The sequence below is a fragment of the Sphaerisporangium sp. NPDC005289 genome, from assembly GCF_040607455.1.
GTDB lineage: Bacteria > Actinomycetota > Actinomycetes > Streptosporangiales > Streptosporangiaceae > Sphaerisporangium > Sphaerisporangium rhizosphaerae.
The window spans coordinates 254,365-485,050 of sequence record NZ_JBEXGS010000004.1; the positions used below are offsets into that span (position 1 = coordinate 254,365).

Annotated in this window: 183 protein-coding genes, 3 tRNA genes and 2 pseudogenes (2 of these 188 running past the window's edge); 100 read left to right on the forward strand and 88 right to left on the reverse strand. The window is 70.9% G+C overall.

Annotated elements, in window-relative coordinates; genetic code table 11:
- The 6 genes from ABZT47_RS09595 to htpX form a co-directional block, all read left to right on the forward strand.
- Positions 1 to 99, forward strand: partial view of an NADH-quinone oxidoreductase subunit J gene (locus ABZT47_RS09595; RefSeq protein ID WP_354838085.1) — the 3' end only. Its footprint begins 441 nt before the window's first position; 99 of the gene's 540 nt are visible here — the last part of the coding sequence; its start codon lies off the left edge, out of view; it ends in the stop codon at positions 97 to 99.
- 1 nt (position 100) lies between these two features.
- Positions 101 to 490, forward strand: coding sequence for an NADH-quinone oxidoreductase subunit NuoK (nuoK, locus tag ABZT47_RS09600; RefSeq protein ID WP_354838087.1), 390 nt, complete (start codon positions 101 to 103; stop codon positions 488 to 490).
- 214 nt (positions 491 to 704) lie between these two features.
- Positions 705 to 2,657 (forward strand): NADH-quinone oxidoreductase subunit L, encoded by a 1,953-nt coding sequence (locus ABZT47_RS09605; RefSeq protein ID WP_354838089.1) that lies wholly within the window; start codon positions 705 to 707, stop codon positions 2,655 to 2,657.
- A gap of 123 nt (positions 2,658 to 2,780) precedes the next feature.
- Positions 2,781 to 4,532, forward strand: a complete 1,752-nt coding sequence (locus ABZT47_RS09610) for an NADH-quinone oxidoreductase subunit M (RefSeq protein WP_354838091.1) — start codon at positions 2,781 to 2,783, stop codon at positions 4,530 to 4,532.
- The gene (locus tag ABZT47_RS09615; RefSeq protein WP_354838093.1) at positions 4,529 to 6,205 is read left to right on the forward strand and encodes an NADH-quinone oxidoreductase subunit N; all 1,677 of its coding nucleotides are present in this window, start codon (positions 4,529 to 4,531) and stop codon (positions 6,203 to 6,205) included. The genes ABZT47_RS09610 and ABZT47_RS09615 overlap by 4 nt, the downstream gene beginning before the upstream one ends.
- Positions 6,206 to 6,505: 300 nt before the next feature.
- Positions 6,506 to 7,360 carry a zinc metalloprotease HtpX gene (gene htpX / locus ABZT47_RS09620; protein ID WP_354838095.1) on the forward strand — a complete coding sequence of 285 codons (855 nt, stop codon included), beginning with the start codon at positions 6,506 to 6,508 and terminating at the stop codon, positions 7,358 to 7,360.
- A 240-nt stretch (positions 7,361 to 7,600) separates the two neighbouring features.
- Here the strand turns inward: htpX and ABZT47_RS09625 are convergent, their stop codons facing one another.
- From ABZT47_RS09625 to ABZT47_RS09635, 3 genes are all read right to left on the reverse strand, one after another.
- Positions 7,601 to 8,176 (reverse strand): pyridoxamine 5'-phosphate oxidase family protein, encoded by a 576-nt coding sequence (locus ABZT47_RS09625; protein ID WP_354838097.1) that lies wholly within the window; start codon positions 8,174 to 8,176, stop codon positions 7,601 to 7,603.
- Positions 8,177 to 8,246: 70 nt separating this feature from the next.
- Complete coding sequence (locus ABZT47_RS09630; RefSeq protein WP_354838099.1) at positions 8,247 to 9,317, reverse strand: hypothetical protein; 1,071 nt, start codon at positions 9,315 to 9,317, stop codon at positions 8,247 to 8,249.
- A 211-nt stretch (positions 9,318 to 9,528) separates the two neighbouring features.
- On the reverse strand, positions 9,529 to 9,822 hold the full coding sequence (locus ABZT47_RS09635) for a DUF1330 domain-containing protein (RefSeq protein WP_354838101.1): 294 nt from the start codon (positions 9,820 to 9,822) through the stop codon (positions 9,529 to 9,531).
- A 224-nt stretch (positions 9,823 to 10,046) separates the two neighbouring features.
- On the opposite strand from ABZT47_RS09635, the gene ABZT47_RS09640 reads away from it, so the two are divergent.
- The gene (locus tag ABZT47_RS09640) at positions 10,047 to 10,334 is read left to right on the forward strand and encodes a helix-turn-helix domain-containing protein (RefSeq protein ID WP_354838103.1); all 288 of its coding nucleotides are present in this window, start codon (positions 10,047 to 10,049) and stop codon (positions 10,332 to 10,334) included.
- A gap of 40 nt (positions 10,335 to 10,374) precedes the next feature.
- On the opposite strand, the gene ABZT47_RS09645 is transcribed toward ABZT47_RS09640, so the two are convergent.
- Positions 10,375 to 10,680, reverse strand: coding sequence for an NAD-dependent epimerase/dehydratase family protein (locus ABZT47_RS09645; RefSeq protein ID WP_354838105.1), 306 nt, complete (start codon positions 10,678 to 10,680; stop codon positions 10,375 to 10,377).
- On the opposite strand from ABZT47_RS09645, the gene ABZT47_RS09650 reads away from it, so the two are divergent.
- Positions 10,658 to 11,287: a hypothetical protein gene (locus tag ABZT47_RS09650; protein ID WP_354838107.1), complete on the forward strand. Its 630-nt coding sequence runs from the start codon at positions 10,658 to 10,660 to the stop codon at positions 11,285 to 11,287. The two genes, ABZT47_RS09645 and ABZT47_RS09650, sit on opposite strands and share 23 nt — an antisense overlap.
- Positions 11,288 to 11,341: 54 nt before the next feature.
- On the opposite strand, the gene ABZT47_RS09655 is transcribed toward ABZT47_RS09650, so the two are convergent.
- Entirely contained in the window at positions 11,342 to 11,833 is a 492-nt protein-coding gene (locus ABZT47_RS09655; RefSeq protein ID WP_354838109.1) for a YajQ family cyclic di-GMP-binding protein, read from the reverse strand.
- A 140-nt stretch (positions 11,834 to 11,973) separates the two neighbouring features.
- Here ABZT47_RS09655 and ABZT47_RS09660 point away from each other — a divergent pair.
- Positions 11,974 to 12,058: transfer RNA gene (locus tag ABZT47_RS09660), tRNA-Tyr, on the forward strand.
- A gap of 246 nt (positions 12,059 to 12,304) precedes the next feature.
- Here the strand turns inward: ABZT47_RS09660 and ABZT47_RS09665 are convergent.
- Both ABZT47_RS09665 and ABZT47_RS09670 read right to left on the reverse strand, forming a co-directional pair.
- Entirely contained in the window at positions 12,305 to 12,973 is a 669-nt protein-coding gene (locus tag ABZT47_RS09665) for a response regulator transcription factor (RefSeq protein WP_354838111.1), read from the reverse strand.
- A complete protein-coding gene (locus tag ABZT47_RS09670) occupies positions 12,964 to 14,193 on the reverse strand; it encodes a sensor histidine kinase (protein ID WP_354838113.1) in 1,230 nt (409 codons plus the stop codon). Before ABZT47_RS09670 ends, ABZT47_RS09665 begins: the two co-directional genes overlap by 10 nt.
- Positions 14,194 to 14,412: 219 nt before the next feature.
- On the opposite strand from ABZT47_RS09670, the gene ABZT47_RS09675 reads away from it, so the two are divergent.
- The 4 genes from ABZT47_RS09675 (at position 14,413) to ABZT47_RS09690 (ending at position 18,104) form a co-directional block, all read left to right on the forward strand.
- On the forward strand, positions 14,413 to 15,879 hold the full coding sequence (locus tag ABZT47_RS09675) for a vanadium-dependent haloperoxidase (RefSeq protein WP_354838115.1): 1,467 nt from the start codon (positions 14,413 to 14,415) through the stop codon (positions 15,877 to 15,879).
- Between the two features lie 807 nt (positions 15,880 to 16,686).
- Positions 16,687 to 17,019 (forward strand): hypothetical protein, encoded by a 333-nt coding sequence (locus ABZT47_RS09680; RefSeq protein ID WP_354838117.1) that lies wholly within the window; start codon positions 16,687 to 16,689, stop codon positions 17,017 to 17,019.
- Positions 17,016 to 17,462, forward strand: a complete 447-nt coding sequence (locus ABZT47_RS09685; RefSeq protein WP_354838119.1) for a MerR family transcriptional regulator — start codon at positions 17,016 to 17,018, stop codon at positions 17,460 to 17,462. The genes ABZT47_RS09680 and ABZT47_RS09685 overlap by 4 nt, the downstream gene beginning before the upstream one ends.
- 309 nt (positions 17,463 to 17,771) lie before the next feature.
- Positions 17,772 to 18,104, forward strand: coding sequence for a YnfA family protein (locus tag ABZT47_RS09690; RefSeq protein ID WP_354838121.1), 333 nt, complete (start codon positions 17,772 to 17,774; stop codon positions 18,102 to 18,104).
- A 244-nt stretch (positions 18,105 to 18,348) separates the two neighbouring features.
- On the opposite strand, the gene ABZT47_RS09695 is transcribed toward ABZT47_RS09690, so the two are convergent.
- The gene (locus ABZT47_RS09695; RefSeq protein WP_354838123.1) at positions 18,349 to 18,969 is read right to left on the reverse strand and encodes a DUF6461 domain-containing protein; all 621 of its coding nucleotides are present in this window, start codon (positions 18,967 to 18,969) and stop codon (positions 18,349 to 18,351) included.
- A gap of 168 nt (positions 18,970 to 19,137) precedes the next feature.
- Between ABZT47_RS09695 and ABZT47_RS09700 the strand changes: the two genes are divergently transcribed.
- The gene (locus ABZT47_RS09700; RefSeq protein ID WP_354838125.1) at positions 19,138 to 19,686 is read left to right on the forward strand and encodes a YciI family protein; all 549 of its coding nucleotides are present in this window, start codon (positions 19,138 to 19,140) and stop codon (positions 19,684 to 19,686) included.
- 216 nt (positions 19,687 to 19,902) lie between these two features.
- On the opposite strand, the gene ABZT47_RS09705 is transcribed toward ABZT47_RS09700, so the two are convergent.
- The 4 genes from ABZT47_RS09705 to ABZT47_RS09720 form a co-directional block, all read right to left on the reverse strand.
- Positions 19,903 to 20,514 (reverse strand): hypothetical protein, encoded by a 612-nt coding sequence (locus tag ABZT47_RS09705; RefSeq protein ID WP_354838127.1) that lies wholly within the window; start codon positions 20,512 to 20,514, stop codon positions 19,903 to 19,905.
- Between the two features lie 134 nt (positions 20,515 to 20,648).
- Entirely contained in the window at positions 20,649 to 21,512 is an 864-nt protein-coding gene (locus ABZT47_RS09710) for a hypothetical protein (protein WP_354838129.1), read from the reverse strand.
- Positions 21,513 to 21,838: 326 nt separating this feature from the next.
- A complete protein-coding gene (locus ABZT47_RS09715) occupies positions 21,839 to 22,552 on the reverse strand; it encodes a hypothetical protein (RefSeq protein WP_354838131.1) in 714 nt (237 codons plus the stop codon).
- Between the two features lie 246 nt (positions 22,553 to 22,798).
- On the reverse strand, positions 22,799 to 23,173 hold the full coding sequence (locus tag ABZT47_RS09720) for a VOC family protein (RefSeq protein WP_354838133.1): 375 nt from the start codon (positions 23,171 to 23,173) through the stop codon (positions 22,799 to 22,801).
- An 87-nt stretch (positions 23,174 to 23,260) separates the two neighbouring features.
- On the opposite strand from ABZT47_RS09720, the gene ABZT47_RS09725 reads away from it, so the two are divergent.
- Positions 23,261 to 23,722 carry a MarR family winged helix-turn-helix transcriptional regulator gene (locus ABZT47_RS09725; RefSeq protein ID WP_354838135.1) on the forward strand — a complete coding sequence of 154 codons (462 nt, stop codon included), beginning with the start codon at positions 23,261 to 23,263 and terminating at the stop codon, positions 23,720 to 23,722.
- Between the two features lie 181 nt (positions 23,723 to 23,903).
- Here the strand turns inward: ABZT47_RS09725 and ABZT47_RS09730 are convergent, their stop codons facing one another.
- Entirely contained in the window at positions 23,904 to 25,211 is a 1,308-nt protein-coding gene (locus tag ABZT47_RS09730; protein ID WP_354838137.1) for an alpha/beta hydrolase, read from the reverse strand.
- 352 nt (positions 25,212 to 25,563) lie between these two features.
- On the opposite strand from ABZT47_RS09730, the gene ABZT47_RS09735 reads away from it, so the two are divergent.
- From ABZT47_RS09735 to ABZT47_RS09750, 4 genes are all read left to right on the forward strand, one after another.
- Positions 25,564 to 26,430, forward strand: coding sequence for a calcium-binding protein (locus tag ABZT47_RS09735; protein WP_354838139.1), 867 nt, complete (start codon positions 25,564 to 25,566; stop codon positions 26,428 to 26,430).
- 85 nt (positions 26,431 to 26,515) lie between these two features.
- Positions 26,516 to 27,067: a chloramphenicol phosphotransferase CPT gene (gene cpt / locus ABZT47_RS09740; protein ID WP_354838141.1), complete on the forward strand. Its 552-nt coding sequence runs from the start codon at positions 26,516 to 26,518 to the stop codon at positions 27,065 to 27,067.
- Positions 27,068 to 27,267: 200 nt separating this feature from the next.
- Complete coding sequence (locus ABZT47_RS09745) at positions 27,268 to 28,173, forward strand: hypothetical protein (RefSeq protein ID WP_354838143.1); 906 nt, start codon at positions 27,268 to 27,270, stop codon at positions 28,171 to 28,173.
- A gap of 325 nt (positions 28,174 to 28,498) precedes the next feature.
- Positions 28,499 to 29,104 carry a GNAT family N-acetyltransferase gene (locus ABZT47_RS09750; RefSeq protein ID WP_354838145.1) on the forward strand — a complete coding sequence of 202 codons (606 nt, stop codon included), beginning with the start codon at positions 28,499 to 28,501 and terminating at the stop codon, positions 29,102 to 29,104.
- Between the two features lie 258 nt (positions 29,105 to 29,362).
- Here ABZT47_RS09750 and ABZT47_RS09755 read toward each other — a convergent pair whose 3' ends face one another.
- Positions 29,363 to 30,313: a hypothetical protein gene (locus tag ABZT47_RS09755; RefSeq protein ID WP_354838147.1), complete on the reverse strand. Its 951-nt coding sequence runs from the start codon at positions 30,311 to 30,313 to the stop codon at positions 29,363 to 29,365.
- 160 nt (positions 30,314 to 30,473) lie between these two features.
- On the opposite strand from ABZT47_RS09755, the gene ABZT47_RS09760 reads away from it, so the two are divergent.
- From ABZT47_RS09760 to ABZT47_RS09785, 6 genes are all read left to right on the forward strand, one after another.
- Positions 30,474 to 31,172, forward strand: coding sequence for a class I SAM-dependent methyltransferase (locus ABZT47_RS09760; RefSeq protein WP_354838149.1), 699 nt, complete (start codon positions 30,474 to 30,476; stop codon positions 31,170 to 31,172).
- A gap of 410 nt (positions 31,173 to 31,582) precedes the next feature.
- Positions 31,583 to 33,088, forward strand: coding sequence for an alkaline phosphatase PhoX (locus ABZT47_RS09765; protein WP_354838151.1), 1,506 nt, complete (start codon positions 31,583 to 31,585; stop codon positions 33,086 to 33,088).
- Between the two features lie 232 nt (positions 33,089 to 33,320).
- Complete coding sequence (locus ABZT47_RS09770; RefSeq protein WP_354838153.1) at positions 33,321 to 33,848, forward strand: MarR family transcriptional regulator; 528 nt, start codon at positions 33,321 to 33,323, stop codon at positions 33,846 to 33,848.
- Entirely contained in the window at positions 33,845 to 36,427 is a 2,583-nt protein-coding gene (locus ABZT47_RS09775; RefSeq protein ID WP_354838155.1) for an MFS transporter, read from the forward strand. Before ABZT47_RS09770 ends, ABZT47_RS09775 begins: the two co-directional genes overlap by 4 nt.
- Entirely contained in the window at positions 36,424 to 37,338 is a 915-nt protein-coding gene (locus ABZT47_RS09780; protein WP_354838157.1) for a YceI family protein, read from the forward strand. The genes ABZT47_RS09775 and ABZT47_RS09780 overlap by 4 nt, the downstream gene beginning before the upstream one ends.
- A 16-nt stretch (positions 37,339 to 37,354) precedes the next feature.
- On the forward strand, positions 37,355 to 37,840 hold the full coding sequence (locus tag ABZT47_RS09785) for a MarR family winged helix-turn-helix transcriptional regulator (RefSeq protein ID WP_354838159.1): 486 nt from the start codon (positions 37,355 to 37,357) through the stop codon (positions 37,838 to 37,840).
- A 12-nt stretch (positions 37,841 to 37,852) separates the two neighbouring features.
- Here the strand turns inward: ABZT47_RS09785 and ABZT47_RS09790 are convergent, their stop codons facing one another.
- Positions 37,853 to 38,821: an SPFH domain-containing protein gene (locus ABZT47_RS09790; protein WP_354838161.1), complete on the reverse strand. Its 969-nt coding sequence runs from the start codon at positions 38,819 to 38,821 to the stop codon at positions 37,853 to 37,855.
- A 230-nt stretch (positions 38,822 to 39,051) separates the two neighbouring features.
- Here ABZT47_RS09790 and ABZT47_RS09795 point away from each other — a divergent pair, with 230 nt between their 5' ends.
- The 8 genes from ABZT47_RS09795 to ABZT47_RS09830 all read left to right on the forward strand — a co-directional run bounded on the left by ABZT47_RS09795 (position 39,052) and on the right by ABZT47_RS09830 (position 43,753).
- Positions 39,052 to 39,270, forward strand: coding sequence for a transposase (locus ABZT47_RS09795; RefSeq protein ID WP_354838163.1), 219 nt, complete (start codon positions 39,052 to 39,054; stop codon positions 39,268 to 39,270).
- 122 nt (positions 39,271 to 39,392) lie between these two features.
- Positions 39,393 to 39,468: transfer RNA gene (locus tag ABZT47_RS09800), tRNA-Thr, on the forward strand.
- Between the two features lie 209 nt (positions 39,469 to 39,677).
- Positions 39,678 to 39,751, forward strand: a tRNA-Met gene (locus tag ABZT47_RS09805).
- Positions 39,752 to 39,829: 78 nt separating this feature from the next.
- A complete protein-coding gene (gene rpmG / locus ABZT47_RS09810) occupies positions 39,830 to 39,994 on the forward strand; it encodes a 50S ribosomal protein L33 (RefSeq protein WP_089324515.1) in 165 nt (54 codons plus the stop codon).
- A 337-nt stretch (positions 39,995 to 40,331) separates the two neighbouring features.
- Positions 40,332 to 40,781: a MaoC family dehydratase N-terminal domain-containing protein gene (locus ABZT47_RS09815; protein WP_354838165.1), complete on the forward strand. Its 450-nt coding sequence runs from the start codon at positions 40,332 to 40,334 to the stop codon at positions 40,779 to 40,781.
- A gap of 3 nt (positions 40,782 to 40,784) precedes the next feature.
- Entirely contained in the window at positions 40,785 to 41,213 is a 429-nt protein-coding gene (locus ABZT47_RS09820; protein ID WP_354838167.1) for a MaoC family dehydratase, read from the forward strand.
- 130 nt (positions 41,214 to 41,343) lie between these two features.
- A complete protein-coding gene (locus ABZT47_RS09825; RefSeq protein WP_354838169.1) occupies positions 41,344 to 42,483 on the forward strand; it encodes a hypothetical protein in 1,140 nt (379 codons plus the stop codon).
- A 148-nt stretch (positions 42,484 to 42,631) separates the two neighbouring features.
- Positions 42,632 to 43,753 carry a UDP-N-acetylmuramate dehydrogenase gene (locus ABZT47_RS09830; RefSeq protein ID WP_354838171.1) on the forward strand — a complete coding sequence of 374 codons (1,122 nt, stop codon included), beginning with the start codon at positions 42,632 to 42,634 and terminating at the stop codon, positions 43,751 to 43,753.
- Positions 43,754 to 43,763: 10 nt separating this feature from the next.
- Here ABZT47_RS09830 and ABZT47_RS09835 read toward each other — a convergent pair whose 3' ends face one another.
- The 3 genes from ABZT47_RS09835 to ABZT47_RS09845 all read right to left on the reverse strand — a co-directional run bounded on the left by ABZT47_RS09835 (position 43,764) and on the right by ABZT47_RS09845 (position 47,896).
- Positions 43,764 to 44,333: a TMEM165/GDT1 family protein gene (locus ABZT47_RS09835; protein ID WP_354838173.1), complete on the reverse strand. Its 570-nt coding sequence runs from the start codon at positions 44,331 to 44,333 to the stop codon at positions 43,764 to 43,766.
- Between the two features lie 262 nt (positions 44,334 to 44,595).
- Entirely contained in the window at positions 44,596 to 47,463 is a 2,868-nt protein-coding gene (locus ABZT47_RS09840; protein WP_354838175.1) for an AAA family ATPase, read from the reverse strand.
- A gap of 265 nt (positions 47,464 to 47,728) precedes the next feature.
- On the reverse strand, positions 47,729 to 47,896 hold the full coding sequence (locus ABZT47_RS09845; protein ID WP_354838177.1) for a hypothetical protein: 168 nt from the start codon (positions 47,894 to 47,896) through the stop codon (positions 47,729 to 47,731).
- A gap of 250 nt (positions 47,897 to 48,146) precedes the next feature.
- Here ABZT47_RS09845 and deoC point away from each other — a divergent pair, with 250 nt between their 5' ends.
- The 4 genes from deoC to ABZT47_RS09865 are packed head-to-tail and all read left to right on the forward strand — an operon-like array spanning position 48,147 to position 51,632.
- Positions 48,147 to 49,103, forward strand: a complete 957-nt coding sequence (gene deoC / locus ABZT47_RS09850; RefSeq protein ID WP_354838740.1) for a deoxyribose-phosphate aldolase — start codon at positions 48,147 to 48,149, stop codon at positions 49,101 to 49,103.
- 10 nt (positions 49,104 to 49,113) lie between these two features.
- On the forward strand, positions 49,114 to 50,568 hold the full coding sequence (locus ABZT47_RS09855; RefSeq protein WP_354838179.1) for an aldehyde dehydrogenase family protein: 1,455 nt from the start codon (positions 49,114 to 49,116) through the stop codon (positions 50,566 to 50,568).
- Entirely contained in the window at positions 50,561 to 50,770 is a 210-nt protein-coding gene (locus ABZT47_RS09860) for a hypothetical protein (protein WP_354838181.1), read from the forward strand. The genes ABZT47_RS09855 and ABZT47_RS09860 overlap by 8 nt, the downstream gene beginning before the upstream one ends.
- Positions 50,763 to 51,632: an aldehyde dehydrogenase family protein gene (locus ABZT47_RS09865; RefSeq protein WP_354838183.1), complete on the forward strand. Its 870-nt coding sequence runs from the start codon at positions 50,763 to 50,765 to the stop codon at positions 51,630 to 51,632. The genes ABZT47_RS09860 and ABZT47_RS09865 overlap by 8 nt, the downstream gene beginning before the upstream one ends.
- Before the next feature lie 102 nt (positions 51,633 to 51,734).
- Here ABZT47_RS09865 and ABZT47_RS09870 read toward each other — a convergent pair whose 3' ends face one another.
- From ABZT47_RS09870 to ABZT47_RS09885, 4 genes are all read right to left on the reverse strand, one after another.
- Positions 51,735 to 51,956, reverse strand: a complete 222-nt coding sequence (locus tag ABZT47_RS09870) for a hypothetical protein (protein WP_354838185.1) — start codon at positions 51,954 to 51,956, stop codon at positions 51,735 to 51,737.
- 16 nt (positions 51,957 to 51,972) lie between these two features.
- Positions 51,973 to 53,778, reverse strand: coding sequence for a hypothetical protein (locus tag ABZT47_RS09875; RefSeq protein ID WP_354838187.1), 1,806 nt, complete (start codon positions 53,776 to 53,778; stop codon positions 51,973 to 51,975).
- Between the two features lie 239 nt (positions 53,779 to 54,017).
- Positions 54,018 to 56,585: an ATP-dependent helicase C-terminal domain-containing protein gene (locus ABZT47_RS09880; RefSeq protein WP_354838189.1), complete on the reverse strand. Its 2,568-nt coding sequence runs from the start codon at positions 56,583 to 56,585 to the stop codon at positions 54,018 to 54,020.
- A 222-nt stretch (positions 56,586 to 56,807) separates the two neighbouring features.
- The gene (locus ABZT47_RS09885) at positions 56,808 to 57,386 is read right to left on the reverse strand and encodes a hypothetical protein (RefSeq protein ID WP_354838191.1); all 579 of its coding nucleotides are present in this window, start codon (positions 57,384 to 57,386) and stop codon (positions 56,808 to 56,810) included.
- A gap of 147 nt (positions 57,387 to 57,533) precedes the next feature.
- On the opposite strand from ABZT47_RS09885, the gene ABZT47_RS09890 reads away from it, so the two are divergent.
- Positions 57,534 to 57,740, forward strand: coding sequence for a PspC domain-containing protein (locus ABZT47_RS09890; protein WP_354838193.1), 207 nt, complete (start codon positions 57,534 to 57,536; stop codon positions 57,738 to 57,740).
- 136 nt (positions 57,741 to 57,876) lie between these two features.
- On the forward strand, positions 57,877 to 58,536 hold the full coding sequence (lipB, locus tag ABZT47_RS09895; protein WP_354838195.1) for a lipoyl(octanoyl) transferase LipB: 660 nt from the start codon (positions 57,877 to 57,879) through the stop codon (positions 58,534 to 58,536).
- A gap of 127 nt (positions 58,537 to 58,663) precedes the next feature.
- Here the strand turns inward: lipB and ABZT47_RS09900 are convergent, their stop codons facing one another.
- Both ABZT47_RS09900 and ABZT47_RS09905 read right to left on the reverse strand, forming a co-directional pair.
- Positions 58,664 to 60,214 (reverse strand): amino acid permease, encoded by a 1,551-nt coding sequence (locus ABZT47_RS09900; RefSeq protein WP_354838196.1) that lies wholly within the window; start codon positions 60,212 to 60,214, stop codon positions 58,664 to 58,666.
- Positions 60,215 to 60,318: 104 nt separating this feature from the next.
- Complete coding sequence (locus tag ABZT47_RS09905) at positions 60,319 to 61,479, reverse strand: choline/ethanolamine kinase family protein (protein ID WP_354838198.1); 1,161 nt, start codon at positions 61,477 to 61,479, stop codon at positions 60,319 to 60,321.
- Positions 61,480 to 61,550: 71 nt separating this feature from the next.
- On the opposite strand from ABZT47_RS09905, the gene ABZT47_RS09910 reads away from it, so the two are divergent.
- Both ABZT47_RS09910 and ABZT47_RS09915 read left to right on the forward strand, forming a co-directional pair.
- Complete coding sequence (locus ABZT47_RS09910; protein ID WP_354838200.1) at positions 61,551 to 64,028, forward strand: FAD-dependent oxidoreductase; 2,478 nt, start codon at positions 61,551 to 61,553, stop codon at positions 64,026 to 64,028.
- 184 nt (positions 64,029 to 64,212) lie between these two features.
- Complete coding sequence (locus tag ABZT47_RS09915) at positions 64,213 to 65,544, forward strand: cytochrome P450 (RefSeq protein WP_354838202.1); 1,332 nt, start codon at positions 64,213 to 64,215, stop codon at positions 65,542 to 65,544.
- 284 nt (positions 65,545 to 65,828) lie between these two features.
- Here the strand turns inward: ABZT47_RS09915 and ABZT47_RS09920 are convergent, their stop codons facing one another.
- Both ABZT47_RS09920 and ABZT47_RS09925 read right to left on the reverse strand, forming a co-directional pair.
- On the reverse strand, positions 65,829 to 66,368 hold the full coding sequence (locus ABZT47_RS09920) for an SRPBCC family protein (RefSeq protein ID WP_354838204.1): 540 nt from the start codon (positions 66,366 to 66,368) through the stop codon (positions 65,829 to 65,831).
- Complete coding sequence (locus tag ABZT47_RS09925; RefSeq protein WP_354838206.1) at positions 66,368 to 66,682, reverse strand: metalloregulator ArsR/SmtB family transcription factor; 315 nt, start codon at positions 66,680 to 66,682, stop codon at positions 66,368 to 66,370. The genes ABZT47_RS09920 and ABZT47_RS09925 overlap by 1 nt, the downstream gene beginning before the upstream one ends.
- Positions 66,683 to 67,004: 322 nt before the next feature.
- On the opposite strand from ABZT47_RS09925, the gene ABZT47_RS09930 reads away from it, so the two are divergent.
- Positions 67,005 to 67,367: a peptidase inhibitor family I36 protein gene (locus ABZT47_RS09930; RefSeq protein ID WP_354838208.1), complete on the forward strand. Its 363-nt coding sequence runs from the start codon at positions 67,005 to 67,007 to the stop codon at positions 67,365 to 67,367.
- Between the two features lie 132 nt (positions 67,368 to 67,499).
- Here the strand turns inward: ABZT47_RS09930 and ABZT47_RS09935 are convergent, their stop codons facing one another.
- From ABZT47_RS09935 to ABZT47_RS09945, 3 genes are all read right to left on the reverse strand, one after another.
- Entirely contained in the window at positions 67,500 to 68,387 is an 888-nt protein-coding gene (locus tag ABZT47_RS09935; protein ID WP_354838210.1) for a sugar kinase, read from the reverse strand.
- A gap of 126 nt (positions 68,388 to 68,513) precedes the next feature.
- Entirely contained in the window at positions 68,514 to 69,062 is a 549-nt protein-coding gene (locus tag ABZT47_RS09940) for a type 1 glutamine amidotransferase domain-containing protein (RefSeq protein ID WP_354838212.1), read from the reverse strand.
- A gap of 86 nt (positions 69,063 to 69,148) precedes the next feature.
- Positions 69,149 to 70,057, reverse strand: a complete 909-nt coding sequence (locus ABZT47_RS09945; RefSeq protein ID WP_354838214.1) for a helix-turn-helix transcriptional regulator — start codon at positions 70,055 to 70,057, stop codon at positions 69,149 to 69,151.
- A gap of 264 nt (positions 70,058 to 70,321) precedes the next feature.
- Here ABZT47_RS09945 and ABZT47_RS09950 point away from each other — a divergent pair, with 264 nt between their 5' ends.
- A complete protein-coding gene (locus ABZT47_RS09950; protein ID WP_354838216.1) occupies positions 70,322 to 70,831 on the forward strand; it encodes an ATP-binding protein in 510 nt (169 codons plus the stop codon).
- 73 nt (positions 70,832 to 70,904) lie between these two features.
- Here ABZT47_RS09950 and ABZT47_RS09955 read toward each other — a convergent pair whose 3' ends face one another.
- Positions 70,905 to 73,811, reverse strand: coding sequence for a LuxR C-terminal-related transcriptional regulator (locus tag ABZT47_RS09955; RefSeq protein ID WP_354838218.1), 2,907 nt, complete (start codon positions 73,809 to 73,811; stop codon positions 70,905 to 70,907).
- Between the two features lie 267 nt (positions 73,812 to 74,078).
- On the opposite strand from ABZT47_RS09955, the gene dnaK reads away from it, so the two are divergent.
- The 7 genes from dnaK (at position 74,079) to ABZT47_RS09990 (ending at position 82,364) form a co-directional block, all read left to right on the forward strand.
- On the forward strand, positions 74,079 to 75,998 hold the full coding sequence (dnaK, locus tag ABZT47_RS09960) for a molecular chaperone DnaK (RefSeq protein ID WP_354838744.1): 1,920 nt from the start codon (positions 74,079 to 74,081) through the stop codon (positions 75,996 to 75,998).
- 116 nt (positions 75,999 to 76,114) lie between these two features.
- Entirely contained in the window at positions 76,115 to 76,717 is a 603-nt protein-coding gene (locus tag ABZT47_RS09965) for a nucleotide exchange factor GrpE (protein ID WP_354838220.1), read from the forward strand.
- A complete protein-coding gene (locus ABZT47_RS09970; protein ID WP_354838222.1) occupies positions 76,717 to 77,697 on the forward strand; it encodes a DnaJ C-terminal domain-containing protein in 981 nt (326 codons plus the stop codon). Before ABZT47_RS09965 ends, ABZT47_RS09970 begins: the two co-directional genes overlap by 1 nt.
- Before the next feature lie 109 nt (positions 77,698 to 77,806).
- Complete coding sequence (locus ABZT47_RS09975) at positions 77,807 to 78,130, forward strand: chaperone modulator CbpM (protein ID WP_354838225.1); 324 nt, start codon at positions 77,807 to 77,809, stop codon at positions 78,128 to 78,130.
- On the forward strand, positions 78,112 to 80,733 hold the full coding sequence (gene clpB / locus ABZT47_RS09980; RefSeq protein WP_354838228.1) for an ATP-dependent chaperone ClpB: 2,622 nt from the start codon (positions 78,112 to 78,114) through the stop codon (positions 80,731 to 80,733). Before ABZT47_RS09975 ends, clpB begins: the two co-directional genes overlap by 19 nt.
- 379 nt (positions 80,734 to 81,112) lie before the next feature.
- A complete protein-coding gene (locus ABZT47_RS09985; protein WP_354838747.1) occupies positions 81,113 to 81,679 on the forward strand; it encodes an ATP-dependent Clp protease proteolytic subunit in 567 nt (188 codons plus the stop codon).
- 25 nt (positions 81,680 to 81,704) lie between these two features.
- Positions 81,705 to 82,364 (forward strand): ATP-dependent Clp protease proteolytic subunit, encoded by a 660-nt coding sequence (locus ABZT47_RS09990; protein WP_354838231.1) that lies wholly within the window; start codon positions 81,705 to 81,707, stop codon positions 82,362 to 82,364.
- A gap of 60 nt (positions 82,365 to 82,424) precedes the next feature.
- Here the strand turns inward: ABZT47_RS09990 and glnII are convergent, their stop codons facing one another.
- From glnII to ABZT47_RS10020, 6 genes are all read right to left on the reverse strand, one after another.
- A complete protein-coding gene (gene glnII / locus ABZT47_RS09995) occupies positions 82,425 to 83,438 on the reverse strand; it encodes a glutamine synthetase (protein ID WP_354838234.1) in 1,014 nt (337 codons plus the stop codon).
- Positions 83,439 to 83,754: 316 nt separating this feature from the next.
- Positions 83,755 to 84,534 carry an ABC transporter permease gene (locus ABZT47_RS10000; RefSeq protein ID WP_354838236.1) on the reverse strand — a complete coding sequence of 260 codons (780 nt, stop codon included), beginning with the start codon at positions 84,532 to 84,534 and terminating at the stop codon, positions 83,755 to 83,757.
- A complete protein-coding gene (locus tag ABZT47_RS10005; RefSeq protein ID WP_354838239.1) occupies positions 84,531 to 85,610 on the reverse strand; it encodes an ATP-binding cassette domain-containing protein in 1,080 nt (359 codons plus the stop codon). Before ABZT47_RS10005 ends, ABZT47_RS10000 begins: the two co-directional genes overlap by 4 nt.
- Positions 85,611 to 85,925: 315 nt before the next feature.
- Positions 85,926 to 86,939, reverse strand: coding sequence for a DNA polymerase ligase N-terminal domain-containing protein (locus ABZT47_RS10010; protein ID WP_354838242.1), 1,014 nt, complete (start codon positions 86,937 to 86,939; stop codon positions 85,926 to 85,928).
- 124 nt (positions 86,940 to 87,063) lie between these two features.
- A complete protein-coding gene (locus ABZT47_RS10015; protein ID WP_354838245.1) occupies positions 87,064 to 87,498 on the reverse strand; it encodes a DUF6114 domain-containing protein in 435 nt (144 codons plus the stop codon).
- Between the two features lie 134 nt (positions 87,499 to 87,632).
- Positions 87,633 to 88,229, reverse strand: a complete 597-nt coding sequence (locus ABZT47_RS10020) for a DUF6230 family protein (protein WP_354838248.1) — start codon at positions 88,227 to 88,229, stop codon at positions 87,633 to 87,635.
- Between ABZT47_RS10020 and ABZT47_RS10025 the strand changes: the two genes are divergently transcribed.
- Entirely contained in the window at positions 88,228 to 88,362 is a 135-nt protein-coding gene (locus tag ABZT47_RS10025) for a hypothetical protein (RefSeq protein ID WP_354838251.1), read from the forward strand. The two genes, ABZT47_RS10020 and ABZT47_RS10025, sit on opposite strands and share 2 nt — an antisense overlap.
- 175 nt (positions 88,363 to 88,537) lie before the next feature.
- On the opposite strand, the gene ABZT47_RS10030 is transcribed toward ABZT47_RS10025, so the two are convergent.
- A complete protein-coding gene (locus tag ABZT47_RS10030) occupies positions 88,538 to 89,002 on the reverse strand; it encodes a VOC family protein (RefSeq protein WP_354838254.1) in 465 nt (154 codons plus the stop codon).
- A gap of 146 nt (positions 89,003 to 89,148) precedes the next feature.
- On the opposite strand from ABZT47_RS10030, the gene ABZT47_RS10035 reads away from it, so the two are divergent.
- Entirely contained in the window at positions 89,149 to 89,970 is an 822-nt protein-coding gene (locus tag ABZT47_RS10035) for a methyltransferase domain-containing protein (protein WP_354838257.1), read from the forward strand.
- A gap of 51 nt (positions 89,971 to 90,021) precedes the next feature.
- Here the strand turns inward: ABZT47_RS10035 and ABZT47_RS10040 are convergent, their stop codons facing one another.
- Entirely contained in the window at positions 90,022 to 90,600 is a 579-nt protein-coding gene (locus ABZT47_RS10040; protein WP_354838260.1) for a 1,4-alpha-glucan branching protein, read from the reverse strand.
- A gap of 271 nt (positions 90,601 to 90,871) precedes the next feature.
- On the opposite strand from ABZT47_RS10040, the gene ABZT47_RS10045 reads away from it, so the two are divergent.
- The gene (locus ABZT47_RS10045; protein ID WP_354838263.1) at positions 90,872 to 92,464 is read left to right on the forward strand and encodes an FAD-dependent oxidoreductase; all 1,593 of its coding nucleotides are present in this window, start codon (positions 90,872 to 90,874) and stop codon (positions 92,462 to 92,464) included.
- An 88-nt stretch (positions 92,465 to 92,552) separates the two neighbouring features.
- Here ABZT47_RS10045 and ABZT47_RS10050 read toward each other — a convergent pair whose 3' ends face one another.
- A complete protein-coding gene (locus ABZT47_RS10050; RefSeq protein WP_354838266.1) occupies positions 92,553 to 93,473 on the reverse strand; it encodes an SMP-30/gluconolactonase/LRE family protein in 921 nt (306 codons plus the stop codon).
- Between the two features lie 117 nt (positions 93,474 to 93,590).
- On the opposite strand from ABZT47_RS10050, the gene ABZT47_RS10055 reads away from it, so the two are divergent.
- The gene (locus ABZT47_RS10055) at positions 93,591 to 94,046 is read left to right on the forward strand and encodes an Lrp/AsnC family transcriptional regulator (RefSeq protein ID WP_354838269.1); all 456 of its coding nucleotides are present in this window, start codon (positions 93,591 to 93,593) and stop codon (positions 94,044 to 94,046) included.
- Positions 94,047 to 94,095: 49 nt separating this feature from the next.
- On the forward strand, positions 94,096 to 95,259 hold the full coding sequence (locus ABZT47_RS10060; protein ID WP_354838272.1) for a methyltransferase: 1,164 nt from the start codon (positions 94,096 to 94,098) through the stop codon (positions 95,257 to 95,259).
- Positions 95,260 to 95,312: 53 nt separating this feature from the next.
- On the opposite strand, the gene ABZT47_RS10065 is transcribed toward ABZT47_RS10060, so the two are convergent.
- Positions 95,313 to 96,782 (reverse strand): ATP-binding protein, encoded by a 1,470-nt coding sequence (locus ABZT47_RS10065; protein WP_354838275.1) that lies wholly within the window; start codon positions 96,780 to 96,782, stop codon positions 95,313 to 95,315.
- 187 nt (positions 96,783 to 96,969) lie between these two features.
- Between ABZT47_RS10065 and ABZT47_RS10070 the strand changes: the two genes are divergently transcribed.
- From ABZT47_RS10070 to ABZT47_RS10085, 4 genes are all read left to right on the forward strand, one after another.
- Positions 96,970 to 99,105, forward strand: a complete 2,136-nt coding sequence (locus ABZT47_RS10070) for a BMP family ABC transporter substrate-binding protein (RefSeq protein WP_354838278.1) — start codon at positions 96,970 to 96,972, stop codon at positions 99,103 to 99,105.
- Between the two features lie 162 nt (positions 99,106 to 99,267).
- The gene (locus ABZT47_RS10075) at positions 99,268 to 99,528 is read left to right on the forward strand and encodes a type II toxin-antitoxin system prevent-host-death family antitoxin (RefSeq protein WP_354838281.1); all 261 of its coding nucleotides are present in this window, start codon (positions 99,268 to 99,270) and stop codon (positions 99,526 to 99,528) included.
- On the forward strand, positions 99,525 to 99,920 hold the full coding sequence (locus ABZT47_RS10080; protein WP_354838284.1) for a PIN domain-containing protein: 396 nt from the start codon (positions 99,525 to 99,527) through the stop codon (positions 99,918 to 99,920). The genes ABZT47_RS10075 and ABZT47_RS10080 overlap by 4 nt, the downstream gene beginning before the upstream one ends.
- Positions 99,921 to 100,117: 197 nt before the next feature.
- Entirely contained in the window at positions 100,118 to 102,238 is a 2,121-nt protein-coding gene (locus ABZT47_RS10085) for a BMP family ABC transporter substrate-binding protein (RefSeq protein ID WP_354838286.1), read from the forward strand.
- A 146-nt stretch (positions 102,239 to 102,384) separates the two neighbouring features.
- Here the strand turns inward: ABZT47_RS10085 and ABZT47_RS10090 are convergent, their stop codons facing one another.
- On the reverse strand, positions 102,385 to 103,275 hold the full coding sequence (locus ABZT47_RS10090) for a methyltransferase domain-containing protein (RefSeq protein WP_354838289.1): 891 nt from the start codon (positions 103,273 to 103,275) through the stop codon (positions 102,385 to 102,387).
- 259 nt (positions 103,276 to 103,534) lie between these two features.
- Between ABZT47_RS10090 and ABZT47_RS10095 the strand changes: the two genes are divergently transcribed.
- Positions 103,535 to 107,464 carry a PQQ-binding-like beta-propeller repeat protein gene (locus ABZT47_RS10095; RefSeq protein ID WP_354838292.1) on the forward strand — a complete coding sequence of 1,310 codons (3,930 nt, stop codon included), beginning with the start codon at positions 103,535 to 103,537 and terminating at the stop codon, positions 107,462 to 107,464.
- Between the two features lie 243 nt (positions 107,465 to 107,707).
- A complete protein-coding gene (locus ABZT47_RS10100) occupies positions 107,708 to 108,094 on the forward strand; it encodes a hypothetical protein (protein ID WP_354838295.1) in 387 nt (128 codons plus the stop codon).
- Between the two features lie 18 nt (positions 108,095 to 108,112).
- Here the strand turns inward: ABZT47_RS10100 and dapB are convergent, their stop codons facing one another.
- Both dapB and ABZT47_RS10110 read right to left on the reverse strand, forming a co-directional pair.
- Positions 108,113 to 108,916: a 4-hydroxy-tetrahydrodipicolinate reductase gene (gene dapB, locus ABZT47_RS10105; protein WP_354838298.1), complete on the reverse strand. Its 804-nt coding sequence runs from the start codon at positions 108,914 to 108,916 to the stop codon at positions 108,113 to 108,115.
- A 122-nt stretch (positions 108,917 to 109,038) separates the two neighbouring features.
- Entirely contained in the window at positions 109,039 to 109,728 is a 690-nt protein-coding gene (locus ABZT47_RS10110) for a hypothetical protein (protein WP_354838301.1), read from the reverse strand.
- A gap of 353 nt (positions 109,729 to 110,081) precedes the next feature.
- Between ABZT47_RS10110 and ABZT47_RS10115 the strand changes: the two are divergent.
- Both ABZT47_RS10115 and ABZT47_RS10120 read left to right on the forward strand, forming a co-directional pair.
- A pseudogene (locus ABZT47_RS10115) lies at positions 110,082 to 110,516 on the forward strand (protein kinase); the annotation flags it as partial.
- Between the two features lie 13 nt (positions 110,517 to 110,529).
- Positions 110,530 to 111,038, forward strand: a pseudogene (locus ABZT47_RS10120) (IS5 family transposase); the annotation flags it as partial.
- 35 nt (positions 111,039 to 111,073) lie between these two features.
- On the opposite strand, the gene ABZT47_RS10125 reads toward ABZT47_RS10120, so the two are convergent.
- The 6 genes from ABZT47_RS10125 to ABZT47_RS10150 all read right to left on the reverse strand — a co-directional run bounded on the left by ABZT47_RS10125 (position 111,074) and on the right by ABZT47_RS10150 (position 118,597).
- Positions 111,074 to 112,303 (reverse strand): IS256 family transposase, encoded by a 1,230-nt coding sequence (locus ABZT47_RS10125; protein ID WP_354838750.1) that lies wholly within the window; start codon positions 112,301 to 112,303, stop codon positions 111,074 to 111,076.
- Between the two features lie 211 nt (positions 112,304 to 112,514).
- The gene (locus tag ABZT47_RS10130; protein ID WP_354838303.1) at positions 112,515 to 113,693 is read right to left on the reverse strand and encodes a DNA cytosine methyltransferase; all 1,179 of its coding nucleotides are present in this window, start codon (positions 113,691 to 113,693) and stop codon (positions 112,515 to 112,517) included.
- Between the two features lie 19 nt (positions 113,694 to 113,712).
- Positions 113,713 to 114,681, reverse strand: a complete 969-nt coding sequence (gene dcm / locus ABZT47_RS10135) for a DNA (cytosine-5-)-methyltransferase (protein ID WP_354838306.1) — start codon at positions 114,679 to 114,681, stop codon at positions 113,713 to 113,715.
- A gap of 78 nt (positions 114,682 to 114,759) precedes the next feature.
- Positions 114,760 to 115,578 (reverse strand): DUF6339 family protein, encoded by an 819-nt coding sequence (locus ABZT47_RS10140; RefSeq protein ID WP_354838308.1) that lies wholly within the window; start codon positions 115,576 to 115,578, stop codon positions 114,760 to 114,762.
- Positions 115,575 to 116,507, reverse strand: coding sequence for a hypothetical protein (locus ABZT47_RS10145; RefSeq protein WP_354838311.1), 933 nt, complete (start codon positions 116,505 to 116,507; stop codon positions 115,575 to 115,577). Before ABZT47_RS10145 ends, ABZT47_RS10140 begins: the two co-directional genes overlap by 4 nt.
- Entirely contained in the window at positions 116,504 to 118,597 is a 2,094-nt protein-coding gene (locus ABZT47_RS10150; RefSeq protein WP_354838314.1) for a helix-turn-helix transcriptional regulator, read from the reverse strand. Before ABZT47_RS10150 ends, ABZT47_RS10145 begins: the two co-directional genes overlap by 4 nt.
- A 405-nt stretch (positions 118,598 to 119,002) precedes the next feature.
- Here ABZT47_RS10150 and ABZT47_RS10155 point away from each other — a divergent pair, with 405 nt between their 5' ends.
- The 5 genes from ABZT47_RS10155 (at position 119,003) to ABZT47_RS10175 (ending at position 132,811) form a co-directional block, all read left to right on the forward strand.
- Positions 119,003 to 123,688 (forward strand): DEAD/DEAH box helicase, encoded by a 4,686-nt coding sequence (locus tag ABZT47_RS10155; protein ID WP_354838317.1) that lies wholly within the window; start codon positions 119,003 to 119,005, stop codon positions 123,686 to 123,688.
- Positions 123,685 to 125,589, forward strand: a complete 1,905-nt coding sequence (locus tag ABZT47_RS10160) for an ATP-dependent helicase (RefSeq protein ID WP_354838320.1) — start codon at positions 123,685 to 123,687, stop codon at positions 125,587 to 125,589. The genes ABZT47_RS10155 and ABZT47_RS10160 overlap by 4 nt, the downstream gene beginning before the upstream one ends.
- Complete coding sequence (locus ABZT47_RS10165) at positions 125,573 to 128,767, forward strand: helicase-related protein (RefSeq protein WP_354838322.1); 3,195 nt, start codon at positions 125,573 to 125,575, stop codon at positions 128,765 to 128,767. Before ABZT47_RS10160 ends, ABZT47_RS10165 begins: the two co-directional genes overlap by 17 nt.
- Positions 128,764 to 130,644 carry a DUF1998 domain-containing protein gene (locus tag ABZT47_RS10170; protein ID WP_354838325.1) on the forward strand — a complete coding sequence of 627 codons (1,881 nt, stop codon included), beginning with the start codon at positions 128,764 to 128,766 and terminating at the stop codon, positions 130,642 to 130,644. The genes ABZT47_RS10165 and ABZT47_RS10170 overlap by 4 nt, the downstream gene beginning before the upstream one ends.
- 61 nt (positions 130,645 to 130,705) lie before the next feature.
- A complete protein-coding gene (locus tag ABZT47_RS10175) occupies positions 130,706 to 132,811 on the forward strand; it encodes a UvrD-helicase domain-containing protein (RefSeq protein WP_354838328.1) in 2,106 nt (701 codons plus the stop codon).
- On the opposite strand, the gene ABZT47_RS10180 is transcribed toward ABZT47_RS10175, so the two are convergent.
- Positions 132,780 to 134,723, reverse strand: coding sequence for a DNA translocase FtsK (locus ABZT47_RS10180; RefSeq protein WP_354838331.1), 1,944 nt, complete (start codon positions 134,721 to 134,723; stop codon positions 132,780 to 132,782). The genes ABZT47_RS10175 and ABZT47_RS10180 overlap by 32 nt on opposite strands.
- Before the next feature lie 252 nt (positions 134,724 to 134,975).
- On the opposite strand from ABZT47_RS10180, the gene ABZT47_RS10185 reads away from it, so the two are divergent.
- Positions 134,976 to 135,422: a very short patch repair endonuclease gene (locus tag ABZT47_RS10185; RefSeq protein ID WP_354838753.1), complete on the forward strand. Its 447-nt coding sequence runs from the start codon at positions 134,976 to 134,978 to the stop codon at positions 135,420 to 135,422.
- Positions 135,423 to 135,535: 113 nt separating this feature from the next.
- Here ABZT47_RS10185 and ABZT47_RS10190 read toward each other — a convergent pair whose 3' ends face one another.
- From ABZT47_RS10190 to ABZT47_RS10200, 3 genes are read right to left on the reverse strand one after another with little or no spacing between them, the layout of a single operon-like run.
- On the reverse strand, positions 135,536 to 135,808 hold the full coding sequence (locus ABZT47_RS10190; protein WP_354838334.1) for a hypothetical protein: 273 nt from the start codon (positions 135,806 to 135,808) through the stop codon (positions 135,536 to 135,538).
- Entirely contained in the window at positions 135,805 to 136,002 is a 198-nt protein-coding gene (locus tag ABZT47_RS10195; protein ID WP_354838337.1) for a DUF397 domain-containing protein, read from the reverse strand. The genes ABZT47_RS10190 and ABZT47_RS10195 overlap by 4 nt, the downstream gene beginning before the upstream one ends.
- Positions 135,999 to 136,859, reverse strand: a complete 861-nt coding sequence (locus ABZT47_RS10200; RefSeq protein ID WP_354838340.1) for a helix-turn-helix transcriptional regulator — start codon at positions 136,857 to 136,859, stop codon at positions 135,999 to 136,001. The genes ABZT47_RS10195 and ABZT47_RS10200 overlap by 4 nt, the downstream gene beginning before the upstream one ends.
- Positions 136,860 to 137,079: 220 nt before the next feature.
- Here ABZT47_RS10200 and ABZT47_RS10205 point away from each other — a divergent pair, with 220 nt between their 5' ends.
- Positions 137,080 to 137,616, forward strand: coding sequence for an ATP-binding protein (locus tag ABZT47_RS10205; RefSeq protein ID WP_354838343.1), 537 nt, complete (start codon positions 137,080 to 137,082; stop codon positions 137,614 to 137,616).
- A gap of 14 nt (positions 137,617 to 137,630) precedes the next feature.
- Positions 137,631 to 137,918: a hypothetical protein gene (locus tag ABZT47_RS10210; protein ID WP_354838346.1), complete on the forward strand. Its 288-nt coding sequence runs from the start codon at positions 137,631 to 137,633 to the stop codon at positions 137,916 to 137,918.
- 126 nt (positions 137,919 to 138,044) lie between these two features.
- On the opposite strand, the gene ABZT47_RS10215 is transcribed toward ABZT47_RS10210, so the two are convergent.
- The 4 genes from ABZT47_RS10215 to ABZT47_RS10230 form a co-directional block, all read right to left on the reverse strand.
- Positions 138,045 to 138,821 (reverse strand): hypothetical protein, encoded by a 777-nt coding sequence (locus ABZT47_RS10215; RefSeq protein WP_354838349.1) that lies wholly within the window; start codon positions 138,819 to 138,821, stop codon positions 138,045 to 138,047.
- A 173-nt stretch (positions 138,822 to 138,994) separates the two neighbouring features.
- Positions 138,995 to 139,840, reverse strand: coding sequence for a Scr1 family TA system antitoxin-like transcriptional regulator (locus ABZT47_RS10220; RefSeq protein ID WP_354838352.1), 846 nt, complete (start codon positions 139,838 to 139,840; stop codon positions 138,995 to 138,997).
- Positions 139,841 to 139,877: 37 nt separating this feature from the next.
- Positions 139,878 to 140,420 (reverse strand): DUF6879 family protein, encoded by a 543-nt coding sequence (locus tag ABZT47_RS10225; protein ID WP_354838355.1) that lies wholly within the window; start codon positions 140,418 to 140,420, stop codon positions 139,878 to 139,880.
- Entirely contained in the window at positions 140,389 to 140,766 is a 378-nt protein-coding gene (locus tag ABZT47_RS10230; protein ID WP_354838358.1) for a hypothetical protein, read from the reverse strand. The genes ABZT47_RS10225 and ABZT47_RS10230 overlap by 32 nt, the downstream gene beginning before the upstream one ends.
- A gap of 348 nt (positions 140,767 to 141,114) precedes the next feature.
- Between ABZT47_RS10230 and tgmA the strand changes: the two genes are divergently transcribed.
- The 4 genes from tgmA to ABZT47_RS10250 all read left to right on the forward strand — a co-directional run bounded on the left by tgmA (position 141,115) and on the right by ABZT47_RS10250 (position 144,253).
- A complete protein-coding gene (gene tgmA / locus ABZT47_RS10235; protein ID WP_354838361.1) occupies positions 141,115 to 141,378 on the forward strand; it encodes a putative ATP-grasp-modified RiPP in 264 nt (87 codons plus the stop codon).
- Positions 141,379 to 141,389: 11 nt separating this feature from the next.
- Positions 141,390 to 142,325, forward strand: coding sequence for an ATP-grasp ribosomal peptide maturase (tgmB, locus tag ABZT47_RS10240; protein WP_354838364.1), 936 nt, complete (start codon positions 141,390 to 141,392; stop codon positions 142,323 to 142,325).
- On the forward strand, positions 142,322 to 143,470 hold the full coding sequence (gene tgmC, locus ABZT47_RS10245; RefSeq protein ID WP_354838367.1) for an ATP-grasp peptide maturase system methyltransferase: 1,149 nt from the start codon (positions 142,322 to 142,324) through the stop codon (positions 143,468 to 143,470). The genes tgmB and tgmC overlap by 4 nt, the downstream gene beginning before the upstream one ends.
- A gap of 204 nt (positions 143,471 to 143,674) precedes the next feature.
- Positions 143,675 to 144,253, forward strand: coding sequence for a GNAT family N-acetyltransferase (locus tag ABZT47_RS10250; RefSeq protein ID WP_354838370.1), 579 nt, complete (start codon positions 143,675 to 143,677; stop codon positions 144,251 to 144,253).
- Between the two features lie 130 nt (positions 144,254 to 144,383).
- Here the strand turns inward: ABZT47_RS10250 and ABZT47_RS10255 are convergent, their stop codons facing one another.
- Positions 144,384 to 145,130, reverse strand: a complete 747-nt coding sequence (locus ABZT47_RS10255) for a class I SAM-dependent methyltransferase (RefSeq protein ID WP_354838373.1) — start codon at positions 145,128 to 145,130, stop codon at positions 144,384 to 144,386.
- A gap of 199 nt (positions 145,131 to 145,329) precedes the next feature.
- A complete protein-coding gene (locus ABZT47_RS10260; RefSeq protein ID WP_354838376.1) occupies positions 145,330 to 145,908 on the reverse strand; it encodes a helix-turn-helix domain-containing protein in 579 nt (192 codons plus the stop codon).
- Positions 145,909 to 145,988: 80 nt separating this feature from the next.
- Here ABZT47_RS10260 and ABZT47_RS10265 point away from each other — a divergent pair, with 80 nt between their 5' ends.
- Together ABZT47_RS10265 and ABZT47_RS10270 are read left to right on the forward strand one after the other, a co-directional pair.
- The gene (locus tag ABZT47_RS10265) at positions 145,989 to 147,044 is read left to right on the forward strand and encodes a saccharopine dehydrogenase NADP-binding domain-containing protein (RefSeq protein ID WP_354838379.1); all 1,056 of its coding nucleotides are present in this window, start codon (positions 145,989 to 145,991) and stop codon (positions 147,042 to 147,044) included.
- Between the two features lie 97 nt (positions 147,045 to 147,141).
- A complete protein-coding gene (locus tag ABZT47_RS10270) occupies positions 147,142 to 147,936 on the forward strand; it encodes a metalloregulator ArsR/SmtB family transcription factor (protein WP_354838382.1) in 795 nt (264 codons plus the stop codon).
- Positions 147,937 to 148,222: 286 nt separating this feature from the next.
- Here ABZT47_RS10270 and ABZT47_RS10275 read toward each other — a convergent pair whose 3' ends face one another.
- From ABZT47_RS10275 to ABZT47_RS10295, 5 genes are all read right to left on the reverse strand, one after another.
- The gene (locus ABZT47_RS10275; RefSeq protein ID WP_354838385.1) at positions 148,223 to 149,098 is read right to left on the reverse strand and encodes an NmrA/HSCARG family protein; all 876 of its coding nucleotides are present in this window, start codon (positions 149,096 to 149,098) and stop codon (positions 148,223 to 148,225) included.
- Between the two features lie 215 nt (positions 149,099 to 149,313).
- Entirely contained in the window at positions 149,314 to 149,709 is a 396-nt protein-coding gene (locus tag ABZT47_RS10280) for an Lsr2 family protein (RefSeq protein ID WP_354838388.1), read from the reverse strand.
- Between the two features lie 199 nt (positions 149,710 to 149,908).
- Positions 149,909 to 150,685, reverse strand: coding sequence for a tRNA(His) guanylyltransferase Thg1 family protein (locus ABZT47_RS10285; RefSeq protein ID WP_354838391.1), 777 nt, complete (start codon positions 150,683 to 150,685; stop codon positions 149,909 to 149,911).
- A 23-nt stretch (positions 150,686 to 150,708) separates the two neighbouring features.
- A complete protein-coding gene (locus ABZT47_RS10290; RefSeq protein WP_354838394.1) occupies positions 150,709 to 151,170 on the reverse strand; it encodes an ATP-binding protein in 462 nt (153 codons plus the stop codon).
- Between the two features lie 164 nt (positions 151,171 to 151,334).
- Entirely contained in the window at positions 151,335 to 151,520 is a 186-nt protein-coding gene (locus tag ABZT47_RS10295) for a hypothetical protein (RefSeq protein WP_354838397.1), read from the reverse strand.
- Between the two features lie 125 nt (positions 151,521 to 151,645).
- On the opposite strand from ABZT47_RS10295, the gene ABZT47_RS10300 reads away from it, so the two are divergent.
- Positions 151,646 to 151,912: a CopG family transcriptional regulator gene (locus tag ABZT47_RS10300; protein WP_354838400.1), complete on the forward strand. Its 267-nt coding sequence runs from the start codon at positions 151,646 to 151,648 to the stop codon at positions 151,910 to 151,912.
- 11 nt (positions 151,913 to 151,923) lie between these two features.
- Entirely contained in the window at positions 151,924 to 152,304 is a 381-nt protein-coding gene (locus tag ABZT47_RS10305; RefSeq protein ID WP_354838402.1) for a PIN domain-containing protein, read from the forward strand.
- Positions 152,305 to 152,411: 107 nt separating this feature from the next.
- Here ABZT47_RS10305 and ABZT47_RS10310 read toward each other — a convergent pair whose 3' ends face one another.
- Entirely contained in the window at positions 152,412 to 153,965 is a 1,554-nt protein-coding gene (locus ABZT47_RS10310; RefSeq protein ID WP_354838405.1) for an alpha/beta fold hydrolase, read from the reverse strand.
- 228 nt (positions 153,966 to 154,193) lie between these two features.
- On the opposite strand from ABZT47_RS10310, the gene ABZT47_RS10315 reads away from it, so the two are divergent.
- Complete coding sequence (locus ABZT47_RS10315; RefSeq protein WP_354838408.1) at positions 154,194 to 155,042, forward strand: M23 family metallopeptidase; 849 nt, start codon at positions 154,194 to 154,196, stop codon at positions 155,040 to 155,042.
- Between the two features lie 102 nt (positions 155,043 to 155,144).
- On the opposite strand, the gene ABZT47_RS10320 is transcribed toward ABZT47_RS10315, so the two are convergent.
- The 4 genes from ABZT47_RS10320 to ABZT47_RS10335 are packed head-to-tail and all read right to left on the reverse strand — an operon-like array spanning position 155,145 to position 159,045.
- Positions 155,145 to 155,747 (reverse strand): ATP/GTP-binding protein, encoded by a 603-nt coding sequence (locus ABZT47_RS10320; protein WP_354838411.1) that lies wholly within the window; start codon positions 155,745 to 155,747, stop codon positions 155,145 to 155,147.
- A complete protein-coding gene (locus tag ABZT47_RS10325; RefSeq protein ID WP_354838414.1) occupies positions 155,728 to 156,078 on the reverse strand; it encodes a DUF742 domain-containing protein in 351 nt (116 codons plus the stop codon). The genes ABZT47_RS10320 and ABZT47_RS10325 overlap by 20 nt, the downstream gene beginning before the upstream one ends.
- Entirely contained in the window at positions 156,075 to 156,500 is a 426-nt protein-coding gene (locus tag ABZT47_RS10330) for a roadblock/LC7 domain-containing protein (RefSeq protein WP_354838416.1), read from the reverse strand. Before ABZT47_RS10330 ends, ABZT47_RS10325 begins: the two co-directional genes overlap by 4 nt.
- Positions 156,501 to 156,531: 31 nt before the next feature.
- A complete protein-coding gene (locus ABZT47_RS10335; protein ID WP_354838418.1) occupies positions 156,532 to 159,045 on the reverse strand; it encodes a nitrate- and nitrite sensing domain-containing protein in 2,514 nt (837 codons plus the stop codon).
- 352 nt (positions 159,046 to 159,397) lie between these two features.
- On the opposite strand from ABZT47_RS10335, the gene ABZT47_RS10340 reads away from it, so the two are divergent.
- The 3 genes from ABZT47_RS10340 (at position 159,398) to ABZT47_RS10350 (ending at position 177,723) form a co-directional block, all read left to right on the forward strand.
- The gene (locus tag ABZT47_RS10340) at positions 159,398 to 160,594 is read left to right on the forward strand and encodes an FAD-dependent monooxygenase (RefSeq protein WP_354838421.1); all 1,197 of its coding nucleotides are present in this window, start codon (positions 159,398 to 159,400) and stop codon (positions 160,592 to 160,594) included.
- Positions 160,595 to 161,154: 560 nt separating this feature from the next.
- Positions 161,155 to 175,611 carry a hemopexin repeat-containing protein gene (locus tag ABZT47_RS10345; protein ID WP_354838423.1) on the forward strand — a complete coding sequence of 4,819 codons (14,457 nt, stop codon included), beginning with the start codon at positions 161,155 to 161,157 and terminating at the stop codon, positions 175,609 to 175,611.
- Between the two features lie 27 nt (positions 175,612 to 175,638).
- Positions 175,639 to 177,723, forward strand: coding sequence for a hypothetical protein (locus ABZT47_RS10350; protein ID WP_354838426.1), 2,085 nt, complete (start codon positions 175,639 to 175,641; stop codon positions 177,721 to 177,723).
- 25 nt (positions 177,724 to 177,748) lie between these two features.
- On the opposite strand, the gene ABZT47_RS10355 is transcribed toward ABZT47_RS10350, so the two are convergent.
- The gene (locus ABZT47_RS10355) at positions 177,749 to 179,179 is read right to left on the reverse strand and encodes an aldehyde dehydrogenase family protein (protein WP_354838429.1); all 1,431 of its coding nucleotides are present in this window, start codon (positions 179,177 to 179,179) and stop codon (positions 177,749 to 177,751) included.
- Between the two features lie 214 nt (positions 179,180 to 179,393).
- On the opposite strand from ABZT47_RS10355, the gene ABZT47_RS10360 reads away from it, so the two are divergent.
- The 3 genes from ABZT47_RS10360 to pgi are packed head-to-tail and all read left to right on the forward strand — an operon-like array spanning position 179,394 to position 184,171.
- Positions 179,394 to 180,134 carry a beta-phosphoglucomutase family hydrolase gene (locus ABZT47_RS10360; protein WP_354838432.1) on the forward strand — a complete coding sequence of 247 codons (741 nt, stop codon included), beginning with the start codon at positions 179,394 to 179,396 and terminating at the stop codon, positions 180,132 to 180,134.
- Positions 180,134 to 182,488: a glycosyl hydrolase family 65 protein gene (locus tag ABZT47_RS10365; RefSeq protein WP_354838435.1), complete on the forward strand. Its 2,355-nt coding sequence runs from the start codon at positions 180,134 to 180,136 to the stop codon at positions 182,486 to 182,488. Before ABZT47_RS10360 ends, ABZT47_RS10365 begins: the two co-directional genes overlap by 1 nt.
- A 51-nt stretch (positions 182,489 to 182,539) precedes the next feature.
- Complete coding sequence (gene pgi, locus ABZT47_RS10370; protein ID WP_354838437.1) at positions 182,540 to 184,171, forward strand: glucose-6-phosphate isomerase; 1,632 nt, start codon at positions 182,540 to 182,542, stop codon at positions 184,169 to 184,171.
- A gap of 153 nt (positions 184,172 to 184,324) precedes the next feature.
- Here the strand turns inward: pgi and ABZT47_RS10375 are convergent, their stop codons facing one another.
- The gene (locus ABZT47_RS10375; RefSeq protein WP_354838439.1) at positions 184,325 to 185,137 is read right to left on the reverse strand and encodes a hypothetical protein; all 813 of its coding nucleotides are present in this window, start codon (positions 185,135 to 185,137) and stop codon (positions 184,325 to 184,327) included.
- 80 nt (positions 185,138 to 185,217) lie between these two features.
- Positions 185,218 to 188,676 carry a hypothetical protein gene (locus ABZT47_RS10380; RefSeq protein ID WP_354838441.1) on the reverse strand — a complete coding sequence of 1,153 codons (3,459 nt, stop codon included), beginning with the start codon at positions 188,674 to 188,676 and terminating at the stop codon, positions 185,218 to 185,220.
- A gap of 107 nt (positions 188,677 to 188,783) precedes the next feature.
- On the opposite strand from ABZT47_RS10380, the gene ABZT47_RS10385 reads away from it, so the two are divergent.
- Complete coding sequence (locus tag ABZT47_RS10385; RefSeq protein WP_354838443.1) at positions 188,784 to 192,440, forward strand: helix-turn-helix domain-containing protein; 3,657 nt, start codon at positions 188,784 to 188,786, stop codon at positions 192,438 to 192,440.
- Between the two features lie 264 nt (positions 192,441 to 192,704).
- The gene (locus ABZT47_RS10390) at positions 192,705 to 193,985 is read left to right on the forward strand and encodes a serpin family protein (protein WP_354838446.1); all 1,281 of its coding nucleotides are present in this window, start codon (positions 192,705 to 192,707) and stop codon (positions 193,983 to 193,985) included.
- 419 nt (positions 193,986 to 194,404) lie between these two features.
- Here the strand turns inward: ABZT47_RS10390 and ABZT47_RS10395 are convergent, their stop codons facing one another.
- Positions 194,405 to 197,296, reverse strand: a complete 2,892-nt coding sequence (locus ABZT47_RS10395; protein ID WP_354838449.1) for an AAA family ATPase — start codon at positions 197,294 to 197,296, stop codon at positions 194,405 to 194,407.
- A gap of 467 nt (positions 197,297 to 197,763) precedes the next feature.
- On the opposite strand from ABZT47_RS10395, the gene ABZT47_RS10400 reads away from it, so the two are divergent.
- Complete coding sequence (locus ABZT47_RS10400; protein WP_354838452.1) at positions 197,764 to 198,225, forward strand: PPOX class F420-dependent oxidoreductase; 462 nt, start codon at positions 197,764 to 197,766, stop codon at positions 198,223 to 198,225.
- Positions 198,226 to 198,250: 25 nt separating this feature from the next.
- Here the strand turns inward: ABZT47_RS10400 and ABZT47_RS10405 are convergent, their stop codons facing one another.
- Positions 198,251 to 198,904 (reverse strand): TetR/AcrR family transcriptional regulator C-terminal domain-containing protein, encoded by a 654-nt coding sequence (locus ABZT47_RS10405; protein ID WP_354838456.1) that lies wholly within the window; start codon positions 198,902 to 198,904, stop codon positions 198,251 to 198,253.
- Between the two features lie 85 nt (positions 198,905 to 198,989).
- On the opposite strand from ABZT47_RS10405, the gene ABZT47_RS10410 reads away from it, so the two are divergent.
- The 6 genes from ABZT47_RS10410 to ABZT47_RS10435 all read left to right on the forward strand — a co-directional run bounded on the left by ABZT47_RS10410 (position 198,990) and on the right by ABZT47_RS10435 (position 210,146).
- Positions 198,990 to 200,672: an FAD-dependent oxidoreductase gene (locus ABZT47_RS10410; protein WP_354838459.1), complete on the forward strand. Its 1,683-nt coding sequence runs from the start codon at positions 198,990 to 198,992 to the stop codon at positions 200,670 to 200,672.
- A 280-nt stretch (positions 200,673 to 200,952) separates the two neighbouring features.
- Positions 200,953 to 206,418: a hypothetical protein gene (locus tag ABZT47_RS10415; protein WP_354838462.1), complete on the forward strand. Its 5,466-nt coding sequence runs from the start codon at positions 200,953 to 200,955 to the stop codon at positions 206,416 to 206,418.
- A gap of 126 nt (positions 206,419 to 206,544) precedes the next feature.
- Positions 206,545 to 207,519 carry a glycosyltransferase gene (locus ABZT47_RS10420; RefSeq protein ID WP_354838465.1) on the forward strand — a complete coding sequence of 325 codons (975 nt, stop codon included), beginning with the start codon at positions 206,545 to 206,547 and terminating at the stop codon, positions 207,517 to 207,519.
- Positions 207,516 to 208,418 carry a glycosyltransferase gene (locus ABZT47_RS10425; RefSeq protein ID WP_354838468.1) on the forward strand — a complete coding sequence of 301 codons (903 nt, stop codon included), beginning with the start codon at positions 207,516 to 207,518 and terminating at the stop codon, positions 208,416 to 208,418. The genes ABZT47_RS10420 and ABZT47_RS10425 overlap by 4 nt, the downstream gene beginning before the upstream one ends.
- 98 nt (positions 208,419 to 208,516) lie before the next feature.
- A complete protein-coding gene (locus ABZT47_RS10430) occupies positions 208,517 to 208,999 on the forward strand; it encodes an HIT family protein (protein ID WP_354838471.1) in 483 nt (160 codons plus the stop codon).
- Between the two features lie 181 nt (positions 209,000 to 209,180).
- The gene (locus ABZT47_RS10435; protein ID WP_354838474.1) at positions 209,181 to 210,146 is read left to right on the forward strand and encodes an NAD(P)-dependent oxidoreductase; all 966 of its coding nucleotides are present in this window, start codon (positions 209,181 to 209,183) and stop codon (positions 210,144 to 210,146) included.
- A gap of 71 nt (positions 210,147 to 210,217) precedes the next feature.
- Here the strand turns inward: ABZT47_RS10435 and ABZT47_RS10440 are convergent, their stop codons facing one another.
- Positions 210,218 to 211,234 carry a zinc-dependent alcohol dehydrogenase family protein gene (locus ABZT47_RS10440; RefSeq protein ID WP_354838477.1) on the reverse strand — a complete coding sequence of 339 codons (1,017 nt, stop codon included), beginning with the start codon at positions 211,232 to 211,234 and terminating at the stop codon, positions 210,218 to 210,220.
- 158 nt (positions 211,235 to 211,392) lie between these two features.
- Between ABZT47_RS10440 and ABZT47_RS10445 the strand changes: the two genes are divergently transcribed.
- A complete protein-coding gene (locus tag ABZT47_RS10445) occupies positions 211,393 to 211,866 on the forward strand; it encodes a hemerythrin domain-containing protein (protein WP_354838480.1) in 474 nt (157 codons plus the stop codon).
- Positions 211,867 to 211,959: 93 nt separating this feature from the next.
- Here ABZT47_RS10445 and ABZT47_RS10450 read toward each other — a convergent pair whose 3' ends face one another.
- Positions 211,960 to 212,880, reverse strand: coding sequence for an aldose 1-epimerase family protein (locus tag ABZT47_RS10450; RefSeq protein ID WP_354838483.1), 921 nt, complete (start codon positions 212,878 to 212,880; stop codon positions 211,960 to 211,962).
- 280 nt (positions 212,881 to 213,160) lie between these two features.
- Here ABZT47_RS10450 and ABZT47_RS10455 point away from each other — a divergent pair, with 280 nt between their 5' ends.
- Positions 213,161 to 213,460, forward strand: coding sequence for a hypothetical protein (locus ABZT47_RS10455; protein ID WP_354838486.1), 300 nt, complete (start codon positions 213,161 to 213,163; stop codon positions 213,458 to 213,460).
- Between the two features lie 73 nt (positions 213,461 to 213,533).
- Here ABZT47_RS10455 and ABZT47_RS10460 read toward each other — a convergent pair whose 3' ends face one another.
- Positions 213,534 to 215,510 carry a Xaa-Pro dipeptidyl-peptidase gene (locus ABZT47_RS10460; protein ID WP_354838489.1) on the reverse strand — a complete coding sequence of 659 codons (1,977 nt, stop codon included), beginning with the start codon at positions 215,508 to 215,510 and terminating at the stop codon, positions 213,534 to 213,536.
- 303 nt (positions 215,511 to 215,813) lie between these two features.
- On the opposite strand from ABZT47_RS10460, the gene recQ reads away from it, so the two are divergent.
- On the forward strand, positions 215,814 to 217,652 hold the full coding sequence (gene recQ / locus ABZT47_RS10465) for a DNA helicase RecQ (RefSeq protein WP_354838492.1): 1,839 nt from the start codon (positions 215,814 to 215,816) through the stop codon (positions 217,650 to 217,652).
- A 111-nt stretch (positions 217,653 to 217,763) separates the two neighbouring features.
- On the opposite strand, the gene ABZT47_RS10470 is transcribed toward recQ, so the two are convergent.
- The 7 genes from ABZT47_RS10470 to ABZT47_RS10500 all read right to left on the reverse strand — a co-directional run bounded on the left by ABZT47_RS10470 (position 217,764) and on the right by ABZT47_RS10500 (position 224,177).
- Positions 217,764 to 218,303: a hypothetical protein gene (locus ABZT47_RS10470; protein WP_354838495.1), complete on the reverse strand. Its 540-nt coding sequence runs from the start codon at positions 218,301 to 218,303 to the stop codon at positions 217,764 to 217,766.
- Positions 218,304 to 218,535: 232 nt separating this feature from the next.
- Positions 218,536 to 219,528, reverse strand: coding sequence for a sulfite exporter TauE/SafE family protein (locus ABZT47_RS10475; RefSeq protein ID WP_354838498.1), 993 nt, complete (start codon positions 219,526 to 219,528; stop codon positions 218,536 to 218,538).
- A gap of 83 nt (positions 219,529 to 219,611) precedes the next feature.
- Positions 219,612 to 220,649, reverse strand: coding sequence for an alpha/beta hydrolase (locus ABZT47_RS10480; RefSeq protein ID WP_354838501.1), 1,038 nt, complete (start codon positions 220,647 to 220,649; stop codon positions 219,612 to 219,614).
- Positions 220,650 to 221,000: 351 nt separating this feature from the next.
- Positions 221,001 to 221,507, reverse strand: a complete 507-nt coding sequence (locus ABZT47_RS10485) for a DinB family protein (protein WP_354838504.1) — start codon at positions 221,505 to 221,507, stop codon at positions 221,001 to 221,003.
- 91 nt (positions 221,508 to 221,598) lie between these two features.
- Positions 221,599 to 222,543 (reverse strand): ATP-dependent DNA ligase, encoded by a 945-nt coding sequence (locus tag ABZT47_RS10490; RefSeq protein ID WP_354838507.1) that lies wholly within the window; start codon positions 222,541 to 222,543, stop codon positions 221,599 to 221,601.
- Positions 222,544 to 222,576: 33 nt separating this feature from the next.
- A complete protein-coding gene (locus ABZT47_RS10495) occupies positions 222,577 to 223,059 on the reverse strand; it encodes a protein-tyrosine phosphatase family protein (RefSeq protein ID WP_354838510.1) in 483 nt (160 codons plus the stop codon).
- Positions 223,060 to 223,214: 155 nt separating this feature from the next.
- Positions 223,215 to 224,177 carry a ScbA/BarX family gamma-butyrolactone biosynthesis protein gene (locus tag ABZT47_RS10500; protein WP_354838513.1) on the reverse strand — a complete coding sequence of 321 codons (963 nt, stop codon included), beginning with the start codon at positions 224,175 to 224,177 and terminating at the stop codon, positions 223,215 to 223,217.
- Between the two features lie 93 nt (positions 224,178 to 224,270).
- On the opposite strand from ABZT47_RS10500, the gene ABZT47_RS10505 reads away from it, so the two are divergent.
- Positions 224,271 to 224,915, forward strand: a complete 645-nt coding sequence (locus ABZT47_RS10505) for a ScbR family autoregulator-binding transcription factor (protein WP_354838516.1) — start codon at positions 224,271 to 224,273, stop codon at positions 224,913 to 224,915.
- On the opposite strand, the gene ABZT47_RS10510 is transcribed toward ABZT47_RS10505, so the two are convergent.
- Complete coding sequence (locus ABZT47_RS10510) at positions 224,900 to 225,661, reverse strand: glucose 1-dehydrogenase (RefSeq protein ID WP_354838519.1); 762 nt, start codon at positions 225,659 to 225,661, stop codon at positions 224,900 to 224,902. The genes ABZT47_RS10505 and ABZT47_RS10510 overlap by 16 nt on opposite strands.
- A 105-nt stretch (positions 225,662 to 225,766) precedes the next feature.
- Positions 225,767 to 227,416 (reverse strand): FAD-dependent oxidoreductase, encoded by a 1,650-nt coding sequence (locus ABZT47_RS10515; protein ID WP_354838522.1) that lies wholly within the window; start codon positions 227,414 to 227,416, stop codon positions 225,767 to 225,769.
- 287 nt (positions 227,417 to 227,703) lie between these two features.
- Here ABZT47_RS10515 and ABZT47_RS10520 point away from each other — a divergent pair, with 287 nt between their 5' ends.
- Positions 227,704 to 229,209, forward strand: coding sequence for an ATP-binding protein (locus ABZT47_RS10520; protein ID WP_354838525.1), 1,506 nt, complete (start codon positions 227,704 to 227,706; stop codon positions 229,207 to 229,209).
- On the opposite strand, the gene ABZT47_RS10525 is transcribed toward ABZT47_RS10520, so the two are convergent.
- Both ABZT47_RS10525 and ABZT47_RS10530 read right to left on the reverse strand, forming a co-directional pair.
- Positions 229,175 to 230,434: a low temperature requirement protein A gene (locus ABZT47_RS10525; protein ID WP_354838528.1), complete on the reverse strand. Its 1,260-nt coding sequence runs from the start codon at positions 230,432 to 230,434 to the stop codon at positions 229,175 to 229,177. The genes ABZT47_RS10520 and ABZT47_RS10525 overlap by 35 nt on opposite strands.
- A gap of 158 nt (positions 230,435 to 230,592) precedes the next feature.
- A protein-coding gene (locus ABZT47_RS10530) for an SDR family oxidoreductase (RefSeq protein ID WP_354838531.1) crosses the window boundary here: on the reverse strand, positions 230,593 to 230,686 show its end. It continues 626 nt past the right edge of the window; the window shows 94 of its 720 coding nt (coding positions 627–720); the start codon falls outside the window, past its right edge; it ends in the stop codon at positions 230,593 to 230,595.

The window sequence follows — 230,686 nt, forward strand, 5'->3', positions numbered from 1 at the left end:
ACCTGGGTGCTGCCCTTCGAGGCGCTCTCCGTGCTGCTGCTGGCGGCGCTGATCGGCGCGATCGTGCTCTCCCGTACCGACATCGGCGGAAAGGACTGACGTGCACGTCGTCTATCCCGTCGTGCTCGCCGCGCTGTTGTTCTCGATCGGCGTGTACGGCGTGCTGGCCCGGCGCAACACGATCCTCGTGCTCATGTCGGTGGAGCTGATGCTCAACGCCGTCAACCTCAACCTCGTGGCCTTCGACGTCTGGCTCAAGGACGCCCTGCACGGCGGGCAGGTGCTGACCCTGTTCGTCATCGTGATCGCCGCGGCGGAGCTGGGCGTCGGGCTGGCGATCGTCCTGGCGGTGTTCCGCAACCGGCGCACCATCGAGATCGACCGCCTCCGCGACCTGGCCGAACCGGATCCGGACCCGGACCCGGCCGCCGGCTCACAGGACCGCCCGCACGACGCCGAGACCATCCCGGCCCGAGGCGGTGCGGCATGAGCGCCGGTGCGGCGCGGGCCGACCGGCGGTCACATCCGAGCCCGGGGCGGCACGGCATGAGCGCCGGTGCGGTGCTGGCTGAGCTGCCGTCACGTCCGAGCCCGAGGCGGCACGGCATGAAGGCCGGTGCGGTGTCGGCCGAGTTGCGGTCACATCCGAGCCCGAGGCGGTGCGGCATGAGGGCCGCGGACGCCGGAGTCGTGGGCGGTGGCGCATGAGCGCTCTGCCCGGGCTCGCGGCGGTGGCGGTGGCGCTGCCCTTCCTCGGCGCGGTGGCCGGTCTGCTGGGCACCCGCCTGCCCCGCCGCGGCCGGCCGCCCGGGACGGTCGATCGGGCGGTGTACCGGAGGGCGGCGTGGTTCGCCGTCGCCCCCACGGCGCTCGCCACCGTGCTCGCCGTCTGGGTGCTGGTGACCTACCTCGGCGACCTGCCGTCCGGCTTCACGACCTACGTCCCGATGCACGAGGGCCCCCGGCAGCCCGCCGGCGCCATCGAGAGCACCCTGTCGGTGGTCGGCACCGGAGCCGTCCCGATCACCATCGGCCTGCGCGTCGACGAACTGGCCGCCGTCATCGCGGTGCTGGTGGGGTGCGTGGCGCTCGCCGTGCAGATCTACTCGACCGGGTACATGCGCGACGAACGCCGCTACCCCTCCTACAGCGCGTTCATCAGCCTGTTCACCAGCGCCATGCTGCTGGTCGTCTACGCCGCCGACCTGCTGGTGCTCTATGTGGGCTGGGAGGTCATGGGCCTGTGCTCCTACCTGCTCATCGGCCACTGGTGGGAGGACCGCGCCAACTCGCGGGCGGCGGTCAAGGCGTTCCTGGTGACCCGGGTCGGCGACGTCGGCTTCCTGTTCGGCCTGTTCACCCTGGGCCTGGCCGCGGGGAGCTTCCGCGTCTCCACGGTGCTGGACCGGGTGCCCCACATGTCCACCGGCACGCTGGTCGCGGCGACGCTGCTCCTGCTGCTCGGCGTGGCCGGCAAGAGCGCCCAGGTGCCGCTGCACACCTGGCTGCCGGACGCGATGGCGGGCCCCACGCCGATCAGCGCGCTCATCCACGCCGCCACGATGGTCGCGGCCGGCATCTTCGTCGTCGCCCGGCTGTACCCGGCGTTCCTGGGCGCCCGTCCCTCGCTGGACCTGCTCGCCGTGATGGCCGCCCTCGGCATGCTCGGCGCGGCGCTGGCCGCCCTGGCCCAGGACGACCTGAAACGGGTGCTCGCCTACTCGACGATCAGCCAGCTCGCGTACATGGCGGGCGCCCTGGCCGCCGGGTCCGACCAGGCCGCGATCTTCCACCTGGTCACCCACGGCGCCTTCAAGGCGCTGCTGTTCCTGTGCGCGGGAGCGGTGATCCACGCCGTCGGCTCCAACCTGATGAGCGACATGGGCGGGCTGCGACGGTCCATGACCGTCACCTTCCCGGCCATGACCATCGGCTTCGCCGCCCTCATGGGGCTGCCCCCCGCCAGCGGGTTCTTCAGCAAGGACGCCGTGCTCGCCGCCATCGAGCACGCGGCCACCGGAGCCGCGCCGCTGACCGACGCCGCCGCGTGGCTGCTGTACGCCTGCGCCCTGGTGACCGTGGCGGTGACCGGCGCGTACGCGACCCGCGCGTGGCTCCGCACGTTCTTCGGGGCCAGCCGCGTGCGCCACGTCCCGCTGCCGGAGCCCGAGCCGGGCGTGGCCCACGTCTGGGACGGGCGTGAGGCTCCGGCGTCGATGCTGTGGCCGATCGGCGTCCTCGTCGTCCCGGCTCTGCTGCTCGGGTTCGCCGGCGCCGGCCTGGTCGAGTGGTCCTCGGCGGTGATCAGCCTGCTCGTGGCGCTGCTCGGCGCGGGCGTCGTGTACGCGTCCTGGCGCGCCGACCCTGCGGCCGACCCGGCCCGCGTGCTCGGGCCGCTGCGGACGCCGTGCGAGCGGGCCTTCTACGTGGACGCGGTGTACCACCGGCTGTTCGTCGCCCCCGTCCTGTGGCTGGCGAGAGCCGTCGCCCGGGCCGACGACACGGTCGTGGACGGGGCCGTCCAAGGGTCGGGAAGGCTCGCGGTCGGCGTCTCGGGCCTGCTGCGGCGCGGCCAGACGGGCAACGCGCAGCTGTACCTGACGGGCGTCCTCGCCGGCGTCCTGATCATCGTCATCGGAGCGGTGGTGCTGGGATGAGCGCGGTCGGCGTCAGTGTGGTGGTGTCGCGATGAGCGCGGTCGTCGTCAGGGCCGAGGGCGGTCGCCGCCGGGGCGGTGGTGTCGTGATGAGCGTGGTCTTCGCCGGGGAGGTGGTGTCGTGATGAGCGCGGTCGTCGTCGGGCTGCTCGCCGTTCCCCTCGTGGGGGCGCTGCTCCTGGTGCTGTTCCCCGGCCCCGGGCGGTGGCCCTGGTACGGGGCCGTGGTGTCCGGGGTGACGCTGGTGCTGGCCCTGGTGCCCCTGGCCCGGTTCGACTACGCGCGGGCCGCACGGCCGCAGTTCGAGATCGACGCCGCGTGGATCCCGGGCCTGGACCTGCGCTTCCACCTCGGCATCGACGGCATCTCGCTTCCCCTGGTCGTGCTCACCGCGCTGCTGACCTTCCTGTGCTTCGTGTACCTGGTGCGCCACCGGCCGGAAGAGGGCCGCGTCCGGTCCCTCGTGATCACGCTGCTGGTGCTCGAAGTCGGGATGATCGGGACATTCCTCGCGCTCGACCTGCTGCTGTTCTTCGTGTTCTTCGAAGTCGTGCTCGTCCCGATGTACTTCGTCATCGCCGTGTGGGGCGGCGGGGGACGCCGTGCGGCGGCGGTGAAGTTCATCCTGTACACGCTGCTCGGCTCGGCCGTCCTGCTCCTCGGCCTGCTGCTGGTCTGGGCGCACACCGGCACGCTGGACATGGCACTTCTCGCCCGGCGGCACGGCGCGGGGATGTCCCACGGCGTGCAGGTCCTCGCCTTCCTCGCCATCGGCCTCGGCCTGGCCGTCAAGGCGCCGATGTGGCCGCTGCACACCTGGCTGCCCGCCGCGCACACCGAGGCCCCGACCGTCGGCTCGGTGCTGCTCGCCGGCGTGCTGCTGAAGATGGGCACCTACGGGTTCGCCCGCATCGCCATCCCCATCGTGCCGGAGGGGGCCGCCGCGCTCGCCCCCTGGCTCGGCGCGTTCGCGGTCGCCGGCATCGTGTACGGCTCGCTGGCCTGCCTGGCCCAGCGCGACCTCAAACGCATGATCGCCTACTCCTCCGTCGGGCACATGGGGTTCGTGCTGCTCGGGCTGGCGACGCTGACCCCCGTCGGGATGAACGCGGCCCTGTTCGGCAACATCGCCCACGGTCTGATCACCGGCCTGCTGTTCTTCGTCGCGGGCGGGATCAAGGAGCGGTACGGGACGGCCGACATGTCGCGGCTCGGCGGCGGCATGCTGGCCCGGATGCCCTACGTCGCCTCGCTGCTGACCTTCGCCTGCGTGGCCTCCCTCGGGCTGCCCGGTCTGGCCGGGTTCTGGGGCGAGATGCTCGCGCTGCTCGGCGCCTTCCAGCCGGCGCAGGGACTCTCCCGGCCGCTGTTCCTGGTCTTCATGGCCGTCGGCGGCCTCGGCACCGTCCTCACCGCGGCGTACTTCCTGCGCATGCTCTCCCGCGTCACCCACGGCCGGCCGCCCGACGCCGGGCCGGTGCCGGGAGAGCCCCTGGCGGAGGCGCCACCCGGCGAACCCGCGCCCTTCGGTGAACCCGTGGTCTTCGTTGAACCCTCGGTCTCCGGCGAACCTGCTGCGTCCGAGGGAACCCCGGGCGGCGTCCCCGAGGAGACCTGGGGCGAGGTTCCCGCAGGGGCTCCGGGCGGCGCGCCTGCGCAGGTGCAGGGCGCCGCGCCCTCGGAGGTTCCGGGCGGTGTTCCGGTGGCGGTGGCGGGCGGCGTGCCCGCGCCTCGCGGGCCGATGCCGGATGTGAGCGCGTACGAGCTGGCGGCGTGGACGCCCCTGGTGGTCCTCACCGTGGCGCTGGGGCTGTGGCCCAAGGCGCTGCTCGCCGTCACCGACCCGGCGGTCCAGGCGTTCCTGGGGGCACGATGATCCAGTCCATCGACTACGCGGCCATCGCGCCGCCGCTGATCCTCGCGGTGGTGGCCGGGGCGGTGCTGCTGCTCGACGCGTTCCTGCCCCGCGGCGGGCGCACGACCACGGCGCTCGGTTTCCTCACGCTGACCGGCGTCCTCGCCGCGCTCGCCGTGGTCGCCGCGCAGGCCCTGCGGGGCGGGCGCCTGGCGACCTTCTGCGTGCCCGCGGGCCTGAACGGAGGCGCAGGCGGCGCAGGAGGCACACCAGGCGCAGGGGGCGCGGCCGGCGCAGGGAGCGCAGGCGGTGCCGCCTCCTCCTGCTCGTTCGTGGTCGACGGCGTCACCCTCGTCTTCGGCGCCGTCGTGCTCTGCGCCGCCGTCGTGGTCGTCCTGCTGTCCATGGCGCAGCTCGCCGACCGGACGATCCCGCCCGGCGAGTGGTACTTCCTGCTGCTGTGCACCCTCACCGGCGCGGTCACCCTGCCGGCGTCCCGCGACCTCATCATGCTGGTGGTCTCGCTGGAGCTGGTCTCACTGCCGGTCTTCGCGCTCGCCGCGCTCAAGCGGTACGACGCGCGGGGCTCGGAGGCCGCGCTCAAGCTGTTCCTGGTCTCGGTGATCTCGACGGCCGTGATGCTCTTCGGCGTCTCGCTGCTGTACGGCGTGACCGGGTCGGTCCACCTCGACCGCATCGCCGCCCGGCTCCCCGTCTCGGCCTCCGCCTTCCCCCGCATGTACGTCGACTTCGTCGCGTCGGGCGGGGCGGCGGCGGACGGGCCCGGCCAGGTGCCCGCCGGCGTGCTCACCGTGGGCGTCGTGCTGGTGCTCGCCGGGTTCGCGTTCAAGGTCGCGGCGGTGCCGTTCCACTTCTGGGCCGGGGATGTCTACCAGGGCGCCCCGGTGCCCGTGGCGGCGCTGCTGTCGGTCATCTCCAAGTCCGCCGGGTTCGCCGGGTTGATCCTCGTCCTGACCACGGCGCTGGCCGGCCAGGCGGGGATGTGGCGACCGCTCGTGGCGGTGCTGGCCGCGCTCACCATGACCGCCGGCAACCTGCTGGCCCTGCGGCAGCGCCACGCCGTGCGGCTGCTGGCGTGGTCGTCGGTCGCCCAGTCCGGGTACATCCTCGCCCCGCTGGGCGTGGCGGGCAAGGCGGCCGTGTCCGCGTCCATCGCCTACCTGGCGATCTACGCGGCCATGAACATCGGCGCGTTCGCCGTGGTCATGGCGGTCAGCAGGAGGGCGGAGCGCAATGAGCTGGACGACTACCGCGGCCTGGCCTTCCGCGCCCCGGTGCCGGCGCTCGCGCTGGCGTTCTTCCTGATCTGCCTGGCCGGGCTGCCGCCGGGACTGGCGGGCATGTTCGCCAAGATCGTGGTGTTCCGCGAGATCGTCCAGGGCGGCGCGGGCTGGCTCGCGGTCGTCATGGCCGTCAACACCGTGATCGGGCTCTACTACTACATCGGCTGGACCGCCCGGCTGTTCGCCCCCGTCCCCGCCACCCGCCCGGTCACCGGCCCCGCCACCGGCCCGGTCACCGTGCCTGCCACCGGCCCGGACGAGGGTGACCGCGTCGACCGGCTCGCCGGGCGTGCCCCCTCCCCGGCGGTCACGGTCGCGATCGCGCTCGGGCTGGCGGCCTCCGTGGCCTTCTCGATCGCCCCGCAACTGGTCCTCTCCGTGTCCGGCTGACCCCGCCGCCCGACCCCCTCCTCCGCCCGCCCCGCCGTCCGGACCCCTCCGGCGCACCCCACCGTCCGGACTCCTTCTCCGCCCGCCCCATTGTCCGAACGACTCCTCCGCCCACTCCGCCGTCCGGACCCCTCCCGCGCACGTCCCACCGGTTCGGTCCCTTGTCCTAGCGTGCCGACGACGGTCTTTTCCCAGCGTGCTGACATCGCGCGCCCGCCAGCCCCGGTCGCGGGGCTGGGAACGTTGGGGCAGGCCGCGAACGTTGCCAGTAGTGAGCGCAGCGTTCCGAGAGGGGGAAGCGTGCACAACAACGGCCTGCGTACCGCAGTGCTCATGGGCGCCTTGTCGGCTCTGATCCTGATCGCGGGATCATGGCTGGGAGGCGGCCGGGGCGTGCAGGTCGCCGTGCTCGTCGCCCTGGCCGCCAACGCGGTCGCCTACTTCTTCTCCGACCGCATCGCCCTGTCGGCCATGCGGGCCCGCCCGGTCGGCGAGGTCGAGCAGCCCGGCCTGTACCGCATCGTCCGCGAGCTGTCGACCGACGCCCGCCAGCCGATGCCGCGCCTGTACCTGTCGCCCACCGTGCACCCCAACGCCTTCGCCACCGGCAGGAACCCGCGCAACGCGTCCATCTGCCTCACCTACGGCATCGTGCGATTGCTGGACGAGCGGGAGCTCCGGGGCGTGATCGCCCACGAGCTCTCCCATGTGTACAACCGCGACATCCTGATCTCCTCGGTGGCCGCGGCGCTGGCCACGATCATCACCTACTGCAGCTATCTCGCGGTCTTCTTCGGCGGCTCCGCGGACGACGACGAGGGGCCGGGGTTCATCGGCGCGCTGCTGATGATGTTCCTCGGCCCGGTCGCCGCCGGGATGATCCAGATGGCGATCTCCCGGTCCCGCGAGTTCCAGGCCGACGAGTCGGGCGCCCTGCTCACCGGCGACCCGCTCGGGCTGGCCTCGGCGCTGCGCAAGATCGAGATGGGCGCGCGCGACCTGCCCCTCCCTGAGGAGAGCCGGCTGACCTCCGCCTCCCACCTCATGATCGCCAACCCGTTCCGCGGGGCAGGGGTGGGCAGGCTGTTCTCCACCCACCCCTCCACGGCCGCCCGGGTAGCCCGCCTCGAACGCATGGCCGGCTACCGCCGCTGACCAACAGGAGGACCGTCCCGGCCTGCCTCACCATCGAACTGCGTGCGATCGTCCTCGGCACGCGCCAGACCTGTCCGCTCGCCAGGTCCCGGACCACGAACGCCTGGGCCCCTTCGCTGTAGTACGCGACGCGCCGCCGTCCCGGCTGACCTGAGCGGAGCGGCGACGTTCGTCTCGTTCTCCGAGGTCGGCTCGGAGTGGTTCTGCGGGAAGGGCGAGCAGCCCGATCGGGACGGGGGTCTAGGAGCGGTCGTGCGCGGGGTCGGTCTCCTCGGCCTTGAGGGCGGGCAGGCCGTCGATGCTCTCCCGGTTGTGCTTGGCGCGGTAGGCGCGCCTCTGCCGCACGTCTTTCCGCTCTCCCCACTCGTCGAGCAGGGTGCGATCCTCGTCGAAGGACATGTGCGGCACGGCGAAGCCGCAGGAGTCGGCGATGCGGTCGCATTCCACGACGATGACCGACCGCACGCCCGGGTGCGGCCCGAAGCGCCCGAGCAGCCGGGCGAACTCCGGGTCGCCGCTGGTGAGGACGCGGCCCCGGCCGGACAGGCGCACGATGTTCGGGGCGCCGGAGAACGCGGCGAACATGATGGTGATGCGCCCGTTCTCGCGGAGGTGCGCGATGGTCTCGACGCCGCTGCCGTCGAGGTCGAGGTAGGCGACGGTGGTGTCGTCCAGCACGGTGAAAGTGTCGGCGTACCCCTTGGGAGACACATTGACGTGCCCGCCGCTCTCGGGTGCGGTGGCGACGAAGTAGACCGGCTGCTCGGAGATGAACGTGCGCAGCCGGTCGTTCAACGCGTCGTAGACCTTGGCCATTTAGCCCTCCTAAGACCCGATATGTCGGACTTTATAGGAGGGGGCATCGGTCATTCCCCGGGGAGATCGGTCATTCTCCGGGAAGCCACCAGGTGTAGATCCTGCCGCGTACCCCGAACGAGTCGATCTTCTTCAGCGCGCCGTCGGACGGGTCGACCCTGCTGGCCGTCACCCGCGTCAGCGTGCCGTCGTCGCTGGAGCGCAGCCGCCAGAGCGTCAGCTTGCCGGACTCGTCCCAGTCGAGCCGGTAGGGGCTCTCGGAGGAGGGGACGTTCAGGTCGACGGCCGGTGAGACCGCGTCCGTGGACAGGTCGTACAGCCGCAGGCGCGGCCTGCCGGACGTAGGGACGATCACGACCCCCACCGTGACGCCGTCGTCGGCGAGCGCGATGGGCGAGTTGTTCGACACGACCTGCGGCACCTCCCGGCTCTCGCCGGCCTGGCCGTCGGTGTCGTACACCGTGAACTCGGTGGTGTTGTCCGCGGTCGTGCGCGACAGCAGAACGCGCCGCCCGTCGGGGCTGAAGCCCTGCACGTCGTCCTTACCGGGCAGCTTCACGACCTCGCCCGACCTCAGGTGCACGACGAGCGTCGGCAGCTTGCCGCTCGCGTCACCGTAGTCGACCACAACGGTGTCTCCGTCGTGGGAGAGCGTGGCCGCGACGTCCTCCATGCCCAGCCTCTTCGGCAGCTTGGCCGAGGAGCCGGGGAGGCCGTGGCTGCGGCCGCTCGCCACGTCCTTCCACACCAGCTTGTGGTCGGACCTGCGGAAGTACACCACCCGCGAGCCGTCGCCGCTGACCGCGAACGGGGCGCTCGACTCCTTGTCCGGCCTGCCGTCGGCGCCGCGCGGGTACACGGTGGCCTCGGGCACCTTCACGGTCTTCCCGCCGCGCAGGCTCAGCGTCCACGAGCCGCACGGGATGACGTAGTCACCCTTGGCGCAGCTCGCCACCCAGGCGTACCTGACCGCCTTGCCGCTCGCTGTGTTCCTGGTGTGCGTGGTGTGCGTGGTGTGCGTGGTCTCCCGGGTCTTCGCGGTGGAGGCGGCTCCCGTGAACGCCTCCGCCGGGCCGGTGAGGGCGGTGGCGGTGGCCATGGCGGCCATCGCCAGCAGTGCCATTGTGCGCGTCCGCTTCATGCGTGATCCTCTCGTCACCCTCAATAGATGCAGGTCTCCGACGAAAAGTTGAGTCACGATTCAGCGTCGGCCGAGCCCCGACCGGCGCCCACAAAACGACGGCAGCCACTATCGTTCGTGATCCCAGCCGGCCCGGACCTCGGCTCGTGAGTCGTCGTTCAGCACCGTGTGCGTATCCATGACGGATGCTCGGCGATGGCTGGCCCGCCGGTCAGTCGATGCCTTCGATGATGCGGAAGTCGCGCTCGACGCCGTCGGAGAGGACCACCAGCGCCTTCTGGTAAGCCTCGCTCTCGTACGCCGCGACGGCCTGTTCGAAGCTGTCGAACTCGATCAGAACGACGCGTTGCGTGTTTCCGGCCTCGTGGGCGACGACTCGACCGCCACGGGACAGGGTCCGCCCGCCCCCAGCTCGGACGGCCGGACCGGCCAGCTTGTCGTAGGCAGTCAGCCCCTCAGGGTCGGAAATGGCGCGGTAGACACTGACCCAGTAGCCCTTAGCCATGGAAACCCCCTGTGTTCGGCCGGACATGTCCGACTTCGAATCGACGCTCAGATCGATCGATCCCGGCGACGGAGCACGGCTCTCCCGTCGAGCTCGTTTCGGAATTAGAAACGCTGGATGGATGTTAGTGTTTCGAATAGCGAAACACAAGGAGGCGTATGCCAACGCCGCGCCCAGGAACACCGGTTCGTGGATCGACGACCGGCCGTCCGATCATGGCCGCGATGGACCTGTTCGGCCGCCGGTGGGCGCTGCGAATTCTCTGGGAGCTCCGCTCGGGCCCGCTCGGCGCCCGCGCGCTGCTGGCACGATGCGAAGGCATGTCATCCAGCGTCCTCTACCAGCGGCTCCGCGAACTGGCATCGAGCGGGATCATCGCCCCTTCGGCCGATGGCTACGAGCTCACTCGGCTGGGGACAGAACTCGGTCACGCCCTCCGCCCGCTCGACGAATGGGCGGCCATCTGGGCGCAGGAGCAAGAACACGACGATCAGGTGCCCACGGAGACCTGAAGATGACGCCCAACCAGGGGTGTCGGTAAGGCTCGTGTCATCAGGTACAAGCGTTCGCGTTGTGCTTGGTCAGAGGCCAGCCATTCGAGGGCGCAGAACCTGCAGAATGCGTTCTGTCCTTGCCATAGGCGTTGACCGACGTGTAGCCGGACAGATCGGCGACGTTCACGCCGAGCCCGACCTTGGCCGCCTGGTGCACCACGGCCTCCACGCCGGGCAGCACCCGGTCAAGGACGGTGCCGGCGCACGTCGTCGCCGTTTCGTAGGTCGGCGCCCCCACGTCGGTCCCGGCCTCCTCTAGCGCCTCGACGACATGACTTCCGATGGACCCGGCCGAACCGGTCACGAGTACCCTCACCTCGCAGGTGCTCGCCGCCGGGCCCCCGCGGCTCGTGGTGCTCGGCGACGTGTGGTTCGACGACCAGGACGCCGCGACCGGTACATCCCGGGCGCTGATGCGGGAGCACCACGCGGTCGTGGGCGCGGTGGCGGTCGCCCCCGACGGCAGCTGGCTGGCCAGCGCCGGCTGGAACGGCACCGTGCGGATCTGGGACACCGCCACCTGGCAGCAGAGCGCGATACTCACCGGGCACAGGCCGTCGATCACCAAGCGCACTCACTCGGTTCGTGGGATAGCCGCGGCGCCTGACGGCACATGGCTGGCGAGCGCCGGCAGCGACGGCACCACCCGCGTCTGGGACACCGCCACTTGGCGGCAGCACCTGAAGCTCACCGACCCGGCGGTGACCACGCTGGCCGTCGCCCCGGACGGCCACACGCTAGCCACCGCCGGCCACACCGGCGAGATCCGGCTCTGGGACCCGTCGACCGGCCGACCGCACGCCATGATGCGGGTCGACGGCGGCGTGCGCGCCCGCACCTGGAGCCCGACCGGCGACCGCCTGGTGGTCGGGGGCGCCGCCGGGCTGTACCGGTTCACCATAACGCCGTGAGCGGCGCCCACCGTTACTGTCGGGCCGACCGGCTTCCGGGCTGAACTCGACTGGCTAGCGGTAGTTCGTGAACTGCAGGGCGATGTCGAGGTCCTTGCCCTTCAGTAGGGCGATGACATCCTGGAGCTCGTCCTTCTTCTTCGAGCTGACCCGCAGCTCCTCCCCCTGGATCTGCGCCTTGACCCCCTTGGGCCCCTCATCTCGGATGATCTTCGAGATCTTCTTCGCATGCTCCTGGTCGATGCCCTCCTTGAGGCCGACGACCAGGTGGTACTCCTTGCCGGACAGCTTCGGCTCGCCCGCGTCCAGCACCTTCAGCGACAGCCCGCGCTTGATGATCTTCTCCTTGAACACGTCAAGGACGGCGCTCGCGCGTTCCTCGCTGTTGGCCTTGATCTCGATGTTGTTCTGACCCGACCAGGCGATGCCCGCGCCCGTGCCCTTGAAGTCGAAGCGGTGCCCGACCTCCTTGACCGTCTGGTTCAGCGCGTTGTCGACCTCCTGACGGTCGATCTTGCTCACCACGTCGAAACTGCTGTCGGCCATCGGTATAGGTGTCCTCTCTCGTCCCTCCGACCCTAGCGACCCAGGAGGTGTCGCGTGTGGATCAGGGCGTCGGCGGCCGTTGTCACAGCCGCCCCGGAAGTCCGCTATTCTTCTACCTGTCGCCGCGAGAGCGAAGACACGGCAGGTTGCCCGAGTGGCCAAAGGGAGCGGTCTGTAAAACCGTCGGCTCAGCCTACCCAGGTTCGAACCCTGGACCTGCCACCACAAGCAGAAACGGCCCCTGGCCAGCAGAGATGCGGTCAGGGGTCGTTTTGTCATGTCCGCTTATGTCCGGCCGTCAGCTGCTCTCGACAGGTGGCTGTGCCCAATGCGTGCCGAAGGACCAAGCCCTTATCTCCTTCTGTTTGACCGTGTTCGAGAAGGGCTGCTCCGCTGGATGAGCGAGGGGGTGCGCTGCTGTTGTCTCACCGCCGGTGCCACTGGCTGACTCGGCCAGGAGCGGCCGGCGGGTCAGCGCATGCCCGGTCTGACCAGGCCGCAGTCGTAGGCGAGGACCACGACTTGGGCGCGGCTGCACAGGCCCAGCTTGGCCATGAGCCGGTTGAGGTGGGTCTTCACCGTGGCCTCGCTCACCTGCAGGGTCTCGGCGATCTGCCCGTTGGACAGCGCACGGCCGACCAGCCGCACCACCTCTGTCTCCCGCGGGGTCAACCCGGCCAGGCTGGGCGGCGGCACTTGGACCGCGGGGCTGTCGTACGCCTCGATGAGGCGCCTGATGGCGACGGAAGCCAGCAGGATGTCACCGGACGCGACCGTCTGGACGGCGGCGATCAGGCGCTCGGGCGGGGTGTCCTTGAGCAGGAAGCCGCTGGCGCCCACGCGGAGGGCGTTGTAGACGTACTCGTCGAGGGCGAACGTGGTCAGGATGATGACCTTGGGGGCGTCCTCGCCGCACGTCGTCAGGATGCGCTCGGTGGCGGTGATGCCGCTCATGCCGGGCATGCGGACGTCCACGGGCATGACGTCGGGACGCTGGGTGGTGGCGAGCCGGATCGCCTCCTCGCCCGAGCCCGCCTCGCCGACCACGTCGATGCCCGGGGCGGCTCGCAGCAACGCCGCCAGGCCCGCGCGGACCAGGATCTGGTCGTCCACCACGGCTACCCTGACGTTCACTCGCATCGCCGATCGGTGTCCGGAAGCCCTCTCTCCTGCGGGGACGAGGGCATGGGAAAGGACGCGGCCACCTCGTAGCCGCCCTCGGGGAGCGGACCGGCGGTGATCACGCCACCATAGAGCTTGACACGTTCTGTCATGCCCAGTAAGCCGTGCCCTCCTGAGGAGGTGGGCGCCCGCGTGCCGTGCCCGTCGTCGGTGACGCGGAGGGCGAGGTGGGCCGGGGCGTAGCTCACCACGATCCGTACGTGGGCGTCGTCGCCGGCGTGCTTGAGCACGTTGGTCAGCGCCTCTTGAACGATCCGGAACGCGCACAGATCCAGGCCCGGAGGCAGCGGCCGCGGCGTTCCCTCGACGGTCATGTCGATGGACGGTCCCGCCCGGCGTATCCGCTCGACCAGCGGCGGCAGGCGTTCGAGACCGGGTGTCGTGGTGTAGAGCTCATCGTCCTCGCCGGCGGGCTCGACGCGCAGGATCGACAGCAGCCGCCGCATCTCGTTCAGGGCCTCGCTGCTGGTGTGGGCGATGACCTCCAGCGCCTGCCGCGCGGTCTGGGGCTCGGACGACGCCACGTAGCGGCCGAGCCCGGCCTGTATGGAGATCACCGACATGTGGTGGGCTACCACGTCGTGCAGTTCGCGGGCGATCTGCATGCGCTCCAGCGTGACCGCCCGATGCGCGGCGGCCTCCTGCTCTTGATGCAGCCGGTCGGCCAGGTCCGTGAGCTGCCTGGTTCGCGACTGCAGCAGTCGCACGCCCGCGCCGACGCACACGGCACAGCCGGACACCATCAGGGCCTGCCCCAGCGCGGACCACACGGCCACGCGCGGCTCATGCAGGGAGGAGGAATGCGTCCACTCGGCGACGACGGGCATGGAGCAGACGAGCGCGGCGCGCATGGGCCGGTGCGCGGCGACGGTGTAGAGCGCCACCAGGGGACCCATGTTGTTGAGCCCGTAGTGGTAGCCGAGCAGGTGGTAGACGATCGCCCCCGATACGCAGATCACCAGTACGGAGTAGGGCGCGCGACGGCGGGCCGCGAGAGGGGCGTTGACCAGCAGCGTCAGGGCCAGCGATGGCAGGTCGGCCGGATGATGTCCCTGGGCCGGTTCGATCAGGGCCCACAACCAGCTTGTGATGATCATGAACAGGGCCAGGGCGGTGTCGGCGATCTCCGGTTTGACCTGTGACAGCCGCTGAACCGACGGTGGCGCGCCGTAGAGCATCCGTCAGGCTAACCCCGCGCGGTCCCGGCTCGCATCAACCCGGAGGTGAAACCGTGTACCGCGGAAGTCGCACTCCCAGGGGTGTAGCCAGATCGCTCTTACCGCGAAAGTCACGGTGGGATTCGACTCCTCGTCCGATGGAGAACGAGGGTTCGCGCGCTTCCATGGAGGCTGTTCGCCCATCCACAGGACATCCCTCGGGAGAAAGCGAGAGCACCCATGAGTTCCAGGCATCGCAGGGGAGTCGGGCAGAGGTTACGCAGAGCCGTGGTGACGGTGGCCACCGCGCTGGCGGTGACCGCGTCCACGGCGACGGTCGCGGCGCCACCGGCCGCCGCCGCGCCGCCCAACTACAGCGAGGACCCCACCCAGTACTGGAACGGCGTACTGATCGACGTGTTCCGGAACCTCAAGGGGAGGGACGCGACGCCGGGCAAGCTCGCCAGGGCCGCGGCGATGGTCAACGCGTCGATCTTCGACGCCGAGACCATGTTCCAGGACAAGTGGGGGGTGCGGAGATACCAGCCGTACCTGCAGGCCGGGACGTACTTCTCTCTGGCCAGGACCGACGGCGAGGAGGAGCGGGTGATCGGCCGGACGGCCTACAACATCATGCTCGACCTCTTCGGTGCCGGGAAGCTGGCCGACAGCCCCGACCAGACGGCCTTCCTCGACCAGCGGTTCCGGGCCTGGTTCGGCACCTCGCCCACCGACTTCGACTACCTGGACCTGCAGGTGGTCAGCTCGGTCGTGAACAGGATGCGTAACTTCCGGGCCGGGGACGGCTCCGAGGACACCCCGGGGTACACGCTCGCCAACGTGCCGGGCGCCTGGCGGCCCACCGGCGGGCCGGGAAGCTCGTGCGCCGGCGGCGCTGACGCGGTGGACCCGAGGTGGGGCGTGGTCAGGCCGTTCGCCATATCCAGCGGGTCGGTGTTCCGGCCGGCCACGCCGGGAAAGTACGCCGACTACGCCGCGCTGATCCGCGATCCCGAATACCGGGCACAGGTCGCCGAGGTCCGGAGGCTGGGCGGCGCCACCTCCACCGCCGCGACCCCGAACCAGCGCGACGTCGACCAGACCGCGGCGGCCTGGTTCTGGTCCAACGACCTGGACGGCACCTACAAGCCGCCGGGCCAGCTCCTCGAACACACTCGCCTGGTGGCTCGGCAGCGCGGCCTGACCAGCAAGTACGAGAACGCGCGACTGTTCGCCCTGGTATCGCTGGCCCTGGCCGACGCCGCCATCGCCGAGTGGGACGTGAAGTACCTGACGCCGATCGACCTCTGGCGGCCGGAGTCCGCCATCCGCGACGGCGGCCTCGACCCCGACTGGCGGCCGCTGTCGGCCGACCGCAACGGGGTCAACTTCTCGCCGTGCTTCCCGGCATGGGCCTCCGGCCATGCCACGTTCGGCGGCGCCTGGGCCGGGATCATGCGGCGCTTCTTCGGCAACGACGACATCCCGGTCCGGCTCACCAGCGAGGACCCGCACGCCCCCGTCCGGACCAAGGACTTCGCCGGCTTCAGCCAGGCCGCGCGGGAGAACGCCGACAGCCGGGTATGGCTGGGCGTCCACTACCCGTGGGACGCCCGGGACGGGCTGGAACTCGGCGAGAAGATCGCCAATTACGTCTACACGAACAAGCTGACCTGCATCTCCACCCCGTGCCCGGCGCCCGCCTGACGGGCGGGACGGAGCACGGTACAACGGGGGCATGAGCACCGCGTACGCGCGTGGTGCTCATCGCCGAAGTCGCCGGTCCGCGCATGGAGATCATCCATGGTGCCGAGGCCGTGACCGGGCAGGCCGCCACGACCGAACCGTCGCCGAGCCTACCCAGGTCCCGCCGGAGCTCCGGGATTTCAACTGGCTCGCGTGCGGGTTCCGAAGCTGATGTATGAAACGGTTTCGTAGCTCCCGAGATCTCAGATTTCGCATCGGACCCCTTGGAAGGCCATGCTTCTCCGCCTTGGCGGTGGAGTCCTGTACGGTCTGGGGCGCATCGTCCCAGCGGCGTACCGAGAAACCTGTAAGCGCTCAAGGTCGGCCGCTGTCGAAAGGTGCATGCTCGGCGAGCATCAAGGGGACATGAATCGCTCCGAGCAATCCCTGTTGTGCACCTATCAGCAGAGATGCCGGTCGGGGGCTTCTTCGTTCATGGCGCCCTGAGTGACCGTGATTCCCCTCCTTTTCCGTGAGATCCGGCACGGATCCGGCACGCGATCATGCCGCTGACTCTCGCGTGACGCGCACGGTTTCCCCTGCCTGATCTTTCCGTCTGCTGGGCTTGCCTGGGTCGGGGCAGGCGGGACGACCAGGCTTCCACCTCGGCCACGTACGGTCCTTGGCGTGCACCGTTTCCGCCCGGAGCCGAGGCCCCCGCCGGAGGCATGGTTTTGGGGTTGCAACCTGTACCGGGGTACGGGCCTACCGTCGAACTGTAGGGGGCGCTCGCGTGAGAGTCGGGCGCTCTTGGCACGTGGAGGGCTCATGGAGTGGGCACCGGCTGCATGCACGCTGCCGACGGAGGAACGGCCGTTGAGGGTGGCGGAGTTCGATGAGTTGTTCGCCTCGGCACTGCGCGGGCTGGAGCGTGTGACGTCTACGCGTCTGCGGCTGGTGCTGGGTGGTGGTGCGCAGGTGGAGGAGGCCGCGAGGGATCTGGCCGCGCGTGAGTCGGCCTGCTGCTCGTTCTTCGTCTTCACCTTCGCTGGCGACGGTGAGGGCCTGGTCCTGGACGTCGAGGTGCCCGCGGTTCACGCTCATGTGCTTGATGGGCTGGCGGCTCAGGCGGTCAAGGCGGCTCCCCGGGTGGCGTCGTGAGCGGGAAGTGGTTGCGTACGGGAGAGGTCGCGGAGGCGGTGGGGGTCAACGTCCAGACGTTGCGTTACTACCATCGGCGGGGTCTGCTGGAGGAGCCGCGGCGGAGCAACGGAGGGCATCGGCTGTATCCGCCGGAGACCGTCACGGTTCTTCGTGTGATCAAAGTGGCGCAACGGCTGGGCTTCACGCTGGATGAGGTGGCCGGTCTGGTGGAGGCGGTCGCACATCGTCATGGCAGACCGGATCGGGGTTTGCGGGTACGGGCGTCGGCCAAGCTGGCCGAGGTGGAACAGAAGATCGCCGACCTTCAGGCGATTCGCGAGACGCTCGTCCAGGCGGTGGATGCCGGGTGTGACGACCTGGTGGCGTGTGCGGGGAGTCCGTGCTGTCCGCTGCCGTTCTCGGACGTGGCGGACGGGAGCCGGCATGGCGAGGTCAACTGATCCCGGCCGAGGCCGGCGACTGCTTCCGGCCGGCGTGACGGGCTTGGCCGCACTGGCCTGCGCCGCTTGCTGTGTGCTTCCTGTACTGCCGGCGGCAGGGGTGATCGGTGGCGCTGGAGCTGTTGTGCTGACGAATGTGATGCCGATGGTGGCTGTGGGCCTGGCGGGCGTGGCCGTGCTGGCGTGGGGACTGGCGTGGTTCCTCCGGAGCCGCAGGCGGGCCACTGCATGCGCGGGCGGAGACGGCTGCGGCTGCCACAGTGCGAAGATCCGTCGGCACTCGGTGAGCGACCCTCTACAGTCACGGCTGTGACTGTCGCGCGTTCCCTTCTGCTGTTCGTGGTCGCCGCGCTCGCCGAGATCGGCGGGGCCTGGCTGGTCTGGCAGGGGGTTCGAGAACAACGCGGGCTACTGTGGGTCGGCGCCGGGTTCATCGCCCTGGGCCTCTACGGGCTCGTGGCCACCTTCCAGCCGAATGCCGACTTCGGCCGCATCCTGGCCGCCTACGGCGGTGTGTTCGTGGCGGGGTCGCTGGTGTGGGGCATGGTGGTGGACAAGTTCCGCCCGGATCGGTGGGATCTCATAGGGGCGGCGATCTGCCTGCTGGGTGTGCTGGTCATCATGTACGCCCCACGCGGGTGACCACAGTCGAACAGATCGACCCGCGCCGCCGTCACCAGCGGAAACGCAGAGAAGCCTCTTGCTGTGTGTCCGGCTGTTGGTGGTCATCAGCGGCGTTCTGCGGGGCGTCGCGGCCAATACGCGGCCGAGTCCGCTGCGAGCGTGCGAGGCGATGTCCGGCCGGACGACTCGCAGACCTCTAGGGCGCGGATGACGGGTTGGTTCGCTGTACTGCCGCTGTTGGAGGGTGCATGCTCAGCGACCATCAAGGGGACATGGATCTCATACGGGAGTGCTGCGCTTCGAACCAGTCGGCGGCTATGTCCGTTCGCGTGACCCGTCCGATGAGCGCCAATGCCGAAGCCAGACTCTCGTCCGAATCGACCCGATCATCGGTGGCCTCGTCCCCGCTGATCTGGAAGCGCAATCCTTCCATCAGGTGATCGAGCGCGTGCGGATCATCGCCGAGCCGGTCGCCTGGGCATCTGGGTTCGAAGGCGACGACCATGCGTCCATCGCGGGCGTACTGGAACAGGGCGTTGTTGTTGATGTCCATGTCGAGGCTGAGGGCTTGCCCGCCGCCGGCGGCGAGGGATCGTACGAACGGGGCATCGGTACGTGCGGGCAGGACACAAGTCCAGTCGCCGACCTCGGCCACCCACAGGGAACCGTCGTCGATCGCCTCATCGAGGATCTCGCTCAGGTAGCACGGGGTGCGAGTGCCGGGGTCTAGTGAAAAGTGTGCTGCGATGGTCGCGATGTCCACTCCCTGTACCCATACGGCGCAGAATCCCAGCGACCAGAGGTCATTGTGGTCGTCGAGTCCTTCGGTGAAGAGGGTTGATTCCAGCAGGTCGTACAGGTGTGTTCTCGACTGCATGCTCATTGCCTCTCTTCCAGTCGCTGATCATGCGCCGATTCGACGGGGTCAGCCATTGTGTGTCGCGGCCTGTACGAGGGTGACGGCCGGCCTGTGACCTGGCGCAGCGGTCGCCCGTGGCTCGGATGAATCAGAATGGAGCCATCGGTTCCGCCCATGGTAGGTACTCTGCGTATGGAGTTCTTCTGTTACCACCGGGATCGGCGTGACTCCGCGGCATTGCGCGATGAGCTGCTGGAAGAGCACTGGTCCTATATGGACCGGTACGCGGCGGAGGTGATCGCCCGTGGCCCGACCCTCGATCGTGGCCGCGATACGGCCACCGGCAGCGTGCACATCGTTGACCTGCCCGATCTCGCCACTGCGCGTGCGTTCGTCTTCGACGAGCCCAACTACCAGGCCGGCGTGTACCGGGATGTGATGCTGCGTCGGTGGCAGAACGTGCTGGGGCGCACCATGTGGGACTTCTCCGGCGGCCGAGACGGGGGTGACCGGTACCTGGTGCTGGGGCTCGGCTCTGGTCAGGCTGCCGACCTTGTCCCGCCCCTCGGCCAGGACGAGCTGATCGCGTATGGGCCGCTGCTGTCGGACGACGGCACCACCTGGCTGGGCACGGCCCTGTTGATCCGGGCGCCGGACCCGGAAGCGGCACGCGCGGTCCTGACCTCGGACCGTTACGCCGACATCGAGGTCCACGACTGGCAGTTCGGCGGGCGACGGTGACGAGCATCTGACGGGCGCCGAGATCAGAGCCAATACGACGGGCGGCCGCATCCCTGCCGTTCGCCGGCTCCACCGGTGCCAACGCCGCACGGCCGGCCGGCCGTACGGAGCGGGCGGCCGTACGGAGCGGGCGGCGGGCTGGGCGGCGGCGCGGAGCGCTGGTCAGGAGGGGGGCGGTGGTTCCTCCTCGGCCACAACGTCCCGGGCTGCCATGGATCACAGTGGGAGGTGAAGGGCGTAGGGAAGGCTGTCGATGAGTTCGTCGTCGAGTCGCACGCCTGTCTCCAGTTCGAGAATCGTCAGCATGACGGCTCGCAGATAGACGGGGTCACCCCCCTCCTCGTGTGCTTCCTCGTCTTGGAGGTAGCGGTGGAACAGGTCGGCATAGGACGCGAGCGGACCCGCCCGCCATCCCGCGATGAGTTCCTCCGACGACTCCTCATGGCCGCGTCGTTCCTCGTCCCAACTGCCGCCGCTGCCGTCGGACCGGATGTAGGCGAAGGCCAGGTTGTAGAAATCCCACTGGGCGATGCCGTGGTCACAGCCGTTCCCCAAAGCATGGGCGTTGGGCATGAAACGGGCGGCACCTACTTCGTCGTAAGTGACGACCGCCGGGCCGACCTGCCCGATGAGCAGGCATCCGTCCTCGCCCAGCGTTTCGCGTCCGGGAGCGGGGACAAGGTCGGCCCGCCGCATGCCGATGCGCCGCACGGCTTCGTCCACGGTCAGCGGCGTGGTGACGGTGTAGCAGAAATGCTCGATGTAGTCGATCAGCTTGTGGTTGCGGCGTAGCGGATCGCGGTACGGCTGAGGGATGGCGTCGTACATCACACCATGATCGAGCACGATGGCCGTACGGTGATCGCCACAGCCAACGCATGGGCCGCCAACCGGTTCCAGCAGGCGACCACGGACGCAGCATGACCAGGCCACAGGTGGAAGAGCGGAGGTCGAGGGGCCGGTCAGGCGCGGTGGCGGCGGTGAATGTATGTGGATATGGAGTGGATGGCGTTGGGAGCGCAGGCCGCGGCGAGGCCGATGACGACGCCGGAGAGGAACAGCATGCGTTGCGCGATCGCTTCGCCGTTCACGTCGACGTAGCTGGCGCGGACCTGCAGGGTGGCGAGCTCGCCTTCGCTCTTCCAGCTGAAGCCGGGCGTATTGCCCGCTTCGACAGGCTCGACGCTGAGGTAGTCCACCCGCAGTGGCGCCTCGTCGAGGATCAGCACCATTTGCGTGTACCGCTTGAAGTCGGTGAAGTCGCACGCGCTGGAGATGCGGTCCCACTCGGCGAAGGTCAGGCCGGACAGATTCCCGTTATGGGTGGCGGCGGCCAGCCCCGTGCACTGCATCTGGGAACCGACCTGCGGGGACGCGAACGCGATCCGCGAGTTCTCGGCGCTGATCGGCGGTATGCGCATCTCGCCGGTGAGCCGGCGGGAGTCGTCCAGGAGGACGAGTTGACGGTCGCCGAGTTCGACCGATTGGAGTTTCGTCTCACCGATGCGAGGTCGGTCGATACGGGCGCCGCCGCGGAACTCCAGGATGACCGGGAATGGGTTCGCGCGCGCGGTGTCCCAGTAGAGCGCCAGAGACTGCGTCCATTCGTCCTGATGGCCGGGCTCCTGGGATTTCTCGTAGGAGACGTTGAGCGAGGACTCGGTGAGCTTGGCCTCGCGGGGGAGGTAGATCGTCACGTCGCTGTCGAACCCGTAGTCCGGGCGCAGATGTGGGGACAACGGTGCGCCGGGACGTCCCGCGTCGAACAGCGCCCAGGCCAGCCCACACAGCGACACCGCGGTTGTGAGGAGCAGGATGCCGGCCACGGGAAAACGGACCTGCCGTCGCTGTTCGGGGGGTGGCTTCAGAGAGGGGGCCGGGACACGTGGCGCCGGTGCGGGAGGCGGCGGGGTCTTCGGCGTCGGCGGGGTCTTGGGCCTCGGCGTCCGTCCGGCCGCCCGCCGCAGTATCGCCCGGGCCGCGGAGAACAGCAGTACTGCCGCGACGAAGGGGAGGTGGCGGATCACCGGAGATCGGTGGCGCTGGTCAGGGGACGACTTCGGGCGGGGTGCCGGTAAGCCCTGCCGGGGAATGGGTCCGTGGCGCGGTGGGGTCTTCCGTGGTGGCGGTCGTCTCGTCATCGGACCTGCCGTCAGCCGGTGGGCAAGATGAGCCCGCAACCGTCCGGCATGATCGCGTTGATCACCTCCTGGGTCGACGTGCCGATGTCGGAGGTCACGGTGACCTTCAATGGGTACTGCGGGACACAGTGGTAGCTGCCGTCGTCCAGGCGGTTCAGCCGGAACAGCGGCCCCAGGCGCTCCGACAGGTCTTCGTCGGTTCTCAACGAGACGTCCCGCCCGTCGGCGGTCAGGGTGAGGTACTGGTGGAAGCGGACCAGCACGGTGGCGCCCGGTTCAAGCGCGAAAGGCGGCCGTTGCGTCACAGAAGGCGTCCGGGAAAGGACCGCCGCGTTGTTCTGGTAGATGTCGACCTGACGCGTCCCTCTGGCCGTCTTCAGCGCTGATAGCGCGCCCGCTTTGTCGCGATTCGTGGGGAATGTCGTGCTGATGTCGACGATGCAAATCCTGTTCTTGGTGAGATTTGCGATCGAGTAGACGGGTTTCCATTCGATCTCGGGTGTGCCACCCCCGTCCGGTGGGTCGACGATGGCCAGCGCCATGGTCAGGTCGAACTTCCCGCTGATGCCGATGCCGCCCGCCGAGGACCCGTTGCCGACGGCGACCTCGTCACAGTTCCTGTTCGGCGGCGTGGTGGAGGTGGCGCAACCGGTCGTGGTGAGGACGATGGCGGCGAGAATATTCGACGCGTTGCATCTGAGATGGGTGATTCCACGCTGACGCACGCTGCCTCCGGGGAGGATGACCGCCGGGTCGGCTCTCGATAAGGGGGACGATATTCAGTTTAGTGGCTCAAGCGGTCCCGTGCTGTCCGTGCGTTGTGGCCGATATCCATGCTGGATTATCGGGTTGCGTGGTGCCCGAATATGGGGGAATTATCCCCGCCATACCTCGTTGTTGGTTCCCTGTGACGGTCGAGGAGGCGGCCTCGGGTGCCGGGGGGCGGTAGAAGGTGGGCCATGCGGTGGCGGTCACTCGGGTACGACGGTGAAGAGTTCGTAGCTGTGGCCGTCGGGGTCGCGGACGTATACGCCTCGGCCGCCGGCGAGGTGGTTGATGTCGCGGTCCCAGCCGTGTGCGGGGCCGGAGCCGTAGTCGACCGACGGGGCTCGGCCGAGCCGTTCCATGACCGCGTCGAAGGTGTCGTCGTCGACCAGGAACGCGTAGTGGCCCGGCTCGGGCCGATGGCGGTCGTCGAAGTCGAGGGTGAGGTCGTCGTTGACCCTGACGGGCGTGAACGGCCCGGCGGGCGGGCCGACCCGCAGGCCCAGGAGGTCGGCGAAGAACGTGGCGGCCACGGTCCGGTCGGTGGCGGGGACGATCAGGTGGTTCATGACGATGGTCATGGAGAGCCCTTCAGGAGGGTCGAGATGCGTGCGATTCGCACATAATCATATGTGCGAATCGCACGCAACCGCCCGTAGGGTGAGGGCATGAGAGAGGGGCACGACGGAGGACCCGCGCTGTTCCGCCTGGTGCGCTTCTGGTCACGCAGGTGGGCCGGCCGCGCATCGGAGGAGCTGACCGGCGAGTCGCGTCACGTGCAGCACATCCTGGTCGTCGAGGCCGTGGTCACGAACGCGTCCCGCGCCGTCGCCGGGGAGGACGCGGTGGTCACCGTGGGCACCGTGGCCCACCAGCTCGGGCTCGACCATTCGGGCGCCAGCCGCATGGTGAGGGACGCGGTCGAAGCCGGCTACCTCGCCCGCGCCACCTCCGAACGCGACCGGCGCCGCGCCTGCCTGCGGCTCACCGAGAGCGGGGAGGAGTTGCTGGCGACCGCCAGGCGATGGCAGCGCCAGGCGTTCGATGAGCTGACGGCCTCCTGGCCGGAGGACGACCGGCGGCGGTTCGCGAGCTATCTGCGGCGCCTGGCCGACGACGTCGGCGCATAGCCGCCGCGACGCGTCCGGCCGGCCGGCCGCGTCTTGCGCCGCGTCTTGTGCCGCGTTTTTGTCTGACCGCCGCGTCTGATGCCGCGTCCTGTGCCGGTCTTGCGCCGCGTTGGCCGGTGCCCCGGAGCCGGCGCGCAGGTTCGTGGGCGCGTGCGGGACCGCCGGTGCGGGGGACGGGCCGTTACCGGCAGCTCGCGGTCTCCGGGGTGCAGAACTCGACCTCGGGATAACGGGGGGACGGCTCGTTCAGCAGGGGTTGCGGGATGCCGCGCAGGTGCAGGTCGAAGAAGGCGCGGACGTACCGGCGGGTGATCTCCACGGTGCGGGTCGCGGACAGGTCGCCGCCGAGGTCGACGCCGATCTGCTGGGCCAGCAGGTCATAGTCGGTGAAGGACGCGTGCACGGCTCCGGCCACGACGAGCCAGCGTTTCCACCCGGTCAGGTGCTCCCAGTCACGGTCCCACGTGGGGTCCTCGCCGCCCGGGCTGTGCAGCGTCTGGCCAAGGAACAGGAACGGCCGCGCCACTCCGCTCGCGGAGATCGGGGCGAACATCGTGCCGTCCATGTTGATCCCGGCGCGCACCCGGGGGTCGTTCAGCATGGTCTCGGCGGCGCTCGCGCCTCCGAGGGAGCTGCCCGCCATCGCGATCCGGGACGGGTCGATCAGCGAAGCGCCCCGCCACGCGGGGTGCGGCCCGGTCAGCTCGTCGACCACGAAGGAGACGTCGACCGCCCGGTTCTCCACCGCCTTCTTCCCGAAGTCGTCGGTCTCGAGTTCGCAGGCGGCGCAGGTGGTCAGCCGCCCGCCGGGGAAGGTGGTGGCGAAGGCCTCGTAGGTGTGGTCGATGCCGGCCACCACGTAGCCCCTGCTCGCCAGCTCCTCGGCCAGGGCGGTGAGCGAGCTCCGGGGGTCGGTGAAGCCGGGAGACAGCACGACGAGGGGGAGAGTGCGCCGGACTCCCGCCGGTCTCGCGTCGGTGTGGGCGTTGGTCCGCGTTCTGCTCAGCACGTCGGCGGGGACGCCCGTCACCCCCTTGCCTTGCAGGATGAGCTCCGACTCCTTGGGCGTCACGTACGGCGCGCGCGGGCCGCTCCGCGACGTCGCCGGGTACCAGAGGGAGACCATGAGCTCCCTCGCCCCGGCCTCGGGGACCCACGGATCGGGGCGGGAGGCGTCTTTCAGGTACAGGGATGTCGTGCCGACCGGATGGGGACCGGTCGGCGCCGGCAGGTACGGGGCGCCGCTCGGCGTGGCCGAAGGACCGGCGGAGGAGACGGAGACAGGGACGGAGGCAGAGGCGGACGCGGGCGCACAGGAGGTGGCGGCCACCAGCGCGAGCAGTCCGGCCACGGCGGCCAAGCCGCCTCGCGCGGCCACGGCCCGCGGCCTTCTCCTGCTCGGACCGGGGCCGGTGGGGGTGGGGTGACTCTCGTCGTGCTCGGTCAGGCGCTCGGTGCGCTGGGCCGGAGCGGAATCGTCGTAGGACATGGAGCGATCTTGCGAGTTCAGGACGGCCCTGGTATCGACCGAAGGTGCGGTCGGCGCGGTTTCCGAGCAGTCCTTTAGACCGATGGCCGGCCCTTCACGCGGATCGGCCCTGCGCGTCTCACGACGGCGATCTCGGGAGCGGCAGGCGACACAAGCATGGTGGAGCGTGGTGGAACGCGGTGGAACGCCTACCGGGTGGGTGCTGAACGGGCACCGTTTCAGGACGATCAGAGGGGCGCACATGAAGGAACGTCCATCAGGTCACCCGGAAGGCCGTGGTGACGGATGACCTCCACGCCGAATCACCGCGACGACGATCGCCTTTCGTCGTCCCCGTCATCAGGAGAAGCGCATGTCCGGGCGTGATCGAAACCACCGCGTCTCCCGCCGCGTGATGCGGGTGCTCGGCGGCGCGGCGGCGCTGGCCGCCCTGCCGGCCGTTCTGTCCGTGCGGCCCGCGATGGCGGCGCGGCCCTGCTACGGCGACTGCCAACCGGGTGTGGTGCGGTCCGCCGGGGTCCTCAAGTACGACGCCCCCGTGGGCGTGGACGACCAGATCACCGTCAGCGCGGCCGGCGGGTTCCTCACGGTCGCCGATCCCACCGCCACGCTCACCGTGGGCGCCGGGTGCACGCTGGTGACCTCGCACGAGGCGCGCTGCGCGTCGGCGAACGTCGGCTCGATGGTCGTCCGCGGGCTGGACGGCGACGATGTGATCACCAACTCCACGGGCCTCGCCGCACGCCTGATGGGCGGGGACGGTGACGACCGGCTCGTCGGCGGCTCGGGCGACGACACGTTGGTCGGCGGGTTCGGCGGCGACCTGCTGCGGGGCGGCGCCGGCTCCGACACCGTCGCCTACTCCGAGGTGTCGAACAGGCTCGGCGTCCGGGCCGATCTCGACGGTGCGACCGGCGACGACGGCAGTTCGGAGGACGGGCCCGCGGGCGCCCGCGACACCATCGCCGCGGATGTGGAGAACCTGGAGGGTACCAACGCCGACGACGTGCTCATCGGCGACGCGGGCCCGAACGTCATCAACGCGTCGAACGGCCACGACCTGATCCAGGGCCTGGGCGGCGACGACCGGCTCACCGGCAGGGGCGGCGGCACCCTCGACGGGGGCGCCGGCGCCGACCGTTGTACCTCCGACCTGCGAGGTCTGCTGGAGACGGTGGACACCTTCAGCGGCTGCGAGACCACGGAGATCGTGACCTAGCGCCGTGATCTGATCGGTGGCGGCAGGGCGGCGCCGGTCGAAAACGGTTTCACAGCCCGCGGGCCGGGTCTCTACCCTGTACGCCGTGACGACTCAGGTGATCGTGCTCAACGGCGGGTCCAGCGCGGGCAAGTCCGAGATCGTCCGGTGTCTGCAGGCCGTCCTGCCGCGGCCATGGCTGGCTTTCGGGGTCGACTCGCTCATCGAGGCGATGCCCGCGTCCATGCGGGCGTCGGACGCGGGAATCGAGTTCGACCAGGACGGCGGAGTGAACGTCGGGCCGGAGTTCATGGCGCTGCAGACCGCGTGGATGGAGGGGATCGCCGCGATGGTCCGCGCCGGAGCCCCGGTCATCATCGACGATGTCTTCCTCGGCGGAGCGGCGACCCAGCGGCGGTGGCAGGCGGCTCTCGGCGGACTGGAGGTCCTGTGGGTCGGGGTCAGGTGCGACAGCGCGGTCGCCGCCGAGCGCGAGAGGACCAGGGGGGACCGGGTCCCGGGAATGGCGGTGACGCAGGCGGAGATCGTCCACGAGGGCATGGTGTATGACCTGGAGGTGGACACCACGCGGACCGGCTCCCTGGCGTGCGCGGAGATCATCGCCGATCGCGTGCGGCGATCCGGCGAACCCCTCTAGACACCGAGTCCGGCCGCGAGCCGCGGGCGGATCTCGAGTCGCCGTCCAATCGTTGCGGCTTCGCCATCTGCCAGAGGTCTGTGACGGCTGTGACCGGTGGGAAGATTGCGGCCTCCGGGAATAATGTGGAGTTTCCGGACAAGACGGAGTCAGAGCTGCTAAGTGTTGTGCGGCCAGGATTCACAGCAGAGAGGTTCGGCATGGACCGCGACGGCCACCCGAGATCCCACGAAGAGGATCCTCTCCAGCAGGTGGGGCCCACGGGCGTCGACCGGGACGACCAACCGGTGCGCCCGGGCGGTGACGTGCTGTCCGACGGCTGGACGCCCGGACACGAACCCGCTCACGCCCCAGACGACGAGGCGTCCGACCCTGACCGGGCCGACCATCAGTGGGCCGAGGGTGACGAGCGGCTCGAGAGTCTCGAAGAATTCGACTATCTCTACCGCCGCGAGGGCGAGGAGATGGTGCTCGACGACGAGCGGTCCGAGTCCGAGGACCCTGAGCGGCCGGGTCGCGAGGAGTGGGACACCGAGAGCGGAGGGGAGCGCGGCTTCCTCGGCTCGGGGTGGACCGGCGAGGCGGACGCGGAGGAGAAGGGCGGCAAGAACAAGGGGTTCATCGTCGCCATCGCCGCGATCGTGCTGCTCGCGGTGGCGGGCGGCTGGATCGTGTCCACCTCGGTCGGCTCCAAGCCGGAGGCGGCCTGCTCGGCCCCCGGCAAGTGCCCCTCGGTAGAGCAGTCGGATCCCGCGCTGACCGACACCCCCAGCGCCGGGCCCAGCATCGGCGACCCGGCCACCGAGCCCACCGCCGGGACCGGCGAGACCGCGGAGCCCCCCAGCGGGACGCCCACGCCGACGGCCGGCCAGGGACGGCAGACGCGCCCGCCCACGTCCCGGCCGACGCCGACGCGCACCCGGGTCCACTCGCCGCGGCCGTCGCCCAGGTCCAGCGGCCGCCCGCAGCAGACGCAGGACCCGCGGATCGAGGACGACCCCGAGTCGTCCCCGAAGCCCCCGCCGACCACGCAGGCGCCCCCGCCGCCGGCGCCGAGCCCGACCCAGAGCGAGAGCGGCGGCGGCCTGCTGGACTGGATCTTCTGATCGTCCTGCTGGACGATCGGCTCGGCGGACGTGACGGCCCTGCCGCCCGGCCGGCGGGACGTGGCCATGGTGTTCCAGGACTACGCCCTGTTCCCGCACATGGACGTCACCGCCCCGAAGACCCGCCGGCCGCCCGAAGACCTGCGGGCCGCCCGAAGACCTGCGGGCCGCCTGAAGACCTGCGGGCCGCCTGAAGACCTGCGGGCCGCCCGAAGACCTGCCGGACGTCTGAAGCCTCCGGGCCGCCTGAAGTCCCGGAGGCGGCCGGCCAGGTCGACGGACGCCGGAACCGATGTGGACCTTGATTGGGGTTGAGTGCAGCGCGATGCCTAGCCTTGTGCCCGCGGTCGTCGTGCCGGGATCGCTGAAGCGTGCCCCGCAACCGGTGCTGTCGTCGGAGAACGACCTGGTGCTGCGGCCCTGGACGGCGGCGGACGCGCCCGCGATCGTCGATGCCTTCCGGGATCCGGACATCCAGCACTGGCATGCGCGCAGCGTCGAGTCGCTCGCCGAGGCCGAAGAGATGATCGAGGCCTACGCGCAGGGCTGGCGCGCCGAGTCCAGCGCGCACTGGGCGGTGGTCACACCCCGGGGCGAGGTGCTCGGCCGGGTCGCGTTCCGCACCTTCGACCTCTTCTGGGGACACGCGGAGGTGGCCTACTGGACGCGGGCGGCGGCCCGGGGGCGCGGTGCGGCCACGACGGCGGTGCGGGCGCTCACCACCTGGGCCTTCGGCATCGGCTTTCACCGGCTGTACCTCTACCACTCGACGCTCAACGACGCCTCCTGCCGTCTCGCGCTCAAGGCCGGCTTCGCCCTGGAGGGCACCGAACGCAGTTCCATCTTGCACCCCGACGGCTGGCACGACATGCACCTGCACGCCCTGGTCAACCCCTCCCACCTCTCCCAGGCCACGGCACTCCCGGCCTGACCACAGCGGCGTCCGTCTCCCCCCACTCGCGTCGGCGTGCTGGTCATGATGTACGCGCCGCGCGGGTGACCGACCCGCCCGTACCGGCCCGTCCCGGCCTTCACCCGGGCCGCCGCCCGCGCCCGGTCGCTCGGGGGCGGCGGACGGTCGGGTACGGGCCGGTCGGGTACGAGCCGGTCGGGTCAGGTCAGCGGACGGTCGGTAGGAGCAGGTCAGGGCCGGTCAGCGGACGGTCGGGCATGAGCCGGTCGGGCCAGGTCAGCGGACGATCTGGAGGAGGGCCTGGGTCCGGGCCTGCGCGGGTTCGGCGAGGCGCTGGAGTTGCCTGCCGGAGGCGTCCAGGACGACCAGGGTGTTGTGGCCGGAGCCGGCGACCCGGACCACCAGGCGGCCGTCGGGCAGGTAGAGGGCGCCGATGAGACGGCCGCGGACCGCGATCGGGACCTTGGCGCCGGTGGTCGTGTCGACGATCGTCGGGCGGAACCACACGGGCCAGCCGCCGTCGCCGCCGGGGTCCTTGGGAGACAGGGTCGCCACGACGACGCGCTCGCCGTGCGGCGACAGGCTCTGGACGTGGTTGGCGAGCTTGACGCCCTTGACCCTGACCGACGTGCGGGCGCGCAGGTCGAGGCGGTAGACGCCGTCGGTGGTGCCGGCGTACCCGGCCAGGTAGCGGCCGTCGGCGGACCAGGCCAGGTGGCAGACCCCCATGGTGGTGCCCGCCCTGCGCGTGCCGCCGCCGGCGGCGCCGGCGATGGCCACCGGCGAGGCGTCGCTCTCACTGCTGGGCAGGAAGGCCACCTTGGCGGAGTCGGGCGACCAGACCGGGGTGAGGCAGGGGGCGTTGGCTCCGGCGCCCTTGGCGAGGGTGGTGACCTTGCCGGCGGCGCTCACCTGCACCTTGCCCAGCCCGGTGATCCAGGCGATCTTCCTGCCGTCGGGGGAGGCGGAGAACTGCCCGGTCTCCGGTGTGACCCCCAGCCGGGTGGGGCCCTTGCCGGGCTCGAAGCGGGTCACGACGTACCCGCGGTTGAACCGCGCGTAGACGGCGACGCCCTTGATCGGGGCCGGCTTCGCCGCCGCGGTCGTGGAGGTGGGCGCCGATCCGGCGGCGGAGAGCGGGGTGGTGCTCGCCGAGGCCGGGGCGACGGCCAGGGGGGCGAGGAGCGCGGCGCCGAGGACGGCGCCGAGCGGCAGGTATCGGTTCATAAAGGCGCCTCATCATCTGTGGTCTTGTCTGTGTGCCCTTGTTCGACGCTCGTCCGTCCCGATGAGTTCGCTCGGATCGCGTTCTACGGCGCGACAGGTCCGATCTGGCTCTGTGTAAAAGGAGATGCGTCCAGGCGAGGGCGTTCGCGAGGATCGGCGCATGGCTGAAGCATGGATGATCGACGAGCTGGCCTACGCGGGCCATGAGCATCTCGACCCCGAGTTCATCACCGGCTACGACCGCAAGCAGGGGTATCCCGACCCCTCCGCGGACCTGGCCGTCCTCGCCGAGCACGGGGTGGGCGAGGACGCCACCGTGGTGGATCTCGCCGCGGGCACCGGGCAGTTCACGCTGGCCGCGGCGCGGCGGTTCCGGCGGGTGGTGGCGGTGGACGTCTCTCCCGTGATGCAGGACGCCCTGCGCGGGCGTGCGGAGAACGCCGGGCTGTCCAACATCGAGCTCGTCCGGGCGGGTTTTCTGACCTACGAGCATGTCGGGTCGCCGGTCGACGCCGTCTACACCAGGAACGCGTTGCACCAGTTGCCCGACTTCTTCAAGGCGATCGCGCTGGAGCGCATCGCGGGCCTGCTGCGGCCGGGCGGCGTGCTGCGCCTGCACGATCTGATCTACGACTTCCAGCCGTCCGAGGCGGGGCGGGTGTTCGACGGCTGGTTCGCGGGCGCGGTGTCCGATCCGGCGGAGGGGTACACCGCGGAGGAGTACGCCGAGCACGTGCGCACGGAGTTCAGCACCTTCCGCTGGCTGCTCGAACCCATGATCGCCGCGGTCGGCCTGCGTATCGTGGACAGCCGGTTCCAGGCGGGTGCCTATGGCGCGTATACCTGCATAAAAGCGTAATTGATGACCGGTCGCCGCACGGATGAGGCTCTCTGGTGCTTTCGGCGAGGCAGGGGAATTCGCGGCGCCGGAGGGCGGCGGCAACACGGCGCGGCGGAGGGTTGATGACCCGGGCGGGTAGCTGATTGGCTGGAAGCGCGGGACGAAGCGTGTCCCGCCCTGGTGTGGACCGAGGTGCGTCCCGCCCTGGCGCAGACGAAGGCGTGTCCCGTCCCGACGCGGACGAAGGCGTGTCCGCTCTGGTGCGGGACGGCGGCGTGTCCCGCTCTGCCCTGGTGTCATGGTCATCGGGACGTAGGGGACGTTAGCCGTTCCTTAACCAATAAGTCCGCATCAGGGGAGGAAGCGTTCATATGTAGCGGCTTGGGTCCATTAGGTCTACACACCATGCGAATGGAAAAGGTGCTTTCATGACCTCCTCGATGTCACGCCACGAGGCGACCGGCGCGACCGGCGGTGACGTGTCCGACGGCGACGTGTCGAGCCGCGGCCTCTCCCGCCGTGACCTGTTCCGCGCCGGCGCGGTGGGCGGTCTGGGCATCGCCATCGCCGGCAGCCTGGAGTCGATCGCCGGCCCCGCCGCCTTCGCGCAGACCGGGGCCAAGGGCGCGACCGGCTACGGCGCCGTCGTGGCCGACCCGGCCGGCCTGCTGGCGCTCCCGCCCGGCTTCTCCTACAAGATCGTGGCGCAGGCCGGCAAGACGCTGCTGGAGACGGGCGAGCCGACCCCGAGCGACGCCGACGGCACCGGCTGCTTCCGCGCGCCGCACGGCTTCGTGCTGGTGAACAACCACGAGATCGGCGGCGGCGAGCCCTACGGCGTGCCGGCGCTGGACGGCCTCACCTACGACCCGGGCGCGCACGGCGGCACGACCAACATCGAGGTCGACAAGCAGGGCGACCGCGTCCGCGAGTACGTCAGCGTGGCCGGTACGCACAACAACTGCGCCGGCGGCATCACCCCGTGGGGCACCTGGCTCACCTGCGAGGAGACCGAGCAGCGCGCCGGCGGGGCGTTCCAGAAGGACCACGGCTACGTGTTCGAGGTGGACCCCTTCGACCGCGACGCCAACAAGAACCCGGTCCCGCTGAAGTTCCTCGGCCGGTACTCGCACGAGGCCGTCGCCGTGAACCCCCGCAGCTCAGAGATCTACCTCACCGAGGACGCCAGCAGCCCGAACGGGCTCTACTACCGCTGGACCCCGCCGCGCGGCTTCCACGCCCGCAAGGGCGCGCTGCGGGCGCTGGCCCTGACCAACGGCGGCGACACCGCGGGCACGCTGGAGGCGCTGAGCGCCTACAAGGGCGGCAAGCACATCAAGGACCTGTCCGAGGCCACCCAGCCCGGCACCCGGTACAAGGTCAAGTGGGTGGCGGTGCCCGACCGCGACGCCAAGACCGTCTCGGTGCGCAAGCAGTTCACCGACGACCAGATCACCCGCAGCCGCAAGCTCGAGGGCGCCTGGTTCGCCGACGGCGGCGCCTACTTCGTGGCCAGCTACGCCCGCCACGACGACGGCAGCGTCAACGAGCACGACGGCCAGGTCTGGTTCTACGACCCCGAGTCCGAGACGATCACGCTGAAGACCATCTTCGGCGTGAACCCCGACCCCGAGGCCGACACCGACTACGACGGGCCGGACAACATCACGGTCTCGCCGTACGGCGGCGTCATCCTGGCCGAGGACGGCGAGGGCGTCTCTCACCTGGTCGGTGTCACCAAGCAGGGCACGCCGTACCCGATGGCCCGCAACGAGCTGAACGACAGCGAGTTCACCGGCCCGACGTTCAGCCAGGACGGCAGGATCCTGTTCGCGAACATCCAGACCCCGGGCTACGTGTTCGCCATCACCGGCCCGTGGCGCCGTCCGTCCGACGGCAACGGCCACGGCGAGCACGGTCACGACCACCACTGATCGCCACTGACCACTACCGGACCATCGCCACCGCCGGCTGACCGGCCGGCCGGCGCGCTGACGCGGCGCCGTCTCCTCCCTTCGGGGCGGGGGCGGCGCCGTTTCGCGTCCGGGACGGGCCGCTCGCGCCGGTGGGTGCACGCTGGGAGGCCGGGAATAGGACAGACCCCCCTAAAGGTTGCCTTGGGCAATAATATATATTTGCCTAAGGCAACTAGATGGAAGAAGGGTCATGGCATCCGACGGCGACCGCGGAGAACTGCTCGTCCGGCTGGCCGAACTGGTGCCGGTGATCAAGGCGGTCAAGCGCGACCTGCCGTTCCCCGGCCCCCGTGCGGGCCTCAGCCTCCTGGTCGTGCTGTACCGCTGCGGCGCGATGCGCCTGGGCGAGCTGGCCGACTGCTCGGAGGTCGACCAGTCGGTGATCAGCAGGCACGTCGCGGACGTGGAGGAGCGGGGCTGGGTCGAACGCGTGCCCAACCCCCGCGACGGGCGTTCATGGTACGTCCGCCTGACCCCGGACGGTGAGCGGGTGGTGCGCGAGGCGCTCGCCCACGCGCGGCACTCCATCGAGGGAGCCCTGGACGGCTGGACGGACGAGGACGTCGCCGAGCTGTCGGGACTGCTCGGCCGCTTCCGCGCCGGCTTCGACGCCCACCGCGACCGGCCGCTCCATCGCGACCGCCCCCCACACCCCATGCCGGACACGGCCCCTGTGCCGGACACGGCCCAAGCTCAGACAGTGAAGGGACTTCGATGACCACCGCAGTACCGGCGGAGACGCGGGAGGCCGCCCCCGATCCGGCCGCACCCATGTCCCACAGGGAGATCCTGGAAGCGCTGTCGGGCCTGTTGCTCGGCCTGTTCGTGGCGATCCTGTCGTCCACGGTCGTGTCCAACGCGTTGCCCACGATCATCGCCGACCTGCACGCGGACGAGAACACCTACACCTGGGTGATCACCGCGACGCTGCTCGCCACCACGGTCTCCACCCCCATCTGGGGCAAGCTCTCCGACCTGGTGAGCAAGAAGACGCTGGTCCAGCTCGCCCTGCTGATCTACATCATCGGCTCGGCGATCGCGGGCGTCTCGCAGAACCCGAGCATGCTGATCGGCGCCCGCGTCATCCAGGGACTCGGCGCCGGCGGCCTCACCGCCCTGGTCCAGGTCATCATGGCCGCGATCATCGCGCCCCGCGAGCGCGGCCGCTACTCCGGCTATCTCGGCGCGGTGTTCGCCCTGGCCACCATCGGCGGGCCGCTCATCGGCGGCGTGATCGTGGACACCTCCTGGCTCGGCTGGCGCTGGTGCTTCTACGTCGGCGTGCCCTTCGCCCTCATCGCCCTGGTCGTCCTGCAGAAGACCCTGCACATCCCGGTGCGCAGGCGCGCCGTCAAGGTCGACTGGCTCGGCGCGCTGCTGATCACCGCCGCCGTCTCGCTGCTGCTGGTGTGGGTCTCCTTCGCCGGCCACAAGTACGACTGGCTGTCGTGGCAGACCGGGGCCATGGTGGGCGGCGCGGTGGTGCTCGCCCTGCTCTTCCTGCTGGTGGAGTCCAGGGCCGCCGAGCCGGTCGTCCCGCTGCGGCTGTTCGGCAACGCCGCCATCAGCCTCGCCGTGGTGGCCAGCCTGCTGGTCGGCGTCGCCATGTTCGGCGCGACGACCTTCCTCAGCCAGTACTTCCAGCTCGCGCGCGGCGAGACGCCGACGATGGCGGGCGTCATGACCCTGCCGATGATCCTCGGCCTGGCGCTGGCCTCCACCATCGTCGGGCAGGTCATCACCCGCACCGGCCGGTGGAAGATCTTCCTGGTCACCGGCTCGCTGCTCCTCACCGCGGGCGTCGCGCTGATGGGCATGCTGCGCTACGACACCGACTACCGGCTGCTGGCCGTCTACATGTTCCTCATCGGCGTGGGCCTCGGCATGACCATGCAGAACCTCGTGCTGTCGGTGCAGAACCAGGTCCGTCCGCAGGAGCTCGGCGCGGCCAGCTCGGTCGTCGCCTTCTTCCGCACGCTCGGCGGCGCGATCGGCGTCGGCGCCCTCGGCGCGGTGCTCGCCCACCGCGTCATCGACTACATGGCCGAGGGCCTGGGCAGGCTGGGCATCCGCGGCGGCGGCGGGCTGAGCGAAGGCGCCGTCCCCCGGCTGTCGGAGCTGCCGGCGCCCGTCCGCACGGTGGTCGAGGACGCCTACGGGCACGGCGTCGGCGACCTGTTCCTGTACGCCGCGCCGTTCGCGCTGCTGGCGTTTATCGCCATCCTGTTCATCAAGGAGATCCCGCTGCGCAGCGCCAGCGGCGAGGAGCTGCAGGCAGCGACCGCCGACGGCGTGCCCGCCCCGGTCGGCGGCCCCGGCCGCCACGCCCAGCGCAACGGCGAGGCGCCGGTCACCGCGGGCCTGTCGGCCAACGGCACGACGCAGCCCGCCGCGGCCCTGTCGGCCAACACCATGACGCCGGTCACCGCGGCGTTGTCCGCCAATGGGATGGCGCAGGCCGGCGCGGCGCTGTCGGCCACCCGGACGGCGCAGGCCACCGCGGCCTTCCCCGGTGAGGAGATCGGCGCCGAGCCGCAGGAGGGCAGCGGCATCCGCGGCGTGATCCGCGGCGGCGACGGCACTCCGGTGGCCCAGGCGACGCTCACCCTGATCGACCTGCGCGGCCACCAGCTCGGCCGGGCCGTCACGCAGGCCGACGGCGGGTACAGCATGTGGACCCCCGGCCCCGGCAGCTACGTCCTCATCGCCTCCGCGGGCGAGCACGACCCGCAGGTGGCCACCCTGGCCGTCGGGGAACGGCCGCTGGACTTCGACCTGACGCTCGTCGGGTCCGGACGGCTCGCGGGCACGGTCCGCGACCTGGACGGCGCCCCGGTCCCCGCGGCCATGGTCGTCGTGGCCGACGTGCGCGGCGAGGTAGTCACCACCGGCCTGACCGGTCAGGGCGGCGACTTCGGCTTCGCCGGGATCGTCGCGGGCGACTACACCCTCGCGGTCAGCGCCGAAGGCTACCGCCCGGCGGCGGTGCCGGTCGCGGTCGGCACCGGCCAGACCAGGCAGGACGTCGTCCTGCTGCACGGCGCCCGGGTCAGGGGCACCGTCCGGGTTCAGCAGGACGGACGGCCGCTCGCCGACGCCCGCGTGACCTTGCTCGACGCGGCGGGAAACGTGGTCGGCTCCGCCACCACCGGCGAGGACGGCGAGTACGCCTTCGCCGACCTCACCGGCGGCCAGTACACGGTCATCGCCACCGGGTACCCTCCCGTGGCGAGCACGGTCACCCTCAACGGGCAGGGCGAGGACGCCCACGACGTCTGGCTCGGTCACCCCGAATGAGCGGCGAGTGGAACGCCACCGGGCCCGGCGTCGTCGCCGGCGCCACCGCGTCGCACGGGCTGCGGGCCGTGGTGCGCGGCAAGGACGGGTGGGCGGTAGGGCACGCGGTGCTCACCGTGACCGACATGTCCGGTCACCAGGTGGTCCGGGCCGAGGTGGACGCGGACGGCGCGGTCGCGACCGCGCCGCTGCCCTCCGGCGTGCACACCGTCGTGGTCACCGCGGTCGGCTACGCGCCGGCCGCCGTGACGGCCATCGCCTCCGCCTCGGGATCGGCCGACCTCGGGGTCGTCGAGCTCGCCCGCCAGGGCGGCGTGGAGCTGCCGCCGCCCGGGCTGTGGACGATCGACCCTGCCCACTCCAAGGTCGCCGCCACCGCGCAGCACCTCGGGCTGTCCAGCGTGCAGGGCAGGTTCGCCGAGTTCGCGGGACGCATCCAGATCGGCGCGACGGCCGAGAGCTCCTCGGTCGTCGCGGAGATCGACGCCGCGTCCATCGACACCGGCAACCGGACGCGCGACGAGCACCTGCGCTCGGCCGACTTCCTGCACGTGGCCGCGCACCCGCGGATCTCCTTCCGCAGCACAGGACTGTCCCCGGCCGGCCCGGACCGCTGGACCATGCGCGGCGAGCTCACCCTCGCGGGCGTCACCCGTCCGGTGGACCTCGCGCTCTCCTACCTCGGCGCCGGGCCGGACCTGTGGGGCGGGCTGCGCGCCGCCTTCCGCGCGGTCACCGAGCTGCGCCGGGAGGACTTCGCGATGAACTACAACCAGGTGGTGCAGGCCGGCATCGCGCTCATAGGAGCGACACTGAAAGTGGAGCTCGACGTCCAGGCGGTACGCGACAATGAGTCTCCGAACGGCGCGGGCGCCCGGACCTCCGGCGCGGACGCCGTGCGCGGCGCGTGAGGGGAGGCAGGCCGAGATGACCACGACGGAGACGCAGACGGCGGTGCCCGTCGAGCAGTACGAGGCATACTGCGCGCTGGAGCGCCAGCTCGGCCTGCTGTTCCGGCGCTCCCGGGCGCTGTCGGCCGAGGTGGCCCGCGAGGTGCACCCCGAGCTCGAACCGGGCGCCTACAGCCTGCTCGTCCGCATCGACGAGGCCGCGCCGGCCCGCCCGAGCGACCTGGCCGCCTACTTCGGCGTCGGCAAGGCGACGATCAGCCGCCAGATCAAGGTGCTGGAGGAGCTCGGCCTGGTCGGGCGGCAGCCGGACCCGCTGGACGGTCGCGCCCAGCTCCTGGCCCTCACCGGCGAGGGCCAGGCCAGGCTCCACCGGGCCCGGGCGGCCCGCCAGCGGCGCTTCTACGCCATGCTCGGCGCCTGGCCGCAGGAGGACGTCGAGCTGCTGGCCGGCATGCTCGACCGCTTCAACGACCTCGCCGCCACCCATCTCGGCCAGGTCTGACGCCGTCCCCCGTCACTTGGTGGGCAGTGACAGCGCGGCGCCGTTGCCGGGGGCGTAGACGGTGATGCCCTGGGGGAGGGCCTTGAGCTTCTCGATCTCGGCGCAGGTGCGGCACCGGTCGTAGCCGTCCTGGCGGGCCTTGTTGGCGTCGGCCTGGGCGCGCGCCTGGGCGACGGCGGCCTGGGCCTCGGCCACTCCGGCGAAGGCCGCCTGGGCGCGGTCCACCGCCGACTGCACCTGCGTGGGCAGGGTGATCCTGACCAGGTTGAACCGCAGGTCGACCAGGAAGTCCGCGCCGAGCATCTGGCGCAGGTCGCCGGCGAGGGTGCTGTTCACGGCGTTCTGCACCTTGACCAGGGCGGCGTTGTTGTCCCGGGGGGTGAGCCGGACGGCCTTCTGGGCCGCGCCGCTCTCCACGAAGGCGCAGGAGGAGACGAGCTCGGCGCAGCGGAACACGCCGATCTGGCTGCGCAAGGCGTTGTCCACGACGGGCCTGATGGCCTGGCCGAAGAAGCCGGACCAGCCCTCCTCGCCCTCGTAGGCGTAGCGCATCTCGTTGTCCTGGCCGCGGAACCTGCGGGTGCCGAATTTGTCGTCGAACAGCCGCAGGGTTTGGTGGTCGAGGTTGAGGGTGAAGTACAGCGTGCCCTCGATGCCCATGTTGACGCCGTCGCTGCTCGGGACGGTCACGACGTCGACGCCGAGCAGGGTGCTTCGCTTGGGGTCCGCCGTGATGGTGTAGAAGCGCTGCTGCGCCGGATATCGGTGCACTTCGGACCACCAGCCGGTCCAGGTGAGGCTCGAGGCGGGGTCGATCACGCCGCGCACCCGGTTGTCGTCGAGGGGCCCGCCGTCGCGGACCACCGCCACCTCGCCGCCGTCGGTGCTCTCGTAGCCGCTGAGCAGGCCGATGACGCTGACGATGGCGACGATGACGGCCACGACCGCCGCCACGGAAGCCGATACGGCGCGCACGGACATGAGGGCCTCCAAGGTAGAGCCGCTGTGAGATGGGGGTGGCGCTCGTACGGAGTACCCTCAAATGTAAGTATTGTTGAACAACTCCACAAGTCTCCTGCGGGGCCCGTCTTCGCGGCCGCATGCCGGCGTGGACCGGTGCCACTACCACCGTGTCCGGCGGTGACGATGGTGATAGAGCGAATGCCGATAATTCGGGCAACTGTCGGGCATGAGGCATACTCTGTGCGGCTATGGAGACGCGCTGGGTCGGACCGGACGGGTACGAGATCACCGCCGCGACGCGCGGCGGGTGCCAGGTGCTCCGCTTGTGGCGGTACGGCGAGTTCGTCACCGACTGCTCCGCGGTCGACGAGCTGCGCCGATATCTGGATCTCGCCGACCTGTGCGAAGTGATCACCGTGCCGTTCGGCGTCCGCTCCCCGCGCGCCCGCACCGAGGCCCTGCGCTAGCCCCCGCCGGGCCGTCGCGGAGGCGGCTGCGGTGGACGTTCTGATTCGCGTCGACCGCTGGGGGAGTGTATGGTTACACCTGTCCGAAGCGCGGAGCGGTAACGCGAAACGCGGCGAGGCCGGCCCCTTTAGCTCAGTCGGCAGAGCGTCTCCATGGTAAGGAGAAGGTCTACGGTTCGATTCCGTAAAGGGGCTCCACAGCGTAATCGCCCTCTCCCGGAATTCCGGGTGGGGCTTTTCGCTTGTGGGATACCAGTGCTCGCCGGTCGCCTGAAATAGGGGAAGTATGGGGGTCCCGTGATCAGGCATACTGGGAGCGCCTGGTCCCGATCGGGCGCGCGATGGGCGTGCGCGATCGTCAGACGGGTCGGGTATCCTTTCGTGGCCGGTCCAGTTCGCCGGCCTGAGGCGGAGTAGCTCAGTCAGGCAGAGCAAGCGGCTCATAATCGCTGTGTCGCCGGTTCAAGTCCGGCCTCCGCTACTACCCTGCCGGGTCCCCTGTGAAGGGTGACCGGGTTCGGGTTGTCCATGTGTCCCAAACGTAGAAAGGCACTCCCACGTGGCTGCCACCGACGTTAGGCCGAAGATCACGCTGGCCTGCCAGGAGTGCAAGCACCGCAACTACATCACGCGGAAGAACCGGCGCAACGACCCGGACCGGCTTGAGCTGAAGAAGTACTGCCCCAACTGCAGGTGCCACCGCCCGCACCGCGAGACCCGCTAGGGTCCCACCGCCCGCCGCGCCGCACGGCCGCGACGGACGCCGCCGTCCACTGGACGGGCGGCGACAGGGCATGGTGAGCACGAAGGCCCGGCGCCTTCGGGCACCCCTGGGCACCATCACGCACGACCGGCGTTCTCCCTGAGGGCGCCGGTTTGTCGCGTCCGGAAACGGCCCGCGCGCGCACGCCCGGCCGCGCCGGTGGTTCGCGACGGCCGAAGGTTGTTCTGTTACGGTCGGGCTGGCGCGGTGTCCACCAGCCCTCGCCGGGCGGCCCGGCGAATCGTCCGTGGGCACCGCCTCCGTCAGCTCCGCGCGCGCGTCGAAAGGCACCGGCACGATGGCTTTGAACCGAGATTTCGTCGGACGGACCTATCCGGCGTCCGGCTCCTACGAGGTCGGCCGAGTCAAGATCAAGGAGTTCGCGGCCGCCATCGGCGACCAGAACCCGATCTACCGCGACCCCGAGGCCGCGAAGGCCGCCGGCCACCCCGACGTCGTCGCCCCGCCGACCTTTCCCATCGTGTTCAGTGTCACGGGCGTCGGCGCGGCCCTCGCCGATCCCGAGCTCGGACTCAACTTCGCCATGGTGGTCCACGGCGAGCAGCGCTTCGAGTACACCCGGCCGATCTACGCGGGCGACGAGCTGCTGTGCACCTCGACCATCTCCGAGATCCGCAGCGTCGGCCGCAACGAGCTGCTCACGGTGACCAGCGAGGTGACGACCGTCCAGGGCGAACCGGTGTGCAGGACCTACAACACCCTGATCGAGCGCGGAGGGGCGGCGTAACCGATGACGGCGACCGTGAAGTACGACGAGGTCGAGGTCGGCCAGGAGATCCCGGCCGTCGAGTACCCCGTCCACCGCGTCAACCTGGTGATGTACGCCGGGGCCTCCGGCGACTTCAACCCCATCCACTGGAACGAGCGGCACGCCAAGGCCGTGGGCCTGCCCGACGTGATCGCGCACGGCATGTTCACGATGGCCCAGGCCGGCCGCTTCGTCACCGACTGGGCCGGCGACCCCGGGGCGGTCGTCGACTACGGCGTCCGCTTCTCGTCCATGGTGGTCGTCCCGGACAACGACGAGGGCGCCGTGATCACGGTGAGCGGCCTCGTGGAGGAGAAGCTGGACGGCGACCGCGTGGTCATCGCGCTCACCGCCAGGTCCGGCGACTCGCGCGTCCTGTCCCGGGCCCGCGCCACCGTCCAGCTCGCCTGACCGTCCGCTCGCTTGACGGTCCGGCTCACCAGGGGCACCGGCCCGCCCGGGGGCACCGGCTCGCCGCCGAATCGGGGGGGCGAGCTGGGGCGGCCTGAATGCTTCGGTGCCAGGTGGGTACTGGGCGAGCGTGACAGAGCCACCGAACCACGTATATGGACTCGCCGAGCAACGGGCGAAGGCCCGTGCGGAGCGTGACTTCGCCGCTGCCGACGCACTGCGCCAGGAGATCGAGGACGCGGGCTGGCTGGTCCGTGACGAGGCCGGCGGATTCGAGCTGACGCCCAAGCCGTTCAAGGTCTGGCCCACGGTCGCGTCGATTCCCGTCCCGTTGACGCCCGACTGGCCGGGCGGTGGCGCCGACAGAGCCTCTGACGTGGCCGAGAGCACCGAGGCCGAGACCGGCACCCGGAACATGGTCGCCTCGCAGATGCTGTGGGACTCCACGCTGGCGGCCTCCCGGCTGGACCAGGCGGCCGGCGCCGCGACGCCCGCGCGCGACCACGCCGAGGGCGCCCCCGGAGCGGTGACCGTGGCCCTCCTGGTCGACGGCGGCCCGGCCGAGCTGCGCACGTGCGTCGACGCGCTGGTGGGCCACACCGAGGCCAAGATCCTCGCCGTGGACCTCGGGAACGTCGAGGAGGCCGGGGTCGTCCTGCACGAGCTGGCCGAGCGTCATCCCGGCCGCATCGAGGCATGGCACGTCGCCGAGGCCACGCACTGGCGCGGCGGTCCGGCCGGGTGGGGCGCGGTCCGCAACAAGCTCCTGGCGCTGGACTCCGGGGACGTGCACGTCGTCATGGAGACCTCCACGATCCTCGACGGCGACGCGATCACCCCCCTGGTCGCGGCGCTCGGAGGCGACGTCGTCGCCGCCGGCTGGAAGGGCGTCGACCCCGACGAGGGCGGCCTCGACTGGCACGACGCGGGGCCGGGCCGGGTGCGCGGGCTGCTGGGCTACCTGTTCGCCGTCCGGCGTGACCAGGCCCTGGCGGCGGGCGGCTTCCCGGAGAAGGCGCGGTACTACCGCAACGCCGACCTGGAGTTCTCGCTGTCGCTGCCGGGCACGCTGGTCGTCCCGCACGAGCCCCTCCCGGTCCACCAGGAGCGCCACCGCGGCTACCACGACGTCGACCCCGACTACCGCGAGCGGGAGTCCCGCCGCACCTACGACCGGGTGCTGGCCAAGCTCCGCGCCGGCGGGGACAGGCCGGACGACGAGGACAGGGCCGAGGACGCGCGCAACGCGGACGCGCCGCGCCGTTACTGACCAGGCGGGGCGCCGGAGCCGGGGCCCGGTGACACCGACGGATGCCGGAGCCGGGGCCCGGTGACGCCGGCGGGCGCCGGGCCGGCACTAGGCTGATGGCCGGCACGCGGCCTTCGCGTGCCGTTCCGCATGTCCTTGGGGAAGACGCATGGCTGACCGAGTGGCCGGGGTGCGGCTCGCGCCGTTCACCACGTTGAGAGTGGGCGGCGCCGCCCGCGCCTTCGCGGAGGCGTCCACCGACGAGGAGCTCGTCGAGCTGGTGTCGGTCGCCGACCGCGCCGGTGAGCCCGTGCTGGTCCTCGGCGGCGGCAGCAACCTGGTCATCTCCGACGAGGGCTTCGACGGCCTGGTCGTGCGCGTGTGCACGCGCGGAGTCGAGGTGCGCGACGAGGCCGATCGTGTCGTGGTGACCGCGCGGGCCGGGGAAGACTGGGACGCGCTGGTCACCCGGGCGGTCGCCGAGGGCTGGTCCGGCGTCGAGTGCCTGTCCGGCGTGCCGGGGCTGGTCGGCTCGACCCCGATCCAGAACGTGGGCGCGTACGGGCAGGACGTCTCGCAGACGGTCACCGGCGTGCGCGTCTACGACCGGCGGTCGGGCGAGGTGCTCGACCTGGACGCCGCCCAGTGCGGGTTCTCCTACCGGCACAGCGCGTTCAAGGCGGACCTGGCCCGCTATGTCGTGCTGTCCGTGACGTACGTGCTGGAAAGGTCGGACAAGTCTGGACCGATCGCGTACAAGGAGCTCGCCGCGAAGCTCGGCGTCGCCATCGGCGACCGGGTCACCCTGCACGAGGCCCGCCACGCCGTGCTGGAGCTGCGCCGGGGCAAGGGCATGGTGCTGGACGCCGCCGATCCCGACACCTGCAGCGCCGGGTCGTTCTTCACCAACCCCGTGCTTTCCGCGGAGCGGGCCGCCGAGCTGGAGGCCCGGGCTCCCGGGTACCCCCGCTGGGACATGCCCGGCGGCGCGGTCAAGGTGCCGGCCGCCTGGCTCATCGAGCACGCGGGCTTCGCCAAGGGCCACCGGCGGGGCCCGGCGCGCATCTCCACCAAGCACACCCTCGCCCTCACCAACCCCGGCGGGCACGCGGTGACCGGCTTCCCGAGCGACCCCGAGGAGGTCGCCCTCGGAGTCCCGTCCCGCCCGTCTCCGGCCCCGGCGACGTCGGCCGACCTGCTGGCCCTGGCCCGCGAGGTCCGCGACGGCGTCCATGCCGCCTTCGGCGTGACCCTCGTCCCCGAGCCGGTCCTGGTCCGCCTGACGCTCTGATCGCCGCCGGTCAGCCGATGAGGGCCTCGGCGATGAGGAGGATGCCGAAGACGGCGAAGGCGGCGGCGGCGCCGTAGCGGATGACCTTCTCGGGCAGGTGCTTGCCCAGCATGCGCCCGACGAGGATGGCCAGCGCGTCGGCGGCGACCATGCCGATCGTGGAGCCGACCCAGGTGCCGAACCAGCCGTGCTGGGTCGCGAGGGTGATGGTGGCGAGCATGGTCTTGTCGCCCAGCTCGCTGAGGAAGAACGCCACGGTGACGGCGACGAGCGCGTTGCGGGTCGTGCGCTCGGCCTTGCGCGACTCCTCGTCGCTCAGCTCGTCGCCGCGCAGCGTCCACAGCGCGAAGCCGAGGAAGGCCACGCCCGCGACGATCGAGATGGCCGTGGTCGGCAGGGCGTCGCCGATGAGGCCGCCGAGGCCGACGCTGAGCAGGTGGACCACCGCGGTGGCCAGGGTGATGCCGGCGAGCACCGGCAACGGCTTGAAGCGGGTGGCGAAGGTCATGGCCATGAGCTGGCTCTTGTCGCCCAGCTCGGCCACGAAGATGACGCCGAGGCTTATCCAGAACGCTTCCACAGGGGGGTCGCCCTTCTTGTTCCTGCGACCGGGCCGGAAGCGGCATCACCAGAGAGCTCGGGGAGTCGGCTTCGGCCCGGCCGCGCACGTGCACGACAACGGGCCGAAGGTCTCGTCCGCCTCATCGAGGCCCACGCGACCGGGCTTACGCCAGCATGTCGACCACGCGGTTCGGGACTACTCCCCTTCGGTGTTCGCCCCACCCTACCCGACGGCGCTCAGGGGGTGGACCGGCACGTCGGGTCACCGGCTCCGGCGCAGGTCAGGTGAACAGGGAGAGGCGGTGGGCGGCGGCGGCCGCCTCGCCGCGAGTGGAGACCGCCAGCTTGCCCAGGATGTTGGACACGTGCACGCTGACCGTCTTCGCCGAGATGAACAGCTCGCCCGCGATGTCGCGGTTGGAGCGGCCGAGCGCGACCAGCCGCAGCACCTCCAGCTCGCGCGGCGTGAGATCAGGGGCCGCCGAGGCGTCCACCAGGGCCGCGGGACCCGCGGTGACCGTCACCCCGACGCGGCGGGCGAGCGCCTCGATCTCCCCCATGAGCGGCCGGGCGCGCAGGCCGGCGGCGATGGCGCGGGCCTCGGTCAGCCGCGCCGCCGCCCCATCGCGGTCGCCGGCCTTGGCGCGGGCCGCGGCGGCATGGGTGAGCGACCGGGCACGCGGGTACGGGCGGCCCAGCCGCTGCCAGGCTTCGGCGGCCGCGTCGTGCTCGCCGGTGAACATCAGCCCGAAGGCGTCGGCGACCGGGCCGTCGGACTTCATGGTCGCGAAGAGCCCCTGGGCCCGGTGCCACACCTCCCGCGCCCGCTCGGGGTGCGCCGCGGCGGCCACCTCGCAGGTCAGCCGGGCCTGCGCCATGAACTGCCAGCCGAGCATCGCCTTGTTGGAGTGCGGCATGTCGCCGGCCCGCAGCATCTCCTCGACGTCGTCGAGCGCCGGGCCCGGCCGGCCGCGCAGCAGGTGGAGCTCGACGCGCAGGCGCAGGTTGGTCAGCCACTCCTGGGCGTACTCGTCGCGTTCGTTCTGCAGGGCGCCGACCTCGGCGAGGGCCTGCTCCAGCAGGTCGACCTCGCCCCGTCCGGCGGCGACCTGGCCGCGCAGGCGCCGCAGGTGACCGCGGATCTTCGGGATGGGGTCCAGCGCCAAAGCCTGTTCGATGACCTCCAGGGCCTCGTCCCAGCGGCCGAGCGATTCCAGGGCCTCGGCCCGGTTGTTGGCGATGAAGGCCCCGTTCGTGCGGTAGCGGCCGTACTTGCGGGCCAGGGCGTCGCCCTCCAGCGCCAGGGCCACGGCCTCCTCGGAGCGGCCGAGGTTGTTCAGGGCGTCCACCTTGTTGCCGATGGTGCGCAGGACGATGCGCTGGTTGCCGAGCTCGGCGGCGGCCTCCATGGCCCGCTCGTTGGTGCGCAGCGCGCCCTCGAGGTCGCCGGCCAGCGAGTGGCCGAGGGCGAGGGTGCAGAGCAGGTCGGCCTCCATGCACACGTCGCCGAGTTCGCGGGCGATCTGGAGGGCCTCCTCGGTGAGCACGGTGCCCTCGTCGGTCTCGTTGCTGAACATCAGGAACGAGCCGAGCCGGGACAGGACCTGGGCGCGGGCGGCGCTCGGCGCGGGCACGAGCCGTTCGGCGTAGCGCAGGTCGGGCAGCGCGCCCCGCCGGCCCCGGTCGATGGTGAGCTGCGCCCGGCGCACCAGAAGGTAGGCGACCCGTTCGGGCTCGGCGGCCTCGTCCAGCTCGGCCATGGCGCCCTTGACGAACTTCAGGCCCCGCTCGACCTCGCCGCTGATGGCGGCGGCCTCCGAGGCCCGCTCCAGGATGCCGACGTGGTCGGCGCCGATGCGCTCGGCGGCGTCCGGCACGCGGTCCCACAGCGACAGCACGCGCTCCAGCAACTGCATCTGCTCGGTGTAGGCGAAGGCGTCGGCGGCCTTGGCCGCGGCCTCCCAGGCGGAGGTCAGCGCCCACAGGTGGTCGCGCGCGGAGTACCAGTGGTGGGCGATCTCGATGGCGGCGCGGCCGGGCGGGACGAGCTTGCGGTCGCGGTCGATCTCCTCGGCGAAGCGCGCGTGGATGCGGTTGTGCTCGCCCGGGAGCATCTCCTCGTGCACGGCCTCGCGGATCAGGGCGTGCCGGAAGACGTACGCCCGCCCGTCCACCAGCATGACGTTGCCGGCGATCGCGGGGCGCAGGGCGTTCTCCAGGTCGATGTCGGACAGGCCGGTGACCGCGGCCAGCAGTTCGTGGCCGACGCGGTTGCCGCCGGCCGAGGCGACGCGCAGCACGCGCTGGCTGTCCTCCGGCAGCCGTTCCACCGAGCCGATGATCAGGTCCTGGAGGGAGTCGGGGACGCTGGAGCAGTCGTCGCCGCGTTCCATCAGCGCCTCGACGAACAGCGGGATGCCCTCGCTGCGCTGGTAGACCTTGCGGACGACCGCCGCCTCGGGCGCGTCGCCCCGGATGCCGGCGATCTGCGCGGCGACCTCGCTCTCGCTCAGACGGGGCAGGTCGATGCGCGCCACCCCTTCGACGCGCATGAGCTCGGCGAGCACCGGGCGCAGCGGGTGCTGGCGGTGCAGCTCGTCCGAGCGGAACGTCATGATCATCAAGATCGGGGCGGTCCTGAGGTTGCGGCTGAGGAAGGCGATCAGGTCGCGGCTGGACCGGTCGGCCCAGTGGATGTCCTCGATGACCAGGATGACCGGCCGGCGCTCCGCCAGCCGTTCGAGAAGGGTGAGGATCTGCTCGAACAGCCTGGCGCGGCCGGTCTCGGTCTCCCGCTCGCCGCTGGGCTCGCCGAACTCGGGCAGCAGGCGGGCCAGGTCGCGGGCGGCGCCTTCCGGGAGCAGGGCGGCCACCTCGGCGGCGCCCATCTCCCTGACGAGCTGGCGCAGGGCGGCGGTGAACGGCGCGTAGGCGAGGCCCTCGGTGGACAGCTCGACACAGCCGCCGGCCAGGATGTGCGCGCCGGTGCAGGCGGCATCGTCGGTGAAGCGCAACACCAGGCGCGTCTTCCCCCCGCCGGCCTCGCCCCCGAGGAGAACGGCGGAGGCCGCCTGCTTGCGCGCCTGCTCGAAGGCGTCCGAGAGAGTGCGCAACTCGGCTTGTCGGCCCACGAAGACAGGACTCACCATCCGGCCCACCATGTCTGCCAGCATGTCATGCCCAATAGCGTCTTTCGTACTGCTTTTCGGTCAGGGTGAACAGGATGGGGAGCGCCCCTCCGGGTCCGTTACGGCGGCTGTGACGCCCGGCCGGGAGGGAGGTCCCGGCCGGGCATCGTGTGCGAGGGTCTCAGCCGCGATCGCCGCGGATGAGCTTGCGGGGTTCGCCCCTCCGGCTCGCCGTCGGCCCGCGACCGGGCCCGCGGCACGCCGGGGAGGTTGTGACCGAGGGCGGTCACGAGGTGCGCAGCTTGCCGAAGGCGGCGCGCAGGCGGTGCTGCGAGCCCTCGGACCGGGCCTTGCGGCCGGAGGCGGCCTCACGGGCGCGGCGGTGCTCGCCGGCCTCGGCGTGCAGCTCGGCCACGCGGCTGATGATGAGCTGGTAGTGGAGCTCGGGAGCCATTTCGGCTTCTCCTTCGATGTCGTCTTCTCTGACATCTCTAGACTCGGGCTAAGGCGCCCCCTCCCACATCGGGCGGATGCCTTATCTCCCGGGCGTCCTACGGCCTAGGACCGTCTAAGGCGCTCTGAGCCGCCTTAGGCCCCTTAATGGGGCCGTAGGCGACAGGTGATGAGATGCCGCAGGCCCCGCCGGGCGGGCGGCCCGGTTTGGAACAATCAGGCCGGTCGGCGATGCTGGTGAGGTGTCAACACTGACGACCTCGCCCACGGAGATCGCGTCGTCGAACGCGTCCCTGAGGGCATTCCTGCACGGCCTGCCCGGTGTCGATCGTGTGGGTGCCGATCAGCGCGCCGCGATGCTGGGCACCCGTTCCATCAAGACGACGGCCAAGGCCCGAGCCATCGACCTGGCCATCTCCATGGTCGACCTGACCACCCTGGAAGGAGCCGACACCCCCGGCAAGGTGCGCGCGATGTGCGCCAAGGCCGTTCGGCCCGACCCCGCAGACCCCTCCGTCCCCAAGGTCGCCGCCGTCTGCGTCTACCCCGACCTGGTCCCCCAGGCCGTGGAGGCGCTCGGCCGGTCCGGCGTGAAGGTGGCGAGCGTGGCCACCGCCTTCCCCAGCGGCAGATCGTCCCTCGGCGTCAAGGTGGAGGAGACCAGGCAGGCCGTCCAGGACGGCGCCGACGAGATCGACATGGTGATCGACCGCGGCGCGTTCCTGTCCGGCGACTACCGCAAGGTGTACGACGAGATCGTCGCGATCAAGGCCGCCTGTGCCCGCGACGCCGGTGGGGAGGACGCCCACCTGAAGGTCATCCTGGAGACCGGGGAGCTCGCCACCTACGACAACGTGCGGCGGGCGTCCTGGCTGGCCATGCTGGCCGGCGCCGACTTCATCAAGACCTCGACCGGCAAGGTGTCCCCGGCCGCGACGCTCCCCGTCACGCTGGTGATGCTGGAGGCCGTGCGCGACTTCCGCGAGCAGGCGGGCCGCGTCGTGGGCGTCAAGCCGGCCGGCGGCATCCGCACCACCAAGGACGCGATCAAGTATCTGGTGCTGGTCAACGAGACCGCCGGCGCCGACTGGCTCGACCCGGCCCTGTTCAGGCTGGGCGCCTCCAGCCTGCTCAACGACCTGCTGATGCAGCGCCAGAAGATGGCCACCGGCCGCTACGCCGGCCCCGACTACTTCACCCTCGACTGAGGCGGCCCCCATGTTCGAATACGCACCGGCGCCCGAGTCGCGCGACATCGTCGACATCCGGCCGTCCTATGGCCTGTTCATCAATGGGGAGTGGGTCGACTCGCTGGGGGACGAGCGCGACAAGACCGTCAACCCGGCCACCGAAGAGGTCCTGTCGGAGTTCGCCCTCGCCGCAGGCGCCGACGTCGACCGGGCGGTCTCCGCGGCGCGTAAGGCCTACGAGTCGGTCTGGGGGCGGCTCCCCGGCCGCGAGCGCGCCAAGTACCTGTTCCGCATCGCCCGCATCATCCAGGAGCGCGCCCGCGAGCTGGCCGTGCTGGAGTCCCTGGACAACGGCAAGCCGATCCGCGAGTCGCGCGACGTCGACCTTCCCTTGGTCGCGGCGCACTTCTTCTACTACGCCGGGTGGGCCGACAAGCTGTCCTACGCCGGGCTGGCCCGCAGGACGCCCGACGGCGGCTTCGCCGACCCCCGGCCGCTCGGGGTCGCCGCGCAGGTCATCCCGTGGAATTTCCCGCTGCTCATGCTGGCCTGGAAGATCGCGCCCGCGCTGGCCTGCGGGAACACCGTCGTGCTCAAGCCGGCCGAGACGACGCCGCTCACCGCGCTGGCGTTCGCCGAGATCTGCCGCCAGGCCGACCTGCCGCCCGGCGTGGTCAACATCGTCACCGGGGCGGGGGCGACCGGGCAGGCGCTGGTCTCCCACCCGGACGTGAACAAGGTCGCCTTCACCGGCTCCACCGAGGTCGGCCGCCAGATCGCCCGCTCGGTGGCCGGGACGGGCAAGAAGCTGACGCTCGAGCTCGGCGGGAAGGCCGCCAACATCGTCTTCGACGACGCCGCGCTCGACCAGGCCGTCGAGGGCATCGTCAACGGCATCTTCTTCAACCAGGGCCACGTGTGCTGCGCGGGCTCGCGGCTGCTGGTCCAGGAGTCGATCGAGGAGGAGCTGCTCGCGGCGCTCAAGCGTCGCCTGGCCACGCTGCGGCTCGGCGACCCGCTGGACAAGAACACCGACATCGGCGCGATCAACTCCGCGGCGCAGCTCGACAGGATCAGGACGCTCAGCGAGGCGGGCGAGCAGGAGGGCGCCGAGCGCTGGTCGCCGCCCTGCCCGCTCCCCGACAAGGGCTTCTGGTTCCCGCCCACGCTGTTCACCGGGGTCGCCCAGTCGCACCGCATCGCACGCGAGGAGATCTTCGGCCCGGTGCTGTCGGTCCTCACCTTCCGCACGCCCGCGGAGGCGGTCGAGAAGGCCAACAACACCCCCTACGGGCTGTCCGCCGGCGTGTGGACCGAGAAGGGGTCGCGCATCCTGTGGATGGCCGACAAGCTCCGCGCCGGGGTCGTGTGGGCCAACACCTTCAACCGCTTCGACCCGGCATCGCCGTTCGGCGGCTACAAGGAGTCCGGATACGGACGCGAGGGCGGGCGGCACGGACTGGAGGCCTACCTCGATGTCTGACCCCTGTGAGCACCGCCGGGCGCCCCGCCGGGCCCGCCGGGCGCAGATCACCCGCGGGCACGCCCACGCCCGTTCCGGCCTTACGGCCACGACCGCCCGCCAGGGCTGGTTCGCCCATCGTTGCGGGGTGAGCCGCTGCCGCCAGGTGATCCTGACGGCGCGGCTCTCGCCGGAAGAGATCACCTGGAGAGGCGATGACTGAGCCGGGCAGGCTCGCCGTGCGCAAGACGTACAAGCTTTACATCGGCGGGGCGTTCCCGCGTTCGGAGAGCGGAAGGTCCTACGCCGTGACCTCCTCCAAGGGCGACTTCCTCGCCAACGCCGCCCTGGCCTCGCGCAAGGACGCCCGCGACGCGGTGACCTCGGCCCGCAAGGCGTTCCCCGGCTGGTCCGGCGCCACGCCCTACAACCGGGGCCAGATCCTCTACCGCATCGCCGAGATGATGGAGGGGCGCCGGGCGCAGTTCGTCGAGGAGGTGACGACCGCCGACGGGGTGTCGGCGCGCAAGGCCGGCGAGCTGGTGGACGCCGCCGTCGACCGGCTGGTCTGGTACGCAGGCTGGTCGGACAAGATCGGCGCCGTCCAGGGGGCGGCCAACCCGGTCGCCGGGCCCTACTTCAACCTGTCCACCTCCGAGCCGACCGGCGTCGTCGCGGTCATGGCGCCGGGGGAGGGCCCGCTGCTCGGTCTGGTGTCGGTCATCGCCCCGGTGATCGTCACGGGCAACACCTGCGTGGTGGTGGCCTCCGAGCGCGCGCCGCTGCCGGCGATCACGCTGGCGGAGGTGCTGGCGACCTCCGACCTGCCGGGCGGGGTGGTGAACCTGCTGACCGGCAGGCTCGCCGAGATGGCCCCGTGGCTGGCGTCGCACATGGACGTCAACGCCGTGGACCTCACCGGCTGCCCGGAGGAGCTGGCGGTGTCCTGCCAGCAGGCCGCGGCCGAGAACCTCAAGCGGGTGCTGCGCCCGGCCGGCAAGACCGACTGGCTCGCCGACCCCGGCACAGACCGCATGACGGCCTTCCTGGAGACCAAGACCGTCTGGCACCCCATCGGAGTCTGACCCGGCGCGAGGTGGCGATGCGGTGCGACGGCCTTGGCACGCCGGGGTCGTCGCACCGCTGTCCGGGCCTGGCGCGGGTTTGGGTGCTGGCGCGACGCCGGCTCAGCGGGCCGTGCGGTCCGGTTCGGCCTGGTCCTGGAAGACCTCGTTGATCAACTCGGCGATGTGCTCGGCGGAACAGGAGCGCATGGAGTCGCGGGTGTCGCGCAGCAGCGTCCGCACCTGCTCGCGGTCGCGGAGCGTCGGGAGGTCGGGGAGCGCGCGTGACCGGATGTACTCGATGGGCTCGACGACGTAGACCCCGTCTGGTCGTTCAGCGGTCATAGGCGGCACCACCTCGTCAGTTAATCGTATTGTCATCGACGGCGGACTCCTTTCGCAAGAGACGGCGGTAGGCGCTGGAGCGGATTACCAGCTGGATCGACACGTAACCGAAGTTGGCGCCGGCGAGGTAGGCCAGACCGACCCATGCCCACCATCGCATCCCGTTGTCCATCAGGGGCAGTGAATCGGCTTTCTGTGCGTCTTCGATGGTTCGGGTAACGATAAACAGGGCGCATGCCACTAATGACGTTAAACCGCCCAAAATCAGTGAACATCGGGCGGCGAGCGAGGAGCGCAGCACGGCCTCGTTGTCGGAGGAGAAGCCGAACCACGAGGCCGCGACGGCCGGCAGCGCGAGCAGCAGGGCGGGCACGTCGCTGGTGCGCGGCAGCCCTCTGGCCTCGGCCAGCGCCACCGCGCCGATCAGGGACAGCGAGGTGGCCGCGGTGACGACCGCGCTGGCCAGCGTGCCGGGCGGCACCTCCCCGAACGAGGAGGTGAACTTGATCTTCCGCCAGTCCATGCCGGTGAAGCCGCGCATGTACAGGTGGGCGTAGTTCTGGCCTCTTTTGCCGAGGAGCTGGAAGTAGGGCTCGGTGTCCTGTGACAGCTTGAGGTGGACGCAGGTCTGCGACCCGTCGGTCTCGATCTCCGAGGCGCTGAGCGGGTCGCCGCAGTCGGCGCAGCGCAGCGTCTGCTCCATGAGGTACTGCGACTCGGGCGCCTTGATCTGCAGATGGTAGGACGTGGAGTTGTGCGCCATGCCCGGCGCCATCTGCATGGTCACCGGCCGCAGCCCGAGAGCCAGGCGCAGGCGGTGGCGGGGCTGCCGCGACGTGCTCGGGGGCACCATCGTGCGGCGGTAGGACACCTGCAGGCGCCGCGACTTCATCGCCTCGGGGACGACGGCGACGATCGGGCCGGCTTCGCCCAGGGTGTTGACGAACTCCCGCAGCCACTGCACCTTCTCGCAGGGGCTGTCCGCGCGGACGCCGATGTAGCCGAGGCCCTTGTCGATGGCCGTGGCCGCGGCCTCGTCCGACAGGCGGCCGCAGATCGGCATCAGGAACGACACCGCGGCCTTCTGGACGCGCTCCGTGGAGACGGGCGCGCCCGCGTGCGCGTCGCTCAGCACCAGCTCGATCAGGAAGTACAGAGACGAGGAGATGAGCTGGATCGTCTCGTCATGGCAGAGGATGTCGAGCAGGGCCCCGTCGCGCGCCCTGACCTCGAAGTTGTCGACCATCTCGCGCTTGAGGCAGGTGAGGATCGGCACATACGTCTCACCGCCCGGCCGCTCGGCCGGAGCCTGCTCCGCCCCCCGCCGCCGGGGGCGCCGGCCGGGGCCGGGCTCGGGACGCGGGAGGGTCCAGGGCCCGTCCTCCAGGGCGGGGAAGGACATCTCGATGCGCACGTCCTGGACGACGACGCGGCTCTCCAGGGAGATGGTCTCCACCGTCCGCGTCCGCGACTTCTCCGGCTGGAGGATCATCGACAGGAAGACCGGCACCGATGCGAGCATGTCCGGGCGGGTGGCCTCGTCACGCAGCGCCAGGACCCTTTGCATGGTGGCCACCGTGACGCCGTCCCAGTGGGAGGGCTCATGCGCCTTGGCCCGCCTGCGATACCGGCCGTCACGCAGGATGACGAGCGCGATGGCGGCGGCGAGGCAGGCCGCGAGCATCCAGGGGCGCGGATGGACGAGCGGAGCCGGCCGCGCGGTGAGCATGCCGTCGTCGCCGGGGAGCGGAAGCAGGGCCAGCCAGCCGCACACCGCGCTCACCGCCCCGAGCGCCACGCAGCAGATATTCGACCATTTCATTGAGGGACCCGAACCTCTCCGGTGTGTGGGTGCGGTGCCACGCGTACCTGACACAGGAAAATCGCCCGACCGGCACCGGAGGTTGACACGGAGAGTAGCGGCCCCGGCTTTCTTGATGGAAACGAGACTCGGGAGCCGATGTTCGTACGGTTATATTGCGAAAACGGCCGTCTATCAAATTTCTCGGCCTTTGAGTGGCATTTTTCGATATCAACCGCTTCGAGGGATGAGCGGGGCGGTCAGCCCGGTCCTCGGCGGTTGGTGTGGCGGGTGGGGGCGGCGGTGCTCGGGTCCTCGGGCCAGGGGTGGCGGGGGTAGCGGCCGCGCAGTTCGGCGCGGACGGCGCGGTAGCCCTCCCGCCAGAAGGAGGCCAGGTCGGCGGTGACGGCGGCGGGCCGTCCGGCCGGCGAGAGCAGGTGGACCACCAGCGGGACCCCGGCGACGCGCGGCGCCGCCTCCCAGCCGAACAGCTCCTGGAGCTTGACCGCCAGCACCGGCTGGTCTCCCGAGTAGTCGACGCGGACGCGGGAGCCGCTCGGCACGGTGATCCGCTCGGGGGCGACCTCCTCCAGCCTGGCCTGCCACGGCAGCAGCCGCCTGAGCGCCGCCGCCACGTCCACCCGCGCCAGGTCGGCGCGGCGGCGCAGGCGCGGGAGGTCGAGCCAGGCCGGGGCCGTCTCGATCAGGGCGGCGTCGGAGACGTCCGGCCAGGGGGCGCCGAGGACCCGGTGGCAGAAGGCCATGCGGTCGCGCAGCGCCACGGCCTCCGGCGTCCAGCGCAGCAGGGACAGCCCCTCGGCGCGCAGGCCCGCCATGATCGCCTCGCCGGCGCGAGTGGCCGGCAACGGGGTGGACGACAGCTCGACGGCGCCCAGCCGTTCGACCAGGCGCGCCACGACCTCGCCGTCCCACCCGATCTCCTCCTCGACGCGGTGGAACGGCGCCGCGGCCATCCTGGCGACGTCCTCGTCGATGACCACGGCCTGTGCCACCCGTGCCGAGGCGGCGCCGGTTGGCCGGTCGGCGACCGCGATGGCCAGCCATTCCGCCGAGGCCAGCCGGGAGTCGCGGGGCAGCGTCGCGGCCGTCCCCGACACCATGAGGTACCCGCCGCCGCGGCGGCGCGCCACCCGCTCGGGATAGGCCAGCGCCACCACGAGCCCGGCCACCGCGTCGTCTCCTGCTCCGCCGCGCGTGCCCGCCTCCTCCCAGGCTCGGTCGTGTGCCTCCACTTCTCTCCGGGCTCCGCCGCGCGACGCTGTCTGCCGCCGGGCTCCCGCGCCGGCCGCCGTGTCCCCGGCATCGGCCGCCGTGTCGTCCTCCGTTCCGTGGACGGCGGCGTGGGCGGCCTGGGTGAGGCGGCGGGTCTCTTTGCGCCAGGCCGGGGATCCGCCGCGCCGGGCCTCGCGCCACAGCGCCACCAGGTCGTCGGAGGCCGTGCGGGGAAGCTCCTCCGACAGCAGCGCCACCACCTCGGCCGCCCGGGGCGGGCCGTCGAGCAGCGCGCGGGCGAGCCGGGGATGGACGCCGACCCCGGCCATCCGCCGGCCGCGTGCGGTGACCCGCCCGTCCGCGAGGGCGCCGAGCGCGTGGAGCGTGCGCAGCGCGGCGGCCATGGACGCGGGGGGCGGCGGGTCGAGCAGCGCGAGCCCGGAGGCGTCCGGGGCGCCCCAGCAGGCGGCCTGGAGGGCGAACGCCGTCAGGTCGGCCAGGGCGATCTCGGGCTGGGCCTGCTCGGGCAGCCGCTCGTGCTCGGCCTCGGTCCAGCACCGGTAGACGGTGCCCGGCCCCTCGCGGCCCGCGCGCCCGGCGCGTTGCTCGGCGGAGGCCCGGGAGACCCGCACGGTGGTGAGCGATCCGAGGCCGCGGCCGTGGTCGGTGCGCGGCTCGCGCGCGAGCCCGGCGTCCACCACCACCCGCACCCCGGGGACGGTCAGGCTGGACTCGGCCACGGAGGTGGCCAGGATCACCCGCCTGCGCGCCCCGGGCGACAGGATCTCCTCCAGCCCCTCCGCCCTGCCGTGGGCCCGCAGCACGTCGATCTCGGCGGGCAGGCCGGCCAGCGCGGAGGCGACCCGCCCGATCTCCCCCACGCCGGGCAGGAAGCACAGCACGTCGCCCTCCCGCTCGTCGAGGGCCCGCCGGACCACCCCGGCCACGTGGGCGAGCAGGGCGGGGTCCACCCGCATGCCGTGCGGTGGGGCGACCGGACGCGGGGGCGGGGCCCACACCACCCGCACCGTGTGCGCCGTGCCGGGGGCGCGCACCACTGGAGCGTCCCCGAGCAGTCGCGACCAGGGCGCGGTGTCGGCGGTCGCGGAGGCGGCCAGCAGTCGCAGGTCGGGCCGCAGGGTCGCCCGGACGTCGAGCAGGAACGCCAGCGCGGTGTCGGCGTCAAGATGGCGCTCGTGGCACTCGTCGACGAGCACGGCGTCGACGCCGTCCAGGTCGGGGTCGTGCTGGAGCCGCTGGAGCAGCACGCCGGTCGTCATGACCTGCACCCGCCGGCCGGGCCGGTGCTCGCCGCGTACGGTGAAGCCGACCTCCTCGCCGACCCGCGAGCCGAGCAGCCAGGCCATGCGCCGGGCTGCCGCCCGGGTGGCGACGCGCCGGGGCTCGGCCACGATCACCCGGCGCGGCGGGCCGCCGGAGTACAGCCCGGCCAGGGCCAGCGGCACCAGGGTCGTCTTGCCGGTGCCGGGCGGCGCGGCCAGCACGGCGCCGCCGGCCCCCTCCAGCGCCGCGCGCAGTTCGGGCAGCGCCTGGCGGACGGGCAGGTCACCCGCGCGCGACTCCTCCACGGTCATGTACCGAGCTTGCCGCACCCGGCGGAGTGCGGGGCACCGGCCGATGATGAGGCTCGTCACGATCGGGCGGGTGCCGGCACGGCCGGCGGGCCGCGACCTTCGTCGGCGACGGAATGGCCGACCTGGCCGCGGCCGACGTGGTGGCGGCCTACCGCCTGATCTCGTACGGGGCCGTGCTGGACGCGGGACGGGCCAGACGGGCCAGACGGGCGTCGCCGGGCGTCATCGGGCCTGGAGCGCGTCCAGGGCGACGGCCATCGCGATGATCACTCGCCGGTCGAGCCGGGGATCCTGGATGTCCACGATGTAGCGGTCGCGCAGGCCGTACTTGCGGTCCACCGAGAAGGCGATCTGCGCCCCGGCGCCGAAGTCGAAGTGGTACGGCAGCCACGACAGCGAGTCGACGAACCGGCGCAGGATGCTGACCAGCACATTGCGCTCCTGCCCGGTGAACGTCGGCATGCCCGGCTGCTGGAAGTGCCACGTGGAGCGCAGCAGCGACGCGCCGAACTCCTTGCGGAAATAGCCGATCGGCTGGCCGGCGTGGTCCACGACGTCGTAACCGCTGCCCAAATCGAGCACCTTGCGGGCCTTGAACCCGGCGAGCACGTACTGGCGCGACTCGTCGGTGTAGAGGGTCACCTGCTCCTTGAACGCCAGGCGCTTCTGCTCGGCGAACGCCACCATCGGCCCCTCGGAGCCGTCGGGCTGCTCTATGTGGACCACATAGCGGTTCACCATCATGGTGATCTTCTGCCGGACGAGCAGGCGGCGCTGTGCCTGCAGGGTGGGGAGGTCCACGTTGTTCTCCATAGTCAGGGGATTGCCACCCTAAGGCTTGTCGGCCTTCCGGCGGCGTACGTGGGCGGGTGATGACGAATGTCCACTCCGGAACGGGGCAGGAGTCTCGTTCGTTGGTCAAGACAACGGAACGGGGGAGGAGTCTTAATGTATCGCTCGAGAAGGTACAAGATCATCGCTGGTGTCTGCGGCGGCATCGCCGAGAAGTGGGGCTGGCCGCCCACCATGGTGCGCCTGCTGTTCATCCTGTCCTGCATCCTGCCGGGCCCGCAGTTCGTCATCTACCTGATCATGTGGGCCTTCGTGCCGAAGGCCCCGGCGGCCTACGACTCGGCGGCCGCCTACCGGCACTGACGCCGCGCGGGCCCGTGGTTCCCGGGCCCGTCGTCCCTGTGCCCGCGGCCGGCGGCGGCCGGTCGCGGGGGCGAGGCCGTCCCGCGACGACGCGTGAGCGGTTTGTCATCCTTTCATGGGACGTATGCTCGGAGCCGTGAGCGAACGAAGCGTACGTGCGCGGCCGCTGACCCTGGTGGACGACGACCTCGTCGACTACGAGCAGGCCATGGACCGCATGAACGACCTGGTCGCCGCGCGGCAGCGCGACGAGTCGCCCGACACCCTGTGGCTGCTCAGCCACCCGCAGGTGTTCACGGCGACCAAGCGCACCGCCGCCGAGCACCTGCCCGATCCCTCGCACGGCATCCCCGTGGTCCTCACCGGCCGCGGGGGCCAGCTGACCTACCACGGGCCGGGGCAGCTCGTCGGCTACCTGATCGTCCGGCTCCGCCCGGACGAGGGCGTCGTGGACTACGTCCGCGAGGTGGAGCTGCGCATGGTCGAGGCGCTGGAGAAGCTCGGCCTGCCGGCCGAGCGCCGCCAGACCCCGCCGGGGTCGGAGCTGCTCACCGGCGTCTGGACGCGCGGCACCGGCCGCAAGGTCGTCTCCATCGGCATGCGCGCGAGCCGGGGCGTCACCAGCCACGGCTTCGCGCTGAACGTCGACGGCGACCTCGACCCGTGGCACTACGCCATCCCGTGCGGCATGCCCGACGTCGACATGACCTCGCTGGCGCGTGAGCTGCCCGAGCCGCCGTCCATGGACCAGGTGCGCCGCGTGGTCGCCGAGGCATACGAGGCGTCCACCTCCTGAGAGTTCGTCGGCGCCGACCACGGGCCGGATTTCCCGCCATGGGACGGCGCGGCGTGCGTCGGTGGCCTTCTCGCCGGCGCGGCGCCGGCGAGAAGGCCACCAGGAGCGGCCGGCTCGCGTCCGCGGGTCAGCCGACGGGCTCGTCCATCGGGAGCTCGTCGACGTTGCGGCGCGGGCCGGTGAACCAGTGGCGCGCGGACAGCGTCCACCACAGGGCGATGCCGAGCAGCACGGCCCCGACGGCGATCGGCGCGTAGTTGACCGACGTCCAGGTGAAGTCCGCCGACCCCGGCACGCCGGCCGGGCTGATCGGCAGGACGAAGTACACCGAGATCACGATGATCTCGATGACCGCGATCCAGCCGAGCACCTTGTACTTGCCGCCCAGCGTCCACGGCCCGGGGCGGAAGGCGGCGCCCATCCGCAGCCGCAGCCAGATCGGGATGAGGAAGGCCAGGTACAGCCCGATCACCGCGATGGACACCACGGCCAGGAAGGCCACCGGGGTGGTGGTGCCGGCGGGGGCGTACAGCGCCGGCAGAGTGATCAGCAGGGCGACGGCGCACCCGGCGATGATCGCGTTCACCGGCGTCCTGTTGCGGTCGACGCGCGACCACAGGCGCCACCCGGGCACCGCGCCGTCGCGGGAGAACGCGTAGGTCATCCGGGACATCGAGGTCACACAGCTCATGCCGCAGAAGAACTGGCCGATGGTCGAGATGCCGAAGATCACCGTGGCCAGGCTCGGCGTGAGCGACGAGGTGAAGATCGCCCCGACGAAGCCGGCCTCCTTGTTGACGGCGTCCACGTCGGTGGCCGCGAACAGGAAGGCCAGCAGCAGCACCCATCCGCCGATGGCCGAGTAGAAGATCGACTTCCACAGGCCCTTCGCGGCGGAGGTGGCCGCGCCGTGCGTCTCCTCCGACACGTGGGCGCAGGCGTCGAAGCCGGTGATCGTGTACTGGGTGAGCAGGAAGCCCAGCGGCAGCACGTACAGCCAGAACGTCGGCCCCGACGCGCCCGAGCCGAAGCCGGAGTTGTTGAACCGCTCGAACAGGAAGCCGACGCTCTGGTGCTCCGACGGCCCGAAGATCAGGATCAGCACGACGACCGCCGCGCCGAACACGTGCCACCACACCGAGATGTTCTGCAGCAGTGAGATCAGCCGGTGGCTGAAGATGTTGATCAGCGCGTGCAGCACCAGGACGATCGCGAACAGCAGGAACGTCTGGTGCAGCGGGTCGCCCTTCGCCCAGCCGTCGCTGAACCGGCCGATGGTGATGTTGAGGAACGTCGCGCAGCCGTAGTCCACCGAGGCGGTGACCGCGATGAGGCCGATCAGGTTCAGCCAGCCGGTGAACCAGCCGTGTACGGGACGGCCCAGCTTGGCGGCCCACCAGTAGATGCCGCCGGCCGTCGGGTAGGCCGAGACCAGCTCGGACATGCAAAAGCCGATGATGAGGATGAACGCCGAGATCAGCGGCCAGCCGATGGAGATGGCGATCGGCCCGCCGTTGTTCCACGCCTGGCTGAAGGTGGTGAAGCATCCGGCCAGGATGGAGATGATCGAGAAGGAGATCGCGAAGTTGGAGAAGCCGCTCCACGATCGCGAGAGTTCCTGCTTGTATCCGAGTTCGGCGAGGCGTTTGGCGTCGTCGTCGAGGGTGGGCTGGGCCATAGAGGCCTCCTTGGTGGCGCGGGTGGTGCCATGGTGCGGTGCGGGGGGTGCGTACTGCGAGGGAACCGCCGGGAGGTCGGGTGACCGCCGGGAGGTCGGGCGGGTCAGCCGGCCCGCGGGTCCCGCCCTCCGGGGGCGTTTCCGTGGGGCGGGCCGGTGGAGGGCGCCGAGGCCGGGCCGGTGGTGGTGTTTCCCGGGGACGGCTCGGAGATGGGGGCCGGAGGCGGGGCGGTGGAAGAAGCCGGAGACGGGTCGGTGGAGGGGGCCGGAGGTGGGGCGGTGGGAGGAGGGGCCGGTGAAGGATGCGCGGACGGCGGGGCGGAGGGCGGCACCGCGCCTCCCGCCGGGCGTCGCCCGCCTCGGACGTCGTCGAGGAGCCGGCCGAACCGCGGATCGTCGAGATCGCGGACGGCCTGGGCGTACTTGTCGGCGGCCTCGGCCTCATAGTCGAAGTCGGCCGCCGCGGCATGCTCGGCGAGCAGGCCGTGGTGGACGCTGAACCACAGCGTCCAGGTGAAGTTGGACATGAGCAGGTAGAGCCGGACTCTTGCCGCGGGATCCTCGTCCCCGAAGTAGGCACGCGTCAACCGCCCGGCCATCTCGGGGTCGTAATCGGCCTCCGCCGCGATGTCGCCCAGCTCGAACGCCGGGTCGTTGTTGCCCGACAGCTGGTAGTCCACGATGCGGACCGCCGAGCCGTCGAAGATGAAGTTCTCCGGCAGCAGGTCGTTGTGGCAGGGCACGGTGGGCGCCGGCCGCGCGGCCATGGCGGCCTCGATCGCCGCGATGGCGGGCAGCCGGTCCTCGTACCCCTCCGGGATGCGCAGCGCGTGGCCGCGGCACAGCGACAGCAGCTCGTCGAGCTTGCGGAAGATCGAGAAGTCGGTGGCGAAGCGCGGCCCGGCGTGCAGGCGGCGGCAGGCCAGGGCGATGCCCTCGGTCATCTTCGGGTCGCGCACGGCGGCGGCGTCGAGCGTGGCGCCGTCGATGTACTCCAGCAGGACCGCGCCGGGCAGGCGCAGCAGCACCTTGGCCCCCACTCCCGCCTGGGCGGCCCGGACCGTGTTGACGATCTCCAGGTCGAGGGGGATGCCCAGCCCGGCGACGGAGACGCGCGGGTCCAGGACGCGCAGCAGCCAGCGGTCGCCGGCCTCGGTGTCGACGCGGACGATGTGGTGGCTCAACCCGCCCTTGATCGGGGTAGGGATGACCGGCCGGCCCGCCCAGGCCGCGACGAGTTCGAGTGCCGAGCCGAGGTCTGGCACGCGGGCCTCCTTTGGTCTACCTTCAGACCATTGATCCGATTCTGCGGGCCGGTCGTTACACGGGGGTATCGATGGTGGAACTTCCCGCCGAGGCGCAGGCCGTGGTCGTCGGCGGCGGCGTCGCCGGGTGCAGCGTCGCCTACCACCTGGCACGACTCGGCTGGACGGATGTCATCCTGCTCGAACAGCACGGGCTGACGGAAGGCACCACCTGGCATTCGGCGGGATTCGTCGGCCAGCTTCGCTCCACGGTCACCCAGACTCGCATGATCATGTACTCGGCGGGGCTGTACCCGGAGCTGCGCGAGCTGACCGGGCTCGACCCCGGCTGGCACGGCGTGGGCGGGCTGCGGCTGGCCACGACCGCCGAGCGGCACGAGGAACTGCTGCGCCAGGCCGGCGCCGCCGAGACCTACGGGCTCGACATGGACCTCGTCTCGGCCCGCGAGGCCCGCGACATGCTCCCGCTGATGGAGGTCGGGGACGTGCGCGCGGCCCTGTGGCTGCCAGGGGACGGCTGGCTGGACCCGGCCAGCCTCGGCCGCGCCCTCGCCGCCGGCGCCGAGAAGCTCGGAGCGCGCATCGTGACCGGCGTCCAGGTGACCGGCTTCGACGTGCGGGACGGGCGCGTGCGCGGAGTCCGGGTCGGCGAGCACGTCATCGCCACCGGGACCGTCGTCAACGCGGCCGGCGCGGCGGCCGGGCGGCTCGGCCGGCTGGCCGGGGCCGACATCCCCATCGTGCCGATCAAGCACCAGTACGTCGTCACCCGGCCGTTCGGCGTCCCGGCCTCGACGCCCACCGTGCGCGACCCGGACAACATCGTGTACTTCCGGGAGGAGGACGGCGGCATCCTCGTCGGCGGCTACATCCGCACTCCGCAGGTCTGGCAGGCCGCCGAGCCGCTGTCCGAGCCCCGGACGCTGTTCGAGCCCGACATGGGCAAGTTCGCCGAATCGTGGGAGTCGGCCCGGCGCAGGCTCCCCGGCCTGTGCGAGACGGGCGAGACGGGCGGGCGGGACGCGGCGGACTTCGCCAAGGTGGTGCACGGGCCCGAGGCGTTCACCCCGGACGGGGAGTTCCTGCTCGGCGAGACCGCGGTCGCGGGCCTGTGGGTCGCGGCCGGATTCTGCGTCCACGGCCTGGCGGCGGCGGGCGGCGTGGGCAAGGTCATGGCCGAGTGGATCGTGGACGGCACGCCGGAGTACGACGTCTTCGGCATGGACGTGCGCCGGTTCGGCGCGCACGCCCGCGGCGCGCGGTGGGCCCGCGCGAAGGCGCTGGACTCCTACAGCAAGTACTACGACGTGGTCTATCCCGGCGAGGAGCGCACGGCCGCGCGCCCGCTGCGCCGTTCTCCCGCCTACCCGCGCCACCTCGCGCTGGGCGCCGAGTTCGGCGAGAAGGCCGGCTGGGAGCGGGTGAACTGGTTCGCCGCCCCTGCCCCCGCTTCCGCGTCCACGGGCGCCGCCGTCGCGGCCGGGGACGGCGACGGCGACGGCGACGGGGAGGAGTTCCGGCCGGCCGGATGGGCGGGAAGGTTCTGGTCGCCGGCCATCAGGGCCGAGTGCCTGGCCGCCCGCGACGCCGCCGCGCTGTTCGACCAGACCTCCTTCGCGAAATTGGAGATCACCGGGCTGGCCGGCCTGCAGCGACTGTGCGCCAACGACCTCGACCGCCCCGTCGGCTCGGTGGTCTACACCCAGCTGCTCAACGAGCGCGGGGGCATCGAGGCGGACGTGACCGTCACCCGCCTGGCCGCCGACCGCTTCCGCATGGTCACCGGCACCGCGTTCGGCGTGCACGACGCCGCCTGGCTGCGCCGCCACGGGCTCGACGTGCGGGACGTCACCTCGGCCCACGCCTGCTACTGCCTGTGGGGTCCGAAGGCTCTGGAGGTGCTCGGCGAGCTCAGCGACGACGACCTGACCTTCGGCTACATGCGGGCGCGCGAGATCAGCGTGGCCAACGTCCCGGTGCTGGCCCAGCGGGTGACCTTCGCCGGCGAGTTCGGCTGGGAGCTCTACTGCCCCACCGAGTACGGCCTGACCTTGTGGGACGTCCTGACGGAGGCGGGCGCGCCGCACGGCGTGCGCCCGGCCGGCTACCGGGCGCTCGACTGCCTGCGGCTGGAGAAGGGGTACCGCGTCTGGGGGCTGGACATCACGCCGGAGACCACGCCGCTGGAGGCCGGTCTCGGCTTCGCCGTCGCGGCGGGCAAGGACTTCGTCGGGCGCGACGCCCTCACCGCCCCGCGGCGTTCGCTGCGCTGCCTGGTGCTCGCCGACCCGCGGCAGGTCTGCCTGGGCGGCGAGCCGGTGCGCGTGGACGGCGTGCCCGCCTCCCGGGTGACCAGCGGCGGCTACGGCCACCGGGTCGACCGCTCGATCGCGTACGCCTACCTGCCGGTCGGCGAGGAGGGGCCGGACGCCGCGCCGCCCGGCGTGGTCGAGGTGGGGGTTCACGGCGGGTGGGTCCCGGCCGAGATCGCGGCCGAGCCGCTCTACGACCCGGGCAACAGCCGGGTCCGTCACCTTCCCGGAGCGTAAGGGCGGCTTCACAACCGTTCCACAGTTGCGGTGCGGCAGGATTGAAAATCATTCCTACCGCGCATACCTGTACGCGGTCCTCCTGATTCCGCGGTGTCCTGTTCCGGTGGCGGCCGGCGAGCGCCGAGCGTCCGACGAGGAGGGGCACACGGCGCGACCTCACCTGACGCTCCAGGAGGCGAGCATGGGCACTCCCGCACACCCCCGCACGTCCGGCGGTCCCGGCACGTCCGGCGGTCCCGGCACGTCCGGCGGTCCCGGCACGTCCGCCGGGGCGGGGGATGCCGTCGACCTGATGGACTTCGAGCTCATGCGCGACCCCTTCCGCGGCTACGCGCGCCTGCGCGAGCGGGCCCCGCTCGTCCGGGGGACGTTCTTCGGGCGCGGCACGCCGATCTGGCTGGTCACCCGGTACGCCGACGTCAAGACCGTCCTCGGCGACCCGCGCTTCGTGAACGATCCGGCGAACGTGCCCGGCATGGACGTCGGCGACATCCGCGAGCGCGAACTGGCCGCGCGCGGAATCCCCGAGGAGTACGCGCCGTACATCCTGGACAGCGTCCTGGACGCCGACGGAGCCGACCACCTGCGGCTGCGCAGGCTGGTGTCGCGCGCCTTCACCGCGCGCCGGGTCCTGGAACTGCGTCCGCGCGTCCAGGAGATCACCGAGTCCCTCCTCGACCGCCTGGAGGGCCTCGGGCGGCACGGGGCGGTGGACCTGATGGAACACTTCGCCTACCCGCTACCGATCACCGTCATCTGCGAACTGGTGGGCATCCCCGAACAGGACCGCCCGCAGTGGCGCGAATGGGGCAAGGCCCTGGTGACCCTGGAGGCGGGCGGCATGGCCGGCGCCCTGCGGGACATGGTGGAGCACATCCACGCCCTGATCGAACGGCGCCGCGCCGCGCCGACCGCCGACCTGCTGACCGGCCTGATCCGCACCCACGACGAGGACGGCGACCGGCTCGGCGACACCGAGATGGTCACCCTCGTGCTGACCCTGGTCCTGGCGGGTCACGAGACCACCGCCCACCTGATCGGCAACGGCGTCGCCGCCCTGCTCACCCACCCCGAGCAACTCGCCCTGCTGCGCGGCGACCCGGGGCTGACGCCGCGCGCCGTGCACGAGCTGATGCGCTGGTGCGGGCCGGTGCAGGGCACCCGCCTGCGGTACGCCGCCGAGGACGTCGAGATCGGCGGCATGCCGGTGCGCAAGGGGGAGGCGGTGATGGCGGTGCTGGTCGCGGGCAACTACGACCCCCGCGTGTTCGACGACCCCGAGCGGCTCGACGTCACCCGCGAGCCGGACGGGCGCAGGGAGACCCATGTGGGGTTCGGGCACGGCCTGCACTACTGCCTGGGCGCGGCGCTCGCCCGCCAGGAGGCCGAGGTGGCCTTCGCGGGGCTGCTGCGGCGCTTCCCCGGCATGGCCCTGGCCGTCGCACCCGAAGATCTGGAACGCCAGCCCATGCCCGGCTCCTGGCGCCTGGCCCGCCTCCCCCTCCACCTCTGACGCCGCTCCCCGCCTCCGCTTCCACCACGCCGGCCACCCGCTTCCGCTACCACCACGCCGGACACCGGGCTTCCTCCGACCGGGTCGGCCCCTGGATCCGCTTCAACGACGATGGCCCCTGGATCCGCCCTAATCGCGCCGGCCCCTGGCTCCGTCCCGAACACGCTGGCCCCGGCTCCGGTCGGACTGCGCCGGCCACCGGGCTCCGCTCGGCCGCGCCGCCTCCCGCTCCGCCCTTTGACCGCGCAGGACACCCTGCTTCGGTCTGACCGCCGCGGCCGGCCTCAGTTCGCGGTGTCGGTCGTCTCCTGCGGAGCGCCGGGTATCGGGGCTCCGGACGGCATGCCGGAGGAGACATGCGCCTCGTACATCTGCCGCCACGGCAGCGCGGTGTCGCTGTGCGGCCCGCCGGCCGCGGCGCCGGCCAGGTGCTTGTCCAGCTCTGCCAGGCAGACGGTCCAGCCGGCCGCGTTGCGCGCGGCCGTGTCGGCCCGCTCCAGGACGTTGACGAGCGTGAGCCGGCAGCCGTGGTCGCCGACTGGTTCGAGGTCGAAGTGCAGCTCGTCGCCGCCCCAGGTGAAGGCCAGGCGGCGTGGCGGCTCGAACGCCACGACGGTGCCGGTCATGGTCTCGAGGTTCGGGTCACCCGAGAAGGTGATCTTTCCTCCGGCATGGGGTTCGAGCTCGACCGCCGAGGGGAACCAGTGCGCCAGCCCTCCGGGCGTGGCGACGGCCTCCCAGACCCGCTCGACCGGATGGTCGTAGACGCGCTCGAAGCGCACCGCGGGGCGGCCCCGATGTTCGATGGAGGTTCCGAGATCCATCAGTTCTCCTTGGTGGTGTCGAGGTGGCGCCCCAGCGCGTCGAGCCGGTCGTTCCACAGCCGCCGGTAGGGGGCGAGCCAGGCGTCGAGCTCGGCCAGCGGGGCCGGGTCGATGGTGTAGACACGGCGCTGAGCGTCCCGCGCGACCTGCACGAAGCCTCCGTCCCGCAGCACCCGCAGGTGCTTGGACGTCGTGGGCTGTGACAGGCGCAGCGCGTCTACCAGCTCGCCGACCGTGCGCGGACGTTCACGCAGGAGGTCGAGCATGGCGCGGCGATGCGGATCGATCAGCACGGACCAGATGACATCGGGCACACCAGCCAGTATGCCCCTCCATGCATATACCGGTCAAGGCATGTAACACCGCTGGGCCGGCGAGCCCGAGCGACGCACGTTCGCGGTCACCGTGCACGGGTGAGGCTGGGTGGGGCGGCGAAAATTTCACCGGGTTCGGGGGCGGGTGGTGCGCTGGCCATGGCGGACGTGTGTCGGGTCCGGCGCGGGGTTGACCGGCTCGGGCGCGGGTGCGTTGATCCGAGGGTGAACCGGCTCCGCACGTGCGGCGGAGCCCGTACGGAGGTGCGGCCGGAGCAAGAGATAGGGGCCGCTCGGTGTTCGTCCGAGAAGGGGGTAGTCCATGTCCTTACGCCGAGGCGCGCGTCTGGTCTCGCTGGCCGTGCTCGCGGGAGCCGCCGCGCTGTCGTTCGCCCCGCCCGCGGCGAACGCCGCCGCCGAGGACTGCAAGCCCGGATCGATCTGCGCGTACAGCGGATACAACTACACCGGCAAGATGGTCTACCTGCCGCCGGGCGGCGGGTGCGTGGCCGCCCCGTTCCCGATCGCCTCGATCAGGAACACCTTCGGCTCGCCCGGCATCCCCGCCGTGGCGGCCGTGTTCGCCGGCGCCGGCTGCACGGGGACGCTGGTCGGCGGTGTGGGCCAGCAGAGCAGCCTGCCCGTGCTGTGGCCGAACGGGCTCAGCGTCGGCTTGGCCTGGTAGCGGCCGGAGCAGGGCCGTCGGCCTGGCCTGGTAGCGGCTAGAGCAAGGACAAGGCGCGGACCGGTCGGATGGCCGTCCCAGGCGCGGCCGGGGCATGCCCCGGCCGGCAGGGGCGTTCGAGGCGCGGACCGGTCAGAAGGTGAGCGGGGGGAGTTCGGAGCGGGTGGGCAGGCCCTGCCAGGGGCTGTGGCTGGCGACGGTGAACGCGGCCAGCGCCGAGCCGCGGCGCAGCCGGTCGGTGGGGTGCAGTTCCTCCAGCATGCCGCTGAGGTAGCCCGCGACGAAGGACCCCCCGGCGCCCACCGGGTCGACCACGGTGACCGGCGCGGCCTGGGCGTCGTAGCGCATGCCGTTGATGGTCGCGCTCGCGCCCTTGCCTCCCCGGGTGACCACCAGCTCGCGGACCGTTCCAATGGCCGGCTCGATGAGCTGCAGCTCGTCCTGGTTCGCGAACAGCACGTCGGCGCTCATCGCCAGCTCGGTGAGCGCCTCGACGGCCTCCTGGCGGTCGACCCAGAGCTGCGGCCGGTGGTTGACGTCGACCGACACCGCGACGCCGGCCTCCCTGGCCAGCTTGATGGCGTGGTGGGCCGCACTCCAAGCGGTGCCGCTCAGGGCCGGGGTGATGCCGGTGACGTGCAGCACCTTGGCGGACTGCAGGGCGCGCGCGGGGATGTCGCCCGGGCCGAGCCGCGAGCCGGCCGACCCGCCGCGGTAGTGGACGACGTGCCCCACCCGGCCGATGCGCCGCTGCCGGATGGCGAGCCCGGTCGGCGCGGCGGAGTCGGTCTGGGCGTGCGAGACGTCCACTCCCTCGCCCCGCAGCACGGTCAGGATGCGGGCGCCCAGCTCGTCGACGCCGACCCTGCCCAGCCAGGTCACGGAGTGCCCCAGCCGGGCCAGGCCCACGGCGGCGGTCAGCTCGGCGCCCGCGACGTCCAGCCGGACGTCGGTGTCGTGCCGGAGCCGGTCCGCGGAGACGACGCCCAGCGCCTCGCCGAGCGTGAAGATCTCGGTCATGTCAGGTTCTTTCCTGCCACGCGACATGCCCATCTGCCGCTGATGGCGGAAAGCATGGCAGAGACCGATATCGCTCACAACGAGAAGGCGGGGTTTGGGCTCCGATCACCCTCGGGGACCGGCCGGTCAGCCTCCGCCGAACGCGTCGACCGCGGCCTGGCAGAAGGCCTTGAGGTCGTCGGGCTTGCGGCTGGTGATGAGGGTGTTCGGCCCGTTGGTGCAGACCACGACCTCCTGGTCGGCCCAGGACGCGCCCGCGTTGTGCAGGTCGGTCTTCAGGCTCGGCCATGACGTCATCGCGCGGTCGCCGACGACGCCGGCCTCGATCAGCGTCCATGGCGCGTGGCAGATCGCCGCCACCGGCTTGCCGGCGTCGAAGAACGACCGGGCGAACCGCACGGCGTCGTCGTTCATCCGCAGGGCGTCGGGGTTGGCGACCCCGCCGGGCAGGATCAGGCCGTCGAAGTCGCCCGCGCTCACCTCATCGACGGTCGCGTCGATGTCGAAGGCGTCGGCCTTGTCGAGGTGGTTGTACGCCTGGGCCTTGCCGCGCTGGGTGGACACCAGGCGCGGGGTGCCGCCGGCCTGTGCCACGGCCTTCCACGGCTCGGTCAGCTCGACCTGTTCGATGCCCTCGGGGGCCACGAGAAAGGCGATCGTCTTGCCCTGGAGCATGGTGCCTCCTCTGAGCTGCGTTTTCTCCCTTACTCGACGTCCCGTGCCCGACTTTTCGCCTTATATACGCGAATATCTGGAACCCTTCACATCTCCGTGCGGAGCGCCTCAAGGAAGCGCCGGGACTCCGCCACGGTGGCGGCCTCGACGCAGAGACGGTCCATGACCTTCATGTACGGGTCGGTCTCTTCGCGCTTGTCCAGGTAAAGAGCGCTGGTGAGCTGCTCCATGTAGACCACGTCGGGAAGGTCGCGCTCGTTGAAGCGCAGGATCGTGAACGGGCCGCCCGCCGCCGCGTGGCCGCCCTGGCCGAACGGCACGACCTGCACCGTGATGGTGGGCGACTCGGTGAGCTCCAGGAGGCGGTCGACCTGGGCCCGCATGACGTTGCGGCCGCCGAGCGGGCGCCGCAGGGCCGCCTCGTCCACCAGGGCCCACAGGCGGGGGCCCTCCGGCCCGATCACCTGCCGCTGGCGGGCCATGCGGAGCGCCACGCGCCGGTCGATCTCCTCGACCGAGGCCTCGGAGTGTCCCAGCATGATCACCGCACGGGCGTAGTCCTCGGTCTGCGTGAGGCCGGGGACGAACTGGATCTCGTAGGTGCGGATGACCGACGCGGCCTCCTCCAGGCCGACGTACAGCTCGAACCACGACGGCAGCAGGTCGCTGTACTTCTGCCACCATCCGGGGGCGTTGGCCTGCTGGGCCAGCTTGAGGAACGTGGCGCGCTCGTCGGGGTCGATCACGCCGTAGAGGGTGAGCAGGTCGGTGATGTCACGCGTCTTGAAACCGACCCGGCCCAGCTCCAGGCGGCTGATCTTGGCGTGCGAGGCGCGGATGGCGTCGCCCGCGGCCTCGCGCGTGATGCCCTTGGCGATGCGCAGCCGGCGAAGGTTCGCGCCGAGCAGGATGCGCAAGGCGGTGGGGCCGCCTCGCGAATAGGCGAGGATATGTCCGTCAGGTACGTCGTCGTCTTGTCCGAGGGCCGTGATCATGCGAGCTCCTGGAGCCACGGATGAATGAGCAGCCGACAGTGTCTCATCCCTGAGTGGTGCTCGTACACCACGCGACATCGGCGAAGGTTTTTGGTCCTCTCTTTGCATAGAAACGGTCATAGACGGGCATATGTCTGAGTTCCGTGGGGAAAAGTAGCATTTGCACGTGCATCGGCACTTGCATCAGAACGTGTCGTGAAGAAAGATTGACTCGCCCCGTCATGTCCGGACCGCGTGAACGGCCCCAACGTAGTGAGGACCTTGATGACCGCACACCACCAGGCTTGCCGGCAGTCCGTTGTACGGGGTGAGGCTCCCTGGTGGCTGCTGCCCGCGATGGAGGGCGACTCCTGGGAGCCGGTGGCCGCCGAGCTGTGCTCACTCGGCCGCACCGGTGCGACGATCAAGATGGCCCGAGACTTCACCATGGCGACGCTGAACAACTGGGGGCTGGGCGAGCTGGCGTACGACACCCGCATCGTGGTGTCCGAGCTGGTCACCAACGCCATGCGGCACGCCGGGGAACCCACCCGGCTGCGCCTGCTCCACCGGGCCTCGCACCTGGTCTGCGCCGTCTCCGACCCCTACGACGGGCCGCCCGTCGTCACCCGCGCCGACTACTTCGCCGAGAGCGGCCGGGGGCTGCACCTGGTCGAGAGCCTCAGCTGCTCCTGGGGCTGGAGGATGACCGAGGGCCAGGGCAAGCTCGTCTGGGCCGCCTTCATCGCCCCCGCCGTCACCGTCGCCTACGGGCACGACCGCGCCTCCGCCTGAGCGCTCTCCGGGGCCCGCCGGCCTTGAGCCCGACGGCGGATGCCCGCGCCGGAGCCGGGCGCCCCGCTTGATCTCACTCCGGCCGGTCCGCGCCGTTCGTGCCGTCTGTGGCCTCTTGGTGGTGGTGCCGCTCGAGCACGAGGCGGGTCAGCTCCACCCGCGATCCGATGCCCAGCTTGCGGAAGATCTGGCGCAGGTGGAAGGCCACGGTGTGCACGCTGATGAACATCTGCTCGGCGACCCGCCGGTTGGTCCATCCCTGGGTGACCAGCAGTGAGACCGTGCGCTCTGTGTCGGTGAGGCTGGCCCAGCCGGTGACCGGCCGATCGGCGGTGGCCCAGTGCCGGTGCCGCACGCCCAGCCGGCGCAGCCTGCGCCGCAGCCGGGCCGCGTCCCTGGCCGCCCCGCACTCCTGGTAGCCGGCCAGCGCCTGGTCCAGGGTCCGCACGCACGCCCGCCGGTCGCCGGCGGCCTCCAGCGTCACGCCGAGATCCTCGGCGGCCGAGGCGAGGGCCCAGGGGTCCACGCCCTCCTTGACGGCCGGTTCGAGCGCTTCGGCGTCCCCTTCGAGCAGGCCGCGCGCGTGGATGGCGGCGGTGCGGACGGTGGGGAACCCGGGGGCGCCCTCCGCCAGGCGCTCGGCCGAGGCGACGGTGAGCCGGGCGCCGGGCCGGTCGCCCGCCGCCAGGGCGACGCGGACCAGCCACGGCGCGGCGGCCGGGTCCGCCACCAGGAGGCCCGGCCGTTCCCGCACCCCGGCGTAGAGCGGGCCGAGCCGCTCCAGCGCGGCGGCGGGACCGTCCCGGGCCTCGACGACCTGCGCCGCGGCCATCGCGCACCAGCAGGCGGCCGTCCCGGCCTGGAGCGGCCACCCGTCGTCACCGTCCGCGTGGCGCTCGGCCGCGCGCAGGTCGCCCCGGCGCAGCGCGACGGTGGCCAGCACCGCTGCCGCGACGGCGCCGGACAGGCGGGCGCCCGTGGCCTGGACGAGGTCCAGCGCCCGTCTCGCCCGGGCCGCGGCGTCCTCCGCACGCCCGGCGGCCAGCTCGGCCCGCGCGGACAGGGCCGCCGCCCCCGCCGCCCACGGGCCGTGACTGGGCACCTCGCCCGTCGCCCAATGACCGGGCGCCTCGACCGCCGCCCATGCGCCGTGGCCGGACGCCTCTCCTGCCGCGCACGCGTCGTGGCCGGGCGGCTCGCCTGCCGCGCACGCGTCGTGGCCGGGAGACTCGTCCTCCTCGGCGGCCTCGCCGATGACGGCGCGGGCCTCGTCGAGCAGGCGGACGTCGGTCAGCATCGCGGCCAGCGCGAGCCGCGTGCAGGCCCGCCCCTCCGGATCGCCGGCGTCCTCCGCCCGCCCGACGGCCTCTCTGGCCGCGCGCAGACCCTCGGCGAGGCGTCCGGACTCCCACCAGATCGTCCCGAGCACCGCCGTGGCCGCCGCCTCCGCCGCCGCCTCGTGCCGTCCGGCGTCCGCGAGGACCCTGAGGGCCTCCCGCTCGGCCCGTTCGCGGTCGGGCAGGGCGGCCAGGCCGTACAGCAGGCCGAGCGTGGCGCGCTCGCGCCAGGGGGCGGGCAGCGCTCGCTCGCGGAGCGCCGCCTCCGCCTCGGCCACCGCCTCGGCCGGCCGCCCGGCCGGCAGCAGGACCCCGGACAGGGCGCAGTGCAACGCGGCGGCGGCCGGGGACGTCGCCCGGGCCGGCGCCGAACGCGCCAGCCGTTCGGCGTCGGCGAGCCGTCCGGCCTCGGTGGCCGCCTCGACGGCCGTGACGACGCGCGCGGGCCGGCGCGGGTCGGCGGGGTCGCTCAGCTTGACCGCCTGGACGGCGAGGTCGGCGGCGGCGCCGGGCGCGGTGGCGCGGACCTCGGTGACCGCCCGGTCCAGGTCGGCGAGGGCGCGCGTGTCGCCCGGCCGGACGCCCTCGACCAGGTGCCCGGCGGCCCGCTCCGCCGCGCCGCCCCGGCCGAGCAGGAGGCGGCCGGCCTGGTGGTGCAGCGCGTTGCGCATCGCCGCGGGCAGATCGCGCAGGACGGCCCGCCAGACCAGCTCGTGCCGGAACTCCAGCGTGTCGCCGGCGGCGAGGAGCAGCCCGGCGTCCAGCACCTCCTCGACGGCGGGGAGCAGCGCCGCCGGGCCCCGCCCGACCAGGTCGCCCACGTCCTCGGGGGAGAAGCGCCGGCCGAGCACCGCCGCCACCTCCACCAGCTGGCGCCCCTCCCGGCTCAGCCCCCGCAGCCGCGACCGCACGGCGGCGCGCACCCGCTCGGGCGGCGGGCACGGGCTCTCCCCGCCGGGCCGGGCGGCGGCCGGGGAGGGCCGCGGCAGCCGGGCACGGCCGCCGCGCACCTCGACGGCGCCCTCCTCGCGCAGCCCGCGCAGCAACTCCACCAGCAGGAACGGGTTGCCGCCCGCGCCCGCCGCGAAGCTCAGCAGACCAGGGTCGGGCACCGCGCCGAGCACGTCGGCGGCCACCGCGGCGACCGCCTCCTCCGGCAGCGGGCGCAGCGTGAGGCGGGTGGCGCCGTGGCTCTCCAGGACCTGGAACAGGTGTTCGCTGCACTCCCCGGCCCGCGTCGCCGGGCAGGGGCGCCCGGCCGTCGTGACCGACCGGGACAGCAGCCACACCAGGCGGCGGCATCCGAGGTCGCGGTGCAGGGCGCGCAGCGTGGCGAGTGTGGCGAAGTCGGCCCGTTGCAGGTCGTCCAGGCCCACCAGCAACGGGCGGCCGGGCGCGCCGCGGGCCAGCCGGACGCGCAGGTGCTCCAGCGCGCGCGTGCCGAGGCGCTCGGGCGACAGCCGTTCGGCGCTGCCGGTGGCCAGCGCGAAGCCCCGCCGGGAGGCGTGGGCGGCGGCCTCGGCCAGGAGCAGGGTCTTGCCCGTGCCGGGCTCGCCCTCGACGAGCAGTGTTCCGCCGCCGCCGTGTTCGGCCGCGCTCAGCAGCCGGCCGAGGATGTGCCACTCGGGCTCGCGTCCACGCATTTCTCCCCCGTGACAAGGGTCCGGGTCGTCGCGGCGTGCTCCGCCGGCCGTCGGAGGCCGCGCCCGGGCCCTCTGGACGATGGGGCACGGCACCCGTTCTGACCTGCTCTTTCAACAGTACACAGGGGCTCTGGCGGCCAACGACTACCCGTATTGAGGATGTGCGGCCGTCCCTCGCTGGCCAGTGTCGAAGGTGTGGGCGTGCGCGCTGCGCGACGACGCGTCAGCGTGCACGCCGCCATCCCCGGCGTCCTGCGGGAGGCAGCAATGGCCAAGGCAGTCGGCATCGACCTGGGAACGACCAACTCCGTCATCGCCACGACCGAAGACGGCCAGCCGGTGGTCATCCCGAACGCGGAGGGACAGCGGACGACGCCGTCGGTGGTGGCCTTCACCGACACCGGGGAGAGACTCGTCGGCCAGCTCGCGCGGCGGCAGGCCATCCTCAACCCCAAGGGCACCCTCTACTCCGTCAAACGCTTCATCGGCCGCCGGTACGACGAGGTGGAGAGCGAGATCCACGCCGTCTCGTTCGACGTGGCGCCCGGCCCGGACGACGCGGTGCGCTTCAAGGTGAAGGACAAGCTGTACGCGCCGGAGGAGATCTCCGCCCTGGTGCTGCGCAAGCTGGTCGCCGACGCCGCCAAGTTCCTCGGCGAGAAGATCACCGAGGCGGTGATCACGGTGCCCGCGTACTTCAACGACGCGCAGCGGCATGCCACCAGGGACGCCGGCAAGATCGCGGGCCTGGAGGTCATGCGGATCATCAACGAGCCGACCGCCGCCGCCCTGGCCTACGGGCTGGACAAGAAGGGCAGCGAGACGGTGATGGTGTTCGACCTCGGCGGCGGCACCTTCGACGTGAGCATCCTGGACATCGGCGAGGGCGTCATCGAGGTGCGCTCCACCTCCGGCGACACCCACCTCGGCGGCGACGACTTCGACCGCCGGCTGGTCGACCACCTGGCCGACGAGTTCCAGTCCCAGACCGGCATCGACCTGCGCAGGGACCCCCAGGCCCTCCAGCGGCTGTTCGAGGCCTCCGAGAAGGCCAAGGTGGAGCTGTCGTCGGTGACCCAGACGACCGTCAGCCTGCCGTTCATCACCGCCGACGCCAACGGGCCCAAGCACCTGAACACCACCCTGATGCGCTCCACCTTCGAGGAGATCACCAGGGACCTGGTGGAGCGCACCATGGGCCCGGTCCAGCGCGCGATGGAGGACGCCAAGCTCTCCGCCGACGACCTGGACGAGGTCATCCTGGTGGGCGGCTCCACGCGCATCCCGGCCGTGCAGGCCCTCGTGCGCCGCCTCACCGGAGGCAAGGAGCCGAACATGACGGTCAACCCCGACGAGGTGGTGGCCGACGGCGCCGCGGTCCAGGCCGGCGTGCTCAAGGGCGAGGTCAAGGACGTGCTGCTGCTGGACGTCACGCCTCTGTCGCTGGGCATCGAGACCCTCGGCGGGGTCATGACCAAGGTCCTGGAGCGCAACACCACCATCCCGGCCCGCCGCACGGAGACCTTCAGCACCGCCGAGGACGATCAGAACGCCGTGGACGTGGTGGTCCTGCAGGGAGAGCGCGAGCGCGCGGCCGACAACCGGGCCCTCGGCCGGTTCCGGCTGGAGAACATCCGCCCGGCGCCCCGCGGAGTGCCGCAGATCGAGGTCACCTTCGACGTCGATGCCAACGGCATCCTCAACGTCGCCGCCAAGGACAAGGACACCCGCGCCGAGCAGCGCATCACGATCAGCGAGAGCTCCAACCTGGACAAGGGCGAGATCGACCGGATGGTCCAGGACGCCGAGCGGCACCGCACCGAGGACGCGAGGGTCCGCGAGGCGATCGACGCGAGGAACGAGCTGGACTCGGTCGCCTACCAGGTCGAACGGCGGCTCGCCGAGCTGGGCGAGGCGGTCCCCGTCCACGAGAAGGCCCGCGCCGAGCAGCTCGTCGCCGACGCGCGGCAGGCCATCAAGGAGGAGGCGCCGGTCGAGCGGCTGCGCGACCTGTCCTCGGAGCTGCAGCAGGTGTTCCACAGCCTGGCCGCCGTCACCGCCCAGCAGGAGGGGCCCGCGGGCCAGGAGCAGGGCGCCGGCCCGTCCGCCTCCCAGGGGGCCGCGCAGGGCGGCGGGGCGAAGGGCGGCGACGACGTCATCGACGCCGAGTTCACCACGTCGGACTGACCCCCGGGACCGCACGCAGGATCGACACGCAGGATCGACACGCAGGATCGACACGCAGGATCGACACGCGGGAGTGACGACGCCGGACCGACACGTCGGACCAGAAGGAAACGGACATGGCCGAGGAACGCGGTGAGACCCCGGGGGGCACGGGGCGCCCGCCCCCCGCCGGGGCGTACGGCGAGCCCGCCGGGCGTCCGCCGGCCCGGGCGCCCGGCCAGGGGCCGGACCGCTCGTCCGCCGGGGACGGCGGGAGCGCCGAGGACACCGACGCCAGGATGGCCGAGCTGGAGGACCGCTGGCTGCGGTCGGCGGCGGAGCTGGACAACCTGCGCAAGCGCGTCGCCAGGGACGCCGAGCGCATCCGCGCCGAGGAGCGGGCCCGCACCGTGCGCGAGTGGTTGCCGGTCGTCGACAACCTCGACCTCGCCCTGCGGCACGCCGACGCCGAGGCCGGCGCGGTCGTCGAGGGCGTGCGCGCGGTACGCGACCAGGCCGTCGCCATGCTGGCCCGGCTCGGGTTCGCCCGGCACGAGGAGCTGGGCGTGCCGTTCGACCCGGTCCACCACGAGGCCGTGGGCACGGTCGCCGACCCGCAGGTCCCGGCGGGAACGGTCGCGGGCGTCGTGCGTCCCGGGTACGGCGACGGCGAGCGCCAGCTCCGCCCGACGGCGGTGATCGTCGCGACGGCTCCGGAGCGGCCGGAACCGGCGGGCTGATGGCGGCGCGGGATTTCTACCAGGTGCTGGGAGTGCCGAGGACGGCCACTCAGGACGAGATCCAGCGCGCCTACCGCAAGCTCGCCCGCGCCTACCATCCCGACGTCAACAAGGACCCCGGCGCCGAGGAGAGGTTCAAGGACGTGTCCGAGGCCTACGACGTGCTGTCCGACCCGGCCAAGCGGCGGCGCTACGACGCGTTCGGCCCGGACTGGCGGTCGGTGCCCGAGGACGTGGACCCCGACGCCTACCGCCGGGCCGGCGCGGGCGCGGGGGCGGGCTGGGCCGGCGCGCCGTGGGATGCGGCGGCCGGCGCGGGCTCCGGGCGCGGCCAGGGCTTCCGGTTCACCTCCGACCAGGCCGGCATGGACATCGATCTGGAGGAGCTGCTGGGCGGCATGTTCGGGCGGGGAGGGGGCGGCCGGCGCCGCTGGGGCCCGGTCCCGGGGGCCGACCAGGAGGCCGAGATCACCCTCGACGTCGGCGAGGCGTTCCACGGCGGGCGCCGTCCGATCACGATCCAGGGCGCGCAGGGGTCGCGCACCTTGCAGGTGACGATCCCGCCGGGCGTGACGGACGGCCAGCGCATCCGGCTGGCCGGCCAGGGCGGCCACGGCGCCGACGGCGGCCGGGCGGGGGACCTGTACCTGATCGTCCACATCGCCGACCCGCGTTACCGGGTCGAGGGGCGGGACATCCACGTTCCGCTGCCGCTGACCCCGTGGGAGGCGGCGCTCGGGGCGACCGTGCCGGTCGACACGCCCGGCGGGGAGGCGAAGGTCAAGGTGCCGCCGGGCACGTCCTCGGGCCGCCGGCTGCGGCTGCGCGGGCGCGGCCTGCCGAACCCCAAGGGCGCGCCGGGCGACCTGTACGCCGAGGCGCGCGTCATGGTGCCGTCGAAGATCACCGACGAGGAGCGCGCCGCGTTCGAGCGGCTGGCGGCGGTCTCGCACTTCAACCCCAGGAGCGGAGCGCCGTGACCCGGCGCCGGTCTCCCGCTTCAATCCCAGGAGGTGAGCGCCATGACCCGGCGCCGGTCTCCCGCTTCGACCCCAGGAGGTGAGCGCCGTGACCTCGCGGAGGCGTCCCATGACGACGGCCCTGACCCCGGCGCCGGGCATCGGCGTCGAGTCCTTCGCCCGGGCGGGCGGCCTGCACCCGGACCTGGTGCGCAGGCTGGTCGCTCTCGGCCTGCTGGAGCCCATCGACCGGTGCGGGGAGGAGCTGAGGTTCGCGCCGTCGCAGCTCGTCGTGCTCGGGCGCATCGAGCGCCTGCACGAGGGCCTGTCGCTGAACTACGCCTCGCTGGGCGTGGTGCTCGACCTGCTCGACCGCATCGCGGAGCTTGAGGCGGCCCTGCGCCGTCACGCCTCATCGACGACGGGAGTGTCATCGTGGACCCGAACCGACTGACCCAGAAGTCGCAGGAAGCCCTGCACGACGCGCAGACCAAGGCGATCCGCCACGGGCACACCGAGGTCGACGGCGAGCACCTGCTGCTGGCCCTGCTCGGCCAGCAGGACGGACTGGTGCCCCGGCTGCTGACGGCGGCGGGCGGCGACCCGGACAAGCTCACCCTGGAGCTGGAGTCGGAGCTCCAGCGGCGTCCCAGGGTCGGCGGCCCCGGCGCCTCCCCCGGCGAGGTGTACGTGACCCGCCGGCTGTCGCGGCTGTTCGACCAGGCCGACCAGGAGGCCAGGCGGCTCAAGGACGAGTACGTCTCGGTCGAGCACCTGCTGCTCGCCCTCGCCGACGAGGGCGTCGAGACCTCGGCCGGGCGGCTGCTGCAGGGGCACGGCATCGCCCGCGACCGGCTGCTCTCGGTCTTGACGCGCATCCGCGGCAACCAGCGGGTGACCTCCGCGCATCCCGAAATCGCCTACGAGGCGCTGGAGAAGTACGGCATGGACCTGGTCGCCGCGGCCGGGGCTGGCAAGATGGACCCGGTCGTCGGGCGGGACGCCGAGATCCGCAGGGTCGTGCAGATTCTCTCCCGCAAGACCAAGAACAACCCGGTGCTCATCGGCGACCCCGGCGTCGGCAAGACCGCGATCGTCGAGGGGCTCGCCCAGCGCATCACCCGCGGCGACGTCCCCGAGGGGCTCAAGGACAAGACGATCTTCAGCCTGGACATGGGGTCGCTCATCGCGGGCGCCAAGTACCGCGGCGAGTTCGAGGAGCGGCTCAAGGCCGTGCTGACCGAGGTCAAGGCGTCCGAGGGACGCATCCTGCTGTTCATCGACGAACTGCACAACGTCGTCGGGGCCGGGGCGAGCGAGGGCGCCATGGACGCCGGCAACATGCTCAAGCCGATGCTGGCCCGCGGCGAGCTGCACCTGATCGGCGCGACCACGATCGTGGAGTACCGCAAGCACATCGAGAAGGACGCCGCCCTGGAGCGCAGGTTCCAGCCGGTGTTCGTGGAGGAGCCGTCGGTCGAGGACGCGGTGTCGATCCTGCGCGGCCTGCGCGAGCGGCTGGAGGTCTACCACGGCGTCAAGATCATGGATGCCGCGATCGTCGCGGCGGTCGTGCTGAGCCACCGGTACATCTCCGACCGCTTCCTGCCGGACAAGGCCATCGACCTGGTGGACGAGGCGTGCGCGATGCTGCGCACCGAGATCGACTCGATGCCGGCCGAGCTGGACGAGCTGACGCGCCGGGTGACGCGCCTTTCGATCGAGGAGGCGGCGCTGGCCAAGGAGGACGACCCGGCGAGCGCCCAGCGGCTGGAGGGCCTGCGCAGGGAGCTGGCCGACCTGCGGGCCGAGTCCGACGCCATGCGCGCGCAGTGGGAAGCCGAGCGGCACGCCCTGAGGAAGGTGCAGCAACTGCGCCAGGAGATCGAGACGGTGCGGCGCGAGGCCGAGCGGGCCGAACGCGGGTACGAACTCGACCGGGCCGCCGAGCTGACGCACGGCACGCTGCCGGAGCTGGAGCGCAGGCTCCGCGCGGCCGAGGAGCAGCTGGAGTCCAAGCAGGGCGCCCACCGGCTGCTGCGCGAGGTGGTGACCGAGGAGGAGATCGCCGGCATCGTCTCCCGGTGGACCGGCATCCCCGTCAGCCGCCTGAAGGAGGGCGAGCGGGAGAAGCTGCTGCGGCTGGAGGAGATCCTGCACGAGCGGGTCGTCGGCCAGGACGAGGCGGTGAAGGCGGTGGCGGACGCGATCATGCGCGCCCGGTCGGGCATCAAGGACCCGCGCCGGCCGATCGGCTCGTTCATCTTCCTCGGCCCCACCGGGGTCGGGAAGACCGAGCTGGCCAAGGCGCTGGCGCAGGCGCTGTTCGACACCGAGGAGAACATGGTCCGCGTCGACATGAGCGAGTACCAGGAGCGGCACACCGTCAGCCGGCTGGTCGGCGCCCCGCCCGGGTACGTCGGCTACGAGGAGGGCGGCCAGCTCACCGAGGCGGTGCGGCGCAAGCCGTACTCGGTGGTGCTGTTCGACGAGATGGAGAAGGCGCACGCCGATGTGTTCAACATCCTGCTCCAGGTGCTCGACGACGGGCGGCTGACCGACGCGCAGGGCCGCACGGTGGACTTCCGCAACACCGTGATCATCATGACGTCCAACATCGGGTCGCAGTTCCTGATGGACAGCGTGACCGCCGTGGGCGAGATCGACCAGCCGGCGCGCGACCTGGTCATGGCGGACCTGCGCGGGCGCTTCCGCCCGGAGTTCCTCAACCGGGTGGACGACACGGTGCTGTTCAAGCCGCTGACCGAGCCGGAGGTCGAGCGGATCGTCTCGCTGATGTTCGACGACGTCAGGACGCGGCTGGCCGACCGGATGATGAGCCTGGAGGTCACCGGGGCCGCGCTGCGGTTCATCGCCGAGCAGGGCTTCGATCCGGTGTACGGCGCCCGCCCGCTGCGCCGGTTCATCGCCCGCGAGGTCGAGACGCGCATCGCCCGCGCGCTGATCGCCGGGGACGTGCGGGACGGGGCGGTCATCCGCGTCGAGGTGACCGACGGCGATCTCGTCGTCTCCTACGACAATCCCGGCGGCGCGTGACCGCCGCCGCCGGGATGGCCGAGGCTGATCGTCATTCGGCGCGCACCGGTGCTCTCGTCGCCGGGGACCGCCCGGCGTGATCGTCCCTCCGGCGGTCGTCAAGGAATTTCGTCCACGGCGGAACAGGGCGCGCGGCAATTCGCCGGAAGCGGAAAAGGCGCGGCCGGTGACGCCGACAGTGAAAAAGCTGCCGGCCGGCCGGAACGCCTGGCACCGTTGAAGACGTAATTCGCCGTGCCGGAAAGGCGCGGCGTTCACGCGTCCGATTCGGGAGCAGGTGGCAATGGTGTCCTCCGGCGTTCATTCCTTTGATCCGTTCGCGTCCGCCGGCGCGGGCCGCGTCGTGGGTTCACACCCGGTCGAGGCGCCCCTGCCGGGGATGCTCGATGTCCTGGGCCAGCGACTGCTGCGCGAGCGCATCGTCTTCCTCGGAAAGGAGGTGGACGACGATATCGCCAACAGAATCTGCGGCGAGCTTCTTCTGCTGTCCGCCGAGGATGCCAAGCGGGATATCTTTCTCTACATCAACTCGCCCGGCGGCTCCGTTTCCGCCGGAATGGCGATTTACGACATCATGCAATATGTCCCTAATGACATCTCCACGGTGGCGATGGGGCTCGCCGCCTCGATGGGGCAGTTCCTGCTCTGCGCCGGAACGGCGGGCAAGCGTTACGCGCTCCCGCACACCCGCATCCTGATGCACCAGCCGCTGGGCGGCATCGGCGGCACGGCCTCCGACATCAAGATCCAGGCCGAGCAGATGCTCTACACCAAGAAGCTCCTGGCCGAGCGCATCGCCTTCCACACGGGTCAGCCGGTGGACCAGATCGAGCGCGACTCCGACCACGACCGCTGGTTCACCGCCGAGGAGGCCCGCGAGTACGGCTTCATCGACAAGGTGGTGGGCAGCGCCGCGCTGGTGCCCTCCGCCGGCCCGGTGTCCTGACCCGAGACGAGGAGGGGACAAGCCCATGTCAGAACGCCGACCCGAGCTCTCCGCCCGCGTGGCGCCCATCGCCGCCAGGTACGTCGTGCCGTCCTTCACCGAGCGCACGACCTACGGCGTCAAGGAGATGAGCCCGTACAACAAGCTGTTCGAGGACCGCATCATCTTCCTCGGCGTGCAGATCGACGACACCTCGGCCAACGACGTGATGGCCCAGTTGCTGACGCTGGAGTCGCTCGACCCCGACCGCGACATCAGCATCTACATCAACTCGCCGGGCGGGTCGTTCACGGCCATGACCGCGATCTACGACACCATGCAGTTCGTCCGGCCCGAGGTCCAGACCGTCTGCATCGGCCAGGCGGCCTCCGCCGCGGCCGTGCTGCTGGCGGCCGGCGCCCCGGGCAAGCGGGCGGCGCTGCCGCAGTCGCGCGTCCTGCTCCACCAGCCGTCGATGGAGGGCAGCTTCGGCCCCTCCAGCGACATGGAGATCCAGGCCCGCGAGATCATCCGCATGCGCGCCCTGCAGGAGGAACTCCTCGCCCGGCACTCGGGCCGCACGGCCGAGAGCGTGCGCGCCGACATCGAGCGCGACAAGATCTTCACCGCCGAGGAGGCCAGGGCGTACGGCCTGGTCGACGACATCTTCGCCAACCGCAAGCGCGTCGCCGCCCTGGTGCGCTGACATGACGACGGCGCCGCCCGCGGGGATGCATCTCCCCGCGGGCGGCGCCGTTCGTCCGGGTCAGACCTGGCCGGCCTTCTCCAGGCCCTCGCAGCAGGTGCCGACGATCAGCCGGGTGACCACGTACGGGTCGCAGTTGGCGTTCGGGCGGCGGTCCTCGATGTAGCCGTGCTTGTCGACCTCGACCTGCCACGGGATGCGCACCGAGGCGCCGCGGTCGGAGACGCCGTAGCTGAACTCGCTCCACGGGGCGGTCTCGTGCATGCCGGTGAGCCGCTTCTCGATGCCCGAGCCGTAGCCCGTGATGTGCTCCTGGGCCTTCTCGCCCAGGGCCTCGCAGGCGGTGATGATGGCGTCGTAGCCCTCGCGCATGGCCTTGGTGGAGAAGTTGGTGTGCGCGCCGGCGCCGTTCCAGTCGCCCTGCACCGGCTTGGGGTCGAGCGTGGCCGACACGCCGAAGTTCTCGGCGATGCGGTAGAGCAGCCACCGGGCGATCCAGAGGTGGTCGGAGACCTCGACCGGCCCGGCCGGGCCGACCTGAAACTCCCACTGACCGGGCATGACCTCGGCGTTGATGCCGGAGATCGCCAGGCCCGCGGTCAGGCAGGCGTCGAGGTGGGCTTCGACGATGTCGCGGCCGTACACCTCGTCGGCGCCGACGCCGCAGTAGTAGAAGCCCTGCGGGGCGGGGAACCCGCCGACGGGGAAGCCGAGCGGGCGGCCGTCCTTGAAGAAGGTGTACTCCTGCTCGATGCCGAACCAGGAGTCCTGGTCGGCGAAGCGCTCGGCGACCGGGGTGAGCAGCGCCCGCGTGTTGGTCGCGTGCGGCGTCATGTCGGTGAGCAGGACCTCGCACAGGACGAGCACGTTGTCGCCGCCCCGGATCGGGTCCGGGCAGGTGAACACCGGCTTGAGCACGCAGTCGGACGCCTTGCCCGGTGCCTGGTTGGTGCTGGAGCCGTCGAAGCCCCAGATCGGCAGGTCGGCTCCGTCGGCAAGAATCCTGGTCTTCGACCTGAGCCGGGCGGTCGGCTCGGTGCCGTCGATCCAGATGTACTCGGCCTTGTAGGTCACGACGATCCCTTCAGCAAGGCAGACCCCTCTCGTGTCCGCAACGCCGAGGTTTCCAATCAGCCGTTTCGGAGCTGTTGCCCGTTTATGAACGCCGTGTGAAATGGTGTCAGGGACGCAGTGGCCTTGCTCACACGTCCTCGCTGGTCAGCGCCATGATCGGGCGGGCAGGTCTAGACCTGTGGCGCCGCCGGCGAGGCTGTCTCCTCGGCGAGGACCAGGGCCGGCAGGCCGGGGAAGCGCGCGTCGAACTCGGCCCTGCGGAGCCGGTTGAACCGGCGCGGCCCCCTGTCCGGTCGAACACTCGCGACTCTACCTCTCACACCCCGCGTCGCATGGCGCGGGTGCCCCACGTCAGGCCGATCGCGGCGACGGCGGCCGCGGCGGCCACCCCGTACAGCACCGACAGGTCGGCGAACCGTCCCGCGAACAGCGCCCGTTCCGCCTCGACGACGTAGGTCACCGGGTTCAGCGCGGCGGCCGTCCGCAGCCAGGCCGGCCCGTGGTCGATCGGCAGCAGCACGCCCGACAGCAACATGAGCGGGAACGCCACCACCTGCGTGACCGCCCAGAACAGCTGCCCGCTGGGCTGGGAGGCGATCGCCAGCACGAACGACAGCGAGCCGAGCCCCGTGCCGAACACGATCAGCAGCGCCAGTGCGGCCAGCACGCCCGCCACGGGCAGCCGCAGGCCCAGCGGCACCGCGAGGCCGATGAGCACCGCCGCCTGGGCCAGCAGGATCACGAACTCCTTCAGAATGCGCCCGACCAGCATCGCCGCGCGGTCGAGCGGGGTGACGAGCATCCGCTCCATCGAGCCGCCCAGCAGCTCCAGGAGCAGCGAGTACCCGGCCAGCATCGGCCCGGACAGGCACATCATGATGAGCGTCCCGGGCACGAACCACTGCCACGGCGAGGCCGCCCCTTCGCCTCCGCCCCACCCGCTCTGGCCTGTCGTGCCCGCGAGCAGCGGGCCGAACAGGAACAGCAGCAGCAGCGGCTGCGCCATGGCGAAGACCGTGCTGTACGGCTCGCGCAGCGCGGGGACGATCTCCCGGACGAAGACCGTGCGTGTGTCCTGGAAGAAACGCCGGCTCATGCCCATCCCTCCTTCCGGCCGTCCCGGCCGTCGCGCCCGTTCTGGTCCTGTTGGTCCTGCTGGTCCTTCGGGCCGTCCTGATCGGCGGACCCGGCCGGACCCGCCGTGGGGCCGTGGCCGGCATCGTCGCTCTCGAGCAGGGTGCGCCCGGTGAGCGTGAGGAACACGTCGTCGAGCGTGGGCCGGGCCGTCTCGGCGGCGGCCACTCGCACGCCCGCCTCCTCCAGCGTCCGCAGGTACGCCGGCAGCGCCACGGCGGCGTGCGGCACCCGTATCTCGACGGCCGTCCCGGACACGCCGACCCCCTCGGGGCCGGCGACGCGCTCGGCGGTGACCGCGGCCCGTGCGGCGTCCTGCTCGGACGCGCAGGTCACGGTGATGCGGTCGCCGGCCAGGTCGCTCTTGAGCTTCTCGGCCGTCCCGTCGGCGATGATCCGGCCACGGTCGATGATCACCACCCGCTCGGCCATGCTGTCTGCCTCCTCCAGGTAGTGGGTGCTCATGAACAGCGTCGTGCCGTGCTCGGCGCGCAGGCGCAGGATGTGCCGCCAGATGTCGGCGCGCCCGCGCGGGTCGAGCCCGGTCGTCGGCTCGTCCATGAAGAGCAGCTCGGGCCGGTGGACCAGCCCGAGGGCGATGTCCAGACGGCGGCGCTGCCCGCCGGACAGGGTGCCCGGCCGGCGGTCGGCCAGCGCCTCGAGCTCCAGCATCCCGAGCACCTCGTCGGCCCGCCGCCGCGCCACCGGCACGGGCAGGCCATAACAGCGTCCCTGCGTGACCAGTTCGTCGCGGACGCGGAAGCTCTCGCCGGCGCTGTTCTTCTGCCCCACGTATCCGATGCGGGCGCGCACCCCGGCGGGGTCGGACACCACGTCGCGGCCGGCGACGGTCGCGGTCCCCGAGGTCGGGGGCAGCAAGGTGGTCAGCATGCGCAGGCTGGTGGACTTTCCGGCGCCGTTCGGGCCGAGGAAGGCCACCAGCTGTCCGGGCTCCACGTCGAGGTCGATACCGCGGACGGCCTCGACGGTACGGCGTCGCGCCGTGAACCGCCGGGTCAGTCCTCGGGCATGGATCATCGTCCCCTCCTCAAGGGGTTGCGGGCGTTCACGGGCATGGCGAGAGAACCCCGGCCGGGGGTGTTTCGGTGATGATTCATCTTCGACCGGCCCGGCCGGAACTGGCAAACGTGAACGTCGCATTCACATACGGCCGCCACCTGCGGGAACGCCTTTCACCGCCATTCGGGAAAAGGCCGTCGCGGTGGCGATTTCCTCCGCCGTGGACCCCTCTGACCTGCTCTTTCCCGGCAGGAAAGGGAAAAGGCGAAAAAAGATCCGAGGGCTGCCCGCCCGCCGGCGCGTCCGGCCGGTACGGACGTCCGGGGGGCGCCGTCAGCCGCCGGTTTCCAGGGGGACGCGGAGCCAGTACGGGGAGCGGGCGCCGGGCAGGTAGGGGCTGTCGAGGCGCTTGGCGAGGACGGCCGGGATGCCCTGGTCCCTGGCCACCTTCAGCACGGCCTCGCCGTCGCCGGGGAACCACGGGGTCGGCTGCCAGTGGCGGTCGCGCAGGGACAGGTGGTCCAGCGTCCTGCGCCGGTCGCGGTAGGACCTGCCGAGCAGGTCACCGGTGTTCAGCCGCAGCACGTCGAAGATCATGTAGATCACGGTGCCGCCGACCTCGGCGATCCGGCCGTCCAGCACGGCGGGCAGGCCCCAGGCGGCCTTGCCCAGACCGGCGAGCTCCTCCAGGCCGGGAGTGGTCCGGGGGGTGAGCGGCACGCCGTCCGCGCCGACGAAGCGGGCCTTGCCCTCGCCCAGGATCGCCAGGGCGCGGGTGCCGCCGAGGTCGAACTCGAAGCCGTACGCCTCCTGGTCGCGGGGCGGCCGCTTGCGGTCCTCCGCGAGCATGGGACGCAGGCCCTCGGCGGGCGGCAGCCCCTCCCGCGGCGGCGGGTCCATCCGGTGGATCATCCAGTTCTTGCCGTCGGTCGGGAACAGCACGTACCGGCCCGAGGACCGGGAGCCGTGCAGCACGAACTTGATCTCGCGGTCGGTCCACTTCTCGGTCTCGTAGGTGCCCCGATCCCAGATGAGCATCAGCCCGCCGCCGTACTCGCCCGCGGCGATCTCGCCCTCGAACGTCGCGTACTCCAGCGGGTGGTCCTCGGTGTGCACGGCCAGGTGGTTCGGCGTGCGGTCCAGCGGCAGGCACTTCGGGATCGCCCACGACACCAGCACGCCGTCGCGCTCCAGCCGCAGGTCCCAGTGCAGCCGGCGGGCGTGGTGCTCCTGGATGACGAAGGTGTCGTCGTTCCCGGTGGGCGGCGGCCCGGGCTCGGGGACGGGTTCGGGGGTGCGGGCGGCGTCGCGCTTGCTCCGGTAGGTGTCGAGCTTGTCGGCCGGCATTGCCGGTTATTACCCACACTCGGGCGGCGCGCACCTCCGTATCGCCTGTCCGGGCGTCGATCCCGTCCAGCCGGGTCGGCCTTCGACCACGCCGCCGGGCCGGCCCTCGACCATGCCCCGCCGGTCAGCTATCGGCCCCGGCCGCCGGCTCCTTCCGCGGATCCGGGACCTCGGGTCCGGCGGGCGGCGCGCCGGGTGCGTCCTGCGGGACGGCGGCGGCCGGGTCGTGCGGGACGGGGGTCCAGGCGGCGGTCAGCGCGCCCCCGAGCAGCCCGAGGACCATCCCCAGCAGAAAGCCGCCGACGTTGACGTAGACGACCGAGGCGATCGACAGCAGGATCGCCACGACGCCCAGGAACACGCGCTGCGCCGGCTGGAAGACGATCAGCACGCCGAGGACGATCATCGTGATCGAGAGCAGGTACGCCAGCCCCGCCTCCACCGAGTGGATGATCAGCGGTATCGCGTCGAGCGAGAAGGGCAGGCTGATGAGTTCCACCCCCGCCAGCAGGGTGAGCAGGCCGCCCCAGAACGGCCGCGAACGCCGCCACGCTCTCATCGCCGCCCGCCCTTGCGGCCGTGCGGCGGGCGCGGCGGGAGGATCGGGAGCGTCGTCCACGGGGGGAGCGCCGTTCACGCCGGGCGTCCGGTGCGGGCCCGGGCGCTCGGGCAGAGGGTGGCGGTCATCGGTCGTCAGAAGCACTCGTGATCGCCCAGCAGGATTCGGAGCGTCAGATTCGGCAACTCGAGCCGCGCGGCGCTGAGCGCCAGGAACACCTGCCGGCTGTTGCGCGAGACGACCTTCGGCGCCTGCACGCCGGGCGTCCCGGGCGGGCCGGTGATGCCGGGGATCTGGTCCAGCGTGCTGGCGTCACGGCCGAGTTCGATGCCGGTGTAGGTGACATCGCCGGAGATCATCGTCGCCTTGAGGACCTGGCGGATGGCGACGACCGGCCGCCCGTCGTTCCCGGCGGTGGTCCGCACGGTCACCGGCCCGATCGGGGTGTTCAGCAGGTAGCTCTGGCACAGGTTGAAGGTCTCGAGGCGCCCGCTGGCGACGATGTAGACGGGGATCTTCTGCCCGTCCTTGGTCTCCACGAAGCCGCCGAACTCCTCGTCCCCGAACGCCTTGACCAGGTCGGCCGACGACTTGATCGGCGTCCCGGCGACGACGAACGACGCGCCGACGGCGCCCTGCACGGTGGCGCCGACCAGCATCGCCGCCGCGGCCGTCGCGGGGATGAAGATCATCGCGAAGCGCTTCCACCGTACGCGACCCTGTTCACGCATGGCCACACTCCATGTCGCCGGCAAGCTGACGGACACCTGCCGTGACGATCCGCACGGCTACCAGGCGAGCATGAGGATCAGCCGCTCCTCCGATCAACCGGCCACGCCGGATATCGTCGTACGTTTGCGCTGATCAGCAGCCGGTGGGCGAGAAATGGGCCCGGAAGGAAAAGATCTTGACAGGGCTCTGGGCTACCCCTGACGCGGCCCCGGCGTCCCACGGGCCGGCCCGGACGTCGCCCCGGCCGCGAGCCTGCCGGCCCGCGCTCCGCCGTCCGGGTCGCCATGCCCGATGCCGGCGACCGGTGTCAGGCGCGCCACGGCATGTGCTGGAGCGTCCAGGTGTTGCCGTCCGGGTCGGCGAAGAAGGCGTAGTAGACGCCGCCCATGTCCTCGACGGGGCCCACCTCCGCGCCGCGCGCGATGAGCGCCGCGCGTGCCTGCTCGATGTCGCTCACCACCAGGTGCAGGGCGCGCAGCGAGCCGGCCGGCATGTCGGCCTGCGGAAGGCCCTCGGTCAGGGTGATCGAGCAGGCGGAGCCGGGCGGGGTCAGCTGGACGACCCGCACCCCCTCCGCCGGCCGGACGTCGACGTCCACGGCGAAGCCGAGCTTGTCGGCGTAGAACGCCTTGGCCCGGTCGATGTCGAAGACGGGGACCGGCACCAGTTCGAGCAGATACGCCCCAGGACGCACGGGCAGCGTGACGCCCGCCGGCGCGGCGTCCTCGACGGTCCCTCCGGGCTCGGCCTTCGCGTCATGGATTTCGGTCATCGTGATCCGCCTTTCGTCATGCCGTCGAGCAAGGTCATCGTGGGCGACGGCGTCACCGAACTCGTCCGCGCACGCCGCGATACCCCAGTGTGATGCCGCATGCTCACGGAAGCCGCGCCCGGCGTGGCCGGGGGATACTGGTGAGCATGGGACGAGAGGAGCTCGCCGTCGAGTTCGACGCCTTCGAGCGGGCCGGCTGGCGTGGCCGCAGCGAGGCGTACGAGCAGGGCGTCGCATTGCTGACCGCCCGCCTGATCGAGCCGCTGCTGGACGAGGCGCGGGTCGGCGCCGGCGGCCGCGTCCTGGACGTCGGCTGCGGCCCCGGCGGGGTGAGCGCGGCGGCGCTGGCCCGGGGAGCGGAGGTGACGGCCGCCGACGCCGAGCCCGAGATGGTCGCGGCCACCGTGCGGCGCCTGCCCGGCGTGCGGGTCGAGCACGCGATCCTCCCCGTCCTGCCGTTCGAGGACGGAGAGTTCGACGCCGCCGTCGGCAACCTCATCATCAACCACGTCGGCGACCCGCGCGCCGCCGTACGCGAACTGCGCCGCGTCGTTCGCCCGGGCGGCAGGGTGGCGCTGACCTCCTGGTACTACCCCAAGATGCGCGCCACCGTCGTCTTCGACGAGGCGGTCGCCGCGGTGGGGGTGCCCCGGCCCGCCGACGTCCCCGAGAAGTCCCCCTTCCAGGCGTACGGCACCCCGGAGTCGTTCGCGGGGCTGCTCCAGGACGCCGGGTACACCGAGGTGCGCGCGCGGACGCTGGAATGGGAGCACACGGTCGACCCGGAGGAGTGGTGGACCGCCATCCTCACCGGAACCGCCCGCACCGCCGCCGTGATCGCCCGGCAGAACCCGGCCACCATCGAACGCGTGAAAGCCGCCTACCACGCCATCCTCGCCCCCCACCTCACCGAGGACGGTCGCGCCACCCTCCCCGCCGCCGCCCTCCTCACCTCGGCCACCCGCTGACCCACCACCGGCCGTCCCACCACACGTTGGGCGGGTAGCCCGCGCGACCTCCTACCGCGGCTCGACGGTCGCGAAGACTCCCCGTGCGGTCGTCCCGTCCGGCCAGGTCCACCCGGCGACGAGGTGTCCGGGCAGGCTCCGCGCGGCATCCGCCGGCCGCAGGACGCGGTTGACCCGAACCTCGCCCCCATCGCCGGGGATGTTCGCTTGCACGGTGACGGTCGGGTCCGGGGTGTCGCTCTGGCTCTGGTGCTGCGGGATCGCCTCGCCGCGCAGCAGGGCGCGCAACCGCGCCATCACCACCGGGTCATGGACGCCGTCGTAGATCCACCGGGTGCCGAGCACCCCGTGCTCGGAGGTGCCGATCAGCGCCTCGCCGGTGACCTCCTCCAGCGCCGCGTCGCGGTACCCCATCGGCACCAGATACGCGACCGGTTCCCGTCCGGCGGCGTCCACCACGACCATGAACTCGATGCCGACCGCGCCCTCCGGATCGTCCAGGCGGAACCCGCCGGCCCTGACCAGCTCCGGCGTTCCCGCCTCGCCCACGTACCAGCTCTGCTTGGGCAACCAGCCGGCGAGCAACTCCAGCTTGGTGGGCGTCATGGTGGTGTGGTGGATGAAGGCCATGCGTACTTCCTCACGCGCAGGGTGTGGGCCCGTCCTCCAACGGGAGGGCGCCCTTCCGAAACGCTCCCTATTCCAGCACCTTTCGGTATCCGGGTGTCATTGGCGGAGCAATCCGGGCCGGCGCCCATGGCGCACCGGCCAGTGACCCTCTCCCCGAGGCGGCACGCCGCGACAAACCGCCAATATGCGGAGAAATACGGACGAAACGTGATCGTCGGATCATGGCAATAGATCACGCTCACACTTGCCTCCAGAGATCTTGGAGGTGTCTGTGGACTACAGCAGGCGTGGATTCCTCACCGCCGTCGGTGCCTCGGGCGGCGCCGGCGCACTCCTGGCCACGATGGGCGCGCTCGGACTCGCGCCCACGGCCGAGGCGGCGAGCCGCACCAGGTTCGACCCGCCCCGGCCGTCCGACTTCACCCTCACCGGCAGAGGGGCGAAGAAGGTGATCGTCCTCGGCGCGGGCGTCGCCGGCCTCGCCACCGCCTACGAACTGGGCAAGGCGGGATACGACTGCACCGTCCTGGAAGCGCTCGACCGGGTCGGCGGCCGCAACTGGACCATCAGGGGAGGCGACCGGATCACCGAGCTCGACGGGTCCACCCAGATCGCCCGCTTCTCCGATGGCATCTACATGAACGCCGGCCCGGCGCGGCTCGCGCAGTGGATGGTCACCATGGACTACTGCCGCGAGCTGGGCGTCGACCTGGAAGTGTTCACCAACTCCAACGCGCAGACCTACATCTTCAACGCCTCGGCCGGGATGACCGCCCCGGTCACCTGGCGCACCGCGAAGGCGGACGTCTACGGCTACATCTCCGAACTGCTCGCCACCGCCACCGACGGCGGCGCGCTCGACGCCAAGCTGACCGCGCAGGACAAGGACCGGCTCCTCACCTTCCTGCGCGGCTTCGGCGCGATCGGCACCAAGGCCAACGGGTACGCCTACACCGGCAGCGGCGACCGCCGCGGGTACAGCACCGACCCCGGCGCGGGGGAGCAGCCGGGCGTCCCCCTCGGCCCCGTCCCGTCCCTGTCGGACGTCCTCGCCAGCGGCGTCGGCCAGCGCTTCTCCTTCGAGCTCGGCTACGACCAGGCGATGCTGATGTTCCAGCCGGTGGGCGGCATGGACGCCATCCCCAAGGCGTTCGCCGAGGCCATCGGCAGGCACAAGATCTGGCTGCGGTCGAAGGTCACCAGGATCACCGACCTGCCGAACGGCGTCGAGATCGAGTACCAGGACAGGAACGGCAAGGTCCGCACCGTCAAGGGCGACTTCTGCGTGGCCGCCATGCCGCCGCACCTGCTCGCCAGGACCCCGCACAACCTCGGCCCGGACGTCCAGGCGGCCCTTGCGACGCCGACCGTCACCTCCTCCGGCAAGATCGGCCTGGAGTACCGCCGCCGCTGGTGGGAGACCGACGAGAACATCTATGGCGGCATCACCAACACCGACCTCGACCTGTCGGTCGTCTGGTACCCCTCCTACGGGTACGGCAAGCGGCGCGGCCTGGTCATCGGCTACTACAACAACGGCGCCAACCAGGACGCCTACGCCGCGCTCCCGCACGCCGAACGGGAGAAACGCGCCATCGAACAGGGCATGAAGATCCACGGCGCCAAGTACCGCGACGAGCTGGTCACCTCCGTCTCGGTGTCATGGAAGCGCCAGCCGTTCATCGAGGGCGCCTGGGTCGGCTGGCCGTCCCGCACGGGCGCCTACCAGCTTCTCAACAGGCCGGCCGGCCACGTCCACTTCGCGGGCGACTGGCTCAGCTACCTCATCGCCTGGCAGGCCGGCGCCCTGGAGTCCGCCAGAAAGACCGTCACCGACCTCCACCAGCGCGTCCTCGCCCACTGAGGAAGCACGGCGCCCGGGGCGACCCTCCCTGTCCCGGGCGCTTTCGCGGTCCGCCGACGGCGGCGGACGCGGGACCCTCAGGCCCAGATCACCCGCCGGCCGGCGTGGCGTAGACGGGGCGGGCTCCGCGGACGTTGAGCATGATGGCGTACACCGATGTCGAGGCGGTCATGAACAGCCAGTTGCGCTTGAGGCCGCCGAAGACCAGGTTGGAGGTCTTCTCCGGCAGGCGCAGCTTCCCGATGAGCGTGCCGTCGGGGGCGAAGCAGTGCACCCCTTCGTGGGTCGCCGCCCAGATGCGGCCGGTGTCGTCCAGCCGGATGCCGTCGAACGAGCCGGCCGTGCATTCGGCGAGCACCTTCCCGCCGGTCAGCGTGCCGTCGTCGTGCACGTCGAACACCCGCAGGTGCTTGCGGCGAGTGTCCACGACGTACAGCAGCCGCTCGTCGAGCGAGAACGCCAGCCCGTTGGGCCGGACGAAGTCGTCCGCCACCACCCGCACCTCGCCCGTGACCGGGTCGGCGCGGTACACCTGGTCGGCCCCGATCTCGCTGTCGGCCCGATGACCCTCGTAGTCGCTGGTGATCCCGTAGGAGGGGTCGGTGAACCAGATGGACCCGTCGGACTTCACCACCACGTCGTTCGGGCTGTTGAACCGCTTGCCCTCCCACCGGTCGGCGATGGTGGTGACCGAGCCGTCGTGCTCGGTGCGCGTCACCCGGCGTCGCCCCTGCTCGCAGGAGATGAGCCGCCCCTGGGCGTCCAGGGTGTGCCCGTTGGTGTACCCGGCCGGCGTCCGGAACGGCCCCACGGTGCCGGTCGGCTCGTCCCAGCGCAGCATCCGGTCATTGGGGATGTCACTCCACAGCAGATAACGCCCCGCCGGCACGTACACCGGCCCTTCGGCCCACCGGCAGCCCTGGTAGATGCGCTCGACGCGCTCGTCGCCCCCGACCGTGGCGAACCGCTCGTCCAGCTCCTCCAGCTCGGTGGGAATGGTCTCCGTCATGCCCCCAGCAAAGCCTACCGAACACCATATCGTCAATCGGCCTTATACCGATATCTCGTCTCATGAACCTGCATAGACGCAAGATGAGGTTCGGGAGTCGGATGATAACGTCCCCCCATGGACGACATCGACAGGGCGCTGATCGGCCTTCTCCAGCAGGACGCCACCCGCTCCTACGCCGCGCTGGGCGCGGCCGTGGGTCTGTCCAGCGGCGCCGCCCACGAGCGCGTCCGCAAACTGCGCGAACGCGGCGTCATCCGGCGTACGACGGTGGACGTCGATCCCGTGGCCGCCGGCCGGGGCGTCCTGGCGTACGTGATGGTCGACGGCACCACGTGGATGGGCGACACCCGCCAGGCGCTCAGCGCCATCCCCGAGGTGGAGGAGGCCCACGTCATCGCCGGCCCCGCGTCCCTCCTCCTCAAGATCAGGGCCGCGAGCACCCAGGACCTCCAGGACGTCCTGCGCAGACTCTTCGAGGTCGACGGCGTGGCCAGAACCCAGACCATCGTCGCCCTGGAGACCTTCTTCGAACGCCCCCTCCACGTCCCCGCCCCGGACATGCCACGGTGAGCGGACGGGATGCGGCCGGGGTGGCGGCGGGTCGCTAACCTGGGGCGTGATGAACCGTTTGACGACGTCGACAGGTGGGTTCGACCTCACCCGCTTCCCCGAGAGTCCCCGTGACCCGCTTCGCGCCTGGGACGCCGCCGACGAGTATCTCCTGCGGGAGCTCGAGGGGATCGATGGCGCCCCGACGGAGCTGTCGGGCACCGTGGTGGTGCTGAACGACCGGTGGGGCGCCCTGGTCACGGCGCTCGCCGATCACCGTCCCGTGCAGATCACCGACTCCTACCTCACCCAGCAAGCGACCCAGGCGAACATCGAGCGCAACGGGGTCGCGGCGGACGCCGTGCGACTGGCCACGACCCAGGACCCGCCGCCGGACCGCATCGACGTGCTGCTCGTCCGGGTGCCGAAGAGCCTCGCCCTCCTTGAGGACCAACTGCACCGCCTGGCCCCGCACGTGCACGCGGGCACCGTGGTCGTCGGCGCCGGGATGGTGACCGAGATCCACACCTCGACGTTGAGGCTGTTCGAACGCATCCTCGGGCCGACCAGGACGTCGCTGGCCGTGAAGAAGGCGCGGCTCATCTTCTGCGCGCCCGATCCGGGGCTGTCCCGGGGCGAGAACCCGTGGCCGCGAAGCTACGCGCTGCCCGCCGGCATCGGCGCGGTGTCAGGCCTGACCGTCACCAACCACGCGGGCATCTTCTGCGCCGACCGCCTCGACGTCGGCACCCGCTTCTTCCTCCAGCACCTGCCGTCGCGCCGCGGCCCCGAGCACGTCGTGGACCTGGGCTGCGGCAACGGGGTCGTCGGGCTCGCCGCGGCGCTGGACAACGGCGAGGCCCAGGTGACGTTCATCGACGAGTCCTACCAGGCGCTGACGTCGGCGGAGGCGACCTTCCGGGCGCACGTCGACAACGCGGACGCGAGCACCACCGCGCGGTTCCTTGCCGCCGACGGCATGTCCGGCGTCCCCGCCGGCACGGTGGACCTGGTGCTGAACAACCCGCCGTTCCACGCGCACCGCACGACGACCGACGAGACGGCCTGGCGGATGTTCAACGGGTCACGCGCGGCGCTTCGCCGCGGCGGTGAGCTGTGGGTGGTCGGCAACCGGCATCTCGGCTACCACGCCAAGCTGCGCCGGCTCTTCGGCAACTGCGAAGTCGCCGCGAGCGACCCCAGGTTCGTCGTCCTGCGAGCCGTCAAGCACTGACGCCGCCACCGGCATCTGGGCACTCCATCAGGGCTGATCACCCTTGTGCGCATTCATGCGCCGGCGTAGAGGCGGTCCAGGTCGACGAGTTGGACGGCGGGGTCACGCCGGGCCAGGGTGCGCAGGTCGTCACTGAAGCCGGTGCCACTGAACAGGAGCAGGCGTGTGCGCTCGGCGTCGACGCCTTCGCGGGCGCGGAGCAGGTCGCGGATCCGGTCGAGCCGGCGCAGGTGTCCCGGGCCCATCATGTCGTTCCATTTGCATTCGCCAATGGCCAGGAGCCGCTCGCGACCGGCCTCATCATGGCCGAAGGCCGCGACATCGACCTCGTGAGCGGTCCGGTCGGTCGCGTCGGGAACGGTGCCGGCGGTCACCGTCGAGGGAAAACCGTCAATGGTCTCGGGGCGGCAGTACCAGCGGGTCCACTCGCGGCAGATGCGCTCGAAGTGCGGTCCGACGACCTTGCTGCGAAAGGTCGGCTGGAGGCGACGCCAGACGTCCGGCGCGCGGCCGGGCCGTTCCAGTTCCCCCCAAGCGGATCGCATGACCGCGTGGTAGAAGGCGAGAAGAGGTTCGGCGATCTGGTAGGTGGAGCGGTTGCCGCGGAAGGCATCCCGCTCGTGGGTGATCATGCCGACGTCCTGGAGGATGGTGAGCGGGTGGGCCAGGTCGGTCGACTTGCGGCCGAGATAGGAGGCGATGCCGCCGCGGTTGTGATTGCCGTCGGCGATCGCGGCCAGCACAGAGTGGTACAGGGCGGTGTCGTGCAGCTCGGGTTCTTCGGCGAGCAGGTAGCGGCCTTCGCGGAAGAGCGGGCGGCCGGGGTTGAGGACCGCGCGGACGATCCAGGAGTCGAAGTCGCCGGCGTCGGCGGGCGTGTCACCCTGGGTGAACTCCCGGCGGTAGGCGGGCGTGCCACCCACGACGGCGTTGGTCAGCGCGGCGGTGCGCGGGTCGGCGATGTCCCAGAACCGGGCGGCGAGACGGAAGTCGAGGGTGGGCACGACCAGTTCCAGTCCGGCACGGCCGCGCAGCGGAGCGTTGCCCGACAAGATGCGTCCCATGAACGACAGGGCGGACCCGCACAGCAGCAGGCGGACGGGAGTGTTGCCGCGCTGGGCGGCCGGGTCGAGCGCGCGCTGGATGATGGAGGGCAGGGCGGGGGAAGCCTTGGCGAGGAACGGGAACTCGTCGATGACCGCGACCGTGGGACCGGCGGTGGCGATGCGCAGGAGCCGGGTGATGGCCTCGTCCCAGGTGGCGAAGCGGAACGGATGCGGCTCGCCGACGTGCGCGGCGAGTGCGTCGCCGAACTGCCGCAGCGCGTCGGCTTCGGTGGTCTCCGTACCGGTGAACATGAACCCGCCGGTCGCGGTCGTGAGCGCGTCGAGCAGGAAGGTCTTGCCTTGGCGGAGACGCCCGGAGACCACGCCCAGGGTCGCCTGGGGGGCCTCGTAGGCGGCGAAGCGACTCAGCTCCGCCCACTCGAAGTCCCGAGCGAAGATCTCACTGGGCTTGTCCACACGCGCCTCCAATGTATAACCGCATCTATTATAGGTGCGGTTATACAAACTTTGCGTGTCGACAGGCCACTCTCTGCTTGCGTGAGCCCCACGAAGCCGATCGCGCCGGTACCCCCGGCGCGTAGGCGATTCCTCGCGCGGGAAGCGCCCGATCCCCTATGGTCGGACCGACACGCTGGAGGGGTGGATGTCCGACCTGTCCCCGTTACGCGCCGGTGAGCCGGGCCGGTTCGGTGACTACAGGGTGCTCGGCCGCATCGGTCAGGGCGGGCAGGGCACGGTGTATCTGGCCGAGTCGTCCGCGGGGGAGCGGGTCGCGATCAAGGTGCTGCACCCGCACCAGGCGATGGACCAGGACGCGGAGCGCAGGTTCCTGCGCGAGGTCGCCACCGCGCGGCGGGTGGCGACCTTCTCCACCGCTCGCGTCATCGAGGTCGGAACGGCCGACCACCAGCCCTACATCGTCAGCGAGTACGTCCAGGGCGCCTCGCTGGAGCAGCGGGTCCGCGAACGCGGGCCGCTCAGCGGCGACGAGTTGGTACGGCTGGCGCTGGGCACGGCCGGCGCGCTGGCCGCGATCCATCAGGCGGGCGTCGTGCACCGCGACTTCAAGCCGAGCAACGTGCTGCTCGGCCCCGACGGGCCGCGCGTCATCGACTTCGGCATCGCCCGCGCCCTGGACTCCTTGACGGTCACCGGCAGCGGCGTCGCCGGCACCCCGACGTACATGGCTCCGGAACAGATCGCCGGTGAGCAGGTCGGCCCTGCGGCCGACGTGTTCGCCTGGGCGGTGACCATGGTCTTCGCGGCCACCGGCCGCCGTGCCTTCGGCGGCGCGAGCGTGCCGTCCGTCCTGCACGCCGTCCTCACCGCCGAGCCCGACCTCAGTGGGGTTCCGGAGTCGCTGCGTCCACTCCTCGGCCGATGCCTGGCCAAGGACCCGCAGGCCAGGCCCACAGCCGCCGAGATCATGCTCCAGTTGGTCGGCCACGACGCGGCCCGGCCACCTCGGCCTCCCGGGCCACCTGGGACGACAACCGGCGAGCCGCCGCCTCTCTCCTCCACCGCCTCCGTGGCTTCTCCCTCCGCCGTCCTGCCGTTTCCGGCGCAAGCGACCGTGCCTCCCGCGCAAGGGACCGTGCCTCCAACGGACGAGACCGTGCCGCGGGCGGCGGAGGCCGCCACCGCTGCCGGAAGGTCAGGCACTTCACCCCAGACGGGCCGCCTTCGGCGCGGCGCGGCGCGGGCGGCGATCCCGCTGCTGTGCGTGCTGCTCGCCCTCGCGGTCACCGTCGGCATCTGGCTCTCGAACGCACCCGGAGACCACGCCTCCACCTCGGGCGCCGCCTCCGCCTCCGGCGGGGCCACGTCTTCCTCCACCGCCGCCGGCAAGCTGGGCAAGGTCGGCATCGCCCTGGACATCGGCGGCCGGGGTGACCTCTGGTTCAACGACTCGGCCGCGCGGGGCCTCGAACGCGCCAAGAAGGAGCTCGGCCTGGGCGAGGTCGAGGAGCTCGCGGCCAAGGCCGACGAGACGGACGAACAGAAGACGCAACGGCTGCGGACGCTCGCCCGGAGCGGCCGCAACCCGATCATCGCGATCGGCTACCCCTACTCCATGGCGATCAGCACCGTCGCGACCGAGTTCCCGAACACCAGGTTCGCGATCGTCGACAGCGAGGAGGCGAGGGGGAACAACGTCTCGAACCTGGTCTTCGCCGAGCAGGAAGGCGGCTTCCTCGCCGGTGCGGCGGCGGCCCTGAAGTCGAACAATGGACGCGTGGGCTTCCTCGGGGCGGTCGAGGACGGAGGCCCCATCCAGAGAGCCGCCGCGGGCTTCGTCGCAGGCGCCAAGTCGGTCAAGCCGAACATCGAGCTCGACGTCAGGTACATCAGCGCTTCTCCGGACTTCAGCGGCTTCGACGACCCGGCCAAGGGCAAGCGCGTGGCGGCCGCCATGTTCGGCGAGGGCACCGACGTCGTCTTCCAGGCGGCGGGCGGCTCGAACATCGGCATCATGCAGGCCGCCAAGGCGGCCGACGGGCACGTCATCGGCGCCGAAGGCGACGAGGCCCGCACCGCGGACGACGCACTGCGCGGCGTCGTCCTCACCTCGATCATCAAACGCGTCGACACGGTCGTCTTCGACTACCTCGAAGACTTCTCCACCGGCTCCACCAAACCCGGCCCCACCGTCTACGGCGTCAAGTCCCACGGCTTCGCCTACACCACGACCGGCAACCAGATCGACGGCATCAAGTCACGCCTGGACGAGGCCGAACAGAAGATCGCCAGAGGCCAGATCGTCGTCCCGAAGCAGTGATCGGAGACATCGACCTTATGACCGCGACCCGCCTCCCTGGAGTGCGGAAGCGATCTTCGCGGACGAGCCACGTCCGCCGGCGACGATCGCCGATGACGGCGGCCTTCTCCGACGGCGTCACTGGGTCATGCCGGCGGGGCAGCTATCAGATAATCTGATTCCATGAAGGTGATGACGGCGACCGAGGCATCTCGGAGCTTCGCGGCGGTTCTCGACGAGGCTGAGCGAGGCGAGACAATCGTGGTGACCCGGGGCGGAAGGCAGATCGCGGTCATCGGCCCCGCGCCTACAGCGCCAGGGCGTATGGTCAAGGCGTTTCTCGCGAGAAGCGCGGGAACATTGGACGCTGACTTCGCCTCTGATGTCGCGGCGGCCAGGGAAGCGGTCGATGACGAGATGAGGAGCCTGTGGCCCGACGCTTGATCCTCGACACAGGTGTGCTCATCGCCGCGGAGCGAGGCAAGGTCTCGGTGGATACGGTGATCGGCGACGCCGACGACGTGGCGATCGCGGCGATAACCGTGGCGGAGTTGCTCGTCGGCGTGGAGATGGCCGATACGGCACGCCGTCCCAACCGGCAGGCCTTCGTAGATGATGTCCTCGCCTTGATCCCGGTCGAGGAGTACAGCACGGATGTCGCACGGGTTCATGCTCGACTCATGGCGCACGTCCGACGGGTGGGAAAGCCGCGTGGAGCGTACGATCTGCTGATCGCCGCGACGGCTGCGGCGACCGCCAGAACGGTCATCACAATGGACTCCTCCGCCGCATTCGATGATCTACCCGGGGTGCGGGCACAAGTCGTCCCGCATTGAACGACCTCGGTGGCTGGTCACATGTCCGAAGGCCACCCGGTCTCACCTCGGCAGACCGGGCGGAAACCAGCGGTCGCCCATGAGCAGCAGGGTGTCCAGGCCTGTCGCCGGGCCGTACCCGTACTCGTCCACGAGTTAGCGAAACTGATCACGACGCTATCCGGTGGCGTATCGGCGTCTTCTCACGAGGAGATCGCGTGATCCCCTATTGTCGGACCGACACGCTGGAGGGGTGGATGTCCGACCTGTCCCCGTTACGCGCCGGTGAGCCGGGCCAGTTCGGCGAGTACAGGGTGCTCGGCCGCATCGGTCAGGGCGGGCAGGGCACGGTGTATCTGGCCGAGTCGTCCGCGGGGGAGCGGGTCGCGATCAAGGTGTTGCACCCGCACCAGATGATGGACCAGGACGCGGAGCGCAGGTTTCTGCGGGAGGTCGCCACTGCGCGGCGGGTGGCGACCTTCTCCACCGCGCGGGTCATCGAGGTCGGTACGGCTGATCACCTGCCCTATATCGTCAGTGAGTACGTCCAGGGCGCCTCGCTGGAGCAGCGCGTGCGGGCACGCGGGCCGCTCAGCGGCGACGAGTTGGTACGGCTGGCGCTGGGCACGGCCGGCGCGCTGGCCGCGATCCATCAGGCGGGCGTCGTGCACCGCGACTTCAAGCCGAGCAACGTGCTGCTCGGCCCGGACGGGCCGCGCGTGATCGACTTCGGCATCGCCCGCGCCCTGGACTCCTTGACGGTCACCGGCAGCGGGGCCACCGGCGGCGGGGTCGCCGGCACCCCGAGGTACATGGCGCCGGAACAGATCGCCGGTGAGCAGGTCGGCCCTCCGGCCGACGTGTTCGCCTGGGCGGTGACCATGGTGTTCGCGGCCACCGGCCGACGTGCCTTCGGCGGGGCGAGCGTGCCGTCCGTCCTGCACGCCGTCCTCACCGCCGAACCCGACCTCAGTGGGGTGTCGGAGTCGCTGCGTCCGCTGCTCGGCCGATGCCTGGCCAAGGACCCGCAGGCCAGGCCCACGGCGGCCGAGATCATGCTCCAGTTGGTCGGCCACGACGCGGCCTCACTGCCGGGCGTCACAGTCGGCGTCTCGCCCTCCACCACCGCCACCGCATCACCGGTTTCGCCGCCTTCGTCGCAGGTGACGGCGGGGACCACGTCCGGTCCGGCCCAGACCGGACGACACCGCCGCGTCAGGCCGCGCACGATGGTCCCCTGGCTGAGTGTGCTGCTCGCTCTTGCGGTCATGGCGGGCATCTGGCTGTGGAAATCGCCCGGCGGCCACCCCGTCGACTCTGCCGGTCCCTCCACCACTCCCTCCACCACTCCCTCCGCCTCCCGCCGAGCCACCGCCTCCTCCTCCGCCATCGCCGCCGTCGCCGGCAAGCTGGACAAGGTCGGCATCGCCCTGGACATCGGCGGCCGGGGTGACATGTGGTTCAACGACTCGGCCGTCCAGGGCACCGAACGCGCCAAGCGGGAACTCGGCGCCCGCGAGGTCAAGGAACTGGCGGCGAAGGCCGGTGAGACGGAAGAGCAGAAGGCGCAGCGACTGAGAGGACTCGCCAAGAGCGGGCACAACCCGATCATCGCGATCGGCTACGCCTACTCCGAGGCGGTCAGAGCCGTCGCGACCGAGTTCCCCGACACCACGTTCGCGATCGTCGACAGCGATGAGGCGAAGGGAGGCAACATCTCCAACCTGGTCTTCGCCGAGCAGGAAGGCGGCTTCCTCGCCGGCGTGGCGGCAGCCCTGAAATCGAAGAACGGGCACGTGGGCTTCGTCGGAGCGGTCAATGACGACGGACCGATCGAACGGGCCGCCGCAGGCTTCGTCGCGGGCGCCCGGTCGGTCAAGCAGGACATCAAGGTCGACGTGAAGTACGTGACCCGCTCCCCGGACTTCGGCGGCTTCAACGATCCCGACCAAGGCCAGACCGTCGCGGCCGGCCTGTTCCGCGCGCAGGCCGACGTGCTCTTCCAGGCGGCGGGAGACTCCAACCTCGGTGTCATGCGAGCCGCCGAGGCGGCCGGCGGGCACGTCATCGGCGCCGAGGGTGACGAGGCCCACGCCGCGGACGACGCGATGCGCGATGTCGTCCTCACCTCGATCATCAAGCGCGTCGACACGGTCGTCTTCGACTACCTTGAAGACTTCTCCGCCGGCTCTACCAAGCGCGGCCGCACCGTCTACGGCATCAAGGCCCACGGCTTCGCCTACACCACGACCGGCCACCACATCGACGACATCGCGGCCCGCCTGGACGAGGTGGAACAGAAGATCGCCAACGGCCAGATCGACGTCCCGAAGCAGTGATCGGACACAGCGACCTTCATGACCGCGGCAGCCTCCCGACGGCACGTCCGGCCCCGGCGGGCGCGCCACCCTGCGCGTATCGCATGACGACGGCGTAGACCATGGATCACCACCCGTCGGTCATCCGCGACACCACTCTTCTGAGGTCAGTCACCACGTGTCGGCGCGGGCTCTTCCGGACGGCGTCCCCAGGCCGAGATCAGCGGCGCGAGGGTCAGGTCGAGCTCGCCGGCGTGGATGGCGGCCAGGTGCGCGTCGATCTCGGCGTCGTCGGCCAACCCGGCCGCGAGCAGCTCGCCGCGCACGTGCCGTATGGTCGCCGCCTCCAGCCGGTCGCAGGCCGGTCCGCCGACCGGGAACGAGCCCGCCGCGGCGACATCCACCAAGCCCACCTCACGCAATGCCCGCGGCAGCGTCCGGCCGTAGCGCAGGTCCGCGCCGCGGCGCGTCAGCAACTCCCGGACCGCGTCGCGCAGCCGGTTGGCCCGCCGCTGCGCGGGGCCGCTGTCGTCCAGGCACGCCAGTGGCTGCAGAGCGGTATCGGCGTCCTCGACCAACAGCCGGCCGCCGGGCCGTAGCGCCGCCGCCATCGTGGCCAGCGCCCGGGCCCGGTCGGGCAGGTGGACCAGCACGAGGCGGGCGTGCACCAGATCGAACGTCCCCGGCTCTGGGGGCGGATCAGCGACGACGTCGTGCCGGCGCACCTCGTACCCGTCGCCTGCCTTCAGCCAGGACGGGTCGATGTCGGTGGCCAGCACGTACCCGGTCGGGCCGACGGCCGCCGCGAGCGCCTCGGGGATGCTGCGGCCACCGGCTCCCACCTCCCAGCAGCGCGAGCCGGCCCTGACCCCGAGCCGATCGAAGTGCGCGCGCGTCACACCGTCGAACAGCTCGGCCAGCCAGACGAATCGCTCGCCCGCCTCGGCGCGCGCGTTGTCCAGCAGGTACCCGCGGGCGGGCTCTCCACCGGGCACGGTGGTCACGCCGGTCGGATCCGGTCGGCCGCCGACGTCCGGCGGGCGAGGCGAGGAGGTCATCACCACATGGTCGACCTCCCCGCGCCGCCACGCCACAACGACGGCAGAGGCATATCTCACACAACGACACCGCCACCGCCATCAGCCGCAAGCGCCGTGTTCTGTGCTCTACCGAGCCGCCCGTGACCCGAGGCACGGCGAGACGGCGCGTCACTAATTATCATTTATCGGCCCTTGGCGAATTGCTACATTGGTCGCATGTTTACCTGGCGTGGGAAGACTCACCAGATGGCGCTGATCGTGTTCGTGCCGGGCGCGGATGAACGCTGACTCGCCGGATCCCGAAGGTCCTGGTCAGGATTCCGCCGTCCCTGAGTCCGGTTACTCGGTGGAGGTCAGGGAATCGCAGGGCGTCCAGGTCGGTGAGCGGAACACCCAGATCAATTACACCTATAACAGGCTGACCTGGGTGGACGGATTGGCGCCGCCGCCGCTGGTGAGCGTGTCGGGAGAGATCGATTCCCCCTACCGGGGGCTGAATGCGTTCGAGGAACAGGACGCCCCATTCTTTTTCGGGCGGGAAGCGGCCGCGGGCGAGATACTTGACCGGATGGCGCGCCAGTTGACGGGAGCCGGCCTTCTCGTCGTCTCCGGGGTCTCGGGCGCGGGCAAGTCCTCACTGCTGCGCGCCGGGGTCATTCCCCGGATCAGGGGGACCGGGCTGGCGGGTGCACCTGAAGCGGCCACCTGGCCATGCCTGGTGCTCACCCCCACCCCGTCCCCGCTCGATGAGCTGGCGCTGCGCATCGCCGTACTCGGCGGCGCCGGTGCGGGCGTGCTGCGGCAGGCGGCACAGTCGGACAGGGCGGCCTTCGCGCTCGCCGTGCGGCAGGCCGCCCTGACGGCGGCACCGCCGTCCGCCGGGCCGCCGGACGCGGCGGCGGGGCAGCGCAGGCCATCCAGTCCGCGGCTGCTGATAGTGGTGGATCAATTCGAGCAGGTTTTCACGCAGTGCCCGGATGAGGCGGAGCGCGCGGCGTTCATCGCGGCCCTCCACGCGGCGGCGACGCTGGAACACGGAGCGGAACAGCAGCCGGCCGCGCTGGTCCTGCTCGGCGTGCGCGCCGACTTCGAGGCCCGCTGCGCGAACTACCCGGCGCTGGCCGACGCGGTCCAGAACCGCTACCTGGTGACCGCCATGACCGCGCGGCAGCTGCGGCTGGCCATCACCGAGCCCGCCCGGCAGGCCGGCGCCGAGGTTGCGCCCGACCTGGCCGACGTGCTGCTGGCCGAAATCCGGGCCCGGCAGCACGGCGGCTCCGGGCCGGGGGTGCTCCCCCTGCTGTCACACGCGCTCGACCAGGCATGGCGGTCCCGCTCAGGCCCGAACCTGACGCCGGCTGACTACGAGCGGACCGGCGGCATCGAACGGGCCGTCGCCGACAGCGCGCAACGCGCCTATGACCAGTTGACGGCCGGCCGGCAGGCGGCGGCCCGGCAGGTGTTCATCCGGCTGACCGCCGTCGGCGGGGACAACGTGGACACCGCGCAGCGGGCCACGCGAGCCGAGCTGACCGGTGGCCTCAGCGCCGCGCAGGCGCGCGACGTGGCGGCGGTCCTGGAAGCGTTCGCCGCCGAACGGCTGCTCACCCTGGCCGCCGACAGCGTGGAGATAAGCCACGAGGTGCTGCTCACCGCTTGGCCGCTGCTGCGCGACAGCTGGCTGGCGGATACCCATGCCGACCGCGTAGTCCGGACCCGCCTGCGGAACGCGGCGGCCGAATGGGACCTTCACTCCCAGGACCCCTCTTACCTGTACGGCGGCACCCTGCTCGAAGCCGCCACCGAGACGGTCGGCAGGATCGACGCCGATCCCGGGCGTAACCCGCCGCTCAGCCAGGTCGAGCGGGACTTCCTGCAGACTAGCGACCGCTCTCGCCTCGCTCAGGCCCGCCGCCGCCGCGCGGTCCTGGCCGGCCTGCTCGCGCTCGCCCTCGCCGCCGTGGCGGGGGGCGGCGTCGCGCTGGTCAACGCGGCGAACGCCAACCGGCAGGTGGCCATCGCCAACCACCAGCACGCCATCGCGCTGTCCCGCCTGCTCGCCACCAAGGCGGTGTCCCTCGACCCCACCGACGCGGTCATCGCACGACGGCTGGCGGCGGCGGCCTGGCACGCGTACCCGACGAGCGAGGCCGGCTCCGCCATGGTGACGCTGCTGGCCGAGCAGCAGCAGTGGGGAATGCTGCCCGTCTCCACGCGCCAGGTGTCCCAGGTGGCGTTCAGCCCGGACGGGAAGCTGCTGGCGAGCAGCGACAATGATGGCACCGTGCGGATATGGGATGTGGCGACGTCCCGTCCGGTCGGCCCGCCGTTGCCCACCACCTCGCGGCCGGACGGCTACCCCGACTCGCTGGGACTCGCCTTCAGCCCCGACGGCAGGCTGCTCGCCGCCGCCGGTCACGACCACAGGCTGTGGATCTGGAATGCGGCCGACGGCAAGCCCGTCGGGGTCCCGCTCCGGCCTGACGACCGGAACGCCTATACCGCACCGAATGTGGTGGCGTTCAGCCCGGACGGCAAGCTGCTGGCCGCCGGCTGCAACGACGGGACGGTCCGCCTGTGGGACATGACGGCCGGCCACCCGGCCGGCCCGCCGGCGCGGCGGTTCACCGGCCCCGACCGCGCCGTGCATGCCCTCGCGTTCAGCCCGGACGGCACGGTGCTGGCGGCCGGCACCGGCCACGACGACGGCCGGGTGCGGCTGTGGAGCATGACCACGGGCAGACTCCTCGGCGCGCCCCTCCGGGCCCAGCCCACCGGTCAGGACATCGGCGTCAACACGGTGGCGTTCAGCCCGGACGGCAAACTGATGGCCACCTACGCCGAGTCCGGCCTGGTGCGGTTGTGGGACCCGGCGACGGGCCGGGTCGTCAGGCAGTTCCCGTCCGGTGCCCCGGCCACCTTCGCCGAGGGGATGGCGTTCAGCCCGGACGGCCGGCTGCTGGCGGTCGCCGACGGCAATGATGACCTGATCCGGCTGTGGAATCCCGCCACCGGCCGGCAGACCGGCGAAACCCTCGCGGTCAACTCCACCGTTTCCTCGTACGTCAACGGCCTGGCGTTCAGCCCGCGGGGCCACATACTGGCCGGCGCCGCCGGCGACGGCACGGTCCGGCTGTGGGACCTGGCCGCCCGCCGCTTCGTCGGCCAGCCGCTGCGCGCCGCGACGGGGAACGCCGCCCCGGTCATCTACGACCTGGCTTTCCGCGGGCAAGGTGACCTGCTCGCCGTCATCAGCAGCGACGGCCGGGTGCGGTTGTGGAATCCTGCCACCGGCCGGCAGGAAGGGGCGCCACTCCAGGCCGGCGACACGTCGTTCGGCGGCGGCTCGCTGGCGTTCAGCCCGGACGGCACCCGACTCGCCACCGCCGGCTACACCTTGAAGCGCGGCTACCGGGCGCAGGTCCGGGTGTGGGACCCCGTCACCGGGCGTCCCGCCGGACCGTGGCCGCAGCCGGCCGGCACTACTTGGCTGATCAGCACGGTTGCCTTCAGCCCGGACGGCGACCTGCTGGCCGCCGCGGGCGACTCCCCGATGATCACCCTGTGGGACCGGTCCGGCCGGCGCCGCGTCATCACGACCGGGGGCGAGAAGGACCCCGATCCGTTCCCGCTCGCGTTCAGCCCGGACGGGACCCTGCTGGCCAGCGGTCTCGGCAACGTGCTGCGCATGTGGAATCCCATCACCGGCCGGCCCGCCGGCCCGCCGGTCCGGGTGAGCAGCGACACGAAGGTGACCATCTACGCGATCGTGTTCAGCCCGGATGGCAAACTGGTGGCCACGGCCGACGGAGCGGGCACCGTGCAGCTGTGGAACCCGCTCACCGGCCACCGCATCGGGCTGCCTCTGCCGCGCTCGGCTGGCATTAACAAGCTCGCGTTCAGCCCGGACGGCAGCCTGCTGGCCGGCGCGGGCTCCGATGGGACCCTGCGGCTGTGGGACCCGGCGACCGGCCGGTTGGTCAGCGAGCCCTTCCGGGCCGCCGACCTGAACGCCAACCTGCGGACCGTCGCCTTCAGCCCGGACGGCGCGGAAGTGGCCACCGCGGGCAACGACGGGGCGATACGGCGTTGGCGCGTCTGGCCGCTCGCCCACCCCTACGAGGCGCTCTGCATCACCACGGGCGCCCCCACCAGCCAAGAATGGTCGAAGTACGCCCCTGGTGAACCGCAGCCCGCGGTTTGCTGACCCGCCCGAGGAGAACACGGCCCTCCCTGACCGGCCGCGGTCGTGTTCCGGTCAGCCGGCGCGGCCGTAACGCCGGTCGGCCGCGGGCGTATGACCGGGTATGCGGTATGCGCGGCGGGGCGGTCAGGCGACCTGGTTTCCGGGTCCGGCACGGCGACCGGTTGGACCCAGCGGTCCCGCCGCACCAGCCTGACCAGACCGGCCCGCACCGACGGGCTCGATGCGTGAGCCGAGGGGGAATCGATGGAATCGGTGGCGTTGATCGTGACGGCACTCGCGGCCGGAGCGAGTTCCGGGGTGATCGAGGGACTGGCCGGCACCGTCAAAGAAAACGCGAACGCCGCCTTCGCCAAGCTGCTCGATCTGACGCGGCGCCGGTTCAAGGGAAACGCCGGTGCCGAGGTGATCCTGTCCGAGCACCAGAACGACCCGGCCACCTACGAGGCGCCGCTCGCCAAGAAACTGGCCGCGGCAGGTGCGGCCGACGACACCGAACTTCTCGCCGCGGCCAAGGCCCTGATGGAGCTCCTGGACCGATCGGGCGCGAGTCCCGGCAAGTACAACGTGACGATCAAGGATGCAAAGGGCGTTCAGGTCGGCGAAGACAACACCCAGTTCAACAAGTTCTGAGTGTCGGTTCGAGCAGGCTTATCGGTCGCCCATGAGCAGCAGAGTGTCCAGACCGCGTACCAGGCCGGTGTGGCCGGTCACCGCCCGGACGGCGAGCAGCGTGCCCGCGACGTACGGGGCCGGTGTGGAACCGGCGTCATGGCGGATGACCAGGCGCTCGTCCGGCAGCGCGAAGACGACCTCGGTCGAGACGACGAAGCTGGGCAGCCGCACCGAGTGCACCTGGGTGCCCGCTACCGTGGCGCCGCGCGCCTCGGCGTACCCGCTGGTCTCGCCGATGGGGACCTGCAAGGTGGGCGTGTTCACCTCGGCGAGCCGCTCGGCCAGCTCGCGGGCCGTCCCGCTCGGCGCGTCCGGCTTGCCGGCCTTGGCGTAGTCGATGATCTCCCGATTGGGCAGGTAGCGGGCGGCGAGCAGGGCGGCGGCCTGGGCCATCGCGGCGGTGAGGGAGAAGTTCCCGGCCGCGGCGACGCCCACCCCCGCCTCCCGGGCCGCGGCGTCGATGCCGGCGAAGTCGTCCGCGCTCAGGCCGGAGGTCCCGATGACCACCGACACCCCACGGCCGATCGCCGCCCGCACGTTGCCGAGCACCGCGTCGTGGGAGGTGTAGTCGACGAGCACGTCCACGCCGTCCAGCGCCTCCTCGACCCGGCCGGACACCGGGACGCCGTTCGGTGCGCCCTCCCAGACCTCTCCCAGGTCCTTACCGGCGGCGGACCGGCTGACCGCCGAACGCAACCGCAGATCATCGGCGGCCAGCACGGCCTCGGCGACCGGCCGTCCGGTCCACCCGGTCGCACCTGCCACACAGACAGAAAGCATGGACGTTCCTCCGGTCGCTCCGCGAGGAGATCAACGGTAGCGGCACCCGGACGTCCCCTCCCACAGGGATGCCGGCGCTTCAGCGGAAAGGCGTCCGCCCATCGTTGATCGGCCTGTGGGCCTCATACCCCGGTATGAAGCCGGGTCATGTCGATAGGTTGGACGGTGGGGTCCTGCCGGGCCACGGCGCGGCGGTCGTCACTGAAGCCGGTGCCGCTGAACAAGAGCAGTCGGGTGCGCTCGGCGTTGACGCCCTCGCGGGCACGGAGCAGGTCGCGGACCTGGTCGAGCCGACGCAGGTGCCCCAAGCCCATGACGTCGTTCCATTTGCATTCGCCGATGGCAAGGAGTTGCTTGCGCCCGGTCTCGTCCTGGCCGAAGGCCACGACATCGATCTCGTGAGCGGTCCGGTCGGCCGGGTCGGGGACGGTGCCGCCGGCCACGGTCGAGGGGATGCCGCCCAGGGTGCCGGAATCGCTGTACCAGGGGGTCCACTCGCGGCAGATGCGCTCGAAGTGAGGGCCGACGACCTTGCTGCGGAAGGTCGGTTGCAAACGGCGCCAGACGTTCGCCGCGCGGCCGGGGCGTTCGAGTTCGCCCCAGGCGGCTCGCATGACGGCGTGGTAGAAGGCGAGAAGAGGCTCGGCGATCCGGTACGCGGAACGGTTGCGGCGGAAGGCGTCCTGCTCATGGGTGATCATGCCGACGTCCTGGAGGACGGCGAGCAGATGTGCCAGGTCGGTCGACTTGCGGCCGAGGTAGGAGGCGATGCCGCCGCGATTGTGATTGCCGTCGACGATCGCGGCCGGCACCGAGTGGTAGAGCGCGGTGTCGTGAAGCTCGGGTGCTTCGGCGAGCAGATAGCGGCCCTCCCGGAAGAGTGGACGGCCAGGATGATGGAGGGCAGGGCAGGGGACGCCTTGGCGAGGAACGGGAATTCGTCGATGACCGCGACGGTGGGGCCGGCGGTGGCGATGCGCAGGAGCCGGGCCATGGCTTGGTCCCAATCGGCGAAGCGGAACGGGACGGGCTCGCCAACATGCGCGGCCAGCGCGTCGCCGAACTGCCGCAGCGCGTCGGTCTCGGTGGTCTCGGTGGTATCGGCGTCTTCTCACGAGGGGATCGCGTGATCCCCTATTGTCGGACCGACACGCTGGAGGGGTGGATGTCCGACCTGTCCCCGTTGTGCGCCGGTGAGCCGGGCCGGTTCGGCGAGTACAGGGTGCTCGGCCGCATCGGTCAGGGCGGGCAGGGCACGGTGTATCTGGCCGAGTCGTCCGCGGGGGAGCGGGTCGCGATCAAGGTGCTGCACCCGCACCTGATGATGGACCAGGACGCGGAGCGCAGGTTTCTGCGCGAGGTCGCCACCGCGCGGCGGGTGGCGACCTTCTCCACCGCACGGGTCATCGAGGTCGGCACGGCGAATCATCTGCCCTATATCGTCAGCGAGTACGTCGAGGGCGCCTCGCTGGAGCAGCGGATCCGGGAACGCGGGCCGCTCAGCGGCGACGAGTTGGTACGGCTGGCGCTGGGCACGGCCGGCGCGCTGGCCGCCATCCACCAGGCGGGCGTCGTGCACCGCGACTTCAAGCCGAGCAACGTGCTGCTCGGGCTCCAGAGCTGCGGTGGACTCTTCCCAGATCAGAGCCCTAAAAGGGGGGCGCAGACCGGCCCGTCACCGGTCGATCGAGGACGGGCCGGCAGCAAGCACCACCTGATCACCGACGCCACCGGCATCCCGCTCGCGGTCATCCTCACCGGAGCCAACCGCAACGACGTCACCCAGCTTGTGCCGCTGCTGCACGCGATCCCCAAGATTCGCGGCAAGCGCGGCCGTCCCCGCCAGCGCCCCGATGTGGTGCTGGCCGATCGCGGCTACGACCACGACAAGTACCGCCGGTTGGTCCGTGAGCTGCAGATCCGGCCGCTGATCGCCCGCCGCGGCACCGAGCATGGCTCCGGCCTGGGCAAACACCGCTACGTCGTCGAGCAGACCTTCGCCCTGCTGCACGCCTTCCGCCGTCTGCGCATCCGCTGGGAGATCCGAGCCGACATCCACCAAGCCTTCCTCAGCCTGGCCTGCGCCCTCATCTGCTGGCGCCGCCTCACTTCATTGCGTTAGGAGTTCTTAACGGCTGATCTTGGTTGTTGAAGTGTTCAGAGGTTGGCAGGGGTGAGGCGGCCTTCGAAGGCGATCTGGAAGGCGTTTAAAGGTGCCTTCCAGCGCATGGTCCATCTCTTGCGGCCCTGCCCGGTGGGATCCAGACTCATCAGGGCCATGAACACACACTTCAGGGCGGCGGTCTCGTTCGGGAAGTGGCCGCGGGCTCGCACGGCCTTACGGATGCGGGCGTTGACGCTCTCGATCGCGTTGGTGGAGCAGATCACCTTGCGGATCTCGACGTCGAAGGCCAGGAAGGGCACGAACTCCGTCCAGCTGGTCTCCCACAAGCGCACGATCGCCGGGTACTTCTTCCCCCAGGTCTCGCAGAACTCATAGAACCGCTCCAGCGCCGCGTCTTCGGTCGCGGCGGTGTAGACGGGCTTAAGCGCACGTGCGATCTTGTCCCAGTCCTGGCGGGATGCGTAGCGGAAGGAGTTGCGCAGCAGGTGGATCACGCAGGTCTGCACGATCGTGCGGGGCCAGACCGCCTCCACCGCCTGCGGCAGGCCCTTGAGGCCGTCGCAGACCAGCATGAGCACATCGTCCACGCCACGGTTCTTCAGCTCGGTCAGCACCGCAAGCCAGTGCTTTGCGCCCTCACCGCCGTCGCCGGCCCAGATGCCCAGGATGTCGCGGTGCCCGTCGACGGTGACGGCCATGGCCAGGTAGATGGGCCGGTTGGCGACGTGGCCGTCTCTGATCTTGACGTTGATGGCGTCCACGAACAGGACCGGGTACACGCGATCGAGCGGCCGGTTCTGCCATTCGGCCATGCCGTCCATGACCTTGTCGGTGACGGTGGAGATGGTCTGCTTGGACACGCTCGCCCCGTAGACCTCGGCCAGGTGGGCGGAGATCTCCCCATGGGTCAGTCCCTTGGCCGACAGCGACAAGACCATCTCGTCCACCCCCGACAGCCGGCGCTGCCGCTTGCGGACGAGCTGGGGCTCGAAGCTACCCGCCACATCCCGTGGCACCCGCACCTCCACCGGACCGACATCGGTCACCACGGTCTTGGTGCGGCTGCCATTGCGGCTGTTGCCGCTGTTCTTCCCGGCCGGGTCGTGCTTGTCGTAGCCGAGGTGATCGGTGATCTCGCCTTCCAGGGCCGACTCCAGCACCCGCTTGGTCAGATGCTGCAGCAGGCCACCCTCACCGGTCAGTTGCAGCCCCTCACCCCGGGCCCGGTCCACGAGCATCGAGATCAGCTGCTCATCCGTCATCGAGCGGTCCGGCTCGACAGGCAGTTCGTTCACGGACAGTGACTCCACGGCGGTCTCGGACATCAAACGTCTCTTCCTTGATCATCAGATCCGCCGTTAGTTTTACAGTCCCCCACCCCAGTCTGCTGCATTGAAAATCGCTGAGCGCCACCGATCCCGTGTCAACCTATAGCAGTGACGTTTCAGCGGTATGTCGCTGAGGAACCGCCCTCTAGTGAGGGGCAGCAGCACGCAGGTAGTGGTAGAGGTCCCCGGCGATGGCCTTGGCGAGGTCGACGGGGACGGCGTTGCCTATTTGGCGGGCTATCTGAACTTTGCTGCCGACCCACTTGTAGTCGAGTGGGAATCCTTGTAGGAGAGCCGCCTCCAGATGAGTGATCGGGCGGTCGGCTTTGGGGTGGAGGTAGCGGCCTTTCTCGGGCTTGTAGAACTCGGTACGGATCGTCACCGAGGGCCGGTCCCACCAGAGGCGACCCATGACGTCGCCGGCGCCGTTTCGATGCTTGATCCAGTTTGGGGTGGACAGCTCTTCCGGAAGGTTGTGGCGATTTCCCCCCTCAGGGATAGCCTGGTAGCGCTTCAGGGAGTGTTCCGTTGGGTTACGGCCGATATGAAGGTCGGTGGTGCGGAAGGTGCCTGGGAGCATCCCATCGAGAAGGGTGCAGGTACGGGTGGGGAGTTCCGTCGTCAGAGTCTCCGGCGGCGTCATGCTGAAGACAACGCTCGAAGGGATCCAGTCCTTGAGTGACACAAATAGGGTGCTGTCTTCGTGCCCTCTATCCGGCTTCCGGTGGGTCGGTGCGGGATGCTGAAGGGGCTTTCGAGATGGATGCGAGCTGACAAGGTCACGGTGCGTCGCGAGGACGATCACTCGCCTGCGGGTCTGCGGAACGCCGTAGTCGGCTGCGTTAAGGAGTTTCGTCGTTAGGACGTAGTCTCGTAGTTCACCAGTAGGTCCGGTGGAGGCGGTGAGTAATTCGAACTCTCGGGACCGCAGAAACCGGTCAACATTCTCGATGATGAAGACCTTGGGCTGGAGGTCCAGGACAACCCGGACGTATTCCTTCCAGAGCTTGTTGCGCGGGTCGCTCGGATTCTCTTTCCCGAGGCCGGAGAAGCCTTGGCAGGGAGGGCCGCCAAGTATCACGTCGACGGTCGAGCCCAAGTCCTTGGCGTTCCACCGGGCGATGTCGCCGGCATAGATATGGTCGGTTCCACCCGCCTCCTCGGCGAAGTTGGCGGCATAGGTGGAGGCCGCTGCAAGGTCCCACTCGACCGCGCCGACGGTGCGGAAAGCGTCCGGCATGAAGGAATGAAATCCCTGGGTCAAACCCCCGCACCCGGCGAAGAGGTCAACGATGTTGATGGGTTGGGTGGTGCAGGAGGTCATGGGGGTCACCTTACCGAGATCAGCCTGTCAGCGCCGCTGCGATCCGGCGACCCACCACCTCGGCCACGGGAGGTGGGAACGCTTGGGCGACCTGTCTGTAGCGCGCGGTCTTGCGCCCGGTCACGATCCAAGCGTCCGGCAATCCCTGAAGCCTCATCACCTGCTCGACGGTCAACTTGGGAACCCCATCCCGGCCGAGATCGGGGTCGAGGATGAAGCCGTCGTCGGGTACGTCGTCGCCGATGCCGTGGGCGTTGACGGCCAGTTCCATCCACTGGCGCTTGGTTCGCGTAGGGCCGAGGTCGGCACCGCCATGATTCCTGGATCCGCCTACAATCGTTGGTGCGACGCGGTTGGCCAACGAAGCCCAGGCGTCCGCGGACCTCCATCCCCTGCGCGTCATGGAGTCCCGGAGGACCTCGCCCACCGTCGCAGCGGTCTGATGGGTCGGGGAAGGCCACTGGAATCGGGCGAAGTCATCGGGACGCATGGCGACCAACAAGCAGCTCCGCCTGGTCTGGGGGACACCGAAGTGTGCGGCGTCGAGGACGTTCCAATTCCAGGAGTAGTCGAGGTGCTTCAGCTCGGCTTCGACTTCCTCGCGTACGTGCACGAACTTGGGCTGCAGTAGGGATGGCGTCGTCTCCAGCAGAATCGCTCGAGGTTGTAGCTCAATCGCCAGATAGATCGCCGCCGCCAGGAGATCACGTTCGTCGTTGGTGCCTCCCTGCTTACCAGCGATCGAGTAAGGACTGGAGGGGATGCCGCCGGATAGCAGGTCGACCGTCGAGATATTGTGGTCGGCCCCGACGAAGTTCTTGAAATCCATCTCCAGGACCCGCCAACCCGGTCGGTTGGCGTGCAAGGTCCGACAGGCGTGTGGATCGTTGTCGATCAGGACGACCGGATCGAACCCCGCACGCTCTAGACCGAGTGCTTGCCCGCCGACGCCGGCGCCGATTTCGAGGCTGGTGAGCCGGCTACGCATCGGGGATGCCTCCTGATACGGTCCTCGGGCGGTAAAGGGATTGGTCCTGGAGTGCGCATGAATGAATTAACTAACTCGCTAGGTCTCTTGCGCTGGGCTTTCGGTGAAAAGTTTCTTGAACAGGGTGGCCAGATAGTCAACGGAGGTGGGCCGTGCCCGTCCATCCGGAGGCCCGGTCGGCAACGAGTCGTACGGGACGAGCACACTCGTCAGTTCTTCGATCCAATCGCGGTAGGCGTCCGCATCGCGGGGGTCGTCCGGTGCGAGCGCTTCGTAGGACAGTGTGCTACCCGCAGTGTTCACCACTTGAGCCAATAGGTTCACCTGTCGCCCGGTACGGATCACCCCGGTGCCGAGCAGTCGAATGATCGCTTGGGCGGTCGGCCGATGGAGGATGACGTCCAACCTCAACACCGTGTTCAACACGTCCTGGTTGCCGCAGGCCAGGACGACCGGTTTGTAATCCGGTCCATCTCGGAACAGTTCCGCCGCCCACCACAGTCGGGCGAACGCCTGAGAATGGAATGGTCCGATGAGCCGGGTACGGGCCACACTGGCAGGATTTCCACGGCTCAGGTGCCGCCAGTAGACGTAATCGGGTGCCATCCTGACGGCCAGGTGGTTCCATATTCGAGGGTCGGAGGCCTCACGACGGGTCAGGCGCAACGTGGCATGCAGGATCGGAGCCAGCCAAGCGTCTGCTGAGGTGCGCTCCGCAGGTGTGAAGCGTTTCATCGCCTCGTCGAAGAGCTGTCGTACCGGCTCGGCCTCCCAGTGTGTCGGCTCCGACACCTGGTCGATCGCGGCTAACGGTAGCGGTTCGCTGTTCTCCAGCACACCGGCGGTAAGGAACCTTGCGGCGGCCTCTTCGGACAGCAGACCCAGCGTCGTATTCACTCGTCGTCCAGCCCGGTGTTCTGTAGTGATCGAATGAAGCTCCCCAGGCTTCGCGGCATCCGAGCCTGTTTCGCCGCCGCGTGCAACACCCGAGTCTGGATCCCGCCGACGCCACGGTTCACGATCTCACGGAGAGCGTCGTCCGGCGAGTGCTGAGGGAACAGGTCAGGAAGCATGCGACGCAGCACCTGACCGCGCCACCCGTCAGGCCATTCATGGCCCTCGACATGGTGAGCGGCTTCATTGAACAGCGTGGCCCACATGTCCACCGCGATCTGCGCCCCCAAGGCTTCACGCATGGGCCGGTCTGCGGCTTTGATGCTTTCGAGTATGCCGCGCAATCCGTCGAATGCGCTGTTGAGGTTGAGCGTGGCCGCCTCGTCGGTAGTGGTCACCGCCCAGGGGTCGGTCTTACACCAGACCAGCTCCGGATCGTCGGTGAAGTTCACCCACCGGGTCTGGACGGAGTCGCGCCGTGTCGCTACTCGAGCCCGTAGGTCGACGATCCAAGGCTGGTCGACGGTCGCGATCACACGACCCGGCACATCCTCCACCGTCGCGACGAGCCGGCCGGAGATCTGTACCCGATCGAAGTGGTCGTCACGATGGAGCTCCACATCACCGGTCCACTGGCCCGGCTGCCCCATCATGAGCTTCACCGCCGAATGAGTGTTGGTTCGCCGCTCCGACGATGTGGCCAGGAAGGCGAGGCTGTACCAGGGGCCGGTGTCCAGCTCATGTCGCGGCGCCTGCACGTCGAGCGCTAGGCGTACGACACTCCAGTCCTCCCGATCGAGCAGATGCAGCGCAATCGTGTGGTCTTGTTCGGAGACGATGCCGTACGACAACGCCACATCATCGAGCCTGACCTCGCGCACGGTCATGGTGACCTCGCCGGCCAACACCGGGTAAGGCGTGATCTGCTTCATCGGCCGCCGTCCTTGGCCTGTACCAAGTCGACCTCGGCGATCGCCATTCGTCCGGCAACGGGATGGCTCGCCACATCGCTCACTCCCATGAACACCGCAGACCGCTTCTGGGCGGCGCACAGCAGCACGTCGCCGCTGACCTCGCAGTTCGATTCGGCGGACAGCTCGGCCCAACGCGCCTCGGGCTTGGGACCGGAACGTGTCGCGAATCGGAGCAAAGGACGAAGCACCCAGGGGTCTTCTCTCTCGGGCAGCCTGATCTCGACCCTGATCCGCCACGCGCCCTCCTCGTCGACCGTACCGGTCGCGCTTTTGACGGTCGGATAAGCCTTGACGCGGGGCGACGGCGTGGGATCCAGACCGGTCAGATCCCGCAGGATGGAGGGGGCACCCTCCCCCTGGAGGGGTTCGGCGGGTTTCACGGTGGCCCGGACCATGCTGAAAATCGTTCTTCGGAACTCCTTCAACCTGGTTGTTGCACCCCGTGCGTAGGTCGAGGTCAAGTCTTCGGTGGGTTTCCAGTCGTTGTGCTCCGGAGGCTCGGCTGCCCGCAGAAACGCCTCCGCGGCCTCGTCTGTAGGAAGCTCGGCACCCGTGGCGATCCCAGCGAGGAGCACGGCCTGGAACTGCATCGAACCGAGCGGTACAGCGGTGACCGGTCGATCCAACACGGTCATCCTGGTGCCGCGCATGCCGACGAGGCGATTGGGCTTCTGGTCGCCCTCAGTCGCTGGGGTCACCAGAAGCACCGCCCGATGTTCGATCGGACGGGCATCGGTTTCTGTCTTGCGCGGTGGCACGGTCATTGGAAGGGATAGCTCGACGACGTCATCGGCCTTGGTTAACCGCGACACCGTGGTCCGATCGAAGAACGCTCGTACGGCGCGTGCCCGGGCGGGCTGGTAGCGATATGGATCCACCCGTTCCTCGGCGACGACCACCTGCCCATCGCGCAACGCCTCCACCGAGGCCTCCAACATCGGGGCCCGACCGTGTCCGGCGACCATGGAGGCCCAGAAGTCAGAAGCCAGGCCGCGGACCAGGACGGTGTGCATCTCTTCGAGAGTGTTCGCCTCGCCCGAGGGGTCGTGTGCGCCGACGATCAGGAAGCTCGTGCCTGGGTCGACGCTGCCTCGCTGCAGGTATAGCTCCTCGACGGTGCGTTCACCGGCCCACCAGGACCGTGCCGCCGCTTCTCGGATGGGGTCTCGGCTGCCGAGCCAGGCCGGTCCCGCGTATTGCACTCCGTTCAGCTCATGCCAAGGCAGATCGATACGACCGATCAGGCGACGCTCGTGAAGCTCCTCGTACGGTTCAGAGAGGGTGCTGTTCAGGATGACCATTCCGAATCGGCTGGCTCCCCACATCGTGGCCTTGCCGAGACCGAACGACCCGCCGGCAGTCCCCCTTTTGTGGCTGTCCAGCTGTCTGCGGACGACTGCCGCGAACCGGCCGTCGTCATATTCCGGGCCGGTGAGACCGTTGGCGTTGTAGTCGTCAATGCGGAGCAGGAGCAGCTTGCCGGTCTCCCGGAGCTCACGCAGTCCGTCGGCCAGCACGCGGCCGACCTTCTGCTTGGGATCGCCGGCCGCCTCGACATGAGGCGCGAGATCGTCCCAGCGCAGGGCTTCCTGCAGTCGACGCAGGCGTTCACCACTGATCTCGTGCAGAGTGAAGCGGACACGTACAGGGCGCGTCCGGTCCCAGCGTTCGTCCAGGCTGTTCTGTGTCGCCTCTCGGGCGGTGATCGCCAAGGAGGAGTCGAAGGCGAAGGCCGCGGCATTCCCCAACTCCCGGCCACCGTCGGAGTGGGCCAATCGATGGTGCCAGGCGACGTAACCGCTGGATTCGGGAAGCTCGTCACGGGTGACCGAGGAGCCGGCGGCCAAATCGAGAATCTCCTCGATTGCCTGGATCTTGTCGATACGAGGGGTCGCGCGGCCGGTGATCCAGGCTGAGACCGCGGCACGGGTCACGTCCAGGGCGGCGGCCAGGTCGGACTGACTCATGCCCTTGCGTCGTAACTGTCTACCAAGCCAGGTCCCGAAGGCCTCCGGGTCTCGGGTGACGCCGTCACCGTCCTGCGTCATCGCGAGGTTTCTCCAGGTGAGAGGGGGTGTGTTTGACAGCTAAGGCTAGCGTTAAACGCCAGTTGACACCACCTGGTCAGTGTTGTCCCTATGAGAGGTTGGCGATCTGTGCTTAGCAAGGTGGGCATTGATGGCGATATGCGTATTTTGAGCCTCCAAGTCCGGAAAATTGCCCTCTTGTGGATCTGTCGCTTACTGTGCAATCCTGGGTTGGCTACCAAGAGGCAGAGAAGAGAACCTTCCGGCCGACTCATCTCCTTTCTTGACCCATATCAAGCCCTATTTTAGTGTGCTCGGGTAAGAGGGGCATCGACGCGTATCCCTGGCGTCCTGATATGTCCGAATTAGTTTCACGATCGTGCTCAACCCCCTTCAATTGAGTTCCACTGTTGTGAGGCAATTGCTGTGAGCATCGACGAACCTTCCGTTCTCCAGGTCATCCTTGAGCAGACCGCGCGGGTGCTCGAGACCTACGAAATCGATCCCGGTCTGATCCAGGAGCATGTCAACGGTGAGCGTCGTATCAAGGAGGGGGGCTACGGCGAACGTCAGATCTACGAACTCGTCCAGAACGGCGCGGACGAACTGCGGAACGAGCCTGGTGGGGAGATCGCCGTGGTCCTCACAGGCACTCACCTGTACTGCGCCAACCAGGGGACCGCGATCACTCCCGAGGGCGCGGACACCATTCTGCGCATGGGGGTGTCGCGGAAGCGAGGTGGCCAGATCGGTCGGTTCGGTGTCGGAGTCAAGTCCGTCCTCAGCGTGACGGATGTCCCCGAGTTCTTCAGCAAGGAGGACGAGAAGAGCTTCGGATTCGACCGGGAGTGGGCCGAACTGGAGATCAAGCGGGTCCAACCCGTGGCCACGGAGACGCCCGTACTCAGGATCGCCCGTCCGCTCGACCGGGATCGGGCCGCTGCCTCTGACCCGATCCTCAAGGAACTCCTCTCCTGGGCGACAACGGTCGTGCGACTGCCGCTCAAGCCCGCCGCCGTGCCCCGACTGGCCAAGGACATCGACGACTTCCCTGCGGAATTCTCCCTGTTCTCACCGCATGTGGGAACGGTAACCCTGGAGAAGCGGCTGTCCGGACGGATCTCCAGGCGACAGATCTTCCAGCAGGTCGACGGCGACCGTCGCACCTTGCAGAAGATCCTGTCCGTCGATGGCAAGGATGAGAGGGAGGAGACCGAGGAGTGGCGAGTCTTCACCAGCGTTCATCGTCCCTCGGGCGAGGCCTTGGAGGATGCCGGTGAGCTTCACGACCGCCCCGAGATCGATCTTGCCTGGGCTGTACCCGACGTTGCGGGTCGTGCGCAGGGAAGGGGGCGGTTCTGGGCCTACTTCCCGACCCACTACACGACCACCCTTCGAGGGATCATCAACGCTCCCTGGAAGACCAGCGAAGACCGAGGGAACCTCTACGCCAACAACCGCTTCAACAGTGATCTGATCATCCAGGCCGCCGAATTGGTGGTCGCATCCTTCCCGGCACTGGCGCGGTCGGGTGACCCGGCGGCCTATCTGGACTTCGTGCCCGCCCGAGGGCGCGAAGAGCCGCAGTGGGCGGCAGAGGACTTGGTGGAGAGCATCTGGAAGATCGCTCCTGATCGACCGGTCTTTCCTGACCAGAATGGACACTTCGCTACACCGTCCGAGGTGCGCATGCACCCTGCCGACCTGCGTCCGGAATGGCTTCAGTGGTGGGGGGAGCACTCCGGCCGGCCGGCCGGCTGGGTCCACCACTCAGTGGAGAAGGCGAAGCACAGGCGAGACGGGGCCAATCTGATCCTGTCCCATTCCAAGACTCCCGTCGCCACGGCCAAGGAGTGGCTCGAGGCGCTTGTCTCCGACGGGTCCCCGGAGGGGTCGGCCCGTGCGGTGCTCATCGCGGCGGACATGCTGCGGTACAAGCATCCGCAGGCCGAGGATGCCGTGCGGGCCAAGATCGTTCTCACCGAGAATCTGGGGATGGTCGCACCGTCCACGAGGGTCTTCAGGCGGTCAGGGGCCGACGGCCTGGCGGACAACACGGTTTATGTGGACGAGCGCGTTTACACGGGCAACGACGTCATCGCTCGCGCGCTGGACTCCCTTGGCATCCATGAGGCCGACCACGTGGGCCGGTTCGCATCCGTCGTGCAGCGCGGGTTTTACGGCTACGCCTCCCGAGATTGGGGTGCGTTCTGGGAGCTCGCTCGGTTGGCGGGTCCTGCTGGCGTCCGGGCGGCGTTTCAGGGGCGGGGCATCAACACGGCCAAGGAACTCAAGGTCAAGACCCTGACGGGTGAGTTCCGGCGGATCAAGGACTGTCTGATTCCCGGGCGTCTCGTTCCCGGTGACGGTTCCCGGGACGAACAACTCGCTGTGGACATGAACTTCCATCGGGAGGACCGGGGGTTACTGGCCGACCTTGGGCTGCTCGAGGGCCCGATCCTCAATGTGGACCCCGAGGGAGACAAGTGGTTCGAGGAGTACAAGGAATCCTGCTGGGAGCAGTATCTGTCGACGCTTCCGGCTAATGAGCCTCGTCCCAGCCTGGCCAAGATGCACTTCGAAGGAACGAATCCGCCTGGCCCGCTGCACTTGTTCACCGCCCTCTCCCCAGAGGGTCGTGCTGCCTTTCTCGGTGCCATCCCGGCGGGTGGGGCGGTCGCGAAGTGGACCATGCAGCCTGGTAACAAGGGGGTGGCGGGCCGGAAGAACATCGCGTCACCGCTTCGATGGCTCGCGCGCAAACATGGCTATCTGCAGACCTCCCAGGGCCTGCGAAGGGTCGCACGCTGCGTTGCGCCTGACCTGGCCGCTCACAAGGACGTTCTTCCGGTGGCCGACGTGTCGCCTGGCGTCGCCTCGATGTTGGGGCTGCCGCACACGGTTGACGAGATGCAGGGGTCGCTCTGGAGTGAACTTCTCCAAGCGGCGTCCTCGTCGACCGATGACGCCTTCCCCGGGAAGGTGTACGCCTTGATGTTCCAGGTCGAATACGAGTTTCCCGAGGGCGCCACGACGCGATGCCGGGTCGGCCACGAGTGGCGTAGCGATGTCGAGGACAAAGACATCGCCGTCACCGCGATGCGATCCGAATACGACGCACTCGTACGTGAGAGAGTGCCGGCACTTCTCGTCCCGACGGATTCGCTCGCGGAGACGATGCGAGAAGCATGGGGGATGCTCGCGCCTGCCGACGCGATCCAGAAGGAGATCAGGTATGTCGGGCAGGCGGAAGCCATGCCCCTTCTTGAAGAGTTCCCTTACCTGAAGACCGTGCGACGGTCACAGGTCGACGGATGGGCCACCGTACGGTGCGAGGAACTGGAAGAGGTCATCAGGACCCCCAACGGCATGCGCACCGAGCCCATCCCCGCCGCGGCGATGCCACAGGAGCGTAAGGTCCTCGTCCGGATGCCGGCAGATGATCTGCAGGTGCTCAATGCGGTGGACCGGGTGTTGAAGCTCGCTCTCGGTCCGGCGAATTGCAAGAGCATTCTCGAGCGGCGTGAGCTGGAACGTAACAACGAGCGCATCCAACGCATACGCCAGACCGAGAGCCTGGCTGAAAAGCTGCTGATGCTCGTGGGAGCAGAGGCTCTGAAAAAGGGACTCCCCGAAGGGCTGCTCGAAAGTGACCGGGCGAACAAGGGCGATCCTCAGGATCGTCGCATCGCCGAGCTCGCGCATAACGCCTGCGGGGCCGAGGTCCTTCGGCATTACCGCAAGGACATCGAGGTGCAGTTCCCCCAGCTCGCCGCCGGCTTCCGCGGCGACGCCACGTCGGTACGCATCGTCAACGACCTCGGCTTCCCCGGAGAGTACGCGGGAAGTAGAGGGGAGACGTTGCCTCCGGTGGAGAAGGTCTACGGACCCACCGCCTTTCCACGACTCCACGACTACCAGGAGAGGCTGGCGCGGAAAGCGGTCGAACTGCTGACCAAATACGACGCGCCGCGTGCCATGCTCTGCCTGCCGACCGGCGCAGGTAAGACCCGTGTGGCAGCCGAAGCGGTCATTCGCGTGATCAGGGAACGTGGTCTTGGTGGCAGGCCGGTGCTCTGGATCGCTCAGAGCGAAGAACTCTGTGAGCAGGCGGTCCAGAGTTGGTCCTTCGTGTGGTCCAAGGTCGGGCCGGGCGAGCTTTTGGTGATCAACCGACTGTGGTCGAGCCGCGAGGCCGCTCACAGCAGGGACAGTGCCCAACTCGTCGTCGCCACCGACGCGAAGCTGGAGGCCTGTCTGGAGAAGCCGGAGTACGCCTGGCTTCGTGACCCGGCACTTGTGATCGTCGACGAGGCGCATGCCTCGATCACGCCGCGATACACCCGGCTTCTCACGTCGATGGGCCTGACGTTCAGGGAGACCTCCCGTCCCCTGCTCGGCCTGACAGCGACGCCTTACCGGGGCTTCAACGAGACCGAGACCAACCGCCTGGTCGAGCGCTACGGAGGGAACCGTCTGGATGAGGGAATCTTCGATAGCGGAGATCCGTACGCCGAGCTGCAGGACCTGGGCGTTCTTGCGCGGGTGGACCACCGGCAGCTCGAGGGCATCACGCTCACGCTCTCGCCGGAAGACCTCAGGCAGGCGACCGCTTTCGAGGGCGCGAGATTGCCCGCTTCCGTGGAAGAGAAGCTGGGACGCGACATCGACCGCAACCAGACGATTATCGGCGAAATCCAGGCGCTGCCTGCGGACAGTCCCATCCTTCTCTTCGCCACCTCGGTCAATCACGCCAAGCTCATGGCCGCTCAACTCAATGATCTGGGCATCAGGTCCGCTGCCATCGACTCCGGCACTCCGGATGCCGAGCGGCGATCGCTTATAGAGAAGTTCCGTCTCAAGCAGATTCGGGTGTTGACCAATTACGGCGTGCTCGCGCAGGGCTTCGACGCCCCGGCCACAGAGGTGGTCATCGTGTCCCGGCCCACCTACAGCCCGAACGTGTACCAGCAGATGATCGGTCGCGGCCTCCGTGGCCCGAAGAACGGCGGCAAGGAGACCTGTCTGATCCTCGACGTGGCCGACAACATCAGCAACTACGACCGCCAGTTGGCCTTCACCCAGTTCGAGTACCTCTGGAGCAAGAAGTGAGCGATGCCTACGAGGGCACCCCTCCGCTCACGGCTGAGCAGCGGGCTGTCGTCGATCAGCCTGCCGATGCCCTGATCCTGGTCACCGCACAGGCCGGCGCGGGCAAGACGCACACTCTCGTACGTCGGCTCGACCGACTGGTGGCCGAAGACGGGCTCAGCGCGGGGGAGATCCTCGTGCTCACCTTCTCACGGGCCGCTGTGCGGGAACTCAGGAATCGCCTCGCTCGGTACGGCGAGACGGCGAGGAACGTGCGGGTGCAGACCTTCGACTCCTGGGCGCTGGATCTGTTGACGCAGGTGGACGCCCAAGGCAACTGGGCTGAGAAGTCGTTCGACGCCCGGATCGAGGGCGCACGTAAGGCGATCGACGAGTGCCTCGCCGACGAGCTGTACGAGCATGACCTGCATCACGTGGTGATCGACGAGGTCCAGGATCTAGTAGGGCATCGACGGGACCTGGTGGAGGCCCTGCTGGATCGGTTCGATTGTGGATTCACGGTGGTCGGTGACCCTGCTCAGTCGATCTACGGCTTCACGATCAAAGGCGACGCAGAGCGCAAGGGCGAGACCAACAGATTCTTCGAATGGCTCCGGGGCACCTTCGGCGAGGAACTGACCGAGCTGAGCCTTACCGACAACTTCCGAGCCCGCACCCGCGATGCCAAGGTGGCGCTCGACTTCGGGCCGCGGCTTCGAGCGCTCTCTGAGTCCGGCAACGACGATGGCGGGACCCTCTACGACGAACTTCGAAAGGTCCTGACCGGTCTCATGGACTTTGGAGCGTTCGACGGGCTCACCGCCGACGCGCTCACCGCTTACGACGGCACGACCGCGGTTCTCTGTCGGACCAATGGGCAGGCGCTGGTGGTCTCGGAACGGCTACGGGCGATCGGCGTTCCGCATCGACTCCAGCGCTCCGCGCGCGACCGGGCGGCTCCAGCTTGGATCGGTCTCCTCATGTCCCGCTGCGATGCTTCGACACTGCACCGTGACCGGTTCGAGAAGCTGATCGGCGATCTGCCCGCGGGCGCCGGCGGGAACGCGGAAGCTTTGTGGCGGCTGCTGCAGCGGACGGGGTCCGGCCGCGGCTCCGACCGTGTCCTCGACCTGTCTCGACTCCGCGCGGCATTGGCCGCCGGGAGATTGCCCGATGAACTGACCGCCCAGCCTGCCGCACGACTCGTGGTCTCGTCCTTCCACCGTGCGAAAGGGCTGGAGTTCGACCGGGTACTCGTGGTCGATCCGGGCTCGTTGCGGCCAGCCACGACCAACAAGCGGAAGGACGTCGAAAAGGACGCGGCCGAAGAGGCTCGGCTTCTCTACGTGGCCATGACCAGACCACGAGACGAGCTGTACCGGTTGTCCGCTATCGACATGCGTAACATCCGAATCGACGGCGGGACCGAGCGTTGGGCGCGCTTCTGGTACCAGCACTGGAGGCGTGACGGCCTTGAATTGCAGGCTGGAGACGTCGCCACCGAATACCCAGCCGGCACGGTCGACTTCGAAGCGGTGGCCACGGATGTTCAGCACTATCTGGCGACGGCTGTGCAGCCCGGGGACGCGGTCGAATTGGAACGCCTCTACCCGAACCCGATCGGCCTGCTGCAGAGCCCGCCGTATCTGATCAAGCATCAGGGGCGGCCGATCGGCACCGCCTCGGAGAACTTTCGTAGGACCATATACAGATTCCTGAAGTTGGGTCCGACTTTCACTCCGTATGCCTTCCCCGCCGTGATCTCTGGGGTCTGCATCGACACCGTAGAGACCGTCGCCGGTGACGAGGCCGCCGGCATCCGTGCCGGACTGGATCGACATGGTGTCTGGCTGGCTCCGCGCCTGGTCGGTCTGTCCAGCTTCACCTGGGACAAGAAGGAACCCGATGTCCAAGCACAGTGAGCACTATGCCTTCCGGGCCGACCTGGTCGAACGTCTTCGCTTAGACATGATCGGGCCGGTCGGTGGATCGGACGAAATACTCAAGGACTCGCCTGTCACGACGTACGCCGCCGGAATTCTGTACCCGCGGCGTCGTGACGTCGCAGAGGTGGTCGAGGAAGCCCGCGAACGTGACCACGATCCCTCTCCGGAGGTCAGGGACGACCCGCCTGACACCGGAGTGTCACTGGCGAACGACCAGGCGCCGTCCTCGATGGGATTGACCTTCGGGGTGGATCCGAACCTCTCTCCCACCCTCACGGTGACGATCACGGCCGCGGTCTATGAACCGATCGACAGCGCAGGGCGGCCTGTCAAGGCTCAGCGTGCCGAGCGCCGTGCCACCGAAGAGCAGGAACTGCGGTGGCGCCGGCGGGAGTTGGACCTTGCCCCCTGTGAGATAGACCTGGGGAACCCCGATCCGCACCCTAAGCCCCTTGCATCGGGTGTAGAACTGCGCGTACGGGTACGCCCACCGAAGGACGGGGCCGTCTCCATCACTGTCGCGCTCGTGAACGTGAACGAGACCGAGAGGTTCGATATCCGCGACGCCTATTGCCTGTACCAGCCGAAGATTCATGTGAGGGGCGTCGAAGGCACGAAGCCGTTCGTTGAGCGGCCGGTCCCGGCTGGCGGAGACGAAGAGGAGATCAAGACAAACCGGCTCCTCTACCGTTACGCACCCAACTTCGCTGTCGGGCACGGATGCGCGGCCGACTGGCACTGGACGCCGCCCCCTCCCCGAGACGAGGCATTGCTCAAGGGTGCACCGGCTGCGGTGGAGGCGATCTGGAGCGAGTTCGTACCGACGAAGGAGGTCCTGCTCACCGACTCCAACCCAGAGATCGACGACTCGGCACTGCGCATGATCGAGCTGAAACGCAAGTCCGATGACGAGATCCTGGCCGGGCTCCGTGGCTTGGTGAGCGGCTATCGGGCATGGATCGCCGAGCGGGCCGAGGAGTCGAGGCTGCTTGGGAACACCGACTACGCCGATGCGGCAAGGGAGCAGATCCGGCGCTGTGAGGTGGCCTGCGATCGGATGGATTCGGGCATCGAGACGCTCCGGCGTGAGCCGAAGGCCATGACCGCCTTCCGGTATGCCAACGAGGCGATGGCGGTCCAGCGGGCCCGGACCAGTTGGATCAAGAAGCAAAGGAAGGGCGAGCCGGATGTGGAGATGGGCAAGTGGCGCCCGTTCCAGATCGCCTTCCTGTTGCTCTGCGTGGACGGGATCGTCGATCCCGAGCACGACGATCGGGGTTTCGCGGACCTGCTCTGGTTTCCTACCGGCGGCGGTAAGACCGAGGCGTATCTCGGGATCATTGCGTTCACCGTCTTCCTACGCCGGCTCGCCAAGCGTTCTGAGGGCGGCGGGGTTACGGCGATCATGCGATACACGCTCCGCCTTCTCACGCTTCAGCAGTTCGAGCGGGCGGCTGCGCTGATCTGCGCGATGGAGATCATTCGCGGCCGAAGGCCACAGGAGCTCGGCGAGGAGACCATCTCCATCGGCATGTGGGTCGGTGCAGCGGCCACCCCCAACAGGCTCAAGGACGCAGACGAGAGCCTCAAGAAGCTCCGGGCCGGCCATGAACTGCATACGGAGAACCCGGTCCAACTCCGCTTCTGCCCGTGGTGTGGCACGGCCATGGGGCCGGACGAGTACGAGGTGGACGTCTCCGCCTCCCGGATGCGCATCTTCTGCGCCGATGGGGATTGTGTGTTCCACGACCGGCTTCCGGTCCATGTGGTGGACGAGAAGATATACGCGGTGCGGCCAACGCTGCTGATCGCCACCGTGGACAAGTTCGCGCAGATCGCCTGGCGCTCCGAGGTAGCGGCCCTCTTCAACCGCGATAGGGCTGGCACTGTTCCGCCGGAGCTGATCGTGCAGGACGAACTCCACCTCATTTCGGGGCCCCTGGGAAGCCTCGCCGGCCTTTATGAGACGGCCATCGACGTTGCCGCAGACCGGCCCAAGGTGATCGCCTCGACCGCGACCATCCGCCGCGCCGAGGACCAGGTCAAGCGGCTGTTCAATCGAGAGGTGGCGCAGTTCCCACCAGCTGGCCTGGATGCGCGGGACTCTTGGTTCGCAGTGGAGACTCCGGCCAAAGACAAGGCGTCCCGCCTCTACATGGGGTTGCTGGCGCCTAACACCAGTCAGGCCACCTTGCTCGTCCGCTCGTACGCGGCGCTGCTGCACCATGCGGACCACATCGGCGGCGCTGATTCGATCCGCGATGCCTACTGGACTCTGGTGGGCTACTTCAACAGCCTCCGACTTCTGGCGGCCGCCGAGCTCCAAGTACTTGACGACGTGCAGGACCGACTCAAGCTACTGGCAGATCGTCATGAAACCGAACTCCGGCGGGCCGAGAAGCTCACCGAGTTGACCAGTCGGGTGAAATCAAGTGACATCCCGAAGCGGCTCAAGGACCTGGAGCGCATGCTTCCGGACGAGAGCGTCTTCGACACGGTGCTCGCCACGAACATGATCTCCGTGGGAGTGGACGTGGACCGACTCGGCCTGATGGCCATTATGGGTCAGCCGCAGACCACGGCCGAATACATCCAATCGAGCAGCCGTGTCGGACGTCAGCACCCCGGCCTGGTGGTGATTCTCTACAATGCCAACCGGTCTCGGGACCGTTCGCACTACGAGAGCTTCGTCCCTTACCACTCGGCGCTCTATCGGCAGGTCGAGTCGACCAGCGTCACTCCCTTCTCGCCACGCGCCCGCGATCGGGCACTGCATGCCGTTCTCGTCGGCATGGCACGCCTCATGTACCCCGAGCTTCGGCTAAACGGGGCGGCGGCCGACGTCCTGAAACACGAGAGCCGGATCGAGGCACTGAAGGAACTCATCCTGATCAGAGCGAGGGCGGTTGACGAAGAGGAGTCGGTCGGCGTCGAGAAAGATCTCAACGAGCTCATCAGCCACTGGGGTGACCTTGCGGACGGAAACCCGGACCTCGTCTATGAGGCCAAGCCGCGGTTCAAGCGGAGCGAGATGCGTAATGCCGACGAGGCTCTTCTCTGCACCTTCACTGATACCGATCTCACTGAAGCCCTTCCTACTCTGTGGAGCCTCCGCGATGTCGATGCGGAGTCCGACCTTTACCTGGAGCGATGACGATGCCACTTCGTAGCGGACGAACCCGGCAGGCGGGTCGGAACGGCGAGGCGGCGGTCACCCGCAAGCCACTGGGCGCGGTACGCCGGGCACAGACCATCACTACGTACGGCGTGGGTTCGATGATCGCTGTCGAGGATCAGTCGTACATCGTGAGCGGACTCGACAGTTGGCGGGTATGGCCGTCGGACGTGGTCTACGAGCCCCGGCTTCAGCACTGGCTCCAGGTCGAGAGATTCCAGCTGCCTCCGGCGGACGAGCCGGCATCGGGAGACGGGATCAAAGTGCGACTCTTTCCCGAGACGTACTCCTGTGGCAAATGCAAGAAGCTCCAGGAGTTCAAGAGGTTCGGTTCACCCGCAGGTAAGAGCATCTGCGGCGAGTGCGAGAAGCCGCTGACTCCTTCACGCTTCGTGATCGCCTGCGAGAACGGGCACCTGGATGATTTTCCGTACTTCGAATGGGTTCACAAGAAGTCCGAGCCGGCCAGCGAGGTGAACGGGACGGGCGGGCACAAGCTCACGCTCGAGAGCACCGGCCAGACCGCGTCGCTCCGCTCGGTCGTGGTGAAGTGCTCGTGTGGGGTACGGCCGGCGTCGCTAGAAGGTGCCTTTGGCGGCGGTGCGATGTCCGGCCTGGGAATCAAGTGCAAGGGGCGGCGGCCATGGCTCGGTAGCGACGCACGGGAGCCCGAGTGTAGTGCGACACCTCGTACCCTGCAGCGCGGTGCGTCGGCGGCCTGGTTCGGGATCACTCGATCGGCACTGTCGATCCCGCCTTGGTCGGAAGCGCTCCAGCAGAAGCTCAACCCGCACTACGAATTGCTGGGCGTCCTGTTGGACAATGACCTGCCCGACTTGGTGATCCTCAATGCGATTGAGAAAACCGACATCATGCACGACGGTCGATTCACGAGAGAGGAGGTCCTAGCGGCCGTCCGCCGACGTCGGGAACTGCAGGCTGGCGCCTTGCCTGACTCTGATGAGGCGCCCATATTGGCGTCGGCGAACAAGCTGCGGCATGAAGAATACGATCAACTCTACGATGGCACCGGGAGTGTTGCTCGCGACGCCCAGTTCGAGTGTGTGACTGCCCCTGGCGACGGAAGCGCGCTGCCGTACGGCATAAAGCGATCCATGCTGGTCAAACGACTCCGGGAGGTTCGGGCGCTGGAGTCGTTCACCAGGGTCACCATGCCGGACCCGGCGGGTGGTGATACGCGCCGTGCCGCGATGGCCAACGGCTCGGTGAACTGGCTGCCCGCGATCGAGGTCAGCGGCGAGGGCGTCTTCCTCGCCATCGACGAGCAACGTCTGATCGAGTGGGAGGGACGCCGAGGGCCGGTCGAACGCGCTCAACAGATCTGGCGCAACCACACCGCGATCCTCCGCGAGCGCGCTGAGTGGAGCGGAAGCACGAAGCCGCCCAGTGAGATCAAGTCGCCCGTGACCGCCCGGTATATCCTCTTGCACACTCTGGCTCATGTGCTGATCAACGAGTGGAGCCTGGACTGCGGCTATCCGACCGCGGCGCTCCGCGAAAGGCTCTACGCGGACAAGAACATGGCCGGAGTGCTCATCTACACCGCCACGAGCGACTCCGCCGGCTCTCTTGGTGGGGTGGTCGCCCAAGGTGAGCACCGCAGGCTCCACGAGACCCTGGAGTCGGCGCTGAGTCGCACCGAGTGGTGTTCGCAGGACCCGCCGTGTATGGAGTCCGAGGCAGGTGGAATCGACAGTCTGAACCTGGCGGCGTGCTACGCCTGTGTCCTGCTCCCGGAGACCAGTTGCGAGGCCAACAACGTCTTCCTGGACCGGGCCATGCTGATCGGCACGCCTGAGGATCCGACGACCGGTTTCTTCTATGAGGGTGAATGAGTAACGTGCCTTCCGGCTCGATCGGGACCAGATCGGGCCAGAAGCCCAACGAGGAGGTGCGGTGGCACGTTTAGGCATCCACCAGGACTTTCTACAGGACCTTGTGCGATTGGAGCGGCCTATTCAGCAGAAGGTCGTCGACACGATCGCCAGGTTCGAGCAGACCGCCCACGCAGGGGCGCACCTGGAAAAGCTCAACAACATCCGCGACGATCGGTTCAAAAGCATTCGGATCGATCGAAAGTACCGCGGTATCGTTCTGGCCCCCAAGTCGGGTGATGACTTCACTCTGCTACGCGTGGACACCCATGACGAGGCCTACGAGTGGGTGAGGCACCGCCGCGTCTCGGTCAATATGGCCACCGGCCATATGGAGATCCGCGATGACTCCATCATCGATCGCACCATCGAAGGGCTCACGCGGGTTCCGGTCGAGTCCGCACGCCCGCTCTTCGCTCACGTCTCCGACGCTGACATGGTTCGGCTGGGCATCGATGATCAGATGCTGGCGTTCGCCCGAATGCTCACCGATGTGGCCATGCTGGAGGCATTGGACGGCAAGCTGCCACAGATCCAGTACGACGTTCTCTTTGGCTTGGCCGCCGGCATGTCCCCGGAGGACGTCTGGGACGACGTGGTAGGCGCCCCAGAACCGGAGCAGATCGACCCAGAGGATCTGGTCGCCGCCGCTCAACGGATGCCGCACAAGGTGGCGCTGGTGCAGGGACCGGACGAATTAATGCAACTGTTCGCCGCGCCCTTCGCCAGGTGGCGGATCTACTTGCATCCTTTGCAGCATGAGGCGGCCTTCCGGTCTTACACGGGCGCGGCACAGGTGACGGGAGGCCCAGGCACCGGAAAGACCGTGGTTGCGTTGCACCGTGCCCGGCACTTGGCCCGCGAGGGCGGTCGAGTATTACTGACGACCTTCACCGCGACATTGACCCGTTCGTTGGCAGAGTCACTGCGACTGCTAGAGACCGATGACGAAGTGCTGGGCCGAATCGACGTACTGACCGTGGATCAGATGGCGCGGCGGGTGGTAGACCAGCACGTCGGGAAGTTCACTCTTCTTCGTGATGAGGAGGAGAAGCAGATCTGGCGGCGGATCGTCCGGCATCGGGGTCTGGACTTCACCGAGAGGTTCCTCAGGGAAGAATGGAGGCAAGTCGTCCTGGCGCAGGGGATTACGGCCTCCGACGGATACCTGTGCGCGCGTCGGACGGGGCGAGGTCGGCGGCTAGGGACGCTGCAGCGTGCCCAGGTTTGGCAGGCGATCGCCGAGTTCGAGCGCGAAATGACGGAGCACAACTATCGCACCTTCGAGACCATTTGTGTCGCGGCAACCCAGGCGCTCGTTACTTTGGGGGCTCTGCCGTACGACCATATTGTCGTCGACGAGGCGCAGGACCTCCATCCGGTGCGCTGGCGAGTGCTTCGAGCTGCGGTTGCCGAGGGACCGAACGATCTGTTCATCGCTAGCGATACCCACCAGCGCATCTATGACAATCGGGTCTCCCTCAATTCGTTGGGCATTCGTCTCGCGGGCCGATCGACCAGGCTACAGATCAACTACCGGACCACTCGGGAAATCCTTGAGTGGAACTGCGCGATGCTGGCAGGCGAGAAGGTAGACGATCTCGACGGACGGCCGGCGAGCCTGAGCGGCTGTCGCTCCGAGGTGCATGGCGCGCCCCCTGAGTTCTACGGCGCGCCGACCCAGAGCGCCGAACTCGAGTACCTCGTCGACATCGTACGGAGCTGGCTCGACACCGGGGTGCGACCGGAGGAGATCGGGATCGCGGCCAGGTCCGAGACATTGGGGCAGTCGGTGGTCGAGACCCTTACCCGTGCTGGCGTTGGCGCGTGTTACCTGTCGCGCGACCGTGACGGGGCGGAGGGCCAGATTCGAGCCGCGACCATGCATCGAATGAAGGGCCTGGAGTTTCGCTGCGTCGCGCTGATCGGCGCGGGCGCCAACCAGGTGCCCGCCGCCAACGCGGTCACCCCCCTAGAGGAGGATGCCACCACACACTGGAATGACCTGCAACGAGAACGTTGTCTGCTTTTCGTGGCAGGCACCCGTGCACGCGAACGCCTACATGTGTCCTGGCATGGTGAGCCGAGCCCGTTCCTCAACCTCGCCAGTGATCGACGACAGCCCTGATCTCTTCGTCAGAGATCATCGCTAGGCCGATCTCGTAGGGTGGGCCGTTCCTCCCGGCGAGGAAGAGCCCGTTGCCCGGACGTAGTGACTCGGCGCCCAACCGGTCCAGGATGCATAGGCTTTCCGCGGCCGTGGTCGTGGGGAGCGCCAATCGGGCCGGAAAGTAGCCCTTGATCCGGCTGTTCAGCACCTGATCGGAGGGCGCAGCGACGTGGGCGATCACATGAAACCCAACCGCCCGGCCCTCCCGGACGAGTTCGATGATCGCATCGTCTTGGCCGAGGTCGGCCAGTTCGTCGATCACTACCACGACCTCCGGATGCGCCAGTTCGGTGTCGCCGAGGGCACCGCTGGGCACGGGTATCCTCAGCTCGCGCACCTCCCGGTTGAACTGGTCGGTGGTACGACAGTGAGTGGTGGTCAGATCCGCGTAGCGTCCATCCATCTCGGCCAAGGCCCAGGCGATCGGATTGCTCTCGGCCTGGGAGACCACATGGGGCAGGCTGGCGAAGGGATCCCTTCCTTCAGTGAGCACCAGGCGAAGGCTCTTCGGCCGGTGATGCATCGCCAGTGAGGCGATGATGCTTCGCAGCGGATACAGGCGCCCGCCCTTGCCACCGATCAGAAGATGGGGTGATGCGCCGAGGTCTAGGAGAACGGGATTGCCATCTTCGGTCCGACCAAGACCGGCGAGTAACGAGCTACCGTTTGGCACTTCGCGAAGGATGTCACCGAGGCTGAGCAGGTCGGGAGCCCTGTGGGGTACTTCGATGCCGATCGCCACGACGCCTGGCAAGGGAGATGTCGACCGTTTCATGGGGACGAGTCTGGCCCCACTGTTGTCCACCGCTGTGGCGAAGTCGGAGGCCAGAGCGAGGACCACCGTCTCAGGCGTCGTGGGACCCAGCCTGACTTCGAATCGGGTCAATCGCGGCGTGCGAGTGTATCCGGCGACCTTGGCATCGATCCTTGCCCGGTTCAGGACTTGTTCGATGGCCTTCACCATGGCGTCGTCAGCGTCGGTGTGCTTCCGCTCAGGGGTTCCCGACTTCAGGAGCCGGTCCGGCGGAAGCCCATCGACCTTCTTCGGCCCTGGTTTCGGCGCAGGGGCACGCATGGCCTGAAGGCGGGCCGTCACCTCGGTCCCCGACTGCGGACGATCTTCGGGGTTCTTGGCCAGAAGTTGGAGGATCAGCTCCTCCAACGGGGAGGGCACCTCGCAGCGGAATTCGCTGGGAGGCTTCGGCATCTTCGTGGCGTGCTGAAATAAGAGTTGCCAAGTGTTGCCGTGGAACGGCCGGTCACCGGTCGCCATCTCGTAGAGCACGCAACCGAGGGAATAGAGGTCGCTGCGCTCGTCAGGAACGCCGTCGCTCTGTTCAGGTGCCGCATAGGCGGGAGTACCGGCATGGGCTGTGGCCCTGCCGGAGTCGATGACCCTGGCGATGCCGAAGTCGCAGATCTTCGGTCGTTCGCCGGGGAGGATCATGATGTTGGCCGGTTTGATGTCGCGATGGATGACCTTGCTGGCGTGCGCCTCGGTGAGGGCTTGGGCCAGGCGGACACCGATGGTGATGGCCCGCTCGATGGGAAGCCCGTTCAAGTTCTCGGTCATGACCTTCGCCAGGTCCTTGCCGTCGAGGAGTTCCATGACGAAGAACAGGCGCCCGTCATCCTCGTCCGCGTCGTGTACCACGACGATGCCGGGGTGCTGTAGTCGGCCACAGAGTTTGGCCTCCGCACGAAAGCGCTCGATCCGCCGAGGATCGGGATCGACATGGTTTGGAAAGATCTTCACGGCCACCCGGCGATCCAGGCGCAGGTCGAAGCTCTTCCACACCTCTCCCATGGCCCCAGCGCCCAGCTTCTCATCCAGACGGTATCGGCCGGCCAACGTGACACCGCCCAGCACGGCACCCTCCTGACCCGATCAAGATGTCGGTATCCCCGATGCGGATCGTAGCCGCTTCGTGAAGGCATGCTGCTATTGCAGATGTCTGAGCGGTTTTCGAAGGCGAGAGGCAGACCTCTCGCTATGCTCTCCTTCGCCTTCTTCAGCGACCTGGGCTCTCATGTGGTGGTCGTCCTGCACGGCGTCACCCCCGACCTCAGGGAGGTAGACGCTGTCGGCTTACTGGATACATGGCCTTCGTACGGTGGAGATATGGCAGTTGTGAGACCGGTGGGCGCGTCCAGCGAGGGCGTGCGTAAGAGCATGCGGGCGAACAAGGGGAGGGACACCAAGCCGGAACTGGCCTTGCGAAGTGCGGTGCACGCCCTTGGTCTTCGGTACCGAGTCTCGGTCAGGCCGCTGCCGAAGGTCCGGCGCACTGCCGATCTGGTGTTTACCAAGGCGAAGTTGGCGGTGTTCCTGGACGGGTGCTTCTGGCATGGGTGCCCTGATCACCACACGAAGTCGGCGACCAACGCCGCCTACTGGGCGGAGAAGGTCGTCCGCAACCGGGAGCGCGACGCCGAGACCGACCAGAAGTTGAGTGAGGCCGGGTGGCATGTGATCCGCGTGTGGGAGCACGAGAATCCTGAGGACGCGGCCGGCCGCATTGCCGAGCGGGTGCGCAGCATTCGTCAGCGAGACTTGGCGCGCAAGTGATGTAGCTCCGCGACGGCCGGACTCAACGATCGCGGCCCTGTACCGGATCTGGGACGGCCTTGTTGGACCTCGCTGATCGGATTCGCTGGTTCGGCTGGAGTGTGCAAGAAGAACTACAGGCCTGGTTCGCGGAGTAGGTAGTGGCCTGGGGAGGCGATCAAGCCAGATAGGTCGCCGTGGAAGGTCACGATGGGGAAGATCTCCTCCGCGACGTCGTCCGCGTTGCGCCGGTTGCTGTTGATGCCGGCGAAGTGGTCGCTGGTCAGGGCGATCGCCTGGCCAGTGGCCGAGTGGGAGTCTTCTGCCTGTACTACGCACACGAGTGGGTCGAGGTCGCCGCGTGATGATGACCAGTCGAGGACGCGGGTCCAGACCGGCGTCTTCATTTGATCTTCGATAGAAAGGCGCTCCACTCTTGGCGGCGCAAGATGAGGATGGGGCCGTCGGGGCACTTGGAGTCTCGTACTGCGACGTGCGAGTCCATTCGGGCGACTTCTACACAGTTTTCGCCTTGGCCTGTGCTGTAGCTGCTCTTGCGCCAGTCGATGTGTGACAGGTTTACGTCGTGACGATCGATCATTCTTCGCTCCCGAAGCCGGGCTGGACCGATTGGATGAACCTGACAGACTCCGCTGGGCTGAGGGCGATTGCCCGCAGGTGGTCGAACATCAGCGTATATTGCATTACTTCTTCCGTCTCCTCCAGATACAGCCCGGTCGCCGCGGTCTCCAAGTAGATGATCGGTGCGAAGAACTGCGGCGTCGGGAAGTCGAGGATGACGAATGGACCTGAGAGGCCGGGGTGGGCGCCGGCCGACGTGCGAATGACCTGCATCGTGACTCGCGGGTGCTCGCTCATCTCGATGAGCCGCTGCAACTGCTCGCGCATCGTGTCACCGTCGCCCACAGGGCGCCGGATGGCCACCTCGTCCAGTATGACCCACAGCGTCGGGCCATCGCCGTCTCGGGTGAGCAACTGTTGCCGTGCCATGCGCGCCTCGGTACGTCGCCTGACCTCCTTGGGGTCCGTGATGAGCGTGGCGCGGATCACGGTCCGGGCATAAGCCTCGGTCTGGAGGAGTCCTGGAATGACCTGTGGCTCGAAGTTCCTGATCGTGGAGGCTTGAGCCTCCAGGTCAAGGTAGGAGCCGGTGAGGACATCGCGGTACTCGGTCCACCAGCCCTTCTGCCGGCTGTGTCGGGCGAGTGCGAGCAGCGCCTCGCGACGTGCCCCCTGCACCTCGTAGAGGTCGAGCAGATCCCGAAGGTCGCCGACGCTGATACCGGAGCGAGCGCTCTCCACTCGCCACACCTTCGTCGCGTGCCAGTCGAGTCGTTCGGCGATTTCTTCCCTGGAGAAACCGGCCGCATCGCGTAGACGCTCCAACTCGGCGGCGAGTCTGCGATGCCGGATGGTGGGGTTCGTCCGTTGCGGCATTTTCGTTCGGCCCTTCTGCTGTTCGGGGTGATTTGCTGCTTTCTTGCTGCGTCGGCTGGTACTGGCTGTGATGTGCGCTCGTCGCTCCGCAGCAGGTGTGATTTCTCAGAAGTTTTTTAATAGCGGTTGCGTGTTAGTAATCAAGCGGTCACGCTCGGTAGAGCTTGCCATCGGGCCGGCTGCTAGCGCAGCAAAATCGCGGATCTGGAGGTGCTGGGCGATGACCATGGACCAGGTGGGGGCCGTGGAGGGGCACGTCGCGGTGGGGGAGTTGGTCGGGGCGCCGGGTGGGTGGAGTTTGGTGCCGAATCCACCGGTGGCGGGCGAGGCGCTGCGGGTGCGGTCGGTTCGGCGGGAGACGTTCCGGGCGACCGGGGACCAGGTGTCCTGCGCGCGGCGGGTCACAGAGCAGACGCTGCTCGACCACCCGGCCGCGGAGATCGCGGTGCTGCTGGTGTCCGAGCTGACGTCGAACTCCGTCCGGTACAGCGGATCGTCCTTCTTCACCCTGGCCATCGTGCGGACGTTCGCCGAGGACCTGCATATCAAGGTCATGGACGAGGGGAACAACGGCCTGCCACGGCTGTTGCGCGATGATCAGGGCGCTGAGAGCGGCCGGGGCATGCGGCTGGTCGATGTGCTCGCCAAGCAGTGGGGCATCACCCGGCGGCGCGGCGACGGCATGGCTGTGTGGTTCGACGTGGACGAGAAGCTGCCCGAGACGTGGGTCGATCTGCTGCTCGTCGGCGAGAGCTGAACGGAGGCGGCCGGATGTGTCACCTCACCGATCGCGACCGCCAGGCGCTCCGCCTGGCCGCCGAGCTGCGCAGGCGCATGCAGGAGTGGCTCGGCCGTCGGGGGATCGCCGCCTCCCCGGTCATCTCACCGTTCATCGACCCGGCCGGAGACGCCAGCGTCCTGATCAGGATGAATGCGCACGCGGCACTGGCGATGATCGTCGGGTTCGAGGAGCAGCGCCGAGGAGACGCCGGGATGCGCGACGCTCGGATCTGGCCGCCGGAGGAGGACGCCGGTGGGCGTGTTCCCGGCAGACGGTGAGGGCGGGCGCAGCGATGAGACCAGAGTCGTCGGCTCAGCAGTGCAGACGCCGAGTTCTGATGTCATCGTCCGGCGACGTCTGCCGGCCGTGCTTGACCCTCGATACCTCCGAGGACTGCCATCCGATCAGGTCAGCGCCCGGACCTGATCAGCCGGAGGAGCGGTCACGGTCGTAGCACCCCAATCGGAGAAGGTGATCTCCATCGGCGTCTTCGCGTTCAGTCGTTGCCGCACTGGCCGTCCCTGGCCATCGAGCCAGAGCTCGTACGTGGTGCGCGCACCGAACTCCTTGAGCAACTTTTCGCGAAGCCGGGTCTGTGCCGCCTTGTCGCCGGCCCGGACCAGGGTGTACTCGTCTTCGGTGTCCTGCCCGAACGGCAGCGGGTCGTACACCTTGAGGAAGGCGTCGAGATCCAATTCATCGAGTGCCTTCCGCATGTCGATGGTGACCGTGTAGTGGTCGAGCCCGCCTTCGGATGCCGGGCCGCTCGCTCGTCCTGTCGCCGCCAGCAGTGCGTGCACCCGGTGGCTGTTCACCAGGGTCATGGCCTGTTTCGTGAGCAAGCCGATGCCCAGTAGGTTGTACGGCTCGTGCTCCTTGGTGATCTTGTCCCATGCCTTGCCCGGCGCCACCTCCTCCCCGAGCATCTGCGTGTACCCGGTACCGCCCGTCTGGATGAGCCGTCCGCGAAAGCCTTTGCCGAAATCGGCGGAGATGTCCTGGTCCTGCCCCTTGATGACCACGGTGGCGCTCTGGATTCCCTTCTTCGCCACCCGCTTGACGTCCGGGTGCGCCTGCAGATACGTCTCGACGTATCCGGCGATCTCGAGAGCGGTCTTCGGTCCCGACCCGCAACCCGCCACCAGCACCGCCAACACGGCGATCAGCACGTATGTCCGCACGCCGGGAATGCTCGCACAGGCGCGTGCAGAACCCTCTGGCAGCGACGTGCAGATCACGTGCAGAAAGATCTGCCCATGCCCCCGGAGCCGGCATCGGTCGCGTTCGGCCGACCAGATACGAGGTCATCATGAGGCTTGCGCGCTGCGCGATGCTGGGCGTCCGGCCAAAGCTCTCATCTGTCCAAGGCGGTGATGGCTGAGGCGATCAGGGTTCGTGCGGCCGGGCCGTACGATGCCAGGTCGGCGAGCTCGGTGAACGCCTTGGCGTACAGGGCGACCTCGCGGGGCTGGGTCACGGTGAGCTCTGCGGACAGGGTCTCCACCAGTACCCGTTCCTCGTCGAAGATCCAGAATCCATTGGTAGGCCACATGGCACGGTCGCGGATCGGGATGATCCCCAAGCTGATGTTGGGACGGGTCGCCACGGTGAGCAGGCGGCCGAGTTGGCCGGCCATCACCTCGGCGCCTCCTACGCGGTTCCGTAACGCCGCTTCCTCCAGGATGACCACACAGCGGCGACCGCTGGAGTCAAGGACCTTCTGCCGCTGCAACCGGGCCTCGACCGCCTGTGCGGTGTCGTCGGGGATTTCGCGGAACGCCACGACGGCACGCATGAGTGCAAGCGCGTACTCGGCCGTCTGGAACAGCCCGGGGATCAGCGACGGTTCGTAGACGCGAAAGCTGGTGGTCCGCTCGTACAGGGGAACCGCGGCCTGCTGTAGCCGCTGCAGGCCGGTGCGCTGCATCCGCCGCCACTCGACGTACATCTCGTCGATAGTGCGTAGCGACGCGACCAGGTCACCGGCCTGGTCGCCCGCTCCGCAGTGTCGGCACCACGTCCTGATGTCATTGTCCGACGGCGTCTGCCGGCCGTGCTCGATCCTCGACACCTTCGAGGAGTGCCATCCTGCCAGCTCACCGAGCTCCTGCCCGGTGAGCCCTGCGACGAGGCGGATCTCGCGCAGGCGGACGCCAAGGGCTTGTTTGGCCTGCGCGACGGCGTGTGACGGCGATGGCATGGTGCTGCTTACCGGCTGTGCGGACAGAGACAGGGGATCAGACAGGCCTGTAGTCGCCGTGGTCGATACCCGCCGCCCACACCGCGTCGAACGCCCCCGCGCACAATTTCGCCACGTCGGGCTCTTCGCACCACTCCACTCCAGCCCAGGCGCCTTCTCCGGTGAAATGGTTGAACTGCACCCGGTGCCCATCGAACAACCAGAAGTCATTGCCGGGCAAGGCGATGCCGGACGCGAGGCGCCGAGGAAGCCATCGTCCCTGTTCGCCCGCCAGCAGGTTGGTGAAGGAGACGTCGTACTCGAAACGGATGTACTCGGTCACCGGTTCCGACACGATGCGGGCTCGCCTGACCTCCACACCTCTGCTGGTCGTCTCCCTCATCAAGCTGAGCCACGGCCGCCACCACGACTTCTCGTCAGCCGGGTCGTAGCGGTGGCCTGCCTTCCATGCCGAGAACATCGGGTCCTCGACGGATACGGCGTACAGATCCCGCATCTCCAGGTGGACGGCCGACCGCTCGCACGAGCGGAACAGCGCGGTCCATTGGTCAAACGTCGGCGCTCCGGCGCTCCAGACCACTGGTCACCTCCAGCGCGGTCTTCGCTATCTCGATCACTGTCTCATGGCTGGGCATGTCCAGTTCAGCCAGCACGGCCGGGTCGGTGATGAGCGGCCCTCGGAACACGTAGGTCTCGCCGCGATCGAGCACCAGGGGTGACTTCGGCGGGACGACCGCGTCCTCCGGCAGGAACGTCATCAGCTTCTTCGGTACTTCGACGAGGGTCTCGTGTTCAGCGAGGGCGACCTCGCGGAGCACGGCCGGATCGGTGACGACCCAGCCTTGGAGCACGTACCTGTCGCCGTCGTCGAACAGCGTCGGCGAACCTCCGTCGATGGTGTCCTTGCCGAGGAAACGTAGCGCCATGGGGAGCCTCCTTCGATCGGGAGCGGATGGCTACGCCACCGAGTTTGTGCGCACTGCGTTACCGCCTCAAGGAGTTTGCGAGACTTTGCGCGGCATGCCGAAGCCGTCGCCCGCCGTGAAGGCCGTTCCGCAAAGACGCTCAAACTCGTTGAGGTGCAGGTAGAGGCGTTCCTAGCGTCAGTGCAGGCCCTTGTTGGCCTGCTATCTGTCTGGACGTTTTGCAGTTCACTGTCCGTAACGCGCCCTTCGGCCGCCAGGAGAACGGGCTCAGTGGCGATCGGTGGAGCGCACGGTTCGGGCGAATGTGAAACCTGCAACTCCTGCGACGCATCGAGAAAGGACGCAATGATGAACAACCTGCCCAGGTCGCCATGGGGCCTCACCCGCTCGACCCCGTTCGCGTCCCCGACGGCTACGCCGTACAGGGTCGAACTCGACCCGGCTACCCAGACCGGGGTCTATCGCGACGCCACGACCGGCCGGCTCGTCGAGGCGGGCAAGCACGGCACCAATAAGCAGACCAGCAAGACCGAGCGGACAGGCGGCAGCGGAGATGGTCGTGACCCTCAGCCCTCCGACCAGACCACGGTCACCGACTACGACAGCGACTGATGGCCGCCCCCATGGTCCTGGTGTTCACCTGCCTGGACGATCCGACAGCGGACATGGTCATCAAGCACCTCAATGAACGTGACGCGCACGTCGCCCGGTTCGACCCCGGCGCTGACTTCCCCGCCGACGTTGAGCTGTCGGCATGGTGCGGAGAACAGCACCCACGTGGTGTCCTGACCACGCGGTCACGAAGGGTCGTCCTGGAGCAGGTGCGGGCCGTCTACTACCGGCGGCCCACTTCTTACCTGTCCGAAGGCCCCTCGCAGGTCGAGCGGTTCGTCAGGACGCAGTCACGGTTCGGGCTCGGTGGACTTCTCGCTGCCCTGCCGTGTCCGTACGTCAGCCACCCCTGGGCGATCAACGCGGCCGAGCACAAGCCCCTGCAACTCGCGACCGCGCGCCGGATCGGATTCGAGGTACCTGCCACTCTGATCACCAACCGGGCGGACGATGCGCGCGCGTTCGCGGCCGAGCATGGTCCCATCGTCTACAAGCCACTGCGAGCCACCCCGTACGCAGGTCCCGACGGGGAGCCCGCCACCATCTGGACGGCTCAGGTCCAGTTGTATGACCTGGACGACAGCATCGGTGGTGCGGCGCATTTGTTCCAGGCGCGGGTCGACAAGGCAGCCGACCTTCGGGTGACCGTTGTCGGGGAGCGGGTTTTCTGCGTCCGGCTCGACTCCGATCTGCTCGACTGGCGGCAGGACTACGACCGCCTCGCGTACACGGTGATCGAGGCTCCGGCCGGCCTCGCCGAGGGCTGTGTCGCCTACCTCGACGCGTTGGGCCTGCGCTTCGGCGCCTTTGATTTCGCGCTCACCAGGGATGGTGTTCCGGTATTCCTGGAGTGCAATCCCAACGGCCAGTGGGCCTGGCTGGAAGACGCCACGGGGGCACCAATCGCCGCCGCCATCGCCGACCTGCTCTTGGAGGAGCCGTCGTGACCGTTCATGAGGGGATGCGGCTCCGTTGTGCGCTGGCCGACCGGCTGGCCCGGGCCGGGTCGCTGCACGACCCCGGCTGGCGGGATGCGGTCGAGTCCGTGGCCCGGGAACGCTTTCTCGGGTCGGCGATCGCCGAGGCCACCGAGTACGGCGACCGGTGGAAGGTGATCCGCCGCGAGGAGGTCACCGAGGGCGAATGGCTGGAGCTGGTGTACCGCGACCAGACCTGGGTGACGCAGATCGACGGCGCTGTGATCGAGGGGGCGCGCGGCACCGTTCAGGGGTCGCCGACATCCTCCTCGACCTCGCCCGGCCTGGTGGTGCTGATGCTGGAGGCGGCACAGATCTCCAACGGAGACAAGGTGCTCGAGATCGGCACCGGCACGGGCTATTCCACCGCGCTGATGTGCCACCGGCTCGGCGACAGGGCCGTGACCTCGATCGAGTACGACCCCGCCGTGGCGGCCCGGGCTCGTGACGCGCTCACCGCCGCCGGGTGCCGGCCCACGCTCGTGACCGGTGACGGTCTCGCGGGTTATGACAAGAACGGCGAGTATGACCGACTGATCGCCACCTGCTCGGTGCGCTACGTTCCGATGCCGTGGATGTGGCAGGTCCGCGATGGCGGGACGATCACCGCTCCGCTTACCGGGTGGATGCGCGGGGCCGCGTTCGCGCATCTCACGCTGGGCGACGACGGCACGGCGAGCGGGCGGTTCCTCGAAGAGGACATCTACTTCATGACCGCCCGCCCTCACGGCCCGCCTCCGGTGGCCTCTCCGTACCTCGCGGGCGGGGAGGTGAGGGAGAGCCGGGTGGATCCGCGAGTCCTGGACGATCCGGCCGGGCTGTTCGGGGCACAGCTGGCCGCGCCGTCGGCGATCCGGCTGGGCGGTGGTGACGAGGTCATCCTGTGGGACGTGGCCACCGGTTCGCAGGCCGTCACCCGGCCCGACCCGGCAGGTGGGTGGACGATCCGCCAGCGCGGGCCGCTGCGACTGTGGGACGCGGTCGAGCACGCCGTCCTGGTCTGGCAGAACGCGGGCTCTCCCCGCCAGTCCGCGTACGGGCTCACCGTCACGGGCGATCGTCAGTACGTCTGGCTGGGCGAACCCGACGGACCGAGCTGGGACCTGCCGGTCTGAGCGAGGGGGAAGAACTGCGTCTGTCCCACTCCGCAACCCGCCGATCAGAAGATGTCCAGCCCCTTCCCAACGGTCTACCCGTCGTGCCCCCTCAGAGGGGCATGACCTGGGTGAATGTGATCATCGGCAGGCACAGCGGGGGCGGGGGAGCGCTGGGCGATACTCGGATGACCGGCGAGTGGCTCGTGCGCGAGAATGCGGCTCATGTCTCAGGCGAAATTGCGCACCGACCGCATCGAGCTTGTTCCGCTGTCTGACGAACACCTCGAGGACGAGATCGCGCTCGACGCTGACCCGGAGGTCATGCGGTACCTCGGCAACGGTCGTGCTCGTAGCCGTGAGGAGGTCGAGGTTCTTCATGGGCAGCGGCTCGCGGCCGCGGACCGCGTCGCGGGACTGGGTTTCTGGGCCGGATTCGTCGACGGGCACTTCGTCGGCTGGTGGATTCTGCAGCCGCCGGAGCGCGTCGATCAAGGGCCGGTCGAAGGGCAGGCCGAGCTTGGCTACCGGCTCCTGCGTCGTTACTGGCGTCAGGGGTTGGCCAGCGAGGGAGGCCGCGAGCTCATCCGGCACGGGTTCGAAGATCTCCGGCTGCACCGCATCTTCGCCGAGACCATGGTGGTCAACACCGCCTCCCGCGCGACCATGACCGCACTCGGCATGGAGCATGTCCGTACGTTCCACATGGAGTGGGACGAGCCGATCCCCGGCAGCGATCTAGGTGAGGTCGAGTACGCGATCACCCGGGAGCGGTGGCTCGCTTGCCAGGCGGCCGAAGCTTGAGTGCTCGCCGAAGACCTCACCACGAGGATCGCGCCGTTCGTTGTGTCCTGCTCGCTTACCGTGTCAGGCGGCGGTGCGAGAGCTCGTCGGACGGAAGTCGTCTGAGATGGCGCCCAGCCGCAGTGGGGGTTCAGGCGATCAGTAGGCGGAGGCCGAGTTCTGCCTCTTCGAGGTCGAGGAGGGCTTGGTTGCGTTCGTGCCATCGGCCGGAGGTGAGGTCGTCGCGGAGGCTGTGGACCGCGCGCTGTTCGGCGTCCTGGCCGACTGTGGTGAAGACCGATATCCCGCGGCGGACGTTCTCGTCCAGGTATGCCTCCGGCCGGCGCCAGTAGGCCTCGAAGAAGCCGTCGGCGCAGTCCCACGGGATGGGCACCGGTTCGATCCGGGCTCCGATCGCATCGGCCAGCTCGGTCACCGAAGGCCGGCCGACGAGGAGGTTCGCGACCTCGGGCAGGTAGTCGCGGGTGAGCCAGAACCGGTGAAGCCATCCGGTGTCACTGGTGTCGTGCGTGAACACCACCACGCGGCGAGCGACCCGCCGCATCTCGCGCAGGCCGGCGATCGGGTCCGGCCAGTGGTGGATGGAGGCGACGGCCATCGCGGCGTCGAACGACTGGTCGTCGAACGGCAGGTTCTCGGCGGATCCGACCAGGCACGGCGCCGCGTCCGCAGGGCGCTGCGAACGCATGAGCGCCGACGGTTCCACCGCCAGGACGTGGCGGTCGGGGGGCTCGTAGGACCCGGTGCCCGCCCCGACGTTCAGTATGGTCCGGGCATCGCCGAGTGCGGCCCAGATCTGCGCGGCGATGCGCGGTTCGGTGCGCCGTGTCGCGGTGTAGGTGGCTCCGATGGTGTCGTACAACTGCGCGCTGGACATTGACGCCGCCTTTCTGGCTGTCACCCTCGCCGGCTCCGCGTCGTCCCGGTGGCCTGGGGGCGTGTCCCTGCCCGGGAGGTCGCTTGATCGCTATTTCACCCTACTGATGGAACAGGGACTTGAGCATGCGATCAGAGGGCCGGCTGTGAGGGGAGCGGTGCTTCGCGCGGGAGCCCGACCTCCCATCGAGTTGTTCGGCTCACGTCGAGGGCGTGTTCGTCAGGTGCCTCATCGCCGCCAGGGTCTGGTTGATGGTGGCCGGGAGGTCGGGGTCGCCGTGCTGGTCGATCCAGCGGGTCACCGCTATCCGGAACGTGGTCACGGCGATCTCGGCCGCCAGCCGGGCGGTCAGGTCGTCGACCCCGCGGTCGCGGAAGCCCTGCTCAAGGGCATGCGACATCAGCGAGAACTTGCGCAGCTCGCGCTCGTGCAGGGCGGGTTCGGCGTCGATGGCGGCCCGTCGGCGTAGCAGGTAGTCGAGGCTGCGGCCCTGGAAGATCTCGGTCGCGGCGGGGGCCAGGCCCTCGGCGATCAGTTCCATCGGGCCGAGCGACGGCGGGGCCTCGGCCATGAGGCGGGCCACCTGCTCGGGCACCAACTCCTCGCCGGCGAACAGCACCTCACGCTTGTCTGCGAAGTGCCGGAAGAACGTACGGGTCGTGAGCCCGGCCCTCGCCGTGATCTGCGGCACGGTCGTCTCGGTGAAGCCCTGCTCGAGGAAGAGATCGAGCGCGGCCTGTTCGAGCCGTTCTCGCGCACCCGGCTGCCATCGACCCATGCGGCACATTCTAGTGATGACACGCCATGTCGTGCCATGCGATAGTGATGACACGACGTGCCATGACTGTGGAGGAGAACATGACAGGTGAGATCTGGGTGCTCGGCGCGACCGGACGGGTCGGCCGGGAGGCGGTGGAGCGTCTGCGGCGGGCGGGCGCCGAGGTGGTGGTGGCCGGCCGTGATCGGGAGCGGCTGACTCAGGTGAGTCCGGACGCCCGGGCGGTGACCGGCTCGCTCGACGAGGTCTGCGCGCGGCTGGCCGCCGAGGCGCCGGCCGTCGTGATCAACACGGTGGGCCCGTTCGCGGTCACGGCACCGCGAGTCGCGCGGGCCTGTCCGCCAGGCACCCACTACGTCGACGTCGCCGCCGAGCTGAGCGCGTTCGAACTGCTCCACGGCATGGACAGGGAGGCGGCGGCGACCGGTCGCACGCTGGTCTGCGGGGCGGGCTTCGGCGTGCTCGCGACCGAGAGCATCCTGCTGCATCTGCTGGCGGCCGAGGAGAAGCCATCGCGAGTGCGCATCGACGCCGTCGCGTCGGTCGCGATCGAACCCGGCGCGCTCGGCGAGGCTCTGGCCGCCACCATCGTGCACGCGTTGCTCGACGGCGGCCGCGAGGTGCGGCAGGGCCGGTTGGTACGCGCCCGGGCCGGTGGTGCCGCCGAGCGGCTGACCACCCCCGACGGCGACGTGGTCACCACCGCTTCCCTGGGTGGCGGCGAGCTCCTCGCGGCCTGGTGGGCCAGTGGCGCCCCGTCGGTGATCGGCGCCTCGGCTCTCGTCCCGGCCAACCCGGCCGTCCGAGCGGCTCTGCCGGTGGTCAGTGGCGTGCTGCGGTTGCCCGGCGTCGCGGGCTTCGTCACTCGGCGGCTCGCCGGCATCACCACGACCACGGCCAAGGAGCGCCCGCGCCGATCGTCCTGGGGCCGGGCCCGGGTCGAATGGCCGTCCGGTCGCGTGCGTGAGGGCTGGCTGCGCACCGGCGAAGGCATGACGTTCACGGTCGGCGCCGTCACCGAGGTGGCCCAGCGCCTGGCCAAGGGCGAGGGTCGTCCAGGCGCGTTCACCCCGGCCAGGCTCTTCGGGCCCGAGGTGGCGCTGGCCGCGGGCGCCGAGTTCGTCATCAGGGACTGAGGACTCATGTCGTCTTGGCAGGCAGCCGTCTGGCTGCCTAAGTTAAAGGCAGCCGAAAGGCTGCATATCAGGCGGCGACCGGGGTACGAGGGCGGGCATGGACGAGGTATTCAAGGCGCTGGCCGATCCGAGCCGGCGCGCGCTGCTCGACTCGCTCAACGCCCGCAACGGGCAGACGCTGCGCGAACTGTGCGCCGGGCTCGACATGGCCAGGCAGTCCGTCAGCAAGCACCTCGCGGTGCTGGAGGAGGCCGGGCTCGTCGCCACCGTGCGGCGGGGCCGAGAGAAGCTGCACTACCTCAACGCCGCGCCCGTGCACGAGATCGCCCACCGGTGGATCAGCCGCTACGACCAGGCCAGGGTCCAAGCCCTGGCGGACCTGAAACTCGCCCTGGAGGAACCCCCGATGGACGCGCCGACCTTCGTCTACACCACCTACATCCGCACCACCGCGCAGAAGCTCTGGCAGGCGCTGACCGAGCCGGCCTTCACCCGCCGCTACTGGGCCACCGAGTTCGACACGGACTGGGCCGTCGGCTCGCCGATGACCTGGGACAACCACGGCGTGATGATCAGCGACCCGGAGCAGGTCGTGCTGGAGGCCGACCCCTACAAGCGGCTCTCCTACACCTGGCACGCCATCACCCCGGAGCTCGCCAAGCGCTTCGGCTGGGACGACGAGATGCTCGCCCGGCTGTCCGGCGAGGCCCGCTCGAAGGTCACCTTCACGATCGACGAGGAGGCCGCGCAGGTCGTGAAGCTCACCGTCGTACACGACGGGTTCGAGCCCGCGTCGAGCCTGGCCGAGATGGTCGGCCACGGCTGGCCGAACGTGGTGGCGAGCCTGAAGACGCTCCTGGAGACCGGCGAACCCCTGCCGGGCGACGCGTGACCTCGCGATGTAAGACGTCCTGAACAAGCCGGCACTGCCACGCGATGCCGCCGGGCACACCTGGGCACCCCGCCGCTCACCCCGCCCGCCCCGGACAAGTGGCGCCACCGGCTCTTGGGGCTGGTACCGGCGCAGGGCCGCGGGTGGGTGGCGGCATCGATCGCGGGCCTCGGCGGCCGGTCAGCGACACGATGCGCCGCCAACGACCCGGCCGTTCACGGAGCGATCGTCGATCAGTGCCCGGTGACGGCGAACCCTCGGCGATGGACGGCGAAAACCGGTCCGCTCAGGCGGGTTGCTCGGTGGGCGGCGTCCAATGCCTGCTCACCCAGGCGTCCAAGGTGGTCAGAGTCTGGTGCCGGGCGCGCAGTGACGGCAGGTCGGCCTTGAAGCCGATGGTGTTGAACCAGTCGAACATGTTGGCCAGCTCTTCGCTGAAGGCGCGCACCTGCTCGATCGGCTGGGAGTGGAATCTCACGGACGTGCCGGCCGCACGCGCGAAGACCTCGGCCATTTGCGAGCCGGTCAACTCGTCCCCGGCGATCTCGATGCTGCGACCCATGAACTCCGCGGGGGCGTCGAAAGCGTCCGCGGCGATGACGCCGATGTCCTCGGGCGTGATCATCTGCAGCCTCGTCCGCGGGGACAACGCCAGGGTGAGCACGAGTTCACCGTCCACCCACCGCGGGCCCAGGTCTTTGAAGTTGCTGATGAAGAAGGGGCACCGCAGGATCGTCGCGGGCAGGCCGAGCTCGGTGATGTGCTTCTCCACCGCTCTCTTGCTCTCGAAGTGCTCCACCTTGCTGGGATGGTCCGCACCACAGACGGAACCGTAGACGAAGTGCCTCACCCCTGCTCGGACGGCGGCGTCCGCGACGGCCTTGCCCTGACGGATCTCACCGGCCGTGCCGTCGGGCCCGGTGAAGGTCTGCACGCTGTAGAGGCCGTGTACGCCGCGCAAAGCCGCGTCCAGCGATTCCGGATCTTCCATGTCCCCGCGGACCAGGATCGCGCCGCCCTCCTTCAGCGCGACCGCCTCGGGCTTGTCCGGGTCACGGACCAGCGCATGCACCGTCCGCCCGCGGGCCAGCAGTTCGCGCGCGGTGGCCCCGCCCTGCCGTCCGGTCGCTCCCGTGACGAGAATGATCTGGCTGTCGGACATGACACGCTCCTCAACGCTGCGGTGCCGGGCTGCCGTGTCGGCAGCCCTCGCACGCACAACACCTTGCTCCCTTAACCAAGGTTGAGGTCCAGCGCATGTGGCCTACATCTTCCGCGCACCGCCGCCGGGGGCATGGCCTCCCGGGCCGTTCGGTCTCCGGTGTCCGTCAGGGCGAAGGGTGGACTTTCCCGGGAGCGGTGGAGCGCTCGATCGCCCTAGGCTTCTTCGCCTGCCGGCTCTTCCGGCGCCGGCTGCGGGGAGGCGGCGTCGAGGTGGGCGGCGATGAACTTCTCGAGGAGTTCGTCGGCGAGCTTGCCCCGGGCGGGGACGTCCAGGCTCTGCTCGCGCGCCCATTCGCGGACGTCGGTGAGGGTGTAGCCCTGCAGGCGGGGGGAGGTGTCGGCGGCCTTCTTCGCGCGGGTGGCCTGCTTGACCTCGCGGGAGCTCTCGAGGACCTGCTCGATGAACGCCAGGGCCTCGCTCAGCCGTTGCTGGTTGGCGTCGGACAGGTCGATGGCGAAGGTCCGGTTCAGCAGCGGGAACTCCCGTCTCGCCACGTCATCGCCCTCGGAGTGGTCGAGGTCGTCAACCAGTATCACCTTCTGTGCCACGTGCGGCCCTTTCCGGATGGATCATCAACTGTCTGTCTGGACCGTGGCATCATACTGGTGTTCGAGAAATGATCGTGCGATTGACTCGCCCGGCAGGGCCATCACATAGCGGACGTCGCCGGCGGGGGCGTGGGTCTCATGAGCGGGTCGATCTCAGTCAGCCGCAGGGCCCGCCGAAGCGCCTCGTCGTGGTGGCGATCTAGATCCGGCTGTCCGGCCGCGCCTCGCCGGGGTTCACCAGGCGTTCGACGAGGCGCCGGTAGTCGTCCTTCATGGGCAGGTCGGGTTCGACGTGGACGCGCCGCCGCCGGGTGGTGACGTCGATGCCGCGGATCGGGTCGTGGCCAGGGTGGTCGTAGGTCTCCCACCACATGCCGATGCCGCGGCGCTGCCAGGTGGGCAGTTCGTTGAAGTTGACGCCGTGCCGGTACAGCAGCTCGTTCTTGTCGGCGATGCTCGCCCGTTCCAGCAGCTTGGTGGCCTCGCGCCGGGAGCGGCCGTCCTCGCGCAACGTCCAGTAGCACCAGCCGTTCAGCGCGCAGCGCGCGGCGTCGGCCTGCCGCCAGGACAGGTAGTCCACGACGTCCTCGACGCCGTTGCCCAGCCAGACGCGGCTGTCGAAGTGCACGGGCTCTCCGGCGGCGTGGGTGAAGGCCGCGGCGACGACGGACGCCGACAACGACACCAGCTTCTCCACCTCGCGGCCGAACAGGTCGAAGGACGGGGGCAGCACGAGGGAGATCTCGTCGCTCTCTGTGTAGGCGTACCGTCCGCCGAACTCTTCCAGCAGGCTTTGCGCGGTCTCGGTCATGAGGGTGGAGAAGCGCTGGTCGAAGGGCTTGTCGAAGCGCTGCTCGGTGTAGCGGGAGAAGCTGCGGCCGTCCACCCGGATGACGGCCCACGCGCCCGGCAGCAAGGTCAGCGAGTGGAACCATTCCCGCGCTCGCATCCGTGCTTCCAGCTCATTGCCGTTCACGGCTCTCCCTCATCGTGAGACCTCTATCTTGAGACCTCGATCGTGAAACCTCCGTCGCCGTCGAAGCCGACCTGGAAGATCTGGTCGAACCCGTCGGCCGGGCGGGGGCGCCTCAGGCGTTTGAGCGTGGCATGGATGCCGACCTCCGGCACCCGGGTTTTCCCCGCCCGTACGGCGTTGCGTTCGAGCGAGGCGGCCACGTCCGGCGGGAACCAGTAGCCGACCACCGGGGCGTTGTTCGCTTCCGCGACGTCGATGAGCGGACGCCATTCGTCGGCCGAGGGATTGGTGTTGTCCACCGCGACGTTCAGGCCCTCGGCCAGCGCCTCCTGGACCATCCGGAGCTGGCGCGGCTGCCGTTTCCGGGCGTTCGGAAACGCGTCCTTGCTCACATGGACATGCGTCCCCGCCAGCACCTGCCGGTAGAACGTGGTCTTGCCGGACCCCTGCAGTCCGACGAGGATCGCCATCTCTGTATCGCCCACTTGACGATTTCACCATGAATCGCGGAACGACCCTCGGTCCGGGTGGAAGCCCCGACCGCCCTGTCCCGGACAGCGTCGCAGCGAAAGTGCGACAGTGCGGTGAGGCCCGATTGGAGGACCGCGGCGAGCCGGTCGCGTCAGGCGGTGGCGTGGGTTGCGGCAGGTCAGGAGCGGGTCAGGTGGAGGTGGATCATGGGGAGGTTGTCGACGGGGGCGCCGGTGGTGCGGCCGATGTGCTCCAGCATCAGCAGACGCGAGCCGAACAGGATGCCCAGGCCGGCCCGGTAGAGCCAGATGGGTGCGCGCACCAGGCGGCGGGTGCGCAGTACGCGTGCTCCGATCGCGGTCATCACGTCCGTTGTCTTCACGCGTACCGACTTACCACTGATCATGTGCGCGCAGGTGTGACTCGGGCGATGCGACGGCGCCCGAGTGCGATCCCACCATAGATGCGCCTGGTAGTAGCCTTGGTGGTATGAGCGATGGTGGGACCAAGAAATTCAGTGTCACGATCCCCGAGGAACTCGCCGCCATCGTGCAGGCGCGGATCGGGAAAGGAAGTTTCTCGGCCTACGTGTCCGAGGCGTTGGCACGACAGATCGAGCGGGACAATCTGCGTGAGCTGGTCAGCGCGGCCGAGTCTCAGCACGGCCCTGTAGAGCGTTCCGCCGTCGAGGCCAAGCGCGCGCTTCTGCGGGACGATGCCCATGAGCACGTCTCCGGCAACCCGTCGGCCGCCTGATGCCGGGTTCTTTGGTCCTCGACTGCGAGGGCCTGTCCAAGGCGGTACTTCAATCGCCTGAACTGACCGAGTGGCTGGCGGCGGCGGAGGAGGAGGACGTCCGGGTCGTCGTCAGCGCGGCCACTCTCGTCGAGGTCTCCCATCCGAAGATCAATCGGGCTCGTTACGAATGGACGCTGTCTCGTCTGGTCGTCGAGCCTGTGACGAGGGAAGTCGCTCGGGACGGCGCGACGCTGCTCGCCGCGGCTGGGCTGCATGGGCACAATTACGCCATCGACGCCATGGTCTGCGCCACGGCTCTGCGACTTCCGCGTCCGGTGACGGTTCTGACCTCCGACGTCGAGGACATCATCAAGATCAGCCAGCGCCGGCTGCGGGCTGTGAAGGTCTGAGGTACGTCGTTCCCGCGGGATACCAGCGGGGAAGCCTGGACGAGTGGCGAGCCGGCCGGGGGAGGGCCCCGGCCGGCGTTCTGGCCGTATGAGGTCCGCCTCCGGGGTCAGGAGACGGGCGAGGTCGCGACCGGGCCGGCCGCCCAGTGGTTCGGGCCGGTCGGCCATGTCCGCGACGGCGTCTGCCGCCTGAGCAGGCTCTCCTCAGGCGTGCCCACGGCGCAGCGGGCGCCGGGCGGCGGCACCTTCAGCGAGATCAGGTACGCGTCGAAGATGTCGTCCTGGCACTTGTCCTTGCCGTAGATGCGGTGTCCCCAGCCCTCGTACGTGAGCAGCACCGCCTTGGGCCCGAGCTGGCGGGCCGCGTTGGCGGACCATATCCACGGGGTGGCCGGGTCGTGCACGGAGTTGCCGAGCAGCAGCGGGGCGTCGCCTGTGTACCGCAGCGCGTGCGGCGCGTTGGTGGTGGGGGAGTTCATGCAGATCGGCAGATCGTCGATCGGGTACGGGTGGTACCCCGTGTCGGGTGCGAGCAGGCTGGAGGCGCGCATGAGTGCGGCGTACTCCTCGTAGTTGCGCACCCGGAGGTTGTAGTCCTGGCAGAGAACCGCGGTCGGCAGATACGCGACGTCGCCCTCCACGGGCCCCCGGCCTTCCAGCGGGGGCACCCACTCCGGCTCCGGCCCGCCGTTCAACCAGTTGATCACCTCGCTCAGCAAGCGCCAGTCCGGCCCCTCGGTGCCCAGTGCGGCGTTGTAGATGACCTGCAGCTCGGTCATCGTCTGGCCTGTGCTCGGGTACTTCAGCTCACCGCGCCGGGCCTTCGCCCGCAGGTCCTTCCAGATCGCTCGGATGTCACGTCCATGCAGGACACAACTGGTGTCCTGCTCGCACCAGCCGACGAACTGGTCGAACGCGTCCTCGATGGCGACCGCCTCGGTGGCCAGGAAGCCCGCGACGCCGAGGCTGTGGTCCATGTTGCTGTCGAGTCCGAGGGCCCGGACGCGGCCGGGGAACAGCTCGGCGTACATCTGGCCGATCAGAGTGCCGTATGAGATGCCGTAGTAGGTGAGCTTCTCCTCACCCAGGGCGGCGCGGAGCGCGTCCAGGTCACGGGCGACGTTGACGGAGTCGACGTGGTCGTACAGCGGACCGGTACGAGCGCGGCAGTCGGCGTGCAGCTTCTTCGTGAACGCGTTCCAGGCGTCGAAGTCGGCCTGGCTTCTCATGACGGTGTGCGGCATCCGGTTGTACACCGACGCCGAGCAGATCACCGGGTTGCTGCGTCCCACGCCCCGAGGGTCGAACCCGACGATGTCGAACCGTCGCTGCAGTTCCTCGGTGTAGGAGCCGGGGGCGCCGTACACGGCTTCCACTCCGGACCCGCCCGGACCACCGGGATTGATCACCAGCGAACCGACCCGCGCGGCCGGATCGGTGGCCTTCCGCCGGGCGACGGCGATGTCCACCTTCGCCCCGCCCGGCTTCGACCAGTCGATGGGAACGCTCAGCGTGCCGCACTCGGCGGCAGGCTCCTCCTCGCAAGGCGCCCAAGCGATGGTCCGCGCCGTCAGGACCTCGGTGTCCGCACTGGCCGTCGAGACGGGTAAGACCGTCGCCACCGCCAGGAAGGCGGCGAACCAGAAAGCTCTTCTACGCACGTTGCTCCAGTCTCTCGTCGATCCTCTGTCGGAACGTGCGACCGTAGCGGATCACCACATACGTGGCAGCAGAAACAGGGAAGAATGGCGGTATTTCTCCTACGGGGCGCCTCTCGGGCGGGGTGCACTTTGTCGGATGATCTGGACAAACTGATCATCCGACTGACAATCTTGCCGTTTGTGCGAACGAAGATCCTTATAGTGACTGTTTGTGGTTCTCTGGCCGCGTTGACGGGTTCAGCGACGGCGAACGCGGCCGTCAGCGCCGCCGGCCCTGCCTTCCAGTTGCCCTTCCCCTGCGGAGAGACGTGGGTCGGCAGCAGTGGCAGCTTCGCCCACACGGGCAACGAGATCGACTTCAACGGCAGCGCGAACGACGGTGACAGGGACCGGGGCAGGACCGTCGTCGCCGCGGCGGCCGGTACGGTCGTGATCTCCGCGTACCAGACGGCCAACGGCTTCGGAAACCTGGTCAAGATCCGCCATTCGGACGGCAGCGCGACCCTCTACGCCCACCTCAGCGCCCGGACGGTGTCCCAGGGGGCGAGAGTTGCGCAGGGCCAGAAGATCGGCGCGGTGGGCAACACCTCCGCCAAGTACAAGATCGTGTCGCATCTCCACTACGAGCAGCGCTCGGCCGCGGGCAAGATCGTCCGTGCCACGTTCAACGGCGCCGCCTTCAGGTACCCGGGCCAGAGCGTGAAGTCCAGGAACTGCGGAGGCGGCGCCGCCCCGCGAAGCGCTCCCAGCGGCTCCAACCCCTACACAGCGGCGAAGGTCTGCGGCTCGGGCTTCAAGCAGGTCGACGTGGCGACGCTCGGCTCGCAGGGGCGGGTGTTCCTGATGTACTCCTCGGCCACCGGGCAGAACTGCGTCGCCACGGTGCGCAACAGCGGCAGGGGCAAGGTCGCCGCCAGTGCGTACCTGGAAGTGAAGGGTAAGGCGCGGCAGACCGACGCGGGCAGCTTCCAGTACTACGCGGGGCCGGTGCGCGCGAAGGCCGCCCGCACCTGCGTGAAGTGGGGCGGCTCGATCGGCACGGCCAAGTACGACAGCCCCTTCGAGCACTGCGGCTGACGGCGGCCACCACGCACGGACGGCGCCGCCCCCTTGGGGGGACGGCGCCGTCCGTGTCGGCGGGGGCGCATGCCTCGCCCGGCGTGGGGAGCCTGTGGCGTCTCAGGGGATGGCGTGCTCGAAGTTGTCGCCGACGGCGTAGGTGACCAAGGTGGTCAGGACGCGGGCGACGGAGTCCCTGTCGCGCACGTCGCACAGGAGGATGGGAGCCACTCCGTCCAGGCCGAGGGCGCGGCGGACCTTGACGGGATCGTGGCGGCGGGCGCCGTCGAAGCAGTTGACGGCGACCACGAACGGCAGGCCGCGCTGCTCGAAGTAGTCGACGGCCGGGAAGCAGTCCTCCAGGCGGCGGGTGTCGGCCAGGACGACGGCGCCGAGCGCGCCGAGGGCCAGTTCGTCCCACATGAACCAGAACCGGTCCTGGCCCGGGGTGCCGAACAGGTAGAGCCATAACCCGTCCCGGACGGTGATGCGGCCGAAGTCCAGTGCCACGGTCGTGGTGGTCTTGGCCTCGACACCGGAGACGTCGTCCACACCGACACTGCGCTCGCTGAGCAGTTCCTCGGTGTGCAGCGGCCGGATCTCGCTGATCGTGCCGACCATGGTCGTCTTGCCGACCCCGAAGCCGCCGGCAATGAGGATCTTGATGGCCATCGCCGGGGCGGCGCCTGGGGCGGCGGCCCGATCAGAGGCTGCGTAGCGCATGCAGCACTTCCCTGTAGATGCGTTCGTCGATCGCCTGCGCGGCAGGCTGCGGTCGGTCGATGCTCACGAGACCCTCGCGACGCAGGTCGCCGAGGATCACGCGGGTGATGTTGATCGGAAGCCTCAGCTGGGCGGCGACGTCCGCGACCGGGGTCGGCCTGCGGCACGTCCTCAGGATGGCCAGGTACTCCGGGCCGAGGTCCGGCTGCTCGAACGGGATGCTGACGGTCGTGACGATGGCCACCAAGTTGAAGGATTCGCCGGGTGGGCGCGCACGGCCGCCGGTCAGCCCGAAGAGCCTGACCAGCGGCCCGGGATCCTCTCCGGTCACTGACGGACGCCGTTCCAGGCGGGTGCCGGAGCCGCTCCTCTCGGCAGAGCGGACAGGTGCTCGCCGACGCGCTTGACCATCAGCGCCATCTCGTAGGTGACCATGCCCAGTTCGGCGTCGCCCGAGGCGAGCACGGCCAGCCGGGCCCCCTGACCCGCCGCGGTGACGAACAGGAAGCCCTCCTCCAGTTCGATGATGGTCTGCCGGACGCCGCCGAGGCCGAAGTGGCGTCCGGCGCCGAGGGCGAGGCTGTGGCTGCCGGCGGAGATGGCGGACAGGTGCTCGGCGTCCTCCCGGGTCAGGCCCCGGGAGCCGCCCATGGCAAGGCCGTCCCCGGACAGCACGATGGCGTGCCGCACGCCGGGGACGCGCTGGGTCAGGTCGTCGAGCAGCCAGCTCAGTTCAGGTCTGGGTTCGGGCATCGGAATGGCCCTCCTTTCGATTGCGCGTCATCTACTTCTGCTCGGCCTCGCCGCGGCCCTGCTGCCAGCCGCGCTGCATGGACGACATGATGCTGAAAAGTTCCTCGGGGGAGCGCACGCTGACTTCGCGCTGTTCGGCGGCCCGCGTGCGGCGGAGCTGGGGGGCCATGCTGGCCTGCCGCACCCGTATCGGCAGCCCGTCCAGGTCGTCCTCGTCGGTGCTCGGCACGGCGGCGGACGGACGGCCGGCCGGTGGAGCGGCCGGTGAGGTCGCCGGCCGGGCGGGCGGCTCGGCGGGTGGCTGGACAAGTGGCGGGGCGGATGGCGCGGTGAAGGGTTCGGTGGGCGGCGAGGCGGTCGGCGAGGCGGGAGGCCGGTCGGAGAGCGGGGTGAACAGCTCAGCGGACCGCCGGCCCGAGGGCTGGACGGGTGGCTGTGCCGGCGGCTGGGAGGCCCCTGGCGTCCGGTGGGGGAAGGACGGCGCGTCCGGTGCCGGAAGCGCCCGTTGGGCGGTGGGCGGAGGCGTGCCCAGAGCCCGGGCGGGCCGGTCCCCCCGGTCGGGACCCATCGGGGCGCCCCGTTGCGAGGGTATGTGGGAACGTTCCCACCAACTGGGGGCGGGCGCCGGGGCGGAGCGGTCCGGCATGGGTTCGATGACGGGGGCGTCGGGCGTGGCGAGCAGGGCGACGGGCAGCAGCACGATGGCCGTGGTGCCCTCGTAGGGGGAGCGCCGCAGCGAGACCTTGATGCCGTGCCGGGCCGCGAGCCTTGCCACGACGAACAGGCCGAGCCGGTCGCTGTCCACCAGGTCGAACTCCGGCGGGTCGGCGAGTTTGGCGTTCAGCTCCTCCAGGGCGGCCTCGCTCAGCCCGAGGCCGCGGTCCTCGACCTCCATCGCGAAGCCGTTGGCCGCCGCCATGCCCCGCACGTGCACGGTGGTCTCCGGCGGGGAGAAGACGGCGGCGTTCTCCACCAGCTCCGCGAGCAGGTGGATCACGTCGGCGACCGCGACGCCCAGCAGCTGCGGGGCCTGCGGCATGGGCGGCACGATGACGCGGGTGTAGTCCTCGACCTCCAGCACGGCGCTGCGCGCCACGTCGAAGATCGGCACCGGGTCGCGCCACCGGCGGGCGGGCGTGGAGTCCGACAGGATGACCAGGTTCTCCGCGTGCCGCCGCATGCGGGTGGTGAGGTGGTCCAGCCGGAACAGGTCCTCCAGCGTGTCCGGCTCCTCGATGCGGCGTTCCATCGTGTCGAGCAGGGTGAGCTGGCGGTGCAGCAGCGCCTGGTTGCGCCAGGCGAGGTTGAGGAACACCTGGCCGATGCCCTTGCGGAGCGTCGCCTGGCTGACCGCCGCCTCCACGGCGGTGCGCTGCACGGCCGAGAACGCCTGGACCACCCGCTCCACCTCGGCGGTGCGGGCGGAGTCCAGGGGCGGCGCCTCGGTCGCCGGGTCCACGTCGTCGCCCCTGCGCAGCCGTTCGACCAGCAGGGGGAGCCGTACTTCGGCCAGTTCCACGGCCGACCTCTGCAGGCGCCGCAGCTCGACGATCATGGACAGGCCGAACCGGAACGACAGCAGGATCGAGGCGATGACCGCCACCAGGCCGAGGCCGAGGATCAGCCCGATGCGCCAGTACGCCGCGGTCTTGGCCGCCTGCCGGGCCTCCTCCACCCAGAACAGCTCGTTCTGGGTGTCACGGTTGATGGTCTGCTGCAGGAGGCTGGTGTCGCTCTTCCAGTCGTCGGGATCCACGAAGGGCAGGCCGCTGGCGTTCCAGTTGAAGACCCTGTCCTCCATCTCCAGCAGCCGCTTGTAGGGCAGGCCCCGGACGAGGTTGTCGTACTGGACGCGCAGGTCGGGCCCGACGTCACGGGCGGCGTTCGCCATGATCATGCGGCGGCCGGTCATGGCGGCGACGAACGCCGAACGGTCGCTGGGAGTCATCCGCCGCTGCACGATCGTGCTGGTGAGGAGGGCGTTCTCCCTGCTCAGGTACTCGGCGCTGCTGTTGTAGGCGGCCATGCCGCGCACCGCCCGGTCGGTCGACACGTCGCTCAGCGCGCCACCGGCGTTGAGCTGCCGGCCGGCGTCGTCGATCAGCTTGTTGTAGGCGTCGATGACCCGGACGGGCGGGTAGAGGCTGCCGCTGTCGGCGGACCGGCGGAGCGTCTGGAGCGAGTCCAGGGCTCCTACCAGGGTGCGCACCTCGGCGGGGGTCTCGTCCTTGCTCTGCTGGCCGACCGACCCGATCAGCTCGCGCAGTTCCTGGGCCCGGTCGTCGGTCAGCTGCCGCTGCCTCGCCAGCGCCTGGTCGTTGCCGGTGCTCCGGGCCTGGGCGGAGGCCTGGCGTTCCCGCTGGAGCTCGTAGACCAGTTGCAGGACCGGCGCCCCGATGGCCTGCCAGCGGCTCTGCGTGCGGGAGATGTCGGAGATCTCCGTGATGCTGGAGTAGGCGATGAAGCCCCAGAAGGCGACCATGGAGACCAGAGGCAGCGCGAGGATCCTCAGGAGCCTCGTGCGAATCGGAGGGGGCGAGCTCATCTGTCGTGTCCAATTTCGTGTGCGGCGCGCCCTTTGTGGACGCGGGTTGGAGCCGTTCCCCGAGTGGCGTCCCGCGGCCACTGCGCCGATGATCTGGACAACTATGCCCACTTGGGCACAAGTGCATCAAGACAACATGGCGAAGATTGTATATCGAAGTTCGTCCAGAGTCGCATGATGTGTACGGTGCGTAATCGCTGTGAGGAGTACGCCACTCTGCGTCATCCATTTCGGACATGACCTTGTGGTCCGTCCATCGCGAGGCTCTGGATCCGCCCCCGCCGCACGGGTGAAGATGAACCCGCTACTTCCGCAGTGGTGATCTACCCGGGAATCGTGGCTGGGGGCGTGCGTGGGCTTACGGGTGGCGATCGTGGGCGGTGGTCTCGGGGGGCTGGCGGCGGCGCTGTACCTGCGCCGGGCCGGCGTGGAGGCCCAGGTGTACGAGCAGGCGCCGGTGCTGCGCGAGGTGGGCGCGGGGGTGATGCTGGCGCCGAACATGGTGCGGCTCATCGCGCGACTCGGCCTCGGGGACGCCCTGGCGCGGTGCGCGGTCTGGCTGGAGGAGGCGTGGGAGTACCGCCGGTGGGAGGACGGGCGGGTGATCTCCTCCCAGCCGATGGGAGAGGCGTGCGAGCGGCTGTACGGCGCCAACCTGCACACCGCGCACCGGGCCGACCTGCTCGCGATGTTCCAGGACGCGCTGCCCGCGAGCGTCGTCCGCCTCGACCACCGCTGCGTGGCCCTCGACCAGGACGACGCCGAGGTCGAGCTCACCTTCGCGCACCGGTCGGGAGGCACGACCAAGGTGCGCGCGGACGCGGTCATCGGGGCCGACGGCATCCACTCGACCGTCCGGCCGCGCATCGTGGCCGAGGCGGCGCCCCGGTTCTCCGGCTTCAGCGCCTTCCGCGCGCTGGTCCCCGTCGAGCGGGCGCCCGAGTACGCGCGGCGGCGGGTGCAGACCCTCTGGCTCGGCCCCGCGCGGCACGTCGTGCACTATCCGGTGTCCGGCGGGCGCCTGGTCAATCTCGTCGCCGTCGTGCCGGCCGGCGAGTGGCGCCTTGAGTCCTGGACGGCCGACGGCGAGCTCGCCGACTTCGCCCGCGAGTTCGAGGACTGGGACGTGGGCCTGCGGCGGCTCATCGACGCCGCGCCCGGCACCAAGCGCTGGGCGCTCTACGACCGCGCCCCGCTGGAGCGGTGGACCAGCGGCCGCGTCACTCTGCTCGGTGACGCCGCGCACGCGATGCTGCCGTTCTTCGCCCAAGGCGCCGGCCAGGCCATCGAGGACGCCGCCGTGCTCGCCCGGTGCCTGGGCGGCGCCGACCCTGACATGGTGCCGAAGGCCCTGCTCTCCTACGAGGCGACCCGCAGGCCGCGCGCGAGCCGCGCGCAACTGATGAGCCGGGGCCGCGCCGAGTACAACCACCTGGCGGACGGTCCCGAGCAACGCGAACGCGACGCCGGCCTGCGCGAGGGCGACGTCCTGCGGCACAACGCCTGGCTCTACGCCCACGACGTGGACGCCGAGCCCCTGGCCACCTGACGCTTCCTCGGCCGCCGCTCATCAGTGGCACCTTTTCCGGGCGTGCGTCGCAGGGTTCGCGAAGTCGGACTGGCACGGGGGCCCGGCGTGCCACGCTCGTCCGCTTTGGGCAGTCCAGTACCAGTTCGCGATCACCGTTGGACGAATGGTGATATTCGAGCGTTTGTAGGGTTCATCGTCCATTATCGCGAACTTCGTCCGGGAAACTCGGTGGCGACCTTCGCGGGCGCCGGTCCGTGGGGAAGCACGGTGGCGATGGCCCGTGACCTGCCGGGTGTACGCCTTCGGGCAGGCGCTCCTCGTAATACGACATATGAGGTTAAAGCTGGTTATTTTCGGTTGTCGGCGCCGGACGGTTGGCTTTACCTGTTTTGTTGAGTCCGGATCTGTTTCGTTCCAAGGCGTTGAGTGCAAGTATGGCCGGGCGGAGCAGAGACGGACCGTCTTCGCCGATCGCCGTGCCATGTGATCTCGCGCGCCCTCGTGCGAGATTCGACGGCTCGATCCGCCATGCCCCGGGGCACCTATCTCGCTTCATCGGATCCGAGCTGGAGGATCTCTTGCGCGAAGACGGCTCATTGCCGAGCTACGACCGGCTCTTCGGCGAACTGGACTTCGGGGAGCAGGAGGAGCCGGGGTCGGTCACCTCGCCCGCGGCCTACCTGACCGACCTGCTCCAACTCGTGGAGGACAACTTCGAGGAGCCGTCGCTGCTCGAACGGCGGCCGGGGCTGAAGCGGGTCCTCCTCGACCATGCGGGCACCTACACCGAGGTCCCGTACCTGGACATCGTCAACGAGGTGCTGGCGAGGTTCCTCACGGCGGACGCGTCCGCGGACCCGGACCCGACCTCGGCTCCGGGTACGTCCGCAGGTCCGGGTACGTCCGCGGGTACGGACATGTCCGCGGATCCGGATACGACCGTGGGCCCGGACACGTCCGGAGGGCCGGGCATGTCCGCGGACGCGGACACGGCGGGTATGGGCGCGGGCGCGGGTACGGACGCGGACGCAGGTACGGACGCGGAAGCAGGTATGGGCGCGGACGCGGGTACGGGCGCGGACGCGGAGCCCGCGACGCAGGCGGAGGTGGAGGCGGAGGCCTTCGCGCGGTTGCGTGAGCTGCGGTTTCCGTTCGACAAGCCGTTCTCGTTGCAGGACGAGCGATTCCGGGCGTACCTGCGCCGGTTCGAGATCGCCCCCGAGGAGTTCTACCGCGCGTTCGCGGCGCGGGTCAGCGCCGACGTGGTCGCCCGCGAGTACCTGGGCCTCACGCCCGAGGACGCCGCGATCGTGACGACCGTGCTCTCCGGCGAGGCCGCCGTCCAGGAGTGCTACGGCCTCGGCGACAAGCCGCTGACCGCGTTGCAGGACGTCGACCGGTTCCGCCGGGCCACCATGCTCACCGCCGCGGAGCTGCGGGACCTGCTGTTCCAGAACCTCCTCCCGCTCGCCCGCCCGCCGCACGCCGAGGCGTCCGCCTTCTTCGTCAACCAGGGCGGCACCCCCGTGAGCGTGGACGCGGAGGGACGGCGGCTGGTGTGGGGAACCGGGGAGACGCCCGTGCCCTGGGAGTGGTTCGAGAGAACGCGCCGTTTCGTGCGCCTCGCGCGCAGGACCGGCCTGTCGATCGCCGACCTGGACGTGGTGCTCAGAACCTGCTGCGGCAACCGCATCGACCCGGCCGCCCTGCGCGTGCTCGCCGCGGTGGTGTACCTGCACCGGACCCACGACCTGCCGGTGGACGTGGTCTGCGCCCTCGCCGCCCCGATGGACACCACGGGCATCCGGGACGGCGCCGACCCCCGCGACCTGTTCACCCGCACCTACAACGACGTCATGACCGGTCCGGGCGGCCAGGAGGACGGCCTGGTCTGGCCATGGCCGGACGCGCCGCCGGCGGGGCGGGCGCTGCGGTGCGCGGGTGACATTCTCGCGCCGCGCAACGCCGCCTACCGCCGCCGCCTGGCGAGCGGCCTGTCGGTCGGCGAGAGCGACCTGGTGGAGATCGTCGTCCGCTACCGCCGCAGGTACGCGGGCACGCCGCTGGAGCCCGGTCCGTTCGACCGCGAGGAGATCGGTCTGGCGGCGCTGTCGCTGCTGCACCGGGTCACCCGGCTGAGCGCGGCGCTCGGCCTTTCCACCGGCGAGTTCTTCGGCGTGCTCGCGGCCGTGGAGGCCGATCCCGCGCCGCGGCCGCAGGGCTACACGCCCTTCCGCGGGCTGCCGCTGGACGACGATCCGGGCACCCGCGACTGCCATCGCATCCTGGAGGCCGGGGACGCCGGCGCGAGCCTGTGGCTGGCCCGGACGCTCTCCGGCGTCGCCGAGTGGATGCGGGCCGACGGGTTCGGCGTCGAGGACCTGGGCGCGGTCATGGGCGGTCCGGTGGCTCTGAGCGGCGGCGATCCGCTGTCCACCGGCGATCCGCTGTCCACCGGCCTGGATGGGCGTGCGGGCGTGGACGCGGCGTCGAGGGCGGACGGGGCGTCGGCGGCGGGCGGGGACGGTACGGGCCGGGCGGGCGAGGGCGCGGTCCCCGCCGACGACGGGACCGACGCGGTCGCCGCGGACCTGGGCCGGGAGTTCCAGAGCGTGGCGTTCGGACCCGGCTCCTTCGTCTCCGACCGGTTCGGGGAGCGGGCGTCCCAGGTCATCCAGGACGTGCTGACCGCCTACGACGGCGTGGTGTCGCCGGGTGACGACCGGGTGCTCCGATTCGACCGTGCCGAGGCGGAGCCGGCGGCCTACGACGCGCTGACCGACCTCGCCGTGCTCACCGAGGAGGACTTCCTGGACCTCGGCCTCGACCAGAGGCTGACCGGGAAGATCTACGCCGATCTCGTCACCGCCGGCTACCTGCGGGCCAACGGCGAACTGGTGCCGGACAGGCTTCCGGGTGCGGGGGAGGAGCTGCGCCTGACGCGCGACTTCACCCCGCACCGCCGCGCGCTCTACGACGTGATCGCCCGCCTGTGCGGCGCACCGGCGCCCGGCACGGACGCGGGCACGGACGCGGGCACGGACGGGGACGCGGACACGGCAACGGACCCGGACGCGGGGGATGACCGGCCGGATGACGACGAAGCGGCGGGGACGGCGGCGCTGTACCCGTCCGATCTGGTCTCGCTGGGACTCGGGCCTGACGAGCGGGCCGAGCTGTACGACAACCTCGTCTTCAACGGTTACCTCGACGCCGAAGGCGAGATCCTCTGGCCCGCGCCGTTCACGAAGGAGGACCCGCAGGACTCCGACGTCGAGCTGCTCGTCGTCAACGCCGACCTCGGGGACGTCGCCCCCGCCGTGCTCGGACGGCTGCGTGAGCGGGTCGAGCGGTTCCACGGCGGACGGCTCGTCCTGGACCCCGCCGTCTTCGCGGCGCTCCCGCTGACCGAGATCCAGGTCGGCGCGCTGGTGGAGGCGCTGCGCTTCAACGAGTACCTCGACCGGGACGGCGCGTACCGCGACAAGGCGGCCCTGCTCGCCGCCGGCGCCGACGACCTGGCGCTGCCCCCCGAGTTCCACCCGCACCGCGGGGCCGTGCTGTCGGCGATGCGCGGCCAGGTCGAGGACTTCAGGGCGGAGCTGTGCACGTTCGTCGCCGAGGACTTCCAGGACATCGCCGACGAGGCGGTCGCCGGGCGGGTCCTGGCCGACCTCGACGGCGCCTTCACCGACGACGGCCTCATGCGGGTGGACGCGACGATGAGGGCACTGGCCGACTCGTCGGGCTCGGCCTTACTGGGAGCGTGGTTCACCGACGCGGAGACGGCCATGGTGGCCGGCCGCGTCTCCGCGATCCTCGCCGAGCAGCGGCCGTACCGGCTCGACCTCGTGGCGCTCGCGGCGCTGGACTTCGACGAGCGCGAGCGCGCCCGGCTGGTGGACATGCTCGTCGGGGCGGGGGACCTGAACCGGGCGCTGGCCGTCCCCCTCGAACGGCTCGGGTACTTCGGCGACGCGGGCAACGTGCTGCACTACACGGTCGCGGGCCTGGAGGACTACGCCAAGGACCTGTTCTACCTGCTGCACGCGGTGGCGATCGAGGTGTCGGCCGGGATGGCGGAGATCGTCGCGACCCTCGGCGCGCTCGCCGACCGGCAGCGGACGCTGGTGTCCTCGCTGCTGCAGGACGCCCTCGGCGTGCCCGCGGACACCGTCGCCGCCATCTGCGCGGGCGTCACCGGCGGCGCGGCGCAGACCATGGAGGTGCTGGTGGTGCCCGCGCTCGCCGCGGAGGACGCCGCCGCGGACGACGGCCTCCCGGGCGCGGCGGAGGCGGCCGGCGCGGTGGGCCCGCGCTTCCGGCGCGCCTACCGGCGGATCCGCGGGTTCGCCGTGCTCGCGGCCAAGCTCGGCCTGGACGCGGCGGAGGTGCTGGTGGCCTTCCGCGATCAGGACCTGGTGGGCGGGTACCCCGAGCCGCTGGCGCTGCCGCCCGGCGCCGGCCGTTTCGACGCCCTGCTGGAGACCGCCGACGGCGGCGTCCTGCTGTTCCTGGGCGACGCCTACTGGGCCTACTCGACGGGGACCTACGCCTTGACCGATCCCCGGCCGCGGCCGCTCACCGAGCTGTCGGACCGGTTCGCCGGCCTGCGGAGCGTGGACGCCGCCTTCACCGTCGCCGGCGCCGAGTGGATCGTCGGACGGTGGAGCGACGGCGCCTCGCGGACGTTCGTCAGGGAGCACGGCAGCGCCCGCTGGGTGGAGCGCGACCGGGTGTGGGGGAAGGTCGAGAACGCCTTCGACGACCCCGAGCGCGTGGACGCGGCGTTCGTGGACGAGGAGGGCAGGGCCTACCTGTTCCGCGGCGACCAGTACGTGCGCTACTCCGGCGCCGACTACACCGTCGTGGACGAGGGGTACCCGCGGAGCATCGGCGAATGGTGGGAGGGCGAGGACCGGCGAACCCCGCTGCCCGCGCCGTTCCGCCGGTCGATCGACGCCGGGTTCCGGCACCGGGACGGCGCGGTCCACCTGTTCAGCGGCGACCGCTTCGTCACCGTCGGCGACGCGGCCGACCGTCCCATCGCCGGCACCTGGGGCAGGGTGCGCAACACGCTCGCGGGCGCGGAGCGGGTGGACGCGGCGTACGCGGACGCCTCGGGCGCGGTGTACCTGTTCGCCGGCGACCAGGTGATGGAGTACGCCGACAGCATCGAGAACGACGGCGTCCTGGCCGTCGAGGGGTACCCGCTGCGCATCGAGACGCGTTTCCCCGGCGCTCCGGTCGCGTTCGAGGGCGGGCTGGAGGCCGCCTTCGCGACCGGGGACGGCGCGGTCCACCTGTTCAAGGACGGCAGGACCGTCGCCCTCCCGCCCACCCCCGGAACAGGGGGCGGCGCCGGCGGGGAGCAGGGCCGCTGGGGGGCCGCCGACCAGGTGGTGCCGGTGGCCGGGCGCTGGGGCGTGCTGTCCGACGTGCTGTCCAGCGGCGCCGTGGAGTCGGTGTTCGTCGGGATGGACGGCCGGACCTACCTGTTCAGCGGCGAGCGGTACCTGCGGTACTCGACCTCCGACTACTCGGTCGTCGACCAGGGATACCCGCGCCGCATCGAGCCCGACTGGGGCGGGCTGCGCAGGGTGGACGCCTCGTTCGTCCTGGACCGCAAGACCTACCTGTTCGGCCTGCCCGGGCGGCTGTTCGACCTGCCGCTCGACCCTGAGGACGCCTCGGCCGCCGAGGCCGAACTGGCCGCCGGCCGCGTCCCGCGGGCGCTGCGCCGCCGCCTCGCCGAGCACGGTCTCCCTCTCGCGGACGACGCCCGGCCCGTTCCTGCGGGCGGGGGCGGTGCCTGGAGGGTGACCACCGAGCAGGGCATCGGGGTGGAGGTCCGTCGTGAGGGCGACCGGCTGGCCGTGCACGGCGGCCCCGGCGACGAGACCTCGTTCTACGTCCGCTACTCCACCCGGGACTATTCGACGCCCGACCCCGGCCACCCCCGTCCGCTGACCGACGACTGGTGGAACCTGCCGTCGAGCCTTTCCGGCGACCCGAGGTTCACCAGGGTCGACGCCGTGTTCACCGGCCGCGACGAGCTGACGTACCTGTTCTCCGGCGACCGGTTCGTGGTGTTCGACAGCAGGCGCCGCTGGTGGTCGGAGGTGCGCACGCTGCGCGAGGACTGGGACGGTCTCCCGTTCGAGCGGGTGGACGCCGCGTTCGTCGGCAAGGACGGCAAGACTTACCTGTTCTCCGGCCGCCGGTACGTCAGGTACTCGACCGCGGACTACACCCGCGTCGACGACCGCTACCCGGCGTCGGTCACGCCGTTCTGGGGCAACGTCGTCAACGCCCTCGCGCGCACGGGCCGGGTCGACGCGACGCTGGTGGCGGACTCGACCGAGGTCGTGGACGGCGTGGAGGTCGTGCGCACCCACACCTACCTGTTCTCCGGCGACCAGTACGTCCGCTACGAGGGCGAGGACTACTCGGCGGTGCAGGACGGCTACCCGCGCCCGGTCGCCGCCCTCGCGCAGGAGCCCCGGCTGCGGAACCTGCACGTGCCGCTGGCGGGAGGCATCGACGCCGCGTTCGCCGACCGGCGCAACGTGTACCTGTTCAAGGACGGCAGCTGCCACGTCGTCTCCGACGGCCTCTACCGGCGCCACACCCACCTCGACCTGGCCGGGGTCACCTGCGCCTTCATCGAGGACGGCCGGGTGGTCGCGCAGGGACCGGACGGCTGGCGCCACCTGGGCGCGCTGGAGGGGACCGTGGCGACCTCGTCGCCCACGCGGCCGAGGACGCTGCGCGCCGTCCCGCCCGAGTACCGCACGGGCCTTTCCGCGGTGCTGCGGGGCGCCGACGGCACCACCTACCTGTTCAAGGGATCGTCCTGCTACAACGTCCGGCTGGGACGCGACCACCCCCTCGCCGAGGAGTGGGGGTGGCCGCGCGACAACATCCACCAGCGCGGCATCGTGGACGCCGCGTTCGTCGGCCGGGACGGGAACACCTACCTGTTCAGCGGCGACCAGTTCGTCACCTACCCCGCCGCCCCGGGCACCTCGGGCGCCTCCGGCGGCTCTCGCACCTCGGACGCCTCGGAGGCGGGCCGGCCGCGTCCGGTGGCCGAGCACTGGGCGGGGCTGTCGAACGTGGCGCTGGCCTACGTGCGCGACGGCAGGACCTACCTGTTCGAGCGGCCCGGCCCCGACGGGCGGACCCGCCACGTCGTCTACTCCGGCGCGGACTACCGGAGCCCCGACCCCGGGTACCCGCGCCCCGCCGACGCCGGCTTCTGGGACATCCCGCAGGCCTACCGCGCCGAGGGGTTCACCTTCCCCGACGCCGTGCTGTTCGAGGGGAGCACCATGCTCCTGCTGCGCGGCGACGAGTGCCTGCAGTACGACCAGGTGGCCGGCGTGTGGTCCTACCCCCGTCCGATCGAGCGCGTCTGGCGGGGCTACGGCCGGGACCTTCGGCCGGGCGAGGTGCTGCGGACGGCCTTCACCGCCGGCGACGGCGCCACGTACTTCTTCTTCACCGGTCGCTACACCGCCTACCGCGACGGCGCCTTCTCGCCCATGGAGCCGACCAGGGAGCGGTGGAGCGGCTCCCGCGGCCTGTTCGGCGCCGCCGGCGCGCACGGTTCCCCGGCCGGGTCGCCGGTCTCCGAGGCCCCTGCCGGGTCGGCCTCCGGCTCCTCGGGCGGGTCGGTCTCCGGCTCGCCGGACGGGGACGGCGCCGGCCAGGTGGAGGACGTGGCACGGGTGGACGCCGCGTTCGTGTACCGGGGCTCGACGACGTTCCTGTTCTCCGGCGACCGGTACGTGCGCTACACCGGCGCCGAGTACCGCTACGCCGACCCCGGCTACCCCAAGCCGATCATCGGCGAGCTGCGCAAGGAGGAGGCGTTCGCCAACCTGCCCGAGTCGTTCGACGACGTGCTGATCGACCGCCTCGCCGCCGGCCACGACCGGCTGGTCGAGGCGGTGGTCGCCAACCGGCGCACCGTTTACCTGTTCGTCGGCGGCGAATGCCACGCGGTGTCGGACGCCGTCGCCGTCACCTACGACCTGGGGTTCGCCGGCCGGGTGCGCAACGCGCTGGCCGAGCGCGGCCGGGTGGACGCGGCGCTGGTCGCCGGCGGGCGGGCCTTCCTGTTCTCCGACGACCAGTACGTGCGCTACTCCGGCACCGACCTGGCCTTCGCCGACGAGGGGTACCCGCGGACGATCGCCGCCGCGCTGCCTGCCGAGCTGGGGGTCGCGGCGCTGCCCGAGGAGTTCCACGACGGCATCGACGCGGCGTTCACCGGCGCCGACGGGCACCTCTACCTGTTCAAGGGCAAGAAGTACCTGCGCGCCGACGACCCGGCCACCGCCGACGACGGCGCCGCCACCCCGGCGACGGACGCCGCCCCCGCGGACGCCGGGGGCGGACGGGCCGAGCCGGTCGCGGGGCAGGCGCCAGGGCCGGTCGCGGGGCAGGTGTCAGGGCCGGTCGCGCGGCCGGTCGCCGGGACGTGGGGCCGGCTGCGCAACGCGTTCGCCGACGGGCCGCCCGGGGTGGACGCCGCGTTCGCCACCCCGGACGGCGAGCTGTACGCCTTCCGCGGCGACCAGTACGCCCGTTACGCCCCCGGTGACCTGGATCGGGTCGAGCAGGGACACCCCCGCGCCATCCGGAACGCCTGGGGCGACCTGCCGGCGTCCTTCGAGGCGGGCATCGACGGGGCGTTCGTCTTCGAGGGCCGCACCTACCTCGCCAAGGGCGACCAGTACGTGCGCTACTCCGGTACGGCCGCCGAGGCGAGCCGGCACGGCGCCGGCGGAGCCGGCCAGGCGACGACGAGCGGCGCGGGCGGAGCCGGCCGGGCGACGAGCGGCGCCGGTCCGGGGAGCCCGGGCGGGGCCGGACGGTACGGCGTCGTGGACCGCACCTATCCGCAGGCGTTCGCGCGACGCTGGTCCGCCGCGGCGGACTACCGGCTGGACGACGTCGCCACGATCGCCCGCTTCGCCGCCCTGGCCCGCGAGCACCCGGGCGGCGACGGCGGGCTGGCCGCCCAGCTCGGCGCGGGGCCCGTCCCCGTCCAGGACCCCTACCGGGGCCTGGCCGCGCTGTTCGGCTGGGACGCCGAGGAGCTGAGGTGGGTCAAGCGGCACCGTGACCTGCTGCCGGACGCGCCGCGGCCCGGCGACCGGCTGGAGATCGAGTTCGTCCTCCAGCTCGCCGAGCTGTTCCTGCTCACCGGACGGTTGGGCCTCGGCCCGTCCGCGGTGTACGCCGACATCTGGTCGCGGGTCTACGGCGAGCACGAGTCGGCGGCCGAGCGCGAGTCGGCGGCCAGGCGCGCGGCGGAGCTGGAGCGCGCCGCGTCCGCCCTGTACGGGCTGCTCGCGCGGGCGCACGGGCCGCAGGAGTGGGCCGAGCTGTCGCGGCAGGTGCACGACGAGCTGAACCTGCTCAAGCGGGACGCTCTGGTCTCGGCCGCGCTCGCCGCCGCCCCCGGGCGGCGGACCTCGCGCGAGCTGTTCGAACACCTGCTGATCGACGTGGACATGGGCGCCCGCGGCACGACCTCGCGGGTCAAGGAGGCCATCGCGGCCGTCCAGCTCTACCTGCACCGCTACCTGCTGGACCTGGAGCCGGTCACCGTGTATTCGGGCCTGGCCGCCGAGCAGGTCCGCGCGCGGATCAAGGCCCTGTGGGGCTGGATGCGCAACTACCGCACGTGGGAGGCCAACCGCGAGGTCTTCCTGTACCCGGAGAACTACCTGCGGCCGGAGCTGCGCGACACCAAGACCCCGGCCTTCCAGGAGCTGGAGAAGGACCTGCTCCAGGGGGAGATCACCGGCGACGGGGTGCAGCGCGCCTACAAGCGCTACCTGGACGAGTACACCGAGGTGTCGCGCCTGGCGATCGCGGGCGGCTACGTCTACGTGCCCGATGGCGCCGGGCGGGGCACGCGCGGCCTGGTGCTGTTCGGCCGTACCAGGACCGCCCCGCTGCGGTTCTACTACCGGCGCGCCGAGTTCCGCGAGGGCGTCCGGCTCTCCACGACCTGGGGGCCGTGGCTGAAGATCGACCTGCGCATCGACGCGGAGAAGGTCTATCCGATCCACGCCTTCGACCGGGTGTTCGTCTTCTGGGTGGGCGTGGAGGCGGTCGTCCCGCAGAACACCTCGAACACGGCGATCACGGCCACGCGCGTGGGCGACAAGCAGACGGTCACCGCGCCCCCCGGTCCGCAACGTGTGAAGATCTTCTACTCCTTCTGCAACCTGAACCAGGAGTGGGTCCCTCCGCAGGTCGTCGGGTCGGCGGACATCCTGTGGAGCGGCGCGCCGCCGGACCTCCCGCTGTCGGTGTGGTCGGCGCCGCTGCCCGGTCAGGATCCCGGCGACGAGCACGACGCCATCCTCGTCTCGTGCGCCCTGCCCACCGCGCCCGGCGCGGTGTCCTTCGCGCTCACCCCCGAGCTGTACGCCGTCCCGGTCACCGGGCTGACGGCGCAGACGGGCAGGCCGGGCGAGGTCGCCGACATCCTGGCGCCCGAGGAGGCCGAAGCCGTCGGGGCGGGGGCGATCGTGCGGTTCAACCGGCCGGCCTCCTCGCCCGACCGGCACTGGCTGAGCGTCGACCACAAGGGCGGCAGCTTCCTCATCAGGCCGATCATCCCGGCCCCGGCCGAAGAGACGCGCCTGACCATGCTGCGCGGCAACAAGGACAAGCTGCCCGCGTGGGACCGCGTCGACGCCGCGTTCGAGTTGGCCGACGGCACCCGATACTTCTTCGGTAACAAGAGCGGCCGCTACGTCAAGATCGCCCGTGGCCGTACGCGGGCCAAATCGGATCTGCCCATCGCCGGCGACTGGGGCAGGCCGCCGGAGAACCTCACCACGACCGGTGTCGTGGACGCCGTGCTGGTGCGCGCCCGGCACGTCTACCTGTTCTCCGGCGATGAGTACGTCCGCTGCACGGGGGATGCCCCCATCGGGCCGCCCGACCCGGGCTTCCCTCAGCACATGCGCGACAACAGCGACAACCTGCCCAAATGGTCCGCGGTGGACGCCGCGTTCACCGCGCCGGACGGCACCGAGTACTTCTTCTCCAAGGAGCGCGGCGGGTACGCCATGTCCGGCTCGCTGGAGACCGTCCGGCCGATGTGGGAGCGCTGGACCCCGCCCCGCGACCTCGCCGACGGCGGCGACGACATGGCCTTCACCGTCGACCACCTGGACGCCGCCTTCGTCCGCGACGGCCGCACCTACATGATCTACGGTGACCGCTACCTGCGGTACACGCTCGCCGGGGACGACGGCAGGCAGCGGCTCGACGAGGGCTATCCGAAGACGCTCGCCGGCAATCCCGACGGCCTGCCCACCTGGAGCCCCGTCGGCGCGGCCCTGGTCACCCCCGCCTTCTCCTGCTTCTTCGACAACACCGCGCAGACCTACGAACTGCGCGTGGGGAACGGCGAGCCGGGGACGTACGAGACCCGCGACCTCGGCAGCCGCTGGCGCACCGTCGACGCGGCCTACGTCGAGGACGGCGCGCTGTACGTGACCAGCGGCACGGAGTACGCCCGCTACACCCTCGGCCGGAACGGCGCCCCCTCGGGCGTCACCGACCAGGGGTATCCGCGTTCGATGGCCCGGCCGGTGAACGCGGTGTTCCGCCAGTCCGGCCACCGGTACGTCTTCAGCGGCGACTCCTACGCCGTCTGGGAACCCGGGCGGGACCTCGACGCGGTCACCGCGTACACGCCGATCGCCGGGAACTGGGGCGAGCTGCCCGACGGCGTGGAGACCGGCCTGACCGGGGCGCTGGACACCACGGCGGAGCTGTTCCTGTTCATGGGCGACCGGTACGTGCGCTACGCCAAGGACGCCGAGGTGGCCGTCCCCTACGAGTACGCCACGCTGCCGCAGGAGATCGTGCGCCTGACCACCAGCACCGCGTTCGTGCTGAACCGGCGGCTGCTGGCCGGCGGGGTGGCGGCGCTGCTCGCCCCCGAGTCCCAGGAGACCGACGAGCTGCCCGCCTTCGGGACCGGCGCGACCGGGCCCACGACCGTGCGGGTGCGCGCGGACAAGGTCACCCCCGAACGACTGCCCACCAGCTCCTACCTGGACTTCCAGAGCAGCAACAGCGTCTACTACTGGGAGATCTTCTTCCACGCGCCGCTGCTCATCGCGCAGGCGCTCAACGGCGCCCAGCGGTTCGAGGACGCGCGCCGCTGGTACGAGTACATCTTCGACCCCACCGACCCCTCCGCCTACTGGCGGTTCCTGCCGTTCCTCGCGATCGACCCGCGGGCGCTCGCCGACGGCTGCGCCGGCGACCTGGCCGAACTGCGGCGGCTCGGCGCCGAGGTGTCCCGGGCGGAGGCGGAGCTCGGCCCGGAACTGGACCGGCTGAGGTCGCTGGCGGCGGCGTTCCAGGAGCGGGCGTTGGAGGACGACGACGTCGACCACCTCAGGGACCTGGCCACCCGCGACTTCGACGACGCGCTGGACGAGGTCACCGGCGCCGAGACGCCCCGGGCGCGGGCGGTGCTGGCCGAACTGCGCGAGCGCGTCGCGCTGATCGGGGGCTTGCGGCGGCAGTACGACCTGGTGGGCGACAACGGGCGGCTGCTCGCCGCCTACCGGGAGGACCCGTTCGACCCGCACGCCATCGCCGCGCTGCGCCCGGTGGCCTACCGCCGCGCGGTCGTCATGGCCTACGTCGACAACCTGCTCGACTGGGGGGACATGCTGTTCCGCCAGTACACGGCCGAGAGCGTGGACGAGGCGCGGATGCTCTACATCCTGGCCCACGACCTGCTCGGAGACCGTCCCGGCCGCCTGCGCCCGGCCATCGGCACCGGGTCGGCGCGCAGCTACGCCGACCTGGAGCGCGAAGAGCGCCTGCCGGAGCTCACCGGGGGCGGCGAGATGCTCACCGGGCCCGGGGCGGTGCACGCCGGAGTGGCCGACCCGTACTTCACCATCCCCGGCAACGCCGTGTTCGCCGAATACTGGACGCGGGTCGAGGACCGGCTGCTGAAGATCAGGCAGTCGCTGGACATCATGGGCGTCAGCCGTCCCGTGCCGCTGTTCGACCCGCCGATCGACCCGGCCGCCCTGGTGAGCGCCGTCGCCGGCGGCGCCGCGCCGGACGCGGCCGCCGCCGCGCCGCCCGTCCCGGTGCCCGAGCACCGGTTCGCGGTGCTCCTGCGCAGGTCCCAGGAGCTGGTGGACAAGCTGCGCTCATTCGGCGACGCCCTGCTCGGCGTGCTGGAGCGGCGCGACTCCGAGGAGCTCACCCTGCTGCAGGCCCGGCAGGAGACCGTGATCCTCGGCCTGGCCCGCGCCGTCAAGCAGGCGCAGGTGGAGGCCGCCGAGGAGAGCAAGCGCGAGGCGGAGGCCGGGCGGACCGCCGTCAACACGCGGCTGTCGCACTACCAGCAGCTCGTGGACGACGGCATGTCGCAGGTCCAGCGGGCGCAGATCGGCCTCATGACGCTGGCCGCCGCGACCCACCTGGCCGCCGGCGGGCTCAAGCTCGGCTCCTCCATCGCGCACGGCGTCCCGCAGGTGCTGTTCGGTCCGTTCATCGTCGGCACCGAGTACGGCGGCAAGCAGATCGGCAAGGCGCTGGACAAGGCCGCGGAGGTCCCCGAGCAGTTCGGCGAGTCGTTCAGCCTCCTGGGCGAGCTGCTCGGCGTGGTCTCGGAGTACCAGCGCTCCGAGCAGGACTGGCGGTTCCAGATCGACCTGGCCCGCAACGACCTGGCGCAGGCGGAGCACCAGGTGACGAGCGCGGAGCACGCGCTGACCGCCGCGCAGCGCGATTTGGACGTCCAGACGCAGGAGATCGCCAACCAGCAGGCGGTCACCGCGTTCCTCAAGGACAAGTTCTCCGGCGCCGACCTCTACCAGTGGATGGCCGGCCGCCTGTCGGGCCTGTACTTCCAGGCCTACGGGATGGCCTACGAGATGGCGCGCGCCGCCGAACGGGCCTACCGGTTCGAGCGGGGCGTCCCCGACGGGCCCGCCTACATCAAGCCGCTGTACTGGGACAGCCGCCGCGCCGGGCTGACGGCCGGCGACGGCCTCGGCATGGACCTCGACATGCTCGCCAACGCCTACCTCGCGGCCGACACCCGCGACCTGGAGATCGTCAAGCGGATGTCGCTGCTGGCCCTGGACCCGTCGGCCATGCTGCGCCTGGCGAACACCGGCCGTTGCGAGTTCGCGCTCACCGAGGCGCTGTTCGACCGCGACTTCCCCGGGCACTACCGCCGCCAGATCAGGACGGTGGGGCTGTCGTTCGAGGACGAGGGCGGCGGCCGTCCCGACCTGAATGCGACGCTGACCCAACTCGGCCACAAGACCGTGCTGGACGCCGACGCCAAGGCCGTCAAGCACCTGCTCGACCCCAAGGGCGCGCCCCCGGCCACGGTGCGCGCCGACTGGCGGGCCGGCCGGCAGATCGCCGTCTCCCACGTCGAGGACGGCGCCGACGGCGACGGGCTGTTCGAGCTGCGCTACGACGACGACCGCTACCTGCCCTTCGAGGGCACCGGCGCGGTGTCCACCTGGAGCCTCGCGCTGTCGGGCGCCCGCCCGGCCTCCCTGCGGGACGTCGTGATCACCGTCAGGTACACCGCCAGGAACGGCGGCGAGGTCTTCGCCAACGCGGTCAAGGGCATGCTGCGGCCCTACCCGGCCGCGCGGTTCCTCGACCTCGCCCGGGACTTCCCCGACCAGTGGCAGGAGTTCACCGCCGGCGACGCCCCGTCGCTGGTGCTGCCGGTCACCACCGACCTGCTGCCGGGCCTGGCCGACCCGCGCGTCACCGGCGTGCAGGCCGTGCTCGACGTCGCCGGCGACGCGCCCGTGCGCCTGACGCTCGGCGCCGGCCGCGCGTTCCCGCTGCCCGGCGGCGCGTACGTGCCGACGCCGGGCCTGCGGGCCGCCGCCCCCGGCGGCCCCGGCTGGACGCTCACCCTCGAAGGCGACAAGGCGGCGATACGGAACATCGGGCTGGTGCTCACCTACAAGGCCGGAACGCACTAGCCGTCCCGGCGGACAGGAGATCGGGCGATGGGCAAGAAAAAGGACAAGTCGCGCAAGAAAGCCCGCAAGAGCGGCACGAGCACCGACTCCGGCTCCGACTCCTCCAAGGAGAAGGCGCCGCCGCGCAAGAACCCGTCGGACGACGAGGCCCGGGAGACCGGTTCCGCCATGGAGGAGTCGCAAGCCGAGGAAGGCGGCAGCGACGACGACAACTACGAGATCGGCTCGGACTACGATGACTTCGTCCGGCGCTCCCCCCGGCCCGCTTCGCCGTCCGTGCGCCGCTCCAGCAGCGACAACGACGACCGGCCGGTCGCCCAGACCGGCGGCACGCTGGTTCGGACCAAGCAGCAACAGGTGGTGCGCGCGCCCGCGCCCGCCCCGGCGCTGCCCGCCTCCCGCGTGCCGGACCTGGTCGCGTACCTGACGAGCCTCCCGCGCGACCTGGCCGCCCACCTCCTCTCGTTCGTGAACTTCACGGACCTGCTGAACGTGCGCGCGCTGAACCAGCAGGCGAAGAAGCTCGTGGACGGCCTGTCGCCCGGGCTGACGCCCAAGGCGCTGGGGCCCTTGGACCTGCGGCAGTTCTGGATCCGCGTTGTCCGCAGGGTCGTGCCCGGAACCTCGCCGCTGTACGTGCTGTCGGTCGCCCGCGAGATGCCCGCCCCGGCCGACCCGAAGTTGTGGCGCGACATCGGCGAGTTCCTCCGGGTGCCCTACACCGAGATGCCGGAGATCGTGGCGGAGCTGGCCTGGCAGCGCGGCGAGGCCGACGACGAGGCCATCCTCAACGAGGTCAGGGAGCTGGCCGCGGAGGCCGGTGGGGACCCCGATGAGGTGCTTGAGCGGTACGAGAACGCCATCGTGTCGCCGAACCCCCTGACCCTGCTCAAAGGAGCCCGCACCGACCCGGGCACGGCGGAGACGGGAAGGGTCCCCGGCGCCGAGGAGCGCCGGCTCAAGGCGGCGGTGCACGAGCGGTTGCGGCTCAGGCACGCGGCTCAGGCGGAGGAGGCCGCGGCGGCCGGCGGCGGCAGGGAGTACCGTGCCGAGCTGCTCAAGGGGAAGAAGAATAAGAGGGAGAAATTGACCTCCGAGCAACGGTCGCTCGACCGGCTCGCCTGGGTTCTGCAGCACCTGCAGGACAGCAGGGAGTGCGTCGCCGTGGCCAGCGCCGGGAATGAGCTGAGGCTGTGGGCCAACACCCCCGACGACGAGATGGCCCGCGATCTGAACGATCTCCTCGAGGTGGCGCGCGCGCAGACCGCCGGCGCCGAGGAGGATCTGAACGACCAGCTCCAGGGCATGTGGAACCTGCTGCGCCAGTCCGGCCTTGACGTGCGGGACGGCGAGCCCACCCTTCAGCAGTGGAAGGCGGCCGAGCGGCGCCTGCGCAAGACCATCACCTTCCTCGCCGAACTCGAGGCGACCTGGGGAAAGGTCCAGACGAGCGCGCAGACCCTCCAGTTCCTGGACGGCAAGGTGCACGCCGAGGTCCAGTTCGCCGACGACCTGCTGAGGCTGCGAGCCGAACTGAAAGCGAAGATGGCGACCCTCCCGGAGGACCAGCGGGCGGCCTACCAGGAGCGGCTGCGCCTGATCGACGAGGCGCGCGTCGCGGTCGGCATCTCCAAACTGTGCTGCCTGAAGTGCTACCTGGCGATCGGGGCGGTGATCTCGGTCGAGAAGCTCTCCATCACCATCTCCGGCACCCACTACCGCACCTACGACTGGCCCATGCCCCCGTCGCTGGCCTCCTCCGAACCCCTGCTCCGGGCCTACCTCAATCTGCCGGCCAAGCCCACGAAGGCCGCGGACAAGGAACTCGACGCCGCGCTCAAGGACCCCGCCAAGCGGGCCGTGATCGTCAAGGCGATCAACACCTACATCGTGGACGGCTACCTGACCCCCAACGGTTACATCTCCAGCGAGGACGAGGGCGGGCTGGAGCTCACCTTGCACACGCGACCATTCGAGCCTCCGGCCGACGATGAGCCTGAGGAGTCGATCGAGGCGAACCAGGACGAGCCGGTGGCGCCGGCCGATGAGGAGAGAGAGGAGTCCTCCGGCGGGGAGGAGGTCGTCCAGCCCCCGAAGAAGCGCAAACTCTGAAGAACCCGGGCCCGCCGTCCGGTGGTCAGGGGTGCGGGGCGAGGTGGACGACCTTGGTGTGGGTCATCTCGTCCAGCAGTTCGGGGCCGTAGCCGAAGCCGTGGCCGCTGCCGCGCAGAGGCTGGGCGGCGCCGCCCGGGGCGCCGCCGAACACGGCGTTGACCTTGACGGTGCCCACGGGCAGCTCGCGCCAGGCCCGCTGGGCGTTGGCCATGGACGGGGTGAGCACGGTGGCTGCCAGCCCGTACGCGCCGCCCGCCGCCAGTTCCAGCGCCGCCTCGAAGGAGTCGACGACCCGCACGGGCGCGACCGGGCCGAAGGTCTCCTCGCGCATGATCTCCATGTCGTCGGTGCAGCCGGTCAGGACGGTGGCCGGGTAGAACGCGCCGGGACCGTCGGTGACCCCGCCGCCGGTCAGCACCCGGGCGCCCGCCTCGACCGCGGACCGGACGTGCCGGTGGACGACCTCGCGCTGCGCGAGGTCGACGAGCGGGCCGAGGGTGGTCTCCTCGTCCATGCCGGAGCCCATGCGCAGTTCCTCGGCGCGCTGGATGAGCGCACCTAGGAAGGAGTCGGCCACGTCCCGGTGCACGTAGACCCGTTCGACGGAGGTGCAGATCTGCCCGGCGTTGGCGAAGCAACCGGTCGCGGCCTGCGCGGCGGCCCACTTGACGTCCACGCCCGCGTCCACGATCAACGGGTCCTTGCCGCCGTTCTCCAGCAGCGTCGCCGCCCCGGTGCCGGCCGCCGCCGCGGCGATGGCCCGCCCGGCCGCCGTGGAGCCGACATGGGCGACCAGGTCGACGCCGCGATGCGCGGCCAGCGGCTCGCCGGCCCGGCCGTCGCCCGGCACCATGGTCAGCACGCCCGGCGGCAGCTCGCCGGCGATCAGCTCGGCGAGCATCGCCCCGGTGTGCGGGGTGCGCTCGGAGGGTTTGTGCACGACGGTGTTGCCGGTCACGACGGCCGCGCCGACCAGCCCGCAGGCGATGGCGACCGGGTCGTTCCACGGGGTGATCACCGCCACGACGCCGCGCGGCTCGTACACCATGAGGTCGGTGGCGTCCCAGCCGCCCTGGAGGCTGTGGCCCCGGTGCAGCGGCCCGAGCTCGGCGTACTGCCGGAGCGTCCCGACGCCGGCCGCCACGCCGCCGCGCGCGTCCCCGATCGGCTTGCCCATCTCACGGGTCACCAGCTCGGCCAGCTCGCCGGCCCGGGCCGCGACCGCGTCCGCGGCGGCGTGCAGCCGGGCGGCGCGCTCGGCGGGGGTCGTGCGGGCCCAGCCGGCCAGAGCGCGGCGCGCCGAGGAGACGGCCCGCTCGACGTCCTGCGCGCACCCGGCGGGGGCCTCGCCGACCGGCTCGCCCGTCGCCGGGTCGGCGACCGTCCGCCATCGCGTGGCCGCGCTCGCCGACCACGCGCCGTCCACCAGCACCCAGCGGTCACTACCTCGCACGACCTGCCCCTTTCCACGTCAACGCCGCCCGGAGCCTACCCGGGAACCGTCCCCTCACTCGACGGTCACCGGGCCGGCGGCGAACCAGGACCGTCCGGCGTTGACGGCGGTGCCCGGTGAGGCCGCCGAGCCGTCAGGGGTACGTTGGGAGGAGAGATCTCCTGCGCGCCGAACGCGCCCGAGATCCGTCGCGGACGTGATCGGGGGAGGCCGGATGCTCGGGTTGCCCGACGGGGTCGGTGGGTGCCTGTTCGACATGGACGGCGTGCTCACCCGCACGGCGACGGTGCACGCCGCCGCGTGGAAGGAGACCTTCGACGCGTTCCTGCGCCGGCGGGCCGACCGGACGGGCGAGGCGTTCGTCCCGTTCGACAAGGTGTCGGACTACGACAGGTATGTCGACGGCAAGAAGCGGCTGGACGGCACCCGCTCTTTCCTCGCCTCACGGGGCATCACCCTGCCCGAGGGCACGCCGGACGACCCGCCCGACGCGCCGACCGTGCACGGGCTGAGCAACCGGAAGAACGCCCTCGTGCAGAAGATCATGGACAGGGACGGCGTGGAGGTGTTCCCGGGTTCGCTCCGCTACGTCCAGGCCGTGCTGCGGGCCGGGCTCGCCACGGCCGTGGTGTCCTCCAGCGCCAACACCGCGCGCGTGCTGGACGCGGCGGGCATCGCCGGGCTGTTCCAGGCCCGGGTCGACGGCGAGGTCGCCCAGCGGCGCGACCTGGCAGGCAAGCCGGCCCCGGACATGTTCCTGGCCGCCGCCGAGGCGCTCGGCCTGCCGCCCTCGCGGGCGGCGGTGTTCGAGGACGCGCTCGCCGGGGTGGCGGCCGGCCGCGCGGGGAGGTTCGCCGTCGTGGTCGGCGTCGACAGGGCCGGCCAGGCGGACGCCCTGCGCGAGCACGGCGCCGACATCGTCGTCACCGACCTCGCCGAGCTGCTGGAGCGATGATGATCCAGCACCCCGCGTTCGCGGTCGAGCCCTGGGCGGTGCGCGAGCACACCCTCCACCTGGACGTCCTGGCGCAGACCGAGTCGGTGTTCGCCCTGTCCAACGGGCACATCGGCCTGCGCGGCAACCTCGACGAGGGCGAGCCGCACGGCCAGCCGGGCACCTACCTCAACTCGGTCTACGAGCTGCGCCCGCTGCCGTACGCGGAGGCCGGCTACGGGTACCCCGAGTCCGGGCAGACCGTGGTCAACGTCACCAACGGCAAGCTGATCCGGCTCATGGTGGACGACGAGCCGTTCGACGTGCGGTACGGCACCCTGCACGAGCACGAGCGCGTCCTGGACCTGCGCGCCGGGACGCTGACCCGCCGCGCCCACTGGAGCTCCCCGACGGGAACCGAGGTGCGGGTCACCTCCACACGACTGGTGTCCTTCACCCACCGCGCGGTCGCCGCGATCCACTACGAGGTCGAGCCGGTCGGCCGGCCGTGCGGCGTGGTCGTCCAGTCCGAGCTGGTGGCGAACGAGACCGTGGAGTACGAGACCGGCGACCCGCGCGCGGCGGCCGTGCTGGAGTCGCCGCTCGTGCTGGAGGAGAACATGCCCGCGAAGGAAGGAGTGGCCATCATGGTCCACTCCACGCGGGTCAGCCGGCTGCGGGTCGCCGCCGCCATGTGCCACGACATCGACGGCCCCGAGGGGACGCGCGTCGACGCCGACGGCGCCCACGACGTCAGCCGGGTGACCATCGCGACACGCCTCAAGCCCGGCCAGAAGCTGCGGCTGGTGAAATTCTTCTCCTACGGCTGGTCGGCCAAGCGGTCCCGTCCCGCCATGCACGACCAGGTCGTCGCCGCGCTCGCCGCCGCACGGCTGGGCGGCTGGGAGGGCCTGCTGGCCGAGCAGCGGCGGTTCCTGGAGGAGTTCTGGGCCGGCGCCGACGTGGAGCTGGACGGCGACCCCGAGGTACAGCAGGCCGTCCGCTTCGGACTGTTCCACCTGGTGCAGGCGTCGGCACGCCTGGAGAACCGCCCCATCCCCGGCAAGGGGCTCACCGGTTCGGGGTACGACGGCCACGCCTTCTGGGACACCGAGATGTTCGTGCTGCCGGTGCTCACCTACACCTACCCCCGCGCCGCCGCGGACGCGCTCGCGTGGCGGCAGTCCATCCTGCCGAAGGCGCAGGAGCGCGCCACCCAGCTCGGCTTCTCCGGAGCCGCCTTCCCCTGGCGGACGATCAACGGCGAGGAATGCTCCGGCTACTGGCCGGCCGGCACCGCGGCCTTCCACATCAACGCCGACATCGCCGACGCGGTCGTCCGCTATGTCGATGCCACCAAGGACACGAGCTTCGAGCGCTCGACCGGCCTGCCCCTGCTGGCCGCCACGGCCCGGCTGTGGTGCGCGCTCGGCCACCACGACGCGCAGGGACGCTACCGCATCGACGGCGTCACCGGCCCGGACGAGTACAGCGCCGTCGCCGACGACAACGTCTACACCAACCTGATGGCCGAGCAGAACCTGCGCGAGGCGGCCGAGACCGCGAGCCGCCACTTCGAGCCGGCGCAGCGGCTCGGCATCACCCTCGACGAGATCGCCACCTGGCGCGACGCGGCCGCCTCCATGTACGTCCCCTACGACGAGCGGCTCGGCGTGCACTGCCAGAGCGAGGGGTTCACCCGCCACGCCACCTGGGACTTCGAGGGCACCCGCCCCGAGCAGTACCCGCTGCTGCTGCACTTCCCCTACTTCGACCTCTACCGCAAGCAGGTGGTCAAGCAGGCCGACCTGGTGCTCGCGCTGCACCTGCGCGGCGGGGCGTTCACCCCCGAGGAGAAGCTCCGCGACTTCGCCTACTACGAGGCGATCACCGTCCGCGACTCCTCCCTGTCCGCCTGCACCCAGGCGGTGATGGCCGCCGAGGTCGGCGCTCTCGACCTCGCCCACGCCTACCTGGGCGAGGCCGCCCTGATGGACCTGGCGGACCTGGAGCACAACACCATGGACGGGGTCCACATGGCCTCTCTCGCCGGGGCGTGGATCGCCCTGGTCTGCGGGTTCGGGGGCATGCGCGCCGGCGGGGGCCACATCTGCTTCGCCCCTAAACTGCCGCCGGGCATCACCCGGCTGGCCTTCCGGCTGCGGTACCGCGGACGGCTGCTGCGGGTCGGCGTCACCCCCGCCTCGACGACCTACCGGCTGCTGTCCGGCCCGCCGATGACGCTCACCCACCACGGGCACCGGTTCTCCATCGACGGCAGGCCCGTCACCCACCCCACGGTGAAGGTGTCCCCGCCGAAGGTGAGCATCCGCCAGCCGCCCGGCCGCGAGCCCGCCCCGCGCCAGATCCCCTGACATCGAACGGCCGTCCCGCGGCCGCCCGCCCATCCACCGGAGGAACCACCGATGACCACCACCCCGCTCCGTGAACGCGCCTCCTGGAAGGCGCTCAAGGAGCATCACGCCGAGATCGGCGGCCGCCACCTGCGAGAGCTGTTCGCCGAGGACCCGGGGCGTGGGGAGCGCATGAACGCCGAGGCGGCCGGGCTGTACCTGGACTACTCCAAGAACCGCGTCACCGGCGAGACGCTGGGCCTGCTCGCCGACCTCGCGCGCGAGAGCGGGGTGGAGGAGCGCCGCGACCTGATGTTCCGGGGCGAGCGCGTCAACACCTCCGAGGGACGCTCGGTGCTGCACGTCGCGCTGCGCATGCCCAAGGGCTCGTCGCTGGTCGTCGAGGGGGTGGACGTCGTCGCGGAGGTCCACGAGGTCCTCGACCGCATGGCCGACTTCGCCCGGCGGGTCCGCTCGGGAGAGTGGACCGGGCACACCGGCAAGCCGATCAAGAACATCGTCAACATCGGCATCGGCGGCTCCGACCTCGGCCCGGTGATGGCCTACGAGGCGCTGCGCCACTACAGCCGCCGCGACCTGACCTTCCGGTACGTCTCGAACGTCGACTCCACCGACATCGTCGAGGCCACCCGCGACCTGTCGGCCGAGGAGACGCTGTTCATCGTCTCCTCCAAGACCTTCGGCACCTCCGAGACCCTGGCCAACGCCCACTCGGCCCGCGACTGGCTGATCGCCCGGCTCGGCGACGAGGAGGCCATCGCCCGGCACTTCGTCGCGGTGTCCACCAACGCCGAGCGCGTCGCCGATTTCGGCATCGACACCGCCAACATGTTCGGCTTCTGGGACTGGGTCGGCGGCCGGTATTCCATGGACTCCGCCATCGGGCTGTCGACGATGGTCGCCATCGGGCCGGAGAACTTCCACGAGATGCTCGCCGGCTTCCACGAGATGGACGAGCACTTCCGCACCGCGCCGCTGGAGCGGAACCTGCCGGTGCTCATGGGCATGCTCGCCGTCTGGTACGTCGACTTCTTCGGTACGCAGAGCATCGGCGTCATGCCCTACGAGCAGTACCTCAAGCGGTTCCCCGCCTACCTGCAGCAGCTCACCATGGAGTCCAACGGCAAGCGCGTGACCCGCGACGGGCAGGTCGTCGACTACGACACCGGCCCGGTCTACTGGGGCGAGCCCGGCACCAACGGCCAGCACAGTTTCTACCAGCTCATCCACCAGGGCACCCACCTGATCCCGGTGGACCTCATCGGGTTCGGCAAGAGCCTCAACCCGCTGCGCGACCACCACGATCTGCTGATGGCCAACGTCTTCGCCCAGGCGCAGGCCCTGGCCTTCGGCAAGACCGAGCAGGAGGTGCTCGCCGACGGCACCTCCCCCGAGGTGGCCCCGCACCGCGTTATGCCCGGCAACCGTCCCACCAACGTGCTGCTCGCCGAGCGGCTCACCCCGCGCCTGCTCGGCGTCCTGGTCGCGCTCTACGAGCACAGCGTCTTCACCCAGGGCACCGTGTGGGGCATCGACTCCTTCGACCAGTGGGGCGTCGAGCTGGGCAAGGTCCTCGCCGGGCAGATCGCCCCCGAGCTGCAGAGCGACGGCGAGCCCGACCTCGCCCACGACTCCTCCACCAACACCCTGATCCGCCGCTACCGCGGCCTCAAGAACGCCTGAGCCCCGGGCGCCACACGACGGACCGCCCCCGGCCCACGACCGGGGACGGCCGCCCGCCGTCAGGGCCCGCCGCCGTCAGGGCCCGCCGCCGTCAGGGCCCGCCGCCGTCAGGGCCCTGCGTCGTCGGGGCTCTACGTCGTCCGGGCCCGCCGGTCACTTGTGCCAGACGACATAGGAGATCTTCAGCGGCGCGTCGCCCACGGGAACGGCGGTGATCCGGATCGCGAGAAGGTTGTCCTCCGCGGTGCGCGCGCAGGCCCAGTCGCCGGCCTTCATCGTGCCGACCTCCACCAGGTCGTAGTCGTGCGTGGCGAGCGCGTCCACGCAGGCGGCGCCGTCCGGGCGGCCTTCGACGGGAGTGATGGGGAGGGCTCCGCCGCCGGCCGTCCACAGCGAGCGGTAGGGGCCGACGTACCAGACGTCGCTGGCCCTGGGCTGGACCTCGCCGATCCTCCCGGTCTCGGCGTCCAGGTAGTCCTGGTCCTTCAGCGTCGCCTCGCCCTGACGGAGGACGTCACCGGGCCGGGGCGACGGCGTCGGGGTCGGCGGCGCCGCGCTGGTGGACGGCGTGGTGTCCGGAGTGGGGCCGGGACCCCGCGTCGCGGCGTCCGGGGTCCCGGAGGCCGACGGCGCCGCCACGCTCGCGGGGGGTTCGTCGAGGTACTTCTCGATCATCGCGCCGGTGACGCCCGCGCCGCTCACCGTCAGGGCGATCATGAAGATCGCCCGGAACCCGATGGGCCGCCCGAAGAGCGGGATCAGCCCCAGCAGCCCGGCCACGACCGCCAGCACGCCCGCGACGAGTATCCCCTGCCGTGGGCCGCTGGTGATCAGCTGGGCCACCGCCGCGGCGTCGGCGACGAACCCGAACCCGGCCAGAACGGACGTCACCCGGACGGCCGTGCGACCGGTGCCCGAGGGAGGGGCGGCGGTGCGTGACCGGCGCCTGGTCTCCGCCTCACCCATGATGGCCTCCCTCCTCACCGTGCGTCGCGATCACGGGCGTTCACCCGTCCTCCTGTGTCCCCTCCACGGGCCGTGCGCGGTCATGGCGCGCGGATGTAGGCGACGCCGAACGTGCTGTCGCCGCGCACCCCGGTGGGGGTGTGGCACCAGACGTAGACCGACAGCCGGGGCGGCGCGGCGTAGGAGTCGATGACGCCGAGGTGGCAGTAGCCTCCCCCTGGCCCGGTGGCCGTGACCTGGACGTCGTCGCCGGTCTTGCCCAAGGTGTTCCAGGTCAGGCGGTAGTAGCCGACGCCCAGGCGGGTGACCGAGGGCACCTCTCCATTGCTGCTGAAGGAGCGGGCCGTGTCCACCACGGGGTCGGCGGGGTCGCCGGTCACGCTGACATAGGCCGCCGGCGTGCCCGCGTCCCGGTGCAGACCGGCGCCCTCGACGTACGACAGCAGCCAGGGCGAGTCCGCCGGGGCGCCGTCCGCGATCGTGCGGCACGCCACGGTGATCTCCAGCCGGTCGGCGCCGGGCGTGGTGCCCACCGGGTTGCACCGCGCCGGGGCTCCGCCGCCGTACGGGGTGACCTGGACGTACCCGGTGCCCGCGGCGAACGTCCTGCCCTCCAGGATCACCCGGTATCGCCCGGTGCCCTCGCGCAGGACGCGGTCGACGCCGCCGCCGGAGTTGTACGTGCCCGTGTTGCTCACCGGGTCCACCGTCGCCGTGCCGCCGGCGGCGTCGTCGTACCGGACGGTCGCGTAGGGGTGGTCCCCCTTGCCGGGCGCCGCGAAGAAGATCGTGAACCACCAGTCCACCGGCGCGCCGGTCTCGTTGAAGCAGCGCACCCGCACCAGCTCGTCCGGGCCGTCGGGCGCGTACCCGACCACGCCGCAGGTGCGGCCCCGGTACACCGTCCGGTACGCGGTCACGTGCGCGACGCCGGCCGCCGAGGCGATCCCCGGAAGGCGGACCTCGTACTGGCCGGTGGCGGTGTGCACGACGGTGGCGCGCCGGTCGGCGGTGGCCGGGTCGAGGCGTCCGGTGCTCCACTGCCAGTACGGGTTGACCGGCGTGACCGCGCCGATCGGCGCCTCGGCCGTGGTGGCCCGGTCCATGTAGGCGTACCCCCAGCGCGGCGCCTGCACGGGCGCCGGACCGCTCGCCCCCACCAGCGCGTCCACGATGCGGGCCCGGTGGGCGGTGATCTCGTCGGTGGTCAGCTCGGTGGCCTCGTCGGCGACCACCGCGCCCTCGCTGTCGCCCATGCTGAACCCGGGCTGGATGTGGTTCCAGTCGTTGACGCCCAGCAGGCCCCCGTCGTAGTCGAACGCCGCCGGGTAGTCGAAGCCCACTTCTGCTCTGCCCCTGCGCCCGGGCAGCAGGGCGGTCCGGTCGCTCGGCGCCGGAACGGTCTGGCACCGCCCGTTGAGGCCGGCGTAGATCCGCTCGTACGCGCGCAGGTCATCGAACTCCTCGCTGCGGGGCCCGACCTCGGTCTCGAGGCGGTTCTCCGACGACCCCGGGCGCGGGTCGGTGCCCACGACGCACTTCTGGAACTCGCCGTTGATGTCCGCCTTGACCGCGACGGTCTCCAGCCCGTTCTTGGCGTTCCAGTCCAGCGGCAGGGAGCCGTCGCCCACGCGCAGGACGCCGTCGTTGTCCCACCAGGCCGCCATGGCGTGGGTGTCGGTCCCGATGCCGGTGAGCTCGCTGAGGGTCTGGCGGCGGAGGGTGGGAAGCCTGTCGCGGGAGTAGTCCAGCGTGCTCACCTGGTCGAGCGCCTGGAGCAGCTTGGTGCCCCCGTCGGTGGCCGGAGGAGGCGGATCGAGGCGCTGCCACGCGGCGAAGTCCGGTATCCCGGTGGCCTGGTAGCGGTAGTTCATGGCCGACAGGTGGTTCGGCTTGTAGTTGACCTCGTCGGTGCCGCCGTGCTTCAGCCCGAGCGCGTGGCCGAGTTCGTGGACGAAGGTCCCGCTCTGCACGCGTACGGGCCGGTCCCGCATGGTGCCGAGGGTGACCACGAAGTCCTTCCCGTCGCAGCACCAGCCGCTCTCGTTGGTGGTGTTGTGCCGGAAACCCCACAGGTTGTAGCGGAACAGGCCGGCCCGGCCGGGCGTGAAGTGGGCGGCACGGAACCGCTGGAAGGGTGTCTGCCCGTCGTCCTGTTCCACGTCGAGCGGCGCGAGACGCTCCTCCCTGGTGACCGGGATCTCCTCCTCGGCGTCGACGAGCAACTGGACGCCACGCTCGGGCTCGCCGCCGTACGGGCAGGCCGGCAGCGCGCGGAGCGGCGCGGCGCCGAACATGGCGACGGCCTCGTCGATCGCCGCGCCGGCCGGCTTGTCGTCGCCGCCCTGCCCGTCGTTGAGCCAGTCGAGCTCGACGGCGATGGTGAGGCGGCAGGGGTCGGCGTGGTGGTCCGGCAGCCAGGTGTCCACCGTGCCGCCGTGGGTGATGCCCTGCAGCTCGACGCGATCGCTCAGGCCATCGTTGTCGGTGTCCAGGTCGAGAGTGGTGAAGACCTGGTCGGCGTTCTTGTGGAATTCGTGGAGGATCTGGCCGGGTGCCGAGGGCCGGCTGATGAGCAGGGTGCCGGCGCTGTCGCAGTGCTCGAAGTCCGCGGTGCCGCAGTCCGTCACCGTCACCCCGGCCAGGTCCCAGTTGTCGGCCCCGATGTCGTCGGCGAAGGACACGTGCTCGAAGGTGAACCCGCGGGCCAGGTCGGCGGTGGTGGCGCAGACCGCCAGGTGGGCGTCCCAGGTGAAGGTGGCGTTCTTTCTGTCGCCGGTGCCGCCGCGATGGTAGGGCCGGGGCCGTTCGTCGGTATGTCCGTCGCCGTCCCAGTCGTCGAACAGGAACTCCTGGTCGCCGAGCCTGATGTGCTCGAAGGAGTCGTCACGGATACCCCAGAAGTCCCTGTCGCCGGTCGTGATCTCGAAGCGCACCCGGCAGATCCGGCGGGAGGGGTCGGCCGGAGGCGGGTCGGGCGGAGGGCCGACGTCGACCGGGACGGTGAAGACCTGGTCGGCGTTCTTGAGGAACCGGTGCAGGAACTGGCCGGGCGGCGCCTTGCGGTTGACGAGCACGCTGCCGGACATGTCGCAGTCCTTGAAGGCGATGTCGGCGCAGTTCAGGATCTTCACCTCGGCCAGGTCCCAGTTGTCGGCTTCGATGTCGTCGGCGAAGGAGACGTGCTCGAAGGTGAACCCGCCGGCCAGGTCGGCGGTGGTGGCGCAGACCGCCAGGTGGGCGTTCCACCTGAGGTAGATGCCGCTTTCGTCGCCGGTGCCGCCGTGATGGTAGGGCCGGGGCCGTTCGTCGGTGTGCTCGTCGCCGTTCCAGTCCTCGAACTCGAACTCCTGGCCGCCGAGCCTGATGTGCTCGAAGGAGTCGTCGCGGATGCCGGCGCCGTTCTCGTCGCCGGTCTTGATCACGAATCGCAACCGGCAGATCCCCACGGGCGCGGCCTGCGCGTCCGGAATTCCCGTGCCCGCGAAGGCGAGCGTCAGCAGCAGGGCGGCCATGGCGCGCCCGAGAGAGAGTCGCACGGCTCGACCATAGGAAGTCCCCGCCACTCAGCGGATGGCCGACGAGATATCCGTACAAGTCCGTACGCGCTGTGTAACCTTTGCCCCGGTCACGCCGACATGCTGATGTGGCCGACGCTGACGACCCGGAGCCGGAACGCATCCAGAGCCGCCGGGACTTCGCCCGCGAACTGACCCGGCTGCGCGAGCGAGCCGGGCTGACGGTCCGGCAGGTGGCGGCCAAGGCCGGCGCCCAGAGCGCGCACAGCACGATCGGCGACTGGTTCGCCGGCCGCGGACTGCCGTCCACCGCCTCCCGCGACCTGCTGGCCGAGGTCGTCCGCGTGTGCGGGGACACGCGGGCCGAGCAGTGGCTGGCGGCCTGGCGGCGGGTGCGGCAGACGCCCGGCCCGCGCCGTGCCGAGCGGGAACCGTACCGGGGCCTGGCCGCCTTCCAGCCCCGCGACGCCGACTGGTTCTTCGGCCGGGCCGACCTGACCGCCCGCCTGGTCGCCCGCGTGGCCGAGCTCCGCGAACGCGGCGGTGGGATCCTGGTCCTGGTCGGCCCGTCGGGATCGGGCAAGTCGTCCCTGCTCGGCGCGGGTCTGGTCGCCGCCTGCGGCACGGGGGTGATCCGGACGCCCGGAGCCCGGCCCATGGACGCCGTCGAGGGTCTGACCGGGCCGCTGATCGTGCTCGACCAGTTCGAGGAGCTGTTCACCCTGTGCCAGGACGAGGCGGAACGGCGGCGTTTCGTCACGGCCGTCCAGGACCTCGCGCGCGGAAACGTCGTCGTGCTGGGGCTGCGCGCCGACTTCTACACCCAGGCGCTCGGCCATCCGGAGCTGGTGGCCGCCATCGCCGACGGGCAGATCGCGGTCGGCCCGATGGACGAGGCGGGCCTGCGGGCGGCCATCGCCGAACCGGCGGGCAAGGCCGGGCTCGACCTCGAACCGGGGCTGGTCGAGCTGATCCTGCGCGACCTCGCCCCCGGCGCGGGCGTGCTGCCCCTGCTGTCGCACGCCCTGTACGCCACCTGGCGGCACAGCCAGGGCCGCACCCTGACCGTCGCCGACTACCGCGCGGCCGGCGGGATCGGCGGCGCGGTCGCGCTCAGCGCCGACACCGCCTACGCCGAGCTCACCGAGCCGCAGCGCGCGCTGGCCCGGCGGCTGCTCCTGCACCTGGTGCGCGTCGCCCAGGACACCGCCGACACCCGCCGCCGCGTCCACAGAGACCAACTCCCCGAAGACGCCGAGGACGTCCTGCGCCGATTCATCGCCCAGCGGCTCCTCACCGCCGACCACGAAACCGTCGAGATCAGCCACGAAGCCCTGCTCACCGCCTGGCCGCTGCTGCGGTCGTGGCTGAACGAGGACCGGGCCGGGCTGCTGCTCGGCCGCCGCCTCGCCGAGGACGCCGAGGCATGGCACGCCGAGAGCCGCGACCCCGCCGCCCTCTACCGGGGCGCCCGCCTGGCCGCCGCCCGGGAGTGGAGCGCGAACGCGGGGCCGCACAGCTCGCCCGGCGCGCTCGCCACCGAGTTCCTGGACGCCTCCACGGCCCTGGAGCACCGCCAGACGCTGGCCGCCCGCGCGGGCGCGCGCCGGATGCGGCGGCTGGCGGCGGCCCTGGTCGTCCTGCTCGTGCTGGCCTGCGGCAGCGGGATCGCCGCCCTCCGCGCCGCCGCGACCGCCCGCGAGCAGCGCGACATCGCCCTGTCGCGCGAGGTCGCCCAAGAAGCCGCCGCGATCAGGGACTCCGACCCGGCGCTGGCCGCCCAGCTCACCTTGGCCGCCTACACCTTCGCGCCCACCACGGAGGCTCGCGGCGGCCTGCTGAGCGCGTTCAGCGTCCCGTTCGCCGTCCGCCTGACCGGCCACACCGAGTACGTGAACGACGTCGAGTACGCCCCCGGCGGCCGCCTGCTGGCCAGCGCGGGCGACGACCGCACCGTGCGCCTGTGGGACCTGTCCGATCCGCGCCGCCCGCGCCCGAAGGCCACCCTGACCGGGCACACCGACTCGGTCAACGTCCTGGCCTTCGCCCCTGACGGGCGCACGCTGGCCAGCGCGGGCAGCGACGGCGTGATCCGCCTGTGGGACGTGGCCACGGCCCGGCCCGCGGCCGCGCTGCCCGCCCGCGACGGCCCGGTGTACGCGCTGGCCTTCACCCCCGACGGGCGGAGCGTGGTCAGCGCGGGCCCGGCGGGGGACGTCCGCCTGCGCGAGACCGCCACCGGCCGGACGCTCGCCACGCTGCGCGGGCACCATGGCGCGATCGCGTTCCTGGCCGTCCACGGCCGGCTGCTGGCCAGTGCCGGGGCCGACGGCACGGCCCGGCTCTGGGACCTGGCCGCGCGACGTCCCCTGGCGACGCTGACCGGGCACACCGGGGGAGTCCGGGCCGTCGGCTTCAGCCCGGACGGGCGGCGCCTGGTCACCGCGGGCGAGGACGGCACCCCCCGGCTGTGGGACATCTCCCACCCCGCTCACCCCCGGCCGTACGCCGAACTGTCCGGCCACGCCGGGACGGTGCTGCGGGCGGTGTACGCCCCCGACGGCCGCACGCTCGCCACCGCGGGCGCCGACAACACCGCCCGCGTCTGGAGCGCCGACGACGGCCGGCAACTGGAGCTGTTCAGCCCGCGTCTCGGCGTGGCCATCGACACCAGCACGATCTCCGACGTCGCGTTCAGCCCGGACGGGCGCACCCTCGCCACCGGCTCCTACGACCACCTGCTGCGGCTGTGGGACGTCCCCGGCTCCGCCCTGCCGGCCGCCGGACGCTCGCGGCCGATCTGGTCCGCGCCCGACGGCCGGACGATGATCACCGCGGACGGCCGTCACGTGTGGCGCTGGAACCTCGGCGACCCGCACCACCCGGTCGGCCGGGTCCTCGCGGACACCGAAGGACTGGCCATGCTGTCCGCCGACGGATCACTCATGGTCACCGCCGGGCCGCGCCGCAGCGTCCGGCTGTGGGACCTGACCGGGCCCGCCCCCCGGCGCCTGGCGGATCTGAAGGGCCTGCCGACCGCCCCGGACAGCGCGGAGTTCAGCGCGGACCGGCGGCTGCTCGCCGTCACCGCCACCCGCGACTACGTGATCCGGGTCTGGGATCTGCGCGATCCCGGACGCCCTCGCCGTACCACCCCGCTGACCGGCCACACCGGCTTCGTCAACGCCATCGCCTTCGACCCCGCCCGGCCGCTGCTCGCCTCCTTCGGCTACGACCGGACCGCCCGGCTGTGGGACCTCACCGACCCCGCCCGGCCGGTTCTGGCGGCGGTGCTGCGCGGTCACGACAACGCCGTGTTCAACGGCGCCTTCAGCCCCGACGGCAGGACCCTCGCCACCACCAGCCAGGACACCACCGTCCGGCTGTGGGACCTCACCGACCCCCGCCGCCCGGCCGCCCTGGCCACCCTGCGCGGCCACGGCAGCTTCGTCGACTCGGTCGCCTTCAGCGGCGACGGCCGCCTGCTCGCCACCGGCGGCGGTGATCCCGCCGTCCACCTGTGGGACCTCACCGACCGGCGCGCGCCAACCCGCTGGGCCGTCCTGACCGGCGGCGACGGACCCGTGGTGGGCCTGCTGTTCGCGGGCCGCCTGCTGGCCGGCGGCGGCGCCGGACGTGCGACCCTGCTGTGGAACGTCGACCCCGACGCCGCCGCCGCGTCCGTCTGCGCCCGTGCCTACCCCGCCCTCACCCCCGCCCAATGGAAAGACCACTTCCCCGGCATCGACCCCCGCCCCCAGTGCCCCCACCACCCCGCACCCTGAGGCGGCCCCACCTTCCGGCATGCACTCCTGGCCTGAATGCCACCAGCGTCCCGCGTGCCGAGAGGGAAGGGCTGCTCTCCCCCATCGCCCCCCGACCCCAGTGCTCCCAGCGTCCCGCGCGTTGAGGAGGAGGGCGACCTTTGCGGCATCGATGGCGGCCTCACCGCCACCGTTCCGCGCCCTGGGCGCGCCGCCTGCCATGGTCACCGGGGCCCCGCTGAACCTCCGGACGCGCCGGTACGTCGAAGGGGTATGTCCAACGACATGTCAGGGCGGTTGCCGAGGCGCGGGTTCCTGCTGGCGGCGCTCGCCGCCCTCGCCGCCGCGGGCTGCGGGGGAGGCGACACGCGCGTGCTCACGGCGTCAGGAGTCGGGCGCGAGACCCCCGCGGGCGACGCCCCGGTCACCGAGGTCGTCCGCGGCGTCACCGCCTTCGGGCACGCCCTGCACGCGGCCGCCGCCGACGCGGCGCGCAACACGGTGCTCTCGCCGCTGAGCATCGCCTGCGCCTTCGCCATGGCCAGGGCGGGCGCCGCCGGCCCGGCCGCGACCGCTCTGGACCGCGTGTTCGGCTTCCCTGCCACCGGGCCGCACACGGCGTTCAACGCGCTCACCCGGCAGATCGTGACCGTCCAAGGCCCGCCGCCCCCGCCCGACCGGCGGGCCGAGCGCGACGCCCGCGAGCAGAGCGCCGGCCCGGTCGCCGGCATCGCCAACGGGCTGTTCGCCCAGGAGGGCCTGCCGGTGCGGCAGGAGTTCCTGCGCGTCCTCGCCGCGCAGTACGGCGCCGGAGTGCGCACCGTGGACTTCGGCGGGGACGCCGCCGGCGCCATCAACGCGTGGGTGGACGAGCAGACGGCCGGGAGAATCACCAAGCTGTTCGACCGGCTGGATCCGGCGACCCGGGTGGTCATCGCCAACGCCGTGTACCTCAAGGCCGACTGGGAGCACCCGTTCGCCGAAAGCCCTCCCGAACAGGGCGCCGCCTTCACCCGGGCGGACGGCTCCACCGTTCGCGCCGACCTCATGCGGCTGCGCACCTCCCTGCGGTACGCGGAGGGGACGGGGTGGCAGGCCGTCGAGCTGCCGTACGTCAAGAGCGAGCTGGCCATGTGGGTGCTGGTCCCGCGGCGCGGCGGGTCGCCGGCCGATCTCCTCGCCCCCGGGACGCTCGGCCAGGTCGCGACGGGGCTGCGGCCCCGGGCCGTGGACCTCGCCCTGCCGGAGTGGGACTTCGGCACCGGCCTCGACCTGGAGGCGCCGCTGCGCCGCGTCGGGCTGGGCGCGGTCTTCGACGGCGGCGACTTCTCCGGCATCGCCGAGGGCGCCTTCCTCGGCCAGGCGATCCACCGGGCCGACATCAGCGTGGACAAATGGGGCACCGAGGCGGCCGCGGTGACCGGGCTGGCCTTCCCCACCGCGGGCCTCGCCGAACAGCCGATCGAGGTGCGCGCCGACCACCCGTTCGCCTTCGCGATCGTCCACCGCCCCACCACGGCGCCCCTGTTCATCGGCCACGTCGCCGACCCCACGGCCACCACCTGACCCCGGCCGGCCGGGCCTCCGGAGGGGTAGGCCCGGCCGGCCGCCGCCCCCGGCGCCCCAGGGGACGGCTCGGTCCAGGGGTACGGTCCGGCGGCGACCGAGGGGACGGCTCGGTCCAGCGGTATGGCCCCCTGGCGCCCCAGGGAACGGCTCAGTCCAGCGATACGGTCCGGCGGCGACTGAGGGGACGGCTGAGTCCAGTGGTACGGCTCCCTGGCGACCGAGGGGACGGCTCAGTCCAGGGGTACGGTCCGGCGGTCAGGGGGTGGTTCGGTCTGACGGCCCGGGCCGGCCGGCTCGCGGGGTGGATACTCCGGCGCGCCGGTCCGGCGGCTGGGAGAGGGTTCGGTCCGGCGGCGCAGGCAGTGGTTCGAGCCGACGGTGCGGTCCGGGCGCGGGAGAGGGGTCGGTCCGGCGGTTCAGGGGGCGGTGAACAGGTGGAGGCGGTGGGCGGTGGCGGCGGCCTCGCCCCGGGAGGAGACGCCGAGCTTGGCCAGGATGTTGGAGACGTGCACGCTCACCGTCTTGGAGGAGATGAACAGCTCGGCGGCGATCTCGCGGTTGCTGCCACCCGCGGCGACCAGGCGGAGCACCTCGTGCTCGCGGGCGGTGAGCCCCAGCCCGGCCTCTCCGGAGGCGGGCGGGGACGCGAAGGAGCCGTCCGAGGCGGTGAGGGAGAACCGGGCGCGGCGGGCGAAGGAGTCGATCTCGGCGCCGAGTGGCGTGGCGCGCAGCTGGGCGGCGAGGCGAGCCGAGCGGGACAGCCGCTCGCCCGCCTCCTCGCGCTCGCCGGCGGCGAGGGCCGCCCGGGCGGCGCCGAACAGGCAGAGCGCCTCCGCGTACGGGTGACACAGCGCGGCCCAGGCGTCCACGGCCTTGTCCCACATCGGCCGATCGGCGTGCCCGGAAAGGCGGGCCACCTCGGCGGCGAAGGTCAGGCTGTGCGCCTCCTGCAAAGCCCCCCGGACCTCCAGTCGCCCGGCCACCGCCCGCACCTCTTCCAGCAGCGGGCCCGCCGCGCGCAGGCACGTGGTGAGCACGGGCCAGGCGTACCGGGGGCTGGCCGTCAGATCTTGGTCGCGCAGGGCGTGTTCGACCAGGCGCGCCGCCTCGGCGTCACGGCCGCGCGCGAGCAGCAGCTCGACCTCCCGGCGCAGGTGCGGCAGCAGGGACTGGTCGCGGTAGGTGCCCGAGGCGATGACCTTCGCCGTGGAAAGGAACAGCGCCTCGGCCCGGTCGACGTCGCCGCGGGCCATCATGATGTCGGCCGCGAAGCCCTGCAGGCTCGCGCGGTAGGGCGCCGGCGGCCCTACCTCGACCGCTCGCTCGATGACCTCCAGCGCCTCGTCCCACCGTCCGAGCGAGAGCAGCGGCTCGGCCAGGTTGATCGCCAGGAACGCCCCGGAGGTGCGGGCCAGCCCGTACGCCTCGGCGTCGGCGATGCCCCTGCGGGCGACCTCGGCCGCCTGCTCGTGCCGGCCCGCCCCCTCCAGCGCGTCGGACTCGGAGATCGCCGCCCGCATGAGCGCGTTGTAAGTGCCCGCCCGTTCGGCGATCTCCCGGGCCCGGGCGAACGCCGCCACCTGCGGGTCGAGCTGGGAGGAGTACTGGCAGCGCGTCCAGATGAGGGTGACCAGGGCGTTGGCCTCGGTGCGGGCGTCGCCCACCTGCCGGGCGACGCGGATGGCCTCCTCGGCCAGGCTTTCCTTGTCGGCCCAGGCGCGCGGGTCGTGAAGCATGCGCGACAGGCTCTCGAGAACCTGCGCGCGCAGCGACGAGGGAGGCTCGGCGGGAACCAGCTCGGCCGCCGCCCTCAGGTCTTCGATGTGCCCGGCGCGGCCGAGGTCGTAGCGGGTGAGGCCGCGCTGCCGCAGCAACTTGGCCGCCCGGAGGGGATCGGCGGCGGGGTCGATCTCGCGCAGCGCCGCCTTGGCCAGGGAGATGCTGCGCTCGAACTCGCCGGCCAGGTGCGCCACCGTGGTGGTCTGCCGCAGCACGTCGATGAAGTCGCGGCCCACGCGCTCGGCCGCGTCGGGCACCGAGTCCCACAGTTCGATCACCCGGGTGAGCATGCGCAGCTGCTCGTCGAAGGCCGCCGACTTGCGGGCCGCGGCGGCGGCGCGCCACGCGGCGTTCAGCGCGCACGGGGCGTCGTGCGCGGAGTACCAGTGGTAGGCCAGCTCGATGGCGCCGCGCGTGCCGGGCAGCAGGGCGGGATCGTGCTCGAGCGCCTTGGCGAAGCGGGTGTGCAGGCGGGCGCGCTCGCCCGGCAGCAGCTCGTCGTGGACGGCCTCGCGGATCAGCGCGTGCCGGAAGGCGTACCCCTCGCCGTCGACCTGCAGCACGTTGCCCGCGACGGCGGGGCGCAGCGCCCCGGACAGGGCGCCGTCGTCCAGGCCGGTGACCGCGGCCAGCAGACGGTGCTCGATGCGGGCGCCGCCCGCGCTGGCCGCCCGCAGGACCTCCTGGGTCTCCTCGGGGAGGCGCTCGACGCCCGCCAGGAGGAGATCGCGCAGCGACTCGGGCATCGGCCCGTCCTCGCCGCCGCTGAGCAGCGCCTCGACGAACAGCGGGTTGCCCTCGCTGCGCGCGTAGATCACGTCCACGTCGAGGGCGGTGGGCTCGTGGGACAGGATGCTCGCGGCCTGCCGGACCACCTCGCGGCGGGTGAGCCTGCGCAGCTCCAGCCGGGTGACCCAGTCGATGCGGGTGAGCTCGGCGAGCAGGGGGCGCAACGGGTGGGTGCGGTGCAGCTCGTCGGAGCGGTAGGTGACCAGGGTCAGGATGCGGGTGTCGGGCCGCTGGTAGCGGGTGAGGAACGACAGCAGGTCGCGGGTGGAGCGGTCGGCCCAGTGGGCGTCCTCGATCACAAGGACGGTGGGGCCCTGCTCGGCCAGCCGTTCCATCAGGCCGAGGACGTGCTCGAACATGCGGGCGCGCGCCTCGGGGCCGTCGTCGTCCGGCTCGCCGAACTCGGGCAGCAACCGGGCCAGGCCACGGGTGCGGCCGCCGGGCAACAGCGCGGCGACGCCGTCATGGCCGAGATCGTGGGCGAGCCGCCGCAGGACCGCGGTGAACGGAGCGAACGGCAGGCCGTCGGTGCCGAGCTCGAGACAGCCGCCGACGAGCACACGGGCGTCGCCGGCGCGGCCGGCGAACTCGCGGATGAGCCGGCTCTTGCCGACCCCGGCCTCGCCGCCGATGAAGACGGTCGTCGCCGAACGGGCGCGCACCCGGGCCAGGGCGTCACGCAGGAAGGTCAGCTCGGCCCCGCGCCCCACGAACAGCGGACTCACCGAATGCCCGCTCACGCCGCCATCCCCGCCCCCGCGACGGCCGCACCCCGAAGCCGCGCACCCCGGCCAGGCACCCGTACGCCCCGGCTCAGCGCCCAGGCGGCCCGGCCATCCCGGCCCGTCACCCGGACGGCCCGGGGATCACGACCCGTCACCCGGGTAGCCCCGCGATCCCGGCTCCGTACCAGGGTCGCCCCGCGATCACGGCCGGACGCGACGGCACCATCGCGACCGGTCACCCCCTCCGTCTCAACCACGTGACCAGCATGTCACCTCCCACCGACATTCCCCCACCGCATTTCCCCGCCCCCCACCGGCCCCGTCCCGGCCACCGCTCTGACCTCGAACGTGCACACGTTGTCCGCCGCACAACGGCGCAAGATGTACGTGGTCGGCGCACGCGGTGCCGGTGGGCGGCCGGTCGGGGGTGGTCACAGTGGTGGGAGCCTGGACTCTCGCGATGATGGTCGTAGAGTGAGCCCATGAGCCCGAAGATCGCGACCGCGGACACCGTCACCCGTGAACAGCTCCTCGACTTCGTCCGCGACCGCCACCGCGGGCTGATCATCACGACGCGGCGCGACGGCGGTCCTCAGGCGTCCCCGGTCAGCTGTGGCGTGGACGAGCTGGGCCGCATCGTGGTCTCCACCTACCCCGAGCGCGCCAAGACCAAGAACGCCCGGCGCGACCCCCGGGTCAGCATCGTGATCCTTTCCGACGACTTCGACGGGCCGTGGGTGCAGATCGACGGGGCCTGCGAGGTGCTGGACATGCCGGATGCGCTGGAGCCGCTGGTCGAGTACTACCGGTCCATCGCCGGCGAGCACCCCGACTGGGACGACTACCGCGCCGCGATGGAGCGCCAGGGCAAGTCGCTGCTGCGCATCACCCCCTCCAAGTGGGGCCCGGTGGCCACCGGAGGCTTCCCCGCCCGCCTCGCCTGAACATCCCCGGTCGAGTGCTGGGCGATCAGGATCGGCTGTCGGAGTGCTGGGTGCGGATGCCGGCCAGGATGGTGGCGATGCCGTGCTCGAACTGGGCGTCGGTGTCGGGCGCGAGGAGGCCGCCGAGCATCTTGGCGGCCAGAGGGTACCGCTCGGCGTCCGCGAGCCGGGCGATCGTCTCGGCCTGGTAGGGATTGCCTCCCTCGCCGTACGCCTCGCCGAGCCTGGCCTGCTCTTCGATGGTGAACCCGATCGTGTAGTGGAAGATCGTGGGCACGGCGCGCGCGGCCTCCTCCAAGGTGAACCCGGCGTCCTGCAGCGTGCGCAGAACCAACTCGATCGTCCTGATGACCACCGGATGGCCGACGTGAGTGCCGGCGACGACCCGCGCCCCGTCCCGGTGCCGCAGCATCGTGCGGCGCAGCCGCATGGCCCGCTCGCCCAGCCACTGATCCCAGGTGACGCCGCGGCGAGGTGACTCCAGGCCCTCGTCCGCCTCGACCATCACCAGGGTGGCCATGGCGTCGAGCAGTTCCTGTTTGTTCTTGACGTGCCAGTAGAGGGCGGGGGCCTTGACGTCCAGCTCTTTGGCGACCAGGCGCATGGTGAGCCCGTCCAGGCCCACCTCGTCGAGCAGGCGCAGAGCGGTCCGCGCGATGAGCTCGGCGGTTATCTTCATCGGTCCTCCCGGTCGGGCACGCGCTTGACAGCTTAACAGCGTTCGAGGAATCCTTAACGGTGTTAAGGGACGAAAGGAGACCCCAATGGGTGGCATGACGGCGCAGGTGGTCATCGCGGGAGCCGGTCCGACCGGCCTGATGCTGGCCTGCGAGCTGAGGCTCGCGGGCGTGGACGTGCTGGTCCTTGAGCGGGACGCCGAACGCGCAGACGCCGAGTCCAGAGCCGGAGGGATGCACGCCCGCACCTTGGAGGTGCTCGACCAGCGCGGCATGGTGGCGCCCTTCCTGAGGGCCGGCCGCCCGCTGCCCGGCGGGCACTTCTCGGCGCTGCCGCTGGACTTCCGGAACCTGCCCACCCGCCACCCGCACCTGCTCGTGCTGTTGCAGCGCCGCATCGAGCGGCTCCTCGAAGAGCACGCGACGCGGCTCGGCGTCCGGCTGTGGCGCGGGGCGGAGGTGACGGGCCTGCGCCAGAGCGGGTCCGGTGTCGAGGTCGAGGTCGAGGTGCTGGGCGGTGGTCCGCAGGGGGACCGGCGTCACGGCGAGGCCGGGCGGCGGTGGATCGGCGCCGAGTACCTGGTGGGATGCGACGGCGGACGCAGCGCCGTACGGCGGCTCGCGGGCATCGGCTTCGCCGGCACCTCCGCGACGCTCACCGCCATGCTCGGCGACGTCGAGCTGGACGCCCCGCCGGAGCACCCGCTGTTCCAGGAGCGGCGCGAACACGGGACGATCAGCGTGCTCAGCTTCGAGCCCGGCTGGCACCGGGTCATGACCACCGAGTTCGACCAGGTGGCGGGCAGGGACGAGCCGGTCACCCTCGAGGGGCTGCGCCGGGCGTGCCTCAAGATCGCGGGCACCGACTACGGCATGCGGAGCCCTCGCTGGCTCTCCCGGTTCGGCGACGCGGCCCGGCAGGCCGTCGAGTACAGGTCGGGCCGGGTGTTGCTGGCCGGGGACGCCGCCCACGTCCACTTCCCGGCGGGCGGACAGGGGCTCAACCTCGGCGTGCAGGACGCGGTCAACCTGGGCTGGAAGCTCGCCTTGGTGGTGCACGGGCATGCCCCCGATTCGCTGCTGGACAGCTACCATGCCGAGCGGCACCCGGTCGGGGCGCGGGTGCTCGAGAACACGCGTGCGCAGACCGCCCTGTCGCGCGTCGACGGGCACACGACCGCGCTGCGCGCGACGCTCGCGGATCTGCTCTCCCTGGACGACGTCAATGCCCGCCTGTCCAGCATGATCACGGCGCTGGACGTGCACTACCCGATGGACGGCGCGCACCTGGATGACCGGGCGCACCCGAGTGACGGCGCGCACCCGGGGGATGGCGCCCGTGCGCGAGGCGGCACGCTCCTCGGGCAGCGCGGGCGCCTGATGGACGGCGGGCGCTCGGTGGACGGTGGGCATCCTCTCGTCGGATATCGGGTTCCGGACGTCGAGCTCAAGGCCGGCACCGGCGAGGTCCGCGTCTTCGAGTTGCTGCACCAGGCTCGTGGCGTCCTGCTGTGCCTGGACGGCGGCGCGCAGGAAGGGCCGGCGGCGCAACTGGCGGGGATCGCCTCGGAGTGGGCCGACCGGGTCGACCTCGTACGGGCACGGCCCTCGGCCGATGTGTGGCAGGCGCCGGTGGTGGGCGCCGTGCGGCCTCCCGTGGCCCTTCTCGTCCGGCCGGACGGTCACATCGCCTGGGCGACGGGCGCGCGACCTGACCTCGACGGCGCGCGTGCCGCCCTGACCACCTGGTTCGGGCCGGCACGCCGATGAAGCTCAGAGCCGCACATCAGGCAAGGGGAGGCGACGGGGCGGTGCCACCTTCGTGTCGCCTACTGGGAGATCTAAGGGCACAGCGGGTCTGGCGTAAGGGCTGCAGTGGGCGTGCCACCTCCGGGGGATTCGAGGAAGCAGTGGATCTGACATAGGGGACGGATGGGAACGTGCCACCTTTCTGGGGATATTGAGAAATTTGACGACTGATGTCACCTTGTGATCGGCTCTTGCCTTCCGTCTTTCTTGCTGGCCGGTGTCCGGACAACGGGAGCCATCCATGCCGCGTCTCCAACGGCACGCGCTCGCGCGGATCGTGCTGTCCGCGTCCGTCGCCGGATCCCTGGTGATCACCACCGCTCCGGCCGCGCACGCCGCCCACTCGGCGTCCTCGGCGTCTCCAAGCTCCTCGGCGTCCCCCACGTTTTCCACGTCCGCCAGCCATTCCGCGTCCGCCAGGATCTCGGCGTCCGCCGCCACGACGCGCCCCAGCGGGACGGGCGGCGGGGCCGGCATGCGCAAGATCGTTCCGGTGCCGCCGATCGCCGTTCCTCCGGCCGCGAAGGCCGAGGTCCCTATGGGGCCGTCGCTCGCGGACCGTCCCATGCCGGTCCGGGCGGTCGGCCCGGCCGCACCGGAGGTCACCATCCCCGCCGGCCCGGCGCTGGCCGGCAGGCTGGCCGACGACGCGGCCACCCACCTGCGCGCCGAGGGCGTGTTGGGCGGCGACGGCGGCCCGTCCCCCGATCCGGACCGGTTGCTTCCCACGGCCGGCGACGCCGAACCGCTGAGCGTGTCCAAGGTCCCGGCCGGCGCCGTTAAGGCCATGGCGGCCAAGGTCCAGCGGTTGTCGGGCTTCGACCTGCCAGGGCTCCACCGGGCGCTTCCGGAGGGCGTCCCGCTCGTGACCTACCGGCTGTGCGCGCAGGCCGCGTCCCTGGCGGCTTCCTGCTCGGCGCCCCAGCCGCTGGCCAAGCCGGTCGCGGCGGACGTGACCGGCGACGGCGCCCCGGACATCGTCGCGAGCCTGGTCCCCACGCTCGACCGCGCGGACCTGGTCGGCAGGGCGAACGCGCTGGCGAGCGCTCAGCGCAGGCTGAGGGAACCGGTCGGCGGCACGGCCGGCTCCCTCCTCGGCGGCACGGGCAAGAGCGGCCCGAGCAAGAGCGGCTCAGGCAAAAGCGGCTCGCCGGGCGACGAAACCGAGCGCGATCGGCGGCGGGACGACCTGGCGGTGCGCGTGGCCGACGGGCTGGGCCTGGCGACGGCGCGACTGGGCACCGGTGCGGATCGTGACAAGGCGTTGAAGGCCCAGGTGTGGGCGCGGTTCGACATCCCCGCGGCGGCGTCGGGGGCCGGTGCCACGAGGCTCTCGATCGGCTTCGACGGATTCCGGCGCGGCACGTCGCTGTCCGCCCTCGACTGGGCGGTCTACCGGTTCAGGACGGGCGGCCAGGGCGGCGAGGTTGGTCAGGGCAGCCGGGGCGGCCAGGGCAGCCCGGGCGGTCAGGGCGGCGGGGGCGGTCAGGGCGGTCGGGGAAACCGGGGCGGCCAGGGCGTGGCCGAGGTCCAGGTGGACGTGCGGAGGTCCAGGCCTGGCGCCTCGATCGCGACCGTGGCCGGCGTCGCGGCCCTCTCCCAGGGCGGACGGCCGTCCGAGCCCGTGCTGGTGAGCCTCAGGCAGTCGCCGGTCCCCGAGAAACTGACCATCAGCGCGCGGTTCGACGCCGGCGAGGGCGAGGGCACGCTGAAAGCCGCCGTGTCCCGGCCCTCCACGCTGGACGCGCTGGTGCTGGACGCCAGAGACGCGGGACGGACGGGCGGCCGGTGCACGCAGGTGGTGCTGGACAAGGTCGCCTCGCAGGTCACCGCCGATCTGACCCATAGGGCGGCGGGCGGCGCCGCCGAGATCCGCTTCACCGGGCCCTCGCCGATGAACAGGGCGGAACTGCGCGACTACACCTACCGGGACGGCCGGCTGGACAGGATGATCTCGGGGACGATGACCGGCGTGCCGGCCGACTTCCGCGCCCGCTATGAGGCCGTGGACGGCAGATCCCAGGCGCTGACCATCGGAACGCCGCGCCCCGGAACGGCGCCGGCAAGCCCGGCGAGTCGGACGCCGTCCCCGACCCGGGCCGCGTCCGGGGTGGACGCACAGGCGCGGAAGCCTGTGGTCGGGCCGGCTGCGGGGGCTCGGGCTGCGGAGGTGGTGGTGTACGACCGGAAGGCGGCCGGAACGGTCTTCCGGGCGTCGCTGACCGGCCTCCCCGCCCTGATGCGGATTTTTTATGACATAGCGGGAAACCGCATAACGCACACCTCCAGCTCGCCGATCGGTGGCGTCGAGGTCCTCCTGCAACGCGACGGAGGCGCCGTCTCGGCCCCCGCGGGCGGCCACGTCACGGTCATCAAGGACGGCGGGCGGCTCGGCGTCTCGGTCAGGCTCACGGCGCTGGCCGGGTTCGAGCTGACCTACGGCGACCGGCCGCACGCCATGCTGGAACTCGCCTCCGCCGGACGGCCGTTCCTCGCCGCGGCGAGCATCGACGGCGCGCATCTGCTGCGGATGGAGATGTCCAACACCCCGCGCCGGGTCGAGGTGGACCTGGACCCGGCCGCCAGGAAGGCGCGATACCAGGCGAGCGGCGCGATCGGCAGGCTGCGCGCTGCGTACGCGGGCCCGGGACAAGGGCCCACCATCGACAGCAGCCTGTACGGCCTGCGGTCCACCGTCGAGGGCTCGTGGCGGCTCGGCGAGCGGCCCACCATGGAGGTCACGACGACCTCGGGCCTGAAGAAGGCCGAGGTCTATTACAACCGCGCCTACGTCACCCAGGCCGGCGGTCCGGCACAGGCCTCCGGCGGCCCCGCGGGCGCTGGGCGAGCCGGTACGACCCCGAGCGTGGGCGCCGGACGGGGCGGTGCGGGTCGGAGCAGCGGTGCGAGTCAGAGCGGTACGGGTCAGAGCGGGAGTGCTGGGAGTACCGGTTCGGGTCAGAGCGGGAGTGCCGGGGGGACCGGCACGGGTGAGAGTGAGGGTGCCGGGCAGAGGCGTGGCGGTGGGCGGGGCGGCGGGGACCGAGGGGATGACGTCTGGGTCGCCGTGGCCGGGGTGCACCGGCGGGTCGCCATGCTGGCCGATCTGGCCGGCGGACGCCTGAGCTGGACGGCCGACCGTCCCACCGCCTCCGTGTCGGCCTTCGCTCGCACCCGGTTCCAGGGACGCGACTTCCGCGTCGCGGCCGAGGTGCGGGACGTTCCTGCCCGCTTCGAAGCCGGTTGGGGCGGCGGAACCTACTACTTCCAGGGCCTGTCCGGGCCCGTCGGATCGGCGACGGTCGCGGTGGCCGACCACGACGGCGCGCGGGCGCCCCGGGGCCCGCATCTGGCCGTGCACTACGACCGCTCCACCGGTGACCTGGACGGCAGCGTCCGCGTGGACGGTCTGACCGGCGCCCGGTTCGGCGGTGGCGGCGGCGGCTTCAAGGCGTCTTTCCAGAGCGGTTCCCCGGCGGTTCGAAACGGTTCCCCGGCGCCTCGGAGTGGTTCACCGGTGGTCCGGGACGGTTCTCGGACGACTTCGAGTGGTTCCCCGGCGACCTCGAGTGGTTCTCCGGTGGTTCGGAGTGGTTCTCTGGCGGCTCGGGACGGTTCTCGGGCGACTTCGAGTGGTTCCCCGGCGGCTCGGAACGGTTCTCCGGCGGCTTCGAGTGGTTCACCGGCTGCTGGGAGTGGCTCCCCGGCGGCGGGTGGGGGCGCTGGGCGGGGGGTGGCGTTGGATGCGGACGTGCGGTTGGAAGGTGATCTGCGCTTCGGGGTGCTCGGGACGCTGGGGCCGGTCCCGGGTGACGTCGAGGTGTCGGCCGTCCCGGGCGGGCCGGTCACCTACAGCGCCGCCGGGCGCCGGATGGACCTGAAAGCGCAGGTGTGGCTGGGCAAGGCGGCGGCGATCGGCGCGATCCCCGAGGTGCCGGAGGTGGCGAGCGGCCTGTCCCTGGTCGACGGCGGCTGCGTTCCCGGCGCCGCGGGCTGCGCCGCCGACCAGGGCGCCTTCTGCCTGGGCGGACCGCCGGCCGCCGGTGGCACCGTCCAGAGTCCGGCGGCGGGGCCCGCGGGCAGGCGCTGTTTCGGCGTCCGCGGGTTCGTGCGGCTCAGGGGCCTGCCCGCGAAGGCGACCGTGGACCTGGCCCGGAAGACCTTCTCCTTCTCCGGGTACCGCCCTTCGGACCGACGGCTCGCGGTCTACCTGGCGAGCAAGGTGGTCGCCCCGGTGCCTATCAGGGCGTACGCGACGCTGGACGGGCTGCCGCGGGAGGTCACCGGCATGTCGGTCGGCCCGTTCGAGACCGGGCTCGGCAAGGACGCGGACGGCCGGAACGCGAACGTGATCAGGGTGAACTACCGGGTGGAACCGGCCGCGACGCTCACCTCGTTGCGCGCGGCGGTGGAGGCCGATACCGGAACGTCGTACGGCGTCGTGCGGGCGCTGGCCGTGGTGGATCCGGTCCCGGCGGCGGTCGCGATCGACGGCGCGTACGGGCGGAAGACTCATCTCCGGGTCCAGAACTCCGCCCCCGTGAAGCGACTGGAGGCCAAGGTCACCGTCGTCCCGCCCGGGGCGCAGGCCGGAGGTGCGGTCGTCCCGTCCGGGGGGCAGGCCAGAGGTGCTGTTGTCCCGCCTGGGGTGGAAGCCAGGGGTGCCGTCGTCCCGCCCGGGGCGCAGGCCGGAGGTGTGGTCGTCCCGACAGGGGTGGGGGTGCGGCCGGTGTCGGGGGTGGTGCGGTTCACGGATGTGCCGGCCGCGTTCACCGTCGACGGCGGGGATGCGGGGGACGGCGGGCTGCGCGTGCCGGGCTTGTCCTACCGGGCGGACGGCGGGGCCAACACGCTGGACGGGCTGTTCGCCGTCGAGGGCGGGCTGGTCGGGAGGGTGTACCGGCCGGCGCAGGGGGAGGTGCTGGGCGCCTCGTTCGCGGTGCGCGATCTGGCCTCCGAGGCGACTATCCGAATAAATCCTGATCTGTCGGTCGAGCTGACGTCCAAGCCGGTGCCGACCCGGCTGCTGGAGGTCCACGCGGGCCTGTCGGTGAGCCCGGTCGCGCGGCAGCGGATCAGCGTGCGCAAGGACATCCCCTACACCAGCGGCTTCCTCGCCTTCCAGATGCGGGGCGGGTTCGGGCTGGGTCGCAGCGTGATCCGTGACGTCTCGCTGGGCGTCCACGGCGTGTCGTGGCTGAGGATCCGGCCCGGCAGGGTCCCCTTCGGGATCGACGCGCCCGCCGAGCTGGGGTACGTGTCGCCCGGCTTCGAGGGGAACTATGACCACCTGGACCTGCGGGCGCACGGGGTGGATCTGCGTCCCGACGTGCGGCTGAAGGTCCGCGTCGCCCGTGGGATCGGCAGGGACGCCTTCTCCGACACCGTCAGGCTGGGCCGGGCGACCTCGCTCTTGTTCCGCCGCTACGACCAGCGGACCCGGCCGATCAGCGCCGAACAGGCGCTCAAGGTGGGGTCGACGCCGATCGCGTGCCTGTCGATCGGCACCAGGCCCGGCCTGGCCGCCGCCCGCCGGGCGAACGCGATCACGCTGCGCGGCGCGGACGGGCCGCAGGTGGTCAGCCTGCTCGACGCGGGCGGCCAGGCGCAGGGGTACGTCCTTGACCTGCTGTCGCAGTTCATGTCCCCCTTCGACGGCGCGGGCTGGGAGGTCTCGCGCCTGACCCCCGGCCGCTGCCGCCGCTGACGTCCCAAGCGCCCAGGCCGGTGGTGGCGGGGGATGGCGTGGTCGTGGAGAGGCTGTGGGTTTGTGGGCCTTGCGGCCGGTTATGGGTCGCGACGAGAGGTTTCCACGCATCAGGGGGTGAGGGCCGTGACGACGACGTCCGAGGAGGACCTCGGCGCCGGCTCCGTGCCGGTGACCGTGGTGATCGCCACCAGGAACCGCCGGGAGGAGCTCCTGCGCACGCTGGAGCGCCTGCGCGCCCTGCCGGAACGTCCCCCGGTGATCGTGGTGGACAACGGCTCCTCCGACGGCGCCGCCGAGCGGGTCCGCGCGGCCTTCCCCGAGGCCGAGGTGATCCGGCTGCACCACAACCTCGGCGCGCCCGCCAGGAACATCGGCGTGCTGGCCGCCCGCACGCCCTACGTCGCCTTCAGCGACGACGACTCCTGGTGGGAGCCCGGCGCGCTGCGACTGGCTGCCGAGACCTTCGACGCCCACCCCCGCCTCGGCCTGATCGCGGCGAGCATGCTGGTGGGTCCGGAACGCGCGCCCGACCCGATCAACGCCATGCTGGCGGCCACGCCGTTGCGCGGCGGCCCGGACCAGCCGGGGCCGCCGGCGCTGGGCTTCCTCGCCTGCGGGTCGGTCGTGCGCCGCCAGGCGTTCCTGCAGGCCGGGGGGTTCAGCCCCGTGCTGTTCTTCCCCGGTGAGGAGCAACTGCTCGCCTACGACCTGGCGGCGCTCGGCTGGGACCGGTGCCACGTGCCGGACGTCGTCGCCGTCCACGAGCCGTCGCCTCTGCGCGAGCCGGCGGCGGGCCGGCGCCGGGTGCAGGCGCGCAACGCCCTGCTGACCGTCTGGCTGCGTCGTCCGGCGGGAGTCGTGCTGCGCGAGACCGCGCGCCTGGCCGCGCGTGCGCCGCGCGACCCGGCCTGCGGACAGGCCCTGCTGTCCGCCCTGCTCCGGTTGCCCCTCGTGATCGCCGGGCGGCGGCGCCTGCCCGCCCACGTCGAGGCCGCCGCACGGCTGCTGGAGTCCGGCGCCCGCCCCGCCGAGCGGCAGGCCGGGCACACCGCCGCGCCCGGAGGGAGGGATGTCCCGGGCGTCGGGGTCCCTTCATGACCCCCGGGGACGGGCGGGTCACGGTCGTGGTGATCACCATGGACCGTCGGGAGGAGTTGGTGCGCACGCTGGGGCACATGACGGCGCTGCCCGAGCGTCCTGGCGTGATCGTCGTGGACAACGGCTCGCGTGACGGGAGCGCGGACGCGGTCGCGCGGGACTTCCCAGGGGTGCGGCTGATCCGCAGCCCGCACAACCTCGGGGCCGTCGCCCGTAACGTGGCGGTGCAGGAGGTCATGACGCCATACGTGGCCTTCTGCGATGACGACACCTGGTGGGAGCCGGGCGCACTGCCCAGGGCCGCCGACCTGCTGGACGCCCATCCTCGGCTGGCGTCGGTCACCGGCCGCATCCTGGTGGAGCCGTCGCTGCGGGAAGACCCGATCACGCCTGAACTGCGCTACTCGCCGGTCCCCGGTCCGCCGTGGCTGCCCGGCCCGGCGCTGCTGAGCATCCTCGCCGGGGCGTCCATGCTGCGGGTGACCGCGTTCCGCGAGGCCGGGGGGTTCTCGCCGAGGCTGTGGCTGGGCGGGGAGGAGGAACTGCTCAGCCTCGACCTGGCGGCCCGCGGGTGGTGGCTGTGCTGGGCGGAGGACGTCGTCGTGCACCACGCCGCCTCCACCGTCCGCGACCGCAGGCAGCGGCGCAGGCTCGGCATCCGCAACACCCTGTGGACCGCCTGGCTGCGGCGCCCCGCGTTCGACGCGCTGCGCCGCACGGTGGCCGTCCTGCGGTCGATCCCCAAGGACCGGGCGAGCGTCTCGGCCGTGGGCGCGGCGCTGGCCGGGCTGCCGTGGGTGCTGAGGGAACGGCGGGTCGTGCCGATGGACGTGGAGCGGGGGCTGCGCCTGCTGGAGGAGCCGCAGCGCACCTCGGTCGCCCGCCGCTACGTCGACTGACGGAGATCATCGGGGTGCCCGCGGGCCGGGCCGGGGGAGCTCGGGTGCTCATGGCACCCCGGTGGAGGGCTCGTTCGGGCGCGGAGGAACATACAGATATGGACGTATCACTCGATCCGTGCGCTTACTGCGACATTCTCGCGGGACGGGCCGAGGCGAGCCTGGTCTTCCAGGACGAGACCGCGATCGTCGTCATGGACGGCAACCCGGTGAACCCGGGACATGCCCTGGTGGTGTCGCGCGTCCACGCCGGCGGGCTGGAGGACCTCGACGAGGAGATCGGCGCGCACATGTGGCGCCTGGCCCAGCGGGTGGCGCGGGGTCTGCGCCGCTCCGGGCTGCGATGCGAGGGCGTCAACATCTTCGTGGCCGACGGCGAGGTCGCGCTGCAAGATGTGTTCCACGCCCACATCCACGTGTTCCCGCGCTTCGAGGGCGACAACGTCGTGGTGGACGCCGACTGCGAGCCGCGAGACCGCCGGCTGCTGCTCAAGGAGGCCTGGGCGCTCCAGGAGGCGATGAAGCCCCTCGTCGCGGCGCCCTCGGCGGAGATGTTCCCGCACCACGCGCCGACACTGTGAGACGGCGGAACCTCGGATCGTTTGACGGTGGATCTTCCCACTGGGCCGATGACCGTGGAACTCATGAGGGATTCCGCATACACGCCGGTGCCGTGACCCACGCCCGCGAGCCGTGAGCCACCCCCTCCCGCCGGGCCCGCCGGAAGGCGCCCGCGACAATGGAGGCGAGGGGGGATCGCGCATGCGCGTGGCCGTGCTGGGGATGGGCAACATGGGCAGGGCCGTGGCCGCGAGGCTGCTGGCCCAGGGTTACCACGTCACCGTCTGGAACCGGACGCCGGGGCGCGCGGCCGAGGTGGTCGAGTCCGGAGCGGTCGAGGCGTCCTCCCCCCGGCAGGCCGCGAGGGACGCCGAGGCCGTGCTGATGTCGCTCACCGACGAGCGGGCCGCCCTGGAGGTGATGTCCGCCCTGACCGGCCCCGGCGACGGGCCCCCGGCGCAGGACACCCGCGACCCCGGTTCCCCTCGTTCCAGCGGTTCTGACGGTTCCCGTGCGTCCGGCGGTGCAAGCGGCTCTGACGGGTCGGACGGGTCCAGGGTCGTGGTCGACATGAGCACCGTCTCGCCGGAGGCCTCGCGCCGCCTGCGTGAGCTGGCGCCCGGACGGCGCTTCCTCGCCGCGCCGATCCTCGGGGCGCCGCAGGCGGTGCTGAGCGGGTCGGCCGCCGGGCTGGTCGGCGGCGACCGCGCGCTCGCCGAGCGCCTGGAGCCCATCTGGTCACGGCTGTTCTCCGCGCACTGGTACTGCGGCGCCGACCCTGGGGAGGCCTCGGCGTTCAAGCTGCTCAACAACTACCTGCTGATGGCCGGGATCGCGGTGCTCGGCGAGGTGGTCGCGACGGCCGAGGCCGCCGGCCTGGACAGGACGCTGCTGCGCGAGGTCCTGCGCAGCTGGCCCACCGTGGCGCCGGGGCTGCACAACCGGCTCGACGACCTCATCGCCGGGCGCCACGAGGGATGGTTCGCCACCTCGCTCGGCGCCAAGGACGTGCGGCTGCTCACCGAGGTCGCCGAGTCCAACGGCGTCTCGCCGCCGATCGCCCGGCTGGTGCAACGGCGGTACGAGGAGGCGGCGTCCGAGGGGTGGCGGGACGCCGACATCACCGCCGTCGTCGAACTGCTCCGCCGCCGCCCCTCACCCCCCTGACGCCAGGAACGTCCCCCCGCCGCCGCCCCGCACCCCGCCAGGAACCTCCGTCCGCCGGGACGGCGTGGGCCTCAGCCGGGCAGGCGCAGGACGGCGGCGCCGGTGACGCGGTCGGCAGCGAGGTCGGCGAGAGCCTGGTCGGCGCGGTCGAAGTCGTAGGGGACCGTGGTGACGCGCAGCGGATGGCGGGTGGCCAGCTTGAGGAACGCGCGGCCGTCCTCGCGGGTGTTGGCGGTCACGCTGCGCAGCGTCCGCTCGTAGAACAGGTGCTCCTCGTAGGTGAGCGAGGGGATGTCGGTGAGGTGGATGCCGGCCACGGCGAGCGTGCCGCCCATGTCGAGCGCCTTCAGGGCCACCGGGACCAGGTCTCCGACCGGCGCGAACAGGATCGCGGCGTCCAGCGGCTCGGGCGGGGCGTCGTACGCCCCGCCCGCCGAGGCCGCGCCGAGCTCCAGCGCGAGTTCCTGGGCGCGCCGCGAGCGGGTCAGCACGTGCACCGCCGCGCCCTGCGCGATCGCCACCTGCGCGACCAGGTGCGCCGAGGCGCCGAAGCCGTAGACGCCGAGACGCCCGCCCGGCGGGAGATCGGCGCGGGCCAGGGCGCGGTAGCCGATGATGCCGGCGCAGAGCAGTGGGGCGAGCCGCTCGGCGGGCAGGTCCTCGGGCAGCTCGTAGACGTAGTCCTCCAGTGCGGTGACGTACTGGGCGTACCCGCCGTTGACGTCCCAGCCGGTGTAGCTCGCGTTCGGGCACAGGTTCTCCGAGCCGCGCAGGCAGTAGCGGCACTCGCCGCAGGTGGAGTGCAGCCAGGCGACTCCGACCCGGGTGCCGGTCGCCGGCCGCCGCACGCCGGCGCCCTGGGCGACGACCCGGCCCACGACCTCGTGCCCGGGCACGGTGTCCGGGCGTTTCGGCGGCAGGTCGCCCTCGGCGAGGTGCAGGTCGGTACGGCAGACGGCGCAGACCTCGACCTCCACCAGCACCTCGCCCGGGGCCGGGGCGGGGATGGGCAGCCGCACGCGTTCCAGCGGCCCGCTGGACATGGGCCCGGGTCGGCGCACCACCCAGGCGTTCATCGTCTCGGCCATGCCTCCATGGTCACACGCCGGAGGCGGGAAGGACCGCCACGACTGGTGAAGGCGCGATGACGCTTGGTGTCGGTGCGATCTCCTGCCTGCGGGTTTAAATCTCTCTCAGGAGGAAGCGAGGTAACCAGGACCACACGAGTCAGAGGGGAAGACCGTCGATGGACGCCATCGTGCTGTTGAAGGACGACCACAAGACCGTCGAGAAGCTGTTCAAGGAGTTCGAGAAGGCGGGCGAGAAGGCCTACAAGGAGAAGCAGCGGATCGTCGAGCAGGTCATCCGCGAGCTCACGACGCACGCCTACATCGAGGAGGAGATCTTCTACCCGACGGCCCGTCAGGACGTCCCCGACACCGCCGAGCACGTGCTGGAGAGCGTCGAGGAGCACCACGTCGTGGTCTGGATGCTGTCGGAGCTGCGCGACCTCGACCCGCAGGACGAACGGTACGACGCCAAGATGACGGTCCTGATGGAGAACGTCCGCCACCACGTGGAGGAAGAGGAGCAGGAGTGGTTCCCGCAGGTGCGGGAGGCCATGGGCCGCAACAAGCTCCAGGAGCTCGGCGAGCGGATGGAGAAGGCCAAGGCCGACGCCCCGGACAACCCCCTCGCGCTGATCAGCGCCCGCAAGTAGGCCGATCGCCGGCCGCCGGGGCCGGGCCGTGGAGCCCGGCGCCCGGCGGGGCCGGCGAGGTGCTCGGGGTGTCCGGCCGGGCCGGAGGCGGCCTCAGCGCCGGAACGGGGTGATGCCCCAGTGGTGGGCGACGCTCTCGCCGGGGGCGAGGCGGATGAGGTCCTCGCCGGTGCGGAAGGCGTTGGGCGGGCAGCTCATCGGCTCCACGGCCAGGCCGCCGCGCCGATGCTCCCCGGACAGGGAGTCGCCGGTGAAGAGCTGGAGCCATTCGACCCCCTCGCCGCCCCACAGCTCCACGCCGCGCGTGCCGTCGGCGGTGGCGAGCCGCGCCCGGACGCGCCCGTCGGCGTCGCGGGTCAGGCTGGTGAACGGGGTGTCCAGGGACAGCTCGCCGATCGGGCGGGCGGCGCGGAAGTCGTACGGGGTGCCCTCCACCGGGCGCCTGCCGACCGGGATCTTGCGTTCGTCCACGGCGACCCACTCGGCGGCGGGGAGCGTGAGCACGGCCCCGTCGAGCGGCTCGCCGACCGTCAGGTAGGGGTGGGCGCCGAAGCCGTACGGCGCGGGGGCGTCCCCGAGGTTGACCGCCCCGATCTCGACCGCCAGGCCCGAGCCGTCCAGGGTGTAGGCGACCGAAAGGTCGAGGATGTGCGGATAGCCGGTCTGCGGGAACAGCCGCAGGCCCAGCGTGATGGACGCCTCGTCGCGCGTGAGCACCCGCCAGGGCAGCGTGCGGGTGAAGCCGTGCGCCGCGTTGCCCAACTTCGGCTCGGTCAACGCGAGCTGTCGTTCCTGGCCGTCGAAGGTGTAGCGCCCGTCCTCGACACGGTTCGGCCAGGGCAGCAGGGGCACCCCCGCCGACCCGGGCGGGGTCCGGTGCTCGGAGTAGCCCATGACGAGCGGCCGGCCGTCGTGCGTGAGGGAGCGCAGGCCCGCTCCGACCTCGGTGACGACGGCGCGCAGGCCGCCGGCCTCGATGGTGTGCTGCTCTCCGGTGGGCGCGATCGTCGTCACCCGCCAATTCAACACCATGGTGCTCAGGGGTGACGGGCGGACCCGCGGCCGATAGGCGCCACCTGGACTTCTATCGCGGCCGGCCATGGTGCTATCGCGGCGGGGCCCGGCCGTAGGGGGACGCGGCGGCGACAGTGTGGGGCGCCGGTGGGGTCTCCGGGCGCGGAGGGCGGTGTTTGTCTTAAATAAGGCATTTCGGTGGGGCGAAGGCCTTCCAGCGCAGTACGGAGCCGACGCCCACCGGCCGTCCCGGCACTGCGGGGTGTGTGGAAGGACGTACATGGACGCGATCACCATTCGGGAGGCGACCGGCGGCACGACCTCCGAGGCCCGCGACGAGCGGGCCAAGCTGCTGCGGTTGCACGAGTCACTGACCGCCCTCGGCGTGGACGCCGAACTGCGCGAGCAGATGCCCGCGCTGCTGGTCCACCGCCCCGACGTGGGGCTGCCCCTGTGGGTCTTCGTCGGGTACGGGGGCGCGTACTACTCCTGGCAGTCGGCAGAGAAGCGCCACCCCGTCCGCGACGTCGCCGGCGCCGCGCTCGCCTTGACCGACTACATCACCGGCAGGACCTTCTGACCCCGCTCCCGCGCCGCCGGGCGCGGGAGCGGAGCCCCCGGCGAGGGCGGGAGCGCCCTTGCCGGGGTGGAGATCAGAACAGGTCGCGCGAGGGCCGGGGCAGCACGACGTCCTTGGGCCCGCGCCACTGTCCCTCGGCAGGAGCCGGGGCGAATTCCATGGTCGTCGCCGGGGCGGAGTCCTGGCCCGCCGGGGGCGCGGCCAGCGGCAGCCGGATCCGGCTGCCGGACAGGTCGACGGTCACCGTCGCCGGGGCCGGGTCCGCCGGGTCCGTCATGGTCTCGCTCGCGTCGCTCCCGGCAAGGACGACCGCGAGGCGGTGGCCCGCCTTGACGACGGAGTCGGCCGGCAGCGTGTCCCAGGTCAGCCGGTACTCCTTGCCGGGCGTCAGATCCTGCGAGGTCGTGAGAGAGCGGCGGTTGCGGGCGTCGAGCCAGCCGCGGGCCACGATCTCCAGCGGCAGGCGCGTGGTGACGGTCTCGGTCCGCCGGTAGCAGGCGTCGTCGTCGGCCGTGCTCTCGCCGTGACAGCTCTCGTCTGCCAGCGTCCTGACGCCGCCGCCGGAGTTGTAGAAGTCCAGCCGCTCGTCCTCGCCGTAGTCGACCACCAGGGCGGTCAGGTTCACCCCCGGGCGGTCCACCTTGGCGCGGATGTCCATCTGCGGGGTGCCGGAGATCCGTACGGCCCGCTTCAGCGGCGGGGTGAGGAACACCAGCCGGTTCGGGGAGGCGGCCGTCGGGTCGGAGACCATCTGGTCCTCGGTCTGCCACGGGTCGTCGGTGAAGCTCGCGGTCGTGCCCCCGCGCGCGGGCAGCGGTCCGAGGCTTCCCTGCGCGTCCTGGCCGGGGCGCGGCCACAGCGGCAGGTCCAGCGAGCGGGCCGGCCAGTCGGCCTGCCTCACCCACTGCGCGGGCGCCACCTGCACGTCCGCCCTGGGCTGTCGCAGGACGCCGGTGTCGATGCCGTGGAGCCACTGGTCGAACCAGGCGTGCAGCGTGTCGACCCACTCTTCGCGCCGGTAGTCGAACGGGTCGACGTGCCCGTACTGCGACAGCCACAGCTTGCGCGGCACGCCGCGCCGGGCGAGGGCCTCCCAGTAGGTGCTGAAGTTGTCGGTCTTGACGTTGGTGTCGCCGAGCCCGTGCACGGCGAACACGCTGGCCCGCACCTTGCTCACGTCGGCCAGGCTGCCCTTGAGGTAGTCGCGCTCGGCCCAGAAGGCGTTGTAGTTCCCCGTCGCGTCCTCCTGGCCCTCGTGCAGGCGTTGCCGCATGGCGGCGCACTTGGCCGGCGGGTCGGAGTCGATGGTCTCCGCGAGCCACGGCATGTAGTCCTCGGTGTAGAGCACCCCGTTCATGCGGGTGTAGCGGTACCAGCTGCTGATCGCCGAGATGGGGACGATGGTCGAGAGCCCCTGGACGCCGGTGCCCGCCACCGCGATGGGCAGCGTCCCGTCGTAGGACTTGCCGACCATGCCCACCTTGCCGGTGGCCCAGCTCGCCGTGGCCGGGCTGCCGTCGGGGTTGTAGCCCTTGGCCCGGCCGTTCAGCCAGTCGATGACGGCCTTGCCCGCCGCGATGTCGGCGGCGGCGCCCACGTCCGGGCAGCCGTCGGACCTGGTGGTGCCGAGCATGTCCACCAGCAGGACGGCGTACCCGCGCGGCACGAAGTAGTTGTCGTAGAACAGCGGGAACTTGACCGGCAGGCCGGAGGCGTCGTACCCCTTGTGCTCGGCCTCGTTGCCGCGTCCCACGGTGTCGTAGTACGGGCTCTCGTCCATGATGACCGGGACCTTCAGGCCCTGCTCGGTCTCCCTGGGCCGGACGAGGTCCACGGCGGCCAGGTCGTTCCTGCCGTCCCCGTCGCTGTCGACCGGGGTCTCCACCCTGATGTGCTCGCGGACGGCGTCGGCGTAGGAGAAGACGGGCTGGGTGCGGCCGTCGACGACGCTGATGCGGGGCACGGCGTGGGCGGCGGCGACGCCGCCGGTCGTGGCGGTCAGCGCCAGGGAGATGCCGATGGCGCCGAGCAATCTGGACGATCGCCGCAAGGTGTACCTCCGGGGGGATGCGCGCCGATCATGCGCAGATCACTGTTACCTCAGTTGACAAAAGATGTAAATACCGTCCTATATCTGGATCAGCGGCCGTTATAGGGAAACCGGCCCCCACCGGCCGGGCGCTCCTCCGAAGAAACAGGCCGGGGTCGGGGCGTCCACGCACGGCGAACTCGGCGGTCGCCCAAGGAGCTCGGGCGCGAGCGGTCGTCCACAGGCAGAGCATGGTCCTGGACGGTCGTCCACAAGGAGGGCCGTTCGCCTTCGGGGGGTGTGGGCGGCTCATAGAATGACGCGATGACCTCCCTCGACGATGGCCTCCAGGCGTCGGACGCCTTGCGGGTGCTCGGCCGCGTGTTCGGCTACGCGTCGTTCCGCGAGGGTCAGCAAGAGATCATCGACCACGTCGTCGCCGGTCACGACGCGCTGGTGCTCATGCCCACCGGTGGCGGCAAGTCGCTGTGCTACCAGATCCCCGCGCTGGTGCGCGAGGGCACGGGCATCGTCGTCTCGCCGCTGATCGCCCTCATGCAAGATCAGGTCCACGCCCTGACGGCGCTCGGCGTGCGGGCGGGCTTCCTCAACTCCACGCAGGACATCGACGAGCGCCGCCAGGTCGAGACCGCCTTCCTCGCCGGCGAGCTCGACCTGCTCTACCTCGCCCCCGAGCGGCTGCGGGTGGACGCCACGCTGCGGCTGCTCGACCGCGGCGCCATCTCCCTGTTCGCCATCGACGAGGCCCACTGCGTCGCCCAGTGGGGGCACGACTTCCGGCCCGACTACCTCGCGCTGTCCATGCTGCACGAACGCTGGCCCGACGTGCCGCGCATCGCCCTCACCGCGACCGCCACCCCGGCCACCCACGCCGAGATCGCCGCGCGGCTCAACCTGCGCGACGCCCGCCACTTCGTCGCGAGCTTCGACCGGCCGAACATCCAGTACCGCATCGTCCCCAAGAGCGACCCCAAGCGGCAGCTCCTCTCGTTCCTGCGCACCGAGCACGCCGGCGACGCCGGCATCGTCTACTGCCTGTCGCGGGCCTCGGTCGACAAGACCGCCGAGTTCCTGGTCGCCAACGGCATCGCCGCCCTGCCCTACCACGCGGGCCTCGACGCGCGCACCCGCGCCGTCAACCAGTCGCGGTTCCTGCGCGAGGACGGCCTGGTCATGGTCGCCACCATCGCCTTCGGCATGGGCATCGACAAGCCGGACGTCCGCTTCGTCGCCCACCTCGACCTGCCCAAGTCCGTCGAGGGCTACTACCAGGAGACCGGCCGCGCCGGGCGCGACGGCCTGCCCTCCACCGCCTGGCTCGCCTACGGGCTCCAGGACGTCGTCCAGCAGCGCAAGATGATCGACACCTCAGAGGGGGACGACGCCCACCGCCGCCGCCTCGCCGCCCACCTCGACGCCATGCTGGCCCTGTGCGAGACGGTCGAGTGCCGCCGCGCCCGCCTGCTCGAGTACTTCGGCCAGCAGGGCGTCCCCTGCGGCAACTGCGACACCTGCCTGACCCCGCCGCAGTCCTGGGACGGCACCATCGCCGCGCAGAAGCTCCTGTCCACCGTCGTGCGCCTGGCGCGCGAGCGGCGGCAGAAGTTCGGCGCCGGCCAGATCATCGACATCCTCCTCGGGCGGACGACCCCCAAGGTCGTCCAGCACGGGCACGATTCGCTGAGCGTGTTCGGGGTCGGCACCGAGCTCGGCGAGTCCGAGTGGCGGGCCGTGGTGCGTCAGCTGCTGGCCCAGGGGCTCCTCGCGGTCGAGGGCGACTACGGCACCCTGGTGCTGACCGAGGCGAGCGGCGAGGTGCTGGGCCGCCGTCGCGAGGTGCCGATGCGCCGTGACCCCGAGCGCCCCGCCCGCGCCGCGGCGAAGGCCGCCAAGACCGCCAAGGGCGCCCCCTCCGACCTCCCCGAGGAGGCCGTGCCGGTCTTCGAGCGGCTGCGCGCCTGGCGCGCGGCCACCGCCAAGGAGCAGGGCGTGCCCGCCTACGTCATCTTCCACGACGCCACCCTGCGCGAGATCGCCACCATGATGCCCACCTCGCTGGACGAGCTGGGCAAGGTGAGCGGCGTCGGCGAGAACAAACTCGCCAAGTACGGCCAAGGCGTCCTGGACACTCTCGCCGCCTAGCGTCAGCCGCCGGTGACTCATCCGATGCCGTACCGCTGTACGGGTTCACCCGGGCCAGCCGAAGCCCCCGCCGCGTCGCGCGACGGGGGCTCGGCGTGGGGGCCGGGGCGGTCAGACGATCTTCGTCCAGCTGCGGCCGATGAGGTCGTCTCTGGTCAGCTCTTCGACGTGGTCGCGGACGCTGCCGCCGCCGAGGCTCACCGGGGCCCAGTAGTGGTTGGCCCTGAACTTGCCGCCGTACCTGGTGGAGATCCAGACGTTGAACGACATGGTGATCCTGCTGTGGTTGAGCGAGCGCACCAGGCAGTAGATCTCGTAGTTCCCGGCCGAATTCCGTTTGCGGGTTCCGCAGGAGGCGCCGCCCGGTTTTGTCACAAAACGCACCTTTGACACGACGCCGTGCGGCAGGTCGGTGCGCAGGACGAGCGCGTCGTTGTTTATTTGGTTCGGATTGGTGACTTTGAAGGTATAGCGAGCGGGCCAGCCCCGCCGTATCGCCTTGGGGTAGGAGACGGTGACCCGGGACCTGAGCTGCGAGACCGTCTCCGTGGCCGACGACGCGGAGGTGGCGCTGGTGGCGGCCTGGGCGCTTTGCGGCGCCAGCAGGAATACACCGGCGGCGAACGCGACGGGCAGGAGAAGTTTGCGCATGAATGCTACTCCAAGGGGGGACGTCGAAACGCTGTGCACCGTGTACAACGAGCATGAGTTGCCGAGGTTCCCCGGGCGCGGCACTTTTTTCCGGTGATTTCGCCGGGCCTGGTCGCACGGCCGCAGGACCGCCCGCGAGGCCCGTTACGACCGCCCGCGAGACCCGTTACGACCGCTCGCGAGGCCCGTTACGACCGCTCGCGAGGCCCGTTACGACCGCTCGCGAGGCCCGTTACAGGTCGGCCGGCGGCCGGCCGGTCTCGGCCGGCGTGGCGGCGCCACGCGCCCAGGGCAGCGCGGGCAGCCCGTGCCGGGTGCGCAGGAACATCCAGAACACCGGCGCGGCGACCAGCACGCCGACGAGCACCCAGACGGTCGCCGTGGTCGAGACGTCGAACATCTTCAGCGCCGAGGCGAGCAGCACGAACGCCAGCGCGCGGCGGATCAGCCCGCCCGGCGCCCGCGAGGAGATGCGCGAGCCGATGTACACGCCCGGGATCGAGCCGGCCAGCAGCGCGACGGTGACCGAGAGCTGGAAGTCGCCGAAGATCAGGTGCCCGATCGCCGCCGACATGACCAGGGGGACGGCCTGCACCAGGTCGGTGCCGACGAGTTGGTTGGCCTTGAGCGCCGGGTATACGGCGAGCAGTGCCACGATGATCAGCGAGCCGGAGCCGACCGAGGTCATGCCGACCACGAGCCCGCCGATGACGCCGATCACGACGGTCGGCAGGGGACGCACCGGGACGGCGGCGGGCGGGGCGGTGGCGGCCGGCTCGCCCGGCTCGGCGGTGCGCCGTCCGGTGGCCGCGGTCCTGCGCTCGGCGTTGTCGCGCATGGCCAGGTAGCCCCGCACGGCCAGGCCGGTGGCGGCGATCAGCAGCGCGACGCCCAGCGCCTTCTGGATCACCTTCTGCACGTCCTCGCCGTCGCCGAGCGCCCGGGCGATCAGCACGCCGCAGAACGCGGCCGGGACCGAGCCTGCGCACAGCCAGCCCACCATCCTGAGATGGACGGTGCCCCTGCGGAGGTGGACCAGGCTGCCGACGGGCTTCATCACCGCCGCGGCGACCAGGTCGCTGGAGACGGCGGCCAGCGGGGGGACGCCGAAGAAGGTGACGAGCATGGGTGTCATGAGTGCGCCGCCGCCCATGCCGGTCAGGCCGACGACGATGGCGACGAGGAACGAGCCGATCGCCATGGTGAAGTCGAAATCCACCCGCATACCCTACCAAAACCATCGGAATATGGCCTTATGTAAAACGGCGATGTGCCCGGCGCCGTAAGGGGCCGGGCACATCCAGGGGATCAGCGGACGCAGCCGGCCAGTTCCGCCCGGTCCGGCGTGGTGGCGGTGGCGCCGAAGAACAGCTTGGCGCAGTCGGTCAGGAAGGGCGCGTTCTCCTCGGGGATGTAGTGCCCGGCATCGGGGACCACCACCGGCCGCACGTCGTCGGCGACCTGGGAGAAGGAGGCGCCGACGCCGGGGCCGAATGAGAACTCCCCGCCCATCGCCAGCACCGGCATGGGCAGCCGCGTGCTCGCGTTCGCCTTGTTGTTCTCGGCGTCCGCCGGGAACGCCCGGTAGTACTCGTACCCGGCGCTGCGCCGCGCCGGGTCGGCGTAGGCGGCGTAGTAGGTCTCGCGGTCGATCAGCTCAGGGTGCTTGCTGAACTGGAACATCATGCCGAGGTAGGTCGGGACGTCGTCGTTGTCCATGATCGTCTCGGGAATGGGCTTCGGCGACATGTTGAAGCGGAAGTGCCAGCTGATCCCGTAGAGGTCCTCCAGGCCGAAGCCCGCCAGGGGCGTCTCCAGCACGGCCAGGCGGGTCACCTCGCCGGGGAAGTCGCGAGCGTACGGGTAGGCGATCAGCGCGCCGAAGTCGTGCCCGACGAGCTGCACCTGGGTGAAGCCGAGCCGGTTGACGGCCTGCCGCACCCGCCGCGCGGCGGCGGCCTTGTCGAAGCCGCCGGTGGGGATGGAGGAGGCTCCGAGGCCCGGCAGGTCGATGGCGATCACCGTGTGGTCGCGCGCGAGCTCGGGCATGACCTTGCGCCACATCCACCAGGTCTCCGGCCAGCCGTGGATGAACACCAGGGCCGGGCCGGACCCGCCCCGCACGTAGTGGACGAAGCCTCCGTCGACGGCCACCCGGCCGTGGACGAAGCCGGGGGCGAAGCGGGCCGGCCCCTCGGTCGGCTCGGTCGCGGCGCGGTCGGCGCCGGCGGCCGTGGTGAACAGCCCCATGACCAGGACGAGGAGCGCGCCGACCGCGCCCGCCCGTAACCTTCCGCGACCCCGGCGCCGTGCCGGCGTATGCGCGGTGTTCTCCTGCGACGACATGTGTTGCCCTTCTATCGGGGAGCCGCGGACCGTTCCAGAGCCCGAGAAGGCGGCACGGTCGCGGCGGTCGGATCATCGATCAGCGTATGGCGGCCCATGTCTCGGTGTCCGTGGCCGCGCGGCGCCGGATGAAGCTTTCACGATCCCGGGCCCCGCCGTCTTCTTCCAACGTGCTCAACCCGCTGGTGGTCGCGCCGGAAAGCCCCCCTGTGAAACCGGCCGACGGCGCGCGGCCCCGCGCCCGGCCCGGCGCCGCCCGCTCGTGGTCCCTCGGTTTCCGGGCGTCACCGCCCGCTCGTGGTGCCTCGTGTCCGGGCGTCGCCGCCCGCTCATCGGCCCCCGCGGGCGGGCTCAGGCGCCGACGGTGCCGTCGACGCCCTCGCGGATGAGGTCGGCGTGCCCGTTGTGCCTGCCGTACTCCAGCAGCACGTGGAGCATGACCAGGCGCAGCGACACGTCCTGCTCCCACCGGGCGGCGTGGGCGGTGACCTCCAGGGACGGAGCCCTCAGCTCGATGCGGCGCGCGTGCTCGACCTCCGCCTGCCAGGCCGCGAACGCCTGCGACCGGGTGGCCCCGCTCGCGTCGTAGGCGACCTGGTAGTCGCCCTCGTCCGACCAGACCAGCGGGACGTCCTCGCCGCCCATCACCCGGCGGAACCACGCGCGCTCGACCTCGGCCATGTGCCGCACCAGCCCGAGCAGCGACAGCGTGGAGGGCGGCATGGAGCGACGGCGCAGCTCCTCGTCGGACAGGCCGTCGCACTTCATGGCGAGCGTCGCGCGCTGGTAGTCGAGGAAGCCGCGCAACATCGCGCGCTCGTCCCCGATCACGGGCGGGGGGATCCGTTCGGTGGTCATTGGCGCCATGTCCCTTTCTGTGTCGGATCGCGAGGATCGCGAGGATACTGCGCGACACGAGGGATCCGGCGGGGGGAGCGGACGTCGCGCGTCACTCGCCGCGGCGGGCGCGGGCGCGGCGCTTGCCCTCGTGCATGGCCTGGACCCGGGCCACCGGGATGGTGTGCCCCTGCTCGACCAGGTCGTCCGGCAGCCGCTGGGGCGGGGGCATCAGCTCGGCCCAGGGGTCGCCGTCGCCGAGCAGTCGCGCCGCGGTGTGGACGGTGAAGTCGGCCGGCGACACGCGGGGCAGGTCCTCCCACGCCACGGGGAAGGAGACCGGCGCGCCCGGCCGCACGCGCGGGCTGTAGGCGGCCACCACCGTCGCCCCGCCGGCCCGCGTGGAGTCGAGGAACACCTTGCCCTCGCGGTCCTCGCGGATGAACGCCGTCGTGGCGAGCGCGGGGTCGACGCGCTCGGCCCGCGCGGCCAGCGCCCGGGTCGCTGCGGCGAGGTCCTCCATCGCGACGCCCTCGGCCACCGGGACGAAGATGTGCAGCCCCTTGGCCCCGCTGGTCTTGACCGCGCCCGCCAGCCCGGCCTCGTCCAGCGCCTGCCGGACGAGCCGGGCGGCCTGAACGGCGAGCGGGAAGGCGTTGTCCTCCGGAGGGTCCAGGTCGAGCACCAGGTGGGTGGCGTGGTCGCCGCGCACCAGCGCCGGGTGGTACTCCACCGCCCGCTGGTTGGCGAACCACAGCAGCGTCCGCCGGTCGTCGCACAGCGCGTAGGACACCTGCCGGTGGGAGCTCTCCGCCCACACCGACACCGTGCGCACCCAGGACGGGGTGTACTTCGGGACGTTCTTCTGCATGAACGGCGCCTGCCCGGGCCGCACGCGGAGCACCGACAGCGGGCGGTCGCGCAGCACGGGCAGTATGCGGTCGCGGACCGCGTCGAGATAGTCGACCAGATCGCGCTTGGTCGCGTTCGCCCCGTCGAACAGCGGCCCGCCGAGATTGGTCAGCGGCACCCCGTCCCGCGTCTCATCGCTGGTCATCCGCCCTACGATGCCCCGCCCCCGGCCGCCGGGTCAACCATCGCCGGCGGGCGGGCCGTCCTGCGGATCGGCCGGGGGCTCGCCGGCGAACCAGGCGACCCAGCGCCGCTGCCAGGGCGTCTCGACCGCCCTCGGGTGGTGGTGCTCGCGGACCCACGCGACCGCCTCGTCGGGCCCGAGCCCCGCGAGCGTGGCCAGGCAGGCGATGACCGTGCCGGTGCGGCCGACGCCTCCGCCGCAGGCGACCTCCACCGGCGAGCCCGAACGGGCGTGGGCGTGCAGGCGGATGACGGCACGCGCGGCGGCGTGCCGGTCCACCGGCAGCAGGAAGTCGGGCCAGCGGATCCATTCGTGCGGCCAGGCCAGGGCGTCCTGGTGGCGGCGCTGGAGACGCGCCGAGCCCAGGTAGAGCCCGTAGCCGGGCACCGGCCCGTCGGGCAGGGGCCGCCGCAGGCCGCGACCGCGGACCCGGACGCCGTCGGGCAACTCGATCGCACCGGAGAGCGTTTCCGCCATACGAAGATTGTCGCGCACCGCCTGACCTGTCCGTCCCGCCCGTCCCGTGACGGGCGGGCGACACGCCCTTCCGGTCCGCCGCCCGCCCGCGTCCCCCCAGCCCGGTTCGTCGCCTGGCGTGCCGGGCATCGAGCCCCCCGGCCGACCCGGCGGGCCTAGGCGGTCACGGCCCTGGAGGGGATCGGGCCGGCGTAGACCAGGCCGGCGGCGGCGACCTCGCCGTCCTGCTCGACGGAGACCCGGACGGGCACCTCGCCGCCGCTCGCCTCCCCCTCCACGCGGGCGCGGACGACGGCGGCGCCCCACAGCTCCACGTACCGGGTGAAGGTGGCGTACATCTTGACGGGGGCGAGCGGCAGCGGGTGGGTGAGGGCGAGCGTCGCCTGCCGCATGGCCTCCATGAGGGCCATGCCGGGGATGTGGTCGAGGCTGTGGTCGAACAGCACCGGATGCGCGGGGTCCACCCGCAGCGGCCAGGCTCCCTCCTCGGGCGTGCGGTCGAGGGGCACGCCGAGGACGACGTCGAAGGGCCGGTCGCGGCCGACCAGGCGCGGGTCGACCGGGTCGGCGAGCGGCCGGTCGCGCGCGGGCCGCCCGGCCAGGCTCGGTGCGCGGAGCCGGTCGTGGGCCGCCCGGGACACGCAGTCGAAGCTGCCCTCGCCCATGCCGACCAGCCGCCCGTCCCGGTAGAAGTCGACGTGCCCGCGCAGCCCGGCGAGGGTGCGTCCCCGGTGGCGCACCTGGCTGCGGGTGAAGCGGAGCGTCAGGTCGGTGGGGCCGGTGCCGACGGCCAGGCCGGCGAGGTTGACCTCGTAGGACAGGTCCCACATGAGGAAGCGGCGGTCGAGCGGGCAGTCCAGTTGCGCGTGGCTCACCACGAGCCCCGCCTGGCGGATGGTCTCGGCGGCCAGCAGCGGGTCGTGGCATCCCCCGGCCGGTCCGTAGAAGCCGTGGGCCCTGGGCCACTGGGCCGCGACCACGGAGGTCTTCTCGTCGAGGGCCCGCCAACCGGTGATCATCACCTCGGACACCGCGCTCCGATGGACCAACTGCCGAGGGACGGTCTGCTCAAAAAGTGCTGGATCGGCGGATAAATCCAGCACATCGGGTGTAGCCATGGGGTACCACCTCTCTAGAGCTGCTGCCCTCGAGGGGGTCGAGGGCGTAGAATACCGACCGACCGGTTTTTTTTAGGAGGAAGCACTTCCGCGATGGCGAAACAGGCACGGGCGCGGGCCACCAGACAGCGCATCCTCGAAGGCGCGGCCGAGGTGTTCGAGGAGTGCGGCTACGCGGCGACGACGATGGCCGAGATCCTCCAGCGCTGCGGAGTCACCAAAGGCGCGCTCTACTTCCATTTCGCCTCCAAGGAGGAACTGGCCAGGGCGATCCTGGCCGCCGACGAGACCCTCCTTTCCACGCTGGTGTCCGGCGAGTCGGCGGCCCTGCAGGTGCTCATCGACGCCTGTCACGGCTTCGCCCGCGACCTGCTGGACAACGTCATCTCACGGGCGAGCGTGCGCCTGGCCATCGAGCACGGCACGTTCTCCGGAGGTGACTTCACCACCCACGTCATGTGGCAGGACGGCGCGCGCGACCTGCTGCTGAAGGCCCGTGAAGAGGGCGACCTGCGGCCGGAGGTCGACGTGGACGCCGCCGCCGCCACCGTGGTCGCCGCCTTCACCGGCGCCCAGATCGTCTCGCAGGCCGTGACGCGCCGCCGCGACCTGCACGAGCGGCTCACCGACTTCTGGCGCCTGATGCTGCCGGGCATCGTGCCGCCCGACCGGCTCTCCCGGTTCGATCCCGCAGGGGCCGCCTCCACCGGCCCCGTGCCGGACTACACCAGGGTGTAACCGCCGTCCACCGGCAGCGTCGCGCCCGTCACGAAGGACGCGCGGTCGCTGGCGAGCCAGGCGGCCGCCTCGGCCACCTCCTCGGGTTCGGCGGTCCTGCCCTGCGGGGTCGCCGCCCGCAGCAGCTCCTCCATCTCCGGCCGCAGGGCGAACCAGGCGTCGATCATCTCCGACCTGGTCGTCCCCGGCGCGATCGCGTTGACCCTGATGCGCTGCCCCGCGTACTCGGCGGCGGCGGCCTTGGTGAGCCCGATGACCGCGTGCTTGGCGGTGACGTACGGCGCCCCCACCGGCGTGGCGACCAGGCCCCCGACGCTGCTGGTGTTGACGATGGAGCCGCCGCCGTTGACCAGCATCTGGCTGATCTGCCGGCGCATGCAGTGCCAGACCCCGCGGAGGTTGACGTCGATGACGGCGTCGAACACCGCGTCGTCGAGCAGGTGCATCGGGGAACGCTCCACGCCGAGCCCCGCGTTGTTGAAGCCGATGTCGAGCCGTCCGTACTCGCGGACGGCCGTGGAGACGGCCCGGTCGACGTCCTCGGGGCGGGTCACGTCGGCCACCGCGTAGACGGCCTCGAAACCCTTTCCCCGTAATTCGTCCACCAGGTCGCCCAATTCGCGTTCTCGCCGTGCGACGAGAACGACGGCGGCGCCTTCGCGGGTGAATACCCGCGCGGCCGCCGCGCCGATTCCACTGCTGGCCCCGGTTATCAGAGCCACCTTGCCCGATAAAATATCCGACATGTACACATTGTCGCTGTGATCTCTGTCGGCTGACAATATGTTCCGCGTTTAAAGTATGTGAATTCTAAAGATCGACCGGCTGATTGTGATATGGCTTTTGGGGAATCAGGTGCCGGAGCGATAGCGGTGCATCAGGGCGACCGCCATCGCGCCCTCGCCGACGCCCGAGGCGACCCGCTTGACCGAACGGGCGCGCACGTCGCCGGCCGCGAAGACGCCCGGCACGCTGGTCTCCAGCGGGTACGGCTCGCGTTCCAGGCTCCACGCGCCCGCGGGCATGTCCGAGCCGGTCGGCAGGAAGCCGTGGTCGTCGCGCTCCACCACGCCGTCGAGCCACCCGGTGCGCGGACGGGCGCCGATGAAGGTGAAGACGAAGCGCGCCTCCTGCTCGGTCGTCTCGCCGGTGGCGACGTCGGCCAGCGTGATGCGCTCCAGGTGCTCCTCACCGGCCAGTTCCACCACCCGCGTGCCCAGCCGGACCTCGATCGCGGGCGTCCTGCGGATCTCGTCCACCAAATATTGCGACATGCCCGCTTCCAGGGAGGCGGCCCGGATCAGCATGGTGACCTGGCGCGCGTACTTCGCGAAGTGCAGCGCCGCCTGCCCCGCCGAGTTGGCGCCCCCGATGACGTGGACGTGCTCCGACGTGCACGACTGGCTCTCGGTGGTGGCCGCGCCGTAGTACAGGCCCGCCCCGGCGAAGCGGTCGGCGCCGGGGATGTCCAGCCGGTTGTAGGACACGCCCATGGACAGCAGCACGGTCTCGGCGCTGATCTCGGTGCCGTCGGCCAGCGTGATCACCCGCGCCGGGTCGGCGCGGCGCAGCGCCGTCACCTCCACCGGGTACAGCAGCTCGGCGCCGAACCTGCGCGCCTGCGAGACCGCTCTGCGGGCCAGGTCGCTGCCGGCCAGCCCGGTGGGGAAGCCCAGGTAGTTCTCGATCAGGCTGGAGGTGCCCGCCTGCCCGCCCGGCACGTCGGAGTCCACCATGAGCGTCGACAGCCCCTCCGAGGCCGCGTACACCCCGGCCGCCAGCCCGGCGGGGCCGGCCCCGATGATGACCGTCTCGTAGTGCGGGCGCGCCGCCGCCGTGGGCAGCCCCAGCCGCTCGGCGAGCCGGGCGGCGCTCGGCGCGGCCAGGTGGTCGCCCTCGGCGAAGAAGACCAGCGGCAGCGCCTCCCGCCGGCCCTCCGCCAGCAGCCGCGCCTCGGGGTCGGCGTCGACGTCCAGGAAGCGGAAGGGCTGCTCGTTGCGCGTCAGGAAGTCCCGCACGGCGTGGGTCGCCGGCGAGACCGGGATGCCGACCACCTTGATGCCCCGGTAGGCGGGCCGGTGCGCGGCCAGCCAGTCCGACAGCAGGTCGTCCAGCACGGGGAACAGCCGCTCCTGCGGCGGGTCCCACGGTTTCATCAGGTAGTGGTGCAGCCGGACCCGGTTGATCGCGGTGATGGCCGCGTCGGTGTCGGCGTAGGCGGTGAGCAGCACCCGCCGCGCCTCGGGGTAGCGCGCCCCCGCCTCCAGCAGGAACTCCACCCCGGCCATCTCGGGCATCCGCTGGTCCACCAGGAACAGCGCCGGATCGTCGCCGCGCTCGTCCAGCGCGTCGAGGATGCCGAGGCCCTCCTTGCCGGAGGCGGCGCCGAGGATGCGGTAGCTGCCGGAATAGGTGGCGCGCAGGTCCCGCCGTACGGCCCTGAGCACCTGCGGATCGTCGTCCACGGCCAAGATGACCGGCTTGCCCGTCTCGTCGCTCACGTCTGTCCGTCCTCCTCGTCCACGGGGGAACACCAGGCCATGGCGGCCTCCAGAATCGGGACGTGCTCCAATCGAGACCTTCAGCGTAGGTACGCCCCCCGGGCGGGCCATCGCGGACCTGATTTAGTCCCGCGAATCGGGTCCCCGCCTCCTCGCGCGGGCGCGCGTACCCGACAAAGTGCGCCCGGATCCTTTGACCGCCCGCCGACGCCGGTGCGAGGCTCCGACACACCTGGCCTGGGAGCCGCAGGGCCGAAGGCCGCACCTGCCCCGAGAGGAGCCCGCCCATGGGCGCAGCAGATCTCCTTCCGGACGAACTCCGCGCGCATCCCCTGTTCGACGGGCTGACCGGGGAGCAGTACCGATGGCTGGCCGACAGCGGCCGCTCACACGAGCTCGGCGACGGCGAGGTGCTGTTCGCCGAGGGCGCCCCGGCGCGCTTCTTCGTGGTCCTGCTCGACGGCGAGCTGCTCATCTCCAAGGTGGTCGACGACCGGGACGAGGTGCTCGCCCGCCACTCCACCCGGGACGGCGCGGAGGAGCGGGCCATGCTCGCCCACACCTTCACCGGCGAGCTGTGCGTCCTGGCCGGCGACGCCTACCTGGCCACCGCCACCTCGGTCGGCCACAGCCGCGTCGCCCTCTACGACCGGGACACCTTCCTGCAGATGCTGGTGCGCGCGCCGCGCGTGTCGGAGATGGTGGTGCCCGTCCTGGCGCTGCGCGCGCAGGACATGATCGTGAGCGGTGGCCGCCGCTCGACGCTCGCCTCGCTCGGCACCCTGGCCGCGGGCATCGCCCACGAGCTGAACAACCCCGCCTCCGCCGTGATCCGCGCGATCGGCGAGCTGGACGACGCCGTGGAGGAGCTGGAGGCGGCGGCGGAGACCTGGGGCCAGACGGCGGAGCAGGCGGAACGCGCGGCCCTCGCGGCCGCTCGGCGCGACTGGCTCGCCCGCCCGCGCGGCAGCGGTCCCGGCGACGCGCTCGGCGTGAGCCTGCTGGAGGAGGAACTGCAGGACTGGCTGGAGGACCACGGGCTCGGCGACGGGTCCTCCCTCGCGCCCCTGCTGGCCGAGCGCGGCCTGGACACCGGCTGGCTCGACGACCTCGGGGCGCGGGTGTTCGACGCGCGTCTCCCCGCCGCGCTGCGCTACCTGTCGGAGAGCCTGCGCATCCGCTCGTGCGTCATGGACGTGCGCGAGGCCGGCACGCGGGTCTCGGCGATCGTCAGGAACACCAAGGAGTACACCAACCTGGACCGCGCGCCGGAGTCCGACGTGGACGTGCGCGAGGGCCTTGAGTCCACGCTGGCGATGCTGCGTCCGAAGCTCGCGGGCATCACGGTCGTGCGCGACTACGCCCCCCCGCTGCCTCGCGTCCCCGGCTACCCGATGGAGCTGAACCAGGTGTGGACGAACCTGGTGGACAACGCCGCGGGCGCGATGGGAGGGCGGGGCGAACTGCGCGTCAGCGTGCGCGGAGAGGGCGGGTGCGTCCTGGTCGAGGTGGCCGACACCGGTCCCGGCATCGACCCCGCCGTGCTGCCGCGCGTCTTCGAGCCGTTCTTCACCACCAAGGACATCGGCGCGGGCACCGGGCTCGGCCTGCACCTGTCGCACCGCATCGTCACCAAGCGGCACCGGGGGTCCATCACCGTGCGCTCGCGCCCCGGTGACACGCGGTTCCAGGTGCGGCTGCCCGGGCCGCCGGCCTCCCCGGGGGCGGCAGCGGCGGCGGCGGAGGACGGCGCGGCGCCTACGTCGTGCCGGGCGCTTCCCGCCGATGCCTGACCTCGGCCCAGGTGAGCAGCACCAGCAGGCCGGCCAGCGCCGCCGTCTCGGCCAGCGGTGAGAACGCGGTGGACGAGAGGCCCAGCAGCAGGGCGCCGAGCGCGGCGGCGACGCGGACGGCGACCAGCCTGCGGGCCAGCGGCCGGCGGATCACCAGGTGCGCCGCGGTCGTGGCCAGCAGGAACGCCGCGGCGCCGCCGGTGAGCGCGAGGCCGGCGCCGGCCGGCATGTGCGCCTCGGCGGCGTGCTCGATGAGGGCCTCCGACCCGACGGCCGTGGCCGCCAGCCCGGCGAAGATCAGCAGGTGGCCGTACCCGTAGGCGAACCCGCGCACCAGCGAGGAGCGCCCGCTGGTCAGCGCGTTGATGATGACGCGGTGGTCGACGTGCTCGAAGTACACCCACCACAGGCACGCGGCGATCACGAACGTGAAGAACGCGACGGGCAGCGCGCTCGGCGTCGAGGGGGCGCCCCGGGCGCCCCAGGCCACGGCGAGCACCGACTCGCCGAGCACGATCAGCGTGAACAGGCCGAGCCGCTCGGGCAGGTGGGAGGCGTGCGCCGGCGGCGAGGCCACCGTCAGGTACGCCACGAACGGGGTGGCGATCTCCACCAGCAGCGCGAGCGCCCACAGCGCCAGGTGCCAGGGCGCCGACACGGCCACCGAGGCCAGCCACAGGGCGCCGCCGCAGCCGAACCCCGCGACGTAGATGCCGCACAGCTGGCGCAGCGCGGCGTTCTGCGGGGGGCTCTGCGGGGCGTCCCGGCCGGCGCCGGGCGCGTCCGGGGCGGTCCCCGGCGCGCGGGCGGCGCGGCGCGCGTACCCGTACAGGCCCACGAGGATGGCCTGGAGGGCGGCGTTGGCCAGCGCGAACCCGTGCGCCCCGTCCAGCGTGCGGCCGTCGGGGGAGATGGCGACGCCGATCGTGCTGGCCAGCACCAGCGAGCCGAACATCCCCGCGAGCAGGGCGATGCGGAAGTGCGTCGCGTCCGTTTTGAACAGGTCGGCGTAGTAGGCGAAGCTCATCCACACCCACCACACCGGGACGAACAGCGCGCAGAACACCAGGAGCCCATGGAAGGTCAGGTCGCCGTGCAGCAGGCGTGCCAGCTCGGACACGGCGGCCACGAAGACCAGGTCGAAGAACAGCTCCAGCCACGAGGCGTGCGTCGCCTCGGTGGAGCCGGCCAGATAGCGCAACGTGGGAGAGCGTCCGGTGCTCACGAACCTCCTCGGTGGAGCGCCGCCGGGCGGGGCGCCACGAGCCTACGACGGTCCTCCCGCCCGGACCCGGCACCACGCCAGACGGGGCGAGCACGGCACCCGGCGGGGACGACCGGGTGCCGTGCTCGGGGAGGGGGCGGAAAGGGGGACAGGGGAGCTCAGGACAGGACGAGCTCGGCGGGGACCTGGCCGGCGGGGATGTCGAGCAGGCGGATGACGGCGCCGGCGATGTCCTCGGGGCGGAGCATCGAC

What these genes read in the sequence shown, in the direction of transcription:
- ABZT47_RS09650 (WP_354838107.1), top strand. Translation starts at nt 10,658, where the DNA reads ATGGACCCGGCCGAACCGGTCACGAGTACCCTCACCTCGCAGGTGCTC.
- ABZT47_RS10440 (WP_354838477.1), bottom strand. Translation starts at nt 211,234, where the DNA reads ATGGCCGAGACGATGAACGCCTGGGTGGTGCGCCGACCCGGGCCCATG.
- ABZT47_RS09965 (WP_354838220.1), top strand. Translation starts at nt 76,115, where the DNA reads ATGGCCGAGGAACGCGGTGAGACCCCGGGGGGCACGGGGCGCCCGCCC.
- ABZT47_RS09635 (WP_354838101.1), bottom strand. Translation starts at nt 9,822, where the DNA reads ATGGCTAAGGGCTACTGGGTCAGTGTCTACCGCGCCATTTCCGACCCT.
- ABZT47_RS10020 (WP_354838248.1), bottom strand. Translation starts at nt 88,229, where the DNA reads ATGCGTGAACAGGGTCGCGTACGGTGGAAGCGCTTCGCGATGATCTTC.
- ABZT47_RS09785 (WP_354838159.1), top strand. Translation starts at nt 37,355, where the DNA reads ATGACCACGACGGAGACGCAGACGGCGGTGCCCGTCGAGCAGTACGAG.
- dnaK (WP_354838744.1), top strand. Translation starts at nt 74,079, where the DNA reads ATGGCCAAGGCAGTCGGCATCGACCTGGGAACGACCAACTCCGTCATC.
- tgmA (WP_354838361.1), top strand. Translation starts at nt 141,115, where the DNA reads ATGAACAACCTGCCCAGGTCGCCATGGGGCCTCACCCGCTCGACCCCG.
- ABZT47_RS10300 (WP_354838400.1), top strand. Translation starts at nt 151,646, where the DNA reads ATGAGCGATGGTGGGACCAAGAAATTCAGTGTCACGATCCCCGAGGAA.
- ABZT47_RS09695 (WP_354838123.1), bottom strand. Translation starts at nt 18,969, where the DNA reads ATGAGCATGCAGTCGAGAACACACCTGTACGACCTGCTGGAATCAACC.
- ABZT47_RS10430 (WP_354838471.1), top strand. Translation starts at nt 208,517, where the DNA reads ATGGACGTATCACTCGATCCGTGCGCTTACTGCGACATTCTCGCGGGA.
- ABZT47_RS09970 (WP_354838222.1), top strand. Translation starts at nt 76,717, where the DNA reads ATGGCGGCGCGGGATTTCTACCAGGTGCTGGGAGTGCCGAGGACGGCC.
- ABZT47_RS10060 (WP_354838272.1), top strand. Translation starts at nt 94,096, where the DNA reads ATGAACCGTTTGACGACGTCGACAGGTGGGTTCGACCTCACCCGCTTC.
- ABZT47_RS09630 (WP_354838099.1), bottom strand. Translation starts at nt 9,317, where the DNA reads ATGAAGCGGACGCGCACAATGGCACTGCTGGCGATGGCCGCCATGGCC.
- ABZT47_RS09670 (WP_354838113.1), bottom strand. Translation starts at nt 14,193, where the DNA reads ATGCTCTACGGCGCGCCACCGTCGGTTCAGCGGCTGTCACAGGTCAAA.
- ABZT47_RS10130 (WP_354838303.1), bottom strand. Translation starts at nt 113,693, where the DNA reads ATGACCTCCTGCACCACCCAACCCATCAACATCGTTGACCTCTTCGCC.
- ABZT47_RS10500 (WP_354838513.1), bottom strand. Translation starts at nt 224,177, where the DNA reads ATGGCTACACCCGATGTGCTGGATTTATCCGCCGATCCAGCACTTTTT.
- ABZT47_RS09775 (WP_354838155.1), top strand. Translation starts at nt 33,845, where the DNA reads ATGACCACCGCAGTACCGGCGGAGACGCGGGAGGCCGCCCCCGATCCG.
- ABZT47_RS09915 (WP_354838202.1), top strand. Translation starts at nt 64,213, where the DNA reads ATGGGCACTCCCGCACACCCCCGCACGTCCGGCGGTCCCGGCACGTCC.
- ABZT47_RS10095 (WP_354838292.1), top strand. Translation starts at nt 103,535, where the DNA reads ATGAACGCTGACTCGCCGGATCCCGAAGGTCCTGGTCAGGATTCCGCC.
- ABZT47_RS10455 (WP_354838486.1), top strand. Translation starts at nt 213,161, where the DNA reads ATGGACGCGATCACCATTCGGGAGGCGACCGGCGGCACGACCTCCGAG.
- ABZT47_RS10405 (WP_354838456.1), bottom strand. Translation starts at nt 198,904, where the DNA reads ATGAAGATAACCGCCGAGCTCATCGCGCGGACCGCTCTGCGCCTGCTC.
- ABZT47_RS10365 (WP_354838435.1), top strand. Translation starts at nt 180,134, where the DNA reads ATGATCCAGCACCCCGCGTTCGCGGTCGAGCCCTGGGCGGTGCGCGAG.
- ABZT47_RS09955 (WP_354838218.1), bottom strand. Translation starts at nt 73,811, where the DNA reads ATGCGTGGACGCGAGCCCGAGTGGCACATCCTCGGCCGGCTGCTGAGC.
- ABZT47_RS10145 (WP_354838311.1), bottom strand. Translation starts at nt 116,507, where the DNA reads ATGAAGCAGATCACGCCTTACCCGGTGTTGGCCGGCGAGGTCACCATG.
- ABZT47_RS10510 (WP_354838519.1), bottom strand. Translation starts at nt 225,661, where the DNA reads ATGTCGGATATTTTATCGGGCAAGGTGGCTCTGATAACCGGGGCCAGC.
- ABZT47_RS10270 (WP_354838382.1), top strand. Translation starts at nt 147,142, where the DNA reads ATGGACGAGGTATTCAAGGCGCTGGCCGATCCGAGCCGGCGCGCGCTG.
- ABZT47_RS09990 (WP_354838231.1), top strand. Translation starts at nt 81,705, where the DNA reads ATGTCAGAACGCCGACCCGAGCTCTCCGCCCGCGTGGCGCCCATCGCC.
- ABZT47_RS09815 (WP_354838165.1), top strand. Translation starts at nt 40,332, where the DNA reads ATGGCTTTGAACCGAGATTTCGTCGGACGGACCTATCCGGCGTCCGGC.
- ABZT47_RS09935 (WP_354838210.1), bottom strand. Translation starts at nt 68,387, where the DNA reads ATGACCGAGATCTTCACGCTCGGCGAGGCGCTGGGCGTCGTCTCCGCG.
- ABZT47_RS09790 (WP_354838161.1), bottom strand. Translation starts at nt 38,821, where the DNA reads ATGTCCGTGCGCGCCGTATCGGCTTCCGTGGCGGCGGTCGTGGCCGTC.
- ABZT47_RS10035 (WP_354838257.1), top strand. Translation starts at nt 89,149, where the DNA reads ATGGGACGAGAGGAGCTCGCCGTCGAGTTCGACGCCTTCGAGCGGGCC.
- ABZT47_RS09725 (WP_354838135.1), top strand. Translation starts at nt 23,261, where the DNA reads ATGAGAGAGGGGCACGACGGAGGACCCGCGCTGTTCCGCCTGGTGCGC.
- ABZT47_RS09985 (WP_354838747.1), top strand. Translation starts at nt 81,113, where the DNA reads ATGCTCGATGTCCTGGGCCAGCGACTGCTGCGCGAGCGCATCGTCTTC.
- ABZT47_RS09755 (WP_354838147.1), bottom strand. Translation starts at nt 30,313, where the DNA reads ATGAACCGATACCTGCCGCTCGGCGCCGTCCTCGGCGCCGCGCTCCTC.
- ABZT47_RS09700 (WP_354838125.1), top strand. Translation starts at nt 19,138, where the DNA reads ATGGAGTTCTTCTGTTACCACCGGGATCGGCGTGACTCCGCGGCATTG.
- ABZT47_RS09920 (WP_354838204.1), bottom strand. Translation starts at nt 66,368, where the DNA reads ATGGATCTCGGAACCTCCATCGAACATCGGGGCCGCCCCGCGGTGCGC.
- ABZT47_RS10210 (WP_354838346.1), top strand. Translation starts at nt 137,631, where the DNA reads ATGTGTCACCTCACCGATCGCGACCGCCAGGCGCTCCGCCTGGCCGCC.
- ABZT47_RS10190 (WP_354838334.1), bottom strand. Translation starts at nt 135,808, where the DNA reads ATGAAGACGCCGGTCTGGACCCGCGTCCTCGACTGGTCATCATCACGC.
- ABZT47_RS10490 (WP_354838507.1), bottom strand. Translation starts at nt 222,543, where the DNA reads ATGACCAGCGATGAGACGCGGGACGGGGTGCCGCTGACCAATCTCGGC.
- ABZT47_RS09745 (WP_354838143.1), top strand. Translation starts at nt 27,268, where the DNA reads ATGGACCGCGACGGCCACCCGAGATCCCACGAAGAGGATCCTCTCCAG.
- ABZT47_RS10470 (WP_354838495.1), bottom strand. Translation starts at nt 218,303, where the DNA reads ATGCGCAAACTTCTCCTGCCCGTCGCGTTCGCCGCCGGTGTATTCCTG.
- dcm (WP_354838306.1), bottom strand. Translation starts at nt 114,681, where the DNA reads ATGCGTAGCCGGCTCACCAGCCTCGAAATCGGCGCCGGCGTCGGCGGG.
- ABZT47_RS10185 (WP_354838753.1), top strand. Translation starts at nt 134,976, where the DNA reads ATGGCAGTTGTGAGACCGGTGGGCGCGTCCAGCGAGGGCGTGCGTAAG.
- ABZT47_RS10150 (WP_354838314.1), bottom strand. Translation starts at nt 118,597, where the DNA reads ATGACGCAGGACGGTGACGGCGTCACCCGAGACCCGGAGGCCTTCGGG.
- ABZT47_RS09795 (WP_354838163.1), top strand. Translation starts at nt 39,052, where the DNA reads ATGGAGACGCGCTGGGTCGGACCGGACGGGTACGAGATCACCGCCGCG.
- ABZT47_RS10475 (WP_354838498.1), bottom strand. Translation starts at nt 219,528, where the DNA reads ATGCGGGTGGATTTCGACTTCACCATGGCGATCGGCTCGTTCCTCGTC.
- ABZT47_RS09860 (WP_354838181.1), top strand. Translation starts at nt 50,561, where the DNA reads ATGTCTGACCCCTGTGAGCACCGCCGGGCGCCCCGCCGGGCCCGCCGG.
- ABZT47_RS10025 (WP_354838251.1), top strand. Translation starts at nt 88,228, where the DNA reads ATGGCCACACTCCATGTCGCCGGCAAGCTGACGGACACCTGCCGTGAC.
- ABZT47_RS09760 (WP_354838149.1), top strand. Translation starts at nt 30,474, where the DNA reads ATGGCTGAAGCATGGATGATCGACGAGCTGGCCTACGCGGGCCATGAG.
- ABZT47_RS10230 (WP_354838358.1), bottom strand. Translation starts at nt 140,766, where the DNA reads ATGGCGCTACGTTTCCTCGGCAAGGACACCATCGACGGAGGTTCGCCG.
- ABZT47_RS09880 (WP_354838189.1), bottom strand. Translation starts at nt 56,585, where the DNA reads ATGACCGTGGAGGAGTCGCGCGCGGGTGACCTGCCCGTCCGCCAGGCG.
- ABZT47_RS10195 (WP_354838337.1), bottom strand. Translation starts at nt 136,002, where the DNA reads ATGATCGATCGTCACGACGTAAACCTGTCACACATCGACTGGCGCAAG.
- ABZT47_RS10320 (WP_354838411.1), bottom strand. Translation starts at nt 155,747, where the DNA reads ATGCGCTACGCAGCCTCTGATCGGGCCGCCGCCCCAGGCGCCGCCCCG.
- ABZT47_RS10075 (WP_354838281.1), top strand. Translation starts at nt 99,268, where the DNA reads ATGAAGGTGATGACGGCGACCGAGGCATCTCGGAGCTTCGCGGCGGTT.
- ABZT47_RS10335 (WP_354838418.1), bottom strand. Translation starts at nt 159,045, where the DNA reads ATGAGCTCGCCCCCTCCGATTCGCACGAGGCTCCTGAGGATCCTCGCG.
- ABZT47_RS09765 (WP_354838151.1), top strand. Translation starts at nt 31,583, where the DNA reads ATGACCTCCTCGATGTCACGCCACGAGGCGACCGGCGCGACCGGCGGT.
- ABZT47_RS09820 (WP_354838167.1), top strand. Translation starts at nt 40,785, where the DNA reads ATGACGGCGACCGTGAAGTACGACGAGGTCGAGGTCGGCCAGGAGATC.
- ABZT47_RS09870 (WP_354838185.1), bottom strand. Translation starts at nt 51,956, where the DNA reads ATGACCGCTGAACGACCAGACGGGGTCTACGTCGTCGAGCCCATCGAG.
- ABZT47_RS10390 (WP_354838446.1), top strand. Translation starts at nt 192,705, where the DNA reads ATGTCAGGGCGGTTGCCGAGGCGCGGGTTCCTGCTGGCGGCGCTCGCC.
- ABZT47_RS10125 (WP_354838750.1), bottom strand. Translation starts at nt 112,303, where the DNA reads ATGACGGATGAGCAGCTGATCTCGATGCTCGTGGACCGGGCCCGGGGT.
- ABZT47_RS09735 (WP_354838139.1), top strand. Translation starts at nt 25,564, where the DNA reads ATGTCCGGGCGTGATCGAAACCACCGCGTCTCCCGCCGCGTGATGCGG.
- ABZT47_RS10330 (WP_354838416.1), bottom strand. Translation starts at nt 156,500, where the DNA reads ATGCCCGAACCCAGACCTGAACTGAGCTGGCTGCTCGACGACCTGACC.
- ABZT47_RS09675 (WP_354838115.1), top strand. Translation starts at nt 14,413, where the DNA reads ATGAGTTCCAGGCATCGCAGGGGAGTCGGGCAGAGGTTACGCAGAGCC.
- ABZT47_RS10010 (WP_354838242.1), bottom strand. Translation starts at nt 86,939, where the DNA reads ATGCCGGCCGACAAGCTCGACACCTACCGGAGCAAGCGCGACGCCGCC.
- ABZT47_RS10205 (WP_354838343.1), top strand. Translation starts at nt 137,080, where the DNA reads ATGACCATGGACCAGGTGGGGGCCGTGGAGGGGCACGTCGCGGTGGGG.
- ABZT47_RS10275 (WP_354838385.1), bottom strand. Translation starts at nt 149,098, where the DNA reads ATGTCCGACAGCCAGATCATTCTCGTCACGGGAGCGACCGGACGGCAG.
- ABZT47_RS09830 (WP_354838171.1), top strand. Translation starts at nt 42,632, where the DNA reads ATGGCTGACCGAGTGGCCGGGGTGCGGCTCGCGCCGTTCACCACGTTG.
- ABZT47_RS10425 (WP_354838468.1), top strand. Translation starts at nt 207,516, where the DNA reads ATGACCCCCGGGGACGGGCGGGTCACGGTCGTGGTGATCACCATGGAC.
- ABZT47_RS09610 (WP_354838091.1), top strand. Translation starts at nt 2,781, where the DNA reads ATGAGCGCGGTCGTCGTCGGGCTGCTCGCCGTTCCCCTCGTGGGGGCG.
- ABZT47_RS09845 (WP_354838177.1), bottom strand. Translation starts at nt 47,896, where the DNA reads ATGGCTCCCGAGCTCCACTACCAGCTCATCATCAGCCGCGTGGCCGAG.
- ABZT47_RS09770 (WP_354838153.1), top strand. Translation starts at nt 33,321, where the DNA reads ATGGCATCCGACGGCGACCGCGGAGAACTGCTCGTCCGGCTGGCCGAA.
- ABZT47_RS10520 (WP_354838525.1), top strand. Translation starts at nt 227,704, where the DNA reads ATGGGCGCAGCAGATCTCCTTCCGGACGAACTCCGCGCGCATCCCCTG.
- ABZT47_RS09640 (WP_354838103.1), top strand. Translation starts at nt 10,047, where the DNA reads ATGGACCTGTTCGGCCGCCGGTGGGCGCTGCGAATTCTCTGGGAGCTC.
- recQ (WP_354838492.1), top strand. Translation starts at nt 215,814, where the DNA reads ATGACCTCCCTCGACGATGGCCTCCAGGCGTCGGACGCCTTGCGGGTG.
- ABZT47_RS09840 (WP_354838175.1), bottom strand. Translation starts at nt 47,463, where the DNA reads ATGGTGAGTCCTGTCTTCGTGGGCCGACAAGCCGAGTTGCGCACTCTC.
- ABZT47_RS10005 (WP_354838239.1), bottom strand. Translation starts at nt 85,610, where the DNA reads ATGATCCATGCCCGAGGACTGACCCGGCGGTTCACGGCGCGACGCCGT.
- ABZT47_RS09705 (WP_354838127.1), bottom strand. Translation starts at nt 20,514, where the DNA reads ATGTACGACGCCATCCCTCAGCCGTACCGCGATCCGCTACGCCGCAAC.
- ABZT47_RS10485 (WP_354838504.1), bottom strand. Translation starts at nt 221,507, where the DNA reads ATGACCACCGAACGGATCCCCCCGCCCGTGATCGGGGACGAGCGCGCG.
- ABZT47_RS09655 (WP_354838109.1), bottom strand. Translation starts at nt 11,833, where the DNA reads ATGGCCGACAGCAGTTTCGACGTGGTGAGCAAGATCGACCGTCAGGAG.
- ABZT47_RS10015 (WP_354838245.1), bottom strand. Translation starts at nt 87,498, where the DNA reads ATGAGAGCGTGGCGGCGTTCGCGGCCGTTCTGGGGCGGCCTGCTCACC.
- ABZT47_RS09930 (WP_354838208.1), top strand. Translation starts at nt 67,005, where the DNA reads ATGTCCTTACGCCGAGGCGCGCGTCTGGTCTCGCTGGCCGTGCTCGCG.
- ABZT47_RS10000 (WP_354838236.1), bottom strand. Translation starts at nt 84,534, where the DNA reads ATGAGCCGGCGTTTCTTCCAGGACACACGCACGGTCTTCGTCCGGGAG.
- ABZT47_RS09750 (WP_354838145.1), top strand. Translation starts at nt 28,499, where the DNA reads ATGCCTAGCCTTGTGCCCGCGGTCGTCGTGCCGGGATCGCTGAAGCGT.
- ABZT47_RS09780 (WP_354838157.1), top strand. Translation starts at nt 36,424, where the DNA reads ATGAGCGGCGAGTGGAACGCCACCGGGCCCGGCGTCGTCGCCGGCGCC.
- ABZT47_RS10265 (WP_354838379.1), top strand. Translation starts at nt 145,989, where the DNA reads ATGACAGGTGAGATCTGGGTGCTCGGCGCGACCGGACGGGTCGGCCGG.
- ABZT47_RS09615 (WP_354838093.1), top strand. Translation starts at nt 4,529, where the DNA reads ATGATCCAGTCCATCGACTACGCGGCCATCGCGCCGCCGCTGATCCTC.
- ABZT47_RS10055 (WP_354838269.1), top strand. Translation starts at nt 93,591, where the DNA reads ATGGACGACATCGACAGGGCGCTGATCGGCCTTCTCCAGCAGGACGCC.
- ABZT47_RS10410 (WP_354838459.1), top strand. Translation starts at nt 198,990, where the DNA reads ATGGGTGGCATGACGGCGCAGGTGGTCATCGCGGGAGCCGGTCCGACC.
- ABZT47_RS10090 (WP_354838289.1), bottom strand. Translation starts at nt 103,275, where the DNA reads ATGACCTCCTCGCCTCGCCCGCCGGACGTCGGCGGCCGACCGGATCCG.
- ABZT47_RS10260 (WP_354838376.1), bottom strand. Translation starts at nt 145,908, where the DNA reads ATGGGTCGATGGCAGCCGGGTGCGCGAGAACGGCTCGAACAGGCCGCG.
- ABZT47_RS10495 (WP_354838510.1), bottom strand. Translation starts at nt 223,059, where the DNA reads ATGGCGGAAACGCTCTCCGGTGCGATCGAGTTGCCCGACGGCGTCCGG.
- ABZT47_RS09680 (WP_354838117.1), top strand. Translation starts at nt 16,687, where the DNA reads ATGGAGTGGGCACCGGCTGCATGCACGCTGCCGACGGAGGAACGGCCG.
- ABZT47_RS10400 (WP_354838452.1), top strand. Translation starts at nt 197,764, where the DNA reads ATGAGCCCGAAGATCGCGACCGCGGACACCGTCACCCGTGAACAGCTC.
- ABZT47_RS09875 (WP_354838187.1), bottom strand. Translation starts at nt 53,778, where the DNA reads ATGAAATGGTCGAATATCTGCTGCGTGGCGCTCGGGGCGGTGAGCGCG.
- ABZT47_RS10250 (WP_354838370.1), top strand. Translation starts at nt 143,675, where the DNA reads ATGTCTCAGGCGAAATTGCGCACCGACCGCATCGAGCTTGTTCCGCTG.
- ABZT47_RS10255 (WP_354838373.1), bottom strand. Translation starts at nt 145,130, where the DNA reads ATGTCCAGCGCGCAGTTGTACGACACCATCGGAGCCACCTACACCGCG.
- ABZT47_RS10200 (WP_354838340.1), bottom strand. Translation starts at nt 136,859, where the DNA reads ATGCCGCAACGGACGAACCCCACCATCCGGCATCGCAGACTCGCCGCC.
- ABZT47_RS10480 (WP_354838501.1), bottom strand. Translation starts at nt 220,649, where the DNA reads ATGTCGTCGCAGGAGAACACCGCGCATACGCCGGCACGGCGCCGGGGT.
- ABZT47_RS10360 (WP_354838432.1), top strand. Translation starts at nt 179,394, where the DNA reads ATGCTCGGGTTGCCCGACGGGGTCGGTGGGTGCCTGTTCGACATGGAC.
- ABZT47_RS09665 (WP_354838111.1), bottom strand. Translation starts at nt 12,973, where the DNA reads ATGCGAGTGAACGTCAGGGTAGCCGTGGTGGACGACCAGATCCTGGTC.
- ABZT47_RS10030 (WP_354838254.1), bottom strand. Translation starts at nt 89,002, where the DNA reads ATGACCGAAATCCATGACGCGAAGGCCGAGCCCGGAGGGACCGTCGAG.
- ABZT47_RS09605 (WP_354838089.1), top strand. Translation starts at nt 705, where the DNA reads ATGAGCGCTCTGCCCGGGCTCGCGGCGGTGGCGGTGGCGCTGCCCTTC.
- ABZT47_RS09625 (WP_354838097.1), bottom strand. Translation starts at nt 8,176, where the DNA reads ATGGCCAAGGTCTACGACGCGTTGAACGACCGGCTGCGCACGTTCATC.
- ABZT47_RS10295 (WP_354838397.1), bottom strand. Translation starts at nt 151,520, where the DNA reads ATGACCGCGATCGGAGCACGCGTACTGCGCACCCGCCGCCTGGTGCGC.
- ABZT47_RS10040 (WP_354838260.1), bottom strand. Translation starts at nt 90,600, where the DNA reads ATGGCCTTCATCCACCACACCACCATGACGCCCACCAAGCTGGAGTTG.
- ABZT47_RS09910 (WP_354838200.1), top strand. Translation starts at nt 61,551, where the DNA reads ATGGTGGAACTTCCCGCCGAGGCGCAGGCCGTGGTCGTCGGCGGCGGC.
- tgmB (WP_354838364.1), top strand. Translation starts at nt 141,390, where the DNA reads ATGGTCCTGGTGTTCACCTGCCTGGACGATCCGACAGCGGACATGGTC.
- ABZT47_RS09890 (WP_354838193.1), top strand. Translation starts at nt 57,534, where the DNA reads ATGTATCGCTCGAGAAGGTACAAGATCATCGCTGGTGTCTGCGGCGGC.
- ABZT47_RS10415 (WP_354838462.1), top strand. Translation starts at nt 200,953, where the DNA reads ATGCCGCGTCTCCAACGGCACGCGCTCGCGCGGATCGTGCTGTCCGCG.
- ABZT47_RS09730 (WP_354838137.1), bottom strand. Translation starts at nt 25,211, where the DNA reads ATGTCCTACGACGATTCCGCTCCGGCCCAGCGCACCGAGCGCCTGACC.
- ABZT47_RS10050 (WP_354838266.1), bottom strand. Translation starts at nt 93,473, where the DNA reads ATGACGGAGACCATTCCCACCGAGCTGGAGGAGCTGGACGAGCGGTTC.
- dapB (WP_354838298.1), bottom strand. Translation starts at nt 108,916, where the DNA reads ATGCTTTCTGTCTGTGTGGCAGGTGCGACCGGGTGGACCGGACGGCCG.
- ABZT47_RS09720 (WP_354838133.1), bottom strand. Translation starts at nt 23,173, where the DNA reads ATGACCATCGTCATGAACCACCTGATCGTCCCCGCCACCGACCGGACC.
- ABZT47_RS09900 (WP_354838196.1), bottom strand. Translation starts at nt 60,214, where the DNA reads ATGGCCCAGCCCACCCTCGACGACGACGCCAAACGCCTCGCCGAACTC.
- ABZT47_RS10505 (WP_354838516.1), top strand. Translation starts at nt 224,271, where the DNA reads ATGGCGAAACAGGCACGGGCGCGGGCCACCAGACAGCGCATCCTCGAA.
- ABZT47_RS10220 (WP_354838352.1), bottom strand. Translation starts at nt 139,840, where the DNA reads ATGCCATCGCCGTCACACGCCGTCGCGCAGGCCAAACAAGCCCTTGGC.
- ABZT47_RS09865 (WP_354838183.1), top strand. Translation starts at nt 50,763, where the DNA reads ATGACTGAGCCGGGCAGGCTCGCCGTGCGCAAGACGTACAAGCTTTAC.
- ABZT47_RS10100 (WP_354838295.1), top strand. Translation starts at nt 107,708, where the DNA reads ATGGAATCGGTGGCGTTGATCGTGACGGCACTCGCGGCCGGAGCGAGT.
- ABZT47_RS10170 (WP_354838325.1), top strand. Translation starts at nt 128,764, where the DNA reads ATGACGATGCCACTTCGTAGCGGACGAACCCGGCAGGCGGGTCGGAAC.
- ABZT47_RS10350 (WP_354838426.1), top strand. Translation starts at nt 175,639, where the DNA reads ATGGGCAAGAAAAAGGACAAGTCGCGCAAGAAAGCCCGCAAGAGCGGC.
- ABZT47_RS10435 (WP_354838474.1), top strand. Translation starts at nt 209,181, where the DNA reads ATGCGCGTGGCCGTGCTGGGGATGGGCAACATGGGCAGGGCCGTGGCC.
- ABZT47_RS10070 (WP_354838278.1), top strand. Translation starts at nt 96,970, where the DNA reads ATGTCCGACCTGTCCCCGTTACGCGCCGGTGAGCCGGGCCGGTTCGGT.
- ABZT47_RS09855 (WP_354838179.1), top strand. Translation starts at nt 49,114, where the DNA reads ATGTTCGAATACGCACCGGCGCCCGAGTCGCGCGACATCGTCGACATC.
- ABZT47_RS10375 (WP_354838439.1), bottom strand. Translation starts at nt 185,137, where the DNA reads ATGGGTGAGGCGGAGACCAGGCGCCGGTCACGCACCGCCGCCCCTCCC.
- ABZT47_RS09940 (WP_354838212.1), bottom strand. Translation starts at nt 69,062, where the DNA reads ATGCTCCAGGGCAAGACGATCGCCTTTCTCGTGGCCCCCGAGGGCATC.
- ABZT47_RS10445 (WP_354838480.1), top strand. Translation starts at nt 211,393, where the DNA reads ATGGACGCCATCGTGCTGTTGAAGGACGACCACAAGACCGTCGAGAAG.
- ABZT47_RS09975 (WP_354838225.1), top strand. Translation starts at nt 77,807, where the DNA reads ATGACGACGGCCCTGACCCCGGCGCCGGGCATCGGCGTCGAGTCCTTC.
- ABZT47_RS09945 (WP_354838214.1), bottom strand. Translation starts at nt 70,057, where the DNA reads ATGATCACGGCCCTCGGACAAGACGACGACGTACCTGACGGACATATC.
- pgi (WP_354838437.1), top strand. Translation starts at nt 182,540, where the DNA reads ATGACCACCACCCCGCTCCGTGAACGCGCCTCCTGGAAGGCGCTCAAG.
- ABZT47_RS10165 (WP_354838322.1), top strand. Translation starts at nt 125,573, where the DNA reads ATGTCCAAGCACAGTGAGCACTATGCCTTCCGGGCCGACCTGGTCGAA.
- ABZT47_RS09950 (WP_354838216.1), top strand. Translation starts at nt 70,322, where the DNA reads ATGACCGCACACCACCAGGCTTGCCGGCAGTCCGTTGTACGGGGTGAG.